This window comes from Microbacterium sp. DWRC1-3 (genome assembly GCF_049896645.1).
Taxonomy (GTDB): Bacteria; Actinomycetota; Actinomycetes; order Actinomycetales; family Microbacteriaceae; genus Microbacterium; species Microbacterium maritypicum.
Map to the genome: position 1 here is coordinate 1754554 of NZ_JAFCUS010000001.1, position 221790 is coordinate 1976343.

The following is a 221790-nucleotide window of genomic DNA, read 5'->3' on the forward strand; positions in this document are numbered from 1 at the left end:
GCGTGCTCTACGGGACCGACCTGGGCAACGGACCGATGCCGGTCGATCTGAACCCGCACGAGGTCGCCGCTCTCCGCGAGGCAGGACTCGACGATGCCGCCCTGCTGCAGGCTCTCGCCCCCGTGGACCCGCGCGAACCCCACTCCGCTCTCCTCCTCATCCCCGGCGGAACCCCGTCGAGCGCCGATCCGCTCGACGCCCGCCCCCTCACCCCCGCAGACCTGAAGGTGTGACATGACCATGACGCCCGACTCCTCACTCCTCGAACTCGCCCGCGCTCTCGATGCGGCCGATCCGCTGCACGCCCACCTCGATGCGTTCGCCGAGGCTCCTGGCGTCACCGCGTACCTCGACGGCAACTCGCTCGGGCGTCCCCTGCGCGATGTCCCCGAGAAGATCGCCGCCTTCGTGCGGGACGACTGGGGCACGCGGCTGATCCGCTCGTGGGACGAGCAGTGGATGGCGCTGCCGATGGAGCTGGGCGACCGCATCGGACGGGTCGCTCTCGGCGCCGCCCCCGGCCAGACCGTCGTGGCCGATTCGACCAGCGTGCTGATCTACAAGCTCATGCGCGCCGCCGCGTCGGCCGACCCGGACCGCACCGAGCTCGTGATCGAGGCGGGCAACTTCCCCACCGACCGGTTCCTCGCCGAGGGCGTGGCCGCCGAGACGGGGATGACGCTGCGGTGGATCGAACCCGACCCGGTGCACGGGGTGACCATCGCCGATGTCGAGGCCGTCGTCTCCGCACGCACCGCCCTGGTGTCGCTGAGCCATGTCGACTATCGCTCGGGAGCCCTGGCCGACATGCCGGGCATCACCGCGACGGTGCGCGAGGCCGGCGCCCTGATGATGTGGGATCTGTGCCACTCGGCCGGCGTCGTGCCGATGCAGCTCGACGAGTGGGGTGTCGACATGGCTGTCGGCTGCACCTACAAGTACTTGAACGGCGGGCCGGGCTCCCCCGCCTTCGCCTACCTCCGACACGGACTGCAGGGTGTGCTGCGCCAGCCGATCCAGGGCTGGTGGAGCGCGGCCGACATCTTCGCGATGGGGCCGGAGTACGTACCGTCCGGCGACATCCGCCAGCTGCTCAGCGGCACTCCCCCGGTGACGTCGATGCTCGCGATGCAGGGGATGCTCGACCTCATCGAGCACTCGACGATCGAGGGCGTGCGGGCCAAGTCGCAGTCGTTGACCGATCTCGCCGTGCGTGCCTACGACGAGGTGCTCGCCCCTCTCGGTGTGCGACTGCTCAGCCCTCGCGATGCCGAGCTGCGAGGCGGACACGTGACGATCGGGCATCCGGACTTCCGCGACGTCACACGTCGCCTGTGGGCCGACGGCATCATCCCGGACTTCCGATTCCCCGACGGCATCCGCCTCGGACTCTCTCCGCTGAGCACCTCGCACGTCGAGACCATCACCGGCGTGCTCGCGGTGCGCGACGCCTTGGAGTCCGGTGACTTCTGACCGTGCCGTCGCGCCCGTCCTCGACGACATCGATGCGCGCCCCGGCAGCACCGCATCGTTGCTGCGGACGTTCATCGGCGTCTTCCTGCGCCCGCTCGGCGGGTGGATCTCCGCCGCCGACCTGGTCGCCCTCGCCGGCGACCTCGGCATCGAACCGGCCCCGGCGCGCACCGGTGTCGCACGCCTCAAGCAGAAGGGCCTGCTGCTCGCCGCCCGTGAGAAGCAGATCGGCTACCGGCTGAACCCGGCAGCGATCCCGATGCTCGAACGCGGCGATCGGCGCATCTTCGAGATGCGCGAGATGACCGACGCCGACACGTGGTGCCTGGTCTCGTTCTCGATCCCCGAGAGCGCGAGGAGCGTGCGCCATCAGCTGCGTCGACGACTGCAGTGGATCGGTGCGGGAGTCGTGTCGCCCGCCCTGTGGATCTGCCCCGGCCACCTTCAGGACGAGGTGGTGCAGATCCTCGACGAACTCGATGCGCGCCCGTGGGCGACGCTGTTCCCGGCATCCGCCCCCGTTCCCGCCGGCAGCCTCGTCGACGCTGCGGCGCAGTGGTGGGATCTGGATGCGCTGCGCGACGAGCACCTCGCCTTCCAGGCGTCGCTCGCAGACCTGCCAGCGGAGCCGTTCGCCGCGTACGTGCAGCTGATCGACCGCTGGCGGGTGCTGCCGTACACTGATCCGGGGCTTCCCCCGTCGATGCTGCCGGCCGATTGGCCCGGTCGTGACAGCTTCGACGAGTTCGCCCGCCGGTCGGCGGCGCTGACAGCACCCGCCTGGGCGCACGTGCGCGCCCGGATCGTCTAACCCGCCCGCCCCGCGACCTCGGCGAGGAAGCCCGCCACGTGCTCCTGCAGTCGCAGGATTCGCAGGTCGCGCGCGAACTCGCGGTCGAACCCCTGGTAGGCCAGCGGCGGCAGGACCCGCACGTTGTGGTTGCAGCCGAACTCGGCGCAGGTGAGCACACCCACGCTGTCGCCCTTGCGCCCGGCCGGTCCGGCCTTGCGCGCTACGTACAGCTGCACGTCGTTGCGGAGCGTCACGTCTTCGCACCACGAGCACTGCGCTCTGGCGATCACGCGCTGCTCGGCGCGCTGCAGGAAGACACCGACCGGGGCGTCATCGATCCAGGTGACGACGTAGGCCCGGCGGGGCATCTTCGGGTCGGCCCACCCGAGGAAGTCGAGCCGGTCGAAGTCGATCTCGGCGAATCCGGGCGGAAGGGTCAGGTCGGAGACCTCTTTGCGGGAGGCGTTGAGGAAGGAGGCGCGGATGGCGCGCTCGTCGATGGGACGCATGGGAGTGGTGCTTTCGGAGTGGTCGCCGCGAAGGCGGGTCGATGAGAGGAAGGAACCCGGACACGGTGGCCGGGTACGTCGCGACACCGGGGACGGGGGTTCCGCCTCCGGTGGGTCCTCAGCCTCTGCCTGCGGCGCGGGAAGCGCCTGCAGCTCCGCTCTGCGCCCCGAGGGCGCTCATCGACGACAGCACCCGGCGAGCCTACACCCGTTTGTTTCACTCCATGTCGGCCCGCCTGGGCACCACGCGAAGGGCGTCTTAGTCTTTCCGGAACGTCCGACCAGAAGGAGACCACCGTGTCCACGCCGCTGAACCGCCTTTCGCCCCTCCCGGTGCGTGAGCGTGCGGCGTGCATGTGCAGCCACGGCGGCCGGTGCTCCTCCTTCGCCCCCGGCCATGCTCTGCACCTCATCCAGGCACGCATCGCCTCGGCGACGCCCGCCGGGTGGATCGACGCCCTCGTCGAGTCCGCCGACGCCAGCTCCGGTGACCTCGTGGTGCGCACGCTCGAGGGCGAAGCGCATGCGCTGTGGAACGGTTCCGGTGCCGCCCTCGAGGCCGCCCCCGGCACCCCCGTCGCGCTGCACGCGCGCTACGGAGTGCTCGCCGTCGGCGGCACGCAGTTCAACGTCGCCGCCGTCTGATCGTTCTTCCTGAGCCCGCCTCCGGTTCAGGCGCTCGCCATCAGCATGTCCTTCATGGCCGAGCAGGCGTCCATGCAGGCCTGGCACGCCTGAGCGCACATCCGACACACGTCGCTCTCGTCGGCATGCCGCGCACACGCGTCCATGCACGTCTTGCACATCGCGATGCAGGCGTTGAGCATCGCCATCATCGACGCCGGGGTCATCCCCTGCATCCGCATCATGGACCGCATCATGGTGCCTGCCATGTCGGCGCAGTTCATGCAGGCGGGAGAGCAGTCCATCATCTGCGTCGAGCACACCGTGCAGGCCTGTTCGCACGCGGCGCACGCATCCATGCACGCCTGCATGACGGACATGTCCATCATCTGCATGTCGGGCATCGACTCCATGCTCTTCGACATGGCGCCCATCATCATCGAGTCCATCGCACACCGCTTCCTTGGTCGAGGTCCGCGGGCAGGACCACCCGCCTGGCGCCAGGCTAGTCCTTCGCGAGGCGTGAGTCGATGGCGACCGAACGTTGTCACGGCCCGGGCGGATTGTCAATCCCGTGGCCGCTTCTCCGAAGGAGTGAGAGTGTCGGAGGCAATCGATCCGCCTACGAGAGGAGCCGCACATGAGTGCCGCAGACGACATCAAGAACGCCGCCGAGAAGGCCGCCGGAAAGGTCAAGGAAGGCGTCGGAAAGCTCACCGACAACGAGAAGCTCGAAGCCGAGGGCAAGGCGGATCAGGTCAAGGCCTCCGCCAAGCAGGCCGGCGAGAACGTGAAGGACGCCGCGGGCAAGGCCGGCGACAGCGTCCGGGACGCGTTCGAGAAGTAAGACGCCCCACACACCGAAGAGGTGAGGTCCGCCGAAGGGCGGGCCTCACCTCGATGGGTCAGACGTGTGGTGTCGTCAGACCTTGCGGCTGCCGCTGATCGCTCGGATCAACCAGGCGATCACGGCGATCGCGAGGAGGACGAGCCCGACCCACAGGAGGAACTGGAGCGACTGCACCAGTCCTCCGGTGATCGCAAGAATCACTGCGATGACGATGACGATGATCAGGAGGATGTTCATCGGTCTTTCCCTTCTTTCGGCAGGCGCGAACGCCCGACTGTGGTGCCCCCACGCTAGCCGCGGTGGGAGTTCTGTCCGAGGGGGTTGACTTCCGCCCTCCGAGTGCGCGAAGGAGATGGGAACATGCCAGGAAGACGCGACAACGCGCTGAAGGATCCGGAGCTGTACGAAGAGCTCAGGAAAGACGGGGCCTCCAAGGAGAAGGCCGCGCGCATCTCGAATGCCGCGGCGAAGGAGGGACGCAGCGCCGTGGGGCGTCGTGGCGGCGAGCACGGCGACTACGAGGACTGGACCGTTCCCCAGCTGCGTGCGCGCGCGAAGGAGCTGGGGCTGACCGGCTACAGCGGCAAACGGAAGTCCGAGTTGATCTCCGCGCTCAGGAATCACTGAGGCCGCCGATGTCGCGCTTCGGCATCGAGGAGGAGTTCCTCTTCCTCGATGAGCATTCGCTGGTGCCCGTGGCCCTCGCCTCCGGCACTCGCGAGCGCATCACGCGCCTCCGCACGGGCGGAGAGGTCACCACGGAGTATCTGACCTCGCAGATCGAGTGCCTGACCGAGCCGGTCGCGACCGCGGTGGATGCCGAGGCGCAGCTGATGCACCTGCGCGGGCTCATCGGCTGGCATGCCCGGGAGCAGCACGCGATCGCCGCCGGTACCGGCACGCCGTTCGCGACGACCCGCTCCTCCACCGTGTCGCCCTCACCCCACTACGACGAGGTGGCCGAGCAGCTCGGACACCTCACACGCGACCACGAGGTCAACGGGCTGCACGTGCACGTCGAGGTCACCGATGACGAGGACAGGGTCCGCGCGCTCGATCGCGTGCGCGGCTGGCTCCCCGTGCTGCTGGCGCTCACCGGCAACAGCCCCTTCGTGAACGGACGGGATTCCGCCTTCGCCAGCTGGCGCAGCATCCTGATCCGTCGCCTGCCCTCGTCTTGGGCGCCGCCGCGGTTCCGCGACTACGACGAGTACCGGGCAGGTGTACAGCGCCTCGTCGACGTCGGAGCCCTCGCCGATGCGGCATCGCTGTCGTGGTCGGCGCGAATCTCGAAGCGCTACCCCACCGTCGAGGTGCGGGTCTTCGATGCGCAGCTGACGGCCGAGGACGCGGTGTTCGCCGCCCTCCTCTCCCGAGCGATCGTGCTCACCGACGATCAACCCCTCGCCGACATCGGAGTGGACGGCATCGACGCCTCGCTGTGGACGGCGGCCCGCAGAGGCATGGGGGCGCGCCTGATCGATCCGACGACGGGCGAGATCGAGGATGCCTGGACCGTGGCCGACCGGATGCGGGCATCGATCGCCCCCGCCCTCCGCGAACTCGGTGACGAGGAACGGGTGTGGGAGGGCTTCGAGCGCCTGCGCACACTCGGCACCGGCGCCGACCGGCAACGCCGCGCCGTCCACGACGGTGGAGCGCCCGCACTCGCCGAGCTCCTGCGCGCGGGGACACCGGCCCCGTTCCCCGCCTCCCCGACGGCAGCTCCGCGCGTGACCGCGCCGAAGCCCTGACCGACCTGGCCAAACCGCCCCGACGTCGGCTGCCGGGGGTAGTGTCGGCCTGTGGCATCCTTCGCTCCGCTCCAGCGGCTCGTCATCTCCATCGCGGTGCTCGCGTCATTCGTGACCTTCCTCGACGGCACGGTCGTGAACGTCGCGCTACCCGCGATCAGTCGTGAGCTCGGCGGCGGCATCACCACCCAGCAGTGGGTCGTCGACGCGTATCTCATCACTCTGAGCGCTCTGATCCTGCTCGCCGGTTCGGTGTCGGACGCCTACGGCCGTGTGCTCGTAATGCGGATCGGACTGATCGCCTTCGGCGTCGCCTCCATCGCGGTCGCCGCAGCGTTCGATCCGCTCACACTGATCATCGCCCGCGCCGCCCAGGGAGCCGCGGGGGCGCTGCTGGTGCCCAGCTCGCTCGCCCTGATCACCGCCACGATGCGCGCCGACGTGCAGTCGCGGGCCATCGGAGTCTGGACCGCCTTCACCACCGGTGCGCAACTGGTCGGTCCGCTGCTGGGCGGGCTCTTCGTCGACTACCTCTCCTGGCGCTTCGTGTTCCTCATCAACGTCATCCCGATCGGGATCACGCTCCTGCTGCTCTCCCGCCTGCGTCTGCCCGAGCATCCCCGCGGCATCACCGTCGACTGGTGGAGCGGGGCGCTGTGCGCGATCGGTCTCGGCGCCGTGGTCTTCGCGCTCATCGAGCAGCCGAACCTGGGATGGCAGTCGCCCGCGATCTGGATCCCCGCGGTGGCCGGCGCCGCCCTGTTCGCGCTGTTCCTGTGGCGCCAGCAGCACTCCGCGTCGCCCCTCATGCCGCTGTGGCTGTTCCGCGTGCGCGACTTCGGCTGGGGCAACCTCGCCACATTCTTCGTGTACGCCGCGCTGTCGCTCAACGGCTTCGTGGTCGGCGTCTACCTGCAGCAGGGCGCGGGGCTCAGCGCGACCGCCGCAGGCCTGGCGAGCCTCCCCATGACGATCCTGATGATCCTCGTCAGCTCGCGCGCAGGTCAGTGGGCGGGCCGATGGGGACCGCGTATCTTCATGACGGTCGGGCCGCTGCTCATGGCCGTCGGCGCCCTGATGCTGCTTCTCGTCTCCACCGACTTCGACTACTGGTGGCAGGTGCTGCCGGCCATGATCGTGATGGGTCTCGGACTCTCCCTCACGGTCGCCCCGCTGACGGCCGCGATCCTCGGGGCGATCGATGAGAACCACTCGGGCATCGCCTCGGCCGTGAACAACGCTGTCTCCCGCGTCGCCGGTCTGCTCGTCGTGGCCATGCTGTCGACCATCGTCGGCGGCACGCTCGACCTCGACGGCTTCCACAACGCCGCGTGGTTCACGGCGATGCTGCTCGTGATCGGCGGCGTGGTCTCGTGGATCGGCATCCGTCGCAATCCGGCCGCGCCGGCGCCGGTCGACGCGGCGGCGACCGGACCCGCCCCGCATTGACCGTGTCGAATCGAAGACTCGCTCGTGGGGGGAGCGCGGTCCTGATCGGCGTCGTGGCGCTCGTCCTCACGGCGTGTTCCGCAGCATCGACGACCCTTCCGTCGCCCGCCATCGCCCTCCCGCCCTCGGGCGCAGTGCCCGACTACCAGCTCGGTGGCGCCTACGACCCTTCGCCAGAGGTCGGCATCGTGGGGCGCGACCGGGGCGCGGAGCCCGCACCCGGCGTGTACTCGATCTGCTACGTCAACGGCTTCCAGACGCAGCCCGGTGAACTCGATGCCTGGCCCCGTGAGCTGCTGCTGCAGCGCGACGGCGAGGTCGTCTTCGATCCGGATTGGCCCGATGAGGCACTCATCGACACCTCGAGTGCGGCGCACCGGGAGAAGATCGCCGACACGGTGATCCCCTGGATCGAGGGCTGCGCGGATGCCGGCTTCGACGCGGTCGAGTTCGACAATCTCGACTCGTACTCGCGGTCGGGTGGTTCCCTCTCGCTCGATGACAACCTGGCCCTGGCCGCGCTGCTCGTCGATGCCGCGCACGCCGTGGGGCTCGCCGCCGGCCAGAAGAACGCCGCAGAGGATGCGGCGCTGCTCCACGAGCGGGCCGGTTTCGACTTCGCGGTCACCGAGGAGTGCGCGGCCTATGAAGAGTGCGGCGCCTACACCGCGGTCTACGCCGACCATGTGATCGACATCGAGTACACCGACGAGCTTCCGCGCCCCTTCGCCGAGATGTGCGCCGACGACAGCTCTCCGGACTCCCTGGTGCTCCGCGACCGTAACCTCGTCACTCCCGACGACGACGCCTACGCGTTCGAGACCTGCGGCTGAGCGGCACTTCTCCTCACAGACCGTCATCCTCGTGCCAGTGCTCCTGCCAGCGCCAGTCGATCGGCTCGGATGCCCGCTGATAGCGGATGTCGGTGGAGAGGCGGATGCGCCCCTGCGGATCGACGTTGTCGGTGCTGGCGTGCACGATGTAGGAGGAGTGCACCATCACGTCGCCCGCGCGATAGTCCGCCATCAGCCAGCGGGCGTCGCGCGCGTCGGCGAGCGCGGGGAGGTCGGCCGTGATCGATGCGGCCGGGCGCCTGTCGCCGCGCGCGCGTTCTTCGGCGAGCGCCCAGTGATGGCTGCCTTCGAGGTAGGTGAGACCGCCCTGCTCGGCGGGGCAGTCTCCCAGGGGGATCCACATCGAGAGCACGCGCTCGCTGCCCTCGCGCAGATAGACGAGGTCGTAGTGGGCCTGCGTGGCCGTGCCGATCCCCGACTCGCCGGGACGGATGTGGCGGATGATCTTGCGCCGGTGCAGATGCACGTCGTCGCCCAGGAACCACTCGAACCATCCGCGGATATCGGGGTGTGCGGTCAGCGCCGCGTACCGCTCACCGGGAACGATGTCGTCGAACAGGACCGCGCGGATCTTCGCCCTGTCGATCGCTCCCTGCGCTCCGACGCCGACGGCGGGATCGGAGCCCGGCTCCACGATCCCGGTGTCCGCCATCGCGGTGAAGTAGTGCTCGCGGAACGCGGTGACGAGCTGCGGATCGAGCTGCTGCGGCAGGAACAGGTAGCCGTCCCTGCGCAGGCGGCTCCACAGCGCCTGCTTGTCGGTGCGGATGGCGTCCGGCACGGGCTCGATCCACCCGAGCCGAGACGGCGAGTCGTCGAGCGTGTATCCGTTGGAGGTGAACATGATTCCAGGATCGGCTAGACCTGGACTTCCGTCCATGGACTTTCTCGTCAGATCATTGGATTTTCCGGGACGCTCTCGGCACGACTTGGACGATTCTCGTCAATATGTTCTCGGGATTGCTGTCGCCGGAACGCCGAGGGCGCAGCTCCTGTGCGGCGGTGGAAGATGCGGGAGAAGTAGGCAGCGTCGTCGTAGCCGACCTGCGCGGCGATCTGACCGACATCGAGAGCCGTCTCCGCCAGGAGCGACTGCGCCCGCGCGATGCGCACCTCGATGACGAAGTCGTTCACGGTGAGCCCGGTCGCGGCCCGCACGAGCACCCCCAGCTCGCGGGTGGAGAGCCCGACCGCGGCCGCGCGCGCGGCGACCGAGAGGGCGCGGGTGGCGTCTCGGCTGACGAGGTCGATGACGCTCGCGCCGTCCGTCGTCCCCTCCACCGGATCGGCAGCATCGAGGATGGCGAGCAGAAGCCGCTGGGTCGCGACGGTGGCGGCGATCTCCGCTCGCGGGCCCACCGCACCCACGGCCTCTCGCAGCTGATCGAAGATCTCGTCCGCGTCGTCCACCGGACGCGCGAGCGCCTGCACCGGGCGATGGTGTCCTCCCAGCCCGCTCGCCTCGAACGCCGCGAACGACTCGCCCTCGAACAACACCCAGTGCTCGGACCATCCCCGGGCGTCGGAGCCGTACCCGTGGAGCGTTCCGGGGGTCAGCCAGATCACCGCCGGCCCCAGGACCGGCACCTTCCGGCCGTGCGGTTCGTACTCCTCGTATTCCCCGTGCCCCTCGGAGATGTAGACCAGGCCGCGGGTCGGAAGCGACCGTCGACGAAACGGCGGCTGCGGGCCCGACTGCTCCCCCGCACCGCGGCACGAGATCAGCAGTCGCCGCATCGCATGTCGCGGTGCGGCGTAGTGGGACCAGGAGGACGGCTGCGTCATCGACGTCAGCCTATCTCCGCGCCCGCCGCCGACTCCGACGCCGAGACGGGTACCCGCGCGCATGCCCCGCGCGGCGCGGCCCGTCAAGTCCCTGGCCGGATCTGCTCCTCTCCCGCAGGATACGGATGTGCGCATCGATTGGGAACCCCGACACATGACCTCATCCGCCCCGGCATCCACCCCGCCTCTCGCGTTCTCCGACAGAGGGACGCTGAGCCGCGCCGTGATCGCGCACCTCACCGGTTCCGGCGAGGGATCCGGCCACGCGGCACTCGCCGAGGAGGCCGTCGCGGCGAGCGCCGACATCGCCCGCGACGACGACATCCAGCTGACACTGTTCGTGCTCTACGCCTCCGCGTACGGGTCACTCCCGCAGCTCGACCCCGATCTGGAATGGGACCCCGCGCTTGTGACCACCCGGCGCATCCTCGAGGCGGCGTTCGAGCGCGAACTGCGTGCCGGCGTGCCGATGCCGAGCCTGCCGGAGCCGACCGTCGATGCCGTCGGTCGGTCGCTCTTCGCTCTCACGGAAGCCGAGACGGGGCCGAGCCTTTCCCGGTACTTCGTCAAGAAGGCCACCGCGACGCAGGCGCAGGAGATGCTCATCCAGCGCTCGGCATACACGCTGCGCGAGGCGGACCCGCACTCCTGGGCTATCCCCCGACTGGACGGACGCGCCAAGGCCGCGCTCGTCGAGATCCAGTCCGACGAATACGGCGGTGGCCGTCCGCACCGTGTGCACGCTGCGCTCTTCGCGCGCGCCATGCGGGCGGCAGGTCTCGATGACACCTACGGTGCGTATGTCGACGACCTGCCCGCCGTCACTCTCGCCTCCCTCAACATGATGTCGATGTTCGGCCTCAACCGCCGCCTGGTGGGTTCGATCGTCGGCCACCTCGCCGCTTACGAGATGACCTCGTCGATCCCGTGCCGTCTGTATGCCGACGGCCTGCGTCGTCTGGGCTTCGGCTCCGATGTCTCGGACTACTTCGACGAGCACGTCGAGGCCGACGCGGTGCACGAGCAGATCGCCGCGCGAGACCTCGCCGGCAGCCTCGCCGAGGATCACCCCGAGCTGCTGCCCGACATCATGTTCGGTGCCGCCGCGTGCCTGACCGTCGACGGCTGGGGAGGCGCGCACATCCTGGACGCCTGGTCCACGGGCACTTCCTCGCTTCGCACGCGGATGCCGTCATGAGCGCCGGCCACGACCGCCCGACGATCACGCCGTACCCGGACGGCCCGTTGCTCGTGCGCGGCGACGTGGAGCTGCAGACGACCGAGGGCGAGCCGATCGCACCCCACCGCCGCACGGTGGCCCTGTGCCGATGCGGACTCTCCGCCCTCAAGCCGTTCTGCGACGGCACCCACAAGGCGACGGGTTTCCGCACCGACGACTGAGCGGTGTCCCTGCGTCAGTCGCGCTCGTCGACCTCCTTCCCCAGCCGTTGCGAGATCCACACCGGGAGGAAGGAGGCGACGATGACGACCGTCGCGACCACGTTGACCACGTTCGCCTCGTTGGGCCTGGCCATCTGGTTCATGATCCACAGAGGCAGGGTGTCGACGCCCGGCGGGGCGGTGAAGATCGTGACGTAGACCTCGTCGAAGCTGAGCGCGAAGGCGAGGATGGCCCCCGCGATCAGCGCACTGCGGAACTGCGGGAGCGTGACGAGCCGGAACGTCTGCCACGGACTCGCGCCGAGGTCCTGCGAGGCCTCCTCGATGCTCGGGTTCATCCGCCGAAGCCGCGCGAGCACGTTGTTGAAGACCATGACGATGCAGAAGGTGCCGTGCGCGATGATCATGCCGTAGAAGCCGACCTGTATGCCGATCGGCTCCAGCAGCTGGTTGTAGGTGTTGTTCAGGGCGACGCCGGTGACGATGCCGGGGAGAGCGATCGGCAGCACCACCAGGAGGTTCACGGCGCGCTGCCCGAAGAACGAGTACCGCTGCAGCGCGAAGGCCACGAGGGTGCCGAGGATGACGGCGATCACGGTCGCCCCGGATGCGACGAGGACCGAGTTCAGGAGTGCGGCGCGCACAGGCTCGCTGGTGAACGCCTTGCCCCACCATTCGAGGGAGAACCCGCTCACCGGCCAGCTGACGATACGCGCCGAGTTGAAGGAGTTGAGCACGACCAGCGCGAGCGGGATGTACATGAACGCGAGGACGATCGCGACGATGACCCCGAGGACGATCTTGGAGGTGCGGGACAGTCTCAGCATGCGCGACTCACATCCTTTCCAGTGCGCCGGTGCGCTGCACGCTCACCAGGTAGATGACGACGAACGCGATGGGTACCAGCGAGTACGCGGCCGCCAGCGGGGGGTTCAGGTTGATGTTCGATGCGATCACGCTGCCGATCATCTGGGTGTCTCCGCCGACGAACCGGGCGACCAGATAGTCCCCGAGGCTCAGGGAGAACGTGAAGACGGAGCCGGCGATGAGGGCCGGCTTGATGATCGGCAGCACCACCGATGCGATCGTCCGCCATGATCCGGCACCGAGGTCGGCGGAGGCGTCGAAGAGGTTAGGTGGCACCTGGCGGATCGCGGTGTACACCGGCACGGCCATGTACGGCAGCCACAGGTAGGTCAGGGTGAGCACGACGGTGAGCACGCTGAAACCCGGTCCGGAGAGACCGAACGGCGCCAGCAACCAGTTCGCGAACCCCTGCTCGGTGAACGTGATCCGCATCGCGAGGACCTTCACCAGGTACCCGGCCCACAGCGGCAGGGTGATCGACACAGCCAACAGCGCCCGCAGCCACGGCGATGCGACCTTGGCCATGAAGATGCCGAGGGGCACCGAGATGAGGATGGCGAGCACCGTCACGGCGAGGGCGATGCCCAGCGTGCGCATCGACGTCGACAGATAGGCGGGGTTGACGAAGAGCTGCTCGAAGTTGCGCAGCGTGAACCCCGGCTTCACCTTGGAGGTGAAGGGGTCGGTGATCCAGAAGGCGGTCACGAGGAGCATGACCAGCGAGAAGATGTAGATCCCGATGAGCCAGGTCATCGGAAGGGCCAGGAGCCCGGCGATCCGGAGGCGGCGCTTCATGTCGATCCCGTTCGTGGTTGCGGAAGATGCGGGAGGGTGAGGGGGCGGGTCGGCAGGACCCACCCCCTCGATGCGGCTCAGCCCTTGACCGAGAGCCAGGCGTCCGTCCACTGCTGGAAGTTGGTGCAGGTGACGTCGGTGCGGCCGTCGATGCACTGCTCGATCGGCGTCGTCCAGAACCAGACCTTCTTGAAGTACTCCTCATCCGTGGCGTTGAAGTAGTCGCAGTGCGCCTTCGCCTCCTCGCTGGTGTCGCAGAACGCGGCGTTGGCCGGGGCCATGCCGAAGTTCATCGCGATCGCGCCGTTCACCTCCGGCGAGGACGAGTAGTCCATCCACGCGTACGCGCAGTTCGGGCTCTTCGACTCGGCGGCCAGCATCCAGGCGTCCGACCAGCCGGTCGAGCCCTCCTCGGGCAGCACGCTCTTGAACCTGTCGTCCTCCGTGAGCTTGCGCAGCACCTCCCATGAGGTGCCGAGCACCGTGGTGCCGCCCGCGAACGACGTGATCTGCGCGGCGGGGTCGGACCAGTACTCCGACACGATCTCGTTCTGCTGCTTGAGCAGCTCGACGGCGGCCTTCAGCTGCTTCTCGTCGAGCGCGTACGGGTTCGTGATGCCGAGGTCGGGCTCGTGCGCCATGAGGTACACCGCGGCGTCGGCGATGTAGATCGGGGCATCGTAGGCGATGACCTTACCCGCGTAGGGGCTGTCCTTCTCCCATGCGACATCCCAACTGGTGGGCTCCTCGGTGACGACGTCGCTGTTGTACTGCAGGATGTTCGCGCCGCGGCCGATCGGGATGCCGTAGGACTTGCCGTTGATGGTGTCGTAGATCTGGCCCTTCATGCCCTCGACGATGTCGTCGCCGAAGTTCGGGATGAGCTCGAGGTTGAGCGGCTGCACGTCGCCGCCCGCGATCAGGCGCAGACTCGCGTCGCCCGAGGCGGAGACCAGGTCGTAGTCGCCGGTGCGCATGAGCTGCACCATCTCATCGCTGGTTCCGGCGACGCGGCGATTCACCACGCATCCGGTCTCGGCGGTGAACGCGTCGCTCCACGCCGGCTCGACGAATCCGCTCCAGGCGACGATGTTCACCTCGCCCTCGTAGTCGCCGAGTTCCTCCTGCATGGCGATGTCGGGAACGTCGATCTGGAGTTCGCCGGAGCCCTCGGATGCCGTCTCGCCTCCGGTGGCGCAGCCGGAGAGGGCGAGGACGGCGACGGCCGCCATCGCCGTGGTGGCCAGGATCTTCTTACGCATGGATCGCTCCTTTGTGATCAGTGCTGGGGGTGGGGATGTTGCGGTGTTTCAGGGAAGCCGTGCCGCGTGGCCGGGAGACCAGGCGGCACGGACGTGGTGTCCTCGAGCGAGATCGTCATCGGCACCGTGTCGGGTGTTGGGGCGTTCGGCGATCAGGTCGATCCCGGCATCGGTCGCGACCAGGTAGCGGGTGGCCGGGCCGGTGTAGACGATTTCGCTGATCGTCCCGTCGAGAGCGACCTCGCCCGCGGCGAGCGTGCCCTCACGATCGATCAGCCGCATCCGCTCCGGACGCACGCTCATGGTTCGGCGGTCGCCGGTGAGGCGCTCGGCGAGGTCTCCGCCGATGAGGTTCGAGAGCCCGAGGAAGCGCGCGACGAACTCGGTCTGCGGGCGCTCGTAGACGTCGCGCGCGGTGCCGATCTGCTCGATCCGACCGCCGTTGAACACCGCGACCCGGTCGCTCAGTGTGAGCGCCTCCTCCTGGTCGTGGGTGACGAAGATGAAGGTGATGCCGACCTCGCGCTGGATCTGCTTGAGCTCGATCTGCATCTGCTCGCGGAGCTGCTTGTCGAGCGCGCCGAGCGGCTCGTCGAGCAGCAGCACCTGCGGACGCAGGATGAGCGCGCGGGCCAGGGCTATGCGTTGACGCTGGCCGCCGGAGAGCTGGTGAGGCAGGCGATCGGCCACGTGGTCGAGTCGCACCTGCTCCAGCGAGGTCTGCACCCGGGCGGCGCGGGCGGCTTTCCCCTCACCGCGGACGCGGAGACCGTAGCCGACGTTGTCGGCGATGGTCAGGTGCGGGAAGAGTGCGTAGTCCTGGAACACCGTGTTCACCGGACGTGCGTGCGGCGGCGTGCGTGTCACGTCCACGCCGGAGAGGCGGATGCTGCCACCGGTGACGTCTTCGAAACCGGCGATCATGCGCAGCACCGTCGTCTTGCCCGAGCCCGAGGGCCCGAGCATCGACAGGAACTCCCCCGAGGCGACCTCGAGGTCGAGGTCGCGGACGGCGGTGAACTCGCCGAAGGATTTCGTGACGCTGCTCAGTGTCACCGTCCCGTCCGGGCGGGTGGCCTCGGGGGCTGCGGGTGCTGCGGGGGCCGTGGCGATCATCTCGCGCTCCTCGGATCGTCGTCGAACGGGGAAGATTCACCAAAACATATAAACCCAGAGGTAATATGTCAACAGGAACTTCTTGGGTATCGTGATCACGGAAGGGAGAATCGCAGGATGGCATCGAGCTCGACGACGCACCCGACGCACGCCTCCGCTGAGCGCTCCCCGGAACTCGAGCACGAACCCGAGCACGAGCAGCCGCACCGTCTTCAGGGCGCGCTGTTCCAGCCCATCGGCGATGAGGGACGGGCGGAGCTCGTCGAGCGCCGCCTCGTCGACGCCATCACCCGCGGACACCTCCGCGCCGGCGAGCGCCTCCCGTCGGAAGCCGATCTCAGCAAGAGTCTCGGCGTCGCTCCGGTGACCGTGCGCGAAGCACTCCTGGCTCTCCGCGGACGCGGCCTGGTCGTCACCCGCCGTGGGCGCAACGGGGGCAGCTTCGTCGCCGCGCACGCCGATCCCCTCACCTTCGCCAGAGAGGCCGTGCGCCGCACATCGCGCCTGGCCCTGCGCGACCTCGGCGCCCACTACGCCGCCATCACCGGAGCCTGCGTGCGCCTCGCGGCGCGACGCGCCGACCCCAGCGAGACGCAGCGGGTGCGTCGCCGGCTGGAGCGGATCGAGGAGCTCGACCCGGAAGCGCAGCGCCGTCTGCTCGACGACGTGCAGATCGAGATCGTCGCGTTGAGCCAGTCGGCGCGCCTCACCCGCGAGCAGATGAAGCTGCAGGCAGAGCTCTCGCCCTTCCTGCGTCTCGTCGCGCACGAGACAGAGAACCTTCGGCGCCAGGGAGCCCACCTGGCCGCCGTCATCGACGCCGTGGAGGCCGGGGATCCCGATGCCGCCGGGGCGAGGACCGAGCTCATGGCCGCCGAGACCATCGACGCGCTGATCCGGCTCCAGGCAGCGACCGGGTAGATCAGAGGACCAGCATCGACGTGCACAGGAGGACGCGATGAACACAGCAACCGACACCGCCATCCAGGCAGCAGCCGCGATCGTGGAGGACTACTTCACGGCGCCCGTACGCACCCTGCTCGACTGGGTAGACCCGTTCGCCGCCGAGGTCTTCGACGCCAGGGCAGCCGGGCCGCTCACGCGCTCGAGGATCGACGCGCTCGTGGAACCGCATGCGTTGAGGACACTCGACCTCCGCGGCGTCCCGGTCTACGGCGCGGGCTTCATCGCCGCGATCGACCTCCTCTCCGATGCCCACAGCCATCTCGCGTGGTGGCAGGGTGAGGACCGCCGGCAGCTCGTGCTCGCCTCGCAGTCGCTGAACAAGGAGAACATCGACTACAGCGCCCTGGAGTGGTTCCGCGTGCCGATGGCCACCGGCGAACCGCACGTCGCCGGACCCTACGTCGACTACCTCTGCAGCGACGAGTACACGATCACGATCGCGGTCCCGGCCGAGGTCGACGGCCGTCGCATCGGCGTCGCCGGCCTCGACCTGCTCGTGTCGTCCGTCGAACAGGATCTGACGCACCGCTTCGCCGCCCTGGGGTGCGAGGTCACCCTGACCAACGGCGTCGGCCGCGTCGTGGTCTCGACCGATCCCCGCTGGGCGACCGGCGACTCGGTCCGCGGCAGCGGACTCGCCGACCTGCCGCGCGTGGCGTGCGCTGGCGTGGCCCTCGACGTCATCGTCGATCCGCGCTGACAGGTGCAGGCGTCGGAGGCACCGTGCACGATGGGATCATGACCGACGGCTACGACGTGGACTTCCTCGGCACGCGACTCCCCCTCCCTCTCCCCGCCCAGACCGTGCGCACACTCCCGTATCCCCGGTTCACGGTGCTGCTCGACCCCGAGCGGCGGCTCGCCGCGGTGACGGCCGTGAACATCGACGGCGCCACGCTGCAGAACCTGCCGCGCACCGGCGACTGGCGACTCGACGAGCGCCTTCCGCCCGATGAGCAGGCGGGGCCCGAGGTGTACGCCTGCAACGACCTCGATCGCGGGCACCTCGTGCGTCGACGCGACCCGGGGTGGGGAGCGGTCGCGACCGCGCGCGCGGCGAGCGAGGCGACGTTCTTCTATCCCAACGCCGCACCGCAGGCCGCCGGCTTCAACCAGTCGAAGCAGCTCTGGCTCGGCCTCGAAGACCACGTGCTCGCCTACGCCGAGACCACCGAGCAGAGCGTGTCGGTGTTCACCGCCCCGGTCCTCGCCGAGAACGACCCGAGCTACCGCGGCATCCGCGTGCCGCTCCGGTTCTGGAAGATCGCGGCCTGGCACGGCCACGACGGCCTTGCCGCAGCCGGCTTCGTGCTCGATCAGTCCGCCCTGGTCGACACACGGGAGGGGACGCTCGACGTCGCACCGCTCGGCGGCTTCCGCACGTTCCAGGTGCCGATCGCCGACATCGCGGCGCTGACCGGCATCGACCTCGCCGCGATGATCGCGGCCGACGTGCTCGTGCGGCCGGGCGCCCGCGAGACCGCATGGCGGGCCCTCGACTCGGCGGGCGACATCGTGCTCTGATGCCGGTCGCCCACCCCTGAGACCACGCCTGAGACAATGACGTGATGTACTCCGAGACACGCCTTCCCCACGGATCAGCGCTGTGGCGCTCCCGTGGCAGCGCGGGTGGGGGTCCCATCCCTGCAGACGGCTGCGTGGACCTGATCCTGCGTGACGGTCGCGTCTCGGTGGCCGGTCCCTCCACGCGGTGGATCACGGCGGGTGGCGATGGGGCTGGCGACTCGTTCGGGTTCCGGTTGCCCCCTGGGCGCGCCGGCCACCTGCTCGGCCTCGACCTCGAGGAGATCGCCGACCAGCTCGTCCCTCTCGAAGACCTCACCTCCCACGGGCGTGCCGAGCGCCTGCGTGCGGCGATGGCGCCGTTCGCCGACGGCGCGCACTCCACGGGCGCGCTGTCCTCACTCGCGGTGCAGGCCTCGGAATCGAGCCGCTGGTCCGCCGCCGTGCACCGCTCGGCAGCGGCTGCCGAGCCGGCCGGCCGTGCCGCCGCGGGATACGGGACCTCGGAGCGCTCCTTCCGGAGGCGGATGCTCTCGACCTTCGGCTACGGATACGCCACGCTCGTGCGCCTCGAGCGCTCCCGCCGCGCACAGGCGCTGCTGCGACGAGGAGCACCCCTCGTCGCAGCCGCCGCCGAAGCCGGTTTCGCCGACCAGCCGCATCTCTCGCGCGAGTTCCGACGGCTGGTCGGCGTCAGTCCCGGTCAGTTCGCGGCGAGCTCCGCATAGAGGTCGACCGAGTTCCCGTCGGGATCGAGAAGCGTCGCGTAGCGCTGACCCCAGTGCGCGTCCCAGGGCTCGACGTGCGCCGTGTATCCGGCGCTCACGAGAGCGGCGAACGCGGCATCGACCTCCGCCGCCGTCCCCTTGTCGAAGGCGAGGGCGATGCGATGCCCACCGGTCGCCGGCACGAAGCCGGGGTCGAAACCACGGATCGTCTCGATCGTGTCCCAGGCGAGGGTCACGCCGTCATCGAGCTTGGCGTCTACGTGCGCAGCGTCGTCCTGGCCCTGCGCGATGTCGACGCCCAGGGCGCGGTAGAAGGCGAGGGAGGCCGCCATGTCGTGGGTCACGATGCCGATGAAGCCGAGTTTCAATGTCATGCCCCCACGCTACGACCGGTTCACGGACGCGGTCGTGAACAGAACGGCCACGCTGTTCGGCGCGACCTCAGACTCCGGCGCGCACCGACTCCAGCGACGGGTAGTCGCTGTATCCCTCCGCCGTCCGGCCGTAGAACAGCTCTGGCCGCGGCTCGTTGAGCTCCGCCCCCTGGATCCAGCGCTCGACCAGGTCGGGGTTGGCGATCACGGGTCGGCCGACGGCGACAGCATCCGCCCATCCGTCGGCGACGAGGGCCTCGGCCTCATCCTTGGTGGTGTCGGTCGCGAAACCGGTGTTGACGATCAGAGGCGCGCCGCCTGTACGGCGGATGTGCTGCACGAGCTCACCGGCAGGGTGCGCGTTGAGCACGTCGATGAAGGCGAGACCGAGCGGCGCGAGCCCTTCAGCGACGGCGGTGTAGGTGGCGAGGACATCCGCGTCGTCCTCCTCCAGCACGCCCTGGATGTTGTGCTGCGGCGAGAGACGGATGCCGGTGCGGTCGGCGCCGACCGCCGCGGCGACGGCCGCGGCGACCTCGATCGCGAAGCGGGCGCGGTTCTCGGGCGACCCGCCGTAGCGGTCGTCACGGATGTTCGACACCGGAGACAGGAACTCGTGCACGAGATAGCCGTTCGCACCGTGCACCTCGACGCCGTCGAACCCGGCCGCGATCGCGTTGCGCGCCGCCTGGGCGAACTGCTCGATCACCTCGGGGATCTCGTCGAGGGTGAGCGCGTGTGCGACGGGGAGGTCTGCCTTGCCCTCGGGCGTGCGCGTCTGTCCGGGCGCGGCGAGCGCGCTGGGTGCGACGACCCGCGGCTCACCCGAGATCGCGGGGTGACCCACACGGCCGCCGTGCATGAGCTGCATGACGATCGTTCCGCCCGCATCGTGGACCGCCGCGGTGATCGGCTTCCACCCCTCGATCTGCGCGGGTGTCACGATGCCCGGCTGTCCGGGATACGACTTGCCCTCGACCGCCGGCCACGTGCCCTCGGAGATGATGAGTCCCTGCCCGGCACGCTGGCGGTAGTACTCCGCCATGGTGGTGGTCGGAACACCGTCGTCGTCGGCACGGGTGCGGGTGAGAGGCGCCATCACGACGCGGTTGGACAACTGCAGGGCGCCGAAGACGGCCGGTTCGTAGAGACTCACAGAGGGAGGTAAGGCGCGAGCGGTGCGCCGTATTCCCGCGGCTGCTTCCGCCCGGTCGGTTCCCGTCAGCCGCCGAGGCCGGCGAGCAGGTCGGCGAAGTGGTCGAGGTCGGCGGCGGTCCAGTTTCGCAGCCGCTCACCGATACGACCCTCGTAGCGCGAGCGGGCGAGAGCCACCCGCTCCTGGGCGAGTTCTGTGGCCACGAGCACGCGGGCCCTGCGGTCCTCGGGGTCGGGCACGCTCTCGACGAGTCCCAGCTGCTCGAGCTGTCGCACCTGGCGGCTCACCGCCGACTTGTCGGTCTGCAGCCGTTCGATGATCGCGCCGGCCGAGGTCGCCTTGCCCGTCGCGATGGAGGTCAGCACCTGGTAGCCGAGCGGCTGCAGGTCGGGATGCACGGTGGCGGCGGCTTCCCGCCAGCCGATGCGGATCCGCGCGAAGAGCCGTCCGAGTTCCTGCTCCACTCTGGTGACGGCCTGATCGAGGTCGTCGTCTCCCAGGCGGCCCGGCGCTGACGCGAATACGGGGGTCTCGGAGGGGGCGTCGGAGGAGGCGCTCATGATCGCCAGTGTACGGCGAAGCCCCGCTGTCGATCGGGACGGCGGGGCTTCGAGTCACACCTCGGCGAGCAGCCGGAAGGCCTTGGAGGCCGCCCTGATCTCCTCGGGCGTCAGCTCGTCGATCACGGCCTGGAGACGGGAGCCGTAGTCGCGGCGCACCTCGGCGAGCGCGCTGCAGGCCGAGGCCGTCGCGCTCAGCACCCGCAGCCGCCCGTCGCGCTCATCGGGGCGGGACTCGAGAAGCCCCAGCTCCTCGAGCATCCGCACCTGACGACTGATCACCGACTTGTCCATCTCGAACCGCTCGGCGAGCTCATGCGCGTTCGCGGTGCCCGCCCGATCGATGAACGTGAGCAGCTTGTAGCCGCCCACCTGAAGCTCCGGATGGACCCGGGCGGCGGATTCCCTCCACAGCGACCGGGTCCTCGCGAAGATGAGGTTCAGGTGCGCCTGGAGGTCGCCGAGAGCACTGTCGACATCCGACGGCGCGACCGCTGCCGAGGCCACGACCTCAGCGCTCCCCGTCCCGGTCTTCGCGTTCACGGTCTTCGCGCTCGAGAACGCGGATCGAACCGGTCGTGGGCCCGCTGCTCGCGCCCTGAATCCGGATGGATCCGGTGGAGAGCGAGGCTCCGACCTCGGCCTCGGAGACCTCGATCACCGACTCCTCGGCCTGCTCGAGCATCTGCTCGGCGGCGTTCTTCGTCGACAGCGGCTTGTTCTTGATGAACGCGATCGCGATGATGGCGATCACGGCGAGCGGAATCGCGATGATGAAGGAGTCCGCGATGCCGTGACCGTAGGCACTCTCGACGATCGCGCGGATCGTATCGGGCAGCTGTCCGACCTTCGGGACGTCGCCGGAGGCGAGGTGCTCGAGCGCGTCGATCTCGGCCGGCGTGGAGGGCACGAAGCCGTCGAGGGCGTCGGTGATGTAGTTCGCGACGCTGGTCGACAGCAGCGACCCCATCACGGTGACGCCGATGGTGCCGGCGATCGTGCGGAAGAAGTTGACGTTCGACGAGGCGGCACCCAGCTGCTGCGGCGCGGTGTCGTTCTGCACGATGAGCGTGAGGTTCTGCATGACCATGCCGAGGCCGGCGCCGAGCACGAACATGTACACGGCCACGAGCGGGAACGGGGTGTCGTAGCGCAGGGTTGCCATCAGGCTGACGCCGATCGTCGTGAGGATCGAGCCCGTGACCATCCAGCCCTTCCACTTGCCGAAGCGACTCACGAGCTGGCCGATGATGATCGACGCCCCCATCTGGCCGATGATCATCGGGATGGTCATGAGGCCCGACTCGGTGGGCGTGGCGCCACGGGCGAGCTGGAAGTACTGCGCGAGGAACACCGACGTGGCGAACATCGAGACGCCGATGGCGATCGAAGCGATGACCGACAGGGTGAAGGTGCGGTTTCGGAACAGCGACATCGGCACGATCGGTTCCTTGACGAAGAACTCGACCGTGATGAACGCGGCGATCGCGACGCCGGCGGTGACCACGAGCATGATGCTCGTCGAGGAGTCCCAGTCGAACTGGTTGCCGCCCATGGAGACCCAGATGAGCAGGGTCGAGACGCCGACGGCGAGGAGCACGATGCCGAAGTAGTCGATCGAGACCTTGGTGTCGCGCTGGGGCTTGGGCAGGTGCAGCGTGAACTGCAGCAGCACGAGGGCGAGGATCGCGAAGGGCACGCCGACGAAGAAGTTGGAGCGCCAGCCCCATACGTCGGTGAGGAGTCCTCCGAGCAGAGGGCCGCCGATGGTACCCAAGGCCATGATGCCGCCGACGACGCCCATGTACTTGCCGCGCTCACGCGGGGAGATGATGAGGGCCACGGCGATCATGACGAGCGACATCAGGCCGCCGACGCCGATGCCCTGGACGACGCGCACAGCGATGAGCATGTTCGTATCGGTCGAGAAGCCGGCGATCACGGTGCCGACCGTGAAGAGGATGAGGGAGATCTGGACCAGGACCTTGCGGTCGACCAGGTCGGCGAGCTTGCCCCAGATCGGGGTGGAGACGGCGGTGGCCAGAAGGCTCGCGGTGATGACCCAGGTGTACTGGGACTGCGTGCCGCCGAGGTCGGCGATGATGACCGGCATCGAGGTCGACACGACCGTGCCCGAGAGCACGGCGACGAACATGCCGACGACGAGACCGGAGATCGCGGTGAAGACCTCGCGGGCCGAACGGGTCGTCTCAGGGGGTGCGGATGGGGTGTCTGTCACGGGGTGGCGCTCCTGCGTAGAAAGTTGATCGAGGTCAACCATACGCCTTTAGTTGCCAAAGTGCAACTAAAGGCGAGACGCTCCCGATGTGCTTCTGCACGAGGGAGCCGAGGGGTAGCTTGTGAGCGTGTCGACAGATTCGAGGAGCGAGCGGGCATCCCGCACCCCGGCCTCCCTCGACGCGGCCATCGGCGACATCGACTGGACGACGCCTCCCCCCGGGTCGGTGCGGTCGCGGTTCTCCGCCCCGAGCGGTGAGCTGTCCGTGATCTCGATCGGCGACCCGGGACATCCGCGGGTGGTGCTGGTGCCGGGGGCGACGGGGTCCAAGGAGGACTTCGCTCTGATCCTGCCGCTGCTGGCGGAGGCCGGCTACTTCGTGCAGTCGTTCGACCTCGCTGGGCAGTACGAGTCGCACGCCGCCGGTGCGAACTCCGCCTACACCTACGAGCTGTTCATCGGCGACCTGGTCGCATTCCTCGAAGCGGGCACACCCGCACATCTGCTGGGGTATTCGTTCGCCGGCACGGTTGCTCAGCTGGTCGCCGTCCACCGCCGGGACCTCGTGCTCTCCCTCGCGCTGCTCACCACACCTCCGGGGTCCGGCAACGTGTTCGCGAGCATGAAGTGGCTGGGTCCCCTCGCCCCGATCGCGAGCCCACGGCGCGGAGCCGGCCTCATGATCTGGGGGATCGTGACGAACAAGAACCGGGTCCCACCCCGACGGTTGGAGTTCGTGCGCTCACGGTTCGCGCTCACGAGCAGGCGCAGCGTCGACGAGATCGTCGGCCTCATGATGATCGCGCCCGATGTGCGCAGCCGCGTGCGGGAGCTGCCCGTGCCCAAGCTCGTCGTCGCCGGGTCGCATGATCTGTGGCCCCTCGCCGCCCACGAACGGTACGCCCGCGACATCGACGCCGAGTTCCGCTCGTATGCGACCGGCCACAGCCCGAGCGAGACCACCCCGCATCAGCTCGCCGCCGACCTGCTCGATCTCTACGCGCGGGCTCGCGACTGAGCCACCGACGGCGTCACCGGCCGACCGAAGAGCGCTCGGCCTCGCGGCGAGCCTGGCGCCGCCGGTGCAGAGGCTCTTCCGACAGGTGCAGCCGCACGGTGGGCACCACATAGCTCAACCGCCGTCGGAGCGACGCCCAGTCCTGGAACGGCCGCGCCGAGACCTCGACCACGAGGCCCCGATCGCGCAGCACCGTCATCCCCGGCCGCACGTGGAACGACAGGTCGAAGTCGTCGTGGATGTTCTGCTCCTCGCGGTGCACCTCCCCGCTCAGCATCCGCCAGGCGGCGGCGCGCATCGCCATGTTCGATCCGTAGAGGGGCGCATGCCCGAGAAGCGGACCCATCGCGGCGTACATGCCGCCGATGTAGAGGTGCGCCCCCATCCAGTGCACCAGGGGCGTCGCACCGTAGAAGCGCGGCTCCCCCGTGACGAAGTCGACGCCGCCGCGGGTGCGGAACGTCCGCTCGATCCGCGCGATCCAATCCGGCCCCGGGCGGGAATCGGCGTCGAGCCGGGCGATGATGTCGCCCGTCGCCGCGTCGTAGCCGGCCGCCGATGCGCGAGGAATCCCCCAGATCGGCTCGCTCACGACCCGTGCGCCGAACCGCTCGGCGACGGCGGCCGTGTCATCGCTGCTGCCGTTGTCGACGATCACGATCTCGTCGGCCTTCCGGGTCTGCCGGGCGAGGGCGCTCAGACACACCTCCAGCAGGCGGGCATCGTCGCGCACCGGGATGACGACGGAGACGGAACGCGGGAACTCGGTCGTCATCGTTCTCCTCCCCTGCACGGCTCGGCACTCAGACACAGTCTCCACCGTGGACGACCTCGCCGGGCGATTGAGCGAGGATGGTCGCCGATGTCGAGCGCGCGGGCAGCCGGCGCGCAGGCCGCCTAGTACACGGTCCCCATCGCCTCGCGCACCTCGTCGAGGGTTGCGTCTGCGATCGCACGGGCGTGCTCGTTGCCTCGACGAAGCACGCTGCGCACGATCTCGCCGTCTGCAGCGAAGCCTCGACGCCGCTCCCGCAGGGGTGCCAGGAAGTCGTTCACAGCCGTCGCAGTGACCTTCTTCAGTTCGCCGCTGCCGCCGTCACCGATGTCGTCCGCCAGCTCCTCGGGCGCGACGTCGAGGCACAGGGCGGCCGTCGACAGCAGCGCCGAGACGCCCGGCCGATGCTCCGGATCGAACGTGATCCGCCGATCCTGATCCGTTCGGGCACGGCGGATCGCGGCGACGGTCTCGTCCGCCGTCATCGACAGGGCGATCGCGTTGCCGTAGCTCTTCGACATCTTCCGGCCGTCGAGCCCCGGCACCTCCGGGGTCGCGGTGATCAGCGCATCCGGAACGGGGAAGATCGGGCCGTAGCGCTCGTTGAACCGTCGGGCGATCACCCGCGTCATCTCCACGTGCGGCAGATTGTCCTTTCCCACCGGCACCAGGTTGCCCTTGCAGAACAGGATGTCGGCGGCCTGATGCACCGGATAGGTCAGCAGCAACCCGCTCAGCGCACGCCCCGAGGCCTCGAGCTCCGACTTGACCGTCGGGTTGCGGTGCAGCTCGGCCTCGGTGACGAGACTGAGGAACGGCAGCAGCAACTGGTTCAGCGCAGGGACCGACGAGTGCGTGAAGACCGTCGTCCGCTCCGGGTCGATCCCGGCTGCAAGGTAGTCGAGAACGGCCCCGTGCACGTTGTCGCGCACGTGCGCCGTCGTATCCCGGTCGGTGATGACCTGGTAGTCGGCGAGCACGAGGAACGTCTCGACCCCCGCCTCCTGCAGCCGCACCCGCTCCCGGATGGTCCCGAAATAGTGCCCGAGGTGAAGCGCCCCGGTCGGGCGCTCGCCCGTGAGCACACGGAACCTCTCCGGGTGCCGGGCCACGGCGTCGGCGACCTCCGTCGATCGCTGCGCGGTCGCGGTGAACGAATCCATCTGTCTCTCCCTGAATCGGGAGCCGCACGGAGTTCTCGGGTGCTGTCACGAACTGCCGTGCAGCCCGTGAACATGCTTCAACCGGCTGCTATCGCAGCCACCACCATGCGGAGCGGTTGAAGTTCATGCCACAGATGCTATCGCGCACCGCGACCGCGGGCTCACGGGGTGAGCCGGTGCAGGTCGCGCGGGAAGAGCGTCACCTCCCGGATGTTCGACGCCTCGATGAGTCGCGACACCCAGCGCTCCAGACCGATCGCGAACCCTCCGTGCGGCGGCATGCCGTGCGCGAAGGCCGAGAGGTAGGAAGCGTACGCGTCGGGCGACTCGCCCCGCGCCTCGATGGCGGCGACGTAGTCGGAGTACCGATGCCGTCGCTGCCCACCGGTCACGAGCTCGAGGCCGCGGAAGATCAGGTCGAAGCTGTTGCTCCACCGCGGGTCGTCCGGCTGCGGGTGCGTGTAGAAGGGCCGCTTGCGCATCGGGTACCCCTCGACCGCGATCACGTCGCTTCCGTACCGCTGCTGGGCCCACTCGCCGAGGGCGCGCTCGTGCGCCGGTGCCAGGTCGGGCTCGTCATCCGGGGCTCCGACCCGCCGCAGCGCGTCCTGGAAGTGGATCACCGGGATCTCGTCGGGGATCGCGGGAAGCGCGAGGCCGAGGCGCGCGACCGCGTCCCCGCTCTCGGTGCGGATGCTCTCGATCATGCCGAGCAGCACCCGGTGCAGCAGCGCGAGCACATCGCGGTGGTCGCGGATGAAGCCGAGCTCGGCGTCGAGGGAGACGTACTCGGCGAGATGACGCACCGTGTCGTGCGGTTCCGCGCGGAACACGGGGCCCGTCTCGTAGACGCGCTCGAAGACGCCGACGAGCTGCTGCTTGAAGAACTGCGGACTCTGCGCGAGGTAAGCGGTCGTGCCGAAGTAGTCGACCGGGAACACGTTCGCTCCCGACTCCGTCACAGAGTCGACGAGCTTCGGCGTCTGGATCTCGGTGAATCCCTCGGCGTCGAGCGTGCGACGGAATCCGCGCAGGCTCGCCGCAGCCAGCTCCCACTTCGCACGCTGAGCGGGGTGCCGCCAGGTCACCGCCGCATGGTCGAGCACCGTGGGAAGCGCGGCGTCGAGAGTGGGCCGCCACAGCTCGACCACCGGGGTGCGGGCGGGCTCCGAGAGCAGGGTGATCTCGGGTGCTGTCACCTCGATGCCACCGGGGGCGTGCGCGTTCGCGGTCGCGGTGCCTTCGATGCGCACGACCGTCTCCTCACCGGGCAGACCGGCGGTCGGGAGCTGCTCGGGTCGGAACACGATCTGCGCGAGTCCGGTGCGGTCGCGCAGGATCAGGAACGAGACGGTGGCGAGTTCCCTGCGCCGGTGCACGTGTCCCATGAGGGTGATCCGTACGCCAGGGGGCGTGTCGGGAAGCTGAGTGGCGAGCGTGCGAGCGGGGTCGGTCGGCGACATGATTCCTCCAGGTGGCGAAAGCCCTGGAGGTGCGGGCGGGGGCTAGATCGCGGTGCCACCACACCTTCGCCGATCGCTCATCGGCCTCTCGTCGATACGCCGGACGCGCGAGCCGCCACCTGCCCCTGAGGGCCGGGGGTCGTCACTCCCCCGCAGCTGCTGCGGCCATCGTAACATCGCGCTGGACCGCTCCCGCGGTGGGGGCTTCGCTCGCCGAGCGGTCCCGTCGGAGAGCTCGTCCGTTCGCCTACTCGCTGTCGAGGAAGACCCCGACCCGTTCACCGTCGTACACGAACTGCAGTGCGGTCGCTGCGGGGAAGCGCTCGCTCAGCTCCTTGGGGACATTGCTGTCGAAAGGCACCTCGACGGTCGCGGGGAACGTGCCGACGGCGCAACCCGTGTATACGGGTCCGTCGTAGCTCCATCCGTTGGAGGAGTCGAACTCCTCCGCCTTCGGGATCTGGTCGGCCCTGGCGACGGTGAAGCACTCGCTTCCGATACCCCCGCCGCCGTATCCACCCGTGGTCTCCACCAGAGCCAAGCCGTAGAAGTCGAACACAGCGGAGCTCGGGCCTGCTCCCATCCACCCCGCCGGGACCTTGAGTGTCGATGTCGCGTCGAGTGTGGTGATCTGCGGAGCCCCCGAAGACGAGGCGACGGGGGTGACCTTCACGAGTGCGAAGGTGACGGCCGCCGACATCACGGCCGCCGCCACGATCGCGACCACCCACAGGATCCTGGTCGTGCGCACCGTGAACCAGGCCGCCAGCTTCTCGGCTGGTTCCTGTTTCGGCGCGAGCGGATCCGTCGCATCGACGGCGGCATCGGCGAACACGTCGAGTTCGTCCTTCTCCGCTTCCTGCGCGCTCTGCTCCGGCCGCGCATGCCTTCGAAGGGGCTCGGGTGGTCGAATCGGCTCGGGCTGCCGCACGGGCTCGATCTCCGACGCGAAGGCGTCGGCGTCACCGGCGGATGCCCTCGGCTTCGTCATCGCCTCCAGCTGCTGGAGGCGATGCAGGGCGGCAGGATCGCTCTCGATGTCCGCCGTCGGACCATAGGCGCGGGCCCGGAGGGCGCGAAGCTCTTCATCAGCCGCAGTGCTCATCTCCGGCATCGTCTCACAGGCCGCCGGGTCAGCCGCAGAAGGCCGAGGCCGAGTCCTTGAGCTGCTCGATCGCCTCGACCGTCTCCGGGGCCTGCAGGTCTGTCATGCCGCCGATCTGGGTGGCGCCGGAGCGGATGAGGTCGCCCAGCTGTCCGTCGACGTTCGCCGCGAGCCCCTCGAGCGATGCGACGAGCTCGTCGCGCGCCGCGTCGGCCTGCTCGGCCGAGATCTCGCCCTGGTCGAGCAGCGCCTGGTACTGCCCGTAGGCGTCGTCGATCGTCGTGCACGTCGCCTGGACGTCGACCCCGATCGCGTCGCCCGCCATCTGCGTGACCTGCGAGCAGCCGGAGAGGAGTCCGGCAGTGAGGCCGGCGGCGAGGACGAGAGGAAGGACCACGATTCGGCGCATGGCCTGAGGGTAGCGGCTCCACCTGACGGCCTCCTGCGGCCGATATCACCGGGGATGAACGGCGCGCCGAAACGCGCGACCTCGGGCGGGAACATGACGATCGGCGCGGCTCGTGGGTCAGGAGCTGCCGGCCGTCGCATCCAGCTTCGCCATCACCTGGTTGATCGTGAACGACGCCGACTCCTGCCGCGCGGGGAACTCCACGAGACTCTGCAGCATCCGCGCGACATACGCCTGCGCCGGCACGAACAGGAAGATGTGGTCGAGCACCCAGTCCCAGTAGGTGTTCGACGTGATGTCGGCCCGCTCGTAGGGGTCTGTGCGGAGGTTGAACAGCTTCGGGAAGCGCAGCTCGATATAGGGCTCCTGCCAGACGAGCAGGGTGCCGGCGGCGCGCTGCTCGAGGAACACCACCTTCCAGTTCTCGAACCGCAGCGCCGTGAGGTCGCCGTCGTCCGACACGTAGAAGAAGTGGCGATGCGGACTGTGTTCGACGGCACCCGTGATGTAGTCCAGCTGGTTGTTCCCGTCGAGGTGCACTCTGAAATCCGTGCCGTGCAGCTCGGTGCCTTCCTTCAGGCGCTCGGCGATGTCCGCGTCTCCGGCTGCGGCCAGCAGCGTGATGAACCAGTCGTTGTGGCTGACGATCCCGTTGAGCGTCGTCCCCGCCGGAATGCGCCCCGGCCAGCGGACCATCGCGGGCACGCGGTAGGCGCCCTCCCAATTGGAGTTCTTCTCGTTGCGGAACGGCGTCATCCCGGCGTCCGGCCAGCTGTTCATGTGCGGGCCGTTGTCGGTGGAGTACATGACGATCGTGTTCTCGGCCAGTCCGAGCTCGTCGATCAGGTCGAGCAGGCTTCCCACGATGTCATCGTGGTCGAGCATCGTGTCGTGGTAGTCCGACTGCCAGCGTCCGGCGCGCCCCTTGCTTTCTTCCTTGGTGTGGGTGCGGAAGTGCATGTGCGTCGAGTTGAACCAGACGAAGAAGGGGGTGTCGTCCTGCGCCTGGGTGCGGATGAAGCCCGCGGCCGCATCGCGGAACTCCTCGTCGACCGTCTCCATCCGCTTCTTCGTCAACGGTCCGGTGTCTTCGATGCGCTGGGTGCCGTCGGCGTTCGCCCAGGAGTGGAGCACGCCGCGGGGACGGAACTTCTCACTGAAGCCGGGGAATTCCTCATCGGTCGGGTAGTCGGGGTGCTCGGGCTCCTCCTCGGCGTTGAGGTGATAGAGGTTGCCGAAGAACTCGTCGAAGCCATGTGCGGTCGGCAGGTGCTCGTCGCGGTCGCCGAGGTGGTTCTTCCCGAACTGTCCGGTGGCGTAGCCGTGGTGCTTGAGGGCGTCGGCGATCGTGGGGTCCTCCGACTGAAGACCCAGTCTCGCGCCGGGCATCCCCACCTTCGTGAGTCCGGTGCGATACGGGTTCTGCCCGGTGATGAAGGCCGCGCGCCCCGCGGTGCAGCTCTGCTCGCCGTAGTAGTCGGTGAACTTCACGCCCTCGTCGGCGATCCGATCGATGTTCGGCGTGCGGTAGCCCATGAGGCCGTCGGAGTACGTGCTCAGGTTGCTGATGCCGATGTCATCGCCCCAGATGATGAGGATGTTGGGCTTGTCCGCCATGACGACTCCTTGCTCGACCCGCGAAACGGGGGCGATCGCCCTCCGTCGAAGCCAAGCACTCCCTCACGGGTGCGCCCAGAGGCGCCTCACTCGGAACGGGTGAGGCGGAATCCGATGTGCGACATGCCGGTGTCCTCCGCCTGCGGCGAGCGCGCGGCCGGGCGGAAGCGCAGGCAGTAGTCGGGCGAGCAGAGGTGCGATCCGCCCTTGAGCACCCGACGCGGGATGTCGGGGAACCCCTCCTGCGCGCTCGCGGCGGCGAGCAGGTTCGCGCGCTTGCCCGGGTCGACCGGAGCGTCGGAGAGGCGGAGATGCCGCGGCGTGTAGAAATCGGTCGTCCACTCCCAGACGTTCGCGATCATGTCGTAGAGGCCATAGCCGTTCGGAGGGTACGAGCCGACCGGGGCCGTGCCGCCCACGCCCTGGTTGTCGTAGGGGAAGCGTCCGAGCCAGGAGTTCGCCTGGGCGATGCCGCCCGGGTACGCCTCGTCACCCCAGGCGAAGGGAGCGCCGTCCACTCCCCCGCGTGCCGCGTACTCGTGCTCGACCTCGGTCGGCAGCCGCATCCCCACCCAGTCGGCGTAGGCGACCGCATCCTCGAACGCGATGTGCACGACGGGATGCTGCAGCAGATCGTCGATCGAGGAGTCGGGTCCGAACGGCCGGCGCCAGGACGCCCCCGGCTGCCAGCGCCACCAGTTGCGCCATTCGCGCAGATCCGTCGGACCGGACGTCGGCGTGAACACCATCGCACCGGGCACCAGGTCCGCGGGGTCGGCTCCGGGGAAGGCCGCGGGATCGAGCTCGCGCTCGGCGACCGTCACGTATGCGGTCGCCTCGACGAATTGGGCGTACTGCGCGTTCGTCACCTCGTAGCGATCGATGAAGAACGGGGCGACCTCGCGCTGATGGGCCGGTCGCTCGTCCGGGTAGAAGTCATCGGAGCCCATCAGAAACGTGCCACCCGGGATGTGAACCATGTCGCGCGAGTTCGTCACGTGCTCAGCGTAGTGTCGGGGTTCCCCGGCACCCTGGCCGATCTGGAAGGATCGTCCGCATGATCACCGTTCATCTGCGCTACGAGATCGATCCGGACAAGCTCGACGACTTCACCGCGTACGGCCGCACGTGGATACGCCTCGTGAAGAAGCATGGCGGCACCCACCACGGCTACTTCCTGCCGAGCGAAGGCGACAGCGATGAGGCCTTCGCGCTGTTCACCTTCCCCTCGCTGGCGGAGTACGAGGTCTATCGGACCGCGTCGAAGACCGACCCGGAGTGCGTCGAGGCATTCGACTTCGCCCGCAGGACCGGGTGCATCCGCCGCTACGAGCGCCGCTTCCTCAGCCCGGTCTTCGACGGGGCATAGGTACGAGAAGGCGGGTTTCCGGTACGAGGGCCGCCAACGGGACACGATGTTCTGGGACGGCGGATGGGTCGACTCCATCCTCATGGCGGTGCTGAGCACGGACGAGCGTCCCCTCGATCCTTAAGCTGGAGGCGATGTCTGACCTCCGAGCACCCGCGAACGCCCCCATCGTCGTGATCGGCGCCGGTGTGATCGGCGCCTCCATCGCTCACCATCTGGCTCGCGCCGGACGCGAGGTGGTCGTGCTCGACAGCGGAACTCCGGGCACGGGAGTGACAGCCGCGTCATTCGCCTGGGTCGGCATCGCCAAGAGCCCCGCCGACGCGTATGCGGGTTCGCTCCGCGAGCGTGCGCGGCCGGAGTTCGATCGCGTCCTCACCGAGATCACCGCGCCCATCGGGCTTCGTCCGTTCGGTGCTCTCACGTGGGAGGAGTCCGAGGAGCGGACTCGCTCCTTCGTCTCCGACCACGAGGCTGCAGGGCACCGGATGAAGCTGATCACGGCGTACGAGGCGCGGATGCGGGAGCCGAGCCTGCGCGACGTGCCAGACGTGGTGGCATACGCCCCCGACGATGTGGGGGTCGATCCGGTCGCCTTCACGCGCGCCCTTCTGCGGAGCGCACAGGAGCACGGGGCGGAAGTGCGCACCGGCACCACCGTCCTGCGGATCGTTCACGATGACGGCCGCGTTCGTGGGGTTGCGACCGACCGAGGTGTGCTCGCCGCGAAGAGCGTCGTCCTCGCGGCCGGCACCGCGTCGACCGGCCTCGCCGCGTCGGTCGGAGTCGATATCGACGTCGCGGGGTCTCCCTGTTGCCTGCTGCGCTTCTCCACACCCCGCCCGCTCGTGCGGGGCATCGTCTCCGCCCCGGAGTTCGAGGTCCGCCAGCTGGACGACGCCACGCTCCTCGCCGCGGAAGACGTTCCCGCAGGTTTCTCCGGTGACCCGAGAGAGCTCGCCGTGGCCACTCTCGCCGCGATCCGCCGGTCCTTCGTCGACGCCGACGACGTCCGCCTCGAACATGCCGTGATCGCCGACCGACCGATGCCGGCGAACGGACAGCCGCTCGTGGGCCCGGTGCCGACCATGCCCGGCCTCCACCTGGCGATCGCCCACCCCGGCGTGATCCTGTCCGCCGAGATCGGACGCCAGGTCGCCGCGGCCCACACCACGCCCTGAGGTCTCCTCCACACGCGATCAGACGTGGAGGTGCCGACACGGGGGTGATGACGTCGTGGATCACCACGAGCTGTTCCGGTGAGAACACGTCGACGTAATCGTGTGCTGCTCTCTCGCTTGAGGAGAGGGCCTCAGTGGGGCGCTCCGCACGGGGATCGTCTGCATAGCTCGAAGCCCGGGAGACGGGTGTGACTGCATTGTAATTCCCGCTTCTCGGGCGCATAATCTGAACAACAGGACATGGCGTCAGCGAAGGAGCTCCCATGAGTGACCAATCGAAAGACTCGGGGCTGTTCTCTTCAGCCTCAGGTCCCAGCGGTGCGTCGATCACCGACTGGACGGATCTCGGACGGGAGATGTGGTCCTATCTCACCGGTCGTGGGGCAGCTGTCAACTACACGTTCGAGGACATGACGGTGGAAGTGCCCAGAGACATCGGACCTGACGCGCCCCGGGCGACCTGGAAGTTCAACGGCACCCTTCGGGTCACCACCAGCGACAGCGCCTCGGGCGAATCTCGGTCCGACTGAGAAGACCGACGCCGATGATCCATCTCGATATCGACCTGCAGGTGGAGCAAGCCGCCGCGGACGGCGGCCCTCCGACGAGGTTCGAGGTGCACGCTGCGGGCCGCGAGATCGTCATCACCTTCGAGTCCTCCTCCGGCTTCGGAGGGATGGGACGCCACGAACTCACTCAGCTCGGTCCACTCGCCGACGGGCTCGCCCGACGAGGTATCCGCGTGCGTGTGGAGGGTCCGAAGGGGACTTTGGTTCAGTTCGGCGACGTGAAGTCCGGTCCGGTCGGTCGGGCGATCTCGGGCTCCACGCACATCCGGCTCGGGCATCTCACCACGTTGCTGTCCGAGGCGAAGCAGCGGGAACGCGGTGATGGCTTCCAGCTCCCGCTGCCCCCACCCACACTGTTCCCTCTCGTGCCCACTCTGAACCGGCGAGTACCGCGGCGAGTGACCACGACCCACTATCTCCCGGGTTCAGGTAGGCCGCGATTGATCTTCGCCGTCGGTGACGGCGACTGGGACCGCAGCCGACCACGAGAGTTCGATCTGCTTCCCGACCGGACGACGATCGGCTCCGATTCCAGTGCCGACCTCCGCCTCGAAGGCTTGAAGGCCATCCACGCTGAGGTGCGTCGCAACGAGGATGACGAGTACGTCCTCTACTCGTATGGCGCGACCGGTGGGGGTCGGCCGAACCTGCCGCACAGTTCCGACGACGCGAGGATCCTGCGCACAGGGTCACGGATCGAGATCGGATCGTGGCGTCTGGCTTACTACCGTGAGGAGTTCGCCGACCACGGACGCCCGTTCGGTGGGCGGCAGGGCGGCGAGTACGAATTCCAGAAGCAGCAACCCGTGCGCCCATACGGTTCGGGGGAGCTCGGCTGACGCCGAGCCGAACTCCCCAGGTCCGCTGATCGGGACCACGCCCTTGGAGTCGGGCACTTCAGTCGATGCCGATCAGCCGGCGGCGATCCAGGATCGCGTGAAACCGAGCACCCCGCTGCCGTCGGTGTCCGCGAGGGAGACCCCGACGAATCTGGTGGCACCCTCGGAGCTCTGCCAGCGGAACCGGTACTCGTCGGACAGGACGGCGTCTGCGATCGCCGCCCCCGCGGATTCGGCGGACTGCGCATTCGCGAACGCGCCTGCGGTGCGGGAGATGTAGGCGTCCAGGAGGGAGCCGTAGGGGCCACCGCTCTCCGGCCGGACGGCGTTGTCGACGAAGGCGCTGGCGACCGCGGCGGGCTCGATCACACTGACCCCGACGCCGAATCGTTCCGCGACCACCGCCAGCGACTGCATGAAACCCTCCACCGCGAACTTCGCTCCGCAGTAGGCGTCGGCGAACGGCTGGCCGACGGCTCCGCCGACGCTCGTCACGGTGAGGATGCGCCCGCTCCCGCGCTCGCGCATGCCCGGCAGCACGAGTTTGGTGAGGTTGACCGGCGCCAGGTAGTTGATGTCGAGTTGCGCCTGGACCTCCTCCATCGTCAACTGCTCGGCCGTCGCCACGCTGCCTTGCCCGGCGTTGTTCACGAGCACGTGGATGCCCCCGAGCTCCGCCTCGATCTGCGCCACCAGCCGTGCCGCGGCGGCATGATCCACCACGTCGAGAGCGCGCACATCGACCTCGACCCCCGCTTCTCCGGCCGCAGCCCGCAAGGCGCCTGCCTTCGCCGTGTCGCGCATGGTCGCGACCACGTGCAGCCCGCGTCGTGCCAGCTCGACGGCGGCGTGGAGTCCCATTCCCGATGACGTTCCGGTGATCAGTGCGATGTCGTTCATGAGGTGACTCTACGACGAGCCGCCCGGAGGCGGCGGGGTGCTCCAGGCTAGGATCCCAGGATGTCGGCGACGATCATGGAGGCACCGATGCCCAGCACCGTACGTCTGCGCGCAAGCGCGCTCCTGGTCGCAGGAGTGCTGGCCTGCGCCGGTTGCTCCGCGGCGATGCCCAGCCCGCCGGCGGCTGTCGGCGATGGCTTCCCCGGCACCTGCCTGCCGTCCGAGGTCTCCTGGCCCTCCGACTTCCTCGAGTCCCTGCCCGGAGAATCGGAGGCGATCGGCGGCACCATCGTGGGCCTTCGCCTCGAGTGGGTCGACTCCGACTTCGTGTGGCGGCTGCGCAGCGCCGACACCCGGGTCGACATGTTCGGCGAACGGGTCGACGATCCGGCCTTCGGCAGGGAGTCACTGGTCGACGTCCGCACGCTCGAAGTCATCACGACGGACGAGACCGAGCTCACCGAGGCGGAGCAGCAGATGAACGGCAGCAGCGCCTACAGCGCGGCCCAGCTCTCGGGCGAGGAATACCCGAGTCCGCTCATCGTCGAGATGGCACGGGTCATGGAAGACGGCTCGCCCGCGTGGCGGCTGACCATGTGCGACACCGCCACGAACGAGATGACCGTCACGACTCTGGGCTGACCCGTGTCTGCGCACATCCCCTCAGCTAACTTGCACGTTCGTGTGCACGTAACGTGTAAACTCGTCCCGTGAAACAGAGCTGGCGGATCTACAAGCGCGACGTCAAGAGACTCTCCCGCGTACCCAAAGCCTGGATCATCATCATCGGGGTGCTCATCACCCCGGCCCTGTACGCGTGGTTCAACATCAACGCGTTCTGGGACCCTTACGCCAACACCGCGAACATCCGCGTGGCGGTGGTCGATCTCGACGAGGGCGCCACCTCCGACCTCACCGGACACATCGACATCGGCGAGCAGGTGACCGAGCAGCTCGAGGACAACGACCAGCTCGGCTGGCAGTTCATGGGCGAGGACGAGGCCCAGGAGGCGGTGAAGAAGGGCGACGTCTACGCCGCCATCGTCATTCCCGCACAGTTCAGTGAAGATCTGCTCAGCATCACCAGCGGCGACTTCACCCAGCCGGCACTGCAGTACTACGTCAACGAGAAGGCCGGCGCGATCGCGCCGAAGATCACCGACGTCGGCGCCTCTGAACTCGACAAGCAGGTCACGACCGCCTTCAAGGAGCAGGTGGCGCTCGCAGCGACGAACGCCCTCAAAGACGTCGGCGACTCCACGGAGCTGCGGCTGCTGAACGCCAGGGACAACACCCTCAACGCCTTCGACCAGGCGACCCAGACCCTCTCGTCAGCGCGCGAGAACCTCGCAGAGACGCAGGAGGGGCTCACATCCTCCCGGGGCACCCTCTCGTCAGCGCGGGGCACGCTCGGCGACGTCGACAAGACGCTCGGCGATGTGCAGAAGTCGCTCGCCCAGACGCAGTCGATCATCGCCGAGACGCAGAAGGAGGTGATCGCCTTCACCGACAGCGCCACCACGGCGTTCCTGAAGGGCACCACCCTGCTCGCCGACGCCTCCTCGAAGGCGAACGTCTCGATCACCCGTCTCACCCAGAGCCTCGAACAGGCGGGGGTACGCATCGACGCCGGGATCGACGACGTCTCGAACGTGCTGAAGGCGAACGAGGCGGCGGCCGCCCGACTGCAGACGCTTCTCGACAACACCGACCTCAGCGACGACACGAAGCAGCGCCTGACCGAGGTCATCGCCTCGCTCCAACAGCGCAATGCCACCGACCAGCAGCTGCTCGCGGATCTGAAGACCCTGAAGGCCGGTGCCTCCGACACCGTGGCTTCCGTTCAGGCGGCAGCCGACGCCGTGGACCAGGCGATGCAGGACACCCGGGATGCCTCGGCGGCGATGCGCGACATCCTCACCCGCACCGTGCCCTCGCTCAACAGCGCCATGTCGCAGCTGTCGGCGAGCGTCGGTTCGTTCTCGGCGGCGCTGGATGCGCAGAAGGGCGTGCTCGCACAGGCCGATCAGCTGCTCGCCGGGCTGGACTCGCAGCTCGTGGCCACATCGTCGGCGCTGCAGAGCTTCGACAACGACCTCGCGGGCATCGAGCAGGGTCTGCAGACGTCGCGCACCGACGTCGTCGCCCTCAACGCCGCATCCGAGTGGGGTCTGCTCGGTACCCTGACCGATCTGGAGCCCGAGCAGATCGCCCAATTCATCTCCTCCCCCGTCGAGGTCGACGAGCACCTGGTGTTCCCCGTCGACACCTACGGGTCGGCGATGGCCGCGCTCTTCACGAACCTGTCGCTGTGGATCGGCGCCTTCGTGCTCATGGTGATCTTCCGCGTCGAGGTCGACACCGAGGGCGTCGAAGACGTCACCGTGCGCCAGGCCTACTTCGGCCGCTTCTTCCTCTTCGCGACGCTCGCCATCGGCCAGGCGCTGATCGTGTGCATCGGCAACCTCATCATCGGTGTGCAGACCGTCAGCGCCGCGGCCTTCGTCGGCACCGGTGTGCTCATCGCCCTCGCCTACGTGAGCATCATCTACGCCCTCTGCGTCGCATTCGGCCACGTCGGCCGCGGCCTGTGCATCCTGCTGGTGATCATGCAGATCCCCGGCGCGTCCGGCCTGTACCCGATCGAGCTGATGCCCGGGTTCTTCCGTGCGATCTACCCGCTCCTGCCGTTCTCCTACGGCATCGACGCGATGCGGGAGACGATCGGGGGCTTCTACGGCGGCCACTACTGGCGCTTCCTCGGCGCTCTCGCCGTGTTCGTCGCTCTCGCGTTCCTCGTCGGGCTCGTCCTGCGGCGCCGTCTCGCCAACTTCACCCTGCTCTTCAACCGCCAGGTGCTCTCGACCGACCTCCTGATCGGCGAGAAGGTGCAGGTCGTCGGCAGCGGATACCGGCTCACCGACGTGATCCGGGCGCTGTCGAACCGCGCCGAGTACCGCGACGACCTCGCTCGACGGGCAGAGCCGTTCACCCGCCGCTACCCGACGCTGCTGAAGGCGACGGTGCTCACGGGAGCCGCGGGCCTCGTCGTGCTCGGTGTCCTCACCTGGGCGCTTCCCGAGTCGAAGGCACTGCTGCTGGGACTGTGGACCCTCTGGATCCTGCTGGTCATCGGATTCCTCGTGACCATCGAGTACATCAAGCACAGTTTCGAGAACGGCGAGGAGGTCGCCGCTCTCGACGAGGCGGAACTGCGTCAGCTCGCCCTCGCGGGCCCCGCCGGCCATGCGGCGGTCCTGCCCGTCACGACAGCCGAACCGCTGCCCTCGACCTCATCCGCCCCGATCGCCGCGACCGAGGCCGAGGCCCCGGTGACGGATGCGACGGCCGAGCGGGACGAACCGGCCGCCGGTGTCGAGGCCGACGCCCTGCTCACGGAGTGGTTCGGTTCCGAACCACAGCCCGACGCCGCCCCGGAACCGGACCCCGGCGCCGAACCAGATGCCGAGCCCGTGCAGCCCGAGACGACCGCGGCGGTGGACGCCCCGGAGGACGAGGGACCGACACGAACGGCGGAACCGGAAGAGGACGAATGGGCCGAGCACCAGCGAGCAGAAGGAGAGGACCGCGCGTGAAGGACATCCTGCACCTGACACTGCGCGACGTTCGTCACGCCACCCAGAACGTGATGGCATGCATCGTCCTGTTCGGTCTCGTCGTCATCCCCTCCCTGTTCACCTGGTTCAACGTGATCGCCAGTTGGGATCCGTTCGCGAACACGAAGGACCTGAAGATCGCGGTCGCGAGCACCGATGCCGGCTACGAGAGCGACCTCGTCCCGATCCGCGTGAACGTCGGGGAGCAGGTTCTCTCTCAGCTCCGCGGGAACGACCAGCTCGACTGGGTCATCACCGATGAGCACGACGCGATCGACGGGACGAAGTCGGGCGAGTACTACGCCGCGATCGTGCTGCCCGAGACCTTCAGCGCGGACATGCTGACCTTCTACGCCGATGGGGGCGACCGCACGCACATCGCGCTCTACACGAACGAGAAGAAGAACGCGCTGGCGCCGAAGATCACCGGACAGGGCGCGGAAGGGGTGTCGTCCGAGATCAGCGACACGTTCGCCCAGACGCTCGGCGACGTCGCGCTCGGCCTCGTCTCGTCGTTGTCGGACTACCTCACGGATGAGGACACGCAGGCAGCACTCACCCGGGTCGAGGCGCGCCTGGGGAGTGTGGGCGATCAGCTGCGCTCCGGTGCGCACACGGCCGACACCTTCACGGCTCTGCTCGAGGGGAGCCGGCCGCTGCTCGACAGCGCCTCGGCCCTGGTCGACACGGCCGGTGACGCGTTCACGGACACCTCGGGCGCGCTCGGCAGCGGGGTGGACGCCGCGAACGAACTGAAGTCCACTCTGCAGACGGCGGCACAGTCGCTGGCGGACGCCCTCGCGGCGACCTCGAACAGCTACGACGCCGTGGGGCAGCGCATCGATGAGCTGTACGCCGCGGGCGACACGCTCAGCGGCGCCCAGGTGCAGGCGATCACCACACTCGCAGAGCGTGTGCAGCAGCAGGCCGATCAGTACGCGGCGCTCAAGAACACGCTGGAGACCGAGGTCGGACCGAACCTGCCGGAATCCGCGCAATCCGACTTCGACGCCCTGATCAGCCGGCTCGACGAGGCGATCGCGCGGCAGCAGGCTCTGCAGGATCGCCTCCAGACGGCGGCGACCGACATCGCCGCCGGCAATGACGCGGCGCAGAGCTCCCACCAGGAGATCTCCGCCGCCATCGCCGAGGCCAAGAAGGCGCTCGCCGATGCACGGAGCACCTACGACAACGGCCTGAAGGCGCAGCTGAGTTCGCTGTCGACGACTCTCTCCCAGATCGGGTCCGATGTCTCGGCGATCCGCTCCGACCTGTCCGGCATCACCTCGGGCCTGTCCGGTGCCTCCGATTCCGTGCTGTCCACGCTGTCGCGCGCTCAGGAGGCCACGACGCAGCTTTCGGCATCGCTGAACACGATGGCCGACAGGTTCGACGCCGTCCAGCAGTCGATCGCGAAGGCCGCCGACACCGGCGACCTCAGCGAACTGACCGGCGCCGACCCCGGTGTGCTCGCCACTTCTCTCGCCGAGCCGGTGCGCCTCGACCGCACCGCGGTCTTCCCCGTGGCGGGATTCGGTGCGGCCATGGCGCCGCTGTACATGATCCTCGCGCTCTGGGTGGGCGCGCTTCTGATGACCGTGACGATCCGCGTGGATGTGAACGCCGAGACGCTCCCCGACCGCCCTGAACTCACGCCGACGCAGAAGTACCTCGGCCGCTACGGCATCTTCGGGCTGGTCGGTCTCGCACAGAGCACGCTGCTGACCCTCGGGCTGATCCTCTTCGTCCAGGTCGAACCCGCGCATCCGCTTCTGCTGATCCTGGCAGGGTGGGCGATCTCGACAGTGTTCACGCTCATCGTGTACACCGCGGTGGTCGCTTTCGGCAATGCGGGCAAAGCGCTCTCGGTGCTGCTCCTGGTGATCCAGATCTCGGGCTCGGGCGGCGCGTACCCGCTGCAGCTGCTGCCCGACTGGTTCCAGAGCATCAGTCCGTTCCTTCCCGCGACCTACGCGGTGAACATGGTGAGGTCGGCGATCGCCGGCGTCTATCAGGCCGACTTCTGGTGGGCGCTGGGTGCTCTCGCGCTGTTCATCATCCCGGCACTGCTCCTCGGGCTCGTGCTGCGGCGCCCCCTGATGACGTACAACCGCAAGCTGGTCGAAGCCCTCGCGTCGACCAAGCTGATGTCCTGATCCCCGCGACTCCGCGAAAGGACCCGAAGTGACCGCACCGAATCCACCGCGTCGACGCGACGCCCTGGCCAACCGCGAGGCCCTGCTGCGCGCGGCGCAGTCGGTGCTCGCGAGCAACCCCACGGCGTCGCTCGACGCGATCGCGCAGGCCGCAGGCCTCACCCGCCGAGCCGTCTACGGCCACTTCGCCGACCGCGACACCCTGCTGCGGGAGGTGATCGCCGTGGGTGCTCAGCGCTTCAACGCGATCGCCGAGACCACCGATGAGTCCGACCCCCGCGTGACCCTGGCACGGATGGCGACGCGTCTGTGGCGGGAGGCCTCCGCTGTGCGCGCCTCGGCCAACATCGCCCTCGACGACGCGCATCTGACCGACACCGTGCTCGCCCTCGCGCCGCTGCGGCACCGCATCCGCGATCTGACCCGGACCGGTGTCGACTCCGGGGCGTTCCGCGGCGATATGCCCGCCGAGCTGCTCGCCTTCCTCATCGAGGAGACGGCGCGAGCCACGCTGCGCGAGCTGCGGCTCACCACTGCCGACGCCGACTCGACCGTCGTGCGCGTCGTGCTCAGCATCGTGGGGCTCTCGTGGAGGGAGCAGGCCGAGCTCATCGGCGCGCACCCCGAAATCTTCGCCCAGGACTGAGCCCGCGGGCGAGCGACCCGTCGGCGGCACCCGCTCGAAGGCGGGTCAGACGCTCACGTCGTCGCGGCGCACGACCCCCGTCGCACCCCGTGGAAGCTCTGCCCGATCCCGCGCGCGCACGCGGAACCAGAGCGTGAGCTCGGTCAACGCCCTGACGGTGGTGTCGATGTCCGATCCGGCATCCAGGTCGGCGAAGGAGTCGCGATACCCGGGCGGACGGCTCTCTCCGTGGTTGAGAACCCGGTACCCCATGGTCCAATCCGGGAACCGGCGCTCGGCGATCGGCTCTTCCAGGAGCACGCGCAGGTCGTGATGGCGGGAGTCGCTCCGGATGATGTCGACGAGCTCGGCAACCGTGTCCGGATGCCCCTCCAGCACCTGGATGAAGCGCCCGTCTCGATGAAGGAGCAGTCCGGTGATCCCCTGCCCGTCATTGCGTCGTCGGCAGACAGCCAGGAGATGCTCGAGCGCGGTCTCCCGAAACGGCTGAGAAGCAGTGCTGGTGTAGACGAGAGAGATCAGGTCGGTCGCCACTGTGGTGCTCACAGCGCCACCCCCTGCTCGCTCCCGTCGACCTGCAGCGACGCCGGGTTCGAAAGCTGCTCTACGGCGGTCGTCGCCGCCTGCAGCGTCGCGAAATCTCCGACGGGCGAAGACCGGGCGTCGAACGCGCGATATCCGCCATCGCCCTGCCTGTCGACGTATCCCAGAAAGTCGCCACGCCGGCTTCCGACGTGGAATCCTTCTTCGACGCATGCCCAGAGGACATCGTTATCAGGTCGGACATCGTGCGGCACCTCAGCAGGATATGCGTGCGGTGTCCGCAGCGCCCTCCCCTTTACATCCGCCGTACCTGTGCGCTAAGCGCGAGCGCCATGATCGATGTCGATGTCGAGCGAGGGGATTCCGATCTCCTCGCCGTCCTCGTCTTCCCCCGCACCGCGCTGGGGGAAGAGAGGGTGCTCGCGGATGGCCGCGGCGTCCTCCGAGAAGTCCGGGTCGTCGTCGCCGGAGATGTGCGGGCCGACCAGGAGGTCGTTGCCGACCCCGACGATCAGATCCGCGGTGTCCCTCTTCCCGTCGATGACGATTGGCAACCGCAGGGCCGCCGATTCGCCCTCGCTCGCGATGGCGGCGGCGAGCGAGACGAGCGCTTCGGCGACGTCGTCGGTCGTGACCACCTGTTGGCCTGCATACGACACGAGTTTCATGACTCAGACGGTGTCATGGCCACAGCGGCACACCCAAGGGGGTTGTGCGCACCGCATCGAAAACGCTAGTCCGCCCGCGTCCGCTCGATAGCAGCGTCGCCGCCCGTGCGTCAAGGGACGGCGGACGATAGGGGCGCTCGCCTCGTGCGTGCGTATCGTGGAGGACACGAAGAGTCGCTTGAGCGCTCTGAGTCGGTCGAACCGGCGCGCATTCGGATTCTCTCTCGGGTCTGGGATGCGGCCCGGGGGTCGGTGCGCATGCGCAGCTTCTCACTCGATTTCGCCGGTCCTCCGCGTTCGGGTCGCGGAGGACCGGACAGTCTTCCCCCCGATCGACGGCATGGACGGGAGAATGGACGATATGTCCGCGAGATCCCGCCGGCCGCTGCTCTCCTCCGTGCGCCGCCTGCTGCACACCGATCCCTCGGCGGTCGCGCACACCGAGGCCATGCCGGTCATCGACGAGCGCACGGTTCCCCGGGTGCTCGATCTCGCCACGCGCATCGGAGAATCGATGTTCGCGGTCGGGGCCTCGGCGCACGAGGTCACGCTCGCCATCACCCGGGTGTGCGACGCCTACGGGATGCGGGGCGTGCAGGTCGACGTCACGTACAACTCGATCACCGTGTCGTTCCATCTGAGCGGCGAGGTCTGGCCCGAGACGCTGGTGCGCGTCGTGCGCGTCACCGCCCCCGACCACGCGAAGCTGCAGCGCGTGCAGGCCCTGGTCGCCGACATCGACGGTGGACTCGACCTCGAATCCGCACGCACAACGTTCCGTGCCATCCGACGGGTGCCGTTCCGCTACCAGCAGCCCGTCGTCATCGTCGCCAGGGCCCTCCTCGCCGTGGGCGTGAGCATCATGCTGGGTGCCTCGCCGATCATCGTCGGCCTCACCTTCGTCGCGGCCCTGTGCGCCGCACTCACCCAGGCCGGTCTCGCCCGACTGCGTGTGCCCCTGTTCTTCAGCCAGATCGCCGGAGGGTTCGTGACGACCGTCGTTGCCGTCGTGGTCTCCGCCCTCGGCACTGCGGGGATAGAGCCGTTCGTCGGCATCCGCCCTTCGATCATCGTCGCCTCCGGAATCGTGCTGATGCTCGCCGGCCTCACCGTGGTCGGTGCGGCACAGGATGCGATCGACGGCTTCGCGTTGACCGCGGGCGGACGCATCCTCGATCTGACCATGCAGACCCTCGGCGTCGTGATCGGCATCCTCGTCGGCCTGGAGCTCGGCGGCGTCCTGGGGTTCACCATGGGCCTGCCCGACGATCCTGCGCCGTTCGGCCCGCTCGTGAACCAGTTCGCCGGGGCGATCATCATCGCCGTGGCCGTGGCCGTGTTCAACGGCGCCGGCCTCCGGATCATCCTGGTCAGCGCGCTGCTCAGCGCGGTCACTCTCGCGGGCTACTCCGCCTCGGTTGCGCTGAACCTGCACCCGGCTGCGGCGAGCGCGATCGGCGCCCTGCTCGCGAGTTTCCTCGGGATGCTGATCGCCCGCAACCTCCACGTGCCCTCGGTCGCGGTGACCACCGCGGCGATCGTGCCCCTCGTTCCCGGTGTCGCCGTGTTCCAGGGACTGCTCGAGATGGTCCACGCCGCCGGCACCTCCACCGGCATGCTGCTCGCCGGCGGGTCGCTCATCGATGCCGCGGTCATCGGCATCGGCCTGGCATCCGGCGCGTCACTCGGCCTGTACCTGGGCACCCCGGTGCGCGCCACTCTCGCGAGCGTCGCGAAGACCCGCGCCCGCGTGCGCCGCTGACCCCACCCGGAGCGGTTCCGCGGCGCCCCGCCGAGAGTCGGAGAGCCGAGAGTCGGCTGGGGATTCCGGTGCTCGACGCCCGTTGCCGCATAGGCTTCCCACGTGACTCCACCCCCGCCTCCCCCTCGGCGGACCATCACGTGGATCGCCGGCGGTGTCTTCGCCTGCGCCACGGCCGTCGTCTTCTGGGTCGTGGCGGTGTCTTCTGCCTCCTCGGGGGCGGCATCCGTCCTGATCGGACCGCTCGACGAGCTCAGTCTTCTCACTCTGTCTGTACTCCTGGCTTTCGGCTCCCTCGGCGTCGGCCTGTGGAGCATCGAAGCGCCGCGGAGGATGCTGCCGCTGAAGGTCATCGGCGTCGTGCTGGCCACGTGCGCCGGGGCCCTCGCTGCCCTCGCTGCGGTCTTCACCGTCGACGCGAACGTGACGCCCGTACTGCACAGGGGCTGCGACACCGGGTACGTGGTCGTCGAGCGCTCGTTCCTCATGGGATCGAGCGGCACGGTGTACCGGCAGGACGGGGCGTTCATCGTCACTCAGGTCGGGTGGTCATCCGGTGACAACGGGCACCAGCCGTTCTCGATGGGCGGCTACGCCGTGACCGAAGAGCGCGGCATGCTGACCGTCTCCTACGCCGTCAACCGCCCTGTCGCGAGCACGGGGGTTACGGCCGGTTCCGGCACGTCGCTCTCGCTGCCGGTTCTCGACGACCGCACGCCGCAGTGCGGGCTGCACACAGCGAGGAGCGCTGATCAGGCTCCGTACCCGCCGATCCCCTCCCCTGAAACGGAGAAGTTGACGGTGGAGAACGTCGACGGCGCGATGAGGGAGATGATCGGCGCGTCGTTCGACGCCGCTGCGGGAGTGGTCGTCGATGCCTCGGGTGCGCCGTTGGACTCTTCCTCGCTGCCCTTGTCGTCGACACCCTGCACGGAAGGCCCCGGCACGCAGCGCGAAGTGCAGATCGCGTTCCGCACCGACGACAACAGCCGATCTCTGGAACGGATTCTGGCGGTGTGGGACCAGGCTGGCTATGCGAAGGACCGGGCGATGCAGGAGGACATCCGCTACAGCGAGAGCCTTCCGGTGGCACGCGTGGGCATCAAGGACACCTCGAGCCTCGATGGGCTGATCCACCTGACGTCGACGTCGGTCTGCATCCCTCCCGCATAGCGTTCCCGATCGCTGCGCGACCGCGGGACGAGTTGAGCAATATATCGGCTCCGACGTACAATTCTGCTGAATTCTGGCGGGCTGAAGAGCGCCCGTTGACCGCGCGGATGCCCGACCGGCACCGCCCGGGGGTGGTGCGCTCCTCGGCAGCCGATACCGGCCAACCGATTGGAGTGTTGAGATGTTCACGATGCCCGATCCCCGATTCGAGCTGAGGAAGATCACCGATACCGAGTGGCTGATCCTCGATCACCGCTATGCCCAGGATGACTCACGGCGCACGGTCGCCTGCGTCTATCAAGTCGATGCCGTCGAGGTCGAGGTCGTCTGGTTGCGCGACCTCCCGCTCGCGAACTCCTACATGTCCGCAGCCGATGTGCTGGAAGACGTGCAGCGCTTCCACGCGCCGCGCCGCGCGGGTCGTCCGATCCCGATCCCGCACCTGCCACCCCTCGCCACCGCCTGACGGAGGTTCACGCGCAGACGGAATTCTCCGGGTGGACGCGCCCGCCTGTCAACGGGCAGGCGGGTGCGTCTCGCAGAGGCGAGACTGATCGATCACCACATCCATCGATCGGAGAATCTGATGTCAGACCCGCACAACCACGACGGCGACACCCCCGAGGTCGAGGCCGAGGGGATCGATCCCGACATGCCCTCGACCGATGACTCCGACGACGATGAGGAAGACGACGACGAAGGTCTCGACGTCGCCGATCTGCCGTAGCGGTCCCGCGGACGGGAGACGCAGTGGCGGGTCAGCCCTGTCCGGGCTTTCCCCACATCTCCCCGGGGGCGAGGGACGGACATGTCGCGGACGCGCTGAGGGCGGCGACCTCTGCGCGGATCGCGACGCCCGACTCCGCCTTCGAGACGGTGTAGACGATGCCCTGCTGCGACTCATCGGCCGGGATGTAGCCCACGAGCACGCCGTCGAGGTTCGGGTCCTCCTCCCACGGTGAGCCCCCCGCCGTGCTGACGAGGTCTGCCGTGGGGTTCTCCCGCAGCCAGTTGGCAGCCCCCGCCACTGTGGAGTCGGCGAGGGTCCAGTAGCCCTCGAGCTCGGCGACCGGCCGGCACGGCCACCCCTGATACGAGTGGAACGAGGCGGGGCTGTCCGCCACGCGCACGGCTCCCGGTGGCACCACGGCCGCGTCCAGCCACGCCTGCGCCTGCTGCTCCGCGGCGGCATCGTCTCCTGAGGTCTCGACACTCGGAGATGCGGTGGGTTCGCTGGTCGGGGCTGCGGCATCGTCGCCGGCACCGGTGGCGCACCCCGTCAAGACGAGGAGGGCGGAAAGGCTGAGGATCAGAGCGGAGCGGCGGTGCATGCCCCCACTATAGGAAGCGCGGTCCCCCGCCGATCTCAGGCGAGCGGGTGGCGCGCACGCCTCCGGACGAGGAGCATCGCACCGGCCGACGCGAGCGCGATTCCGAACGCGACGAGCCCGGGGCCGCCCCCGCCGGAGCGGGCGAGCTCTGCGGGAAGTGTCTGGTTGCCCTGTGCGACGGCCGGAGGCGGGAGAGCGACGACCTCGCGCGTGAGCGTCTGACGCTCCACCGGCACGGCGCCGCCACGAGCATCAGGACTCGCGGCCTCCACGTCGACGACGATCGCTGCGCCGCCCGTGATCACCAGGGCGGAGAACGACACGGTCACGCTGTCTCCGGGCGCGATCGCTCCCGTCCAGCGCAGCACGTCGCCCTCGACAACGGCGACGCCCGTGGTCGCGCCGATCGGACGATCGATGCGAGCCGCCCGCAGCAGCGATGCCAGATCGGCGGTGAGGGTCGCATCCGTCAGCGGTACGTTCCCGCTGTTCGTGAGCGTGAACTCGTAGCCGACCCGGTCACCCGGCCGCAGCGACGTGCCCTCAGCCGGCGATGCGGTCGTGTCGAGGTCGAGTCGCGGCGACGCCGCCTCGGTAACGCCGATGCCTGCGCTTGGCCCCGTGTACATCAGCAGGGTCGACGTCTGGGTCGATCCCGAAGGATCGTGGAGTGCATCCGAGACGCTGCCGATGGCGTTGAACAGCCCCACGAACCGACCGGCCTCCGGCACCGCGGGGTTGTCGGCGGGGAGGTAGGTGACGGCACCCGTGACCTCGCGCGGGGACGAGAGCAGATAGAAGGCACCATCGATCGGGTTCGGGATCGTGGCGCTCACGACCGGGACACCATCGAGGGAATCGTCGCAGTCGAGGATGTAGTCGGAGCCGGCGACGAGAACGGTGCCGCCGCTGATGGGGATGTTCGCGGGTCCGGGGTCTGCGGCGAACTCACGCAGTTGCACGGCGTCGCAGTCCGGTGTCGATCCGCTGAACGGAGGGCTCGGGTCGGCGCTCGCGGTCACCCACTGTCCGCCCCGCGCGGCGAGCGCGGAATCGCCTTCCGCCTTCGTCTGGACGACGAACCTCCCGACCGAGGAGGGCGTCGCACCGTGGACCCAGTGCCCACCGACGTGCTGGAACAGGTCGATGGACACCCCATAGGCGACGTCGACGGTGTGACGCGCACCGTCCGCGGCGAACTCGGCGTGGTAGATCCCTCCCCCGGCGGCGAGGATCCCGCTGCCGACGACCTGGAGGAAGAACGTGAACGTGCCGCTCACCTTCCTGCTGTTCGCGGCGGCCTCGGTGAACGTTCCGGTCATCGTGTCGCCGTCGGCGCCGTGGGCGGCCACGACGACGTCGACGAGGGCCGCTCCCGACGCATCCACGATCGATGCGTCTTCGCTCAAGACGACCCTGGCGCCGGCGGGCGCGCGCACTTCGAAGGTGTCGCCGGCGTTCGGGAGTTCCCGCTCGACAGTGAGGGTGACGGCGAGGAAGGGCAGGGCAGCCGAGGGGACCAGAGGATTCGACGCCTCATACGGAGCCACCGAGATGTCGGTGACCGTGGGGGCGGGTTCCGCGGCGAGCGCGGGGGCGTCGGCGATGCCGGCGATGCTCGCGGCACCGACGAAGAGACCGACGACGAGCGCGAGCGCGGATCGGCTGAGGGAACGACGGATCCCCGACGCGCGGAAGACCCCTGACACCTCGCTGATGTCGCCTATCCGAGCTGGTCGAGGACGAGTTCTCCGCGGGCGTTGAGGTTCTCCATCATGCGCTCGATCCGCTTCGTGTCGATCTCCGGCATCCTCGAGCCGTCGAACGCGAGGATCAGCGGAATCGCCGGATGCATCCAGATGGTGAGTCGGCCGGCGGGGTTCTTCTCCTCGGGCAGCCAGGTCATCATGAAGCTCTCGTGACGGCGGAGCTTCGTGCCGATCACGATCTTCAGGTGCGCCAACGTCGCATCATCGACCTCGATCGGAGGACGAGAGCTGTTGTACTCGAGAGTTCCCATGGTCTGAGAATACGCGCTCCTGCCTGCCGCATCTCGTGTCGGCGCCGGGGTCTCGATCGGGACACTAAGTGCACCCGTCGAGATCCGCCGCGGTAGATCAGACCTCGACGCCGGTAAGCTCCTCGCGAAGCAGAGCAGTGCCCGCGCTGAGCGCTCGCAGCTTGCCGCGTGCGAGGTCACGTGACAACGGCGCCAAGCCGCAGTTCGTGCTCGGGATGAGCTTGTCGGCGTCGACGAAACGGAGCGCGTTCCTGAGGGTGTCGGCGACCTCCTCCGGGGTCTCGATCGTGTGGCTTGCCACATCAATGGCTCCGAGCATGACCTTCTTGCCCCGGATGAGCTCGATCAGGTCCAGTGGAACGTGCGAGTGGTGGCTCTCCAGCGAGACGATGTCGATGCTGGACTGCTGCAGCAGCGGGAAGGACTTCTCGTACTGCCGCCATTCCGAGCCGAGAGTCGCCTTCCAGTCCGTGTTCGCCTTGATCCCGTAGCCGTAGCAGATGTGCACCACGGTCTCCGCGCGCAATCCCTCGGCCGCCCGCTCGAGCATTGCCACGCCCCAGTCCTGCACGTCGTCGAAGAAGACGTTGAACGCCGGCTCGTCGAACTGGATGATGTCCACCCCGGCCGCCTCGAGCTCCTTCGCCTCCTGATTGAGGATCGTCGCGAACTCCCAGGCCAGCTTCTCGCGGCTCTTGTAGTGGCGATCGTAAAGGGTGTCGATCATCGTCATCGGGCCGGGCAGTGCCCACTTGATGGGCTGATCAGTCTGCTGGCGGAGGAACTTCGCGTCTTCGACGAACACGGGCTTCTCGCGGCTCACGGCGCCGACGACCGTCGGCACGCTGGCGTCGTACCGGTCGCGGATCCGCACGGTCTCCCGCTGGTCGAAGTCGACGCCGGAGAGATGCTCGATGAACGTCGTGACGAAGTGCTGGCGCGTCTGCTCCCCGTCGCTGATGATGTCGATGCCGGCCTGGCGCTGCTCCTGAACGGCGATGCGGAGCGCATCCTGCGTGCCCTCAACCAGGGCGTCGCCCTGCAGTTTCCACGGAGACCAGAGCGTTTCCGGCTCGGCCAGCCACGACGGCTTCGGAAGACTGCCGACGATCGAGGTGGGAAGGAGTGTGTGCATGATCGGTGATTCTCCGTTGGTCATCCGACGGGGACCAGGCACGCGTCGGAGTAGTCGGCGGCCCACTGCTCGAGCAAGGCACCGTGCGGCTTCATGAGATGCGCGTCGGCATACTGCCCCTGCTCGGTCGCGAGCCGACTGCGCTCGTCGCGGTCGTAGGCGATCTTGGTCACCGAGTAATCCTGCTGCTCCAGGGTCGGCCGGTAGATGCTCGCGGCTTCCGAGTTCGCGTTGTAGATCTCGGGCCGGTAGATCTTCTGGAACGTCTCCATCGTGCTGATCGTGCCGATGAGCTGGAGGTTCGTGTAGTCGCCGAGCAGATCGCCGCGGAAGTAGAACGCCAACGGCGCGACGCTGCCGCGCGGCATGAAGTACCGGACGGAGAGGCCCATCTTGCCGAAGTACTCGTCGGTCAGCGAGGGATCCTTCTGCTCGTACTCGACGCCGAGGATCGGGTGGTGGTTCTCGGTGCGACGGTAGGTCTTGCTCGTCGAGACGCTGATGCAGATCACGGGCGACACGGTGAAGCGCTCCTGATAGGCCTCCGAGTCGAGGAAGTGCTGGAACAGCTTGCCGTGCAGCTCGCCGAAGTCGGCGGGAACGCTGAACCCTCCTGCGGCCTCGCTGGCCGCCGGCAGTCGCACGCTGAAGTCGAAGTCGCGGATGTAGGACGAGAAGTTGTTCCCCACGATGCCGTGGCTGCGCGACCCGGTGAGACGGTCGAGGACATGGATGTCCAGGACCTCGAGCAGCGGGAACTCCTGGTCCTCACCCTCCGCGGCGAACTGCACCGCCACCGAGACGATCTCGAGTTCGACGGTGTAGCGGTCCCGGTCCGGGTTGTCCCAGTGCGCCAGATCGTTGAATCGGCGGTCGATCATCGTCAGGGCGTTGCGGAGATTCTGCTGACGATGCTCCCCCCGCGCCAGGTTGGCGAAGTTCGTGGTGATCCGGGAGTTGTCCGACGGCGAGTAATCCTCGTCGAAGCGGGTGGTCGTGATGCGGAAGGTGAATTCGGATGCCATGAGGGCCAATCGGAGGGTGATCGGCCGGGCTCGGCCTCACGAAACGGGATCCCTCCATCGTGCTGCCGGAGGGACCCCATCGGGTAATGCGCCGCGACTATGCCGTGACATAGTCTGGGGCTATGGCCAAGCGCTCGAGCGGCATCACCCTGCAGCACCTCACGTACTACATCGAGGTCGCTGCGGAGGGCTCGATCAGCGCCGCCGCCGACCTGCTCTACGTCGCCCAGCCCACCATGTCTGCCGCGATGAAGGACCTCGAGAGCAGAGTGGGGCGCACGCTCCTGCTCCGCTCCGCCCGCGGCGTGACGCTCACCACCGACGGCGTGGAGTTCCTCGGATACGCCAGGCAGGTCGTTGAGCAGGTGGCACTCCTCGAACAGCGCTACCTCGGCCGACCGCCTTCGCGACGACTGCTCGGAGTGTCGACCCAGCACTACTCGTTCGCGGTCGACGCGCTGGTGCGGATGGTGAAGGCGACCTCGGCGGCGGAGTACGAGTTCTCGCTGCGGGAGACGCGCACGTGGGACATCATCGAAGACGTCCGGACCCTCCGCAGCGAGCTGGGGATCCTCTACCGGAACGACTTCAACCGCAACGTCATCGACAAGCTGCTCCGCGACTCCGGTCTCGCGTTCCATCCGCTCTTCGTCGCGGAACCGCACATCTTCATCTCCCGCAAGAACCCCCTCGCCGCTCGAGAGCGCGTGACCCTCGCCGATCTCGCCGACGTGCCCAGGCTCACCTTCGACCAGGGCGCCAACAACTCCTTCTACTTCGCCGAGGAGATCCTCTCCACCCTGTCGAGCCCGCGGGACATCCGCGTCTCCGACCGCGCCACCATCTTCAACCTGATGATCGGGCTCGACGGATACACCATCTCGACAGGCATCATCAGCGATGACCTCGATCCCGAGATCGTCGCCATCCCCCTCGACATCGACGAACAGATCGAGATCGGCTGGATCGGCCACTCGGCGATCCCCCTCACCGAACAGGCGCAGCGCTACCTCGCCGAACTGCGCACCGTCGTCTCCGGCTTCGGGGTGGAACTGCTCGGCTGAGGTCGTCGAGGCCGAGCGTCCCGCCGAGCCGCACGCGGGCAAGGATGCCGGAGATCGGGAATCCCTGCGGTGAAGGCTTCTCCCTCTATGTGAGCCAAGGGGCGCGGACCGGCGTCCGCGTCGTCTCGATCCGCAGGTTCGCGTCGGAGCGGTCGACCGTCTTGTGCCACTCATTGCGGCCATCTCGCGTGAACCCCGCTCCACCGGCAGCGCGGTCGCTGGAGCCCAGGAGGACTCGGCCTCCGCCGGCCGAAGCGATCTGGATCGGAACACCGGAGTATGTACCCCCGTGTGCAATGCGGAAGAGGGGCAGCTCCTCCTGCCGATCAATAGCTCTGTAGGAGAACAGGCCCGACTTCAGATCATTCACCGTCCGGGTCCTCCGTCTCGGGCGCCCCGGCGATCTCCTCGAACGTGACGGACCGGGAGGAGGAACTCATCCGGTAGAACGTGAACTTCCGCTGCCCCCGGTTCCACACCGGAGTGCGGTTCGGGCTCGGGTCGTCACACTCACCGAGCACCTCGGTCAAGTACGTCAAGGTCGCCACGTACGCGTCATCGTCACTCTTCGCGATCAGCCCCGGCGGCCGGCGACTGGCGGGGAAGGTCAAACTGGCGCGCACACGACCGTCCGGGAACATCCGACCGGTCGGATTCTGCGAGACTCCTGCCGGTTTCGGCCAGAACCCCTTGTCGTTCTGCACGGCTCCCTCGTCTATGAGCCCGTGCGTCAGCAGCCAGGTCTTCCCGTCTGCGCCGTCCAGAAAGTCCTTCGCTGCAGCACGCACCGCCCGCAGCGAGTACGTCGACGTGAACTGCAGCTCCAGCTCCCCGCCGATGACCCGCGCGGTCATCGTGAACGGGCCGAGGTCCCAGTGCTTGTCGGATCCGACGGTCTTGCCGGCTTGGCGGGAGATCGCTGTCCGCAGCCGCCGTTCCGCCGCCGCGTCATCATCGACTCCGGTCAGGTCGGCGCGAATCCGCAGGTACGGGCTGACCTCCTCGTCTTCGTCTTCACCGTCGTCGTAGCGCACCTCGTGCAGCCCGATGGCGGCGAGCTCGGCTACGAGCTGCTCACGCGTCGTCGCCTGCTCACCGCTCACGGCACCGCATATTGCCGGAAGGTGCGTCAATATCCCGTCGAACTCCACAGAACCGTTCATCGAAGTCAGCGTAGCCACGACCGGCGGGTTCGTGATGAAGCACGCTCACCGAGCCGAGATCACTCGCCGGGACGTACTTGTCGAATCATCACCGGAACCTAGCAATTCTGAGCGCACCACTCAGTCGTCTCGACTCTCTCGACGGCCAATTGCTGCCACGCGAGATCCTCAGCCTCGGGACCACTGGCCCAGAGACCAACCAGTCGGTCACCTTCAATCGCAGCGACGTGGACGCCGGCGACTCCCCAGTTGACAATTCGGAACTCACGCCCGTTGCCGTCGCCTTGACTGAATGCGGCACCGACTGCCGGGATCATGATCGTGGGTGTGCCATCAGAAAGAACCAGTGATGACCCGGCCAGGTCACACTCGGGGGTGCCCATCTCGTCGAGTTCGTCAATGGGGATCTCTGAGATCTCGCAGGGTGAAAGCTGCTCCGCGCCAGGTGGAACCTCGACCCCGCCCGCCTGGCAACCAGCGAGGCACAACGCCAACACGACGGCTGCAGAAACGCTCACGCTCCACCGAGTAATCCTCACAGGGCCAACATACACACGTGGTGGAGAAACACACGCCAGGAGCGCATTCGGACACGCATCATCACCGCTGAGGTGTCCCCCGTTTGGCGGACAGACACGAGCTTCAGCTCTCTGCTAGCTTCAGCGAAGTGGCGGTCGCGGCATTGCAGCCAAACGAGCTGCGAGATCCCAGCACTCTGACTAGGGCTTATGCCTTCTCGTCCGAAAGGTCCATTATGCGCAAAGCTTCGGCGTCCATTCTCACCGTGCTTCTTCTGGCGGGATTGATCACAGGGGTAGACACCATATCAGCCGAGCCAGCACAGGCCGCTCCCATCACGCGACTCGTCACAGGATCCACGGTCGCGATCACTTCGGACAACGTGCGAGCAATCACGCATCCTGGCAACGCGACGACGGGAATAGTGAGCCCAGCCAGCGATCCAATAGCAATTGCGCAAGCGGCCGCACTCGCCAACGTCTCGGGTGCGGCAGTGATCGTCTCGTCATCGGCCACCGACGCGGCGGCCGTAAACACAGTTGTCGCGCAGAAGAACATCACTGGCCTGACGTTCATCGGGTCCGCGACCGATTTTCCTCAGAGCTACCGGGACGCAATCGATTCACGCGTGACCGCAAAATTGGCGGTCCTGAACAACAGCCCGTTCGAGCGGTCAAAGCTACTCGCTCCCGCCGACACGACCGCTTTCGTCATCGCGAAGAGCTCGAACATTCCCGCAATGGAAGCAGCTCTCTCCTATAGTTCGGCGACGAGCAGCGCCCTGTTGGTCATGACTGGCGCGGAACCGGCGAACTCCATCAGAGACTTCCTGTCACCGATCGCTGATCCGAAGGTGACGCTGGCCGGAGATCCCGGAGTCTCCGATCAACTCGACACCGACGACACGGACCACTACGGCGAGCTCCTCGTGGACAGCGCCACCTCCACGAATTCGTCCTACGACAACATCGTGCAGTTGCACGTCGACGGAAAGGGCCGGGCCGCCAACAGCGTGTCGATCGCGCCCGGCGGCGATCTTGCGTCGTTTGCACTCGCCACGCTCGTTGGGCGGGCGGATGGGTCAGTGACACTTCCGGCCGGTGCAGCTTCGAGCATCACGACGAACAGCCCCGCCGACTATCATCTGCAGCTGCTCAAGTCGGAGTTGAAGAGTCTGACTTTGGTCGGCACCGCTACGACCAACGCGCAGCTCACCGCCGCCGCAGGGCCATCTGCGACCGCGAGAGTGTCCGCCCCGGCATGGACCGTCACCAACACGACTCTCGGCACCGGCACGTACACGATCACGTTCACCGCCCGGGCCGGTGCGACGAAGTACAGCGTCCTCGATTGGGACAACTCCGTCATCGCCACCACCACCAGCACCACCATCACTCTGCCCGGAACACCTGACTACATGACGCTGGCGGCATTCGGCCCGTCGAACACCGAAATCGATCGGATGTACTACCGAAGCAACACGTACAACGCGCCCGCAGATCGCGGAACTGTGATTACCGGAACGATTCAGAACGGCACAGCCAACCTCCGCATTCTCGGTGAGGCCGGCGTGCCGAGGAAGATCGTCCGGACCATGTTCGACCCTTACGCCATGCTGGGTGACGAGCCGATCCCACCTCAGACGGTCGCGATCACCTGCACCACGAGCTACACGGAGACCGGATTGGACCCAGAGGTCCAGTGGACGTACGAAGTCGTCAACTTGACCCTACTCACGGGATCCGGGTGTGGAGCCACGTCGGGCACGCCCATAGCTGGAACCAGCCTCCCGGTCGCCGCCGTCAGCCTGCCCCTGACGCAGGATCCGTGGGCGCAGGCTCGAATCGGAGTACGAGGGACGGAGGATCTGCAGCAACCGCGCCAAGGCGACGCGAGCACGCAGCCGTTCCTGCCCCGACCGGGGCAGACTCTTTCGGACGCAGCTCGCCAACGGCTCGCCTACGAGGAGCTCCACCCCGAAGTGGCCGCCGCTGAAAGCTCTGCGCTACGCACGTCAGGGGCCGCAGAGACGATGGGGGCCGCTGTCCCGGACGCGGTGGCAGCCGCAGCGACCGGCTCTCAGTTCGTCTTTTCCTACCAGGCGTACATTCCTGAGGCCGTTGTCGTCGGGCCCGGCCACAGCTTGGACCCGTTCAAGCCCGTTATCGTCTACAACGGCTCCAACCGGGCGTGGTGGGACGTCAACAATGTTCATACGAAGTTCGACATCCGCGCGTATGTCGGCGACACCCAGATCTTCCCCACCAAGTTCATGGGAGAAACGAAGCGCTGGCACTGTGGGCCGAACTTTTTCCGCCAGACGACGGAGTGCTCGCTCGTTGGCACGACAACCGCCTCATTGAACGAACTCGCAGTAACGGGGACGATCTCGGGGTCAACGACGACCATCAACTTCACCGCGCATGCGACCAACCCGCTGGAACCGTTTGCCGCGGCGATCGATGGCCAGATGAAGTTGACGTTGACCCCGCGGTCATGGGATCTATACGGCACCCACGACCGGATGCCGGTACACCAGTTCTGGTGGTCGCCGCTCTACTCGGAGGGCACCCTTGCGTATACAAGCGAGGACTTCTATAAGCTCTACTGCCTCGTTCCGGGCGTGCGGGCTTGCACAGCAGTCGTAAACGTTCGGCTGTAGGCGCACCCTACGTGAAGAATGACCACTGCGATGATGCCGTTGTCGTTTCGGAGCGACGACAACGGCATCATCGCGTTGATCGGCAAGTGCTCGCCACCTCGCTCGACAACGAGGGGCCAGAAACCTGCACCCCCTCTGGCGCTCAGATACGGAAAAACCCCCTCACGAGGAGGGGGTTTCCATGGCGGTGACGGTGGGATTTGAACCCACGGTAGGGGGTTACCCTACACAACTTTTCGAGAGTTGCACCTTCGGCCGCTCGGACACGTCACCGCGGAATAGCTTACGCGACGCGGGGCCTGCACGCGAATCGAGACCCGCAGGTCACCAGGCGGCGGCGACCTCGGCGTGCGTGCGCAGGATGCCCTCGGTCGATCCTGCGGGCGCGCGGCCGATGCCGCACTCGGTCGCGACCCCGAACTCGGGGGCGAAGGGGGCGGCGGCGGCGATGCGACGAGCGGCGCCTTCCGCACCGTCCTCCCGGTGCACGAGGCCCAGGTAGAGCTCGCCGACCGGGGCGAGGTCTGCGAGCGGGGCGAAGTACGCCTCGTCGTCATGGTCGATCGGCACCGGCAGGTGCAGCCAGGTGAGCGGACGATCGGATGCGGCCACCACGGCGTTCGCGTAGCGGACGAGATTCCCGGCGTCCCGCGGCTCGAAGAAGTGCTTCTCCCCCGCGTCGCCGTAGCAGAGGTGCACACCCACCTCGACGTCGGCAGGCACCGCGTCGACCAGTGCGACCAGGCGCGAGACGAGACCGTCGAACGGGTCACCGGGCCACCACGCCTCCATGACGGAGCCGTAGCCGGCCGCGCGTTCGATGATGCCCATCTCGCTCGCGACATCCCACTGCACCGCGAGGTCTTCGTGCGGGATGGCGGCCAGGATCCGGTCGAGCTCGCGCACGATCGCGGAGGTGTAGACGGGCTCGATCGCCGCGCGGTCATCGCCGTGGAAGAACGAGGAGATCACGGCGAGCGGCGTCGGCAACGACACCTGGAACCGCACACCGGCGGGCACCGTGCCCTCGGCCTGGAGCCGCGTGAACACCGCGTAGGACTCGATCGCGGCAGCGGCATAGCCGAGCGGAGGCAGCTCGATGCTCGCGGCATCCACTCCCTCGCCGATGCGCAGACCGCGGGCGTCGATACCGGCGGGGAACGGGATGGGTTCGTCGCCGATGCGCTCGATGCCCTCGGCCCGGCCGATCACGTCGGGCTGGAACATGATCCAGTGGAACCGCTTGCCGACCTCGCCGTCGGGGATGCGGCGCAGTCGCGTGCCGAGCAGGTCCGCGGCGGTACGGATCGTGGTCTCGGCGTCGTCGTAGTTCACGCTGCCCACGAGAAGGGCGCCCTGGGGCTGAGTCATGTCCTCAGAATATCGACGCACCCCGAGGGACTTTTCCCCGGCGGCGGCTCCGCTCACACCGGGGGCATTCGAGTTAGGATGGCCTAATAACCCGCCGCCTGTGGGGGCAGCGATGACGGGAAGGGCAATCTTCATGGGCTTCATCACGTCCGACGCGCTGGCCGAGACCGGCTACGTCGTGCTCGACGACCACACCGGTCCCACCGATCCCGCCGAGTGGCTCGCCCTCGAATACGTCGGCTGGCGCTCTTCCGGCGTCACGCGCTTCGCACCGCTCACCAGCTATGCGGGCGACGTGGACTGCAACGGCTTCTGGAATCACACGCCGCCGCGCGCAGACAAGGATGGCGTGTGGGTCGACTCGCAGGTCGCGATCGCCCCCACTCTTCAGCACCGCGCCCAGGAGCCCGGTGCCGGCATCGGTCGCTGCCGCGTGATCGAGCTGCAGCCGAACGAGTACGCCGACGCGATCTACAACCTGCACCAGGACGACAACAACCGCCTCAATGAAGAGGGCACCGGCTGGGTGGTCCGCGGGTTCTTCAACCTCTCCGACGACACCGAGTCGATGCTGATCCTGCGCGCCGACCGCTTCGACCCGGCGACCGAGATCCGCCTGCCCCTGCGCGCCGGATCCCGCATCATCGTCGACACCCAGCGCTTCTGGCACGCGGTCTGGCACCGCGGCACGGCGCCGCGCTACGCACTCATCACGTCCTGGACCAGCGGCCCGGAGCTCGACGCATACATCGCTGCGAACCACGGCGACCCGCACCCGCCCACGGTCGACCTCGACGCGCAGTTCGTCGACGCCGCCCAGGTCGAGCTGCACCGGCGCATCGAGGAGCGCCGTCGCGCGTTCGAAGCGCAGGGCATCGTGATGGAACCGCCCGTCGACATGAACGCCTGAGGCGTCGCAGAAGCGAACACCCCTCAGACCGTGCGGCCGCCCTCGATCCGCACCGTGCGTCCGACGGTTCCCGCCGGAGGCTCGACGTGCGAGATCAGCAGCACCGTCTGATCGCCGGCGGCCTGCAGCAGGTCGCGCAGCAGCGCATCCGAGGCCTCCGGATCCACCCCGGCCGTCGGCTCATCGAGCACCAGCACGGGGAACCCACGAAGCAGCGCCCTGGCGAGGGAGATCCGCTGCGCCTGCCCGCCCGACACCAGCGCGCCGCGATCGCCGACCCGTTCGTCCAGACCTCCGCGCTCACGCACCCAGGTGCCGAGACCGACCCGGTCGAGCACATCCAGCAGCTCCTCGTCCGTGGCGCTGTCCCGGGCGAAGAGCAGGTTCTGGCGGATGTCCTCGTCGAACAGCTGCGGACTCTGCTCGCACAGCCCGATCACCCGACGCAGCGCCGGCCCCGAGAGCTCCGCGGCATCGCGCCCATCGATCAGATACTCGCCCTCCACGCGCAGGAAGCCGACGAGGGCCGCGGCCAGTGAGCTCTTGCCCGCTCCGCTGGGGCCGGTGACCAGCACCCGTTCCCCGGGACGGAGGTCGAGATCGATCTCCTCCAGGGCCGGGGCACCGCCGGGCCAGTTCGCCCGGACGCCGCGCAGACGCACGGCCGGGGTGCCGTCGATCTCGATGTCGTCGCCGGCGTCGGAACGCAGCTCGTCCGGCATCCGCTCCGGCAGCACGTCGACGATGCGCTCGGCGCTGGAGCGCACACTCCGCCACGATGCGGCAGCGATCGGCACCGCACCGAAGATCTCGAAGACCACCATCGGCACGAGCACTGCCACCGCCAGCCACGGGCCGTCGATCGACCCGTCGACGAGTCCGGGAGCCGCGGCTGCGAGCGCCCAGACCGAGGCGGCCCCGGCGACCGCGGAGACCACACCGGCGGCGATCGCCTGCGCGAGCGAGGCGCGGTCGACGACCTTTCTCAGTGCGGCATCCGCTGTGCTGATCCGCGCGCGAGCCTGCTCCTCTGCTCCGTACGCGATGAGCACGTCGAGGCTGCCGAAGTAGTCGACGAGAGCGGCGGAGAGGTCGGCGCGACGCGCCGAGACCAGCACCTCGGCGCGGGAGCCGAAGACCCAGCCGAGACCGATCGCGGCGGCTGCAGCTATGAGCAGGCACACCGCAAGGGTGAGCGCGGCCGGGGGCGACACGAACGCCACGAAACCGACGGCCCCGACGGCGACGAGGGCCGCGACCCCGAGCGGCTGCACCACGCGCAGCGGAAGGTTCTGCAGATTCTCGACGTCGTCGACGAGCGCCGTGAGCACCCGACCACGATCCGTCGAGCCGAGGCCGGCCGGAGACAGCGGGATCAACCGGCGCACCATGTCGGCGCGGGTCGAGGCGAGCTGACGCAGCGCGGCATCGTGTCCGCTCAGTCGCTCGAGGTAGCGGGTGACCGCGCGCGAGACCGCGAAGAAGCGCACCCCCACGACGGCGACCGACAGCGGCACGAGCGAGTCGACGATCGAGGCGCTCACGATCAGCCAGCCGCTGACAGCGAGCAGACTCACGGCGGCAGCGGCCGAGAGCAGACCCCAGATGAGACCGGGCACGAAGCGCCCGACAGGGGGCTGCGCGAGGCGGAGGATGTCGCGGACCCGGTGGGTGCGCGGGTGTACGGCGTCGGCTGCGGCGCGGCGTGCGGTCATGCGCTCACCCCCAGCTCCACGATCTGATCCGCGATCTCCCGTGCGGTGTGACGGTGCGAGACGAGGAGGATCATGGCTCCGGCATCGGCCCTCCGTCGCAGCGAGCGCCACAGCCGGTCTTCGGTCTCGGGGTCGAGCGCGCTCGAGGGCTCATCGAGCGCGAGCACACGGTCGGTGGCGGATGCCTGGCGGTACAGCGCCCTGGCCACGGCCACGCGCTGGGCCTGCCCGCCCGAGAGCCCCGCTCCCTGCACACCGAGCTCGAGATCGGCGTCGACGGTCTCGGCGCAGGCGTCGTCGAGGGCGGCGCGGGTCCGGTCGGCGTCGGGGACCGGGTCGCCGAGCGCGACGTTCGCCGCCACGGTCCCCCGCGTCAGGCCGGGAGCCTGCCCCGCCCACGCGAGCCATGCCGACGGCGCGAGCCCCCGCACATCCTTCCCCGCGAAGGCGGCCGTCCCCTCGAACTCGACGGCGCCGCGGAGAGCCGCGAGCAGCGACGACTTTCCCGACCCGCTCGGCCCTTCGATGACGGTGATGGTCCCCGGCGCGGCCGTGAACGACACGGGCGGCAGGTCGCGCACGCGCAGCCCCGCGACCACGAGGCTTCCCTCGTCCGTGTGGTCTACATGCAGGACCGATTCCCGGATGTCGGAGGTTCCGACGGCGATTCCTCCTGCATCCGTCGAACGCTCCTGCATCCGTGCGCTCTCCTCCGAGCGCTCCCCCGAGCGCTCCCCCGCGGCGTCGAGCACGTCGAAGACGTCCTCGGTCGCGGCGACCCCTTCGGACGCCGCGTGGAACTGCACGCCCACCTGTCGGATCGGCAAAAACGCCTCGGGCGCGAGCAGCAGCACGAACAGCCCCACCTCGAGCGTCAGGTCACCGGAGAGAAGTCGGAACCCCACCGACACCGCGATCAGAGCCACGGCGATCGAGGCCAGCAGCTCCATCGCGAAGCCCGACAGGAACGAGAACCGCAGCACCTTCATGGTCTCGCGGCGGTACTCGTCGGCCGTGACCTCGATGCGATCGGCCGCGCGGCGATCGCGTCCGAACAGTCGCAGCGTCGACAGTCCCTGCACCGTGTCGGCGAAGCGCGCGGCCAGGCGCTGGAGCGTCTGCCACTGGCGCGTCTGCACCGTGCGCGTCGCCATCCCGATCAGGATCAGGAAGATGGGGATCAGCGGCAGGGTGATCACCGCGGTGAGACCGCTCGGCCAGTCCTGCCACCACATCACCGCGACCAGAACCGGCGTCGCGATCACGGTCAGCACCAGTTGCGGGATGTACCGGGCGAAGTAGGCGTCGAGCGCCTCGAGCCCGTGACCTGCGGTGACCGCGAGCTCGGTCTGATTCCGCTGTGCCAGCCACCCCGGCCCCAGCTTCCCGACCGCCGCGACGAGCGCCGAACGCAGCTGCATCCCGGTCTTCGCGGCGGCGCGTGTGCCTGCCGCGTCGGACGCGGCGATCAGCAGTCCGCGCAGGAGCGCCGCCAGCAGCAGCCAGAGCAGCGACGAGGTGACGTCGCGCCCCGCGATCGCACCGGTGATCGCGTCGGTCAGCAGCCAGGCGAACGCGATCGTGACCGCCGTCTGGATGACGCCGATCAACGCGGATGCCGCGAGGAATCCCCTCGCGGCACCCGCGTAGCGCAGCAGTCTCGGATCGACGGGTTTCACGCGTGCGCCGGAGCCCCCTCGATCGACTTCCGGGTGACCCGCTTGCGGAAGACCCAGTACGTCCAGGCCTGGTACGCGAGCACGAGCGGCATCGCGATCAAGGCCGTCCAACTCATGATCTGCAGCGTATACGGCGTGCTCGACGCATTCGCGATCGTGAGGCTGTACGCCGGGTCGATCGTCGAGGGCATCACGTACGGGAACAGGGCGGAGAAGAGCATGACCACGGCGAACAGCACCGTGAGGATGCCGGAGAAGAACGCCCACCCGTCGCGTCGGACGAGCGAGAATCCGACCGCCGCGATCAGGCTGACCGCCGCGAGCGCCCCGGTGCCGATGACCAGCCAGAGCAGCGGAGCCTCACGGCCCATCGCGATGAACACCGTCCAGATCACGGTTGCGGCCGCGACGAGGATCGTGGGAATCGCGGCCTTCTTCGCCAGGTTCCGTGCGTCCTCGTGCACCTGTCCGTCGGTCTTGAGCGCCACGAACAGCACGCCGTGCAGGAAGAACAGCAGCAGCGTGGTGACGCCGACCAGCAGCGAGTACGGGTTCAGCAGTGCGAAGAAGCCACCCACGTAGATGTGGTTCTCATCGATCGCCACTCCCTGCACGATGTTGCCGAACGCGACACCCCACAGCAGCGCGGGGACGACCGAGCCGATCACGATCATCCGGTCGAAGCCGGCCTTCCACTTCACGCTGTCGCGCTGGTGCCGGTATTCGAACGACACCCCGCGCAGGATCAGTGCGAGCAGGATCAGCAGCAGCGGCAGGTAGAACCCGCTGAACAGCGTGGCGTACCACTCGGGGAACGACGCGAACAGCACGGCGCCGGCGACGATGACCCAGGTCTCGTTGAGATCCCAGACCGGACCGATCGTGTTGATGACCTGACGGCGCGAGACGTCGTCCTTGCCGAGGAACGGCAGTGACATGCCGACGCCGAAGTCGAACCCGTCGAGGACGAAGTAGCCCACGAAGAAGAAGGCGACGATGAAGAACCAGAGCGTTGCGAGATCCATGATGCTCCTCCCTCTCAGTAGACGACCGACGGCAGCTGGGCCGTCTCGTCATGCGGCTTCTCTTCGGTGTCGGGCCCCTTCTGCGCGGCCCGGATGATGAGACGGATCTCGACGACGGCGAGCGCCGCGTAGATCGCGGTGAACGAGATGAGCGATATCAGCACCTCGAGCCCGCTGACGCCCGGCGAGACACCGTCCTGCGTGGTCATCAGCCCGAACACGATCCAGGGTTGCCTTCCCATCTCGGTGAAGACCCAGCCCATGATGTTGGCGGCCAGCGCGAGCGGGAACGACCAGATCGCGACCTTCCACATCCACGGGGCGACAGGCTTCTTGGCGCCCTTGCGGGTGACCCAGAGACCGGCGACGGCCACGAGCGCTGCGGCGATGCCGAGGCCGATCATCCAGCGGAACGCCCAGTACGTGATCCACAGGATCGGGGCGAAGTCGGTCAGACCGGTGGAGGCGTACGTCTGGGCGTACTCGGCGTTCAGGTCGTTGATGCCGTGCACGCACGCGTCGAGCGTGTGGGTCGACAGCAGCGAGAGCAGATACGGCACGCGGATGGAGAACAGCTCCGAGCTGCCGTCCGGTGTGCCGAGCGTGAAGATGCTGAACGAGGCATCCGGCCCGCACACCGTGTTGAACGTCGCCTCGGCGGCGGCCATCTTCATCGGCTGCGCGGCGTACATCGCGAGTCCGAGCTGGTCGCCCGTGAGCACCACGCCGGCGGTCGAGACGATCATGGCCCACAGCCCGAACTTGAGCGAGATGCGCATGGTGTCGAAGTGCTGGCCGCGCGAGAGGTGCCAGGCCGAGACCGAGATCACGACACCGGCCGCGAACATGAACGCGCCGAAGATCGTGTGCGGGAACGCGGCGAGCGCGACCGGGTTGGTCAGCAGTGCCCAGAAGTCGGTCAGCTCCGCACGGTTCGTCGCCTCGTTGAACGTGTAGCCCACGGGGTTCTGCATGAACGCGTTGGCCGCGATGATGAAGTACGCCGACAGGATGCTGCCGATCGAGACGCACCAGATCGTGGCGAGGTGCAGCTTCTGCGGGAGCTTGTCCCAGCCGAAGATCCACAGCCCGATGAAGGTCGCCTCGAAGAAGAAGGCCAGCAGACCCTCGAAGGCGAGCGGTGCGCCGAACACGTCGCCGACGAAGCGGGAGTAGTCCGACCAGTTCATGCCGAACTGGAACTCCTGCACGATGCCGGTGACGACGCCCATGGCGAAGTTGATGAGGAAGATCTTGCCGAAGAAGCGGGTCAGATGCAGGTACTGCACCTTGGCGGTGCGCACCCACGCGGTCTGGAAGATCGCGGCGACCAGCGCCATGCCGATCGTCAACGGCACGAAGAGGTAGTGGTAGACGGTCGTCAGCCCGAATTGCCATCGGGCGAGAGCGAGCGGATCAAGCCATTCCATGCGCGACTCCTGTTCTGTGGTGCTGCGGCGTCGTGCGGTGACGCGGCGGCTCCGTTCCCTCGATCAGCGACGCGGTGGTGTCGCGCAGCTGCACGGTGCAGTCCGAGGCGAGGACGGCATCGCGAACGCACTCGGCTTCGAGTGGTCCGCCTGCCTCGTTGAGGACGCCTTGCATGAGTTCGAGGTGCACACGGCACAGCATCGGACGATCTTCCGAGCGTCCGGCGGCGTGCGGGCAGGGGCTGAGGTCGACCGTGAGCCGCTGGTCGTCGAGCACGGGCTCGAAGCCGCTCTCCTCCAGGTGCTCCACGAGCGCGTCGAGCTGGTACGTGGCGTCTCGACCGAGACCGGATACCACATCGGGAAGCATGCTCCGCATCAGGTCTCCGCGGCGCGCAGCGGCCTTGGCCTTGTCGCGGGCGACGGGGCTGGAGGCGCCCGGCGCTCCGGTCGCGGCGCTGTACAGCGTGCGCGGCCGTCCCCGCGTGGTGCGGTGCTCGATCGTCGGGATCACGTAGCCGCCCTCGATCAAGCGCCCCAGGTGCTCGCGGACCGTGTTGGGGTGCAGCCCCGTGGCCTCGCACAGCTCGGTGATCGAGAGCTCGCCTCGGGTCTGCGAACTTCCCGCTTCGAAGAGCAAGTGCAGGATCTGCACCCGGGAGTAGCTCGAGATCGGCCCGCAAACGGGCCCGCCGTTGGCCATGAACCCAGTATCCCGCGAGACTGCGAGTTTGCAGAGAGGATGGGCCGTGAATAAACACCTGGCCGATAGGGATGTCTGATCCCGGCGATAGCCTGGGGGCATGGCCACCCGGAAACCCGCTCCACCCGCGTACGTGTGCACGGAATGCGGGTGGACGACCGCGAAGTGGGTCGGGCGCTGCGGCGAGTGCCAGCAGTGGGGAACCGTCCAGGAACAGGCGGCGCAGACCGGCATCCTCCGACGGGTCGGCCCGGTCGCACCGACGGCCGATCGCGCCGCACGGCCCATCACCCAGATTACGACGCAGGATGCTCCTCGGCGCTCGAGCGGCGTCGGCGAGTTCGACCGTGTGCTCGGCGGGGGCATCGTGCCGGGCGCGGCGATCCTGCTCAGCGGCGAACCCGGCGTCGGCAAGTCGACTCTCCTCCTCGAGGTCGCAGCGCAGGCCGCTCGCGGCGGACGCCGTGTGCTCTACGCGAGCGCCGAGGAGTCTCCCGGCCAGGTGCGACTGCGTGCCGAGCGCACCGGCGCCCTGCACGACGAGCTCTATCTGGCGAGTGAGACCGACCTGGCGACGATCCTCGGTCACATCGACGAGGTGAAGCCGCAGCTCGTGATCGTCGACTCGGTGCAGACGGTCTCATCGTCGTTGATCGACGGTGCTGCCGGGCAGCCGAGCCAGGTGCGCGAGGTCGCGGCGACGCTGATCCGCATCGCGAAAGACCGCGACCTGCCGATCATCATCGTCGGCCACGTCACGAAAGACGGACAGGTCGCAGGCCCCAGGGTGCTCGAGCACCTCGTCGACGTCGTGTGCCACTTCGAAGGCGACAGGCAGACGTCGCTGCGCTTCATCCGCGCCCTCAAGAACCGCTTCGGGCCGACCGACGAGGTCGGCTGCTTCGAGATGACCGGAGACGGCATCGCCGAGGTGCCCGACCCTTCGGGGCTCTTCCTCTCGCAGGGAGCCACCGAGCCGGGCACCTGCGTCGCGATCTCGCTCGAAGGCCGGCGTGCTCTTCCGGTCGAGGTGCAGGCGCTCACGGTGCCCAGCAACGCCCCCAACCCCCGCCGCATCGTGCACGGCCTCGACTCCTCGCGGGTGGCGATGGTGCTGGCTATCCTCGAACGTCGCGCAGGTGTGCCCACCGGCAGTCTCGACGTCTACGTGTCGACGGTCGGTGGCGTGCGCTTCACCGAGCCGGCGGCCGACCTCGCGATCGCGATCGCCGTGGCAGGGTCCATCCAGCAGATCTCGGTGCCGCGCACGGTCGCCGCCGTGGGCGAGCTGAGCCTCGCCGGCGAGATCCGTCCGGTCACCCAGGCGGCGCAGCGACGGTCCGAGGCCGCACGCCTGGGATACGAGCAGGTGGTCGACGACCGTTCGAAGACACTCCGCGCCGCGCTCGGCGATGTGCGAGCACGCAACACGTCACGCCGCTCCGATCGCGACATCCCGCCGTTCTGACGCGAACGGTCGGGGCTCTCAGGCGTCGAGCGCCTTGAGCAGCTCGGCAGGGTCCGCCTGCATGGGGTGAGGGCCGGCGATGTCGAGGAACACCGTCGTGATCGGGTGTGCGGCGAGGAACTTGCGCAGCCAGTCGGCACCGTAGATGCCGACGCCAGGGGGCAGGTTGGCCGGCTTGTTCTTCGCGTCGCTGAACAGCAGCAGCGCGAGGTCGCCGGTCTTCGGGTCGCGGTAGGTCCACACCTCGCCGCTGTCGAGCGGGTTGTCGCGTGCGCCGGGCTTGATCAGCGGCACGACCGTGGTGCCATGGCGGAGGGCGAGAGCGACCGCAGCGACGTCCTGCTTCTCCAGGGCCTGCGCCAGAGCATCCGAACGGAAGTCCTCGGGTGCGGGCTTGTTCTTCGCGGCCTTCGCTTTCTTCGCTGCCATGTGTCCAGCTTATTCACGGCACGAAGCGCGAAGCGCCGATTCGGCCGTGGAGACGATTGGGGCCCTCTCGAGTCCCACATTGGGGACTGGGGTACTCGAGAGGGCCCTCGGACTCTCGAGCGGCGGTGTCGAAGCGCTGGGGACGCTGTAGTTCGACGCCACTGGGGATGGCTTGGTGCCGCAGATGCGGAGAGTCGCTTCTATGGTATCCCAAAGAGTCACGGTTGTCAGCATCGCGTGCCTACGGCGGCAAACATCGCCCGATTTCGTCGCAACAACGCCGACTTGCGACGATTTTCGAAGAGCGTCTTCGGAGTTCGCTTCGAAACTCAGCGGGCCTCAGTAGAGCAGGATCTGCACGCTGGAAGGGCTCGTGAACCCGCCGATCGAGACCTCCACGTGGTACGAAGCCCCTCCGCCCGGTGCCCGCTGTCGATTCTCCTGCGCGCACGTCTCGACGCTCGACCGAGTGCGATCCCAGGTGACGGGGTCTTTGCTCGTGACCGTGGTGCCCGCCGTGAGCGTGGCGATCATGCTGCTCGGGTTCTCCTGGCAGTCGGTCGAACGCCACCAGACATCGGCGCCGCTGGAGATCGTGAAGACCTGGGTCGTCGACCCCACATCGATCGTGCAGTCTTTGGCGCCCTTGTTCGTCAGCGAGATCGAGAGCTTCGGCAGCACCCCGGCCGCGTACGTGTCGGAGTCGGTGACTGCCGTGACCTCGATGTCGGCCGCCTCGCAGGCGACGATCGCCGGGGTCTGCGCGGCGGAGGGTTCGGGAGCGGGCGACTCTCCCCCGGCGGACGGATCGGCAGACGGCGAGGGCGACATCGACGGCGTCGCCGGCGCGGGCGAGGCCGTGTCGGCGGCGGTCCACGGGCGCGCGATCAGGAGCCAGGATCCGATGCCGATGGCCGCGACGGCCAGGACGAGCCCTCCGATCACGGCCAGTCGCCGACGACGGTAGACGGCGGCGGAGCGACGGGGCATGACTCCAGGCTAAGCGATCCTCCGCCCTCAGCCTGGGAGGCCCCACGGCACGGGCGGAGGCGGAGTCAGAGCACCTTGAGCATGCGGGTGTTGCCGAGCGTGTTCGGCTTGACGTGGGCGAGGTCGAGGAACTCCTCGACACCCGCGTCACCGCTGCGTAGCAGCTGCGAGTACACGTCGGAGTCGACCACCTGCTCGCCGATCGGCGTGTAGCCCCGGCGGCCGAAGAAGTCGACCTCGAAGGTGAGGCAGAACAGGCGGGTCAGCCCGAGCGTGGCGGCGTTCTCCTCCAGGCGGTCCACGATCGCACGTCCGACGCCGTGGTGCAGCCAGTCGTCGCGCACCAGGAGGGTGCGCACCTCGCCGAGGTCTTCCCAGAACACGTGCAGGGCGCCGCATCCGATCAGCACCCCGTCGGCCTCCGCGACGACGAACTCCTGCACGGCGCCGTACAGCACCGCCAGGTCTTTGCCGAGCAGGATGCGCTGCTCCACGAGCGGCTGCAGCAGGTCACGGATGCCGACGATGTCGGCGCTGCGCGCCGGCCGGACGATGTACTCGCTCACATCACAAGCCTAGAACCCGTGACCCGGTGGCGCCTGTGCCGGACACAGGAAAGGGGCGGATGCCGCAGCATCCGCCCCTTCTCGTGATTCAACCGAGGTCACTCCCCGCTGGCGACCGCCAGGTCGGGGGTGCCGGAGATCGCGCCGCCGCCGGTGTTGACGCCGACCGCGACGGGGCCGCCGTCGCGCGGGCCGTGCTCGAACAGGAACTGCCCGTCCTTCGCATCGACCTTCACGTGGTCGCCGGAGTTGAGCTCGCCGTGCAGGATCTTCTCCGACAGACGGTCCTCGACCTCGTGCTGCATCGCGCGACGCAGCGGTCGGGCGCCGAGCGCCGGGTCGAAGCCGATCTCGATGAGGCGCTCCTTGGCGGCCTGCGACAGCTCGATCGTCATGTCGCGGTCCAGCAGACGCTCGCCGAGGCGCTTGGTGAACAGATCGACGATCTGCACCAGCTCGCTCTTGGAGAGCTGCGGGAACACGATGATGTCGTCGACACGGTTCAGGAACTCGGGCTTGAAGTGCCGCTTGAGCTCTTCGTTCACCTTGCCCTTCATCCGGTCGTAGCTGGTCGAGTCGTTGCCCTCGATCTGGAAGCCCACGGGACCGCCGGCGATGTCGCGCGCACCGAGGTTGGTGGTCATGATGATGACCGTGTTCTTGAAGTCCACGATCCGACCCTGACCGTCGGTGAGACGACCCTCTTCGAGGATCTGCAGCAGCGAGTTGAAGATGTCAGGGTGGGCCTTCTCGATCTCGTCGAAGAGCACCACGCTGAACGGCTTGCGCCGCACCTTCTCGGTGAGCTGGCCACCCTCTTCGAATCCGACGAATCCGGGAGGGGCACCGAACAGACGCGAGACGGTGTGCTTCTCACCGAACTCGCTCATGTCGAGCGAGATCAGCGCAGCCTCGTCGTCGAACAGGAACTCGGCGAGAGCCTTGGCGAGCTCGGTCTTTCCGACACCCGTGGGGCCGGCGAAGATGAACGAGCCGGAGGGGCGCTTCGGGTCCTTGAGACCGGCACGCTGACGACGGATCGTCTTGGAGAGGGCGGCGATCGCCTCTTCCTGACCGATGACGCGCTGGTGCAGAGCCTTCTCCATGAAGACGAGTCGGCTGGACTCCTCCTCCGTGAGCTTGAAGACGGGGATGCCGGTGGCCTGTGCGAGCACCTCGGCGATCAGACCCTCGTCGACGACCGCGGAGGTCGCGACGTCGCCGGCACGCCACTGCTTCTCGAGACGCAGACGCTCGGCGAGGAGGCTCTTCTCCTCATCGCGGAGGGATGCGGCCTTCTCGAAGTCCTGCTCCTCGGAGGCGACCTCCTTCTGCTCACGCACGGCGGCGATCTTCTCGTCGAACTCGCGCAGCTCGGGCGGGCTCGACAGGATCGACAGACGCAGGCGTGCGCCGGCCTCGTCGATCAGGTCGATGGCCTTGTCCGGGAGGAACCGGTCGGAGACGTAGCGGTCGGCGAGGTTCGCCGCGGCCACGATAGCGCCGTCGGTGATCTGCACCTTGTGGTGCGCCTCGTAGCGGTCGCGGAGTCCCTTGAGGATGTTGATCGCGTGCGGCAGCGTCGGCTCGTTGACCTGAACCGGCTGGAAGCGGCGCTCGAGCGCTGCATCCTTCTCGAAGTGCTTGCGGTATTCGTCGAGCGTGGTCGCACCGATCGTCTGCAGCTCGCCACGGGCGAGGAGCGGCTTCAGGATGCTGGCCGCGTCGATCGCGCCCTCAGCGGCACCCGCACCCACCAGGGTGTGGATCTCGTCGATGAAGACGATGATGTCGCCGCGCGTGCGGATCTCCTTGGTGACCTTCTTCAGGCGCTCCTCGAAGTCACCGCGGTAGCGGGACCCGGCGATGAGCGAGCCGAGGTCGAGCGAGTAGAGCTGCTTGTCCTTCAGCGTCTCGGGCACATCGCCCTTGACGATCGCCTGGGCAAGGCCCTCGACGACGGCGGTCTTGCCGACGCCGGGCTCGCCGATCAGGACGGGGTTGTTCTTGGAGCGGCGGGAGAGGATCTGCATGACCCGCTCCGCCTCCTTCTCGCGCCCGATGACCGGGTCGAGCTTGTTGTCGCGCGCGGCCTGCGTGAGGTTGCGACCGAACTGGTCGAGCACGGCGGAGCCGCCCTGGGCGCTGGCCTGCGAGTCGTTCGTCTGCGCGCCGACGGAGGCCGGCTCGCGTCCGGGAGCGCCGGAGAGCAGCTGGATGACCTGCTGGCGGACCTTGTTGAGGTCGGCACCGAGCTTGACGAGCACCTGGGCCGCGACGCCCTCGCCCTCACGGATGAGGCCGAGCAGGATGTGCTCGGTTCCGATGTAGTTGTGGCCGAGCTGCAGGGCCTCGCGGAGGCTGAGCTCGAGCACCTTCTTGGCGCGCGGGGTGAACGGGATGTGCCCGGTCGGCTGCTGCTGACCCTGGCCGATGATGTCCTGCACCTGCTCGCGCACGGCGTCGAGGGAGATGCCGAGGCTTTCGAGCGCCTTGGCGGCGACACCTTCGCCCTCGTGGATGAGACCGAGCAGGATGTGCTCGGTTCCGATGTAGTTGTGGTTGAGCATCTTCGCCTCTTCTTGGGCGAGGACGACCACTCGACGGGCTCGGTCCGTGAATCTCTCGAACATGCTGTGACTCCTTATTCGCACGGGGCGAAGACGCGTGAAGCGCTTGTACATCGAGAGTAACCACCACATCGGGCACGTATGCCCGTGTTCGCCGTGGGCATACCGGGGCTATGGCGGGCGGTGTGACGAAGCGTCGAAAGCGACGGGGATTGACGAGCTTATCGATTGTCGTTATCTTATCGTTTATCGCTAACAACGATCATCGATAAGGAGCGATCATGACCTCGACGAAACAGGGCACGCTGTCCCGCGGCGACGCCGCTGCACTCATCGCCTTCTGCATCGCCGGCGTGGCGATCGCGGCGTACATCACGGTCTTCTCGATCATCCGCATCGTCACGCTGCTCAGCGGCACGATGATCCCGGTGATGGTCGAGTTCGTGGATCAGCCGATCGAGGCTCCGCTCGGCGCAGGTGGTGCGAACATCACCCTCGAACTGGACAGGGCGATCCTCACCGCCCCGACCCTGCCGGGGATCGCGATCGGCGCGGGCGTCATCGGACAGCTCGCCCAGATCGTCGCGATCATCGTCGTGATCGGATGCCTGATGCTGCTGGCGCGCAGCATCCTGAGCGGCACGGTGTTCAGCCGACGCAACACGCGACTCGTGATGGTCGCCGGCATCGTCGGCCTGCTCGGCTTCGCGGCCGTGCGGTTCTTCGACAACATGCTGGCCAACGCCGCCGTCTCCGCGGTCACCGAGAACGCTGTCGACAATGCGGTGATCAGCATCGAGCCGTTCACCTTCATCCTGGCCGCGTTCATCATCTCGGTCATCGGCACCACGTTCGTGATCGGCGATCGACTGCAGCGCGAGACGGAAGGATTGGTCTGATGACCATGACGAAGACGACTTCCCCGGCCACCCGCTCCGAAACAGCGGACGCCATCACCGTGATCCTCTACGCGGCTGCGGCGCTCGTCACCGTCGCATTCGCCACGATCCTGCGCGTCGCCAGCACCTTCCGCGAAACGGGGATCGCCTGGACGGTCCCCATCGACCAGCAGCCGATCTCCGCCACGACCGACTCCGGTGCCATCTCGATCGAGGGGTTCGCGGACGAGGCGATGGTCATCGCCGGCGGGGTGAACGCGGCCTCCGTCACGGCTATCGTCGCCGCCATCGCGCTGTGGGCTCTCGCGGCCGTCGCGGTCATCGCGTCCGTGACACTGGTCGCCTGGAACTTCCTGCGCGGACGCTTCTTCGTCCGTCCGAACGCGCGAGCCTTCGATGTGATCGGCTGGACGCTCGTCGGCGCTCCGATCCTGATCGTGATGCTCGAGACGATGGGCCGCAACGGCGTCACCTCCGCTCTCGGCATCGGCGACGGGGAACCGGTGCATCCGATCGAGTTCTGGAGCGTCGCGCCGATCTTCGCCACCGGGGTGACGGTGGGCCTGATCGCGGTGGCGTTCCGCCGCGGCATCCGCCTGCAGAACGAGAAGCTCGCTCTCGAGAAGGACACGGAGGGACTGGTATGACCCCGGCCGAGAGCGACGACGAGTTCACCGGCATCCACTGCCGGCTCGACGAGCTGCTCGCCGAACGCGGGATGACGCTCACCGAGCTGAGCGCCACAGTCGGGGTGAGCATCGTGAATCTGTCGGTGCTGAAGAACGACCGGGCCCGCGCCATCCGCTACTCGACCTTGCGGGCGATCTGCGAGGCGCTCGAGTGCGAGGTCGGCGACCTGCTGGTGCTCGCGCCGCGCTAACGGGGATCCCCCGTCCGCCGGCCACACCGAACGGATCCCGGCTCGCACGTCATCCTTCGTCATATCCACCCAGGGAATTCTCAGGCAGCCATAGCGTTGGGCCTCATGGCGCGTACTCGGCGCGCCGCGATTCTGGAGTCCCCACCTCATGAGCACCACCGCACGCGCCCAGAAGGCGCCTGACACCCGCGGGCCGGTCCGGAAGCTGCTGACCTCGTTCGGCTTCCAGATCCTCGCAGCCCTCGTCCTCGGCATCGCCGCCGGTCTGATCGGCCGCCAGCTCGGCGCCACCGCTGAGAACCCGACAGGGCTGTCGGCCACGCTCGACACCATCGGCAACTCTTACGTGACGCTGCTGCGCGCCGCCGTCGTGCCGCTGATCTTCACGGCCATCGTCGCCAGCATCTCGAACCTGCGCCGCGTGCAGAACGCCGCGCGCCTCGCCGGCCAGACGATCCTGTGGTTCGCGATCACCGCGTTCATCGCCGTGATCATCGGCATCGTGCTCGGCCTCGTGATCCAGCCCGGCAACCGCGCCGGCGAAGGCCTCGAGCCCGGTGACCCGTACACCGTGGGCACCTGGTGGAACTTCCTGCTGGGCCTCATCCCGCAGAACTTCCTCGGCCTCACCGTCAACACCTCGCCCGGTGCCGTCGAGGGGACCTTCTCGTCGAGCGTCGGCTTCAACATCCTGCAGGTGATCGTGGTCGCCGCCGTCGTCGGCATCGCCGCTCTCAAGGCCGGCAAGAAGGCCGAGCCGTTCCTCGTCTTCACCGAGTCGCTGCTCAAGGTCATCCAGCGCGTGCTGTGGTGGATCATCCGCATCGCCCCGCTCGGCACGTTCGGCCTCATCGGCTCGGCCGTGATCAAGTACGGCTGGGAGAAGCTGGCCTCCCTCGGCTGGTTCGCCGCCGCGGTCTACATCGGGCTCGCGCTCGTGCTGTTCGTGGTCTACCCGATCCTGGTGCGCACCCACGGCCTGTCGATCAAGCAGTACTTCTCGGGCGTGTGGCCGGCGGTGCAGCTGGCCTTCGTCAGCCGCTCATCGATCGGAACGCTGCCCCTCACCGAGCGCGTCACCGAGCGCAACCTCGGCGTGCCCCGCTCCTACGCGTCGTTCGCCGTGCCTCTGGGCGCCACCACCAAGATGGACGGCTGCGCCGCGATCTACCCGGCCATCGCCGCGATCTTCGTCGCGCAGTTCTTCGGCATCGATCTGAACTTCGTGCAGTACCTGCTGATCGTGATCGTCTCGGTCGTCGGCTCCGCTGCGACTGCCGGCACCACCGGTGCTGTGGTGATGCTCACGCTGACGCTGTCGACCCTGGGCCTGCCGCTCGAGGGCGTGGGACTGCTGCTCGCGATCGACCCGATCCTCGACATGGGCCGCACCGCGGTCAACGTGGCGGGCCAGGCGCTGATCCCGACGATCGTCGCCAAGCGCGAGGGCATCCTGAACGAAGACCTCTACAACGCGCCGCGCGAGGGGCTGCCCTTCGCCGACGACTCCGGTGACGACGACGCCCCCGAGGCGGATGCGTCCACCGACAATGAGCCGGTCAGCGCCCGCTGACCTCACCCCGCGACGCCAGAGCGCCTCGTCCCTTCATGGGGCGAGGCGCTCTGCCGTTCAAGGATTCAGGCGTGCGGGGAGGCGGGGATTCAGGCCCGACTCTGCTGGCGGGTGGCTCCACGGGTGTCGAGCGCGAGCTCCTCGGCATCCATCGCGGCGATCAGCTCGCGCATGACCTCTTCGTCGAGGTTGCCCGCATCCCGCTCTGCGAGGAGGATCTCGCGACGCACCTGCAGCCAGCCCTTCGACAGCGCGACGAGGTCTTCATACGAAGGCCGGCTCGCGGCGTCCTCCACCTTCTGCGCCTCGTCAGTGTCCCTCTCGACCCGGGTCATGCGCTTGGTGAAGGCGTCGAAGACGCTGAGGTCGACCTCGCCGTACTTGGCCTCCCACTCGATGCGCTTCTCGGCGAGGTACTTCTTCCCGGCCTCGCGGCTCTTCGCGCGGACCTCGGCGAGGGCCGCCTCGTCCTCCTCCTCATCCACGTCGCTGGCGATGCCGAGACCGCGGATCAGCATCGGCAGCGTCAGCCCCTGGATCAGCAGCGTGCCCACCGTGACGATGAACGCCACCACGACGATCGCGTGCGAGGCCTCGGTGTCGAGGGTCGCGAGGTCGGCGGCCGCCACCGCGATCGCCAGCGTCACCACTCCGCGCATTCCCGCCCAGGAGATGACGGCGCTGTCCTTCCAGGTGAGCTGGAGCCCTGCCATCTGCTCGCGCACGATGTGACTGCGCAGTTCGTCGGCGGTGTACTTCGCCCAGCGCCTGGACCTGCGGTGCCGCTTGTCGAACTCCCCGGATTCGACACCGCGATCCCAGCGTTCGAGACGTTTGCGATCCTGGAAGTTCGACCACGCACTCGTCGGGTAGATGAAGAGGGGCCGCACGATGACCACGACGAGCAGAACCGCCCCGGAGAGCAGCAGGATCTGCCCGACCGATTCACTCCCGAGGTCGCTGAGCACGCGCGGGAACTGGAGGCCGATGTACGCGAACACGAAGCTCTCCAGCAGCAGATCGGCCGAGAGCCACAGCGGCTTCTCCTGCTGACGCGTCGTGTAGTCGGTGCGCGGCGAGTTGTAGCCGACGTAGAGCCCCATCGCCACGACGGCGAGCACTCCCGATCCGAGCAGATGCTCGGCGATCGCGTAGGCCCCGAACGGCGCGAGGAGCCCGAACGTGCCGATCACGACCGGATCACTGATGCGCATGCGCAGCTGGTGCAGGACGATGCCGAACACGAGGCCGACGGCCACACCGACACCGACCGCGAGGAGGAACTGCCCGATGCCGCCCAGCACGGAGACGGTGGCGCCGGCGAGGATCGCGGCGAAGACCCGGTACAGGGTGAGCGAGGTCGCATCGTTGATCAGGCTCTCTCCTGAGAGCACCGTCATGATGCGGCGGGGCAATCCGAGTCGGCGGCCGATCGCCGCGGCGGACACCGCATCCGGCGGGGCCACGATCGCACCGAGGAGCAGCGCGCCGGGAAGGGTGAGGGAGGGCAGAATCCACCACGCGACGAAGCCGACGGCGAGTGCTGTGAGCAGCACCAGCCAGATGCCGAGGCGGCGGATCTGCGGCAGGCTCCGTTTGAATCCGACGAACGACACGTCCAGCGCCGCCGAGTACAGCAGCGGCGGCAGCACCAGGCTGAGGAGGAGGTGCCCGTCGATGTCGAGTTCCGGCACGAACGGCAGGAAGGATGCGGCGAGCGCCACGACCGTCACGAGCAGCGGTGCCGGCCATCCGCGCCAGCGCGCGAACGCGGCGACGGCGACCGACCCGACGAGAACGTAGAAGATGCCTGCTTCCATGCCCCCCACGGTAGCGGGGGAATGGAGCCGCACAGGCCCGCGTTGTGGTCCATGATGTCCGATACAGCTCTCTCCGTCCTCGACCTCGTTCCGGTCCGCACCGGCCAGACCAGCGCCGAGGCCATCGCCGCCTCGCTCGCCCTCACGGAGACCGCCGAGCGCCTCGGCTATCGCCGCTACTGGTTCGCCGAGCACCACAACATGCCGTCGGTGGCATCCACCACTCCGCCCGTGCTGATCGCTGCTGCGGCCACCCGCACCTCGCGTCTGCGCCTGGGCTCTGGCGGCGTGATGCTGCCCAACCACGCACCGCTCATCGTGGCCGAGCAGTTCGCCGCCCTCGAGGCGATCGCGCCAGGACGCATCGATCTGGGCCTCGGCCGTGCACCGGGCAGCGATCCGGTGATCACGCAGCTGCTGCGCGGCTCCGGAACCACCAGCGACGTGGAGCAGTTCCCGCGTCATGTGCAGGACATCGCCGCACTGCTCTCGGGCGACGGCGCCACCGTGCGCTTCACCTCCGGCGGCGAGTACACGGTGCGTGCGACACCGGCCGCGACCGGCACCCCCGAGGTGTGGCTGCTCGGGTCGAGCGACTACTCCGCGCAGCTCGCCGCCTCGCACGGACTGCCCTACGTCTTCGCGAACCACTTCTCGGGGCAGGGTCTCGAGCGCGCGCTGGATCTCTACCGCACAGGCTACCGCCCGAGCGAGGAGCACCCGGAGCCGCGCACGTTCCTGACCGTGAACGCCGTCGCCGCCCCCACCCAGGAGGAGGCGGAGGCCCGTGCACTCCCCCAGCTGCGGATGATGGCGCGCCTGCGCCTGAACCAGCCCCTCGCCGCCCTCGAGACCGTCGAGCAGGCGGCGGCCGCCGTGACCGACGCCGCGACCGACGAGGTCGTGCAGGCCGCCCGCTCGCGGTGGTTCGTCGGCACGGGCGAGAGCGTCGCGGGCGAGGTGCGCGCCTTCGCCGACCGCTACGGCGTCGACGAGGTCATGCTGTCTCCTGTCGCGGGTGCCTACGACGCCGAGCCGAACGATGTCCCGACCGGCCGCGCGCAGACGCTGGAGCTCATCGCCGCCGCCCTGCACCGTTGATGTCGAGCGCCTGTCAACCCCTGGCATTCCCGGCGGCACAGGCGTAGCGTCACGAACAGTGCCGTCGACAGGGGCGCGGCCCCTTCGGCGAACGCACTCTCGGCAGCAGCAGAAGGAGTTCGACGATGAGCACGACCAAGACTCTCGCCCTCTGGGTCGCCTACGGCCGCAACGGCGTCGTCGGCAGCATCCGCCACGACGAAGACGGCTACACGGTCACGATGGTCGGATCCGACGCGGCCACGGGCACGTACCCGAGCCTCGCCTCGGCGAAGGGTGCCCTGCACTCCCATATGGCCCCTGGCAGCGACTGGCCGCGTTTCCAGGAGCACTGAGACACGCGACGCCCCAGCCGCACCGGGCGGCGGGGGCGGGCGGCGTCAGGCCTCCGGCTCGCCGGAGAGGATGCCGCGCAGCCAATCGCGCGCCTCGACGAACACGTCGTCGGAGTAGCGGTCCGGGTACTGCACGATCTGCCGGTCCGCGCGCGGATACGAGCCGAGGAAGACGACACGCGGGCTGAAGCGGCGGATGCCGAGCAGCGCGTCGGCCATGCGCTCGTGCTCGATGTGGCCGTCGGCGTCGATCACGAACCGATAGCGGCCGAGTTCGTCACCGATGGGCCGCGACTCGATGAGCGACAGGTTGATGCCGCGGGTGGAGAACTGCTCGAGCATCTCGAGGAGCGAACCCGGGTGGTCGTGCGGGAGCTCGACGATCAGGGAGGTCTTGTCGGCGCCGGTCGGCTCGGGCGAGCGGGTCGTGCGGGTGACCAGGACGAAGCGGGTCACGGCCTGCGCGTTGTCGCCGATGCCCTCTGCCAGGACGTCGACGTCGTAGTGATTCACGATGCCGGGGGCGGCGATCGCGGCTTGCGCTGCCAGCGTGCCGTCGAGGACGCCGATCGCGGAGGCGACGTTGCTCGATGCGGGCACGTGCGAGTGCGACGGCAGGTTCGCGCCGAGCCAGCCATGGCACTGGGCGTAGGCCACCGGATGCGCCGCGATCACCTCGACCTGATCGAGGGTCGTCCCCCGAGGGGCCACCAGCACGAAGTTCACCCGCACCAGGTACTCGCCGATGATGCGGAGCCCTGGGAGCGTCGCGAGAGCATCCTGCGTGGTGGAGACGCCGCCCTCGATCGAGTTCTCGATCGCGATCATCGCGGCGTCGCTGCGGCCCTCGAGCACGTCGGCGAGAGCCTCACCCACGTTGTGCACGGGGCGCCAGTCCTGGCCGCGGGCCTCGGCCACCTGATCGAGCGCCGCCTCCGTGAAGGTTCCGGCAGGGCCGAGATAGCTGTAGGTGCGGCGTTCAGTCACGGGTTTCACCTTAGCCCTCGGCGGGCCGACCGCTCTTCCTGGTGACTTCTCGGATGCGATCGGGCCGATCAGGGGGCAGACTGAGGGGATGACCAGCCGTGCCGGCCTCCCTGCGGAGGAAAGTGACCTGATCGACGTCGATGAACTGATCGCCGCCTACTACGACCGCACACCGAACCCCGAGGTCGCGGCCGAACGGGTCGTCTTCGGCACCAGCGGCCATCGCGGATCCTCGCTGTCGAACAGCTTCAACGAGAACCACATCCTCGCCACGACGCAGGCGATCGTGGACTACCGCGATGCGCAGGGCATCACCGGTCCGCTCTTCCTCGGCCGCGACACCCACGCGCTGTCGCTTCCCGCCGAGCGCAGTGCGATCGAGGTGCTGCTCGCGAACGGCATCGACGTGCGCGTCGACTCCCGCGACTCGTGGGTGCCCACGCCGGCGCTCAGCCACGCGATCCTCACGTACAACCGCGGCAAGGCGGCCGACGACCCGAGTCGCGCAGACGGGATCGTCGTCACCCCCTCGCACAACCCCCCGCGCGACGGCGGCTTCAAGTACAACCCGCCGCACGGCGGACCCGCCGACACCGACGCCACGGGCTGGATCGCCGACCGCGCGAATGCCCTCATCGCCGCCGGCCTCGAGGGTGTGAAGCTGGAGCGCTTCGCCGACATCGACTGGGATTCCCTCACCGGCTACGACTTCCGCGACGCGTACGTGCGCGACCTGCCGTCGATCATCGACATCGACGCCATCCGCTCGGCCGGTGTCAGCATCGGCGCCGACCCGCTCGGTGGAGCCTCCGTCGAGTACTGGGCGCTGATCGCGGAGATGCACGACCTCGACCTCACGGTCGTGAACCCCGAGGTCGACCCGACCTGGCGCTTCATGACCCTGGACTGGGACGAGAAGATCCGGATGGATCCGTCGTCGCCTTCCGCGATGGCCTCGCTGGTGGCGAAGAAGGGCTCCTACGACGTCCTCACCGGCAACGACGCCGACGCCGACCGGCACGGCATCGTGACCCCTGACGCGGGGCTGATGAACCCGAACCACTATCTCGCCGTCGCCATCGACTACCTCTTCTCGCACCGCGAGGGCTGGCCGCGCGACGCCGCGATCGGCAAGACGCTGGTGTCGTCGATGATCATCGACCGCGTGGCCGAATCGCTCGGCCGGCGCCTGCTGGAGGTGCCGGTCGGATTCAAGTGGTTCGTCCCCGGACTCCTCGACGGGTCGGTCGCGTTCGGCGGCGAGGAGTCGGCCGGCGCCTCGTTCCTCCGCAAGGACGGCTCGGTCTGGTCGACCGACAAGGACGGCATCCTGCTGTGTCTGCTGGCCGCCGAGATCATCGCCGTCACCGGCAAGACCCCGTCGGAGCGGTATCGCGAGCTGGAGACCGCTTTCGGTGCCTCGGCCTATCAGCGCGTCGACGCACCGGCCACGCCGGAGCAGAAGGCCACCCTCGGCAAGCTCGCCCCCGAAGCCGTGACGGAGACCACGCTCGCCGGTGAGGACATCACCGCGAAGCTCTCGCATGCGCCCGGCAACGGCGCGGCGATCGGCGGGCTCAAGGTGCAGACCGAGCACGCCTGGTTCGCCGCCCGCCCGTCGGGTACCGAAGACGTCTACAAGCTCTACGCCGAGAGCCTGCGCGGCCCCGACCACCTCGCCGAGGTGCAGGCGGAGGCCCGTGCCGTGGTGTCGGCCGCGCTGGGCGACTGACCCCTCCCGCGCAGCGAGCGACGACCCCGGCCGCGCGTGGCCGGGGTCTCCGGCAGGAGCGGGATCAGACCACGGTGCGCGCCAAGGCGGCTCCCGCTTCGCGCAGCCAGCGCCCCGGTTCGGCGAGCGCCGCCTCCGATGAGCCGGCGAGCGCGGTGAGGGAAGCGCACGCGGCGAACGGTGCAGTGTCGGCGTCGTCGCTGATGCGCCCGGCGGCGAGCATCGCACGGGCACCCGCCGCTGCGGCGAGCCCGGCGAGGAACGAGGGCACCTTGCCGTCGCCCGACTGTCCGTCGTACGACCCCTCCCCCGTGACGACGACATCGGCGTCGGCGATCGCGCCGGCGAGGTCGATGAGCGCGGCCACCTCTGCGGCGCCGGGAGCGAGCACGCCGCCCCACGCCGCGAACGCAGCTCCCGTGCCTCCTGCCGCTCCGTGGCCCTGACCGGCAGGGTCGATGCGCAACAGGTCGGCGAGGCGACGCAGGCCGTCGTCGACGAGAGCGATGTCCTCGGCCGCGCGCAGCCCCTTCTGGGGGCCGAACACCGCGGCAGCACCGCGCGGACCGGTGAGCGGATTGGTGACGTCGGTGAGGACGCGCACCTCGGGGGCCGCGCGCAAGGCGCTCAGATCGACGGAGGCGATGTCGTCGAGACCGCGCGCGCCCGGTGCGACAGGTGCACCCGCGGCGTCGAGGAAGCGGGCGCCGAGCGCGGTGAGCATCCCTGTGCCCCCATCGGTGGACGCACTGGAGCCGATGCCGACGACGAGTCGCGAGACACCGTGGTCGAGGGCGGCGGCCAGGGCTTGCCCGAGACCGGTGGTGTCGGCGTCCCACGGGCGCAGCTCGTGCAGCAGCTCGATGCCGGAGGTCGAGCCCAGATCGACCACGGCCGTGCCCGCCGGGGCGCTCTCCGTCGGGGGCAGCAGCAGCCAGCAGGTGTCGACCCTCTGCCCCGCCGGACCGTCGACCGCGAGCGGCATCCGCACGGCGCCGGGCACGGCCGCTTCGAACGCGGCCATGGTGCCCTCCCCGCCGTCCGCCATCGGCCGATGCACGAACTCGGCGATCGGATCGACCGATGCCCAGCCGTCGGCGAGGGCGGCCGCGGCATCGACTGCCGTGATGGTGCCCTTGAAGCTGTCGGGGGCCAGCACGACCCTGGTCACCGCACGCTCTCCGCGGTGCTGGCACGCTCGAGGAGATCGGTCGGGATGACGGCGGCGCCCTCTGCCTCCGGCATACCCTCGATCGCATCGACCAGCGCAGAGACCGCGCGCTGCGCGAGCGCGGTGAAGTCCTGACGGATCGTGGTCAGCGGTGGCCGGTAGTTCGCGGCCTCCGGCACATCGTCGAAGCCGATCACGCTGACATCCTCCGGGACCCGGCGACCCGACTCGGAGACAGCCCGCAGAAGGCCGAGCGCCATCTGGTCGTTGGCGCAGAAGACGGCAGTGGCCGAGGCCAGTTCTCGACCAGCCGCGTACCCGGAGTCGGCGCTCCAGTCGCCGCGGACGACGGCGGGCGGACGGATGCCGGCAGCGGCGAGGGTCTCGCGCCACCCTCGTTCGCGCTCGACGGCGGCGAAGGAGTCGGCAGGACCGGCGAGGTGGTGCACGGTGGTGTGCCCGAGGCCGAGGAGTCGACGCGTGGCGGCGGCGGCCCCGCCCGCGTGGTCGCTGTGCACCGAGGTGAACCCGGCGCCGGTCGGTGCGTCGACGACCACGAGCCGCAGTCCAGTGGGGCGCTGAGCGGCGGAGACCAGGGCCGATGCCTCGTTCAGCACGATCGCGCCGTCGACCTCCTGCTCCGCGAGTCGATCGAAGGCCTCGGCGACCCCGTGAGCGGCGGTCACGAGGGTGAGCGCGTAGCCGCGTTCGGCCGCCGCTTCGGCCGTCGCCTGCAGCATCCGCGAGTTACCGACGGTCGCCAGGGTGGTGACCACGAGTCCGATCGTCTGCGAGCGGCCGGTGCGCAGGGCTCGGGCTGCGCGGTGCGGACGATAGCCGAGTGCGGTCATCGCCTGCTCAACGCGAGCGCGGGTGTCGGGGTCGACGCGCGAGCTGCCGTTGACGACGCGCGAGACGGTCTGCCCCGAGACGCCCGCGCGGGCGGCGACCATGGCCATCGACACGCGACCGGACGCCGGACGCCTCCGGCGGGAGACAGATTCCTCGACACGGTCGCGTCCGCTCTCGCCCACCCGCATCCTCCGTCTCGACACTCCGGCAGACCGCTGGTGCGCGACTCCGGCATGTTGACGTTATCACGGCTCTGTGCGTACCATGTTTACGTGAACACGCCCGAACTTCCTGAGTTGCGCACCGACACCCTCGGCGCCGGCGTCGTCCGACGCGCCACCACCCTCGCCGACGGCCGCGACCTCATCTACTACGACGACCCCGGCACCGCGCTCGGACCCGATCGAGCCATCGACGCCCGCGTTCTCGACCCCCGCCCTGACACCGCGACGATGCGCCTCGACGTGCTCACCGGCGACTGGATCACCGTCGCCGCGAACCGGCAGAACCGCGTGATGATGCCCGGCGCCGACGCCGACCCGCTCGCGCCGCAGACTCCGGGCAATCCGTCGGAAGTGCCCTCGCGCTACGACGTCGCGGTGTTCGAGAACCGCTCGCCCGCGTTCGGGCCCGCCCTCGCGGAAGCAGTGGGCACCGCACCCGTGGCATCCAACGCGCCCCGCGGACTCGACGATCTCGCAGCTCTCGGCCTCGGCCGCACACGCACCTCGGTCGGACGCTGCGAGGTCGTCTGCTTCAGCCCCGAGCACGCGGGATCCTTCGGCACGCAGTCCGTCACCCGCGCCCGCACCGTCATCGAGGCCTGGGCCGACCGTACGGCGGCGCTGTCGACGCTGCCCGGCATCGAGCAGATCTTCCCGTTCGAGAACCGTGGTGAGGCGATCGGCGTCACCCTGCCCCACCCGCACGGTCAGATCTACGCGTACCCGTACGTCACTCCGCGCACGACCCGTGTGCTGGAGTCGATCGATCGCACGGCCCCCGACCTGTTCCAGCACATCCTCGAGTCCGAGCAGGCGTCCGAGCGCGTGGTGTTCCGCGGCGAGCACTGGACCGCCTTCGTGCCGTTCGCCGCGCGCTGGCCGCTGGAGGTGCACCTGATGCCGCACCGCCACGTGCCCGACCTCGCCGAGACCACGCAGGCGGAGCGCGACGAGCTCGCCCCGCTGTACCTGCGGCTGCTGCGCGGTGTCGACGCGCTCTACGACTCCCCGACGCCCTACATCGCGGCCTGGTACCAGGCACCCGTGCACGTCGGTCGCGACACCGTGCGCCTGCACCTGCAGCTGACGAGCCCCCGCCGCGCCGCCGACAAGCTGAAGTTCCTCGCCGGCTCCGAGGCCGCGATGTGGGCGTGGGCCGCCGAGGTGCCGCCCGAGGTCGGAGCCGCGCGCCTGCGCGAGGCGATCGAACGCGCCTCCCACGACCAGACCGACCCCGGAGCATCCGCATGACCGCCGCCCACGACGCCCGCACCCTCTTCACCCGGCTCACCGGCCGCGAACCGGATGGACTCTGGTCGGCGCCGGGACGCGTGAACCTCATCGGCGAGCACACCGACTACAACGACGGGTTCGTCCTGCCGTTCGCCATCCCGCAGCGCACGGTCGCCGCGGTCGGCCGGCGCGACGACGACCGCGGTCGCGTCCTGGTCGGCTCCACCTTCGCGGACGAGCCGGTCGAGGTCGCCCTCGACGAACTCGACCGCCTGTTCCCCACCGCGCCCGGCTCGCATCCGGCCGTCCCGGAATGGGCCGCCTATCCGCTCGGGGTCGCTTGGGCGTTGCGTCAGGCCGCGGTGGAGGCCGGCCCGTTCAGCGGACTCGACATCGCGATCGCCTCCGACGTGCCGGTGGGAGCGGGGCTCTCGTCGTCCGCCGCGATCGAAGGGGCCACGGCTTCCGCTCTGAACGAGCTGTGGGGCACCGGGCTCGACGGCACGACCCTCGCCCGCATCGGACGACGTGCCGAGAACGAGGCCGTCGGCGCTCCCACCGGGATCATGGACCAGATGGCGTCGATGCTCGGCCGCCCCGACACTGCGATCTTCCTCGACTGCCGGTCGCTGGAGACCCAGCTCGTACCTCTCGCCGTCGCCGAAGCCGGACTCGCCATCCTCGTGATCGACACACGGGTCAAGCACGCGCACTCCACGGGCGGCTACCGCGAACGCCGGGCCTCGTGCGAGCTCGGTGCGTCGATCATGGGGGTGTCCGCGCTGCGCGACGTGTCGATCGACGACCTGCCGCGCGCCCAGGAGCTGATGGACGACGTCACCTTCCGGCGCGTGCGCCACATCGTCACCGAGAACCAGCGCGTGCTCGACACGGTGCGAGTGCTGCGCGAACAGGGTGTGCGCGCGATCGGCGATCTCCTGCTCGCCTCGCACGCATCGATGCGCGACGACTTCGAGATCTCGACCCCCGAACTCGACACCGCGGTCGACACCGCGCTGGCGGCCGGCGCCCTGGGCGCACGGATGACGGGCGGCGGATTCGGCGGAGCCGCGATCGCACTGATCGAGCAGGATGCCGTCGAGGCGGTCGCGGATGCCGTGAACGCGGCCTTCGCGGCCTCCCGGTTCGCGGCCCCCCTGCTGTTCACGGTGACCCCGTCTGCCGGGCCCCGCCGCGACGCCTGACAGAATGACCCATCGAGCCGCGACGACGTCGTGGCGGGAGAGGAGACGCAATGTCCTGGATCGTCACCGGCGGCGCCGGATACATCGGCGCCCACGTGGTGCGCGCCCTCGCCGACGCGGGGCTCACCCCGGTCGTGCTGGATGACCTGTCCAGCGGCGTCGCATCGTTCGTGCCCGAGGGGGTGGCGTTCGTACAGGGCAGCATCCTGGACCGCGAACTCGTCGAGAAGACGCTGCGCGATCACGACGCCGCAGGAGTGATCCACGTCGCCGGATTCAAGTACGCCGGCGTCTCGGTGCAGCGCCCCCTGCACACCTATGCGCAGAACGTCGAGGGCACGCGCGTGGTCCTGGAGGCCATGGAGGCCGCTGGCGTCTCGAACATCGTCTTCTCGTCGTCCGCCGCGGTGTTCGGGACCCCCGACGTCGCGCTCGTCGTCGAGGACACCCCCAAGAAGCCGGCGAGCCCCTACGGCGAATCGAAGCTGATCGGCGAGTGGCTGCTACGCGACCAGGGCATCGCCACGGCCGACTCCGAGCGGCCGCTGCGTCACACGTCGCTGCGGTACTTCAATGTGGTGGGCTCCGCCGACCCGACGGTCTACGACGTCAGCCCGCACAACCTCTTCCCGATCGTGTTCGAGGCGCTGCTCGCGGGCACGACCCCCAAGATCTTCGGCGACGACTATGCCACCGAAGACGGGACGAACGTGCGCGACTACGTGCACGTCGGCGACATCGCGGCGGCCCACGTCGCCGCAGCCCAGCGCCTGTCCGACGGACGTCCGATCGAAGCCGCCTACAACCTCGGCTCCGGCGACGGACTCAGCGTGAAGCAGATCATGGACGCCGTCGCCCGCGTCACCGGCATCGACTTCACCCCCGAGATCGGACCGCGGCGGCCGGGCGACCCCGACCGCATCGTGGCGACGGGCGAGCTCGCAGCGCGCGACCTCGACTGGACCATGCGGTACTCGGTCGACGAGATGGTGCGCACGGGGTGGGAGGCGCGCCAGGCTGCTCGTCCGTAGCGGTCAGAGGTCGCGGGACCTGATCGGATAGAGCCAGAAGCAGAACCAGGCGAGCGCGGTGAACCCGAGCGGGATCACCGCGAGCATCAGCCGGATACCGCCGTCGACGCTCTCGGGCTGCGCGTCGCCGAGAGCGGCGTCGAAGCCGGATGCCGTCAGCACCACCGCGGCGACGATCGCCTGCAGCACGACCGAGCCGCGCACCACGAAGCCGTTCACTCCGAAGTAGGCGCCTTCCCGACGATGACCTGTGCGCGCGGCATCCTCGTCGATGATCTGCGCGAGCACGACCTCGAGCAGCTGCAGCAGGCCGCCGATGCCCACGCCGACCGCCACACCGACCAGAACCGCACCGGGCACGTCTGCCGCCACGAGGTAGCCGAGCATGGCCGCGCCGAAGACCGCGACGCTCCACAGCAGCGCGGTGCGGGGGGAGGTGCGGCGGACGACCGCGCTCCACAACACGATCGAGGGGATCGCGGTGACGAAGATCACCCCGAGCAGCAGGCTGCCCTCTCCCTCCGGTGCGCGCAGGGAGTACCTGACGTAGAAAGGGACCGCCGCCAGCATCACGGCGATCGATGTCTGTACGAACAGCGACCCGAGCACGTAGGGGACGAACGCGCGGTTGCGGAAGGTGTACGTCAGCTGGTCGCCCCAGCGCATGGCCTCCGAAGCTGCCTCCGGAACCCGCCGCTCGATCATCCCCCCGAAGAACGACCACACGAGCAGCACCAGGCAGACGGCGCCGAGCACCAGGGCCATGCCCGGCCAGCCGAGCGCGCTGTACAGCGCCGGCGCACCGGCTGTTCCGAGGACCATGCCGAGGATCGCGAAGATCTGTCGTGGCACGTTGCCGCGAGCGCGCTCCTCGGTGGTGCGGAAGATCTCGGGGAACAGGGCGGAGATGTTCAGCACCACGACCACGAAGGCCACGTCGTATACGGCGACGACGACGAGGAACCAGATGATGAGGCCGCTCACGGGGAGCTCTGGCGGCATCCACACCAGCGCGAACGCGACGACGAGCGGCACGATGCCCACGCCGATCCAGGGGATGCGCCGGCCCCACGGTGTGCGCAGCCGGTCGGAGACCGTGCCCACGACGGGGTTCAGCACGGCGTTCAGGATGCCGTGGGCGATCATCGCGACCGCCACCCACCCGGCGGGGACGGCGAGGTGAGAGACGTAGAAGTAGACGACGAAGGCCGAGAACGTCTGCGCCATGAGCTGCGTCGGGAAGCCGGAGGCTCCGAACGCGATCGTCTGCGCTCTGGTCGGCGCCGCGTCCAGACGTCGGTCGCGCACCCGCTCGCTCAGCGACGTCACCGGGCGTCTCCCCTTTGCAGGTCGCGCAGGTCGCGCCAGCCGATGCGCACGAGCGCCTCGTCCTCGATCGCCTGCAGCACGGCCGGATCGCCCAGCAGTCGCAGCTCGTAGCCGCGCTTCGCCGCACTGAAGTCGACAGCCGCGCGGAGCTCGTCGTCGTCGACCATCGGATGCAGGTAGATCTCGGTGACTCCGGCCGGCACCGCTCGCAGCAGCGCGATGAAGCCGTCGCGCATCTGCTCGTACGTCTCCTCATCCGGTGTGCCCTCGCGCAGGAGCTCGAACGGGTGCGACCACAGCCGATCGATGATCTCGACGCCGGCTGCATCGGCGGCTGCCGCCGCAGCGTCGAGCTGGGCCTGCAGCGCGGAATCCTCGCCGACCCCGTCCATGCTGCGCGGCAGCCGGAACGGGAGACCGTGTCGTGCGGCGAGCTCGAACACCGGGCGGAGGAAGCCTCGGCCGGTCACGAGCCCGTAGACCGAACCCATGTGATTGTCGAGGTGCGTCACGTCGACGCCGGCGTCGAGCGCGGTCTGCAACTGGGCGGCGAGTTCGGCGGCGACATCGTCATCGGTGGCGTTCTGCTCGACGGACAGGACGTCGGTCGGGAAGAAGCCCGCGGCGTCGACGAGGCTCGTAGCGGTACCTGTCAGCGGGCGCCACCGGTAGCGGGCCCATTCGCTGGTGAGAACGAGGTGCACGCCGACGTCGAGGTCGGTGCGGGAGGCCGCGAAAGCGAGTGCTGCCGGTGACCACGAGCACGGGACCATCACGGTCGTCGAGTCGATGCGTCCGGCTGTGAGCAGGTCGATGATGGCGGTGTTGGCCGCATGGCACATGCCGAAATCATCCGCATTGAGGATGATCGCCCGCGCACCGGGCGCGAGACCGAGTCGATCGGCGAGGTCGGAAGGTGCGGTCATCGAGGATCCTGTCGGGTGATTCGAGCGGCGGTGCTCGGAATGGTGGTGTGCAACGGGTGGTGTTCATCGGCCACCCGGGGAGGCGGGCGTGAGGATGCGGGCGAAGAGTTCGCCTCGGAGCGCAACGGCCGCTTCGTTGACGGCGCCGACCAGCGGAGCCTCCGGACCGAAGGAGGAGACGAGGAACCGCAGGGGGAGCTGCGCCTCGTACTCGCCGGCGATCCGCACGATCGCGGCGACGAGTGCCGGATGAGCTGCTTCGCCGCTGAGGATGAAGGCTTCCGGATCGAGCACCAGCCCCACGCTGCCGGCCACGAGAACGATGCGTCGAGCGATCTCGGACACGATCCGTACCGCCGCAGCGTCTCCGCGGACGGCCGCCTCCAGATGATCGGCGAAAGATGCCCCGGGATCGCGGCCGGCGCCGAGGGCCAGGTCGCCCACGACCGCGTCGCCCACGAGGGGCGCACCGATCGGGATGGGCGTCTGCGGCAGGTACATGACTTCGCCGGCGACGCCGGAGAAGCCGCGGTGCAGCGCGCCGTCGATCACGATGCCGGCCCCGAGCCCATCGTCGAGGAGCAGCAGCGCGAAGCTGGCGAGGACCGCTCCTTCTCCAGCGGTGAGCTCGGCGAGGGCTGCGAGATTCACATCGTTCTCGATGCGCACAGGACAGTCGAGGGCGGTCGACAGCGCCGCACGGAATGCGCCGCCGTCGGGGCCGAGGTCGTCGCGGATGCCGCCGTCGGCCGTGACGATGCCGGGCACTCCGACAACCGCCAGGTGAACGGCGCCCTTCGCCGCTTTCACCGTGCGGCGACACCGCTCGACGAGGGAGACGATGTGGGTCACGCGATCTTCGGCCTCGGTGAACGGGGCGTGTTCCTCCGCCCGCACGGTTCCGCCGGCGTCGACGAGCACGACGTGGGCGGCATGGTGATCGACGTGCACGGCGACGGCGAATCCGAGGCGCGGATGCAGGGCGACCCGTCCGGCGGCCGGGCCTCTCGTGTCCCGGTCGAGGCCTGCCGACGCGACGGCCCCGGCGTTCTCGAGCATCCGCAGCACCTGCGTGACCGCGGTGCGTGACAGACCAGTGGCGGACATCAGCTCCGAACGGGTCTGCGGCCCGCTGCGAGCGAGCGCCTCCAGGATCGCGCGGCCGTTGAGCGTGCGCAGCAGGCCCTGCGGTCCCGCGAGTGGTCTGGACATCTGTTCCCTGGGTTGCCTGTCTGGTTTTCGTGTACCGCGCCAGGTGTCGTTCCGACGCGATGCCGACACGGAGCCGGGCGCAACGCCCGCCAGCATGCCACATCGTGTCGCACTAGTCGACACGTCGCGCCGAGCCTGCATGTCTCGGTTCACGTCCTGAGCAGTGCCGAGCGGCGGGCAGCCGGCCTGTTGCGAGCCCTGCTCACCGGCTGGGGCACGCGCCATCGTCGGGTGGGATCCCACCACGCGGGGCCGCGGACGTGAGGGGTGCCGTGTCGCATGCGGATCTCCCATCCGGAGGCGTCGAGGGTACGGTGATGGTGCCAGCAGAGGGCGACGCCGTTATCGGTGTGGGTGGGCCCGCCGCGCGAGTGCTCCTGGACATGGTGGATCTCGCACCACGTCGCGGGGACGTGGCAGCCGGGAATCAGGCATTCGCGGTCACGGAGAGTGATCGCCCGGCGTTGATGGGCGCTGAAGATCCGGTCGGAGGTGTCGATTCCGATGATGCGCCCTGCCGGGTCGAACAGCACCCGCTGCACTCCACCCGCGCAGGCGGTGTGTGCGGCGGTACGCACGGATACGGGGACGTCGATACCGTCGACGTGCGCCCACCCGCGCCCGGCGATGTAGTCGTCGGCGGTGACGGTCACGACCAGAGTCGGTGCGGCGCCACCGAGACGGGGCATCTCATCGTGCCGCGCAGCGATCCCCAGCACCGCGGCGAGGGTGTCGTGCTGCTTCTGTGCGCGGGACCGGGTGTCGACCATCCGCGCGGGATCGTCGGAAGGAAGAACATCGTCGCCTGTTCCCCCCACCGCCCCGGTGGAGGCGGCCTCATCGTGGTCGACCAGGACGGACGGCTGGAAGACGACGACCCCGGGCGCGGATGGCCCGTCGACTCTCGGGTTCAGATAGGCGTCGAAGATTCGCTGCAGCTGTCCCGCGACCTCGGGCAGCAGCCCGCCCCGGATCGGGATCACCCCGTCTTTCGCCCGGCCCAGGATGATCCCCCGGGCGCGCATCGCGATGTCGTCTGCCGGCTCCGCGCCGTCGGGGTCGAGGTACTGCACGATCACCTGCGCCAGGATCCGGAGGTCTTCCGGCGTCGCCGGTGGTGCCTCTTCGCCGTCGACAGCCGCATCCGCGTCGGCGCGGCGGCCGTCGTCCGCCCCCTGGGCAGCGACCGCGCACCCGCGGGCATACGCCGCAAGCTCCGCATCTGCGAGCAGCCGGTCAGCTGTACCGACCCGGACCGCAGCGTGTTCCACCGGTCCTGTCGCTGCCAGCAGCCCGGCCACCCCCACCGCCCCGTCGAGCATCGCCGCCCGCATCGCCGGCCACCGCGCCGGCAAGCGAACTCCCGACGACAGCTCCACCTCGCGACGCACGGCCTTCGCCGCCTTCACCACTCGACCAGCGCCAGCGGCATCCGTCCGCAGCACCCGCTGCAGCAGCTCGCCCATCGTCCGACACCCGAATCGACCGCAGAATGCCACCTCACCCGACCCGGCCGGGCGCGCATCGACAGATGCGACCGTCTCCACGACCAGCGCCTCCACGCGCCGCTGCACCTCCCCCGCCACACGCAAGAGCTGCATCTTCGCGTCATCCGGCAACCCCACCACCACGTCGGAGCGCAGCAGCGCGTCCAGATCAGCGGCCGTCTGACCGAGCATCTCCACCTGGGTTGTCATACGCGCAAGTCAACCCGGGGCCACCGACATTCACTGCCGGATAAGGCCAGTTCAGAGCAATATTCCGGAACTCATACGAGGTCCGCGACTCCTCCACAGGCGAGGCGGATTCCCGCCTTTCCCCACGTACGGCAGATCGTGCCCCACGGCTCGCCCGGGCGTCGGGCTCCCGGCGCAGAATCGGTGCAGCGTCCTCCGCAATACACAGACACCGAGGTCGATCGAAGCCCGAGCACCCCTCCGCGACGTGTGATCTCGATCCATGCGCTCTCGATTTGACGCTCTCGACTTCGCGAATTAGATTACAGATCGGTAACGGTGGCATCCGGGGGGATCGCCCGCCGCGCACACCTGCCTCCCGGAAGGACCCCGTCACGAACTCCCTGCCACCCGAGCGCGATCACGACGCCTCGGAAGCCCCCGCACAAGTCCCTGACTCGACGCGACCGCTCTTGCGGCGCGACCTGAGGCGCTCCGCCACCGCAGATTCACGGAGTTCCCGCCGGGCGAATGCAGCTCCTGCTGCTTCTGCGCCCGAAGCAGCCACTCCGGGTGATGCCTCCTCCGCCCGCGACACCCCTTCCGCGGCTGACCCCACCCCGGGAGCGGAGGCAGCCCCGGCAACCACACCCGAGGCAACCCCCACACCCGAGGCAACCCCCACACCCGAGGCAACCCCCACACCCGAGGCAGCACCCACACCCGAGGCAGCACCCACACCCGAGGCAGCACTGCCCACCCCCGCACCCGAGGCAGCCCCCGCACCCGAGGCGGCCCTCACACCCGAGGCAACCCCCACCTCCTCCGCAGCGCCCACCCCTTCCTCCGACGCCACTCCGGCCACCCCACAGGCACCCCGCGCCCCCCGCTCCTGGGATCCTCGTCTGCGCCCGCGACACCTGGCTGCGCCGACGGCGCCGACTTCTCGAGCTCTGGTGCGCCGGGAGAAGCGCCGGTGGGCGAGGACTAAGGCACTTGGCGCCACACTGGCGATCGGCGTGCTGATCTCCGGCGCGGCTCTTCCCGCACTCAACCCCGTCGGCGGCCAGGCCGCCAACGCCAGCGCCAGCGTCTCCACCGCGGCCGAAGGAACCGCGCAGTCGTACACAGCGAAGGCGGGAATCCGGGCCCAGATCGATCCCCGGGGGAACTTCTCCGCGACGACGCCCGAGGAGATCAAGGAGACCCGCTCCCGCGCCGCTGCCGCTGCCGTCGCCGCCGGCATGCCTCTCTCCAGCGCGATGGACATCCCTCTCGCCGGACGCATCGTGATGCCGATGGCCGACGGGACCTACTCGTTCACCGATGGCTTCGGCGCCTCGCGGCCGGGCCGATCCCACCTCGGCCAGGACTTCGCCGCCCCCATCGGCACCCCCATCAACGCAGCGATGAAGGGCTGCGTCTCGCGGTCCACCGAGAGCTACCAGGGTTACGGCGTCACGATCCAGATCGAGAGCATCGTCGACGGGCAGGCCGTGAGCACCGTCTACTCGCACATGACCTACGGCAGTCGCGCGGTCGAGGTCGGAGACTGCATTGAGGAGGGCCAGTACATCGGCGACGTCGGCTCGACAGGGTACGTGTTCGGTTCGTGCCTGCACTTCGAGGTCCACATCAACACGGTGGCGGTCGACCCGCTTCCGTGGCTCAAGAAGAACGTGAGCTGACCGGCACCGCACGACCCCACCCCGCCTCTGCGATCACCGTAGGGTGGCGGGATGAGTGCACTGGCTATCCGCGACGCACGCGCCGAAGACGCCGAAGACATCGCCGGCGTGCACGTGCGTTCGTGGCAGGCCGCCTATCGAGGACTCATCGACCAGTCCGTGCTCGACGGCCTCTCCGTCGATGAGAGAGCCGCGGGCTGGCGGCGCATACTCGCCGAGCCGCTGCCGACGAGCCTGGGAACCCTCGTCGCCGTGCGCGACAACCGCCTCATCGGCTGGGCGTCGCTCGGCTCGGGCCGCGACCCCGACGGCCTCGCCGACGGAGAGGTGTACGGCATCTACGCCGACCCTTCCGCCTGGTCCACCGGCGCGGGTCATGCCCTGCTCGTAGCTGCCGAGCAGCGGATCACCGAGGCCGGTCACGACCGCGCCTACCTGTGGGTGCTCGACGGCAACGAGCGCGCCGACGCCTTCTACGCCCGCCACGGCTGGCTCGAAGACGGCGCGATCAAGATCGAGGAGCGTCCTCAGTTCACCCTGCGCGAGCACCGCCGCGTGAAGACACTCCCCGCGTGAAGACGCTCCCCGCGTGAAGATCCTGACCGCCTGAGGGCACGCCGCCGGCCGACGCCGCCACCACATCAGTCGAGTGCGCTCATCACGTGCTTGATGCGGGTGTAGTCGTCGAAACCGTACTGCGACAGATCCTTGCCGTAGCCGGAGTGCTTGAATCCGCCGTGCGGCATGTCCGACACGAACGGGATGTGGGTGTTGATCCACACGCAGCCGAAATCGAGATCACGCGAGAAGCGCATCGCCCTGGCATGATCGGTCGTCCACACCGACGCGGCGAGCGCGTAGGGCACGTCGTTGGCCATCTCCAGGGCCTCGGCGTCCTCGGAGAACGCCTGCACCGTGAGCACCGGTCCGAAGATCTCTCCCTGCACGACCTCGTCGTCCTGTCGCACGCCCGACACGATCGTGGGCTCCCAGAAGTAGCCGCGGTCGCCCTGGCGGCGTCCGCCGGTCTCGATCGTCGCGTGCGCGGGCAGGCGATCGATGAAGCCCTGCACCTGCGCGAGCTGTGCCGCACTGCTCAGCGGGCCGTACAGCACCCCCTCCTCGCGCGGGCCGCCGGTGCGGGCGTGGGTCTTCGCCCTGGCGACCAGCGCGGCGATCAGCTCATCGTGCCGCGAGGCGTGCACCAGCACCCGGGTGGCAGCGGTGCAGTCCTGTCCGCCGTTGAAGAACGCGCCGGTGATGATGCCCTCGACGGCCTTGTCGATCGACGCATCGGCGAACACGATCGCCGGAGCCTTGCCGCCGAGCTCGAGGTGCACGCGCTTGACGTCGTCGGCCGCCGAACGCGCGACCGCCATGCCCGCACGCACCGAACCGGTGATCGCGACCATCTGCGGCGTGGGGTGCTCCACGAGCGCGACACCCGTGTCCCTGTCTCCGAGCACGACGTTGAGCGTGCCGGCCGGCGTGTGCAGCGCGACGATCTCGGCGAGCAGCAGGGTGGTGAGCGGCGTCGACTCCGCGGGCTTCAGCACGACCGTGTTGCCGGCGGCGAGCGCGGGAGCGATCTTCCACACCGCCATGTTCAGCGGGTAGTTCCACGGCGTGACCTGGCCGATCACGCCGACGGGTTCGCGCCGCACGAAGGAGGTGTGACCGGCGAGGTACTCCCCCGCAGCCCTGCCCTCGAGGCTTCGCGCCGCACCCGCGAAGAAGCGCAGCTGATCGACGGACTGCATGATCTCGTCCGCGACGAGGCTGGCACGCGGCTTGCCGGTGTCCTGCGACTCGAGGTCGGCGAACTCCTCCGCTCGCGCCTCCATCTCGTCGGCGATGCGGAACAGCGCCAGCTGCCGTTCGCCGGGCGTGGTGTCGCGCCAGATCGGGAAGGCGGCGGATGCGGCGGCGTAGGCGGCATCCACGTCGCTGCCGTCCGATACCGGGAGCTCCCCGTAGGTCTCTTCGGTGACAGGATCGACGAGCGGCATGCGGTCGGCGCCGCTCGCGGGCACGTAGCGGCCGCCGATGAAGTTCTGCAGCGGCGCGGAGTTCTTCAGGAGGTGACTGGACATGGGGTCATCGTATCGACATCCATACGGAATCTGAAGATCTGATCAAACGAAACAACTGAATCGGTTGCAGAATGCAGAACCGGCTGACAATATCGACACATGAGCACGAAGCCGTCCCAGCCTGCCCTTGATGACATCTCGAAGCGCATCGTCGAACTGCTGCAGGAAGACGGCCGCCGCCCCTACGCCGAGATCGCGCGCGAGGTCGGTCTGAGCGAAGCGGCGGCTCGCCAGCGCGTGCAGCGGATGACCGAGGCCGGCATCATCCAGATCGTCGCCGTCACCGACCCCATGCAGCTCGGCTTCCACCGCATGTCGATGATCGGCATCCGCGTCTCGGGCGACCCGCGCGAGATCGCCGAGGAGCTCACCACGATCCCCGAGCTGGCGTATGTGGTCGTCACGCTCGGCACCTTCGACATCCTCGTCGAGGCCGTGTGCGAGAACGACGAGCACCTGATCGATCTCATCGCGACCCGCATCCGCACCATCCCGGGCATCACCCACACCGAGAGCATGCTCTACGCAGGCCTCTACAAAGACCTCTACAACTGGGGCACGCGCTGAGGCGCGCCCCGCACACAACGGAGAGAACAATGGGCACCACCGTCTTCGAACGCCAGCCGCCGTCGCCGTCCGTCATCGACGCCTCGCTCCGCGACACCGACCTGCGGGTGTTCTGGCTCGACGACGTGGATCGGCCGACGCACCCCCGCCTCAACGGCACGGTCCGCGCCGACCTCGCGATCGTCGGCGGCGGGTACGCCGGCCTGTGGACGGCGGTGCGCGCGAAGGAGCGCGACCCCGAGCGCCGTGTCGTGCTGCTCGAGGCCTCGCGCATCGCCTGGGCCGCGTCCGGACGCAACGGCGGCTTCTGCGAGTCGAGCCTCACCCACGGCCACGAGAACGGGGTGAACCGCTGGCCGGAGGAGATCGACCGACTCGAAGAGCTGGGCCACGCGAACCTCGATGGCATCGGCGAGACGATCCAGCGGTACGGCATGGATGCGGAGTTCGAGCGCACGGGCCAGCTGGCCGTCGCCGTCGAGCCGCACCAGGTCGAGTGGTTCCGCGATGAGCCGGGCTTCCTCGACCGAGAAGCCGTGCAGGCCGAGGTGCACTCCGACACCTTCCTGGCCGGAGACTGGGACCGCGACGGCTGCGCGATGGTGCACCCCGCCAAGCTCGGCGTGGAGCTGGCCCGCGTCGCCGCCGACCTGGGGGTGGAGATCTACGAGCACAGCCTGGTGCGCGGGATCGAGGGCGACGGATCGGGACCGATCACCCTGGTGACCCCGAACGGCCGGGTGGTCGCCGATGCTGTGGCCCTCGGTACGAACGTGTTCCCCTCGCTCCTCAAGCGCAACCGCCTGATGACCGTGCCCGTGTACGACTACGTGCTGATGACTGAGCCGCTCACCACCGCGCAGCTGGCATCGATCGGCTGGTCGAACCGCCAGGGCCTCGCCGACAGCGCGAACCAGTTCCACTACTACCGGCTCACGGGCGACAACCGCATCCTGTTCGGCGGCTACGACGCGGTCTACCACTTCGGCGGCAAGGTGCGGCCAGAGTACGAGGACCGCATCGAGAGTCACCGCCGGCTCGCCTCGCACTTCTTCACCACCTTCCCGCAGCTGGAGGGTTTGCGCTTCACCCACCGCTGGGCCGGGGCGATCGACTCGTCGAGCCGCTTCTGCGCCTTCTTCGGCACCGCCCGCAAGGGCCGCGTCGCCTACGCGACCGGATTCACCGGGCTCGGCGTCGGCGCCGCGCGCTTCGCGGCCGACGTCATGCTCGACAAGCTCGCCGGCGAGGAGACCGAGCGCACCCAGTTGCGGATGGTGCGCGAGAAGCCCATCCCCTTCCCGCCGGAGCCCGCCGCGTCGATCGGCGTCAACCTGGTGCGGGCCGCGATGAACCAGGCCGACCACAACGAGGGCAGGCGCAACCTGTTCCTCAAGACGCTCGACGCCGTCGGAATGGGCTTCGACTCGTGAACGGTCTCGCCGCAGGGGCGGGAGTGGATGCCGGCGCCCTGGCACTCGATCACGAGCCGCTCCCTGCCGAAGAGGTGCTCGCCGGTTCGCCGACGACCGCCGTACACGAGCTGGCGGCGCTCGGCGGGACCGAGATCGGCATCTGGGAGATGACCCCGGGTACCGCGACCGACATCGAGGCCGACGAGGTGTTCGTCGTGCTGTCCGGCCGCGCCACGATCGCGTTCGCCTCATCCGGCCTCCCCGACCTCGAGGTCGGCCCCGGCTCGGTGGTGCGCCTCGCCGAGGGCATGCGCACGACTTGGACCGTCACCGAGACGCTCCGCAAGATCTACGTGGCCTGACGCCGCCGCCCCGCGCTCGAATCGCGCGAATGGCCCCATCCCGAGAGGAGACGGGGCCGTTCGCGCGATTCGAACAGCCCTCAGGTGATCGGAACCGGCACCGAGTCGATCAGCAGTCGCGTGTACTCGTGCTGCGGGTCGCCCAGCAGCTGCTCGGTCGGACCGGCCTCGACGATCTCGCCTCGACGCATCACGATCGTCTCGGCGCACACCTTGCGCACGACCGCGAGGTCGTGGCTGATGAACAGCAGGGTGAGACCCTGCTCCCGACGGATCCCGGCGACGAGGTCGAGCACCTGCGCCTGCACCGAGACGTCGAGCGCACTGGTCGCCTCGTCCATCACGAGCAGCTCCGGCTCCACGGCGAGTGCGCGGGCGATCGCGACGCGCTGACGCTGACCGCCCGACAGCGTGCGGGGTCGGGCGGCGAGATGCTCCTCTCCCAACCCGACTGCTGTGATCAGCTCGAGCGCCCTGGCAGCGGCATCGGCCCCGGTCCGCCCGGTGTGCAGCTTCAGCACGTCTTCGATCGCTCTCCCCGCAGGGATCCGCGGGTCCAGCGACAGATACGGATCCTGGAACACCATCTGCACGCTCTTCGCGCGCTCGAGACGCTCCGCACGCGACCGCGGGATGCCCGACATCGAGCGTCCGCCGATGCGGATCTCCCCGGCGTCAGGCTCCTCGAGCCCGACGATCATCCGCGCGAGCGTCGACTTGCCCGACCCCGACTCGCCCACCACGGCCAGCGATCCGCCACGGGCGATCACGAGATCGGCATCGGCGACGGCCGCGACCGGATCCTTCCCTCGGCGCCGATACGTCTTGCCGACTCCGGCCACCACGAGCTGCGGTTCGGAACCGGATGCCGCGGTCGGTGGCGTGATCGACCCCGAGATGCGCGGAGTCGCGGCGACTAGACGACGCGTGTATTCGGCGGCAGGCGCCGTGAGCACCTCCCGCGCCGTGCCCTCCTCGACGATCGCGCCGCCTTTCATCACCACGAGGCGATCACACAGGGAGCCAGCGAGGTTCAGGTCGTGCGTGATGAACAGCATCCCCATCCCGCTCTGCGCGCACAGGTCCCGCAGCACCTGCACGATCTCGGCCTGGGTCGTGACGTCGAGCGCGGTGGTCGGCTCGTCGCACACCAGCAGGCTCGGCGACGCGCTCAACGCTCCGGCGATCATGACGCGCTGCAGCATGCCGCCTGACAGCTCGTACGGATGCTGCGACAGATGGTCGGCGGGCGCCGGCAGACGCACGGCCGTGAGCAGCTCGACGGCCCGTGCGTGCGCGGCATCCTTCGCCCACCCCTCGCACAGTCGCAGCGCCTCCGAGACGTGGTCGCCGATCGTGCGCATGGGGTTGATGCCGGCCCGCGGATCCTGGAACACCATCGCCGCCTCGTGTCGACGGATCTCCTGCCGACCGGCCGCACCCGCGAGCGGGGACCGCCCGTTCACCTCAACGGTGCCGCCCGTGATCGCCCGGTCGGGCAGCAGCCCGAGCACCGAACGCGCCGTGAGCGATTTGCCGGAGCCGGACTCGCCGACCAGCCCGACGGTCTCGCCCGGCGCGACCTGCAGCGAGATGCCGTGCAGGAGACGGGTGCCGTTCGGGAGGTCGAGCGTGAGGTCCTGGATATCGAGAAGAGTGCTCATGCGGGGATCCCTCCGCCGATCCGATCGGAGAGTTCCTCACCGATGATGTTCACGCACACGACGACGATCACGACGGCGACGGCGGGCGCGATCGCCGGCAGGAACTGCCCTGCCGCCACCCCCGACTGCGCCTCGTTGATCATCGCGCCCCAGTCGGCGGTCGGCGCCTGCACGCCGAGGCCGAGGAACGACAGCCCCGCGAGCTCGGCGAGCACGTAGCCGAAGTTCAGGGTGGACTGGGCGCCGACGATCGGCGTGACATTCGGCAGCACGCGGCGCAGGGCGATCCACGATCCTCCGAAGCCCTGCACCCGATAGGCCGAGACATACGGACGGGTGCGCTCCGCGGCGACCAGCGAGCGGGTGAGCCGAGCGACGAAGGGGGCGTAGGCGATGCTCATCGCGATGATCGGTGCGACCAGCCCCTTGCCGAACAGGGCGACCGCCATGATCGCGATCAGCAGCGAGGGGAATGCGAACAGCACGTCGAAGACCCGGCTGAGTGCGGCGTCGATCCACCCACCCCGCCATCCGGCCCAGAGCCCCAAGAGGATGCCGATGACCGTGGAGAAGACGACCACGAGGAGCGGGCCGATGAGCGCCGTGCGCCCGCCGTAGATCAACCGGCTGAGCAGGTCGCGCCCGAGCGAGTCGGTGCCGAGCCAGTGCGCGGCCGAGGGCGGAGCAAGGAAGGCGGTGAAGTCCACCGCATCAGGGTCGTAGGGTGCGATTAAGGGCGCGAAGACCGCGGCCAGCACGACAGCCCCGAGCACGACGACGCTGGCGAGGTACAGGAATCGCGGACGCTTCCGGCGGGGCGCACGCAGCACCCGCATCGCGAGAGTGGGGGTCGAGGAGGTCATCGGGCACCAGCTCCGGCAGCGGATCGCGGGTCGATCCAGGGTTCGAGGATGTCGACGATGGCGTTCATCACGACGAACGCGATCACGACGAGGAGGACGATGGCCTGCACGACCGGGAAGTCGAGCCGGTCGACGGACTGCACGAGAAGCGAGCCGATACCTGACAGCCCGAACGCGGCCTCGACGATCGAGCTCGCCACGATGAGCCCTGCCACGAGCACGCCGCTCACGGTCAGGATCGGACCCAGGGCGTTGCGCAGCACATGCCGGCGCACGACCACCGGGCGTCGTACGCCGCGGCTCGTCGACACCTCGACATGCTCGCGGCCCAGTTGATCGACCATGGCCGAGCGGGTCACCTTGCCGACCAGGACGATGAACACCAGCGCGAGCGCAATCGAGGGCAACGTCAGGTGATAGACCATGTCGAAGAAGCCCTCGCCGGCCCCGAATGAGGGGAACCAGCCCAGCTGCACCGAGAACAGCGCGATGAGGACGATCGCTCCGACGAACGACGGGATCGCGCCGAGCACCGTGAGTCCGATCAGCACGAACCGGTCGAGGGCCTTCCCTCGGTTCAGCGCGGCGACGGCACCGAGCACGACGCCGGCCACGAGCACGATCGCCCCCGACATCGTCACGAGCATCAGCGTCACGGGAAGCCGGTCGCCGATCACCTCCGTGACGTCCTGCCGATACTGCAGCGAACGGCCGAGGTCGCCGTGCAGCAGGCCGAGGACCCACCGGTAGTACTGCTCCCACGGTGGGAGGTCGAGCCCGTACTGGGCGGTGACCTGCGCCACCGCCTCCGGGCTGGGCTTGCGCCCGCGGAGCAGGAAGCTCACGGGATCTCCCGGCACCAGGAAGCGCGAGAAGAAGACGAGCAGCGACGCCAGGAACAGCGTCAGCAGCAGGCCGCCGAGCTTTCCGGCGACGCGACGTGCGGCTGTCATCGGGTGGTCTCCTCCGGGGTCGAGGTTCCGGCGATGCCGGGGGTGACGGGTGCGGCGGCCGCTTCGGGGCGGCCGCCGCAGCCGATCAGCGGGCGCCGATCGTGGCGGCCCAGGGGTAGTACATGAAAGCGATCGATGGCTGCACGCCCGTGATGCGCTCGCCCATGAAGAGCGAGATCGGCGCCTGGTACAGCGGCAGCCACGGCAGCTCCTCGTTGGCGATCTGCTGCGCCTTCGCGGTCAGCTCGCCGCGCGCCGCCGGGTCGTCGATCGTGACGGCCTCCTGCAGGATCGCGTCGAACTCGGGGTTCGACCAGCCGCCGTAGTTGCTGAAGTCGCCGGTGCGCAGCACCGAGTACATCTCGAGCGCATCCGGGCTGGAGAGGTACCAGCTCGTGTAGAACAGGTCGACGCCTTCGCGGGCGCTCGGGTCGGAGAAGAGCGCGGTGTAGGCGTTCGGGGTGACGGTCTCGACCTTCACCTTCAGACCGATCGACTGCGCCGCGGCGACGGTCGCCTGCGAGATGACGGCGAAGTCGTTGCTGATGGGCGCGGTGACGTAGGTGAGCTCCGCGCCCTCGGCACCGGCCTCGGCGATGAGCTTCTTCGCCTCCTCCACGTTCTGGTCGTAGGAGGCGATGTCGTCGAACGCCGCCGTGCGAGCCGCATCCGAGGCGTCCTGCCAGACCGACTCGGTGGTCATCACATCGGTCGTCGCGCCCACCCCGCGATACGCGGCCTGGAGGATCCCGTCGCGGTCCATCGCGAGCAGCAGCGCCTCGCGCACGCGGACGTCGCCGAGCGGGCCCTCGAGGTTGCTCACGACGACGTTGCCGACCGCCGTGTTCATGCCGAACAGCACGTCACCCTTGCCCGAGGACTGCAGGGTGGGCACGGCCTCCATCGGCACCATCCACGACCCGTCGACGCTGCCCGACTTCAGGGCGTTGATCCGCGCGGTCGGGTCGGTCATGAAGACGAGCTTCACCTCGCCCGAGCGGGCCTTGAGATCGGCATCCCAGTAGTCGTCGTAGCGGGTCATCGTGATCGACTCCCCCGAGTCCCACGAGGTCAGCTGGAACGGGCCGGTGCAGTTCACGCCACCGGTCGAGTTGCCGTAGTCGGCGCCCTTCTCGGCGAGCGTCGCCGCCGACTCGATGACGCCGGCCGACCCGCCCATGCCGAGGTTGAACTGCGAGTCGGGCCCGGTCATCGTGACCGTCACCTGACGGTCGCCGGTCTGCTCGATGGACTTCACGTTCTGATAGACCGAGAACCAGAACGAACCCACGGCGGGATCCAGGTGTCGGCTCATCGACGCGACCACATCGGCGGCAGTGAGCGGCGTTCCGTCGTGGAAAGTGACGCCCTCGCGGATCGTGTAGACCCAGGTGTCGGGCGTCGGGTGCTCGAACGACTCGGCAAGTCCCGGGCTGAGCGAGTAGTCGGGGTTCAACCGCAGCAGCGATTCGCAGACGTTCGCGAGCACGGAGTTGTCGGCGTAATCGAAGGCGTACGCGTAGTCGAGAGAGTACGGCTCGGCGTAGCTCGCGAAGGTGAACGAGTCGATGTCGCCGCTGGGTGCGGCCGTGGTCTCGGTCAGCTTCCAGTCGATCGGTTCGTCGGACCCGGCGTCGGTCGAGCCGGCGGGGCCGCAGCCGGCGAGCGCGGTGATGGCGAGCAGGCCGGCGAGAGCTGCCGCGCTGCCACGGACGAGGGGGCGGGAGAGGAGCGTGCGGTTCATCAGGACTCCTTGCGGTGGGTGTCGGGTACAGCAGGGTCGGATGCGGAGGCGTCGTACACGAGGCGCCCTTCGATCCATGTCGACGCGACCCGTGCCGTGTGGAGCTCGGCGGACGGGATGCCGAACGGGTTCGGCTCGATCACGACGAGGTTGGCGAGGTAGCCCTCCTGGATGCTGCCGGTGTCGTCGTCGCGCCGGTTCACGTATGCGGTGCCTGAGGTGTACGCGGCGAATGCGGTTTCGAGGTCGAGTCGCTGCTGCTCACCACCGAGGGGCGGTTGCGCGGAACCCGGGTAGGTGCGGTTCACCGCGACGTGGATGGCGGCGAGGGGATCGGCCGTGGAGACCGGCCAGTCGCTGCCCGCTGCCAGGCGCACGTTCTCGCGCACGAAGTCGCCGAACGGATACTGCCGGTCGACCTGTCCATCCTGCAGGAACGGCAGCGTGAGCTCGTCGAGCTGATCCTCGTGCGTGGCCCACAGCGCCTGGATGTTGGCGACGGCGTCGAGCGGCGCGAAGCGCGCGACGTCATCCGCTGCGACGATCTGCAGGTGCGCGAGGTGGTGCCGGCCATCGGTGTCGCCGTTGGCGTCGCGAGCGATCTGCAGGGCGTCGAGCGCCTCACGCACGGCGCGGTCTCCGAGCGCATGCATGTGCACCTGCTGACCGGCTTCGTCGAGCGCCGTCACGTATTCGCGCAGCTTCTCCGGCTCGATGAAGCTGAGGCCGTGGTTGCAGGTGTCGTGCCCCGTCTCGTCACGGTACGGCGTGAGCATCGCGGCGGTCTGATTCTCGGCCACGCCGTCGACCATGATCTTGGTGGTCCCGAGATCGATTCGACGATCGGGGTACTCGGCGGCGGCGCGGGCACGGCGGTCCGCCATCCGCGCGACCTGGTCGATCCCCCCGTCGCGCGCCCACCACTGCGCACCGACGACGTGCACCAGCAGGCGCCCTTCGGCTGCGGCGCGCTCGTAGGCGGGGAGCGGGTCGGCGATGCCGCCGGAGTTCGCTGCGACCATCGCGTCCTGCCATCCCGTGACGCCGAGGGCGATGAGCTCATCCTGTGCACGCAGGAGTCCCTGATACGCGAGGTCGTCGGAGGTGGCGGGGCGCACGGTGGCGAACAGCTCGCCCGCTCCCTCGTGGAAGGTCCCTGCCGGGAAGCCGTCGGCCTCCCGCACGATCCGGCCGTCTTCCGGGTCGGGCGTCTCGGCCGTGAGCCCGGCCCGCTCGATCGCCGCGGTGCTCGCCCAGGTGCTGTGGTGGTCGCGGCTCTGCAGCAGCACAGGCCGACCGCCCGCCGCCTCGTCGAGCAGGCCGCGGGGCGGGTTGCCGCCGGGGAAGTGATCCATCCCCCACCCACCGCCGAGGATCCACTCCTCGTCGGGGTTCGCCTCGGCGTAGGCGCGGATGAGGGATGCCGTCTGCTCGGCGTTCTCGGCCTCGGTGAGGTTGCACTGCAGCAGTTCGATGCCGCCGCCTACGGGGTGGATGTGCGCATCCTGGAAACCAGGGCTGAGCAGCGCGCCCGCGAGGTCGACCCAGGTCGCATCCGTCGCCGCACGCGCCGAAGCATCTGCGTCGGGGAGGACGGCGGCGATCCGCCTGTCGCGGACGATCACGGCGTGACCGGTCAGCGGGGTGCCGGTACCGGTGAAGACCGCACCGCCATGGAAGACGAACTCGGATGACATCGTTCTGCCTCTCTGCAGCATCGAAGGGGGAACTGCGATCACGCTAGCTCCCGACAACACCGGTGTCAACAGTGTTGACCACACTCGGGACTCGACCTAGATTGAAGGCGTCGCGTCACGCTCGGAATCCGATCGGACTGCGATGATGGACGAGACGGAAGGAGGCGGCGATGAGCGCGGTCACGAAGAAGGACCAGCCGCCCAAGCGCGCCCGACTGGATCGAGACCTCATCGTCGGGGCCGGCCTCGAACTCTCCGGCGCACCTGGCGTCACGACGATCTCGGTACGCGACCTCGGCTCCAGGCTCGGTGCCGACCCCACCGCGATCTACCGCCACTTCCAGAGCAAAGACGCCCTGATGGGTGCGCTCCTGGATGAGCTCAACGGCCGCGCAGCGGCATCAGTGCAGACGCCGCTGGAGCGGTGGGACGAGCGCCTGCGCGAACTGTCGCTTGCGACACTCGACCTGTTCACCCGGCACCCGGCGATCGGCGCAGAGGCGATGACGCTCACGACACACGGGCCCGGCGAACTCGCCGCCATCGAGCTGATGCTCGACGCGTTCCAGCGCTGCGGACTCGACGGCGAGGAACTGGTGCGGCACTACGCCCTGCTGGCCGCGCACGTGCTCTCGCTCGCCGCCGGCATCGCTCGGGCACGGGCCGAGAACACGAGCGATGACGATGGCGATTCCTGGCTCGACACTCCGCTGCTCGCCGACCCGCGCAGGTTCCCGCTCATCGCGCAGCACTCCCTGCTGCTCTCGGAGCTGCAGGACCGGGACCTCTTCCTGAGCGGGGTCGACCTCATCATCGACTCCGCCAGACGCACCGCCGCCGCCTGAACACGCTGACCTCTTGCGCTCCACATAGTTTTGTGACAAAACTATGTTCACCGCTCACGGCGAGCGGAGAGCAGGAGAGATCGATGAGGATCATCATCGTCGGCGCAGGCATCGGCGGACTCGCCACCGCGATCAGCCTGCACGAGGCGGGGTTGCGCGACGTGACCGTGTTCGAACGCAGCAGCACCATCCGCGGGCTCGGCGTCGGCATCAACCTCCTCCCCCACGCGATGCGCGAGCTCACCGAACTCGGTGTCGCCGACTCGATCGCCGCCGAGGGCGTCACTCCCACGACACTCAACTACTTCACCCGCCGCGGCCAGGAGATCTGGAGCGAGCCGCGCGGACTCGCCGCCGGCTACCACTGGCCGCAGCTCTCCGTGCACCGGGGCCGTCTCCAGCTCGCCCTGCGCGGCCTCGCCGAGGCCCGTCTGGCCGAGCCGATCCGCCTCGGCCACCGCCTGATCGCCACGGCATCGAACGCCGACGGCACCGAGACCGCGCGCTTCGCGACCGACGACGGCGAGGTCGAAGAGACCGCAGACGTGATCATCGGCGCCGATGGCATCCGCTCCGCACTGCGAGCCCTGAGCTACCCCGACGAGGGCGCACCGCCCTGGAGCGGTCTCACGCTGTGGCGCGGCATCACCCGCATTCCCGCGTTCCTCGACGGCCGCACCATGATCATGGCCGGCGACGGCGAGCAGAAGTTCGTCGCCTACCCCCTGAGCGAGAAGGATGCCGCGGGCGACATGCTCGTGAACTTCATCGCCGAGCGCCGCGTCGGCGGCACCGGCGATGCGGACTGGAACCGCGCCGTCGACCCGGCGCCGATCGCCGAGCTGTTCCGCGAGTGGAGCTTCGACTGGCTCGACATCCCCGCTGCGATCGCGCGTGCCGAAGAGATCCTCGAGTATCCGATGGTCGACCGCGATCCCCTCCCGCAGTGGACCCACGGGCGCACCACCCTGCTCGGCGACGCCGCGCACGCGATGTACCCGAACGGGTCGAACGGCGGCTCACAGGCGATCCTCGACGCTCGCACGCTGGCGTTCCACCTTGCCGCCTCCGACGACTCCGCCGCCGGCATCGAGGAGGCGCTCGCCCGCTATGAAGACGCTCGTCGCCCCGCGATGACCGCGCTGCTAGCCGGCACCAGGGCCACCGGGCCCGAGCGCGTGATGCAGCTCGCCCGCGAGCGCGCACCCCAGGGCTTCGACGACATCGAGCAGGTGATCTCCCTCGCCGAGCGTCGACGGATCGCGACCGACTACAAGGTCGCGGCCGGATTCCTGCCCGAGCTGCTCAACGAGCGGCCGTCGCTCACCCCGCCCTCTGCTGGCTCGTCGACTCCGACGCAGGCGCGCCGATGACCGGGCTGGACGCCGCCAGACTCGCCGCCGTCATCTCTCCGCTGCGTCGCGCACTGCTGGCCGCGACGCGCGCGGAAGCCGGTCTCCCCGAGCTCTCGGAAGCGCAGATCGATGTCCTCCGCACCCTTCCGACGGGTGCGAGCCGAGGTCCGGCGGAGATCGCCGCGCAGCTGCGCCTGAGCCGACCGACGGTGAGCAACCTGCTCAGCTCGATGGAAGCGGATGGCCTGATCGAGCGTGGCCCCGATCCTTCCGACGGACGTCGAGTCGTGGTGCGCGCCTCCGACCGGGCGCTGGACCTGTTCGACCGCTTCGATGCCGTGAACTCCGCCCTCGTCGCACGGGTGGGCCGCGAACTCGACGACGCGGATCGCGCTGCGCTCGACGCCGCACTCCCCGCACTCGAACGCCTCTGCGCCGCGCTCACCGGGCCGGATGCCACCACTTCGTCGAACCGTCAGGACACCCCGTGAACACCCTGCATGACCTGCTGCCCGCCCCGACGCTCGAGGCCGCCTTCGACGTCTCCGTCGACCTCGGGGTGCTGGAGGACCACGGCGCCACCAGTGCCGGGCACCGCCGCGTGGTCCCGATCCTCGGCGGCCGCATCACTGGCACCGTCGAGGCCGAGATCCTTCCCGGCGGCGCCGACTGGCAGCTCGTCCGCCCCGACGGCACGATCGAGATCGACGGCCGCTACTCGGCGCGCACCGCATCGGGCGCGCTCCTGCTGCTGCATGCGAAAGGCCTGCGCACGGGATCGCCCGAGGTGCTCGAAAGGCTGGGCCGTGGCGAGGACGTCGATCCCCGCTCCTACTGCTTCCGCACGACAGTGCAGGTGGAGACCGCTGCACCTGCACTCGCGGATCTCCAGCGCAGCCTCTTCATCGCGGTCGCGCAGCGCCAGGCCCACGCGGTGCACTACCGCGCCCATCGCGTGGGCTGACGCCGGATGCGAAGAACGCCGGGAGCCCCTGAGAGCTCCCGGCGTTCTCGATATCGTGCCGGGACCTCAGCCCGCGGCATCCACCTTCCGCAGGAACCGGATCCGACGCTCCTGATCGCGCCGCAGCCACGGCAGGAACGCCCACCACAGCAGTACCGCCACCGGCCGGGTGTTGTCCCCGACCGCCACGGCCGTGGTCACGGCGACGTTCTCAGCAGCGGCCGCACCGAGGCGTAGGCGTCGGCGACATCACGCGTCGGCACGTCGTAGACCCTGGCGATGCCGTTCGCGCCCTGGTGGCGCGGCCAGCCGGGATCGCCTCCGGCGACGAAGGCGACAGCGGCGCCGTGCACCTCGTCGGCCAGCTCCTGGGGCGGATGCGGTCCGGCGAGCGGCTCCATGGCCGGACCGTCGAGGCAGTCGAAGAAGAACGGCACATCGAGGCAGTGCTCGGCGAAGCCGAAGTGGCCCGACGGCCAGGAGAACCGGTACAGCCAGGTGGGGGCATCGCCACGGTCGGCGACGATCTTCAGCAGCGCCGAGCGGAACATCCGATCCGTCAGCAGCCGACCGCCCACCCTGGCGTTGCCGAGCCCGGTGATGTCCGAGTTGGCGGCGAGGTACTCCCGTCGCACGCTCTTCGGCAGCCCGAGCCTGTTCAGCAGGAGCGACCTCGGCACCCAGCGCAGCTTCTTCTCGGAACCTGCGAACACCATCGTGAACTCGTCGTCGGTCGCACCGAGCACGAGCGGCTTGTCCGCCCCGACCCCCGCGGCGAGGGACTCCCGTGTGGGTCGTACCAGCAGGTCGCCGTCGACGGCGGGCCCGAGTGGCAGGCCGTCTTCGACCACGCTGCCGAGCGAATCCGGTCCGAGCGCGGTCGCCTTCTTCTGCAGCTCGAGGATGCGCTCCTCGCTCAGAGACGAGAAGCCCGCGACGGTCGGCTCGACGCCTGCCGCTGCGGCAAGTGCACGCCCGAATGCCTCGGCGCGGGCGGGAGCCACGTCGGCAAGCGCACCGGAGATCGCGTACACGCCCTGGAACAGGTGCTGAGCCTTCTCCATCCCGAGCAGGGTCAGCACAGCGCCTCCGCCGGCGGACTGTCCGGCGATCGTCACCCGCGACGGATCCCCGCCGAAGTCCGCGATGTTCTGCTGCACCCATTCGAGGGCGAGCAGCCAGTCGCGCACACCGCGATTGGACGGTGCGTCCTCGATCCAGCCGAAGCCGTCGAAGCCCAGGCGGTACGACAGCGACACCGTCACGACGCCGTCGCGGTTGAAGTTACGTCCGTCGTACCAGGAACTCGCCGGTGAGCCCGCGAAGTACCCGCCGCCGTGGATCCACACCAGCACCGGGAGACCGGTCCCCTGCTCGGCACGGGTCGGGTCCGGGGTGAAGACGTTCACGTTGAGAGTGGAGTCGCCCTCGATGCTCGGCTCGGGGATGAGCGTCACACCGGGGTCCCCGCGCTGTGCGGTGGCGGCGAACTCGAGCGCGTCGCGCACGCCCTCCCACGGCGCCTTCGGCACAGGCGCCTGGAAGCGCAGCTCTCCGATCGGCGCCTCGGCGAACGGGATGCCGAGGAAGCCGGCCGAGCGCGGATTGCCGCGCCCTCCCGTGGTCGCACGCCAGCGGCCGCGCACCCGTCCTGCGCTCGTGCTCACCTCGACATAGTCGGCGGTCGTCTCGAAGTCGGTATCGGTCATCACAGCATTCTCCCGGTCGTTCCTGGTCATCAGCGCACTCCCCTGATCGGCGCGGTCGCGACCGCGGCGAGGATCACGAACACGATCGCGAAGACGAAGAGCATCGCGTAGCCGCCGAGGGACGTGATGATGACACCACCGATCGCGGGGCTCAGCGCCTGCGGCACGTTGGTCGCGACGTTGAGGATCCCGAGGTCCTTGCCCGCCGAGGCCCCTTCGTCCGGCAGCACCTCGGTCATGAGCGCAGCATCCACCGACATGTACAGGCCGAAACCGATGCCGTTGATGACGCTCATCAGGATCATGCCGGTCATGTTCGGCTGCAGCAGCGGCATGGCGAATCCCGCGACCATGACGACGGATGCGGCGTAGATGAACACCTTGCGGCGACCGACCCTGTCGCTCCACCAGCCGGAGAGGGCGATCGCGATCAGAGTCGGGACGAAGGCGACGAGGGTGAGGGTGACGACCGCGCTCTGGGCGTCCGCGAGCGGGAGGCCGATGTAGTCCGTGAGCATGTACAGCTGGTAGGCGCTGACGACGAAGTAGCCGAGGATGAGCAGGAACCGCGCGGCGAACGCCCAGGCGAAGTCGGGGTGACGGCGCGGATCGATCCAGAAGCCCTTGAAGAAGGCGCTCCAGCGGAAGGCGTCGACCGCCGAGTGCTTCGACGACCAGTCCCGGTTCACGAGCGCGAACACCAGCGCCGCCACGATCACGGCCCCGCCGAACACCGCATAGCCGATGCCGATCTGCGCGGCGAACGCGCCGGCCAGCATGATGCCGACCGTCATGCCGACCTGTGTGCCGAGTCCGATCATCGCGCTCGCCCCACCGCGTTTCGCGCGGGGGAACCTATCGGCGGTGATGGCGGTGAGAGGTGCCTGGAAGAAGTTCAGCGCGACCTGGATGATCACCCAGAACACCGTGATCCAGAGGATGTCGGTGAGCGACCCCATGCCGAACAGGAAGATGCCGCCGATGATCGCACCGAGCACCATCCACGGCACGCGGCGGCCGAAACGCGACCGTGTACGGTCGCTCAGCGCCCCGACGATCGGCTGGGCGAACAGCGTGAACACGAAGGAGATCGTGGTGACGACGGCGAGGTTCGCGACCTTGTTCGCCTCGTCGATCATCAGCACCTGGCTCGGCAGGAGGATCGCGATGAGCCCGCCGTACGTCGCGAAGAGGGTGAGCGAGGCGATCAACAGGCTGGGCAGCAGGCGCCGATTCGCGGGCGGACTCGCCGCCGGTTCCCCCGCTTGAGGCGGAGCCGAGCGGATCGTGCCGGTGGGGGCGAGTTCGGCGGCGGGGTCGAGCGGGGACACGGACATGTCGGCTCCTCATCGAGCGGAATCAGGTTAATACCAAACGTCGTTCGGTATTAATCTGACATGCTGGCAGATCGCAGGTCATCCTCGCAAGCCATTCACAAACGTTGTTTGGTTTTTGTGATCTCGTCGCGCCGGTTACCCTGGAGCCATGGCGACACGAGGGGCGTATGCGAAGGGCGTCGCCAAGCGCGAGGAGATCCTCGAAGCCGCTCTCGCCGTCGTCGCCGAGCACGGATACCGCAAGGCCTCTGTGCGGGAGATCGCGGATGCCGCCGGCCTCAGCCCCGCGGGGCTGTTGCACTACTTCGGCAGCAAGGAAGAGCTCTTCGTCGCGATCCTCCGCGCCAGAGACGACCGCGACGAGCAGGGGTACGCGGGCGAAGACGCCTCCAGCGCCTTCCTCGCGGTCATGCGCCACAACACCTCCGTCCCCGGACTCGTGCAGCTCTACGCGCAGCTGGCCGCCGAGGCGGGAGACCCCTCGCACCCCGCTCACGCCTACTTCCGCGAGCGCACCGAGCGGGTCGAGGCCCTCACCCGCGCCCAGGTCGCCGAGGATCAGAAGGCCGGCCGGATGCGCGACGACCTCGACCCCGCCTGGGTGGTGCGCACTCTGCACGCCCTGGCCGATGGGCTCCAGGCCGCGTGGATGCTCGATCCGTCCCTCGACATGGCCGCCGAGATCGAGCAGTTCCTCGTGTTGCTGCGTCCGTCCTGACGACCCGCGTCAGTCGAGCGTCGTCGCCTCGGCGTGCGGCATCCGCGCCCTCATGATCCGCACCGCCTCGGGGTTGTCGTCCACGAGCACGGCGTCCCGACCCAGCGCCGAGGCCACCGCTCCCGTCGTGCCGCTCCCGGCGAACAGGTCGAGCACACGGTCTCCGGGACGACTCGATGCCGTCACGATGCGGCGAAGGATCCCCTCCGGCTTCTGCGTGGGATAGCCGGTCTTCTCCCGCCCCGTCGTCGGCACGATCGTGTGCCACCAGACGTCGGTGGGCAGCTTGCCGCGCGCGGCCTTCTCAGGGGTGACCAGTCCCGGCGCCATGTAGGGCTCGCGGTCGACCTCGTCGGAGTTGAAGACGTACTCGCGCGGATTCTTGACGTAGACCAGGATCGTGTCGTGCTTGGTGGGCCAGCGACTGCGCGACTTGGCGCCGTAGTCGTACGCCCAGATCAGCTCGTTGAGGAAGCAGTCCCGCCCGAACACCGCGTCGAGCATGACCTTCGCGTAGTGCGCCTCCCGATAGTCGAGGTGCAGATAGAGGGTGCCGTCGTCGGCGAGCAGCCGCCACGCCTCCTCGAGCCGAGGCATGAGGAAGGCGCCGTAGTCGTCGAAGCGGTCGTCATAGGCGCGCAGCATCCCGCGCACCCGCTCGTACGCGTGGCCGTGGAATCCGTGCCGCACCTCGGTCTCGAGCTCGGGCATCCCCTGTGCAGAAGTCCTCGGATCCGATCCGGCCGCCCCCGCGCGGTCGCCGGATTCCGGGGCCGGGTCGACGTCCGGTACGGACTCTCGAGGAGCTGTGGACGTCCGCCGCGCGGTGACCACCTGCCGCTCCTGCGTGCGACCGGTGTTGAAGGGCGGGTCGAGGTACACGAGCGTGAACGATCCGGAGGGCAGGGTCGCGGCCACGGCGAGGTTGTCGCCCTCGACGATCGTGACCGCACCGCGCACGACGGGATCGGGCACGACGGGATCAGGCACGACCGGCTCGATCGCCGGCGCGGCGTCCGGCGGGTCCGCTGCGGCGGAGAGGTCGGGATCCGGCGCCGTCACGGCACCCGATGCAGCCACGCCTCGGTGGCGAACTTCGACTCGACGAGGGCTTCGGCATCGGCGTACTCGTCGGCCGAGATCGATCCGGTCTCGGCGTCGGTCAGCGAGCGGAAGGTGTCCTTGAAACGCTCGATGATCTCGGCGCGCTCGAGCCCGGTCTGACTCCGCAGCGGATCGACGCGCTTCGCTGCGGAGGTCGTGCCCTTGTCGCTGAGCTTCTCGCGACCGATGCGGAGGACCTCGGTCATCACCTGTCCGTCGATGTCGTACGACAGGGTCGCGTGGTGCAGCACTCCCCCGTTGGCGAGGCGCTTCTGGGCAGCACCGCCGATCTTGCCGGTCGGACTCGCGATGTCGTTGAGCGGCTGGTACACCGCGTCGATGCCGAGCGAGCGCAGCGCCTGCAGCACCCAGTCGTCGAGGAACGCGTAGGAGTCGGCGAAGGTCATGCCGGCGACGAGCGATGCGGGCACGTACAGCGAGTACGTGATGATCTGTCCGGCCGCCATCAGCATCGCCCCTCCGCCGGAGATGCGGCGGACGACGTCGAACCCGTGGGTCGCCGCGCCCTCGGGGTCGACCTCGTTGCGGTACGACTGGAAGGATCCGATCACGACGGCCGACTCGTTCCACTCCCAGATGCGCAGGGTGGGTCGACGGCGGCCCTCGCCCACCCGCGAGGTGAGAACCTCGTCGAGGGCGAGGTTCATGCGCGGCGAGACGGCCTCATCGTGCACGATCTCCCAGTCGAAGTCACGCCAGCCCGGAGCTGTCACGAGCGCACGGCGTACCGCGGTGCCCACGGCCTCCGGGCTGAAGCCGAGCAGCTGGGCGCCGTCGGGAAGAGCGCCGCGGACAGCGTTCGCGATCACCGTCGCGTCCGACTCGACCGGCAGTCCGTTCACGGCGGCGTTGATGTCGTCCAGCGCCGAGTCGGGCTCGAGGAAGAAGTCGCCGGCGAGGCGGAAGCGGGCGATCCGATCGTCCTCGATCTCGAGGTCGACGACGACGAGCTTTCCACCTGGGACCTTGTATTCACCGTGCACGGTTCCAGCTTAAGGCGCGCAGCCCCGGTTCCGGCGGGTCAGCCTCCGAGCACCACCACACGCTCCCCGGCGCGGATGGGCGTCGAGTACCGGTTGCCGACGGGCGGGAGCGGGCACACGAACTGGTCCGAGAACGCGCACGGTGGCAGGTAGGCGCGGTTGAAGTCGATCACGGCCGTGCCGTCGGCGGCGGGTTCGTCGACCGGGAGGAACCGGAAGCGGTACGTCTCGAGCCCGTTCGTGCCGTCGGCGAAGACCGCGCCCAGCGCTCCCTGAGCGCTCCGGGTCACGGTCAGCGTCTGCGGAGCCCCTGCCAGCTCGAACCGCAGTCGACCGGCGACGGGCGTCTCCCGCGCATCCCCGTCGACCGACGTGATCACGATCTGCTCGCCGGGCGTCTCCTCGAACACGGCCGGCAGCCGCCAGCGCTCGTCGGGGGCGTAGGCGTCGATCGCCGTGAACCACTCGCGCTGCGGACGGGCCGGATTCAGCACCCGCAGGGCGAGCGTGCCGTGGCGCTCGAACACGCGCAGCTCGCGGCGTCCGAGGCGGATGCTCTCGCCTCCGCGCAGCACGACGGTGGATCCCGCCCGACCGAGCTCGCTGCCGCGGATGCCCCCGTCACCGGTGAGCGCCCAGAGACCGGGGATGCCGTCGACGGCCGCCGCCTCGGTGATGAGCCAGTTCGTCGACTCCAATGCCGACGGACCGTACTCCGAGCCCGCGTAGCGCTCGCGTGACGCGTGCCAGTCCTGCCAGTCCTTCACGAAGCTCATCGGAGCGGTCCCTCCCGTGCGAGGGCACCGCAGAACGGGGCACTCCTCGCTCATGCGCGGAATATTGCCCCGAATCTACGGGGGCTCCGCGCCGGTCGAGGCAGCAGCGTCACACGTCTTCACCGCGCGTAACGCCGCGTCACACCGGCCTCATCCGGGAACACCTCACGCCCGCACCCACGGTCCTCGCCGAGACCCACCGTCACAAGCGTTCGCCACCGTGGGTATGGGCGAGGAGCATGGGTCTCGGCGATGAAGCCGCGAATCTCAGCGCGCGGGGATGTGCGTGTCGAGCCAGGCGAGCACGTCGGCACGCACCTCTTCCTGCTGCAGCTCCGCGAAGATCTCGTGACGCGCATCCGGGTACACGAGCGTCGTGACGTCGGTGAGGCCGGAACGGTTGCGGTACTCGTCGGCGAGCTTGTGCACGCTGCGGGGTCCGCCCACCGGGTCGTCCCGACCCACGAGCAGCAGCATCGGGATGTCGTATCCGAGGTCCTTGGCCGGGCGGCCGTAGAGCTTCGCGGCCTCGATCGGGCCGAAGAGCTTGAGCAGCGGCACGTCGGTGGTCAGCGGATCCTCGTCGAACGCCGCCCACACGGCAGGATCGCGGCTGAGCCACTCGAGACCCGTGGCCCCCTCGCCTGCCCAGCGCGCGTTGAGCGGCGCGGCGTTCAGCGAACCGGGCATCCGCAGTGCAGATCCGGAGAGGATCACGGCGTCCCAGGCTTCCGGGTGATCGTTGACGAGCATCTGCGCGAGGAACGAGCCCCAGGAATGCCCGAGCAGCACGAGCGGGAGATCGGGGTTCTCCTCGCGGATGATGCCGGTCAGCTGCCAGACCGCCTCTTCGGCCGCGCGCAGTCCGCCCTTGCCCAGGCGTCCGAGCTTCTCGGGTCCGCCGTGCTGACGGATGCCGGTGCGTCCGTGCCCGCGGTGGTCGTCGGCGTAGACGTGGAAGCCGGCGCCGGTGAGCGCGGCGATCAGCGCTCCATATCTCCCGGCATGCTCGCCGACGCCGTGCAGCAGCTGCACCACGCCCCGAGGCGTCCCCTGCGCAGGATGGACGTCATAGACGATGTCGACGCCATAAGCGTCGGTGAACTCGCGGGTATCCATCACGGTGCGAGCCTACTCACCCTGCGAGAGGGCGGCTACCGCGCGAGGGCGTCCCGGATCGCGAAGGCGATGTCGCGGTCGGTGACCTCGTAGCCGCCGACCCCGTCGGAGGCCGACCCCATGCGCACGCCCCCGTCCTCGGTCACAGCGCGCTTCGCGGAGAAGTGGATGGCGTCGACGCCCGCCGCCGCCAGCACCGGAGCACTGGTCACGTCGACGCCGCTGCCGGCCATGATCTCGATCTCGCCCTCGGCGGCGGCGACCAGAGCGCGCAGCGTCTCGATGCCGTCGATCGCGGCGGATGCCCCGCCCGAGGTGAGCACGCGGCGAAGGCCGAGCTCGCGGGCGCTCTGCAGCGTCGCGACAGGATCGGCTGTCACGTCGATGGCACGGTGCAGGGTGACAGGCGCGCCCCCGGCGGCGTCGCGCAGACGGGCCATCGCGAAGAGGTCGAGGCGCCCTTCCGCGTCGAGAGCTCCGATGACGACACCTGCGGCACCGGCGGCGACCGCGCGGCGGACGTCGCGTTCGGAGACGACGAGCTCGTCCTCGGTGTAGTGGAAACCGCCCGCGCGGGGCCGGATCAGCACGTGCACCTCGGGGCCGTCGGCACCTGCCGCCTCGACGGCGAGCTCGAGGGTCGCGGGAGACGGGGTCAGCCCGCCGAGGGCGAGGGCCGTGGCGAGCTCGACGCGGTCGGCGCCGACTTCTGCGGCGATCCGCACTCCAGCGGGGTCCTGCACGGCGATTTCGAGAGCGAGCGTTCGGGTCACCCCTCCATTGTGCCCGCTGCCGAGATGGCATCCGAAAAATTAGATAGGCTATCTAAGTAATGTCTGCGTCTGATGAATCACTCCACCTCACCGCCACAGACCTTCGCATGGCCACGTTCCGGCTGGCCCGCCGCCTCCGCTGCGCCCGCGCCGCCGACTCGATGAGCGACGCGCAGCTGGCGGTGCTCGCCGACCTGCGCATGAACGGCCGCCGCACGGTCTCCACCCTCGCCGAGCGCGAGCGCGTCACGGCCCCCTCGATGACCAGCACGATCAACGGCCTCGAGGAGCAGGGCTACGTGGTGCGCACGCCCGATGAAGACGACCGCCGCCGTGTGCAGGTCGCCATCACCGCGGCAGGCACCGAGATCGTCGCCGAGACCATCCGACGACGCGACGAGCTGCTCGCCGACATGCTGCGCGAGGTCGAATACACCGAGGCCGAGCTCACCACGCTGCGCGAAGCCAGCGCGCTGATGAGGCGGGTGGTCGAACAATGAGCGCCATGTTCCGCTCCTTCGCGAACATCAACTACCGGATCTGGTTCGCGGGCGCCCTGATCTCCAACGTCGGGGGATGGATGCAGGCCACCGCTCAGGATTGGGTGGTGCTCACCGAGCTGACCGACAACGACGCCACCGCGATGGGCGTGACGATGGCCCTGCAGTTCGGGCCTCCGCTCGTGCTCGTGAGTCTGACCGGGTGGGTGGCCGACCGCTTCGACCGACGGCACATCCTGTTCGCCACCCAGTCGGCACTGCTCGCCTTGGCCATCGCCGTCGGCGTACTGCTGCTGAACGACCTCATGACGCTGCCGATGATGTTCGGCTTCGCCCTCGGGTTCGGCATCGTGAACGCGTTCGACGCCCCGGCCCGGCAGGCGTTCGTCTCCGACATGGTCTCCACCGGCGACACCTCCAACGCGGTGGCCCTCAACTCGGCATCGTTCAACCTCGCCCGCATGGTGGGGCCTGCCGTCGGCGGCCTGCTGATCGTGGCGATCGGCTCGGGCTGGGTCTTCATCGTGAACGCGGCGACCTTCCTGGCGATGCTGCTCGCACTGATGCTGATGCGCCGGAGCCTGCTCGCTCCGCGTCTGAAGAACCGCAACCGCGGCGGACTCGCGGCCGGATTCCGCTACGTGTGGGGGCGCAGCGACCTGCGCGTGGTGTTCGTCACGGTGTTCCTGATCGGCGCGTTCGGCATGAACTTCCCGATCTTCGCCTCCACCATGGCTCTCGAGTTCGGCGCCGGGGCCGACGGGTACGGCGTGCTCAGCTCGGTCCTCGCGATCGGCTCGCTGATCGGAGCCCTGCTCGCCGCCCGACGCGATCGAGCCCGCGTGCGCGTGGTGATCCTCGCCGCCGGCGGGTTCGGCATCGCCGCTTTCGTCTCGTCGGCCATGCCCACATACGCGTCCTACGCCGTCACCCTGACCTTCACCGGGTTCATGATCGTGACCCTCCTCACCACCGCCAACGGCTACGTGCAGATCACCACCGATCCCGCTCTGCGCGGACGTGTGCTCGCCCTGTACATGGCGGTCATCATGGGTTCGACACCCGTCGGGGCGCCGATCGCCGGATGGGTCGCCGACACCTTCGGACCGCGCGCCGCGATCATGCTCGGCGGCACCGCGGGATTCGTCGCGTGTGCGATCGGCGTGATCTGGGTGGCGACATCTGGCCGCCTCCGGCGCGATGAGAATCGCCGCTTCCTGCTCACGCTCGACGAGACCCGCCCCCTCCGTGTGATCGAGGTCGACCCGATCGAGTTCAGCGACGAGGCGGCTGTGACCACACCGATCCGCAGCGCCAAGAAGAGCGAGCGCGAGAACTGACCCGCGTCAGGGCGTTTGTCAACGCCCTCTCCGAGACGAACGCCTCGACGTACCGTCGATGCATGGACGAGAACACGGAACGCACCCCCCACCCGCAGGATCCGGCCGAGGGCGCGCGCCGCGTCGGAGGAGCCGACGAGGACTCCGGTCAGGGCGACGGCACCGGCGGCGCGATCCAGGGAGACAGCTCGCGCGGAGAGTCGACCGGCGGCGCCATCCAGGGCGACGCAGGCCAGGGACACCGCGCGGCGCTCGGCGGCGACGAGACCACCGAGGATCAGCTCGACGCCGACAACGAAGCAGAAGAAGACACCCTCAAGACGCTCGACCCGGACTCGCCGCCGGCCTGAGCACGCACGAGGGCAGCGCCACCGCCAGCCGTCGCCATCCCCAGGCCACGGCCCTCCCCTGCGGTGGCGTTGCCCGTGCCCGCGTACGCGGAGGCGGGATGCGCCTGATCAGGCGCCCAGCACGAGCTTGAGCTGCTCCACCGCCCAGTCGAGTTCGGTCGCGCGGATCACGAGCGGCGGTGCGATGCGGATGGTCTGTCCGTGCGTGTCCTTCACGAGCACACCGCGTTCGAGGAGCTTCTCGGCGATCTCGCGACCCGTGCCCTTGGCGGGATCGATGTCGACGCCGGCCCAGAGCCCGGCGATGCGCACGGCGGTGACGCCGTGGCCGATCAGCGGCTGCAGCGCCTGCTCGAGATGGGCGCCGAGTGCACGCGCCCGCTCCTGGAACTCGCCCGTCTGCAGCATCTCGACCACGCGCAGGCCCACGGCCGCAGCCAGCGGGTTGCCGCCGAAGGTAGAGCCGTGCTCGCCCGGACGGATGACGCCGAGCACATCGGCGTCGCCGACCACGGCCGAGACCGGGAGGATGCCGCCGCCGAGCGCCTTGCCGAGCAGGTAGAGATCGGGCACGACGCCCTCGCGGTCACAGGCGAACGTCTCGCCCACGCGCCCGAGTCCGGCCTGGATCTCGTCGGCGATGAACAGCACGTTCTTCTCGTCGCAGATCTCGCGGATGCGGCGCAGGTACCCCTCCGGCGGGATCACGACGCCGGCTTCGCCCTGGATCGGCTCGACCAGCACGGCCGCCGTCTCGTCGGTGATGGCCGCGGCGATGGCCTCCGCGTCTGCGTACGGCACGACGTCGAAGCCCGGCGTGTAGGGGCCGAAGTCGTCGCGGGCCGTCTCGTCGTCGCTGAAGCTGACGATCGTGGTCGTGCGGCCGTGGAAGTTACCGGCAGCCACGATGATGCGCGCCTTGCCCTCGGGGATGCCCTTGACCCGGTAGCCCCATGCACGGGCGACCTTGATGCCCGTCTCGACGGCCTCGGCCCCCGTGTTCATCGGCAGCACGAGGTCTTTGCCGGCAAGCTCGGCGAGCGCCGCGGCGAACGGTTCGAGCCGGTCGCTCTGGAACGCACGGCTGACGAGCGTCACCCGTCCGAGCTGCTCGGTGAGCGCCGCGACGAGGGCCGGGTGCCGGTGGCCGAAGTTCACGGCCGAATACGCCGCGAGCAGGTCGAGGTAGCGCTTGCCCTCGACGTCGGTCACCCATGCCCCCTCCGCGCGGGCGATGTTCACCGGCAGCGGGTGGTAGTTGTGTGCGACGTGCGGCTCGGCGCCTGCCGCGGTGGTCTCGTCGAGCGCGGTCACTTCGCACCCCGCAGTTCGAGCGTGCAGCACTTGATGCCGCCGCCGCCGAGCAGCAGCTCGGACAGGTCGACCGTGATGGGGTTGTATCCGCGCTCGCGCAGCTGCTTCTCGAAGCCCTTCGCACGCGGCGAGATGACCACGTTGTAGCCGTCGCTCGCCGAGTTCAGGCCGAACACCGAACCGTCTTCGTCCGACACCAGGATCGCGTCGGGGAAGCGCTCCTCGAGGATGGCGCGGCTCGCGTCGTCGAAGGCACCGGGAAGGTAGGCGATGTTCGCGCGCTCCGGGCCGCCGTTTTCCGTGCCCTGCACCGGGTCGAGCACGGCGATCGCGGTGTCGAGGTGGTAGAAGCGCGGGTCGACCAGGTTGAGCGAGACGACCTCGCGACCGAAGACCTCGCCGACCTCGCGGTGGCTGTCGCCCGTGGAGCGGAAACCGGTGCCGGCCAGGATCACGTCGCCGACGAGCAGGAAGTCTCCCTCGCCCTCGTTGACCTCCTTCGGCATCACGGTGTCGTACCCCGCGGCGCGGAACCACTCGGCGAAGGCCGGCGACTCGCCCTGGCGCTCGACGAAGCGGAACTCGGGCACGTAGGCGCGGCCGTCGATGAGGAAACCGCCGTTGGCCGTGTAGACCATGTCGGGGTACCCGGCGAGCGGCTCGATGAGCTCGACCTCGTGGCCCAGCTCGATGTAGAGGTCGTAGAGCTTCTGCCACTGGGCCACCGCGTTGGCGGTGTCGGTGGGCTTCGTCGGCTCCATCCACGGGTTGATGGAGTAGTTGACGGTGAAGTGCTCCGGCTTGCACATGAGATAGCGGCGGTGGTGCGCGGTGCGGGCGGGGGCGGTGGAGACGGCGGCTTCAGGCGTCGACATGGGTGCTCTCCTCGGAGGACGGGCGCGGCGGACGCTGTCCAGGGGCCCGGCGGTCCTTCGACCCTTCACTCGTTCAGAGCGGGCTTCGGGGAAGATGCGACTCGGGCACGCCGAGGTCCATTGTGTCACCCGCCCCCTGTACGCCGCCAGAGCGCCGTGCGGTGCCGCCCCCTCCGGGCGGGATCAGGAGCCGGTGACCACGAGCTTGCCGACGGTGTGACCGGCCTCCAGCCGCGCGAGGGCGGTGGATGCTTCGCCGAAGGGGTACTCGCGCTCGATCACCGGCACCACGCGACCTTCGGCGACGAGCTCGAGGAGCTTCGCCAGCACCTCGGCGCGGGGCGACGCGGCGAGCGGTCGGATGCTCCGCGAGCCGATAGACAGGAACACGGCGCGCAGCATCCGCGGCAGAGGGCCGAGCACGTGTCCGCCGTCGCCCGTGACCAGCACGACGTTGCCGCCGGGAACCACGAGGCGCTTCAGCTCTCGAAGCGGGATGCCTCCGGCGATGTCGATGATCACGTCGAATCGCCCGTCCGGTAGCGCGCTCAGCGGCGACACTCGGTGATCGAACGTGCGCACGGCGCCCAGCTGCTCGACCAGGGGAGCGTTTCGGTCACGGCAGCTCGCCCAGACCTCGGCGCCACGAAGGGCCGCGAGCTGCACCGCGAACGTGCCGACGCCTCCGGAGGCGCCGATGATCAGGACCCGCGGCGTGGCACCGCCGGAACGACCGCCCTCCGAGATGCCCAACCCGGCGAGATCCAGCGCCTGCCACGCGGTTCCTCCCGCGACGGGGAGGCATGCGGCGGCCTCCGGCTCGACGCCGGTGGGGATCGGCACGAGTCGCGACGCGGGTACGGTCACGTACTCTCCGAGCCCGCCACCGCCGACCAGCTCGCCGACGACCTCCTCGCCGATCTCGGCGCCGACGACGTCGGGACCGACGGCGACCACGGTGCCGGCGACCTCGATACCGCGCACGGGGTACTTGGGACGGGTCATGCCGAACACCGGCCGCACCAGCAGAGGATCCCCGAGCAGGAGGCGCACATCGCCCGCGTTCAGGGCCGTGGCGCGCACCCGCAGCAGCACCTCCCCACGGCCGGGCACGGGCACCGGGATGCGCTCGAGGGCGACGCCGTCGGCCGAACCGTAGGTCTCTCGGCTCCACGCCTTCATCGATCGGTTCATGATGCTGCTCCTGATGTGTCGGGGTATTCGAAGATGTCGTCGAGGCCGACGCCGAAGGCGCGGGCGATCTGGAATGCGAGTTCGAGCGTCGGCGAGTACTTCTGCTGTTCGATCGCGATGAGCGTCTGGCGCGTCACGCCGACCGTGCGCGCGAGCTCGGCCTGGGTGAGTCCGGCCTGTTCGCGATGCATGCGGATGGTGTTCGAGACGCGGGTGGGCTTGACCATCAGACGAGGCCCCGCCGGTAGGCGATCACCCGGGCGATGCAGCCGATGAAGGCCGACACCGCGAAGCCCGCGAACATCGTGTTCGCGATCCAGAAGACATCGGCGCCGACCGCGCACAGCGCGATGACGCCGAGTCCGGCGATCACCACGAAGCCCTGTTCCACACGGCCGCCCATCCGGCTGATGTCGCGGTCGCGGATGTCGGAGCGACCGACGCCGTCGGGGTCTTTGATCCCGGCGATGAGCCCCCAGCCGATGCTGACCACGATCGTGGCGACGATGCCCCCACCGATCACCCACAGCATGAGCGGGAACCAATCGACGTCGGTGAGCGGGCCTCCCCCGGCGTTCTGGAGCACCAGCACGACGTACGCGACCATCACGATGGGGCTGACGATCAGCCCGGCCCAGGCGTTGCGTTCTTCAAAGACCATGACGACTCCGATGTAAAAGATTGTTGACACGCTCAGCGTACGTCGACGCCGGAGGTGTGTCAAGAATTCTTTACACGAAGATCAGATCACGTCGCTGCTCCACGGGTCGAGGTTGCCGTAACGGTGCGCGGTGATCGAGATCGACTGCTCGTGCACGAACGGCAGCAGCTCGATGCGCGCGGCGGCCGTCACCTCGCCGTCGTACACCGCGAGATCGGGATCACCGGCCGAGGCGGTGGCGAGCTTCGCGCGAAGAGCGGCGACCCCGTCACGGCCGCCGACCAGCCGCACCCGATCGCTCGCCGGCAGCGCGACGCCGTCGGAGGCATCATCCTGCCGCAGCATCCGCTGCAGCCACTCGTCGTCGCTCTCCAGGAACACCGGGGCATCGAGGTCGCTGAGGGCTCGACGCACGTCGGCGGGCACCCCCACCGGTGTCGAGATGACGAACTTCGCACCCGAGCGCACTCCGGCGATCACGACGCGCAGCAGGTCCTGCAGAGCCGCATCGTCGGTCGCGCGAACCTCGACGGGCACCGGCCGGTAGCGGAAGAGGTTTCGCTCCACGCCCAGACGCGAGACGTCGCGCACCTGCCCGAACTCCCGGTCCCAGGCGAGCGCATCCGACAGTGCGGAGCGCCGGAGCCACTCGAACGACTCGTAGGCGAGCGACGACTGGGCCGATTCGATCAGGGCCGTGATGCGGGAGTCGAGCCCCCGCAGATGCAGGGTGCTGGAGGCCGGTCCGCCCGGCTGCGAACGCCACGACCCCAGGCCGATGAGGTAGTTCGGGCCACCGGCCTTGGCACCGGGACCGACCGAGGAACGTTTCCACCCGCCGAACGGCTGGCGCTGCACGATCGCCCCGGTGATGCCCCGGTTCACATAGAGGTTGCCGGCCTGCACCCGTCCGAGCCAGTACGACAGCTCCTCCGGGTCCTGGGTGTGCAGACCTGCGGTGAGCCCGTAGGCGACGGCGTTCTGCATCTCCACGGCGCGCGCGAACGTCGGCGCGTGCATCACCCCCAGCACCGGTCCGAAGAACTCCTCGGTGTGAAAGCGCGACCCCGGCTGCACACCGACACGGATGCCGGGCCGCCACAGCCGTCCGCTGCCGTCGTCTCCCGGTGCGAGCGCGGGCTCGATCAGCCACTGCTCATCGCCTTCGAGCTCGCTCAGCGCCCAGGCGAGCTTGCCGTGAGGCCGCTCGATCACAGGGCCCACCTCGGCCAACGGATCGGTCGGCTGCCCGACGTGCAGCGAGCGCACGGCGTCGGCCAGCTGGCGGGCGAACCGAGCCGAGCGTCCGACCGGACCCACGAGGATCGCCAGCGACGCCGCCGAGCACTTCTGCCCGGCATGCCCGAAGGCGCTCTTGACGAGGTCGGCGACGGCGAGGTCGAGATCCGCCGACGGGGTGATGATCATGGCGTTCTTGCCGCTGGTCTCGGCGAGCAGCGGCAGGTCGGGCCGCCAGGAACGGAACAGCGCGGCCGTGTCCCACGCTCCGGTGAGGATCACGCGATCGACGGCGTCGTTCGTGATGAGCGCGCGCCCGAGCTCGCCCTCCTCGATGTCGACGAGTGCGAGGAGGTCGCGCGGCACCCCCGCCTGCCACAGGGTCTCGGCGATCACGGCAGCGCAGCGGCGGGCCTGCGGCGCGGGCTTGAAGACGACGCCGGAACCTGCGGCGAGCGCGGCGAGCACGCCACCGGCGGGGATCGCGAGGGGGAAGTTCCAGGGCGGTGCGACGACGGTGACCGCCGCCGGGACGAACACGGCTCCGGCGATCGCGTCGAGCTCGCGCGCCTTGGCCGCGTAGTAGCGGGCGAAGTCGACCGCCTCGCTCACCTCGACGTCAGCTTCGGCGAAGATCTTGCCCGTCTCGGAGGCCGCGACCTCGATGAGATCCCCCCGACGCGATTCGAGCGCGGCCGCAGCGCGCAGCAGCACCTCGGCGCGTTCGGCGGCGGGCCGCGCGCCCCAAGACGGGGCCGCGCGATGCACGCCCCGCACGATCCGTTCGAGATCCTCCGCATCCGAGACCCGCGCGACCGCGATCGTGGCGGCGCCGAGGTCGGACGCGGGGATGCGCTCGCGCACCTCACGCGCCCACTCGCGGTTCGCAGGGAGGGCGGGGTCGCTGTCGGCGGTGTTCGAGAAGCCCGGCGCTCCGCCGGCATCCTGATCCAGCTCACGGGCGGAGTACACGGCCGTCTCGAGGAACGCCTCCCGTCCTCCGTCGTCGGAGCCGCGCGAGATGCCGAGCACCGCCTTGGTGAGGTCGGTCTCGGGCACCGGGGCTGCGGGGGCCGTCCGCACGGACTCGTGCACGGGCGCGCTGCGGTCTTGCGTGCGACGCGGCCCGATACGCAGCGTGGGGTCGCCCGCTCTGTCGAGCGCATCGAGGAAGCGGTCCTGCTCCCGCACGAACAGCGATTCGTCCTCGCCGAGGCGGAACGCGGCGGAGAGGAAGTTCTCCGACGAGGCGTTCTCCTCGAGCCGGCGCACCAGGTAGCTGATGGCCACGTCGAACTCGGCGGGCTCCACGACCGGCACGTACAGCAGCACCGGGCCGACCTCGCGCGAGACGGCCTGCACCTGCCCCTGTGCCATGCCGAGGAGCATCTCGAACTCGACGGCCTCGCGCACACCCCGTTCCCCCGCCAGCAGCCACGCGTAGGCGATGCCGAAGAGGTTGTGCCCCGCGACGCCGAGCTTCACGGCCGCGGCGCGCTCGGGCTGCAGCGCCCAGTCCAGGCAGCGCAGGTAGTTGGCGTCGGTGTCGAGCTTGGTGTCGTAGGTCGCGGGCGTCCAGCCGTGCATGCGCGCCTCGACGTGCTCCATCGCGAGGTTGGCGCCCTTGACGAGTCGCACCTTGATGCGGGCGCCGCCGTGCGCGACACGGTCCTGCGCCCAGGCGGTGAGCTCCTGCAGGGCGGGTAGGGCGTCGGGCAGGTAGGCCTGCAGCACGATCCCGGCCTCGAGCCCGGTCAGGCGCGGGTCTTCGAGGATGCGCGTGAAGACCGCGATCGTGAGGTCGAGGTCGCGGTACTCCTCCATGTCGAGGTTGATGAAGGTACCGTCGGCCGCCGCGGTGACGTACAGCGGCAGGAGGCGAGCGACCACCTCGTCGACGACCTCGTCGAACGCCCACATCGAGAGGTGGCTGATGATCGCCGAGACCTTGACCGAGACGTAGTCCACATCCGGGCGCTGGATGAGCGCGTGGATGCCGTCGAGCCGCCGCCGCGCCTCCGTCTCGCCGAGCACGGCCTCACCGAGGAGGTTGAGGTTGAGACGGGAGCCGTTCGCCCTGATCCGCTCGATCGCCGCTCCGAGTTTCGCTGGGCGCGCGTCGACGACGAGGTGGCCGACCATGTCGCGCAGCACCCGGCGGGCGATCGGCACCACGGGCGAGGGCAGGATCTGCGCGACACCGCCGCCGAGACGCACCACCGAGCGCAGGTACCAGGGCAGGAATTCAGGCACGATCGGGGCGATCCGGTGCAGCTGCGAGGCCGCTGCGGTGAGGCTCTCCGGGCGCATGACGCCATCGACGAAGCCGAGCGTGAACGGCAGACCGTTGACGTCCTGCAGCACCCCGGCCAGACGCTCGGCGGCAGGGTCGACCTCGGCGGCTCCTGCCTCGATCACCCACCGACGAGCGAGCTCGACGGCACGGTCTGCGAGGGGTGCGGATGCCACGGCATCCGACAGGGAGTCAGCCATGGATTTCAGCCTAGGTCCGTGCTCTGGTTTGCACGGTATACAGGCCCGTCCCGGGCTGGCTACCCCGTCGCTTCTTTCAGCCCCAGACGCTCGGAGCCTTCACCCGCACGGGAGGGAGGGCGGATGCCGCCGCCCAGTCGTGAACCCACGCATCGATCTCCGGCACGCCTTCGGGCTTGCCCACGGCGGCGAACAGCTCTTCGTTGCTGACGGTGCCGCCGGTACGGCGCAGCATGCGCGAGCGCACGATCACCCGCGCGTAGATCTCTCCGTCGACGACGGCCCTGTGCTCGAGGAACACCGCCTTGTCGTCGTGGCCGATGAAGCGCGACTGCACGTCGAAGCGCTGCCACAGCTGCAGCGACTTGCGGAACGTCACGGTCTCGCTGGACACGACCGCGTACCAGCCGTGCTCCTTCATCGCGTCGAACAGCCCGGTTCGTATCAGCAGATCCCAGCGTCCGAGGTCGAAGAGCGACAGGTAGCGCCCGTTGTTCATGTGGCGCAGGATATCGATGTCGGTCGGCAGCGTGGTCAGGCGGATGCTGCTGACCGCCGACGCATCGAGGGTCTTCCCCCGTCGCACGCGGCGGCGAGCGCCGAGGATTACCAGGAGGGTCCGCCAGATCACGTTCACGAGGATCGATCGTAGCCAGGAGCGCACGATCGGCGAACATCGTTGTGCGAACCCTCCATGCCCGCGCATCGGGTGTCATCGAACATCCACTCGATTTCCTCTTCGTGGACGCCGCGCGTAGAGTCACGAACATGAGCGCCGAAGCCCAGCCTGAAGTCATCGTCCGTCCGGTCCGTGATGTGGATGCGGAAGCCCTCGGTCGCGTGCACGCGCAGTGCTGGCACGAGACCTACGACCACCTGATCAGCAAGGCGGCGCTGGAGAAGGTCTCGCCCCGCCGCATGGCCGAGCTGTGGACGCACTGGGCCTCGCAGGGCCCCGAGTTCACGATGAACGCCGCGCTCGTCGACGGCGAGATCGTCGGCTTCGTCGGCTCCGGTCCCGCCCGCGACAAGGACGCTCCCGCGTTCCGCGAGCTCTACTTCATCTACCTGCTCGATGCGTGGCACTCCACCGGCATCGGCCAGAAGCTGTTCGACGCGGCCGTCGAGAAGGACGAGCCGCTGTATCTGTGGGTCGCCGAGGACAACCCCCGCGCGCACCGGTTCTACGCGCGCAACGGCTTCCGCCTCGACGGCGCATCGCACACCGAGCCGTTCCTGGGCGAGACGCTGACCGAGGTCCGCTTCGTCCGCCCCTGATCGATCGCACACGCGAGAGCGGGCCGTCTCCCCGAGGAGGCGGCCCGCTCTCGCTGTCTGCGCTGATGCTCGCGCGACGGCAGGTCAGAGGCGCTCGATGATCGTCACGTTCGCGACACCGCCGCCCTCGCACATCGCCTGCAGGCCATAGCGTCCGCCGGTGCGCTCGAGTTCGTTCAGCATGGTCGCGAGCAGCCTCGTGCCGGTCGCACCGATCGGGTGGCCGAGCGCGATGCCGCCGCCGTTGACGTTGACCTTCTCGTAGGGGGCGTCGAGCTCGCGCATCCAGGCGAGGACCACGGGAGCGAAAGCCTCGTTCACCTCGAACAGGTCGATGTCGCCGATGCCGAGCCCCGCACGCTCCAGGGCGTGCCTGGTCGCCGGGATGGGCGCCGTGAGCATGAGCACGGGGCTGGCGCCGCGGACCGTCATCTGATGGATGCGTGCGCGCGGCGTGAGTCCGTGTTCGCGCACGGCCCGTGTGCTCGCGATGAGCACGGCGCTGGAGGCATCGCTGATCTGCGACGACACGGCGGCCGTGATCCGTCCGCCTTCCCTGAGCGGCGCGAGCTGTGCCATCCGCTCCAGGGTCGTGTCCCGGCGCACGCCTTCGTCGTGGTCGAGACCGTTCAGCGGGGCGATCTCGTTCGAGAAGCGACCTTCGTCCTGCGCGACGGCCGCGCGGCGGTGGCTCTCCAGGGCGAACTGCTCCATATCCTCGCGGGAGGTGTCCCACTTCTCGGCGATCAGCTCCGCACCGGCGAACTGCGAGATCTCCTGGTCGCCGTACCTCTCGCGCCACCCCGGCGACTCCGCATACGGGGTGGTGAATCCGTAGGCCTGGCCCACGATGGCCGCCGCGGTCAGGGGCACCTGCGACATGTTCTGCAGACCGCCCGCGATCACGAGGTCGTTCACGCCGCTCATCACGGCCTGCGCCGCGAAGTGCACGGCCTGCTGGCTCGATCCGCACTGGCGATCGATCGTGACACCGGGCACATGCTCGGGGAATCCGGCGACCAGGGCGGCGGTGCGTGCCACGTTCCCCGCCTGTCCGCCGATCGCGTCGATCGCCCCCAGCACCACGTCGTCGATCGACCCGGGGTCGATCCCGACCCGATCGACCAGCGCGCGCAGGCTGTGCGCACCGAGATCAGCCGGATGGATGCCGGAGAGCGATCCGCCGCGCCGTCCGACCGGGGAGCGGACCGCATCGATGATGTACGCCTCGGCCATGATCTTCCTTCCGTCGTCGAGAATGATCCTTCACCGTGTGGGTGCAGTCGCGGCATCCGACGGGAGGAGCAGGTGGAATCGCTCGCACACCACTGGCATGTCCGGCTCGTATCCGCGGGGGTTCTCGGAGTGCAGCCGCCAGAAGCGCTCGTGCACCTCACGCCAGTGCGCGAGCGTGCGGTCGCCCTCTCCCTCGGCGAAAGCGTGCTCTTCGTCGACCTCGTCGAACGGCACGACCTCGACCGCGACGGTCTCGATCACGGCTCGCGGCACGTCGGCACCGTCGAGGAGTATGCTCAGCTCGCCCACGCGCGGCAGCGGTTCCCCGGCCTGTTCGTAGTCCCACAGCGCGGAGGCGGTACCCACCTTCACTCCGCTGATCACCAGCGCCAGAAGCTCGTCGGCCTGCTGCGGTGTGGCACCGAAACCCCACGCCTCCGGCTGCGCTTCGGGCAGGCGGGGATCAGCCGCCCTCGCCCGTCGCCAGAAGGTCTCGATGTCGATGCTGTCACTCACTCCCTCAGGCTAGCTCCGGCTCAGCGTCCGGAGACCTTCCCGAACGCCTTCGCGATGGGGGCGAGCACGAGCGGGCGGGCGGCCACCCACGCGATCGCGATCACCACGAGCGAGAGGACGAACACCCAGAATCCGGTCCAGGTGACCGCATCCTGCGCAGCGAACATGTGGTTCAGGTTGCGCAGGAATCCGGTCAACATCACGAGCGCGACGTGGGCGATGATGAACGCCACGAAGTAGAGCATGATCGGGAAGTGCAGCGCCCGCGCCCACTCGACCGGGTACGCCTTCGACACCTTCTCGGCCCTCTTGGGCCACAGCCCCGACATGCGGAACCCGGTGATCGCCGCGAGCGGTGCGGCGATGAACACGGTCGCGAAGTAGGCGAGCTGCTGCAGGCTGTTGTAGTTGTTCCAGCCGTTCTCGTGCGGCCAGTCGAACGAGACGTACTGCAGTGCCGCCGACAGCGCGTTCGGGAACACCTCCCAGCTCGTCGGCACGATGCGCACCCAGTGCCCGGTGACGAACAGAAGGACCACGAAGATCACGCCGTTCACGAGCCACAGGATGTCGAGCGACTGGTGGAACCAGAGGTTGAGGCTGATCTTCCCCTTGGGGTTGCCCCGGGGCGTCCAGAACACGGTCGGCCGCTTCTCGGTGCGCACCTGCAGGCCCGAGCGGATGATCAGCACCATCAGGAACATGTTGAAGAAGTGCTGCCAGCCGATCCAGGGCGAGAACCCGGGCTCGACCGCGATCGCGGGTTCGTACTCGCCGGGGAAGGCTGCGAGGAAGTCCTGCATGAACGGGAAGCTCAGGAGCGTCCGCACGAAGGCGATCGCCGCTCCTGCGAGCACTCCGAGCGCAGCGGCGCCGAACAGCACGCCGATCGCCTGCGTCCAGGTCGGACGACGGCGGTCGGTTGCCGGCGCCGATGCGGCAAGGATGTGACGCGGTGCGCGCCCGTTCCACACCGTGCGGGTCCAGGGCAGAGGCGTCGAGACGTCGGCGATGGCCGGAGCAGAGCCGGCGACGGCCACGGCGGTCGCGGCCGCTGCGGGCGTTTCCACGGCTGGCGCTTCCACAGTGGCAGCGGGCGTGCTCTCGGAGGCGACGGGCTCGAGAAGAGCGGATCCTGCGGCTGTCCGCACGAGCGGAACAGTGTCCGCGGGCGGCCAGGGGTCGCCACCGACCACTCGGGGCAGGCCACGACGGACACCGCCGGCCGCGGCGGGCTGCGCCTCGGGTTCGGCGACTGCGGACGAGGGGGCGGTCGATGCGGCGGCCGCCTCCGGCGCGGTCGCCATCGCCGTCGACACGGGAGATGCTGCCTCTGCGGCCGGTTCCGCCGTCGTCGTGTGCGGAGCGGGGGCCGCGGCAGCGAGGGCGGCGGGGGTCTGCGACGGCGGCCAGGGCTCGCCGCCCGAGACCCGCGGCAGACCGCGACGGATGCGCAGTGCTCCGGAGGTCGCCGGAGAAGCGGCTTCCGTGGGCGGCGCGGGAGCGTCCGCCCGTGCCGGATCCACCGCACCGGTCGTCACCCCGGTGTCGACCGCGGCGACCGCAGCCGGCGTCACCGCGTGCGCCACCGGCTCCGGGGCCGCACCGGCCTCCGGTTCCGCTGCGGCCGCGTCGACGGCCACCGCATCAGCGGGAGGCCAGGGCTCTCCACCCGGCACACGCGGCAGACCGCGTCGCAGCATCCGCGTCGCCATGACTACTTCTTCCGCGCCTCGAGGGCGGCGATCACCTGCGGGACCACGGCGAACACGTCGCCGACGATGCCGAAGTCCGCGACGTCGAAGATCGGCGCCTCGGGGTCCTTGTTGATCGCGACGATGTTCTTCGAGGTCTGCATGCCCGCGCGGTGCTGGATCGCTCCGGAGATGCCGAGCGCGACATACAGCTGCGGCGACACCGACACCCCGGTCTGACCGACCTGGTGCGATTGCGGGATGTACCCGGCGTCGACGGCTGCCCTGGAGGCGCCGACGGCCGCGCCGAGTGCGTCGGCGAGCTCCTCGACGAGCACGAACTTCTCCTTGGACGCGAGGCCCCGACCGCCGGAGACGACGCGCGTCGCTCCGCGCAGCTCGGGACGGGAGGAGGCGACCTCGACCGCCTCGACCGGACCTGCCGTCGCCGCGACGGCCCCGGACGGCGTGACATCGAGCACCTCGACCGAGTGCGACGGCACGGCCTCGGCACGCGCATCCACCGCGCCCTGACGCACCGTGATCACGGGGGTGCCGAAGGTGGGAGCCGAGTCGACGAGGTACGCCCCGCCATAGACCGAGTGATGCGCGAGCACTCCCTCGTCGTCGCGTGAGACCCCGACGGCGTCGACCGACAGCGCGCTCTTCGTGCGCACCGCGAAGCGTCCGGCCACATCGCGACCGGAGATCGAGTTCGAGATCAGCACCGCGTCGGGGCGCACCTGCGCGGCGGCGGCCTGCAGGGCGTCCACGATCGGCACGGTGAGCGCTGCGGGGTCGCCGTCGGCGGTCAGCACGACGGATGCTCCTGCCGCGGCAGCCTGGTCCACCGCGGCGGGGCTCCCGCCGACGATCAGAGCCACGGGCGAGCCGATCGTGGAAGCAGCGCCGAGGAGCGCCGCCGTGCTGCTCGCGACGTAGCCGGAAGGATCGACGTCGATGAGGACGAGGATCGGGTTCTCGGAGGAAGTCATCTCACACCAGCCTGTTCTGCACGAGGTAGTCGACGAGCTTGTCGGCCGCGTCGCCCTCATCGGTGATCTTCACGCCGGCAGCCCGCGGGGGCTTCTCCGACACGGTCGTCATGATGGTCCGCGGGGCGGCGGACGGATCTGCCGACACATCGAGGTCGGCGAGCGAGAGCACTTCAAGCGGCTTCTTCTTCGCCGCCATGATCCCCTTGAAGTTGGGGAATCGGGCGTCGGGGAGCGCCTCGGTGATCGAGATCACGGCGGGCAGCGGCGCCGAGACCGGCTGGCTGCCGGCGTCCGCGCCTCGGACTCCCGAGACGCCGTCTGCGGTGATCTCCACCGCGGAAAGGGCGGTGACCTGCGCGAACCCGAGATGCTCGGCGATCATCGCGGGGATCACACCACCGGAGCCGTCGGTAGACAGGTTGCCGGTGATCACGAGGTCGGGGGCGCCGCGGCGGATCGCCGCGGCCAGCACCTCGGCGGTGAGGCCGAGGTCGGCACCGGCGAGCTGATCGTCGGCGATGTGCACGGCGGAGCCGGCACCGATCGCGAGCGCCCGGCGAAGGGAGGCCGTCGAGCCCTCCGGAGCCATCGAGACGGCCACCACCTCGGTGCCGTCGTTCTTGTCGGCGTAGCTGAGGGCGACTTCGAGAGCGCGCTCGGTGATCTCGTCGAGGACCACATCCCCGGCCGCGCGATCAGCGAGTCCGGTCTCGAGATTCAGCTTGCGATCGCCATAGGTGTCCGGCACCTCTTTGACCAGGACGAAGATCTTCATCGATTGCTCCTCACGACTGCTGCAATTCTAGACCGCGATACTGAGTTCCAGCTCACATGCGACTGAGACTCAGCGGCTACAGCGAAGGATGCGTCGCGCGCCGTCGCCGCACCCCACCCTCCCGCCACTACCGTAGAGAAATGGCCCGACCCCGTCCGCTCCCCATCGATCCGCTCGCCGAGGCGAAGCGGCAGTGGCTCGCGCACGGATGGACGGATGCCGCCGACGGCATGGCCCTGGTCACCTCCGTCATGCGCGCCCAGCAGCTGCTGCTCGCCCGCGTCGATGCGACCCTCAAGCCCTTCGCTCTGAGCTTCGCCCGCTACGAGGTGCTGCGCCTGCTGGCCTTCAGCCGCGCGGGGAGCCTTCCGCTTTCGAGCGTGGTCGCCCGACTGCAGGTACACCCGACCACGGTCACGAGCACGGCGGAGCGGCTGGTGCGCGACGGCCTGATCGCGCGTGAACCGCACCCGCACGACGGACGCGCCGCGCTCCTGGTCCTGACGGAGTCCGGCCGGGAACTGGTCGAGCGCGCCACCCAGGCCCTCAACGCCGATGTCTTCGCCCAGCCCGGTCTGAGCCGCGACGACGCGGCCGAGCTCGTCGCGATCGTGGCCAGGCTGCGCAAGGACGCGGGCGACTTCGCCGATCCGCGTCCGCAGCCCGAAGCCCTCTGACATGGCCCGGTTCGCACTCGAGACGGTCATCGGTGCGGCCCCCGCCGAGGTGTTCGCCGCGTCGCTCGACCCTGCGCTGCACGTGAAGAGCATGGCCCGATTCGGCGAGACGATGATCGAGGCACCGGCCGGCGGCGTCTTCACCGAGGGCACGACCGCGACCTGGCGGGCACGCCACTTCGGCATCCCGTTCCGGCTGCGCTCGATCGTGTTCGACATCGATCCCCCGAACGGATTCTCGGACCGGCAGATCTCGGGCCCGTTCGCCGCGTTCCTGCACGAGCACCGGTTCGAGGAGCACCCGTCCGGCACGCTCATGCACGACACGGTGACCTTCCGCTCGCCGTTCGGCCCGCTCGGCCGGCTCGTCGACGCGCTGTTCATGCGGGAGTACATGCGCCGCCTCATCACGGAGCGCAACGCGATTCTCGCCGCCGAACTCGAGGGTCCCGGGCGTACTCTTTCGGCATGAGCGAACTGCGCCTGCACACCGTCCTCACCGGCCGTGGCCCCGCTGCGGCGATCCTCCTCACGGATGAGCAGGTCGCCTCGCTCGGCGCCGGCAAGGCCTTCCCCGTGGCCGTCACCGTCGGCGGACGCACCGCCCGCCTGCGCCTGGCGCGGATGGGCAGCGAGAACATGATCGGCTTCAGCAAAGCCGTGCGTGCCGACCTGGGGCTCGAGATCGGCCAGGAGGTCGACGCCGTGATCCGGGTGGATTCGGCCGAGCGCACGGTCGAGGTACCGCCGGGACTCGCCGCGGCCCTCGATGCCGACCCTGCTGTGCGCGCGGCCTTCGACGCCCTGTCGTACACCGTGCGCAAGGAGCACGCGCGCAGCGTGGCCGAGGCCAAGCAGGAAACGACGCGCGAGCGCCGGATCGCGAAGATCGTCGACGCGCTCCGCGGCTGAGGTGGTGCACATCTCCGCAGGAATTCTCGTCGGGCACGGCGCTGAGAGCCGCTTCCGGCGAGGCGCACTCTGTTCCGAGGAGTTGTTCACGACGCGCTAGCGGTTCTGGAAGTCGGGCGACCGCTTCTGGCGGAAGGCCGACATGCCCTCCTTCTGATCCGCGGTGTCGAACAGGGCGGCGAACGCCCGCTTCTCGTGCGCGAGTCCCTCGGCCAGGGGCGTCTCCATGGCCGCATCCAGCGCGGCCTTCGCGGCATAGACCGACGGCAGCGACTTCGACGCGATCGTGTCAGCCAGCTTCGTCGCCTCGGCGAGGAGGTCGGATGCCGCGACGACGCGGGAGACGAGGCCGGAGCGCTCGGCCTCCTCCGCTCCCATGAATCGGCCGGAGAGCACCAGCTCCGCCGCCTTGTAGTAGCCGACCGCGCGGATCAGTCGCTGGGTTCCGCCCATGCCGGGGATGACGCCGAGGTTGATCTCGGGCTGTCCGAACTTCGCGTTGTCGGCGGCCAGGATGATGTCGCACATCATCGCCAGCTCGCATCCGCCGCCCAGGGCGAAGCCGGAGACCGCGGCGATCACGGGCGTGCGCACCGCGGCGAACTCGTGCCAGACCCCGAAATGATCGGTCTCGAGCATCTGCGCCGCGGACATGCCCTCCATCTCCTTGATGTCGGCGCCGGCGGCGAAGGCCTTCTCGGATCCGGTCACCACGATCGCGCCGACGCCCTCGTCGGCGTCGAAGGCCACGGCCGCGGCGGTGACCTCTTCCGCGAGCCGGCTGTTCAACGCGTTCAGCGCCTCCGGGCGGTTCAGGGTGATCCACCCGACTCGTCCGCGCTGCTCGACCAGGATCGTCTCGTACTCGGTCATGTCACCCTCTCCGTCGAAGTACCGATCATCACACGAGGTCGTCGCGGATGTCGGTGATGATGCCGGAGAAATCGCGCCCCGCGCCGTCGCCGGCCGCGAACGCTGCATAGATCTCCTGCGCGAGACGGCCCATCCTGGCATCCGTCGACGTCTGCTCGATCGCCTGCAGCGCGAGGCCGAGATCCTTCGCCATCAACGCCCCGGCGAAACCCGGCTGGTAGTCGCGGTTGGCAGGACTCGTGGGCACAGGGCCGGGCACGGGGCAGTTGGTCGTGATCGACCAGCACTGGCCCGAGGCCTGCGAGACGACGTCGAACAGCGCCTGATGCTCGAGCCCGAGCCGCTCCCCCAGCACGAACGCCTCGGCCACCGCGATCTGCGAGACCGCGAGCACCATGTTGTTGCACACCTTCGCCGCCTGGCCGAGGCCGGGACCGCCGCAGTGCACGATGCGCTTTCCCATGACCTCGAGCAGCGGGAGGGCGGCTGCGAAGTCGTCGTCCGACCCGCCGACCATGAAGGCGAGGGTGCCGTTCTCCGCGCCGACCACGCCTCCCGACACCGGAGCGTCGACGTTGCGGTGCCCGGCGGCGAGCGCGAGAGCGTGGGCGGCCCGAGCCTCATCGACGGCGATGGTCGACGACTCGATGAAGAGCGTGCCGGGGCGGGCGGCCGCGAGCAGTTCGGTGCGATAGGCCTCGATCACGTGCTTTCCGGCGGGGAACATGGTGATGACGACATCCGCGTCGGCCACGGCATCCGCGCCGCTCGCCGCCACCGGGATGCCGGCCGTCTGCGCCGCTTCGATGGCCGCGGGGACCAGATCGAAGCCGTGCACCTCATGCCCCGCGGCGAGGAGGTTCTTCGCCATCGGCAGTCCCATGTGCCCGAGGCCGAGGAACGCGACGACCATCGGGGAAGACGGCGCCGTCATGATCCGCTCCGCATCTGATCTGCGCCGTTGCGCTGGAGGGAGGCGGAACCCGCCGGCCGCAGCATCTCGCGTCCGACGATCAGTCGCATGATCTCGTTCGTCCCCTCCAGGATCTGATGCACGCGCAGGTCGCGGACGACCTTCTCGATCCCGTAGTCCTGCAGATAGCCGTAGCCGCCGTGCAGCTGCAGCGCCCTGTTGGCGACGTCGAAGCCGGCGTCGGTCGCGAAGCGCTTGGCCATGGCGCAGCGCATCGTCGCGTCGGGTGCGTGCTCGTCGACCGCCTGCGCGCCGTCGCGCACCATGAGTCGTGCCGCGTGCAGGTCGGTGCGCATGTCGGCGATCGCGAACAGGATGGACTGCTTCTCGGCGAGCGGCTCGCCGAACGCCATCCGCTCGTGCACGTACTTCACGGCCTGATCGAGTGCCCACTGGGCGCCGCCGAGCGAGCAGGCGGCGATGTTGAGGCGTCCGCCGTTGAGCGCGGACATCGCGATCGCGAACCCGCGACCCTCGTCGCCGAGCATGGAGGAGGCGGGAACCCGCACACCGTCGAGGATCACCTGGCGGGTGGGCTGCGCGTGCCAGCCCATCTTCTTCTCCGGGGCGCCGAAGCTCAACGCCTCGGAGTCGCCGGGGACGAGGAAGGCGCTGATGCCGCGCGCGCCCGGCTCTCCCGTGCGCGCCATGACGACGTAGACGGCAGCCTCGCCCGCTCCGGAGATGAACTGCTTCACTCCGGTGAGAACGTAGTCGTCGCCGTCGCGGACGGCGCTGGTCGCGATGTTCGCGGCATCCGATCCTGCACCCGGCTCGGTGAGGCAGTAGCCGCCGAACTCCGACATGGCCGTCAGCATCGGCAGCCAGTGCGCGCGCTGGGCGTCGTCGCCGTAGGTGTCGATCATCCAGACGACCATGTTGTGGATGGAGATGTAGGCCGCGACCGCGGGGTCGCCCTTCGCGAGCTCCTCGAAGATCGCGACGGTGTCGAGACGGCTGAGGCCGCTGCCGCCGAACTCCTCGTCGACGTAGATGCCGCCGAGCCCGAGCTCGCCGGCACGGTTGAGCGACTCCCGCGGGAACAGGTGCTTCTCGTCGCGCTCGGCGGCGTAGGGTGCGAGTTCGGTCTCGGCGAACTCGCGGACGGCGCCGATGATCGCCTCGCGCTCCTCGGCGGTGGTGGTGACGGTGGTCATGGTCATCGTGGTTTCCTTGTGGGAGGTTTCCGGGGCTAGTGCATGGTCGGGATGACGAAGCTGGCACCATCGCGGATGCCTGCTGCGGGCCAGCGGCTCGTCACCGTCTTGGTCTTCGTGTAGAACCGGAAGGCGTCGGTTCCGTGCTGATTGAGGTCGCCGAATCCGCTGCGCTTCCAGCCGCCGAACGTGTAGTAGGCGATCGGGACCGGGATCGGCACGTTCACACCGACCATCCCCACCTCGACGCGGGCGGCGAAGTCGCGGGCCGCGTCGCCGTCGCGCGTGAAGATGGCGACGCCGTTGCCGTACTCGTGCTCCGAGGCCATCCGCAGCGCCTCCTCGTAGTCGGCGGCGCGGGCGATGACCAGCACGGGGCCGAAGATCTCCTCACGGTAGATCGCCATGTCGGTGGTGACGTGGTCGAACAGGGTCGGTCCGAGGTAGAAGCCCTCCTCGTGCCCTTCCACGGTGAAGCCGCGACCGTCGGCGAGGAGTGTCGCCCCCTCGTCGATGCCCTGCTGGATGTAGCCCTCGACCCGCTCGACGGCCGCCCGTGTGACCAGCGGGCCGTAGTCGACGTCGGCCGCGAGAGAGGGGCCGACCCGCAGCTGGGCGACGCGTTCGGTGAGCTTGGCGGCCAGCGCGTCGGCTGTCTCCTGTCCCACCGGGACAGCGACCGAGATGGCCATGCAGCGCTCGCCCGCCGAGCCGTACCCCGCGCCGATCAGCGCGTCGACGGCCTGATCGAGGTCGGCGTCGGGCATCACGATCATGTGGTTCTTCGCGCCGCCGAAGCACTGCGCGCGCTTGCCGTTCGCCGCGGCCGTCGCATAGATGTACTCGGCGATCGGGGTCGATCCGACGAAGCCCACGGCGCGGATGCGCTCGTCGGTGAGCAGCGTGTCGACCGCCTCCTTGTCGCCGTGCACGACGTTGAGGACACCTGCGGGGAGACCCGCTTCGAGGAAGAGCTCGGCGATGCGCACCGGCACCGAGGGGTCGCGCTCACTGGGCTTGAGCACCACCGCGTTGCCGGCGGCGAGCGCGGGGCCGGCCTTCCACAGCGGGATCATGGCGGGGAAGTTGAACGGGGTGATCGCGGCGACGACCCCGAGCGGCTGCCGCATCGAGTAGACGTCGATGCCCGTTCCCGCGCCGGTGGAGTACTCGCCCTTGAGCAGGTGCGGAGCGCCGGCTGCGAACTCGATGACCTCGAGGCCGCGCTGGATGTCGCCCTTCGCATCGTCGACCGTCTTGCCGTGCTCGCTCGCGAGCAGCTCGGCCAGTGACGTCATCTCCCGCTGCACCAGGTCGAGGAACCGCAACAGCACGCGAGCGCGCTTCTGCGGGTTGGTCGCGGCCCACGCGACCTGCGCCTCTTCTGCGTTCGCGATCACGCGGCGCACCTCGTCGGCCGAGGCGAGCGGCACGCGCGCCTGCACGGCACCGGTGCTCGGATCGAACACGTCGGCGAACCGACCGGAGTCGGGAGTGAGAAGCGATCCGCCCACGAAGTGCGGGATAGTACGAGTCATTGTGTGACATCCCTCCGTGCCGTCGTTGGCACATTGGGGAGTTTACTCGGAGGGCCGGACATTTACTAGGACATCCTTGTATTCCGCGCGCACGGCCGCGTCTGCGTCGATCGCGGTTGTTCCCGCCGTGTTCACCGCCGCGTCATCTCGCCCGGGTACAACTGCAGGTGCGCGGACAGAGACTCAGACCGGATCGGGTGTCACGTCTACCGCGCACACGGTGAGCGCTCTCGCTCCCGTCGCGGCTCCACGCCGCGAGACCCCCGCCGAATCGGGTCGGCGGGGGTCCTCCTCGTGGAGGCGGGAGCGGCCGGGAGCACGCCGCATCCGAATTAGAATCGACGGTGCGCCGCCACCCTTGGCGCATCCGCTTCGACGCCCCGACCCCGGGCGCCCGTTCCCCGAGGACCCCACCATGTCCGAACCCCTCACCGTGTCCATTCGCCGCGAAGTCGACCCCGAGCGCATCGTCGAGGCGACCGCCTGGGTGCAGACGGGGGTGAACCTCGCGACGAAGTACCCGGGCTTCCTCGGCTCCGGCTGGGTGCGCGCCGGCGAGGACTCGCAGGTGTGGCACATGCTCTACCGGTTCGCGAGCGAGGACTCGCTCACCGCCTGGGAGCAGTCGGCAGAGCGGGCCTGGTGGCTGTCGATGGGCCAGGGCTTCGTGCGCAGCGAGCGCTCCAAGCGCCGCACCGGGATCGAGGGCTGGTTCGACGAGCCGACCACCGGCACGATCACGCTGCCGTCCGCCGACGGCACGACCGAGACGGTCACCGTCGCCCCCGCTCCCCCGCGGTGGAAGCAGGCGACCTCGATCTGGCTGGGCTTCTTCCCCGTGAACCTCGCGTTCACCTACGCGATGAGCCCCGTGCCGGGGTGGAACGAGCTGCCGATCTGGGCGCGGGTGCTGGCCACCACCCTCGTGCTCACGCCGATCATGGCGTACTGGGTGCTGCCGTTCGTGACCCGGTCCCTGCGGAGCTGGCTCACCCGCTGACCGCGACGCTCAGACCGCGACGTGCCGCTCGTCCGGGCCGTCGTAGTGCGACAGCGGACGGATCAGCGCGTTGGATCCGGCCTGCTCGATCACGTGCGCGGTCCAGCCCGTCACCCGCGCCGCCACGAACAGCGGCGTGAAGGTCAGCGTGTCGAAGCCGATCAGGTTGTAGGCCGGGCCCGAGGGGTAGTCGAGGTTCGGGTAGATGCCCTTGCGCGCCACGAACTCCGACTCGAGAGCGTCGTACAGAGCGGCGACGTCGGCGCGGTCGTAATGCTCCACGAGAGTGTCGAGCGCGGCCTTCATGGTCGGCACACGCGAGTCTCCCTTCTTGTAGACGCGGTGCCCGAAGCCCATGATCTTGCGCTTCTCGGCGAGTGCTTTGTCGAGCCACGGCACGACGTTCTCGGCCGTGCCGATGTCGTCGAAGATGTGCAGCACGGCCTCGTTGGCGCCACCGTGCAGCGGACCCTTGAGCGCGCCGATCGCGCCGACGACCGCCGAGTAGATGTCGCTCAGGGTCGAGGTGATCACGCGCGCGGTGAACGTGGAGGCGTTGAAGGAGTGCTCGGCGTAGAGGATCATCGAGCGGTTGAAGGCATCCACCACGACGTCGTCCGCCTCTTCGCCGAACGTCATCCAGAGGAAGTTCGCGGAGTAGTCGAGGTCGGAGCGCGCAGCGATGATCTCCTGGCCGCGACGACGACGCTGACCGTAGGCGACGATCGCAGGAAGCGCGGCGAACAGGCGGATGCTGCGCTCGAGGTTCTGCTCGGGGCTGCCGCCCGCGTCGAGCACCGAGCCGCCGGCGCCGGGGTCGGAGGCGCCGATCAGGCTGACCGCGGTACGCACCTCGTCCATCGGGTGCGCATCCAGCGGGACCAGGTCGATCGCGGTCTTGACGTTGTCGGCGAGCGTCCGGTGCTTGCGCTCCTCGAGCCGGAAGGCTGCGAGCTCCTCCGGAGTGGGCAGCTCGCCGTTCCACAGCAGGTAGGCGACGGCCTCGAACGGCTGCGTGTCCGCCAGCTCCTGCACGGGGTAGCCGCGGTACAGCAGGCTGTTCGTCTCGGGGTTGACCTTCGAGATCGCGGTCGTGTCGACGACGACGCCCGCGAGGCCCTTCTTGATGTCCGGCTCGGTCATGGTCACTCCTTCGTGATGGTGAAGTTGAAGACGCCAGAGTCGAAGTGGTTGTACGACTCGTAGTCGATCAGATCGTAGAGATCGGCGCGGTGCTGCATCTCGCTGAGCGCGGAGGTCAGGTGCCCCTCTTCGTTCAGAGTATCCAGTGCGCGGCCTGCGGCCCCCATCGAGATGCGCAGCAGCGACACGGGCCAGATCACCAGGTTCACGCCCGCGTCACGCAGCTGGTCGACCGAGAACAGCTCGCTCTTGCCGAACTCCGTCATGTTCGCCAGGATCGGCACGTCGAGCGCCGCGGCCATGGCCTCGAACTCGGCGAGAGTGCGCATGGCCTCGGGGAACACCGCGTCGGCACCGGCGTCGACCAGCGCCTTGGCACGGTCGATCGCGGCGTCGAGACCCTCGACCGCGCGGATGTCGGTGCGCGCCATGATGAGGAAGTTCTCGTCGCGACGAGCGTCGGCTGCGGCACGGATGCGCTTGATCGCGGTGTTCTCGTCGACCACGGCCTTGCCGTCGAGGTGGCCGCAGCGCTTCGGATTGACCTGATCCTCGATGTGCGTGCCGGCGAGGCCCGCGTCTTCGAGCTCCTGGATCGTGCGGGCGACGTTCATCGGCTCGCCGAAGCCGGTGTCGGCGTCGACGATCGCGGGGAGGTCGGTCATACGGGCGATCTGCTTCGCCCGTCCGGCCACCTCGGTGAGCGTCGTGAGGCCGATGTCGGGCAGGCCCAGGTCAGCCGAGAGCACGGCGCCGGAGATGTAGACGCCGTCGAAGCCCTTCTGCTCGATCAGGCGCGCGCTCAGCGGGTTGAACGCACCGGGGAAGCGCAGCAGCTCCCCGCTCGCGAGACGCTCGCGGAACAGTCGGCGCTTCTCGGCGGGCGTGACGGTGGAGTACAGCATCAGAACAGTCCCGCAGGAGCAGGAGCAGCCTCGAGCAGGCCGGGCTTCGCGACGATCGAGAGCTCGCCGACCTCGGCAGCCGTCAGCTCGGGCAGGCGCTGCACGAGGGCGAGGAACCGCTCGATCTCGGCGGGCTCGAGCACGGGCTCCGCCAGCAGACGGAACTTCGCGATGTAGTTCTCTCGGGCGAACGGACGAGCCCCCAGCGGGTGCGCATCGGCCACGGCGATCTCGTCGACCACGGTCGAGCCGTCGGCGAGGCGGATCTCCACACGACCGCCGAACGCCTTCTCGGCCGGGTCCTCGGAGTGGTAGCGGCGGGTCCACTCGGCGTCCTCCGCGGTGGTGATCTTGTGCCACAGCGCGACCGTGTCGGCACGGCCCGCGCGCTCGGGGGCGTAGGAGTCGACGTGGTGCCACCCGCCGTCCTGCAGGGCCACCGCGAAGATGTACGGCACCGAGTGGTCGAGCGTCTCTCGCGACGCGGTCGGGTCGTACTTCTGCGGGTCGTTCGCGCCCGAGCCGATCACGTTGTGGGTGTGGTGGCTGGTGTGGATCACGATCTGATCGATGTTCGCCGGGTCGCGCAGTGCCGGGTTCTCGATCCCGAGCTTGCGGGCGAGGTCGATCAGCGCCTGCGCCTGGTACTCGGCCGAGTGCTCCTTCGTGTACGAGTCGAGGATCGCGCGCTTGGGCTCACCGGCGGCGGGCAGCGGCACGTCGTACGACGCGTCCTTGCCGTCGAGCATCCAGGCGATCACGCCGTCTTCGCCTTCATAGATGGGGGCGGGGCTGGTCTGTCCGCGCATCGCCCGGTCGACGGCTTCGACGGCCATCTTGCCGGCGAAGGCCGGAGCGTGCGCCTTCCAGGTCGAGATCTCGCCCTTGCGGCTCTGGCGCGTGGCGGTCGTGGTGTGAAGGCCCTGCCCGACGGCCTGGTAGATGGTCTCGACGTCGAGGCCGAGCAGGGTGCCGATGCCGGCGGCGGCGGACGGGCCGAGGTGGGCGACGTGGTCGATCTTGTGCTTGTGCAGGCAGATCGCGCGCACCAGGTCCATCTGGATCTCGTAGCCGGTGGCGATGCCGCGCACGAGCGCCCGCCCGTCCTTGCCGGTGTGCTGCGCGACCGCGAGGATCGGCGGGATGTTGTCGCCGGGGTGCGAGTACTCCGCGGCGAGGAACGTGTCGTGGTAGTCGAGCTCGCGCACGGCCACGCCGTTCGCCCAGGCGGCCCACTCGGGGCTGGTGCGGTGCTCGAGCGCCGCACCGAACAGGTTCGCACCGACGCCGCCGGTCGAGACGGGGTGGCTGAACGCCTGGGCCCTGGCCGCGTTGATGGGCGCACGGGTGAGGGAAGCCGCAGCCACCGAAGCGTTGTCGATGATGCGGTTGATGATCATGTCGACGACGTCCTGCTCGACCTCGACCTGGTCGGCGGCCACCTCGGCGATCTTCCAGGCGAGCTGGTCTTCCCTGGCGAGGTTCTCGTCGCTGCGGTGCACACGGACGTGGTGGGTGACGGTCATTTCTTATCCTTCACTGTTGCGGGATTCGAGGGAATCGAGGATGCCGGTGAGCGCGTTGTGCAGGTGCACGTGCGTGGCGTGGGCGGCGAGGTCGCCGTCGCGGGCGGCGAGCGCCTCGGCGATGGTGCGGTGCTCGGCGGCGGAGGCGGCGAGCCGGGCGGGCTTGTCGCGAGCCATCCGGCGCACGCGCACGAGGTGGGTGCGCACGGTGCGCAGCGCCGAGGCGATGTAGTCGTTCGCCACGGCCGCGTCGAGGGCGACGTCGAAGCGGGCGATCAGCGCGTAGTAGGCGTCACGGCCTTCGATGGCGTCGAGGTCGACGTGCGCGAACTCGTCGGCGAGTGCGGCGAACAGGGCGGCGTCTCCCCTGGTGGCGGCGAGGCGGGCTGAGCTCTCCTCGAGCGCGCGGCGGATCTCGAAGAGGGAGCGGATGTCGTCGGCATCCAGATCGGCGACCACGGTGACCCGCGGCGACTGCTGCACGACGAGCCCATCCGCGATGAGTCGACGCAGCGCTTCACGCATCGGGGTGCGGCTCACACCCAGGCGCTCGGCCTGTTCGACCTCGCCGAGCACGAAACCGGCCGGGAGCGTGCCCGACTGGATGTCATCGAGCAGAGCCGCGTACGCGCGATCACTCGCGGAGGTGCGTTCCACGGCGAGGGTCATGCCCTCAGTGTATACATAAACCGAGGCTGAAGGGTCAGAGTTCTTTCTGAACGGGCTTCTCGTATACATTCTCCGCGCGAAGCGCCGGCGCCCCCGCGGGCATCGGCTCGACGAATTCCGCTGCGACGGGCTCACCCAGCTTCACGACCACGACGCCCACGAGCACGAGCACGCCGCCGAGCGCCTGCAGCAGGTCGGGCAGCTGCCCGAGAAGCAGCCAGCCGAACAGCAGGGCCGCCACCACCTCGGCGAGTGCGACGAAGGAGGCGAGCCGCGAACCCAGCATCCGCGTGGAGGCGATGCCGAGCAGGTAGGCGAGCGCGGTCGCCACGACCCCCATCGCCAGCACCGGCACGAACCAGGGCACGCTGCCGAACCGGTACGCGATGTCGTCGGTGGTCCACGCGATCGGCAGCACGCCGATCGCACCGGCCACGGTGAGCCCGACCGCGCCGAGAAGCAGACCGCTCCCGGCGAGGGCGATGGGCGGCAGCCCGGTGTCGACCTTGGCCGAGAGCACGAAGTAGGTCGCCGCGCCCACCATCGCCCCGAGTGCCCACAGGATGCCGGCCACGTTCACGTCGGCCCCCGTGAGGATGTCGAGCATGAGCACGAGCCCGACGAAGGCGATGGCCGCGCCGAGGATGCTGCGGCGGGTCGGCCGCTCACCCCTTCGCAGCCACAGCCACAGCAGCACCGCGACCGGGGCGGTGTACTCGATGAGCAGAGCCAGACCCACGTCCATGACGGCCACGGCCTGGAAGTAGAAGAGCTGGGTCGCGGCGACAGCCAGCAGTCCGTAGGCGAGGATCATGCCAGCGTTGCGCCGCAGCAGCACCCACCGCCCTCGGAGGGACACGATCGTCGGGATCAGCAGCACGAGAGCGGCCACCCAGATGCGGGCGGTCACGGCAGCCCCGGGCGTCCATCCGGCATCTATGAGCCCTCGCGCCCACCCGCCCGACATGCCGAAGGCGAAGGCCGCGGCGAGCGCGAGCGGCAGTCCGAGGCGCACGTCTCGTGCGGAGGAGACCACCGTGTCACTTCTCACCTTGCTCATGATCGATGACGCTACTCGCGCGCGCTGTAAGATGTCAACATGATCTTCACCGATGACACGGAGGAGGCGCTGCGTTCCGCCGTCTGGCTCGCGAACTCCGCCGAACAGCCGGACACGCTGAACGACCTCGACGATGAAGACGCCTTCCTCCGCGAGTTCCCCTACACCGGGCGCCTCGACCGCGATGAGGTCGAGGTCGCCTCGCTGCGCGATCTGCGTCCGCGCCTGCGCGCCATGCTGCTGGCACCGCGTGACGAGATGGCCGCGCACGTCAACGACGCGCTCGCGGAATCCCGGCTCACCCCGGCGCTGCGTCGCCATGACGGCTTGGACTGGCACCTGCACGCCGTCGCCGATGAGCAGCCCTTCGCCGAGCGCATCCTGATCGAGACCGCGATGGCCCTGATCGACGTCATCCGCGCCGACGAGGGCTCGCGCCTCTCCGTGTGCGACGACGACACCTGCCAGTCGATCGCGCTCGACCTCTCGCGCAACCGCTCGAAGCGCTACTGCTCCACGACGTGCGCGAACCGCAACGCCGTCGCCGCGTACCGCGCGAGGCGCACCGCCGAGTGACTCGGCACTGACGCCGACGGCCCCTCCGCGCTCCGGTCGCACCTCCTGCCGGATTCTTCGCGATCAGGCGGCACCGACGGCGACCGGAGCGGCAGCAGGCATGCACCCCTGGACGCCACCTGTCATAACAGGTACAGTGAACCTGTCATTACAGGTTGCGCAGCGCCGCAGCATCCGTTACGAGGAGCACCGATGCCCGAGTTCCACACCCCGCCGATCTCTCCGATGGCGATCGCCTTCGACGCCGAGAAGCTGACGCTCTCGCCCGAGGGGCCGACCCTCACCCGGCGGATGTCCGACCTCGAGGGGCTCTTCCTCGACGCCGAGGCCTGGGCCGAAGCATCCGCCGGCGAGAACCCCGTCGTCTACACGGTCGTGAGCTCCCCCGTGCCCGAGGCCGACCGCGAGCTGCCGCAGTCGATCACCACGATCATGCCCGGCGACACCGGCGGCGAGCTCTGGATGACCAAGGGGCACCAGCACCCGAACCACCAGGGCGAGATCTACCTGGCGTTGAAGGGCCGCGGCGGCCTGCTCATGTTCGACGGCGAGCGCACCGAATGGCTCGACATGCTCCCCGGCACCATCGGCTACATCCCGCCGGGCTGGGCGCACCGCTCGGTCAACACCGGCGACGAGCCCTACGCCTTCCTCGCGGTGTATCCGGGAGGAGCAGGGCACGACTACGGCTGGGTGCTGGAGCACGGAATGGGCTCGCGTGCCTATCGCGCAGCCTCCGGCGTCGACCTGCGTCCCTACGCGGAATAGGCTCCGGCCATGATCATCGCGCACGACCTGGGTACGACCGGGAACAAGGCCTCGCTGCATCATGACGACGGCCGTCTCGTCGCCTCGGTCACCGTCCCCTACCCCGCGCACTTCGCCGCGGGCGGGGTCGCCGAGCAGAACCCTGCGGACTGGTGGAACGCGGTCGTCGCCGCCACGCGCGACCTGATCGCGCGCACCGGCACGGCCGCGACCGACATCGCCGGACTCGTGGTCAGCGGCCAGATGATGGGGGCCGTGCTGCTCGATGCCGACGGCGAGCCCGCCCGTCCGGCGATCATCTGGGCCGACACCAGGGCCGGCGCCCAGCAACGCGAGCTCGAGGCCGCGATCGGCGCCGAGCGTGCCTACGGCATCCTGGGCCACCGCCTAAACCCCACCTACTCGGTCGAGAAGATCATGTGGGTGCGCGACAACGAGCCCGACACCTGGACGCGCGTGCGTCGGGTGTGCGTCGCGAAGGACTTCATCGTGCTGCGTCTGACCGGGCGCCTCGCGACCGACCGCTCCGATGCATCCGGCACCAACGCCTACGACCAGGCGCGCGGCACCTGGTCCGACGAGGTGCTGCAGGCCGCGCGCCTCGACCCCGCACTGTTCCCCGAGATCCTGGAATCCACGCAGATCGCCGGCACACTGACCGATGCCGCCGCCGCCGCTCTCGGACTCCACACGGGAGTGCGCGTGGTGATGGGTGGCGGCGACGGACCGCTCGCCGCCGTCGGCTCGGGTGTCGTCGCCCCGGAAGACGGCGCGTACGTGTGTCTGGGCACCTCGTCGTGGATCTCGTTCGCGGCCGACGCCCCGCTGCACGACCCCGCGATGCGCACGTTCACGTTCGACAACGTCGTTCCCGGCTCGTTCGTGCCCACCGCCACCATGCAGGCCGGCGGCGCCTCCGTGCAGTGGATCGCCGAGGCGCTCTCCCCCGACCCCGCGCACCCCGAGACCGCGCGGCTCACGGCCGAGGCATCCGTCGACGTCGACACCGACGACCTCTACTTCCTCCCCTACCTGCTCGGGGAACGCTCCCCGATGTGGGACCCGGATGCCCGGGGCGCGTTCATCGGGCTGGCCCGCCACCACGGCAGGGCGCACCTCGTGCGGGCCGTGCTGGAGGGCACGGCGTTCAACCTGCTCAGCTGCATCCAGGCGTTCCGTGAATCAGGCGCCGTGATCGACCGCATCGATGCCGTCGGCGGCGGAGCCCAGAGCGACGTGTACCTCTCGGTGCTCGCCGATGTGTGGGGAGTGCCGGTGCGCCGACGCACGATCGTGGAAGAGGCGAACAGCCTCGGTGCCGCGGTCACCGCCGCGGTCGGGCTCGGACTCACCGACTTCTCTGCCGCCCGCGCCCTGAGCGAGGTCACCGCCGAGTTCACCCCGGATGCCGGGCGCCACGCCGTCTACGCCGAGCGGCACGCCCGCTTCGTCGACGCCTACACGGCCCTCGCGCCGTGGTTCGCCGGACGGCCGCGCTGATGGGCGTCATCCTCGTCACCAGCCGCTCGTTCTCGGACGGCGACCTGGATCTGGTGGAACGCGCCGCGCAGTCGGGACACCGCATCCTCCGCGGTCCGGCGCACCACGACCTCGACGAGTTGCGGTCGCTGCTGCACGGCGCCGACGCGTGGATCGCCGGCACCGGCCCGGTCACCGAGGAGCATCTCGCCGCGGCTCCGAAGCTCAAGGTCGTCGCCCGGTACGGCGTCGGCACCGAGTCGGTCGACCTGGCAGCGGCGCGAGACCGCGGCATCCCGGTGACCAACACTCCGGGTGCCAACGCCGATGCGGTGGCCGACCACGCGGTCGGGCTCATGCTCGCCGCCCTCCGCTTCGTCCCCGACGGCGACCGCCGCGTGCGCGCCGGCGACTGGGGCGTGCGTCGCGGGCGGGAGCTCGGGGCCGCCACGGTCGGAATCGTGGGCTTCGGACGGATCGGCCAGGGGGTCGCCGCGCGACTGCGCGGCTTCGGGCCGCGCGTGCTCGCCGCCGACCCGTTCCTGCCCGACGATGTGGTGCGCTCTCGCGGTGCGGAACCCGTCGCGCTCGACGACCTGTTCCGCCGAGCCGACGTCATCACCCTGCACGCCCCCGGGGGTCAGCGACTGGTCGACGCCGAGCGTCTGGCCGACATGCGACCGGGAACCGTGCTGGTCAACACCGCCCGCGGCGATCTGATCGACGAAGCCTCCGTGGCACGGGCGCTGCACGACGGCATCCTCGCCGGCTACGCGGCCGACACCCTCGACGGCGACACGGCCGCACATGACAGTCCGCTGCTCGCGCCCGAACTCGCCGATCGCGTGATCGTCACCCCGCACCTGGGCGCGCAGACCACGCAGGCCATCGACAACATGGGCTCCCTCTCGCTCGCCGACGTGATCGCCGTGCTGTCGGGTGCCGAGCCCGCCCATCCCGTACCCAACGCCTCCATCCCCGTCCCCGTCCCCGTCCCCGTCCCCGTCCCCGTCCCCGAGGAGACCCGATGACCATCGACGCCGTCCGCACAGAGGCCGCGACACCGGCCACGGCATCCGCCGACTACATGGGGTTCGTCGGGGTGACCACCGCGTCATCGTCGATCATGAAGGTCTTCCCGCTCTGGGCCGACATCCTGGGCCTGCCGACCCGCACCCTGCTCGGCCACGACCTGCCGATGGATGCCGAGCCCGCGCAGTACCGCGCCATGGTCGAGCAGATCCGCGACGACCCGCATCACCGCGGGGCGCTCGTGACCACGCACAAGATGAACGTGTACGCCGCCGCCTCCGACCTGTTCGACGAGCTCGACCCGTTCGCGGTGTCGTGCTCCGAGATCTCCAGCATCTCCAAACGGGGCCCGGTCCTGTCGGGGCGGGCGAAGGACCCGATCACGGTCGACCTCGCCCTGAACGACTTCCTTCCCGCCGACCACTTCGCCCGCACCGGGGCCGCGGTCGTGATCCTCGGCGCCGGAGGCTCTGGCACCGCCCTGAGCTGGGCACTGGCCGAACGCGAAGACGCCCCGGCGAAGATCACGGTGACGGCCCGCACGCAGGACAAGCTCGACCACCTGCGCGAGGTGCACCGCCAGCACGGCACCAGGGAGGGGCTGATCGAGTACGTGGTGACCGCTTTGGCCGAAGATGCCGACGCGCTGGTGGCCGCCGCCCCCGCAGGATCGGTGATCGCCAACGCGACGGGGCTCGGCAAGGACCGGCCCGGCTCTCCTCTGACCGACGCCGTGGTGTTCCCCGAGGGCGCGTACGCGTGGGAGTTCAACTACCGCGGCACGCTCGAGTTCCTCCACCAGGCCGAGGCGCAGGCGTCCGCACGCGGGCTGCGCGTGGTCGACGGCTGGCGCTACTTCATCCACGGCTGGTCGCAGGTCGTGGCCGATGTGTTCGATCTCGACCTGACGCCCGAGATCGTCGAACGGCTCGCCGAGGCCGCGGAGTCGGTGCGCTGATGTCCGCCCTCGTCCGCACGGTGCTCGGCGATATCGACCCGGCGCTGCTCGGGCGGGTGGACTATCACGAGCACCTGTTCCAGGTGTCGCCGCTGCTTCCGGGCGACGAGCTCGACGACGAGAAGGCCTCGGGCGAAGAAGCAGCCCTGCTGCAGGCGAGCGGGTTCGAGGCGATGGTGGATGCCACACCGTTCGGCCTCGCCCGCGACCCCGCAGCACTGGCCCGGATCAGTGCGACGACCGGACTGCACATCGTCGCGACCACCGGCCGGCACCGCGAGGCCCACTACGGCGCGGATCATCCGATGCAGGTGTGGACCGCCGAGCGTCTGGCGGCCCTCTTCATCGCCGACATCACGCGCGGGATGCCCGCCGACGACGGGGAGATCTTCGAGACGCCCGAGGTGTCCCTCGCTGCCGCGCCCGATGGCGGACCCGTGCGCGCAGGTCTGCTCAAGGGCGGCGCCGACTACTGGCGCATCAGTGCGTTCGAGCGCACCACCCTGATCGCCGTGGCCGAGGCGCACCGCGCGACGGGCGCTGCGGTCATGGTGCATCTGGAGTTCGGCACAGCGGCCCATGAGGTGCTCGACCTGCTCGACGCCGAAGGGGTGCCCGCCGATCGGGTCGTGCTCGCGCACGCCGACCGCGACCCCGACCCCGGGCTGCACGTGTCGCTCGCCGAACGCGGAGCCCACCTCGGCTACGACGGCTTCGCGCGTCCGCGCACCCGCTCCGACGCCGAGCTGCTCGCTCTGACGGTCGCGGTGGTGGAGCGCGGGGCCGGCGACCGGATCGTGCTCGGCGGCGACGTCGCCCGGCGCACGCGGTACATCGCCTACGGCGGCATGCCCGGACTCGCCTACCTCGGCGACCGCTACCTCCCGCGCCTCCGCGCGGCCGTCGGCGACGACGCCGTGCACCGGATGCTCGTGACCACCCCGGCCCGCCTGCTGACCCTCGCGCCGTGATCTTCTCCCCCTGCACACGAGCATGACCATGAGCATCCGACTCCACGCCCGACATCCCCGAGGAGACACCGTGTCCGAGCCGACCATCCTGCACGCCACCTTCACCGCCCAGCCCGGAACGGGCGACCGCGTGGCGGCCCTGTTGCGCGACTTCGCCGAGGTCGTGCGCGCCGAGGAGGGCAACGTCGTCTTCGATGCGACCCGGCTCGTCGACGACCCCGACCGCTTCTTCGTCTACGAGGTCTATCGCGACGAAGCGGCCTTCCAGGCGCACATCGCCGCCCCCGCCGGAGTGCCCTTCAACGCGGCGCTGCAGGAGCTGATCGTCGAACCGTCGTCGCAGCTCACCTTCCTCCGCCGCCTCTGAGGCCGTCACGCCGTGACGCGGCGGCGCGCGGGATCCCGGCCTCTCTGCCCTGCTCACCTGTCGGGAGAATGCACGCATGTCGGAGGAATCGCCGGCATCCGCTCCTGCATCCGTGAGTCCTCCCGACATCCGGCACATGCACCCGCACCGAGCACACGCACCCGCACCGGGCATACGCACACGGCACGCCCACACCACGGCACGCGCACACCCCGGACATGAAGAAGCCCCCCACCCGAAGGTGAGGGGCTTCTTCGACGATGCGGTGTCACTCGTAGAGCACGCCCGCGATCTTCGGGTCTTCGATGTTGGTCTTGTCGTACCAGTACGAGCCGGTGTCGTAGAACTTCTCGACCGACTTGCCGTTGGCGGCGTCGTACGCGGCCTGCACGACCTGTGCGCCGATGCCGATCGGGTCCTGCGTGATCGCGCCGGCCATGGTGCCGTCCTTGATGGCGTTGATCTGCGCGGCGCCGGAGTCGAAGCCGACGATCGTGATCTTGCCCTTCTCGAGGCCCAGCTCGTTCACGGCGTTCACGACACCGATGGCGGAGCCTTCGTTGGTGCCGTAGATGCCCTTGAGGTCGGGGTGGGCCGCGATCAGGGTCTTGGCGATGTCAGCCGACTTGAGGTGGTCGCCGTCACCGTACTGGATGTCGACGATCTCGATGTCGGGGTAGTCCGCCTCGATCTTGTCGACGAAGCCGTCGCGACGCTCGACGCCGGTGGAGTTGATCTGCGAGTGGCCGACGATCGCGACCTGGCCCTCGCCGCCGATCAGTTCGGCCATGTGCTCGGCGGCGAGCGCACCGGCGACCTTGCTGTCGGTGGCCGACAGGCTGAGCCCGACGTCGCCGTTGCAGGGGGCGTCGAAGTAGACGACGGGAATGTCCTTCGCCTTGGCCTGCTCGAGCGGGGCGACGCACGCCTCGGGGTCGAGGGCGGCGTAGGCGATGGCACTCGGGTTCTTGTCGATCGCTGCGGTCAGCATCTCCAGCTGCGCGGCGATCTCGGTCTCGGCGGCAGGACCCTCGAACGTGATCTTCACGCCGAGCTCCTTCGCCTTGTCCTCGGCGCCCTTCTTCACGGCCTGCCAGAACTGGTGCTGGAAGCCCTTCGAGACCATGGCGATGTACATCTCGCCGTCGCTGCTGCCCCCGCTGCTCGAGCCTTCCTCGATCACATCGCCGCCACCGGCACAGCCGGCGAACACCAGTGCGGATGCGGCCATGAGGGCCACGAGTGCGGTCTTCTTCCCGAATTTCATGAAAACTCCATTGTTTGGGTACGACTCGGTTTGTTCTGTGTGGATGCCGGATGAGCCGGCGCTGTGGACATTCCAGGTGCCTGTGCGGATGTCTCCGCGGAAGCCGGCCGTGGCCGGAGGACGACGACGGGCACGGGTTTCGTCGCCGTCCAGGTCTCAGGTGCGCTGTCGGTTGCGGAGCGAGTCGAGGAAGACCGCGAGCAGCACGACCACGCCGACGACGATGTTCTGCCATTCGGGCTGGATCGACATGATGCGCAGACCGTTCACGAGCACGCTCATGATGAGGGCGCCGATCACGGTGCCGAGGATCGATCCGCGTCCGCCCAGCAGCGAGGTTCCGCCGATGATGACCGCGGCGATCGCCTGCAGCTCGTACCCGGTGCCGATCTGCGGCTGCGCCGAGTCGAGGCGGGAGGCGATGACGATGCCCGCGACGCCGGTGAACGCCCCGGCGAACATGTAGATCAGGATCGTCCAGCGACGGGTGTTGACGCCCGAGAGGCGCGTGGCCTCTTCGTTCGAGCCGATCGCGAAGGTGTACCGGCCGAGCAGCGTCTTCGACAGCACGAGGTACGCGATGATCGCGAGCACGGCGGTGACGAGAACGGCGTTCGGGATGCCGGGGATGATCACGCCGAGGGCGATCTTCTTGAAGTCGGGGGCCGACGTCGAGAAGTAGATCGGCGCGACACCCGAGATCACGAGGGCGAGGCCACCGGCGATCATCATCATCGCCAGGGTCGCGATGAACGGCGGGAGCCGGAGGAACGTGATGTTCACACCGTTGATCAGGCCCATCAGCACACCGGTGAGGATGCCGCCGATGACACCGACCCAGACCGGGAGCCCCATGTTCGTCACGAACACACCCGTCATCACGGCGCACAGCGCCATGCCGGTGCCGATCGACAGGTCGATGCCGCCGGTGATGATGACGAAGGTGGTGCCGAGGGCGAGGATACCGATGACGGCGGTCGACAGCAGCACCGTGGCGATGTTGCTGAAGGTGAAGAAGTTGGGGCTGGCGATCGAGAAGAAGATGATCAGCACGATGAGCGTGCCGAACGCCAGCGACTGCTGGAACTGCCGCTTCAGGAACGCGCCGACGTCTCTCTTGTCGGTGTTCTCGTTCACGGCGGTCTGGATGATCGTCGTCGTCGACGATCCGGGCTGCTGCGGAGCGCTCATCAGTCTTCCTCCCCGTGGGCTGCGAGTTGCATGATCTTCTCCTGGCTTGCTTCCTCGTTGCGGAGCGTCCCGGTGATGCGGCCGTTGGCGAAGACCGCGATGCGGTTCGCCACACGGAGGATCTCCGGGAGCTCGGATGAGATGACGATGATGGACTTGCCTGCATCAGCGAGCTGCTGCATGAGGCGGTAGATCTCCTCCTTCGCGCCGACGTCGATCCCTCGGGTCGGCTCGTCGAAGATGAGGATGTCGCAGTCGCGCATCAGCCAGCGGGCGATGACGACCTTCTGCTGGTTCCCTCCGGAGAGGAGCTTGACGACCTGGTTGACCGAGGGGGTCTTCACGCGCAGCTGCTGCACGTACTCCTTGGTGCGGTTCTTCGCCTTGCTGTCGCCCATCCAGCCGATCGCGTTGGCGTAGGAGCCGAGCGAGGCGAGCACGGTGTTGAACGTCACGTCCTGCTCGAGCATGAGGCCGAGGAGCTTGCGGTCCTCCGAGAGGTATCCGACGCCGTGCTGCACGGCGTCGGCGGGCTGGGCGATCCGCACCGTGCGACCGTCGATCGCGATCGTGCCGCTGTCGCGGTGATCGGCGCCGATCACGGCACGCGCGGTCTCGGTGCGCCCGGCGCCCATGAGCCCGGCGAAGCCGAGGATCTCGCCCTTGTGCAGCTGGAACGAGATGTCTTTCAGGAGGTTCTTGGTCGACAGACCCTGCACCTCGAGGACAACGGGATCGTTCGCGTGCTCTCGGGCCTGCGGACGGGTACCCTCGTCGATCACACGTCCGACCATCATCTCGATGATGGTCGGGATGGTGATCTCGGACCTGTCGAGTGATCCGATGTATGTGCCGTCACGGAGGACGGTCACCCGGTCGGCCAGACGGCGCAGCTCGTCCATGCGGTGCGAGATGTAGACGATCCCGGTGCCGCGCGCCTTGAGCTGCTCGATCAGCACGAAGAGCGTCTCGACCTCGGTGTCGGTGAGGGCGGAGGTCGGCTCGTCCATGATGAGCACCTTGGCGTTGAACGACAGCGCCTTGGCGATCTCGACCATCTGCTGCTCGGCCACCGTGAGCTCGCCGACGAGCTGCCGGGGGTTCAGGTGGATGTCCAGGCGCTGCAGCAGTTCCGCGGTCTGCGCGTTCAGCTTGCGCTCCGACAGGAACGGCCCGGTGGTGGGCTCTCGCCCCACGTAGATGTTCTGCGCCACGGTCAGATCGGGCATCAGGTTGAGCTCCTGATGGATGATCGTGATGCCGAGCTCCTGCGCCTGGAGGGGGCTGGTGAGCTCCACCTCCTGACCCTCGAACGTGATCGTGCCCTCGTCCTTGGTGTAGATCCCGGAGAGGATCTTCATCAGCGTCGACTTTCCCGCGCCGTTCTCGCCCACGAGCACGAGCACCTCGCCGGCGTGCACCTCGAGGTGCACGTCCTTCAGCGCCTGCACGCCGGGGAATCCCTTGCTGATCCCCTCGACCCGGAGGATGGGTCCACTCATGCGCTCACCTGCTTCCTTGAAGGTTCTGCTTCGATGTCGGCGGATCATTCCGCCGCAAACATCGGATCAATTCTGCGTCCTGCGCCACGGCCAGCGCAAGTTGTATCTAAATGTATCTAAGGTCGGAGGGATTGGGAAGACCTGTAATGACATCTTGATCTTCCGCTCTCCTTCCCCCGCGATTCCGCTCAGTGGAGGCGGATCGAATCGACCGCGACGAGCTTGTCGCGGATGTACGCGTTGGCGTGCGCGCCGAGCTCGTCGTTGTCGTTCCAGAGGTTCCGCCAGATGCCGAGCATGCGACTGAGGTCAGGCGCGACGACCGCCGACGAGAACGACTCGAACACGATGGGGCCGCCGTAACCGATGCGACCGAGCGCCTTGAAGAAGGTGTCGAAGTCGACCGTTCCGGTGCCGAGGTAGCCGCGGTGGCTCTCCCCGATGTGCACATAGCGCAGCGCCGGTGCCGCATCGAGGACGGGCGTGAACATATCCGACTCCTCGATGTTCATGTGATACGTGTCGATGTGGATCCCGAGATTCGGGCGATCCACCTCGGCGATGTAGGCGAGGGCCTGTCGTGCGGTGTTGAGCACGTTCGTCTCGTAGCGGTTCACGACCTCGAGCGAGACCGACACCCCGCGCGCGGCCGCATGGTCGGCGACCCGGGCGATCGCGGCCTTGCTGCTCGCGAGGCCCTCAGGGGTCACGGGCTCCATGTACTTCTTCATGGCGCTGTAGATCACCCCGCAGAAATGCTCTCCACCGAGGTCGGCGAGCACGTCGACGGCCTTGACAAGGAGCGCTTCGCCCGCCGCCGCGATCGCCGGATCGGCGCTGGTGACATCGGTCGCCTCGGAGAGTCCGAGCGAAGCACTGACGGCGAGGTCGTACTCCTCCAGCGCGTCCTTCGCGACGGAGACGTCGAACGTGAACGGATCCATGAGCGGGAACTCGATGAGGTCGAAACCCGCCTCCCTGGTCTTGTGCACCGCCAGACGGATGCCCTCGGCATCGAAGTTCCCCGTCCAGACGAGCCCGTGGCAGCCGATGTTCATGAGACCTCTCGCAGCGGGTGTGCGGCACCGTCGCCGTCCCGGAGTTGGCACGTTGCAACTCCGGCGTGCGAGTCACGCTACGTCGGTCGACCGACCCCTGTCAAGAACTTTCTTGGCACGTTGCAAGTCCTCCGATATCCTGATGCCGCCGACGCCGTCAGGAACCCCGATCGACGCGGCCCGACCAAGGAGTCCCATGCCCGCGAGCGTCAAGGACGTCGCCGCCCTCGCCGGAGTCTCCTCCTCCACCGTCTCGAACTACCTCAACCACCCGCACGTGCTCGGAGCAGCGAGCCGCGAACGGGTGCGGTCGGCGATCGAGCAGCTGGGCTTCGTGCCCAACGAGTCGGCTCGGCAGCTGCGTGCGGGATCGAGCAAGGCGCTCGCCCTCATCCTGCTCGACGCCTGGCTGCCCTACTTCCACGAGCTCTCGCGCGGGGTCGAAGACGTCGCCCGCGAGGGCGGCTGGTCGCTGTTCTTCAGCAACAGCAACCGCGACGACGCACAGGAGCGGCGCAATCTCGACATGTTCGAGGCGCACCGGGTGCAGGGCATCGTCATCTACCCGCTCGGTGACGTGGTGCCGCGCCTGGAAGCCCTGGCCGATCGCGGCATCCGCTCGGTCGTGGTGGGCCCGATCCCCGACTCCTCGAAGGTCGCATCCGTGCTGTTCGACGACCGAGACGGCGGGCGACTCGCAGGAGAGCATCTCGTGACACTCGGCCGACGGCGCATCCTGTTCCTCGGCAATCCGGCGGTGAGCCAATCGAACCACCGTCTGGAAGGGCTCCGGGAAGCGGTCTCAGGGACCGCGGCGACCGTGACGACGATCGAGGTGCCGCACCTGGTCACGGAAGACGGGCTCCACGCCGGCGAGCAGATCATCGCGATGCCCCCGGCCGAGCGCCCCGACGCCGTGTTCGCGGCGAACGACATGGTGGCGGTCGGCGTGCTCACGCAGCTGCTGCGCCACGGCATCCGGGTGCCGGAGGAGATCGCGCTCGTCGGCTTCGACGACGTCGCCCAGGCGCACCAGAGCGTCGTTCCGCTCACGAGCGTGCGGCAGCCCGGCTACGAGATCGGCCGCGCTGCAGGAGCAGCGCTCCTGCAGCAGCTCGCCGACCCCAGCGCACCGCCGCCCGCGACGACCCCGTTCCCCGCCGAGCTCATCGTGCGCGAGTCGACCGTCGGCCGCTGAGGCGCTGAGTCTCGGCCCGCCGCCGTCGACAACTTCCTGCCGCAGGCGGCGGGGGGGGTTCAGGCCGCCGGGATGAGCCCTTCCGCGGCCAGGTTCTCCCACAGCCCAGCCGGGATCTCGAGCGCGGCATACTCCGCGTTCTGCTGCAGCTGCGCCGGCCGGCTGCCGCCCACCACCACGGAGCGCACGACGTCGGACTGCAGGGGGAACTGGATGGCCGCAGCGGGCAGCGGCACACCGTGATCGGCGCACACGGCGGCGATGCGCACGAGCCTGTCCCACAGCTCGTCGGGAAGCTGTCCGTACTCGTAGCGCCCGTCGCGGCGCGGCTCACTCGATGCGAGCAGCCCCGAGTTGAAGACGGACGCCGCCACGATCCCGGTCGCGGTCACACGGCAGGCGGGCAGCACGTCGACGGCGGCGGGCTGCTCGAGCAGCGTGTACCGGCCGGCCACCATGATCAGGTCGAGGTCGGCGGCGCGCACGGCTGCGGCGAGAGCATCCGACACCATCGAGCCGATGCCGATCGCGGTGACCTCGCCGTCGGCACGCAGCTGCTCCATCGCGGGCAGGGCTTCGGCGAGCGCGAGGTCGAGGTCGTGCCGCTCGGGGTCGTGCAGGTAGAGCAGATCGATGCGTTCGATGCCGAGCCGTTCGCGAGACTCGTCGACGCTCGCGCGAATGCCCGCCTCCGAGAAGTCCCACACGCGCTGCAGGTCGTCCGGCACGTGGAAGTCGTTCGCGGTGTCGAGGCCGCCGGAGTGGTCGGGGTTCGGCCGCAGCAGGCGCCCGGCCTTGGTCGAGAGCACGTACTGGTCGCGCGGCTTGGTCTGCAGGAACGCCCCGAGCCTGCGCTCCGACAGGCCCAGACCGTAGTGCGGCGCGGTGTCGTAGAAGCGGATGCCGCTCTCCCACGCGGCATCCAGCACGGCCCACGCCTCGTCGTCGCTGAGCGGACGGAACAGGTTGCCCACGTTCGCGGCGCCGTACCCGAGGGCGGGAACCTCCAGGCGGTCGCGCACTCCCCCGCGATCAGGCACCGACATGTGCACCCGTCCAGGTGTAGGTCGCGATGCTGTCGGCCTTCATCTCCATGCCCGTTCCCGGCGCGGTCGGCGCCATGTACGAGCCGCCCTGGATGTCGGTGGGCACGACGAAGTGCTCGTGCAGGTGGTCGACGAACTCGATCATGCGGCCCTCGCGGGTGCCGGTGACCGCGACGAAGTCGAACATAGACAGGTGCTGCACGGCCTCGCACAGGCCGACACCACCGGCGTGCGGGCACACGGGCACGCCGAACTTGGCGGCGAGCAGCAGGTTCGCGATGTTCTCGTTCACCCCGGCCACGCGCACGGCGTCGATCTGCATGACCGAGATGGCGTCGGCCTGCAGCAGTTGCTTGAAGATGACACGGTTCTGCGCGTGCTCACCCGTCGCGACGCGGATGGGCGCGACGCCCCTGGCGATCTCGGCGTGGCCGAGCACGTCGTCGGGGCTCGTGGGCTCCTCGATCCAGGCGGGATGGAACTCGGCGAGCGCGTTCACCCACTCGATCGCCTCCGACACCTCCCAGCGCTGGTTGGCGTCGATCGCGATGGGGAAGTCGGGTCCGCACACCTCCCGCGCCTTGCGGAAGCGGCGGATGTCGTCGTCGAGGTCGGCGCCGACCTTGAGCTTGATCTGGGTGAAGCCGTCGGCCATGGCCTCGCGGGCGAGGCGTTCGAGCTTCTCGTCGGAGTAGCCGAGCCAGCCGGGGCTCGTGGTGTAGCCGGGGTATCCGGTGGCCAGCAGCTGCTGCTCGCGCTCAGCTCGTCCGGGCTCGGCCGCACGCAGGATCTCGAGGGCGTCTTCGGGGGTGAGGGCGTTGGTGAGGTAGCGGAAGTCGACCAGGTCGACGAGCTCCTCCGGCGTCATGCGGGCGAGAAGCTGCCAGAGCGGAAGCCCCGCGCGCTTGGCCTTGATGTCCCACAGCGCGTTGATGACCGCGCCGATGGCCATGTGCATGACCCCCTTCTCGGGGCCGAGCCAGCGCAGCTGCGAGTCGCCGATGATGTCACGGAACGTGCCGCCCATGTCGTCGAGCAGCGGCTCGATCTCGCGCCCGACGAGGTGCCCGGCGAGCGCGTCGATCGCCGCGACCTGCACGTCGTTGCCTCGACCGATCGTGAAGACGAACGCGTGCCCCTCGATGTCGTCGTCGGCGTCGGTGCGCACGATGACGTACGCGGCCGAGTAATCGGGGTCGGGGTTCATCGCGTCCGACCCGTCCAGGCTCAGGGACGTGGGGAAGCGGATGTCGGTGGTGTCGAGGGCGACGATACGGCTCACGGGATTCCTCTCCATGCACGGGTGATTTCTTCCGTGCGGATCTCTTGGAGTGTAAACATCCGATGTCTATACTGTCAACGAGACCGGCCGCCTCATCGCGGCCTCCCGACCGATCAGGAGAAACATGAAGTTCGCGCGGCTCGGCACCCCCGGGAATGAGATCCCCGTCCTCGTGGAGGGCGACCGATACCTCGACCTCCGCTCCGTAACATCCGACGTGAACGGCGATTTCCTCGAGAGTGACTTCGTCGCCCGGGTCACGGCCGCGCGTGAAGGCGGAGAGCTCCCCGAGCTCGCGGACGCCGCGTCGATGCGCATCGGCGCCCCGATCGCCCGCCCGAGCGCCGTGATCTGCATCGGCATGAACTACGCGGCCCACGCGGCCGAGTCCGGTTCGGAGCCGCCCACCATCCCGATCCTCTTCCTCAAGACCCCGAACACGGTCGTCGGCCCGAACGACACGGTCACGATCCCGCGGGGCAGCGAGAAGACCGACTGGGAGGTCGAGCTCGGCATCGTCATCGGCACCCGCACCGCCTATCTCGACAGTCCCGAGGAGTCGCTCGCGCACGTCGCCGGCTTCGTCGCCGCGAACGACGTCTCCGAGCGCGACTTCCAGATGACGGTCTCCGGCGGCCAGTGGTCCAAGGGGAAGATCGCGCCCGGCTTCAACCCGACCGGCCCCTGGCTCGTCACCCCCGACGAGGTCGACCACCACGCACTCGGACTTCGCAGCTTCGTGAACGGCGAGCCGCGGCAGGACTCGAACACGAGCGACATGATCTTCACGGTCGAGCACATCGTGCACCACCTGTCGCAGTACGTGACGCTCGAGCCGGGCGACCTGATCCTCACCGGCACCCCGCAGGGCGTCGCCCTCTCGGGCAAGTACCCGTACCTCGCCGCGGGCGACGTGGTCGAGATCGAGATCGACGGCCTCGGCCGTCAGCGACAGGAGTTCGTGGCATGGGAGGCCCAGAAGTGAGCGCACTGAACGGACTGGTGGCGATCGTCACCGGCGGAGCATCCGGAATCGGCGCGGCGATCGCGCAGCGCCTGCACGCCGACGGCGCGACCATCGCGGTGCTCGACCGCGACACCGAAGCGGCCGACCCCGCCTTCGCCGCCTTCACTGCAGACGTCTCCGACCGCGCGAGCGTCGACGAGGCGGTGGCCGCCGTGGCCGAGAGGTTCGGGCGCATCGACATCGTCGTCAACAACGCCGGCATCGGCGCGCAGGGCGACATCGCCGCGAACGACGACGACGAGTGGGCGCGAGTGCTCTCCGTCAACGTCACCGGCATCGCCCGTGTCACCTCGGCAGCTCTCCCGTGGCTGCGGAAGTCCCCGTCGGCGGCGGTGTGCAACACGGCATCCATCGCATCGACCACCGGGCTGCCGCAGCGCGCGCTCTACAGCGCGTCGAAGGGTGCCGTCTCCGCTCTCACCCGCGCGATGGCCGCCGACCACCTGCGCGAGGGGATCCGTGTGAACGCGGTCAACCCGGGCACGGCCGACACTCCGTGGGTGGGACGCCTGCTCGACTCTGCCACCGACCCCGCCGCCGAGCGTGCGGCCCTCGAGGCACGCCAGCCCCACGGGCGACTGGTCAGCCCCGACGAGGTCGCCGCGGCTGTCGCCTACCTCGTGAGCCCCGCTGCAGGCTCGACCACCGGAACCTTCATCGAGGTCGACGGCGGCATGGCCCAGCTGCGCCTGCGCGCGGAGTAGCCCCCGCTACCTCCTCCCGGTCGCAGTTGACGCCGCATCCGACGTGCGGGGATGGCAGCAACTGCGACCGGAACGCCGGTCAGACGGCGCTCAGCCGCGGTGGCCGCGGAGCCAGCTCCGGAGGCCGGAGCGGGGAGTCTTGTCCGTCGGCAGCTGCCGCGGCCGATCGGTGCGGTAGAACTGCTCGGCGTTGCGCCACAGGAGCGCATCGAGGTCATGCCCACGCGATTGCGCCCAGGCGATCACGGTGTCGGCCCAGCGCGATCGCGCCGTCGCCTGGTAGGTGGCGGACCCATCCTCCGGCGCATGCGGGTCGCCGTCCTCGGCCGGACCGATCACGGAGACGGGCCAGTCGCTCCCCCACATCAGCCGCTCGACGCCGAAGGCGTCCGCCGCCACGTCGAGGAACGGCTCGAGCTGCTCGGCGCTCCAGTCGCCGCCCGCCTCTCCCGGCAGCCCCGAGAGCTTGCAGAAGGCGTTCGCATGCCGCGCCAGCTCGGTGAGGTCGCGCGCCCACTCCGCGGACGGCGCGAGCGGGGACGCCGCCGTACCGACGGCGGGCTTTCCGAGGTGATCGAGCACGAGCCGCAGCTCGGGGATCGCTCCGGCGAGGCGGGCGATGTCGGGCAGCTGGTTCTCGCGCACGCAGACGTCGAAGCTCAGGTCACGAGCGGCGACCTCCCTGGCACCGGTCACGAACGCCGCCGAGACCGCGAGTCCGTCCGGCTCACCCTGCAGGTTGTGCCGCACGCCCACGACGAGGGGTTCCGCCAGGAGTCCCTCCAGGTGCGCGACCGTGTCGGTCCCCCTGTCGAGTCGTACACCCGCGACGATCCCGACGATGCCGAGCGCAGGGGCGAGGCCCGCGACCCAGTCGACCTCGGCGAGGAAGTCGTCTTCGATCGTCTCCGCCTGCACGAAGACCGACCTCTCCGGTTCGGCCAGGCCCAGGCGGGCATGCTCGAGCTCGAGGTCGGCGAAACGATAGGCCATCGGCCCTTCGAGCCAGGTGTACGTCAGAACCTCCGGATCCCAGAGGTGCAGATGTGAATCGAGAACGCGCATGGCTCCATCCTGCCGGAGACATCCGATCAATCGCTAGGATGACGCCATGGCAGTCACCGACGAGGCGATCGAGAAGATCAAGGCGATGATCGTGGCGGGCGAGCTCTCCCCCGGTGATCGGCTTCCCCCCGAGAAGGAGCTGTCCGAACGACTCGGCCTGTCCCGCAGCTCGATGCGCGAAGCGGTCAAGGCGCTGGAGGTCATCCGGGTCCTCGACGTGCGTCGCGGCGACGGCACCTACGTGACGAGCCTCGAGCCGCATCTGCTGCTGGAGGCGATCTCGTTCGTGGTCGACATGCACGACGACGATTCGATGCTCGAGATCTTCGCAGTGCGGCGCATGCTGGAGTCGCAGGCGACCGGGCTCGCGGCGACGCTCGGGACAGATGAGCAGATCGCCGAGCTGCAGGATGAGGTCGACTCCATCGATGCGGCGGTCACGATCGAGTCCCTGGTCGACCACGACATCCGGTTCCACCGCGAGATCGTCGCGATGTCCGGCAACGCCTACCTCGCGAGCCTGATCGAGCACCTGAGCAGCCAGACCGTCCGCGCCCGCGTCTGGCGCGGCCTCACCGAGGGCGGCGCTGTCGAGCGCACCCTGTCGGAGCACCGGGCCATCGCCGACGCGATCGCCCAGCATGACTCCGCCCTCGCGACCTCTCTGGCCACGGCGCACATCGCGGGCGTCGAGCGCTGGCTGCGTCAGGCCGCAGCGAGCTGACGCCGGCGGGAGCAGCCGCTCACGCCCCCAGACGCACCATGGCGGCGTCGAACTCGGCCGCCGAGCTGTCGCTCACCTCATGGAAGAGCAGCCGGTCCAGCACATCGGGAGCCGCGGTGAAGTAGGGGATCCCCGCCAGTCGCAGGCCCGTGATGTCATCCGGCGAGCGCAGGGATGCGGCGAGCACGTTCGACGCACTCCCCGCGCACACCTCCTGCATGCGGGCGATCGTCGCGTCGCCGTCGAGCCCGGCATCGCGCATGCGTCCGAGGTACGGGGCGATGTACTGCGCGCCGATCGACGCGCACGCCAGGGCCTGCGCGACCGAGTACACGGCGGTGACCAGCACGGTCGCCCCCTCGCGCACGAGCGCGGCTGCGGCGGCGAAACCCTCAGCCGTCGCCGGCACCTTCACGGCCACCCGGTCACCCAGCGCGCGGATGCCCTCGGCGTTGCGGAGGAACGAGGCGGTGTCGCCACCCCAGGTCTGGAAGAAGATCTCGCGCGCCCCCTCCGACTCCCAGCGGGCGTAGAGATCAGGGATCTCGGCGGCGGTGCGGCCACCGCGTTCGAGGATGGTCGGGTTCGTGGTGACGCCGTGCACCACCCCCGCGGCGAGCAGCGGGGAGACACGGTCGACATCGGCGCTGTCGACGTACAGGCGTGGCGCGATCGGGGTCATCGGGGTCTCCTCGCGGACAACCTGTCGTTACAGGTGCGGATTCGGCTAATGTAATGACAGCCATCGCGGTCTGTCAAAGCGACGGCCATGCCTGCCGTCGAGGAAGATCAGGAGCGAGATGACCCCCGCACACCCCGAGGACCGCACCGGCGTCGTCATCGTCGGCAGCGTCACGGCCGATGTGACCACCTTCTCCGGGCGCCTGCCGGCCAGAGGCGAGACGATCCTCGGCGACGAGTTCACCCTCATGCTGGGGGGCAAGGGCGCGAATCAGGCCGTCGCCGCCGGTCGCTCCGGTGCACGCACGAGCTTCGTCGGCTGCGTGGGAGACGACCTCTTCCACGACCTGGTCGTCGACGGGCTCACGGCAGCGGGCGTCGACCTCACGCACCTGCGCACGGTTCCCGGCCCGACCGGCATCGCGCACATCCGGGTCGACTCCTCGGCGCAGAACGACATCGTGATGGTGCCGCTCGCCAACGCCGCCCTCAGCGCCGCGCAGATCGACGAGGCGCTCGCAGCTCTCGCCCCCACGACCTCGGTGCTGCTCACCCAGCTCGAGACGCCGTCGGCACTCACGGCGCACATCACCGCGCGCGGACGCGAGCACGGGATGACGGTCATCCTCGACCCGGCACCGGCCGCCGAGCTCGATGCGGAGATCTGGCGGAGCATCGACATCGTCACCCCCAACGAGACCGAGGCGACGCTGATCAGCGGCATCGAGGTGACGGATGCCGCATCGGCCGAACGCGCCGGACGCTGGTTCCTCGCCCAGGGCGTCGGCGCCGCCGTGATCACCCTCGCGGGCCAGGGGTCGTGCGTCGTCACGGCCGAGGGCGCATCCGTGATCCCTCCGTTCCCGGTCGAGGCCGTCGACACGACCGCGGCGGGCGACGCCTACGCCGGATACCTCGGTGCAGCGCTCGCGAACGGCAGCACCCTGGCGGATGCCGTGCGCCTGGCCACCGCGGCCGGCGCCCTCACCGTCACCAAGCAGGGGGCGTCGCCGAGCCTTCCCCACCGCGCCGAGGTCGATGCGTTCCTGACGGAGCGCTCGGCCGCACCCGTCGCGAACTGAACTCGCGAACCGAACTCGCGAACCGAACCTGCGGAGCACCGAGGAGCCACATGCGCAAGACAGCCACCACGATCAATCCCGCGCTCTCCCGCGTGATCAGCGAGACCGGCCACACCGACCTGCTCGTCGTCACCGACGCGGGCCTGCCGATCCCCTCGGGCTCCGAGCGCATCGACCTGGCGTATCGGCCGGGGGCTCCGGCCTTCCTCGACGTGCTCGACACCGTGCTCGCCGAGCTGGTCGTGGAGGGAGCGACGGTCTCGGCAGAGGTCGCCGAGAAGAGCCCGGAGGTGCTGGCCGCGCTGCGGGAGCGGTTCGCCGGGATGGGATTCGAGATCGAACTCCTCCCGCACGTCGAGTTCAAGAAGCTCAGCCACGGCGCCCGCGCATTCGTGCGGTCGGGGGAGTTCACCCCCTACGCGAACGTGATCCTGCACGCGGGGGTGGCGTACTGATGGCCCTCGTCGACGACGCGATCGACCGGCACTCCGCCGCGCCGATGTACGACCAGCTGCGCCAGCTGATCATCGACGGCATCGCGCGCGATGGGTTGCAGCCCGGCGACCCGCTGCCCGGTGAGCATCGGCTGTGCGAGCGCTACGGCATCTCGCGCACCGTCGTGCGCCAGGCGCTCGCCCAGCTCGAACACGAGGGACTCGTCGAGCGGGTGAAGGGCAAGGGCACCTTCGTCTCCCGTCCCCGCACGAGCGAGAGCCTGGTGCACACGCTGGTCGGTCTGTACGACGATGTCGAGCGCCGCGGCGGCCATGTGCACAGCGACGTGCTGCGGCACGAGCAGACGACGGCGGATGAAGAGGTCGCCCTGGCGCTGGAGGTGCCCGTGGGGTCGCCCGTCGTGGTGCTGGAGCGTCTGCGCCATGTCGACGGCGAGCCGTGGTCGCTGTCGACGACGTGGATGCCGGAGGCCGTCGGCCGTGTGACGCTCGGCGCCGACCTGACCGAGGGCTCTCTGTACCGACTGCTCGCCGACAACGGCATCGTCGCGACGCACGGCGTGCGCTCAGCAGAGGCGACCGTGGCCACGCACGAGCAGGCACAGCATCTGGGAGTCAGCGCCGGCTCGGCCCTGCTGCGTCTGCGCAGCATCAGCCGCAGCTCCGACGGCACGCCGATCGAGTACTTCATCGCGTATCACCGCGGCGACCGCTCGCGCTTCGAGTTCCAACTGCAGCAGGAGCAGTCGCAGGCCTCGCTGCTGCACGTCGATGGCGAAGGCGGGGCGTCCCGTGCCGGGACGGTCGGCTGAGCGGCCGGTAATGTCGAGGGCATGAGCGACTGGACCAGCACCGCGATCGCCCTGCTGGAAGCCGATGCCAACCGCAGCGCCGACACCCACCTGCACCTGTTCCCGCTGCCCTCCGAGTGGGGCATCGACCTCTACCTGAAGGACGAGTCCGTGCACCCCACGGGCTCCCTCAAGCATCGCCTCGCGCGCTCGCTGATCCTCTACGGCCTGGTCAACGGACGCATCCGCGAAGACACCACACTGGTGGAGTCGTCGAGCGGATCGACCGCCGTCTCCGAGGCGTACTTCGCCCGCATGCTGGGGCTGCCGTTCATCACGGTCGTTCCCCGTTCGACCGTGCAGGAGAAGATCGACCTCATCGAGTTCTACGGCGGCACCTGCCACTTCGTCGACCGGGCAGAGGACATGTCGCCCGAGGCGCAGCGCCTCGCCTCCGACTGCACCGGCCACTACCTCGACCAGTTCACGTTCGCCGAGCGCGCGACCGACTGGCGCGGCAACAACAACATCGCCGAGAGCGTGTTCAGCCAGCTCTCCCAGGAGCGGCATCCGATCCCCTCCTGGATCGTCACGGGCGCCGGCACCGGTGGGACGAGCGCGACGTTCGGCCGCTACGTGAAGTACCGCCGACATGACACCAAGGTCGCGGTCGTCGATCCCGAGGGCTCGGCCTTCTACGACGGATGGGCCGGCACCGTGGACCCGCCGGCCGGGCGTCCGAGCCGCATCGAGGGAATCGGCCGCCCCCGGGTCGAGGCCTCGTTCGTGCCCACCGTGATCGACGAGATGATCCAGGTTCCGGATGCCGGCTCGATCGCCGCGATCCGCCTGCTGCGCGAACGCACCCTGCACTGGGCCGGGGGCTCGACGGGCACGAACCTCTACGGCGCGTTCCAGCTCATCGCCCGCATGCGGGCCGCGGGAGAGACCGGCAGCGTCGTGACCCTGATCTGCGACAGCGGCGTCCGCTACGCCGGCACCTACTACTCCGACGAGTGGGTCGCGGCCCAAGGCTGGGACCTCGCCCCGCACCGGGCACGACTCGACGGGTTCCTGGAGTCCGGCGTCTGGGTGGAGTGAGGGCTGCGGGCTACGCTGGCCGCATGACTACTCTGATCCTCACCGTCGCGGGTGCAGACCGTCCTGGCCTCGTGGCCGCCGTCGCCGATGTCGTGGATGCGCACGGCGGCAACTGGGAGAACAGCTCGCTGGCCGAGCTCGCCGGCACGTTCGCGGGCGTCATCGAGGTCTCCGTGCCGACCGAGCAGGCGGCGGAGCTCGAGAGCGCTCTGCGCGGCCTCCAGGGCCAGGGGCTCCTCACGCTCGCCGTGCTCACCGGCACCCCGGATGCCGCCGCAGACGACGATCAGCTGCTCGAGATCCAGGTGCTCGGCAACGACCGCCCCGGCATCGTGCGCGAAGTCTCCGGCGTGCTGAGCGCGCATGCCCTGAGCATCGAGGAGCTCGCCACCGAGACCAGGGATGCCGCGATGGCCGGCGGGCGCCTGTTCGAGGCATCGGTCACCGCGAAGGTCCCGGCCTCCGTCGACCTCGACGCCCTACGTACCGACCTCGAACGCATCGCCGCCGAGATCCAGGTCGACATCACCCTCGGCTGAGCATTCCGCCAGAACGCGCGTCAGTCCTCGAGGCCGGAGTACCTCCGCACCCAGTACTCCGTGTACGCCACGTGCGCCGAGGCCGCAGCACTCGCGGCGACGGGGTCGGCGGCGGCGAGTCCGCGCAGGATCGCACGGTGGCCGGCATCCGAGTGCACCTTCAGCTCGGCGGCGTCCTCGGGGTCGGAGATCCGATAGGCCCTCGAACGCGAACGCAGCACGTCGATCAGACTGGTCAGCGCCTCGTTCCCCGCAACGCCGGAGATCGCCATGTGGAACTCGTGGTCGAGCCGCGACTGCGCCTCGAAGTCGGTGGTCGCCTCGATCTCGTCGAGCACACGGTCCAGCGACGCCACCGTGTCCTCGTCGATGCGGGCTGCGGCGAGCGCGGCGGCATGCGGTTCGAGCACGCGGCGCAGCTCGGTCAGCTCCAGCACTCCGGCCATCGGCAGCAGTCCGACGGTGAGTGACAGGCTGCCGATCAGATCGGCGGCACGCAGCTCGCTGACGTAGCTGCCGGAGCCGTGACGGGTGTCGAGCACACCGAGAGCGGCCAGCATCCGGATCGCTTCGCGCAGGGATCCCCGGGAGACGCCGAGCCGTTCGCAGAGCTCGCCCTCGCTCGGCAGCCGGTCGCCGGGCCGCAGCGCGCCGTCGGCGATCAGTGCCCGCAGCCCGTGCAGCGCCGTGTCGAGTGCGCTCATCGTCATCCTCTCTGACACTCCCCCGCCCCTCGTGAAGTCTGTCGGAACTCCCCTTCGCAGGGAACTCGTATGACAACTATGTTTCATCTTCTCCTTTTCGTGGCAGTTTTCCACGGCATGTGGCAAAGTTGTGCAACAACTCGCCCGACTCATCGATGAGGACTGATGCCCGCACCGCTGTTCCCCGCACCGCTCACGCTGAACTCCGGCATGCGAGCGCGCGACGCCTGGCCCCTCGACCGGGAAGTGATCCACCTCAACCACGGATCCTTCGGCGCGGTCCCGTCCGTCGTCGTCGAGCATCAGGACGCCCTGCGCCGCCGCGCCGATCTCAGCCCCGTCGAGTGGTTCCCGCGCATCGCCGAACGCGTGCAGGAGGCTCGCGAGCGCACCGCCCCGTTCGTGGGCGCGCGTGCGGAGGACAGCGCCTTCGTGCCGAACGCCTCCGCGGCGGCGACCGTGGTCTACAACGCGCTGCAGCTCGAGACCGGTGACGAGATCCTCGTGACCGACCAGGGGTACGGGGCCATCACGATGGGAGCCGAGCGCCTCGCCCGCCGGTTCGGTGCGACGGTCCGCACCGTCGCCCTGCCCCTGCTCGCCTCCGACGACGAGATCGTGCAGCTCTTCACCGATGCGCTCACGCCCCGCACCCGCCTGATCGTCGTCGACCAGATCACCTCCCCCACCGCGCGGCTGCTGCCCACGCGGCGCATCGCCGACGCCGCGGCCCAGCGCGGCGTGCGAACACTCGTCGACGGCGCCCATGCCCCCGGCCTCGTCCCCGACGCGGCAGCGGTCGCGGGGGGCGACTGGTGGTTCGGCAACCTGCACAAGTGGCCCTGCGCCCCGCGTGGCTCTGCCCTGCTCGTCACGACCGCTCCCGACCGCGACGAGCTCTGGCCGCTCATCGACTCCTGGTCCGCGCGCGAGCCGTATCCCACCCGCTTCGACACCCAGGGCACGATCGACGCCACGACCTACCTGGCGACCCCGACCGCGATCGACTTCATCGAGAGCGAGTTCGGCTGGGCGGCCGCGCGCACGGCGATGGCGGAGATCGCGGATGCCGGTGCCGCGGTGATCGCCGAAGCCCTGCGCCCCTACGGCGACGAAGACCCGCTCACCCCGCTCCCCTCGCCCGTGCCGTCGATGCGACTCGTGCGCCTTCCGCTCGGGCTCGGCGCGACCCGCGAAGAGGCCGATGCCCTGCGCATGGACCTGCTCGACGAGGTGGGCGTCGAGACGGCCTTCACCAGCTTCCGCGGCGTCGGCTACTTCCGACTCTCCGCCCACCTCTACAACGAGGCCGCCGACTACGAGGCCTTCGTCGAGCGCTGCGTCCCGCAGATCCTCAGTCGTGCCGGCATCCGCCGCGCCGACTCCCTCGTCCTTCCCTGACCGCGTCCATCCCCCGCCCGACCGCAACATCCACCCCCACCCCACCGAGAGGCACATCGTGAAGAACAAGATCTTGACGACCGCAGCGGGATTCGGCACCGTCGCCGTCCTCGCTCTCACCGGCTGTTCCGCAAGTTCCGGCCCGTCCGCCGACGGCGCCGTCACCCTGCAGATGGTCGAGAGCCTGACCAACCCCGCCCGCACCGAGCTCCTGCGCGGGCTGCTCGACGACTTCGAGAAGGCGAACCCGAAGATCACGGTCAACCTGGTCTCCCCTCCCACCGAGCAGGCCGACGCGAAGATCCAGCAGATGCTGCAGTCCGGCAAGGGCGTCGACGTGCTGGAGGTGCGCGACATCACCGTCGGACCGTTCGCGAACAACAGCTGGCTGTACGACCTGGGCCCCGACCTCGAGAAGTGGGACGGCTGGGACGCCCTGACCGACAACGCCCAGTCCGCCTCGGTCGCCGCCGACGGCAAGAGCTACTTCGTTCCCTACGGCTTCTACGGGCTGTCGCTGTTCTACCGCACCGACCTCGTGAAGGACGCCGGCTTCGACGGCCCGCCGCACAGCTGGAAGGACCTGCTCGAGCAGGCCAGTGCGATCCAGGACCCGTCGAACAACATCTACGGCTACGCCTTCCGCGGCGGCCAGAACGCCAACAGCAACGTGGTCGCGGCCATCGAGGCGTACACGATCGACGGACTCGACGTCGACGATGCGTTCCTGATGGAGGACGGCTCGACGATCTTCGCCGCCCCCGAGGCGCAGGATGCCGTCGACGACTACTTCGACCTCTTCAAGAAGGCCTCCCCGCCCTCCGCCGTCTCGTGGGGCTACCCCGAGATGGTCGCCGGCTTCACGAACGGCACCACCGCCTTCCTGCTGCAGGACCCCGAGGTCATCGCGACCGTGCAGGACTCCTCGCTGACCGAGGACCAGTGGGACACCGCTCCGCTGCTCGTCGGCCCGTCGGGCAAGGCCGCCCAGCCGCTCGCCGTCGCCGGTTGGGGTGTGGCCGAGAACAGCGAGAACAAGGAGGCGGCCGTCAAGCTGGTCGAGTTCCTCTCTTCGGCCGAGCCCGCCACCGAGTTCGCCCAGGCCAACAGCCTGGTGCCGATCATCACGGCCGCAGCCGACGACGACTTCTACTCGTCGGGCCCGTGGACCAGCTACGTCACCATGACGGAAGACCCGGAGACCTACGTCAACGTGCGCCAGCCGCGCGGGGTCAGCTGGTGGACCGAGTGGATCCAGAAGTCCGACCAGGACGTGCAGAACGTGCTGCTGGGCAACATGTCGACCAGCGACCTGCTGGCGTCGTGGGATGCGTTCTGGACCGAGAAGTACGCCGCGGAAAAGGGCTGACCTGTGGCCCGCACCGCTCAGAAGGGAGGCTCCGTCGGCACTGCTTCGCAGCAGCCAGCCGTCGGGGCCTCCCCGGCATCGCGCCGACGCCCGTTCCGCGGCCGCCAGGCATGGACGCTGCTGGCCTTCCTCGCGCCGGCGATCGTCTTCGTCTGCTGGTTCACCTACTGGCCGATGCTGCAGGGCGCGCGCATGGCCTTCCACGACTGGAACCTGTGGGATCTCACGTCGACGCCGTTCGTGGGCTTCGACAACTTCCTCGCGGTGTTCCGCGATCCTGCGTTCCCGACCGTCGCGGGAAACTCCGTGCTGTGGGTCGTCGGCTCGCTCGTGCCGCAGCTCGTGATCGGGTTCCTGATCGCGCTCGCCCTGCGCAAGAGGTTCCGCTTCCGCGGGCTCTACCAGGCCCTCGTGTTCTTCCCGTGGGCGGTGTCGGGCTTCCTCATCGGCATGCTGTTCCGCTGGATGTTCAACGCCGAGTTCGGCGTGGTCAACGACCTGCTCATGAAGGCCGGGCTGATCGATGCACCGCTGCCCTGGCTGGCCGACCCGAAGCTCGCGATGTTCGCGGTGATCGTCGCGAACGTCTGGTACGGGGTGACGTTCTTCGCGATCATGATCCTCGCGGCCCTGCAGTCGGTCCCCGACGAGATGCTGGAGGCTGCGAGCCTGGACGGCGCCGGCAAGTTCCGTCAGCTGTTCTCGATCATCATCCCGTACATCTCGATGACGCTGCTGCTGACGATCCTGCTGCGCGTGATCTGGATCTTCAACTTCCCGGACATCATCTACGCGATGACCAACGGCGGACCCGCCAACCAGACGCACATCATCACGACCTGGATGATCAACTACACCCAACAGGGCAACTACGGCTTCGCGAGCGCGATCGGCCTCATCGTGATGGCGGTCCTGTTCGTGTTCTGCGCGTTCTACCTGATGGCGATGCGGAGAGTGCAGCGATGACCATGACAGACGCCTCGCGGACGGGCTCCTCGATCACCGAGACCCGCCGCATCACCGTGCCCGACCCGGCATCCGCACCGCGCCCGAAGCCGCGCGTCACGATCAGCGGCATCGTCCGTGTCGTGGGCCTGGGGCTCTGGCTCGTGATCACGCTGTTCCCGCTGTACTGGATCGCGCTGACGTCGATCAAGTCGCCGGGCACGATCAACCGCTTCCCGATCGAGTACTGGCCGAGCGAGCCGTCGCTCGAGAACTACATCAGCCTGTTCCAGAAGAGCTCGTTCGGGGTCTTCCTCGGCAACTCCGCCCTGGTCGCGGTCGTCGGCGGCGCCGTGGCCACCCTCATCGCCCTGTTGAGCGCCTACGTGCTGGCCCGGTTCGAGTTCCGCGGCAAGGGGGCGATCCTGATCGCGTTCCTGCTGACCCAGATGATCCCGGCGTTCATCGCGCTCGGGCCCCTCTACTCGATGATGACCGACCTCGGCCTGGTCGACACCAAGCCGGGGCTCATCCTCGTGTACATCGCGATCTGCATCCCGTTCTCGACCGTCATGCTGCGGGGCTTCTTCGAGAACGTGCCGGATGCGCTCGAAGAGGCGGCGATGATCGACGGATGCTCACGCCTGGGCGCTCTGTTCCGCGTGCTCGTCCCGGTGATGACCCCCGGCATCATCGCGGCGTTCATCTTCAACTTCGTCAACTGCTGGAACGAGCTGTTCCTGTCGGTCGTGCTGATGAACACCGACGCGAACCGCACCGTGCCCTCGGCGCTGAACGGCTTCATCTCCACCTTCAACATCGACTGGGGCTCGATGAGTGCCGCCGCGGTGTTGACGATCCTGCCGACCATGGCGATGTTCGCTCTCGCGAGCCGCTGGATCGTGCAGGGCCTGACCGCCGGCGCCGTCAAGGAGTAAGGCGAGCGCCGAGACCCACGCCCAACGTCGAGACCCACCCGCGCATACGTCAGCGGGGGTGGGTCTCGACGCTACCGATGGGTCTCGGCGTCAGATCAGGGCACTCAGACCAGGCGCGTCTTCGGGGAGGTCGAGTACGTCGCCTCCGCGTCGCGGTTGACCGTGTCGCCCAGTGCCTCGTCGATCGCGGTCATGGTGTCGGCGTCGAGCTTCACACCAGAGGCCTTGACGGTCTCGGCGAGCTGCTCCGGACGCGAGGCTCCGACGAGGGCCGCTGCCACGTTCGGGTTCTGCAGCACCCACGCGATCGCGAGCTGCGGCATCGACAGGCCCGCCTGCTCGGCGATCGGCTTGAGGCGCTGGACGGCGGTGAGGATGTCGTCCTGCAGGAAGCTCTTGATGAAGTCGGCGCCGCTGTGGGGGTCGGTCGCACGCGAGCCCTCCGGCACCGGCTGACCAGGGAGGTACTTGCCGCTGAGCACGCCCTGCGCCATCGGCGACCAGACGATCTGCGAGATACCGAGCTCTTCGGATGCCGGCACGACCTTGCCCTCGATGACACGCCACAGCATCGAGTACTGGGGCTGGTTCGAGATGAGCTGGATGCCGAGCTGCTTGGCGAGAGCATGCCCTTCGCGCAGCTGCTCCGCGGTCCACTCCGAGACGCCGATGTAGAGCGCCTTGCCCTGGCGGACGACGTCGGCGAAGGCCTGGAACGTCTCCTCGAGCGGGGTCTCGTAGTCGAAGCGGTGCGCCTGGTACAGGTCGACGTAGTCGGTGCCGAGGCGCGTGAGCGAGCCGTTGATCGACTCGAAGATGTGCTTGCGGCTCAGGCCGGTGTCGTTCGGTCCCTTGGGGCCGGTCGGGAAGTAGACCTTCGTGAAGATCTCCAGCCCCTCGCGGCGCTGACCCTCCAGCGCCTTGCCGAGCACGACCTCCGCGGCCGTGTTGGCATAGGTGTCGGCGGTGTCGAAGGTGGTGATACCGGCGTCGAGCGCGGCATGCACGGTCTTCACGGCGGCGTCGTCGCCGACCTGTGAGGCGTGGGTGACCCAGTTGCCGTAGGTGATCTCCGAGACCTTGAGACCGCTGTTGCCGAGATAGCGATAGTTGACCATGGATCAACGCTACTGGCTGCCCACTATGGCCGGGCCGGATGCGAGGGAAGAGGTCAGGCGGTCGCAGGAGCGGAGCGTGCCCGGAGCACGGCGACCACCCCGCCGAGCACCAGCAGGGCTGCCGCGGAGGCGCTGGTGATATAGAACGCTCGCACTCCGGGGAGGTAGATGCCCGCCGAGATCATGAAGGTATCGGCCAGCGCCATGCCAGGACCGAACGAGGCGATGAAGAAGCCCGGCGCTCCGAGCATGAGCAGACTCAGGAAACCGGCAGCCGCGATCATCGGAACGGCCCTCGACGTCATCACGATCACAGCGAGGGCGAGGGCGAGCACGACTCCCACCCCGAGAATCATGATGGTCGTCGGCGCGTTGAGCGACTCACCCGCTCCGCTCAGCTCAGCGCGGATCTGGTCGAGGGTGAGCCCGGGAGCGGACGCGAGAGGCGTCCACACCAGGATCTGCACCGCGGCGAGCGCGGCATAGATCGTGACGGCGAGCACGCCGACGATCGAGATCCACAGCGTCTGCATCCGCATGGTCCGACGCTGCATCCGAGTCATGCGGGTCAGCCTAAGAGGACATCCCGAGAGTCTCCCGATACTCGCGCCAGGCCGCTCCGAGTCGGCGGACCCCCTCTGCCAGCACGTCGTCGGGTGCGGTGAACGGGATGCGGATGTGGTCGTCCGGCGACGCGGATACCGCGAACGCCGCGCTCCCCGCGACCGAGACGCCGTGCGTTGCGGCTGTCCTGGCGAGCGCCGCCGCCGACCCCGCGGGCAACCGCACCCACAGCGAGAGCCCGCCACGGGGCGGTTCGACCGTCCAGTCGGGCAAGTGCTCGGCCATGAGCGCCTGGAGCAGTCTCAGCCGTTCCTGGTGGATGCGGCTGTTCGCCCGGCGCAGGTCGTCGGCGCGGGCGATCAGGTCGAGCGCGAGCAGCTGGCCCGGCACGCTGGTGGACTGGTCGGCGAGCTGGCGCGCACCGCGCAGCCGTCGCACGAGCACGGGGTCGGCGCGCAACCAGCCGATCCGCAGCCCCGCCCACACCCACTTCGACACCGACTCGACCACGATGACGGGGGCATCCGCGCGCTCGGCCGCGAGCGTGGGCGGCACGACCCCGTCGAAGGAGATGCCCGCGAGCACGCGGTCTTCGATGACGGGAACGCCGTACTGCGCGGCGAGCTCGGCCACCCGGTGCCTCGCGGGGGCAGGCAGGCGCGACCCGGTGGGATTCTGGTGATGCGGGTTCAGCGCGACGAGCACGGGGCGCAGTCGGGCGAGCGCCTGCTCCAGCGCGTCGACGTCGAGACCGTCGTCCCCCATCGGGACGCCGTGCACCGTGCCACCGCGCAGTCCGACCGAGTCGGTGACTCCCGGCCAGGTGATCTCCTCGGCGAGCACGATGTCGCCGGGCCCCACGAGCGCATTCACCACGAGGCTGATGGCCTGCTGCGCGCCGTGGGTGACGAGGATCTGCTCCGGTGTGGTCGGGGTCCCCTCCGCGCTGTACATGTCGGCGATGAGGGCGCGCAGGGCAGGCAGGCCCGCAGGGTCGGTCTCGGGCAGCAGAGCGAGGTCGAGCCGCGGCTTGTGATCGCGGATGAGCTGCACCCCGAGGTCGGAGATCTGCGGCACGGTGCGCAGGAGATCGATCGCGTTCGGCAGTGCGGAGAACAGGGCTTCTCCTCGCCCCGGTCGCTGGGCGGGCACGGCGGTTGCGGCTGTCCCGGCGATGCGGGTGCCGCTCCCCTGCCGCCGGTCGACGAGACCGCGCTCGGCGAGGTCGGCGTACGCGGCGACGACCGTGCCGCGCGACACGGACCCTGCCGCTGCCAGTGCACGCTCCGCGGGCAGCCGGTCCCCCGGGCGCAGCTCACCACTCGCGATCAGCCCCTCGACGCCCCGCGAGAGCCGGGCGGCGAGAGTGCCGTCTCCCTGTGTCCAGCGGCCGAGCCGTGCCGAGAGCGCCTCCGACGACACGTCACCTGCGTGCACGAGAGATGCCGCTCGTCCCGCAGCAATGGCCGATACCTGATCCATTGGCCCGCCATTGGCCCTGTCTTTCACGCTCATGAGAACCGATTCTGGACCAATGAACGCGCATTTCGCCAGCAGTCCTTCAGAGCCTGGACCAATCAACCCCGATTGGACCATCGCACAGCTCCTGGAGTGGCTCAGCGATGATGTCCGCCAGCACGATGTGACGCTTCAGCATCCGCTCGCCCGCATCGAGGCACTGCTGACCGGAGCGCGCTGGGCACGCACCCCGTCCACCGTTGCATTGATCCGCTCGATCGCCGCCGCTGTCCGCGACGACCCGGCGCGGGGAAGCATCCGGATCAGCGAGCTCTCCCCGCAGCAGGCGCCACGGATGCCGGAGCGCATTGCTCAACTCGCCTGACCGGAGCCTCGCGGAGCCTCGCCGCACCGCGGTGCCCGGCTCAGCCGATCGTCGGACGAACCAGCTGCTCCTGCTCCTCGAGCGTCTGCGCCTGCGCGCGCTTCTCCGCCCGTTCCCGCTCCTGCGCCTCGGCCGCCTCTCGGCGTTCCGCACGCGTCTGCGGCTCACCGGAGCCGGCCTCGGCCTGTACCTCCTGGGACTGGTCCGTCACGATCTTGGCGCGGTCACGGAACCCCTCGGCCGTCACCCGATCGAGTGCGACCTGCTTGCGGATCGCCGCGGCCTTCTCGTAGAGGCTCGGGTCACCGTAGCTCGTGAGCACCTTCACGAGCACCGGCAGCAGCTCGATCATGAAGAACAGCGCGGCGATCAGGATGTGCGCCCACAGGATAGAGGGCTCCTTCTCGCTCAGCCGGTTGAGTCCGCTGATCTGGCTGAGCAGCCCGACGGCCCCGGCGTTGCCCTGCGCCACGGCGTCGGCCCGCGCGTTGTACGCGGCGAGTGCCTGGTCGTAGGAGTCGCGGGCGGTCGGCAGCTGCGACTTCGCCTGCTCGCGGTTCTGCGCCTCCGACGACGAGGTGTTCTCCTTCGCGGCGGTTCCCGCAGCGGCGAGCTCCTCGTTCGCGGTGCGCAGCTGCGCGGCGAGCGCGTCGTAGGTCTGCTGGGCCTCGGCGAGCTGCGCCTTGGCGGCATCCGAGCTGGCGCCCTGGCCGTTGACGCCGGTGCAGCCGGGAACGGTGCCGGCACCCTCACCCGTCAGTTCGCACTGGTACAGCACACGAGCCTGGTCGATCACGGCCTGCTGAGCAGTCATCTTCGCGGTCACGTCATCGACCGTCGCCTGGGCAGCAGACTCCGTGGCCGACGACGCGTCCGTCCCCGCGACGATGCCGGTCGCCGCCTGGTTCTCGAGCTCGGCGACCTTGGCGGATGCCGCGTCGAGCGCGATCTTCTCCGGGCCCGATTCGAGAGCCTCCTGGTCGGATTGCGACTGCGTGATGTTGGTGGAGGCGACCTCGCGGGCGATGTCGTTGTGGAAGATCTGCAGCACGAGCGGCTCGGCGACGACGAAGCCGATGATCGCGGCCATGATCACACGCGGGATCGCGAGGCCGATGAGGCGCCAGACGTTCCTCGTCGAGCTCATGGTCGAGGTGAGGAAGCGGTCGAGGTTGAAGATGATGAGCGCCCACACGAGCGCCAGCGGCACGGCCAGCCAGATGGCCGCCTGCACACCGGTGGTGAGGGCGAAGAGCATCGAGATCGCCGAGACGAGCGCGGTGCCGGCGAGCACGAAGAACATCTGCACGAAGCGCGGCGTCTCGCCGGGGACGCGGTCGAGGATCTCGCCTTCCGCTCCTCCGAGGATCGCGAGGGTCCGCGCGCGCGAACCGGGAGTGCGCGGTGCGCGCGTCTTGCGGGGCCGGCGCGCGCGCGGCTCGCGCGGGGGCTTCACCAGGGCGGGCTCTTCTGAGACGAGGGCGTCGGCGATCGGGGTCGCCTCCGACGGCGCGGATGCGGACGCCTCACGGGTGGCGTCGTCCGTGCCGGTGGGCTCGAACTCGCGCAGGAAGTCGAGGTCATCCGTGACGGCGTCGGGTTCGCTGTCGAGGATGATCCGACCCTGCGAGTCGTAGCGACCCGGTCGATGGGCGGAATAGGGCATCCGAACAATCTACGAAAGGTCGCCTGTGCATCGCGTGGAAGAGTGCTTTGAGCGACTCACAGCTTGGGCGGCGGAACCGGGCGGATCAGGTTGCCGGCAGAAGCCGATCGAGGGCGGCGGCATAGGCGGAGAGCCCGTCGTCGAGCGTGAAGTGCCCGGCGGCGGCCAGCGTGCCGAGCCCGTGGATCAGACCCCACAGCGCGACGACATCGGTCGGTCGGTCCAGGCCCGCGGCGGCTGCACTCTCGGCGAGCACGGCCTCGAGCCCGTCGATCAGAGGCGCCATCGTCGGGGTGGGAGCCCCGGGCACGCAGACGGTCGGGTCGTAGACCGCATCGAACGCGTGCGGATGCTCGACCGCGAAACGGATGTACGCGGATCCCCCCTCGGTGAGCGCGGCCCGCGGGGTGCGGGCGTTCTCGGCGGCGGCGCGGACCCGGTCGAGGAGGTCGGCCATGCTGCGCTCGGCGATCGCCTTCAGCAGTCCGAGCCGGTCCGAGAAGTGGTGATAGGGGGCGTTGTGGCTGACGTTCGCGGCCCGAGCGACCTCGCGCAGGCTGATCTCCGCCGCGGGCATGCGCTCCAGCAGCTGCATCGCGGCGTCTTCCAGCGCACGGGCGAGATCGCCGTGGTGGTAGCCGTCCTTCGAACTTGACATGAGCAACATCCTCTCCTATCTTGACAGTGTCCACCAGCTTGACACTGTCCAGATAGGAATCCGACATGCCCGCTCTCGTGATCGACGGCCATCCCGATGCCCGCTCCCTGACCGCTGCGCTCGCGCAGCGCTACGCCGCAGCCCACGGCGACGCGCGCGTGCTCGCCCTCCGCGACCTCGACTTCGACCCGAACCTGCGCTTCGGCTACCGCGAGCGCATGACGCTCGAGCCCGACCTCGTCGAGGCGAAGCGCGCACTGCAGAGCGCCGACACGGTCGTCATCGCGACGCCGCTGTGGTGGGGGTCGGTCCCCGCCCTGCTGAAGGGCTTCTTCGACCGCGCCCTGCTGCCGCAGCAGGAGTACCGGTACACGAAGCTCGGTCTCGTCGAGGGCCTGCTGCCGGCACGCCACGGCCGCCTGCTCCTGCTCGCGGACACACCCTGGTACTTCGTGCCGTTCACCGGATTGCCCGCGCAGACCCACGTCGCCCGGGGGACGATGCGCTTCTGCGGGATCCGCTCGGTGCGCACGCACCACATGCTCGGTGTGAAGGACGCGAGCGATGCCACCATCACGCGGTGGCTCGACCGCGCCGAACGGCTGGGCGCCGCGGACGGACGCCGAGCGGGTGCGCCTCAGCCGATCGCGGCGGAAGCGGCCTCGTCCTCGGTCGTGGCGACGAGCTGACCGCAGGCGCCGTCGATCTCCTTGCCGCGGGTGTCGCGGAGGGTCGTGGGGATACCGGCGTCGTTGAGCCTGCGCACGAACTCGTTCTGCACCGGGATCTCCGACGAGGTCCAGATCGAGCCGGGCGTCGGGTTCAGCGGGATCGGGTTCACGTGCACCCAGCCGCGGCCACGCTGATTGAGCTTCTCGGCCAGCAGGTCGGCGCGCCAGGCATGGTCGTTCATGTCCTTGATGAGTGCGTACTCGATCGAGACGCGGCGACCGGTCTTGGCGTAGTACTCGTAGGCGGCATCGAGGGCCTCGTCGACCTTCCACCGCGAGTTCACGGGGATGAGCTCATCGCGCAGGTGGTCATCGGGCGCGTGCAGAGACAGCGCGAACGTGACCGGGATATTCTCGTCGGCGAGCTTCTTGATCGCGGGCACGAGGCCCACGGTCGACACCGTGATGCCGCGCGCGCTCATACCGAGGCCGTCGGGCTGCGGGGCGACCATCGAGCGCACCGCATCCATCACGCGCTTGTAGTTGGCGAGCGGCTCCCCCATGCCCATGAAGACGATGTTCGAGACACGCTCCATGCTGTGGTCATCGGCCTTCTTGCCACCGAGCCCGCCTTCGGCGATCAGACGGTTGGCGCGGACGATCTGCTCGATGATCTCGGCCGTCGACATATTGCGGGTGAGCCCCGCCTGTCCGGTCGCGCAGAACGGGCAGTTCATGCCGCAGCCGGCCTGGCTCGACACGCACAGCGTGATGCGGCCGGGGTAGCGCATGAGCACCGACTCGACCAGCGCGCCGTCGTGCAGGCGCCACAGGAACTTGATCGTGTCACCGCGGTCGGTCTCCAGGCGTCGCACCTCGGTGAGCAGAGGCGGGAGCATGCCGGCGACGAGCTGCTCCCGGGTGTCGGCCGGGAGGTCGGTCATCTGCTCGGGGTCGGACGTGTAGTGACGGAAGTAGTGCGTCGACAGCTGCTTCGCGCGGAAGCCCGGAAGCCCGAGCTCCTTGACCTTCTCGGTGCGCTCGGCCGGGGTGAGGTCGGCCAGGTGCACCGGCGGCTTGCCGCGCTTGGGGCTCGCGAACTGCAGCAGCGGACGCCCCTCGGCATCCTTCTGCTGGGTCCACCCCTCGGTCGCGGGGCGCACCTGCGCCGTGCGCGTCTCGCGGACCTTGCCCTGGGCGGGCCGACCCTGCGGGGCGGACGCGGATGCTGCGGAGCGCGTCTCGCGCGTGCGGGGAGTCTCGGTCATACCCTCCAGGGTACGCGGTGGCGGATGGGAACGCCCTGGGGCGCGGGAGGCGACCTCTCTAGACTGAGCCCATGGATGCCGTGCTGTGGATCATCGCGATCGTCGTCGGCCTGATCGTGGTCGTCGCGATCCTCGCGGTCGCACTGCGCGGCATGCGCCCGAAGCTGCCGGAGCCACAGGTGTTCACCCCGTCGCCCACGACCGCGCGCACGGCTCCGGCCTCGTCCGCGTCGGCGTCGGTCTCGGGTCTGACGCCGACCGTGATCGCCGAGATCGACCGGCTCGTCTCGGCCGGGCAGAAGATCCACGCGATCAAGCTCTACCGCGACCACTCGGGCGTCGGCCTCAAGGAGGCGAAGGACCGCATCGAGCACTGGTCGGTCAGCACCACGGCGCCGCACCTCGCAGCCGTGTCGAACGCCACGGCCACACGCTCATCGATCACCCCGACCGCCATGACCCCGTCGTCTGTGCGCGCCTCGCTGCCGCCGTCGGTCGCCACCGAGATCGACAGGATGGTCGCCGGCGACTCCGCCATCGCCGCGATCAAGGCGCTGCGCCAGCACACCGGGCTCGGCCTCAAGGAGTCGAAGGAACTGATCGAGGCCTGGCCGCGCACCCACGCCTCCTGACCAACTTGTCGTTACAGGCTGCGCCCGGGAGAATGGACGAGCCCGCCCGATGAAGGAGCCCCATGCCCGACCGTCTCGACCGCGCCCGCACCACCGGCATCCTCGCCGTTCTCCGCGCCCCCTCCCCTGAACTGGCGCTCGAGGCCTCCGAGGCGATCATCCGCGGCGGTGTCACAGGCATCGAGGTGACCTTCTCCACGCCCGATGCACCCGCCGTCATCCGCGAGCTCATCGCACGCCACGGCGACGCCGCCCACATCGGCGCCGGCACCGTGACCACCGCAGCGCAGGCGGAGCAGGCCGCAGAGGCGGGCGCCGAGTTCCTGGTGAGCCCCGGCACGCTGCCCCACCTCACCCGCAGCATGCTCGACACGGGTCGCGTCGTGATGACCGGAGCCATGACACCGACCGAGGTCATGGCCGCGCTCGAGCTCGGCGTCGACGTGGTGAAGATCTTCCCGGCATCCCTCGGCGGCCCCTCGTACCTCGGCGCCCTGCGCGGACCGTTCCCCGACGCTCCACTGATGCCCACCGGCGGCGTGAGCCCCGACAACCTCGCCGCGTGGTTCGCCGCCGGCGCGGTAGCGGTCGGCGCCGGGGGCGACCTCGCGAACGGCGCGTCGATCAAGGCCGCCGACTGGGCCGACATCGAGCAGCGCGCTGCACGGTTCGCGGCGGCTCTCGCCGCCACGCGAGACTGATCGCCCCGCACCCGCCGACCCAGGAGGCCGCTGTGATCGACGCCACCCGCGATCTGCTCGCCGCAGCGCGCGGTGACGACGCGATCGTCGCCGAGTTCGAGAGGTGATCGCGCTCGATCCGTGGGCCTGGTCGGCGCTCGCCCTGGCCGCGGTGACGATCGGCATCTCGAAGACGGCGCTGCCCGGCGGCAGCATCCTCGCGATCGCGCTGTTCGCGGCGGTCCTGCCCGCACGCACCTCCACGGCGGCGATGCTGCTACTGCTCATGGTCGGCGACGTGTTCGCGCTCATCGCCTACCGTCGGCATGCGCATTGGCCGACGCTGCTGCGTCTGGCCCCCGCGGTCATCGCCGGCCTCCTGGTCGGATTCACCTTCCTCGCGCTCGCCGGCGACGGCATCGTCCGCCGCGCGATCGGGGTGATCCTGCTGCTGATGATCGCGGTGACGCTGTGGCGCCGGTGGCGGCAGAGCAGGGCGGACGCCGCGGCTCCGCCGTCCGGTGGCATCGTGCTCGCCGGTACCTACGGCACGCTCGGCGGCTTCACCACCATGGTCGCGAACGCCGGGGGGCCGGTCATGTCGATGTACTTCCTGGCCACACGCACCCCGGTGCAGGTGTTCCTCGGCACGTCGGCATGGTTCTTCGCCATCATCAACGCGATCAAGGTGCCGTTCCTCGCGGGTCTGGGACTGTTCGAGACACCCGTGCTGCTGATGGATGCCGTCCTCGCCCCGCTCGTCGTGGCCGGTGCGCTCCTGGGCCTGTGGGTCGCGCGGAAGATGAATCAGCGGGTGTTCGACCGCATCGTGATCGTCCTCACGATCGTCGGCGCCGTGTACCTGCTGTTCTAAGGAGACCTCCCGCGTCTCAGTCGAGGAAGATGTCGGGGAAGAGCGCGTCGTCGGGGGTGCCGGGGATCGCGGCGTAGCCGGAGAAATCGGTGACGCCGTCGGCTTCGAGCACGTCCTCGACGATGAGCGTCTGCCCCGTGAACGACGCCGCGGGCTTGAGCAGCACGGCGTAAGCGGCATCGGCGTAGATGTCCGGCGTGCGGCTGGCGGCCATGACCTTGTCCCCACCGAGGAGGTTCTGCACCGCCGCGGTCGCGATGGTGGTGCGCGGCCAGAGCGTGTTGGCGGCGATCCCGTCGCGCGCGAACTCGGCGGCGAGGCCGAGCGTGACCATGGTCATGCCGAACTTGGCGAGCGTGTACCCGGTGTGCGCGCCGAGCCACTTCGGGGTGGGGTTCAAGGGCGGCGACAGCGACAGGATGTGCGGGTTCTCGGCATCCTTCAGGATCGGCACCGCCGCTCGCGAGAGCATGAACGTTCCGCGCACGTTGACATCCTGCATCAGGTCGTACTTCTTGGCGTTCAGGTCGAGCGAACGCGACAGGTCGATCACGCTGGCGTTGTTGATCACGATGTCGATGCCGCCGAACTCACCCTGCGTCTTCATGACCGCCTCGGTGATGTCGTCGTCGTCGCGCACGTCGCCGACGATCGGCAGGGCCTGGCCACCCGCCGCACGGATCTGCTCGGCGGCGGTGTGGATCGTGCCCTCGAGCTTCGGATGCGGGGTGTCGGTCTTCGCGAGCATCGCGATGTTCGCACCGTCTGCGGCAGCCCGCAGCGCGATCGCGAGGCCGATGCCGCGGCTGCCGCCCGACATCAGGATGGTCTTGCCTGCAAGGGACATGGGTTCTCCTGGGTTCTCGATCGCGAAGGGAAAGGCAGCCGCGGGGTCAGCGCGGCGCCATGCGGATGGCGCCGTCGAGGCGGATGGTCTCGCCATTGAGATAGCCGTTCTCGACGATCTGCTGCACGAGCACGGCGTATTCGTCGGGGCGGCCGAGCCGCGACGGGAAGGGGACCTGCTGGCCCAGGGAGTCCTGAGCGGCCAGCGGGAGACCCATCAGCATCGGCGTCTCCATGATGCCGGGAGCGATCGTGCAGACCCGGATGCCGTAGCGGGCGAGCTCGCGCGCCACGGGGAGGGTCATGGCGTGCACGCCGCCCTTGGATGCGGAGTAGGCGGGCTGGCCGATCTGGCCGTCGAACGCGGCGACGCTCGCGGTGTTCACGATGACGCCGCGTTCCTCGTCGTGCAGCTCGTTCTTGGCGATCACGGCAGAGGCCTGCGAGATGACGTTGAACGTGCCGACGAGGTTGATGCGGATCACGCGCTCGAAGTCGGCGAGCACGGCGGGATTGCCCTCGCGGTCGAGCACCTTCGCGGGCGGAGCGATCCCTGCACAGTTCACGACGACGCGCAGCGGAGCCGCCGCCTGCGCGGCCGCGACGGCCGCCTGAACCTCATCGGCGTTCGTCACATCCGCCGCGACGAAGAGCCCGCCGAGCTCGTCCGCGATCTCGGCACCCTTCGACGAGGCGAGGTCGATGATCGTGACGTGCGCTCCCGCGGCGACCAGCCGACGCGCCGTGGCGAGTCCGAGCCCCGAGGCCCCACCGGTGATGAGTGCACCCTGTCCGCTGATCTGCATCTGATGTTCTCCTTCGAACGTCGTCGTGCGACATGCATTGATGGAACGCAGTATCAGCCTACGTGGTTCTTGGTTTCACCACGACCGGGGGAACTGCATCGAGAGCGAGCCTACGACACCGCCTGGATCGATGCAGGATCCCGCTCATCGTGGTCGGGCAGGATGGACGGATGAGCATCCCCTCCACCTCCGTCGACGTCCCGGTGCGGGTTCGCGAGCTCGCCCGCGGCGCCGCGCTCACACCGGTCTGGCTCAATGGGATCGGGGGGCTGACCTTCCGCACCGACGACGGCCGGTACATCAAGTGGGGGCCGCTCGACGACGAGGCGAACATGCGCGACGAAGCCGAGCGCATGAGGTGGGCGCGTACCTGGATCTCGGTGCCCGAGGTGCTCGAGCAGGGCCAGGATGACGCGCACGAGTGGCTCGTCACGGTCGCGATCGATGCGAGCAGTGCCGTCGACCCTCGCTGGGCCGCCGAACCGGAGACCGCGGTGCGAGCGGTCGGCGTCGGCCTTCGCGCGCTCCACGATGCACTGCCGGTGGCCGAGTGCCCCTGGGAATGGAGCACGCACCAGCGGATCGCCGACGCCGCGGAGCGCGGCACGATCGTGGCCGAAGACCTGCTCCAGGCACCGCCGATCGACCGGCCGGTGGTGTGCCACGGCGACGCCTGCATGCCCAACACGCTTCTCGACGCCGACGGACGCCCCACCGCCTTCGTCGATCTCGCCGCCCTCGGAGTCGCCGACCGCTGGGCCGACATCGCCGTGGCATCGATGAGCACGATGTGGAACTTCGGCACCGGATGGGAGGACACCCTCATCGAGGCCTACGGCGTCGACCCCGACCGCGACCGACTCGCGTACTACCGGCGGCTCTGGAACGAGACCTGACCCGGACCTCTCCGAGGCGGCCGTCGAGGCCGTCGTGCACCGTCTCGATCCGCCGGGCGGCACCCGGATGATCGTCTCGAGGAGTAACGTCACTTCTCGTGTTGACCCTCCCCGCTCCGGCGCGTCGCCTCCCGCGTCGGCGGGGCTTCGCCCCCGCCCAGGCGATCGCCCTCGGCTTCGGGGCGGCGATCCTCGTCGGCACCGCGCTTCTGATGCTCCCGTTCTCGTCGCGCAGCGGCGTCTGGACGAACTTCGTCGATGCGCTCTTCACCTCGACCTCTGCGGTGTGCGTGACGGGACTCATCGTGGTCGACACCGCGACCTACTGGAGCCCGTTCGGCAAAGTCGTGATCCTGCTCCTGATCCAGCTCGGCGGGCTCGGCATCATGCTCTTCGCGGCCCTGATCGGCTTCGCGCTCGCTCGCAAGCTCAGCGTGCGTTCACGGATCTTCGCCGGCACCGAGACGAAGTCCACGGGTGTGGGCGACATGAAGCGCACCGCGATCGGCATCCTGATCACGACCTTGATCATCGAGGCGGCGGTCGCGACGGTCCTGTTCGTCCGCTTCTGGACCGGCTACGACTACGACGTGGGCCGAGCCGCCTGGCACGCCGTCTTCCACGCCGTGTCGTCCTTCAACAACGCGGGGTTCGCGCTGTACACCGACAGCCTGATCGGGTTCGTGTCCGACCCGTGGATCTGCATCCCGATCTGCATCGCGATCATCCTCGGCGGGCTCGGCTTCCCCGTGCTTCGACAGCTCCGGAAGGAGTTCAGGAACCCGCTGCACTGGTCGATGAACACGCGGATCGTGCTCGTCGCCACCCTCGTCCTGCTCACCCTCGGCACGGGGTTCACGGTGGTCGTGGAGTGGAACAATCCCGGCACGCTGGGACCGCTCGATCCCGCCTCCCGCATGCTGGCGGGGTTCTTCCATTCGGTGCAGGCCCGCACGGCCGGTTTCAACTCCGTGGACACCTCGCTCATGCACGATGAGACCTGGCTCGTCACAGATGTGCTGATGTTCATCGGAGGCGGACCGGCAGGCACCGCCGGCGGCATCAAGGTGACGACCTTCGCCGTCCTGTTGTTCATCATGTGGACCGAGTTCCGCGGCGGGACCGCGGTGAACGTGTTCGGCAAGCGGCTCTCGCGGTCTGTGCACAGGGAGGCCATCACCGTGGTGATCGTCGCCCTCGCCGCGGTGATGAGCGCAGTGATCGCGATACTCGCGATGACGGATCTCGACCTCGATCGCGTGCTCTTCGAAGTCGTCTCGGCGTTCGGTACCGTCGGCATGTCCACCGGCATCACGGCCGATCTGCCGGCGGCCGCGCAGCTCATCCTCGTTCTCCTGATGTTCCTCGGCCGGCTCGGACCGCTGACGCTGGGTTCCGCACTGGCCCTGCGCCAACGGCAGACGGCGTACGAGCTGCCCAAGGAGCGCCCGGCGATCGGCTGACCGGTCTCCCCCCACGATCGCTCGACGACAAGGACACCACATGACCAAGTTCCTCTCCTTCACCCCCGACGCCCGGCGCATCGCCGAAGCCGATTCCGTCGCGGTGATCGGCCTCGGACGCTTCGGGACCTCCCTCGCGCTCGAACTGATGTCGTCGGGCACCGAGGTCCTCGGCATCGACGCCGACGAGGACATCGTGCAGTCCCTCAACGGCGAGCTCACACAGGTGGTCAGAGCGGACTCGACGCGGCTCGACGTGCTCCGACAGCTCGCGGTCGGCGAGTTCGATCGTGTCGTCCTCGCGATCGGCAACGACATCACCGCGTCGATCCTCACCGCGTCCCTGCTGCTCCAGCTGCAGGTACCCGTGATCTGGGCCAAAGCGGTCGACGAGCAGCACGGGGCGGTCCTCGAACAGCTCGGCGTGCATCGCGTCATCTATCCGGAGAAGGACATGGGCCGACGCGTCGCCCACCTCGTGCGCGGCGCCGCCGCCGACTACCTGGAGATCGACCGCGGCTACGCGATCGTCAAGACCGTCGCACCCCGGCACCTGCAGGGCATCACCTTGAGAGAGGCCGCCGTGCGCAGCACCCACGGGATCACGGTGGCCGCGTATCGACCCGAACGAGGGGAATGGCGAAACGCCGAGGCCGACACCGTGCTGGGCGAAGGAGACACCGTGCTCGTCGTCGGTCCGACCACGAAGGTCGAGAGGTTCGCGCAGTTGCGTTGACTCAGCCCGAGGGGCCGAGGATGAAGTTCCACGCTCCGGTGACGACGGCGGCAGCGACCGCGATGCCGGAGATGGCCGCGCCCACGGCGAGCAGCAACCATTCGGCCGCCCCGAAGCGCGACTCTCGCGCCCAGGTGCGCCGGCCCGGCGCCCCGAAGCCCCGCGCCTCCATGGCCGTCGCCAGTTTGGCGCCGCGGCGGATGGAGAGCACGAGCAGGGCGAAGGCCATCCCCAGGAAGCGACGGATGCGGCCGCGATCGGCCACGCCCCTGGCCCGACGCGCCAGCTCGAGCGCACGCCAATCGTCGAGGAAGAGGCCCACCATCCGGAGGCCCGCGAGGGCACCGAGCACGAATCGGGCGGGCAGACGGACGATCTGGCCGAGACCGTCGGCGAGGTCGGTCGGATCGACGGTGATGAAGAGCACCACCGACGGCAGCGCGATCGCCAGCACACGCAGCATCGTCGCGAGCGCCAGCGCGAGCGACCCCTCGCTGATGCGCAGCACGAACCAGTCGACGTAGACGACGCCGCTGGTCTGACCGTAGAGCGCGATCGTGAGACCGGTGAGGGGCGCTGCGAGCCACACCGGCCAGGTCCGCACCCAGAACTCGCGCCAGCCGATCCCGGCGAACAGGAACAGCACGAACTCCAGGGCGAGGGCGACGGAGGCCGAGACCGGATCGAGAGTCAGGATCAGGGGTACCGCGATGAGCGCGCTCACCCCGAGCTTGGCCACCGGGTTGACCGTGGCGAGCGCTCCGGTGCGTGCCCGTGTCTCGAGAAGGCTCATGACGCACCCCCCAGCTCGAACCGCGCGGCGTGCAGGGCGCGCACGACTTCGAGGTCGTGCGTGATCGTGACGATGGCCGCACCCTCGTCTCGGAGCGCGGCGAGCATGGCGACGAGTTCGGCCCAGGTGCGGGCGTCCTGCCCGAAGGTGGGCTCGTCGAGCACGAGCACGCGCGGTCTGGTCGCGATGGCTGCGGCCACCGTGAGCCGGCGCTTCTCACCGCCGGAGAGCGTGTACGGGTTGGCGGCGGCGAGGTGGGCGAGGCGCAGACGGGCGAGCAGCTCGTCGCTGCGAGCGGTGATCTCGTCGTCGGTCATGCCGAGCGCCCGCGGCCCGACGGCCAGTTCCTCGCGCACGGTCTTCGCGAGCAGCTGATGCTCCGGCTCCTGGAACACCATGCCGATGCGGGTCAGCAGATCCCGTGAACTCCAGCGGATCGGCGCGGACACCGCACCGTTCGCGAGGAGCGTGGATGCCTCGACCGCGCCACTCGCTGGAGGCAGGAGCCCGGCGAGGGTCAGACCGAGCGTGGACTTGCCCGCCCCGTTGGGCCCGGTGATCGCGAGCGCTTCCCCCGCGTGCACATCGAGGTCGATACCGGTGGCGACAGGACGCCCCTTGACGCGGGCGACGGCCAGGTCGCGCGCCGAGAGCAGGGTCTCCCCTGCCCCTGGCGGCCAGAGCGGGGGCGGCGGCGCGGCGGGAGGATGCCCCGGCACCCAGACGCCGTCCGCGGCCAGCTGCGCACCACGGACTCCGAGGACTTCCGCCGGTGCACCGTCGGCGACCACACCGCCGCTCCCGATCACGATCACGCGCGTGATGAGCGGCAACCAGACCTCGAGGCGGTGCTCGACGACGATGAGCGTCGACGGCTGAGCCTGCAACATCCGCTCCACGGCATCGCGCACCTCGATGACCCCGGCGGGATCGAGATTCGCCGTCGGTTCATCGAGCAGCACCAGACCCGGCCCCATCGCCAGCACCCCGGCGAGCGCCAGCCGCTGCTTCTGCCCACCGGACAGGGCCTTGGTCGGATGCCCGAGCGGCACATCGAGGCCGACGGCATCCAGGGCCGCCTCCACCCGCGGCCAGATCTGCGCTCGCGGCACTCCGAGGTTCTCGCAGCCGAACGCCACGTCGTCGCCCACTCGCGCGAGGATCACCTGGGAGTCGGGGTCCTGCAGCACGAGCCCCGCACGTCCGCGGGTGGCCACGGCAGGAGCGCCGTCGACGATCAGCGTGCCCTCGCTCTCGCCCTCTTCCTCACCCCCGAGCACGCCGGCGAGGCCGTGCAGCAGGGTCGACTTGCCCGCACCCGACGCGCCGAGCACGAGCACACGCTCACCGGGCTCGATGCGGAAGGAGATGTCGCGCAGCGCCCAGGCGAGGCGACTCGCGTGACGCCACCCCCAGCCGCGGGCCTCGACGGCGGCGGGGGCCGTCTGATCGGCCGACATCAGACGCGGACGCGCGCCTCGCGCCCGGAGCCGAACCGGTCCAGGGCCCCGGTCGCGGCGATTCCGCGCGCCAGCACCCAGGACAGAGCACCTGCGATGACGGCACCCGAGATGACCGTGCTGATCAGGTAGATGATGGTGAAGGCGGGGCCGGAGCCGGCGTACCAGAGCACGAGATTGTTGATGCCACCGGCAAGGGCGGCACCGGCTCCCGCGAGGATCGCGACGGGCAGCGACCAGCGGCGGTAGAAGAAGAGCAGGAAGACCAGCTCGGCGCCGAGCCCCTGCACGAGTCCGGCCTCGAGGGTGAGGAACCCGCCCCACTGGTTGCCGATGAGCGCCGAGACGACCGCCGCGAGTAGCTCGACGTAGATCGCCGCCCCGGCCTTGCGGATGATGAGTCCGCCGAGCACGCCGGCGAAGAGCCACGGGCCGTCGAGGAGCCCCTGGATGCCCGGCAGCAGCGGCTCGAGCAGGGCCTTCGGCCCGAGGTACCCGACGTTCCAGGCCAGGAAGATCAAGCCGGCTGCGACTCCGAGGACGCTGGCGACGACGATGTCGACGATCCGCCAGCGCAGGTAGCTCCGGCCCGGGGTGTTCCCCTGCGTCTTCGCGGTCGCGGATGTGGACGTGGACGTACTCATCTGAACTCCTCCCTGCGCTGGCATGACCCAGATCAGGTTCGACGGTCGAAGCGCGATTCGCTCCCTCTCAGCCCGGCTCGCCGGACTCCCGTGGTTGTGCTGACGATCCTACCGCCGGCGACACCCGCACGGCGACAAGGCCGCGCACCGCGGAACTCGCCCGGGATTGGGTACCGTAAACGAGTGACCGCTTCAGATCCCGCCGACGAGGCGACGGGCGTCGTCGGCGACGACGGCCCGGCGAACGCCTCCCCCTCCGGACCTGTCGATGCTGCGGCAGCCGGTTCGGTGCTGACGGCCGAGCAGACGTCGACACCCGCGCTCGCCGCGGAGCCGGTGGTCGCGCCGGATCCCGTCGTGCCGCCGGAACCGGTGGTCGCGCCGGATCCCGTCGTGCCGCCGGAGCCGGTGGTGTCGCCGGAACCGGCGACCCCCGCCCTGACCAAGCCGCCTTTCGTTCCTCGCGAGCCCATCGCCGCAGAGACCTCTGACGACGCCCTCGCCCTGCTGGACGGCGCGTCACCCCGGTGGGCGGATGACACCACCACCGCCACAGCTCTGACCTGGGTGGACACCGCGACGGTCGCCGCCGGCACCGATGCCGCGACTCTCGACGAGACGTCGGAAGCCGAACCGACGGACGGCCTGCTGCGGGGGGCGCGTCTTCGTCCGGCCATCGCCCGCCCCGGAATCCTGGTGCCTCTGGCCACGCTCGTCGGCATCGTCGCCGTGTACGCCGGCACCACGCTGCTGTGGCCGTTGCACGAGGTGCCGCCCACGGTGCAGTCGGTCGAGTTCGCGACGACGCCCGCCGCCGCTGCCACGGTCACCTGGCCGACCGAGGGCGCCGGCGCCGTGGGGATCGCCGGCATGGGCACCGCGGCATCGGTCCCCGATGCGGTGAGCATCGCGAGCATCACCAAGGTGGTGAGCAGCCTGATGGTGCTCGACCGGATGCCGCTCGCGCTCGGCGAGCAGGGCCCCGAGTTCTCGTTCACCCGCGCCGACAGCGTGAAGTACTGGGACTACCGCCGCAGCGACCAGTCCGCCCTCGATGTGCCGATCGGCGGCGTTCTGACGGAGTATCAGCTGCTGCAGGGCACGCTCATGGGCTCGGCGAACAACTACATCGACCGCCTGGCAACCGAGATCTGGGGTTCCGATCGCGAGTTCGCCCGTGCCGCAGAGGTCTGGCTGCGAGAACGCGGGCTCACCGGCATCACCGTGGTGACGCCGTCGGGCTTCGACGAACGCAACGTCGCCACTCCCGAGGCCCTGATCGCCCTCGGTGAGCGCGCCATGCAGAACCCGGTGTTCGCAGAGATCGTGGGGACCAGGTCGGTCGATCTTCCGGGTGCCGGCACCGTCGTGAACACGAACGGAATGCTCGACGACCCCGGTGTCGTGGGCATCAAGACCGGCACGCTCGTGGGCTGGAACCTGCTCACCGCGAAGGATGTGATCATCGGCGACACGACCGTGCACCTCTACGCCGCGGCCCTGAACCAGGCCGGCAACGACCAGCGACTCGCCCTCACCCGCTCCCTGTTCACCGAGGCGGAAGCCGCGCTGGAAGCTCAGGCCCCGGCCGTCGCGAAGAACACGGTCGTCGGTCAGGTCACGACCCCCTGGGGTGAGAAGGTCGACGTCATCACCGAATCCGACGCCGACGTGGTGCTCTGGAACGCAGCGACCGCCACGGCCACGGCGGACTTCGCCCTCGGCGACGAGCGTGAGCAGGACGACGCGGTGGGGACGCTCACCACAGCCGGCCCCCTCAACACCACCACGACGCCTCTGGTGCTGGCCGAAGACGTCGAGGGCCCGAGCCCGTGGTGGCGTCTGACCCACCCGCTGGAACTGCTCGGCATCACGACCGACCGCTCCTGACCACCCTCTCCGCTCACGCATCTCCCGAGCGCGTCGTGCGCCTCCCGGTCGCGTGACCAGCACAGGACGACGCCCCACCCCGCGTGAGCGGAATGGGGCGTCGTCCTGTGCTGTGCCCGCAGATCAGGAGCGGCGGGCGGAGCCGTCCGCTCCGTCTTCCAGCAGAGCCTGCGCAGCCGCTGTCTCCGCGGCCGGCACCTGGGCACCCACCGAGGCTCCGGCCACGGCGGCAGCGGCCTCCGCAGCGGCGCCCTCGGCGTCGGTCGCCTCACCCGTGACGACGACCGGGGTCGCCCCGGTGAGTGCGTCGTCGGCGTCGATGTCGGTCGCCGCCTGCTCGAACTGCGACTGGTACAGACGCCAGTAGGCGCCCTGCGCGGCGATCAGCTCGTCGTGCGTGCCCTTCTCCACGATGTCGCCATGCTCCATCACCAGGATGAGGTCGGCGTCGCGGATCGTCGACAGACGGTGCGCGATCACGAACGACGTACGTCCTTCACGGAGCGCGGCCATCGCGTGCTGCAGCAGCAGCTCGGTGCGGGTGTCGACCGCCGAGGTGGCCTCATCGAGGATGAGGATCGACGGCTGCGCGACGAAGGCTCGCGCGATGGTGATGAGCTGGCGCTCACCCGCCGACACGTTCGCTGCATCCTCGTCGAGCACCGTGTCGTAGCCCTCGGGGAGGGCGTGCACGAAGCGGTCGACGTAGGTCGCTCTGGCGGCGGCGAGAACCTCGTCATCGGTCGCGGTGGAGCGTCCGTAGCGGATGTTCTCGCGGATGCTGCCGGCGAACAGCCACGGATCCTGGAGCACCATTCCGGTGCGTGAGCGCAGCTCGTCGCGGGTGACCTCGGCGATGTCCTGGCCGTCGAGCATGATCCGCCCGCCGCTGAGCTCGTAGAAGCGCATGATCAAGTTGACCAGCGTCGTCTTCCCCGCCCCGGTCGGGCCCACGATGGCGACCGTCTGCCCGGGCTCGACCCGGAACGACAGGTCGCGGATGAGCGGACGCTCCGGCGTGTAGGAGAACGCGACATTCTCGAACTCGATCACGCCCTTGCCCTCCACCAGATCGGGAGCGTCGGCGTCATCGGCCTCCTGCTCGTCGGCGTCCAGCAGCTCGAAGACACGCTCGGCCGATGCCGTTCCGGACTGCACGACCGCGGCCATGCCACCCAGCTCGGACAGCGGCTGCGTGAACTGCTGCGAGTACTGGATGAACGCCTGCACGTCACCGAGACGGAGCTGACCGTTCGCGACCATCAGACCGCCGAGCACCGCGATGCCCACGTAGCTGAGATTCCCGACGAACATCATGGCCGGCATGATGATGCCGGAGAGGAACTGCGCCTTGAAGCTCGCCTGGAACAGCTCTTCGTTCTCGACCTGGAACCGGTCAAGCGCATCCTTCTCGCGTCCGAAGACCTTCACCAGCGCGTGGCCCGAGAATGCCTCCTCGACACGGGCGTTCAGTCGACCGACCTTGCGCCACTGCATGCCGAAGGCCTTCTGCGACCGCGGTCCGATGATGCCGAAGATCACTCCCATGAGCGGCAGCGTGACCAGGGCCACGAGCGCGAGCTGCCACGAGATCGAGAACATCATGACGAGCACGCCGATCACGGTGAGCACCGAGGTGAGGGCACCGGAGAGCGACTGCTGCATCGTCTGCGTGATGTTGTCGATGTCGTTGGTGACGCGCGAGATCAGCTCGCCGCGCTGCACCTTGTCGAAGTAGGCCAGCGGCAGGCGGTTGATCTTCGCCTCGACGGACTCGCGCAGTCGCCACATGGTGCGGACCATGATCACGTTGATGACGTAGCCCTGGATCCAGGTGAGGAAGGCCGCGGCCACATAGATCCCGAGGACCGCCGCGATGACGAGCCGCAGCGCGTCGAAGTCGACGCCCTGGCCGACGGTGAAGTCACCCAGCGCCCCGACCTGGTTCGCGAAGTCGTCTTGGCCGCCGGCTCGCAGGGCCTCGACGACGACGTCCTGCGACGTGCCGGCGGGGAAGCCGGGGAACCCGTCGGTCGGCTGTCCGAGCTGGATGGAGATGAAGCCCTTGTAGACGAGGTTCGTCGCCTCGGCGAGCACCTTGGGCGCCGCGACCGTCAGGACCACGCCGATCGCGCCCAGGATCGACACGAAGACGAACCAGATGGCCGACGGCTTCAGCAGCCCGATCATGCGCGCGAAGCTGGGGCCGAAGTTGTCGGCCTTGCCGGGTGCGACACTGTCCCAATCGCCGGAGTTCTGACGCGCCTGCTCGGCGAGCTCGGCCTCGTACTTCTCCTCGGCGCTCAGCTCGACCTCGGCCACGGCGGGCGCCGCCTTGCCGCGGCCGCGCTTGGCCTTGGCCTGGTCGTTGTCCTGCGCGCTCATGCGTCCACCCCCAGCTGCGACTCGACGATCTCTCGGTAGGTGTCGCTCGTCTCGAGCAGCTCCTCATGTGTGCCGACGCCGACCATGGTGCCGCCGTCGAGGACGACGATGCGATCGGCATCCGTGATCGTGGAGATGCGCTGCGCGACCACGATCTTCGTCACGTGCGGGAGCTCGCGCCACAGTGCCTGGCGGAGCCGGGCATCGGTCGTGAGGTCGAGGGCCGAGAACGAGTCGTCGAAGACGAGGATCTGCGGCTGGTGCACGATCGCACGGGCGATCGCGAGTCGCTGACGCTGACCGCCGGAGACGTTCGTGCCGCCCTGGGCGATGCGGGACTCGAGGCCGTCGGGCATCTCTTCGACGAAGTCGCGGCCCTGAGCGATGTCGAGTGCGTGCCAGAGCTCTTCGTCCGTCGCCTCTTCGCGGCCGTAGCGCAGGTTCGACGCGACGGTGCCGGTGAAAAGGAACGGACGCTGCGGCACCAGGCCGATGCTGTCCCAGAGGGACTCGACGTCGGCTTCGCGCACATCGGTGCCGCCGACATGCACGGCACCCCCCGAGACGTCGAACAGACGCGGGATGAGCGACACGAGGGTCGTCTTGCCCGATCCGGTGGATCCGACGATCGCGACCGTCTCGCCCGGCTGCGCGGCGAAGCTGATGCCGGTGAGCACCGGGGAGTCGGCTCCGGGGTAGGTGAACTCGACGTCGTCGAGTGCGACGGCACCGGGGACCGGGAACTCCGTGACGCCGTTCTCGGGGCGGACCAGAGTGGACTCGGAGTCGAGCACCTCGCCGATGCGCTCGGCCGAGACCGCGGCGCGCGGGATCATCATCGCCATGAAGCTGGCCATGATGACGCCGCCCATGATCTGGCCGATGTACTGCATGAAGGCGAACAGCGTGCCCACCTGCACCGTGCCGTTGTTGACCTCGATGCCGCCGAACCAGATGACCGAGACGACGGTGACGTTGAGGATGAGCATGAACAGCGGGAACAGCAGCACGAAGAGCGAGCCGACCTTGCGCCCGACCACCATGATGTCGGTGTTGGCGCCGCGGAAGCGCTCCTCCTCGATGCGCTCGCGCACGAAGGCGCGCACGACGCGGACACCCGTGAGCTGCTCGCGCATGATGCGGTTGACGTTGTCGAGCTTGCCCTGGTAGCTGCGGAACAGCGGCACCATGCGCCCGATGACGACGGCGGCCAGGATCAGCAGCAGCGGCACCGAGACGGCGATGAGCCAGCTCAGGCCGACGTTGGTCTGGACGGCGAAGATGATGCCGCCGATCGCGAGCAGCGGTGCCGTGACGAGCATGGTGGCACCCATCATCGCGAGCATCTGCACCTGCTGCACGTCGTTCGTGTTGCGGGTGATGAGCGAGCCGGCACCGAACTGCGAGACCTCGCGCTCGGAGAAGCCGCTGACCTTGCCGAACACGTCGGCGCGGATGTCGCGGCCGGCGCCCATCGCGGCGCGCGCGGCGAAGTACGTCGCGGTGACGGAGGCGATGATCTGCCCCAGCGAGACCGCGAGCATGAACAGACCGGTGCTCCAGATGTACGCGGTGTCACCGCGGGCGACGCCCTTGTCGATGATGTCGGCGTTCAGGCGCGGGAGGTAGAGGGTCGCCGCCACGCTGGCGAGCTGGAAGACCAGCACCGCGAGCAGCAGCCATCGGTATCGGGAGAGATAGCGGAGGAGGATTTTTCCCAGCACAGGCGGACTTTCTAGGAAGGATGAAGCGGCGGATTTCTCGGCAGACGGATGCCGACCGACAATCGGCCACAAGACAGAGTGCCACGATCCACGGACATTCGTATCCCCCTCACGGTGGACCTTCGCTCACAGCGAACCGCCTCCCGCTCCGATCAGCGGTTTCTCCGCGCGGACGAACGACGAGCGTGACGAGCATCCTCCCCTCATTTGTATTTACTCACTGATACAACTTGTGATAGACATATGACACAAAGAGGACGGACTCCCATGCTCACGACCACCGCATCCCCGATCGACGCCGGCCAGCGGATCGAACCCGGCCCGTGGCTGTTCGACCCCTGGCAGCTGTTCGGCGCTCTCCTCTCGATGCCGTGGGTGTCGCTGATCGTCGCGGCGATCATCGCGATCGCGGTCACCGTCTCGCCGCGCTGGCGCGCACGGAGCGAGAGCCGCGCGCGCCTCACCCCGGCCTCATCCGGCGGGGTCTTCGCGCGCTACGCGCCAGAGCACCGCGTCCTCGGTCTCGTCGCGATCTCGGTGATCGTGATCTTCGTCGCCGAGAACCTGATCACCCGCTACGCCCTGAACCTCTACAACGTGGTCTCCTGGTGGCGATACGCGACTCCGGTGTTCACGGCAGGGGTGGGCATCGCCGTCCTGCTGACCCTGATCGTCACGAGGGGCAGCAGGCCGGCCGAGCGGCCCGTCGTGTCCCCGCGTCGCACCTGGCTGAGCTTCAGTTCGCGCATCGGCTCGGCCGGCGCCGCCGTCGCGCTGCTCGCACTCACCGCCACCACCGTGCTCGCCGGGCTCGCCTCCTCGAACATCGACGGCGGTCCGTACGTGTTCCTCGAGATCGACGTGCCCAACGAGACGATCGATCCGATCCGCCCCTGGTTCTACGGCTGGGCCTACGGCGTCCCCGTCCTGATCTGCACGGCCGCCCTCGTCGCCGTGAGCGTCGCCGCGCTGCATGCCAACGCGGCTCGACCCTTCCTACGCCCGGAGACCGTCCTCACCGAGCAGCGCGAGCGCCGCGACATCGCGACGGGGATCACACGGCTCGCGATTTCGAGCGCGTTCCTCGCCCTCGCGGGGGCATGGCGGTTCATCGCCGAGGCCGGCTCGATCGGCGGACTCACCGTCGAGGGCGACGGTCGCAGCGACTCCTACGACGCCGCCTGGCGATACGGCGAGATCGCGGCCGTCGGCGGATGGCTGGCGCCTGCGCTCGAGATCGCGGCCTTCGTGCTGCTGCTCCTCGTGACCGCGCAGCTGTGCCCGCCGGGCTACGACTTCGAGCGGACCGACGACGCCGAGACCTCCGCCGATCGGGAGGCCGTGCGATGAGCGCGACCCCCCGACTCTCCCCGGCAGACGATGCGAATCCGGCACTCGACATCTACCGGCAGCTGCGCGGCCTCATCGTGTCGGGTCAGCTGGGCACCGGGGAGCGGTTGCCGACTGTCCGACAGACGGCGAGCGACCTGGGCGTCGCCCCCGGAACCGCGGCGCGCGCGTACAAGATGCTCGAGGGCGAGGGGCTGGTCGTCTCGCGCACGGCTGCGGGTACGAGGGTCGCCGAGACGGCGGGGGTTCTTCCTGCCTCGGTGATCCGTCGCATCCGCGATCTGGTCGACGAGGCCGATGCCAGCGGGTCCGACCCGGATGACGTCGTCGACGTGCTCCGTGCGATCTGGCAGTCGCGGTCGATCCCCGGCCCTGCCCCCGCGGCCTCCGAGTAGGCCTCGAGCTCACCGGAGTTCATCCGTCGGGAGTTCCGGTGTCCAGCGTGCCGAAACCGCCCGTTCTGCCCGACAACCGTGCATCCTCCCGACAGGTGAACACGCCCTCGCTCAGAACACCCGGGCTCAGAACAACCCGGGCTCAGAACAGGGCGGGCTGCGGAACGTACGCGCGCGCGGGGGCACCGGCGTCCGGAGCGAGCTCGGCCAGGGTCGCCGGGTCCCACTTCGGGTTGCGATCCTTGTCGACGATCTGCGCGCGGATGCCCTCGACGAGGTCGGGGTGCTCGTTCACGAACCACATCACGCGGCGGTACTCGCCCTCCAGTGCCGCGCGAAGCCCCGGCAGGTCGCGCGCCTCGCGCACGGCATCGAGCGTGACCGTGAGGCCGGTCGGCGCGAGACCCTCGAGGAGATCCGCGGTTGCGGCGGCATCCGTCGTGCCCTGCGCCTGCAGGCGTTCGATGATCTCGCCCACGGTGGGAGCGGAGAAGGCCTCGTCGATCCACTCCCTCGACGCGGGCAGCTGCGAGGGCTCGGGCGTCTCGTCGAACAGCAGCACGATCTCGCTGGGGCTCGTCGGGTCGGCGCGGAACGCGAGAGCCTCGCTCAGCGCCTCGAGGCGCTCCGACGGCACGTAGTGATCGGCGAACCCGAGATAGACGGCATCCGCTCCATTCATCACGGCCCCGGTGAGGCCGAAGTACTCGCCGAGCCGTCCGGGCGCACGGCCGAGCAGCCAGGTGCCGCCGACATCCGGCGTGAATCCGATCCGCGTCTCGGGCATCGCGAGCTGGGAGCGCTCCGTGACGATGCGGATCGCGGCGTGACCGGCGAGCCCGATCCCGCCGCCCATCGTGATGCCGTCGGCGAGGGCCACCACCGGCTTGGGGTACTCGGCGATCATGGCGTTCAACGCGTACTCGGCGCGGAAGAACTCGGCGGTCTGCTCGGCCTGCCCTGCCACGATCTGCGCGTGCAGTGCGCGCACGTCGCCGCCGGCGCACATGCCACGCCCGCCTGCCCCGTCCAGCAGCACGATCTGCACGTCGGTGTCGTCGCGCCAGGCGTTCAACGCCGCGGTGAGGGCCTGGATCATCTCGACGTCGAGGGCGTTGATCGCCTCGGGGCGATTGAGCGTGAGCCGCCCGAGCGCCCCTTCGGTGCGGACGAGGACACGGGATGCAGCGTGAGAATCGGTCACGCTCGCCAGGCTACCCCTTTCGGCAAACGGCGGTATTCCGCGCGAAATGCGGGATCCGACAGGCTTTTCCGGCAGGATAGGGAGGAACTGTTCAAAATGCGACGAGAGGTCACGGATGCCTGAAGGACAGGTGCTCGAGTTCACGCACGTGACGAAGCGCTTCAATGAGGTGACCGCCGTCTCGGACTTCTCCGCGCGCGTCGAGCCCGGTGCCGTCACCGCCTTCCTCGGCCCGAACGGAGCCGGCAAGACCACAACGCTGCGCATCCTGCTCGGTCAGGTGCGCGCCACATCCGGCACGGCGACCATCGGCGGCGCCACCTACGCCGAACTCCGCCAGCCGTTGCGTACGATCGGCGCGGTGCTCGAGGAGACGGTCTACCGTCCTCGCCGCACCGCCGAACGCCAGCTGACCATCGCCGCCAAGGCGAACGGCATCCCCCTGTCGCGCGTCGGCGAGGTGCTCTCGCTGGTCGGCCTCGAGGGCGAGGGCGACTCCCGCATCGGCGGCTTCTCCCTCGGCATGCGTCAGCGGCTCAGCGTCGCCCACGCGCTCCTCGGCGACCCCGGCGCCCTCGTCTTCGACGAGCCGGCCAACGGACTCGACCCCGAGGGCATCCGCTGGATGCGCCTGCTGATGCGACGTCTCGCCGACGAGGGACGCACCGTGCTCGTGTCGTCGCACGTCCTCAGCGAGGTCGAGCAGGTCGCCGACAACGTGCTCGTGCTCTCGAAGGGCACGCTCGTACTTGCCAGCGGCATCGAGACTCTCGCCGACCCCAAGGGCGGCTCCGTCATCGTCGACGCCGCTGATCGCGCCGCGCTGACGGCTTCGCTCATGGCGGCCGGATTCGACATCGAGGTGCTGCGTTCGGGCTTGACGGTGCGCGGCGGAGATGCCGGCACGGTCGGCGCCGTCGCCGCCGAAGCGGGAATCGCCCTGAGCACCCTGGTGCAGCGCGGACCGACGCTCGAAGACGTCTTCATCGATCTGATGCGCGGGGGCCGTTTCGCACCGAACGCTGCGACGACCCCGCCGCAGCTCGCCGCGCCGGCACCCTCGGAGGCGATCTCCGAAGAGGCCGCTGCCGACGAGCGTGCTTCCGAAGACGCGGCAGACGTTTCCGAACCGGCTCCCGCCGATTCGGTTGTCGCCATCCCGGTCGCCGCAGCTGCCGCATGGGCGGCCGAGGCCGCCGCTGCCCCTGCGGGCGCAGCCGTGGCCGACGACCTCGCCGCATCCGTCGACACGGACCACGACCGCACGGAACAGGAAAACACCGAGCAGGTCGACACCGAGCAGGTCGCGGATGAGCCTGACGCTCCTGCCGCCGACGTGGACGTGGATGCCGACGTGGACGCGGCGACCGAAGAGGCGGGCGAGGCCGCTGAAGGCGACGCATCCGCGGACGCCGCGGTGGTCGACGGACTGGAGACTGACGACCAGCAGACCGACGGCGAGCAGACCGACGGCGAGCAGACCGACGGCGAGCCGGGTCACGACGTTCAGGACGACGCGGTCTCCTTCGAGGAGGCCCCGGAACGGTCGTTCGATGAGATCCTGTTCGGTGCTGCAGCACCGACCGCGGTGAACGACGCCTCTGCCGAGGACGCCGACGGTGTTGCCGCCGTATCGGTCGACGCCCCCGGCTCCGAGGAGGTGCACGGCGACGAGGACCACAGCGGTGTCGAGATCTTCGCCGATCTCCACGACGCATCCGAGGATGACGAGGCCCCCGCGTCCGACGCCGGCTCCGACTCCGACTCCTCCCCTGTCGACGACGAAGACCCCCGCTCTGCGGCGGTGAGCTCGATGCTCGCCGCGGCGGCGCGTGCGTATTACGAGGACGAGCCCAAGGACTACCCGCTGAGCGCGGAGAGCGAGACGGCGGCCAGCGACGACACCCCCGCAGAGGGCGCGCACTGGACCGTCGCATCCACCGGCGTCATCGACACCGTGCCGCTCGCGGAGTCCTCGGGTCACTCCGAGACGGACGAAGCCGGTCACGACGCGTCAGAGCACCCGGAGTCCGGCACCGAGGAATCCGGCCCTGCCGATGTCGATCAGAACCATGCCGACAACGAGAATCACGACGGCGACGAGCACCACCACAACTGAGCTTCAGCTGACATGGAACGCCCTCCGGACCCGCAGGTCTGGAGGGCGTTCTTCGTTCAGAGGAGGTCGCCGCACCCAGCGTGAGCTCCGGAGCTGCAGGTCAGGCGGGCCGGGGCCGGATGACGGGCCGACGGCGGCCCTTCGAGACGGGCACCGGTGCGGTCGCCACGATCTCTTCGACGTTCGCCGGTTCGTCGGTCACGTCGAGGCGCAGTGCCTGCGTGAGCGCGAGCCCGTGACTCGTGGTGAGGATCAGCCGTCGGTACTGCTCATCGCCCTCGAGGTCGATCACGACACTCGGGCGACGCCGGCGGATCAGCACGAAGTCGAGGCTGCCCGCGGCCTTCCAGCTGCCCGCAGCGAGCACACCGGGGATGTGCGTCCCGGGGTTGGGGACTCCACGCAGCCAGGTCCAGGCATCTTCTGTCAGCTGCACCTTGGTGATGGTGTCGCGCGCGATCCGGAGGTTGTCGCGGTGGAAGGTGGCGGCACGTTCGATCGGCGAGAGCACGACCTCGAGTTGCGTCTGGTCCAGCAACAACGTCACCATGTCACCCAGTCTGCCAGCGCCGTCCTGCCAGTTGTCTGGAAGTTGTTCACAGGAACGCAACGATCCCTTGTCGATCAGCACCAGTCATCATGATCCCTTCCCCGTGATTCGAACATATGTACCATACTCGATTCACTGCCGGGTACGCGAATGCCACCGATCAGCGCGCCGCGCCGACCGATGTCCTTCCGACCGGAGTCGCGTTACGGGCGCGCGGCTGCCGCGGCAGCCGCAGCAGCGGGGAGGGCAGCCTCGATCTGCTGCAGCTCTTCCTCGCCGTGCGCTGCGGTGAGGAACCAGGCCTCGAACACGCTCGGCGGAAGAGCCACGCCCTGCTCACGCAGCGAGTGGAAGAACGGCGCATAGCGGTAGGACTCCTGCGCCTGAGCCTCGGCATAGTCCCTCGGCGCCGATGCCCGGAAGGACGCGTTGAACAGGTTGCCGGCGGTGGCGACCGCGTGCGTCACACCCGCTGATGTGAGAGCGGCATCGAGAGCAGCGGACACCCGTGCGGCCGCCGCGTCGACGGTCGCGTAGACCTCGGGCGTCGCGAGCCGCAGCGTCGCGAGCCCCGCAGCGACCGAGAGCGGGTTCCCGGACAGCGTCCCTGCCTGGTACACCGGTCCGAGCGGAGCCAGCAGGTCCATGATCTCGGCTCGTCCACCCAGCGCCGCCAACGGCATCCCCCCGCCGACGACCTTGCCGAAGGTGAAGATGTCGGGCAGATAGTCCTCGCCCGCTGCGGCCTGCAGACCCCAGAACCCTGCCGGGTGCACGCGGAATCCGGTGAGCACCTCGTCGATGATCATCAGGGCACCGTGCGCGTGGGCGGTCTCGGCGATCAGCCGGTTGAACCCGGGCATCGGCGCGACGACGCCCATGTTCGCCGCCGATGCCTCGACGATGACGGCGGCGATGCGCGGACCATGCTCGGCGAACACCGCAGCCAGCGCATCCGGGTCGTTGTAGCCGATCACGAGAGTCTGGGCCGCGATCGGCGCCGGAACCCCGGCAGAACCGGGAAGGGCGAGCGTGGCGACACCCGAACCCGCTTCGGCGAGAAGACCGTCGGAGTGACCGTGGTAGTGCCCGGCGAACTTCACGAGCAGGTCGCGACCGGTGGCGCCCCGCGCGAGGCGGATCGCCGTCATGGTCGCCTCGGTTCCGGTGGAGACCAGACGCACGCGCTCGACAGGACGGACCTCGCCGAACCGCACGCGGTCGGCGATCAGCGTGGCGAGCTCGACCTCGCCCTCGGTCGGCGCGCCGAAGGACAGGCCGCGGGACGCCGCCTCCTGCACCGCCGCGACGATCTCAGGGTGCGCGTGACCGAGCAGGGCAGGACCCCACGAAGCGACGAGGTCGACGTACTCACGACCAGCCGCGTCAGTGACCCGCGCCCCCTTCGCGGAGGCGAGGAACCGCGGCGTCCCGCCGACCGAACCGTAGGCGCGCACCGGCGAGTTGACCCCACCGGGGATCACCGCGCGGGCAGCGGAGAACAGGTCGTCATTGCGGTCGGTCATGAAGGAGAGCTCCTCGGAGAAGTCAGTCGCGCAGCCAGCCGGCCGCTTCGGTGGCCCAGTAGGTGAGCACCGCATCCGCACCGGCGCGGCGGATGGAGAGAAGGGATTCGAGGATGGCCGCACGACGGTCGATCCAGCCGTTCGCGCCGGCGGCTTCGATCATCGCGTACTCGCCGGACACCTGATATGCCCACACGGGAATACTCACCGTGTCGCGAACCTCGCGCAGCACGTCGAGGAAGGCCATGGCCGGTTTCACCATGACGATGTCGGCACCCTCGGCCTCATCGACGACAGCCTCGCGCACGCCCTCGCGCCGGTTGCCCGGTTCGAGTTGGTACGTGCGACGGTCGCCCTTCAGCTGAGAGTCGACCGCCTCGCGGAAGGGTCCGTAGAAGGCGCTCGCGTACTTCGCGGCGTAGGCGAGCAGAAGCGTGTCGGTGAAACCCTCGGCGTCGAGCGCCCTGCGGATCACCGTGACCTGGCCGTCCATCATCCCGGACAGCCCCAGCAGCTGAGAGCCGGCACGGGCCTGCGCCAGCGCCATCGAGGTGTACCGCTCGAGCGTCGCGTCGTTGTCGACGGACCCGTCGGCGGCGAGCACGCCGCAGTGACCGTGATCGGTGAACTCGTCCAGGCACAGATCGGTCTGCACGACGAGCGCGTCGCCGACCTCGGAGGCCAGCGCTTCCGTCGCGACGTTCAGGATGCCTCGCGGATCATCGGCGCCGGAGCCGACGGCATCGCGCACCGCGGGCACGCCGAACAGCATCACGCCGCCGACCCCCGCCTCCGCGGCCTCGACCGCGGCTGCGCGCAGCGAGTCCAGCGAGTGCTGAGCGACACCGGGCATCGACCCGATCTGCACGGGTTCGGCGATGCCTTCGCGCACGAAGAGGGGCAGCACGAGCTGCCGCGGCTGCAGCGAGGTCTCGCGCACGAGGTCGCGCACCGCACGAGACTGACGCACTCGCCTCAGCCGGACATCGGGAAAGCTCACGGCGCGAACTCGTCGGCCGCGTGCGGAAGCGTGAAGTGCGAGACCGCATCGATCAGGGCGTCGATGGTCTGACGGTCGGCGACGACCGACACCGGCAGACCGGCACGCTGGGCGTCATTCGCCGTGCGTGGTCCGATCGCCGCGAGCAGCGTGTCATCGGGGATCTCCGGGAACTGCTCGCGCACCTGCTCGGCGACAGAGCCGCTGGTGATGAGGATCGCGTTGATCCGGCCGTTCTCGACGTCGCGGCGGATCCGTTCCGTGACCGGCACACCGACCGTGCGATAGGCGACGACGCCATGTACGTCATGACCCGCCTCGGAGAGCAGTCTGCTGAGCACGGGCTTCGCGATCTCGCTGCGAAGGGCGAGGATGCGACGCGGCTCCTTCTCGAGGGCTATGAGCTGCTGCGCCATGCCCTCTGCCGAGTTGTCCTGCTCGGGGACCAGTGTGACCTCGTAGCCGACCGCCTGCAGCGCCGCCGCGGTCGTCTCGCCCACGGCGGCGATCTTGGTCTCCCGCGGCACCGCCGCCCGGTGGGCGAAGAGCACGTCGACGGTGGTGGCGCTCGTGACCGTCAGCCAGTCGAACTCGCCCGCGGCCAACTGCGCCAGCGCGGTGTCGAGCGTCGCCTGATCCGTCGTCGGGGCGAAGTTGATCAGTGGTGCGACGACCGGCACGGCGCCCAGCGCCCGCAGACTCGCGGCGACGCTGTCGCCCCACGGCCCGCCACGGGGCACGAGGATGCGCCAGCCGTCCAACGGTCGGTCCTGCTTGATTTCGGAAGTGGTCATGAGGATTGCTCTCGGGATACGAGGCCGGCCGCCCCTTGATCGAGCAGCCGACGGGCAACAGTGAACCCGAGCTCGCGCGCTGCGTGCATCGGGTCTGCACCATCGGCAGCATCCGCTCCATTGCCACTGCCGTTCCGACGAATATACTCCCCGTTCAGGTCTTCCGTGACGTCGAGGCCGATCCGGCGCCCGCCGTCGGCGGCATAGACGACCGTCCTGACCCGGATCGAGGAGCCTTCGACCACCGCATGCGCGGCCATCGGCGCCTGGCATCCTGCGTCCAATCCCTGCAGGATCGCGCGTTCCACCGTGATGGCCAGACGAGTATCGGTGTCGTCGAGACCGGCAAGGGCCGCGAGCAGCTCCTCCGGCGCATCCGCGCGGGTCTCGACGGCGAGCGAGCCCTGCCCTGGCGCGGTCGGCCATTCGGCGAGACCGAGCTCCTCGCGCCGCAGCGGCGTCTCCGCGCCGAGCCTGGAGAGACCTGCCGCCGCGAGGATGACCGCATCCAGCTCACCCGATGTGACCCGGGCGAGACGGGAGTCGACATTCCCGCGGATGTCGACGACCTCGGCCTTCGGCGCGCGTCGATGCACCTGCGCGATGCGACGCGGCGACCCTGTGCCCACCGTGCTTCCCGAGCGCAGCTCGTGCAGCGGGGTGCCGTCGCGGGTGAGGACCACATCGCGCGGATCCTCGCGCTTCGGCGTCGCCGCGATCACGAGGCCCTCGGGGACGGCGGTCGGCAGATCCTTCAGGGAGTGCACGAGGAAGTCGCACTCGCCCGCGAACAGAGCCTCGCGAAGACGCGTGGCGAAGATGCCCTGACCGCCGATCTCGGAGAGCGAGGCACGATTCGTGTCGCCCTCGCTGGTGATCGGGACGAGCTCGACCCGGCGCCCCGAGAGCTTCTCGAGGGCTGCGGCGACGTGACCCGACTGCGCCTGCGCGAGCGCGCTGCGGCGGGTGCCCAGACGAATGGGGGTACTCATGGGCTTACTGGAGCACGTCCGCGATCTCGTCGAACCGGAGCCTGCGCCCGGTGTAGAAGGGCACCTCCTCCTTCACGTACATGCGAGCGTCGGTGTAGCGGAGATCGCGCATCATGTCGACGAGGTCGGTGAGCTCATCGGCTTCGAGCGGCAGCAGCCATTCGTAGTCGCCGAGAGCGAAGGAGGCGACGGTGTTGGCGAGAACGCCCGTGAACGCGGCGCCCTTGCGTCCGTGGTCGGCGAGCATCTTGCGACGCTCCTCCTCCGGGGCGAGGTACCACTCCGGCGTGCGCACGAACGGGTACAGGCACAGCCAGTCCTTGGGGTCCATACCCCGCAGGAAGCCCGGGACGTGGGAGCGGTTGAACTCCGCATCGCGGTGCACGCCCATGACGTTCCACACCGGGAGGAGCGAACGCAGCAGCTCGGTGCGACGCAGGCGACGCAGCGCCTTCTGCAGCTCCTCGGCGGTGTCGCCGTGCAGCCACACCATGAGGTCGGCGTCGGCCTTGAGTCCGGAGACGTCGTAGAAGCCGCGGACGGTGACACCCGAGTCCTCGATGTAGGAGACGATCGTCTCGAGCTCGGTCGAGTCGTTCTCCGTCACGGGGAGGTCGGGGTTTCGTCGCCAGACAGCCCAGAGGGTGAAGCCGGACGGGTTCTCATCGCGCTCTTCGGACATCATGCTCCCCAGTCTGCCTCGTTTGCGCAGGAGCCGCTAATCACCCCGGAGGGCTGCTCGCGGCTTCCCGGAATGCTGCGCCTCAGCGCGAGATGAAGCGCGCGATCGCCCAGATCGCGCCCCCGACTGCGGCAGCGATTCCGACGGCGGCGGCGATCGCGCCGATCGGGTTCCGATCGGCGAACACGCGGGCCTTCGCCACCGCACGTGTCGACGCCTTCTCGACCCGGCGCGGGATGTTCCCCTTGACCTCGATCGCCGCGAGGGCGGCCTTCAGCTCGGCACGGGCCGAAGCGACGGGGTCGACGATCCCGCCGGGAACGGCGGTGCGCGGCAGCGACTCAGAACTCGTCATCGCCGGCCTCCTTCACGAGTCGGATGTCTTCGGCGACGGCCTGCGCCGGGTTCTGGCGCGCGAGCACCTTGCGGAACTTGAGGATCCCGAGCAACGCGAACAGCAGCACCGCGAGGATCAGGATGCCGAACACCGCGATCGCCGAGAGCCACACCGGCCACCAGGACGACAGCCCGGCGATCGCGAAGACGAGGATGACGGGCACGGCCCAGAACAGGAAGAACAGCGCGACGAGGAACCACACGGAACCGATGCCGGCATCCTTCGAGGTGCGCGAGACCCACGCCTTGGCGGCGTCGATCTCGGCCTTGACCAGATTCGTGACGAGTTCCGGCAGATCTCCGAGGAGAGTCAGCAGGCTGTCGTCGGCGCGATCGCGGTATCCGCGGGGCATCTCAGGCGCCGGACTTCTTGGGGGCGGGCTTCGCAGCCGGCTTCTTGGCCGCCGGCTTCTTGGCGGCGGGCTTCTTCGCAGCGGGCTTCGTCGACGTCGCGGTGGACTTCGCAGCCTCGACCGCTTCCTCGGTCGCCTCGGCGAGATCTTCTGCCGCCTCACGGCCGGTGGCGATGGCGGAGTCGAGTCGCTGACCGGGCGTGCCCGAGCCGGTGACGGACTTCGCGACCTTCACCACACCGGTCCAGAGCGCACCGGGAACGGCCGCAGCCTTGTCGCCGACGAAACCCTTGACCTTGGTGACCTGCTCCTGCACGGGGTCGAGGTGCCACACCTTGAGCCACTGCGTCTTGATCTGCTCGTAGCGCTCACGTCCGGCACGGGTGCCGAGCACGTAGCCCACGCCGAGCCCGACGACGAGTCCGATCTTCCCCTTCATGGGGTCTCCTCACCTTGTTCCGGTAGTCCGGCCAGATTCGCCCGGTTGGGACCGACCGCAGGCATTCGCCCCCCGCGACCAGGTACCCAGCGTAACCCCGTATGCCGAATTCGGCATCTATGGGTCAGAGGGTTGACACAGACCGCTCCCGCACTTCAGGACTCCCCGTCCCACAACAGGGCGCGGCGCAGACGGTCGGCCTCGTCCCGTGCGTCGGGGATCACCTGGGCGAGTCCGGTCCCCGCGAGCCAGGCGCCGACCGCGGCCACGCCGGGCACCGCCTCGACCGCTGCACGTGCTGCGGTGCGCCGCCCCCCTGAGCCGATGATCGAGGCGGGCTGCGACTGGATGAAACGGCCGCGATGCGAGGCGATGACAGCCTCGGGGGCGATGGCGACTCCCAGCAGGGCGGCGGCTTCGCGCCGTGCGAGGTCTGCCGCCGCGGCGTCGTCCAGGCCCGCGGTCGCTGCGGGTTCCCCCTGGGCGCCGAACGACACCCGCACGATCTGCCGGGCACCCGCGGCGTCGCGCACCCAGCCCCACTTGGCGGTCGAGTGGGTGAGCGCCTTGGCGGTGTGGCTGCCCGGAACGGTCAGCACGCCGGTTCCCCTCGGGGCGGCGGCGAGTTCCGGCGCGTCGAGGACGAGGGTGACGATCTCGATCTCGGGCGATGACGCGGCCTCCGTCGTGGCGAGGGCCGGCACCGCGGAGGCGAGGAGCTTCCGTGCGGCCGACTCGGGCGTCGCGATGATGACGGCGTCAGCGTCGAGCTCCTCGACCACCGGCTCCAGAGGATCCGTTGCGGCGCTCTCGCCGCTTTCCTCCGCCCTCACCTCGACCTCGACCGCGACCTCAGCCTCGGTCTCGACCGACCAGCGCGCCCCGGTCTTGCGCACGGTGCGCACCCGCACTCCCGTGCGCACCTCGGCACCGAGGCGAACGAGGTCGGCGGCGAGGGCATCGACCAGCGTGCTCAGGCCTCCCGAGAGCCCCTCGACGGCCGCTCCCGGCGTCTTCGCGGCCGCCTGCGCTTCCGCGGCCTTCTCCGCGGCGTCATCGCGCAGCGTCTGCACCGCGCCGGAGAGGGAACCCACCCGGGTCAGTGCGGCGTTGAGCCCCGGCGCTGCGACATCGATGTCGACATCGTCGGGAGACGCCGAGTAGACGCCGGTCGTCACGGGGGCGACGAGTCGATCCCGCACCTTCGCCCCCATGCGCGACGCGACGAGCTTTCCGAGACTGAGCTGGTGCCCGATCGTGAGGGGCGGGCGCACGCGGTCGAGGTAGGCGCGCCAGACGCCCGACCATCCGATGATGCGGCGGACGTCGGGCTGGAACGGATTGGCGGGGATGCCGAGGATGCCGCCCACAGGGAGCGGCGCCGCGCCCACACCGGGGATTCCGGCCAGCCATGCCCCGCCCGGCTTCGGGAGCACGATGCGGTCCGCCAGGTCGAGCTCCTCCACGAGGGCGCGCACGAGTCCACCCCTGGTGGCGTAGCTCTCGGCCCCGGCGTCGATGGTGACACCGTCGAGGTCGACCCGGCGGATCGAGCCGCCCAGTGTCTCCTCCGCCTCGAGCACGGTGACGCGCATTCCGACCTTCGCGCACTCCCGCGCAGCGACGAGACCCCCGATGCCACCGCCCACCACGACGACATGCGTGTGCGCCGCGCGGGCGGCGAGGTCGGACGGCTCGGCGGAGGAGGGCTCGGGGCTCATGCCCTCAATTCTCGCACCGGGGCGGTTCAGGCCTCGACGGGCTCGGAGGCTCCGCGTCCGCGCTTGCGGACCTCGCGCAGCACGATCTGCTCGGGGCACACCGTCGAGAGGAAGTCGCCGACCGAGAGCGCGAGCCGCTCACCCACGAGGGAGTAGAGGATGCGGTTGGCATCGCGGCGCTCGCTGATGAGGCCCGCCTGGCGCAGCACGCTCAGGTGACGGGAGATGGTCGGGCCGCTCGCGGAGAAGCGCGACGCGATCTCGCCGGCCGCGAGCTCACCGTCTTTCAGGTCCTGCAGGATCTGACGTCGTGTGGGGTGGGCCAGCGCCGCGAAGATGTCCGTCGCGCTGTCAGTCATGGTTGCAATATAGCACCTTGGCTAGATAGCTCTCGGCGCGTGGCCTGACCGTCAGATCGTGTGCGCCAGCTCGACGATGCGGGTGAGCTGGTCGGGGTCGGTCTCCGGGGGCACGCCGTGGCCGAGGTTGAGGATGTGGGCGCGCGCCGCACGGCCGCGCTCGACGACGTCGCGCACGTGCGCCTCCAGCACCGACCAGGGGGCTGAGAGCAGCGCGGGGTCGATGTTGCCCTGCACCGTGACATCCGGTCCGAGGATCGCGGCGGCTTCGTCGAGCGGCTGGCGCCAGTCGACGCCGACGCCATCGGCCACACCGTCGAGGCGCATATCAGCGAGGAACGGTCCGGTCCCGACGCCGAAGTGGATGGTCGGCAGGCCGATGCCCGAGAGCGCCGCGTGGGAATGCGGGGCGACGAAGGCGCGGTAGTCAGCGGTGCTGAGGGATCCGGCCCAGCTGTCGAAGAGCTGGACGACGGATGCTCCGGCGTCGCGCTGCGTCTCGAGGAAGCGGCGAGAGACCTGGGCGAGCCAGCCCGCGAGACGGTTCCACGAATCCGGGTCGGAGTGCATCATGGCCCGCGCGCGCAGATGCTCCTTGGAAGGGCCGCCCTCGACGAGGTAGGCCGCGAGCGTGAAGGGCGCTCCTGCGAATCCGATCAGCGGGGTGTCGCCGAGCTCGGCCGTGACGAGCCGCACAGCCTCGGCGATCGCCGTGCCGTCCAGGTCGTCCGGGTCGATGGCGGTGATGCGGTCGACGTCGGCCGCCGTGCGCACCGGGTTCGCGAACACCGGGCCGCGACCGGGCTCGATCTCGACCTCGACACCGGCGAGGCGCAGCGGGATGACGATGTCGCTGAAGAACACGGCCGCGTCGACCCCGTGACGGCGCACCGGCTGCAGGGTGATCTCGGCGGCGAGATCGGGGGTGAGGCAGGCGTCGAGCATCCGGGTCCCGACGCGCAGGTCGCGGTACTCGGGAAGCGACCGGCCGGCCTGCCGCATGAACCACACCGGGGCGTGAGGGGGACGGTCGCCGGCGAGGGCGCGCAGGAGCGGGGCGTCGGAGAGGGCCATGCGTCCATCCTCCCACCCGACCCTTATGGAGCCGCCGAGTCGACCTGTCGAACCCTCCCCCGCAGACCCTCCGGTACAATCGATGTGTGCTGCTGTGTGTGACGGCGAGTCACAAGACCGCCTCCTTCGAATTGCTCGAACGCCTGAGCCGCACCCCCGACGACGTCGCTCCCACCATCGTGGGCATGACGCCGTGCGTGCAGGGTGCGGTCGTGCTGGCGACGTGCAACCGTTTCGAGGCGTACGTGGAAATGGACGAACCGGTCACCGCCGCCGGCGCCATCGGCGTCGAAGCCGTGATCGAAGCGGTCGAATCCGCGACCGGAATCTCGGCCGCCGACCTCGACGGCGCCTACACCGTGCACTCGGGGCGCCGCGTCGCCGAGCACCTCTTCTCCGTCGCCTCCGGTCTCGAATCCGTCGTCTCCGGCGAGGGCGAGATCGCAGGGCAAGTGCGCCGCGCTCTCAAGTCCGCCCGCAAGGACGGCACCACCTCGCCCGAGCTCGAACGCCTCTTCCAGCGCGCCAGCCAGGCCCAGCGCAAGGTCAAGAACGTCACGGCCCTCGGTCGCGCCGGCCGCTCGCTCGTGCGTCTCGCGCTCGAGCTGGCAGACAGCCGCATCGCCGACTGGTCCGCCGAACGCGTGCTGCTGGTCGGCACCGGTGCCTACGCCGCGGTCACCCTCGCCACGCTCCGCGAACGCGGTGCCGTGAACATCTCGGTGTACTCGCCTTCCGGCCGCGCCGAGGTGTTCGCCGCGAAGCACGGCATCCGTCCGATCGCCGCCGACGAGTACGCCCGCACCGCGGCACGGTCGAGCCTGCTCATCACCTGCACCACGGCGACGGAGCCCGTGCTCGGCCCCGAGCACCTGCAGCTGCCGACCGGCCCCGCCGCGGCGGGCTGCCCCGTCGGCGCACACCGTCAGCTCGTCGTCGACCTGGGCATGCCGCGAAACGTCGACCCCGCCATCGCCGGCCTCGAGGGTGTGGCCCTGCTCGACCTCGAGACCATCCGCCTGCACGCGCCGCTCGAAGAGCTGCAGGCGACGGATGCCGCGCGCAGCGTGGTCCGGGAAGCCGCTGAGACCTTCCACGTCGTGGGCGCCCGCCAGAGCGTCACGCCGTCGGTGGTGGCGCTGCGGTCGCACATCTTCGAGCTCCTGGAACGCGAGATCGACCGTGCCCGCGCGCGCGGCGACGAGGACGGCAAGGTCGAGCAGGCTCTGCGTCACCTCTCCGGCGTGCTCCTGCACACCCCGACCGTGCGCGCCCACGAGCTCGCCGCGGCCGGCCGTGCCGACGAGTTCACCGCGGCGCTCGCCGCCCTGTACGGCATCGCCCCCGAAGCCGACGCTGCAGACGACGCCGCGACCGCCTGACACGCTCCGTTCACCGGTGGCACACTGGAGGCATGGCCCTTCACATCACCGGAGACACCGCCGCCGACGAGCTGCTGACCGACAATCCGCTGGCCCTGCTGGTGGGGATGCTCCTCGACCAGCAGGTTCCGATGGAGACCGCGTTCGCCGGTCCGCTCAAGATCGAGCAGCGCACCGGCGCGACCGACGCCGCGACGATCGCCCACATGGCACCGGACGAGTTCCTCGAGGCCTTCAAGCAGACCCCCGCGGTGCACCGGTTCCCCGGGTCCATGGCGACGCGCGTGCAGACGCTGTGCCAGACCCTCGTCGACGACTGGGACGGCGATGCCGCAGCCCTGTGGACCGAGGGGGACCCGTCGGGGCCCGAGGTGCTGAAGCGACTGAAGGCCCTCCCCGGCTTCGGCGAGCAGAAGGCGAAGATCTTCCTCGCCCTCCTCGGCAAGCAATACGGTTTCACGGGCGAAGGCTGGCGCGAGGCATCCGCTCCCTACGGCGAGGACGGCTCGTACCGCAGCGTCGCCGACATCGTCTCGCCCGACTCGCTCGCGAAGGTGCGCGAGCACAAGAAGGCGATGAAGGCCGCGGCGAAGGCCCCGAAGTGAAGCCCACGGGGGACGACGTCGCCGGGCTCATCGCCCGCTCCTCCCCCGCCGTGCGCCGCAGGGACGCCGAGACGCTGACCGCGCTCATGCAGGAGGTCACCGGACGCGAACCGCAGACGTGGGGCACGATCATCGGGTTCGGCTCCTGCCACTACCGCTACCCGACAGGGACCGAAGGCGACAGCGGACTGCTCGGCTTCGCTCCACGCAAGGCCGCGACCACGATCTATCTGCTCGACGGGGTCGGCGCGCACACCGAAGCCCTGGCGAAGCTCGGACCGCACACCACGGGCGTCGGGTGCCTCTACATCAAGGACCTGGAGCAGATCGACCTCGACGTGCTGCGCGGCATCCTGGAACGCTCACTCGCCTGGGTCGAGGCGGGCGGCACCGCCGAGGTGCAGCTCACCGTCACGGGCTGACGCGCGAGACCCCTCTCCGCGTACCCGCTCAGCGCAGGACCTCGACGAGCGCCACCCACGACACCACCACGGCCGAGACGATCGCGAGCAGACAGCCCGCCGCCGCGAGGTACAGCCCGGCCGGATGCCCGATCCACACCAGCACGCCCGCGGCGAGATAGGCGAAGATCGGCAGGAAGCCGACCAGGTACTTGAGCGGACGGGCGCGATCCTCGGGGCTCGGATCGGTCGCGATGAGGCGCGTCGCGTGCACCTGGAACACGGCAGCCAGCAGCGACGCGACGACGGCGGCCGCGCCGAACCAGGGGCCGTCGATGTCGGGGATCAACCCCAGCGCCGACACCGCGAGCGCCAGGAGCAGGGCGGCGATCCCGGCGAGGAGCCGTGCTGTCAGAGTGCGGGACTTGACGATCTCGGCGATGTTCACACTCGCGGCGACGATCACGAGTCCGGCGAGCGCGGCCGTCGCCCCCGCCATCGCGACGTTGAACTCGCTCCACGGCTCGAACATGCCGACATGCTAGACCCACCCGTGCGACGGACGCACGGGTGGGTCTGGGCAGCAGAGTGGGGTTCGACAGTCAGCGGACGTCGGCGAAGAACGCCCGGATGTCGTCGGCGAGCAGGTCGGGACGCTCCAGAGCGGCGAAGTGCCCGCCCTCATCGAAGCGGCTCCAGTGCACGATGTTCGCGTTGTCGCGCTCGGCGAAGACCCGGATCGTCTGGAAGTCGTCCGCGAACACGGCGACCCCCGTGCGTGCGGCGTTGATCCGCGGCCCGGCATCCTCGGCGGCGTCGGCCGCGGCGTCGGCCCTGGCGTTCTCCAGATAGCTGCGGTTCATGCCGGATGCCGCGTTCGCGAACCAGTTCACACTCACCTCGAGCAGGATCTTCTCCAGCGGAACCAGAGAGGTGCCGTTGCCGAACGAGTTGAACAGCTCGCTGTAGGCGAGCAGCCCGACCGGGGAATCGCTGATCCCGACCGACACGGTCTGCGGGCGCGAAGAGTTCATCGTGTTGTACCCGCCGACCGACTGGAACCACTGCATGTGCTCGAGGCCGGCGTAGTCCGCGGGCTCGAGCTTCTCGAACTCGGCCGGGTCGCCCGAGGGGAACGAGAACAGCTGCAGCACGTGCAGTCCGAGGAAGCCCGCAGGCTCGAGCAGGCCCAGCTCACGCGCGACCATGGCGCCGTTGTCCGAGCCGTGGATGCCGTAGCTGTCGTAGCCGAGCCCGCGCATCAGACGGTCATAGGCCGCCGCGACCCGCGCCGTTGTCCACCCGGCAGAGGCGAGCGGCTGCGAGAAGCCGTAGCCCGGAGCATCCGGGATCACGACGTCGAACGCGTCTTCGGCACGGCCGCCGTGCGCGACGGGGTCGACGAGGCGATCGATCACGTCGAGGTAGTCGACCGACGAACCGGGGTAGGTGTGCGCGAGCAGCAGCGGCGTCGCACCCTCGTGAGCCGAGCGCACGTGGAGGAAGTGGATCGTCTGGCCGTCGATCTCGGTGGTGAAGTGCGGGACGGCGTTGATCCGCTCCTGGGCTGCGGCCCAGTCGAACTCGCGCCAGGCGGCGACGGCCTCGCGGAGGTAGGAGTTGGGAGTGCCGGCATCCCAGTCATCCGTCGGCGACGGCTGCGGAAGGCGGGTGCGGGCGAGGCGATCCTGGAGATCGGCCACCTCGGCGGCGGAGACCGAGACGGTGAAGGGGCGGAAGGCGAGCGTCGTGTTATCCATATGTCGAAGGTACGAGGGCATTAGGTTAGATTCGTTCCTAATGGATGCCTGACTTTTCGAGGAGTTCCGATGGCCGATCCGACCGCACGACTGCTCGCACTGCTGGCTCTGCTGCAGACCGGCCCCGAGCGCTCGGGAAGCGACCTCGCCGCCCGGCTCGGCGTCTCCTCCCGCACGGTGCGGCACGACGTCGAGCGGCTGCGCGACCTCGGCTACCCCGTCGACGCCACGCGAGGATCCGTCGGCGGCTACCGCCTCGGCGCCGGTGGCAAGCTCCCTCCGCTGCTGCTCGACGATGAGGAAGCCGTGGCCGTCACCGTGGGCCTGCGGGCCGCAGCCGGGATCGCCGGCGTCGAGGAGGCCGGAGCACGGGCGCTCGCCAAGCTCGAACAGGTATTGCCATCGCACCTGCGCCCCACGGTCGATGCGCTCCGCTCGAGCGTCGACCGCGCCCCGGAGAACAACGACACCGACGCCCCGGACCCCGAGGTCGACGCCGCGTCACTGCAGGCCATCGCACGTGCGATCCGCGACGAGGAGTGGCTGCGCTTCGACTACGAGGGCGCACCCGTGCTGGTCGAGCCGTACCGACTGCTCACCTGGGTGCGGCGCTGGTACCTGGTCGCACGCGATCCGCAGACCGACGAATGGGGCACGTACCGGGTCGACTGGATGCAGCTGCGGATGCCGACGCGACGCTCCTTCACGCCGCAGCCGCTGCCCGGGGGTGACTACACGGCCTTCGCCATGCGGACCATCGCCGTGAGCGGGTGGATCGTGCATGCCCGGCTGCGCATCGACGCGCCGGCTGAGGCTGTACTCGACCGGATCCACGCTGCGGTCGGGATCGTCGAGCCGGTCGACGACGAGCACTGCATCCTCGTCACGGGTGCGGACAGCCTCGACACCGTCGCCGCCTACATCGGCATGCTGATGATGGACTTCACGGTCGAGAGCCCACCCGAGCTGCTCCCCCGCCTGCAGCTGCTCTCCGAGCGCTACGCGCGCGCCGTGGCGAGATCATGAGACGCGTCGAAACCCACACTCCCCGTCGAGACCCACTCCCACACCCGCTGACCACGATGGGTCTCGGCGATGAGGATGGGTCTCGACGATGACTGAGGGTGCTCAGGCGCCGCGCAGGCGCTCCGCGAGGTACGCGTGCAACTCGTCGATCGAGACGCGCTCCTGCGCCATGGTGTCGCGGTCGCGCACCGTGACGGCACGGTCGTCGAGCGAGTCGAAGTCGACCGTGACGCAGAACGGGGTGCCGATCTCGTCCTGGCGACGGTAGCGGCGGCCGATCGCCCCCGCGTCGTCGAAGTCGACGGCCCAGGAGCTGCGGAGCGTGTCGGCGACCTCGCGAGCGAGAGGCGAGAGGTTCTCGTTGCGCGACAGCGGCAGCACGGCGGCCTTGACCGGAGCGAGGCGCGGGTCGAGCTTGAGCACGGTGCGCACGTCGGTGCCGCCCTTGGCGTTGGGCACCTGCTCCTCGCGGTACGCGTCGACGAGGAACGCCATCATCGCGCGCGTGAGACCGAACGACGGCTCGATCACGTACGGGGTGTAGCGCTCGCCGGTGGCCTGGTCGAAGTACGTCAGGCTCTGGCCGGACGCTTCGCTGTGGCTGGAGAGGTCGTAGTCGGTGCGGTTGGCGACGCCCATGAGCTCGCCCCACTCCTTGCCCGCGAAGCCGAACTTGTACTCGACGTCGATCGTGCCGGCCGAGTAGTGCGCGCGGTCGTCTTCCGGAACGTCGAACTGGCGCATGTTCTCGGGGTCGATGCCCAGGTCGATGAACCAGTTCCAGCACGCCTCGACCCAGTGCTCGAACCACTCCTGCGCCTCGGCGGGCGGCGTGAAGAACTCGATCTCCATCTGCTCGAACTCGCGGGTGCGGAAGATGAAGTTACCCGGCGTGATCTCATTGCGGAACGCCTTGCCGACCTGGCCGATGCCGAACGGCGGCTTCTTGCGGCTGGCGGTGAGCACGTTCGAGAAGTTCACGAAGATGCCCTGCGCGGTCTCGGGGCGCAGGAAGTAGAGGCCCGACTCGTCATCGACGACGCCGAGGTAGGTCTTCACCAGACCGGAGAAGGCCTTGGGCTCGGTGTACTGCCCCTTGGTGCCGCAGTTCGGGCAGGGGATGTCGGCGAGCCCGTTCTCGGCCTTGCGGCCCTTGCGCGCCTCGAAGTCCTCGATCAGGTTGTCGGCGCGGAAGCGCTTGTGGCACTGCAGGCACTCGACCAGCGGGTCGGTGAAGGTCGCGACGTGACCCGAGGCCTCCCAGACGCGCTTGGGCAGGATGATGCTGGAGTCGAGCCCCACCATGTCGCCGCGGCCGCGCACGAACGTCTGCCACCACTGGCGGCGGATGTTCTCCTTGAGTTCGGTGCCGAGGGGGCCGTAGTCCCAGGCCGACCGGGAACCGCCGTAGATCTCACCCGCTTGGAACACGAACCCGCGGTGGCGGGCGAGGGCGATGACCTTGTCGAGGCGGGACTGTTCGGCCATGGTGGCTCCAATGGTCGGATGCGGGAGGAAAAACCCGTGAACACGGGCACCTCATTCTATCCGTGGTTCCCGCGCGCTCCCTGGCCTCGACGGCTGCGTCAGAGTACCGTCCTTGGGATGAGCACTGCAGCGCGAACACCGCGGACCCGCGACGACGACACCCGTTTCTTCGGGCAACCGTGGGCCCTGGTGCACATCTTCGGCGTGGAGATGTGGGAGCGCTTCAGCTTCTACGGCATGCAGGGCATCCTGCTCATCTACCTGTACTACTCGGTCACACAGGGCGGCCTCGGCATCCCCGAGGCGGTCGCGGGCGGCATCGTCGGTGCCTACGGGGGCTCGGTCTACCTGTCGACGATCCTCGGCGCCTGGCTTGCCGACCGACTGTTCGGCTCCGAGCGGGTGCTGTTCGTCAGCGCGATGGTGATCGTGGCCGGTCACCTGGCTCTCGCGTTCCTGCCCGGCGCCGTCGGGGTGGGCGTCGGTCTGGTGCTGGTCGCATTGGGCTCCGGCGGACTCAAGGCGAACGCGACCTCGGTCGTCGGCAGCCTCTACAGCGCGGAAGATCCCCGGCGGGATGCCGGCTTCTCGCTCTTCTACCTGGGCATCAACCTCGGTGCGTTCCTCGGACCGATCCTCACCGGCATCCTGCAGTCGTCTCTCGGATTCCACTACGGCTTCGGGCTCGCCGCCATCGGCATGACCCTGGGACTCATCCAGTACTCGTTCGGCCGCAAGGCCCTTCCCGCCTCGGCACGGGAGGTGCCCAACCCGCTTCCGAAGTCCCGCTACGGCCTGGTCGGGCTCATCGCCGGCGCCGCGATCGTGGCCATCGCCGTCCTGGTGCTCATCGGTGTGATCCGCGCAGACAATCTGGCCACCCTGGTGATCGTCGTCACGATCGTCGCCGCGGTCGCGTACTTCTCGGTGATCCTCGGCAGCCGTCGCATCGATGCCACCGAACGATCGCGGGTGTGGGCCTTCCTGCCGCTGTTCATCACCAGCGTCGCGTTCTGGTCGCTGTACCAGCAGCAGTTCACGGTGCTGACGATCTACTCGGACCAGCGCCTGGATCGGAATCTGTTCGGATGGGAGATGCCGGTGTCCTGGGTGCAGTCGATCAACCCGGTGTTCATCATCATCCTGTCCGGCGTCTTCGCGGCGATCTGGACCCGCTTGGGAAAGCGTCAGCCCTCGACGCCCGTGAAGTTCGCTCTGGCGGCGATCATCATGGGATCGGCGTTCCTGCTCTTCCTGCCGTTCGCCGGCGGAGGGGCGAACTCCACGCCACTGCTGGCCATCGTCGGGATCCTCTTCGTGTTCACGGTCGCCGAGCTGCTCATCTCGCCGGTCGGCCTGTCGGCTGCCACCAAGCTCGCACCGACGGTGTTCCGCACGCAGATGGTCGCGCTCTTCTTCCTGTCGATCGCGCTCGGCACCGCCATCTCGGGCGAGCTCGTCCGGTTCTACGATCCGACCGACGAGGTGCCGTTCTTCTCGATCCTCGGGGGCATCGCCATCGTGGTCGGCATCGGACTGCTGCTGAGCGTCAAGCCCGTGTTGAAGCTCATGCGCGGAGTTCGCTGAGCACACGGGCCACGAGAGTCACGCCGTGAAGAGCGTGCTCACGCGGTGAAGAGGTAGCCCCGCGCGGTGTCGTAACCGGCGATGCGCAACCCGCTGCCGAGCAGGCCCTCCATCTGCGCCCGCAGACGCAGACGCCACTCGTGGGCGGCTGCCGGGTCGGACTCGCGCAGCGCCTCGATGTCGGCGGGGATGGCCAGGGTCTCCACGACCGCGTCGTCGGCCGGGGGCTTGGCGATGTCGGCGAGCGCCCACTCGACATCGAGTCGGTCGCTCTCATCGCCCGCGTCGCCGCCGCCGAAGATGCCGTAGCGGTTCACCGAGTAGCCGGTCGCGCGGGCGCCCAGCACGGTGAAGAAGAAGTGGGCGTTGCGTGCCACGAGCGGATCGAAGACCCACGTGATGCGACCGACGTCTCGGGAGAAGGCCCACTGCCGCTGGTGCTCCTTGAGCTCGCGACCCCAGCCGCGACCGCGGTACTCGGGCAGCAGCGCGGTGATGTGGGAGTGCATCGCACGGCGGGCGGGCTCGCCGAAGAACGCGATCGACGCGCCGACCATGCGCTCCTCGTCGCCCTCGCCGTCGAAGAAGCCGACGACGTAGTTGCCCGACTGCTGCAGGGCGCGCAGGGTTCCGGCATCCACCACGCGCTGCGGACCCCGGATGGAGTCGAGCAGGCCCTGGGCGTCGAGGATGAGTTCAACGGTGTCGAGGTCACGGATGGTTCGCACGCACCCAGTCTGCCCCTCCTCGGCCCGTTCGAGGAATCGGAACCTCGATGTCACCGCATCGGGAACGCCTCTCCCCCACCCGCGGCGAGCGCCTCGGCGACGATGCGAATGTGCTCCTCGGCCATCTCCTGCGGGATCGGCGGCAGGATCCCGTCCCAGAACGACAGCACTGCACCTCGCCCTTGCATCATGCCGGCGGGGCGTCCCATCGCCCACAGGTGCAGATGCGCCGAGCCGTCGTTCCACCGCCCGAAGTGACACCGCGCGACACCGGGGACGCTCTTGACCGCCTGCGAGACCCGCTGCATCAGGGGCCCGAGCGCCGCGAGCACCTCGACCGGCGCGTTCTCGAGCAGCCAATG

The 221790-nt window shown here is 69.1% G+C and carries 222 protein-coding genes, 1 tRNA gene and 1 riboswitch (2 of these 224 cut by a window edge); of the genes, 97 read left to right on the forward strand and 126 right to left on the reverse strand.

Annotated features, from left to right (window positions below; genetic code table 11):
- The 3 genes in view from ACP699_RS08495 to ACP699_RS08505 are tightly spaced (at most 1 nt apart) and all read left to right on the forward strand, a layout consistent with a single transcriptional unit that may run on beyond the window.
- Nucleotides 1-233: the 3' portion of a hydrolase gene (locus ACP699_RS08495; protein ID WP_426170571.1), read on the forward strand. The gene continues 724 nt to the left of window position 1, outside the view; the window shows 233 of its 957 coding nt (coding positions 725-957); its start codon lies off the left edge, out of view; its stop codon occupies nucleotides 231-233.
- Between the two features lies 1 nt (nucleotide 234).
- Nucleotides 235-1473 (forward strand): kynureninase, encoded by a 1239-nt coding sequence (locus tag ACP699_RS08500; RefSeq protein WP_200935159.1) that lies wholly within the window; start codon nucleotides 235-237, stop codon nucleotides 1471-1473.
- Nucleotides 1463-2284: a PaaX family transcriptional regulator gene (locus ACP699_RS08505; RefSeq protein ID WP_055874334.1), complete on the forward strand. Its 822-nt coding sequence runs from the start codon at nucleotides 1463-1465 to the stop codon at nucleotides 2282-2284. The genes ACP699_RS08500 and ACP699_RS08505 overlap by 11 nt, the downstream gene beginning before the upstream one ends.
- Here ACP699_RS08505 and ACP699_RS08510 read toward each other — a convergent pair.
- Entirely contained in the window at nucleotides 2281-2775 is a 495-nt protein-coding gene (locus ACP699_RS08510; protein ID WP_055865818.1) for an FBP domain-containing protein, read from the reverse strand. The two genes, ACP699_RS08505 and ACP699_RS08510, sit on opposite strands and share 4 nt — an antisense overlap.
- A gap of 297 nt (nucleotides 2776-3072) precedes the next feature.
- On the opposite strand from ACP699_RS08510, the gene ACP699_RS08515 reads away from it, so the two are divergent.
- Entirely contained in the window at nucleotides 3073-3420 is a 348-nt protein-coding gene (locus ACP699_RS08515) for a hypothetical protein (RefSeq protein WP_055865820.1), read from the forward strand.
- Nucleotides 3421-3446: 26 nt separating this feature from the next.
- On the opposite strand, the gene ACP699_RS08520 is transcribed toward ACP699_RS08515, so the two are convergent.
- Nucleotides 3447-3803 carry a hypothetical protein gene (locus ACP699_RS08520; RefSeq protein WP_167497454.1) on the reverse strand — a complete coding sequence of 119 codons (357 nt, stop codon included), beginning with the start codon at nucleotides 3801-3803 and terminating at the stop codon, nucleotides 3447-3449.
- 236 nt (nucleotides 3804-4039) lie between these two features.
- Here ACP699_RS08520 and ACP699_RS08525 point away from each other — a divergent pair, with 236 nt between their 5' ends.
- The gene (locus ACP699_RS08525; RefSeq protein WP_017829324.1) at nucleotides 4040-4246 is read left to right on the forward strand and encodes a CsbD family protein; all 207 of its coding nucleotides are present in this window, start codon (nucleotides 4040-4042) and stop codon (nucleotides 4244-4246) included.
- Between the two features lie 75 nt (nucleotides 4247-4321).
- On the opposite strand, the gene ACP699_RS08530 is transcribed toward ACP699_RS08525, so the two are convergent.
- Nucleotides 4322-4486, reverse strand: a complete 165-nt coding sequence (locus ACP699_RS08530) for a hypothetical protein (RefSeq protein ID WP_017829325.1) — start codon at nucleotides 4484-4486, stop codon at nucleotides 4322-4324.
- 123 nt (nucleotides 4487-4609) lie between these two features.
- Between ACP699_RS08530 and ACP699_RS08535 the strand changes: the two genes are divergently transcribed.
- The 4 genes from ACP699_RS08535 to ACP699_RS08550 are packed head-to-tail and all read left to right on the forward strand — an operon-like array spanning nucleotide 4610 to nucleotide 8285.
- Complete coding sequence (locus ACP699_RS08535; RefSeq protein ID WP_017829326.1) at nucleotides 4610-4876, forward strand: DUF7218 family protein; 267 nt, start codon at nucleotides 4610-4612, stop codon at nucleotides 4874-4876.
- Nucleotides 4877-4884: 8 nt separating this feature from the next.
- Nucleotides 4885-6003 carry a carboxylate-amine ligase gene (locus ACP699_RS08540; RefSeq protein ID WP_426170577.1) on the forward strand — a complete coding sequence of 373 codons (1119 nt, stop codon included), beginning with the start codon at nucleotides 4885-4887 and terminating at the stop codon, nucleotides 6001-6003.
- Nucleotides 6004-6054: 51 nt separating this feature from the next.
- Nucleotides 6055-7452: an MFS transporter gene (locus ACP699_RS08545; RefSeq protein ID WP_055874340.1), complete on the forward strand. Its 1398-nt coding sequence runs from the start codon at nucleotides 6055-6057 to the stop codon at nucleotides 7450-7452.
- 2 nt (nucleotides 7453-7454) lie between these two features.
- Nucleotides 7455-8285, forward strand: coding sequence for an endo alpha-1,4 polygalactosaminidase (locus ACP699_RS08550; RefSeq protein WP_426170580.1), 831 nt, complete (start codon nucleotides 7455-7457; stop codon nucleotides 8283-8285).
- 13 nt (nucleotides 8286-8298) lie between these two features.
- On the opposite strand, the gene ACP699_RS08555 is transcribed toward ACP699_RS08550, so the two are convergent.
- Together ACP699_RS08555 and ACP699_RS08560 are read right to left on the reverse strand one after the other, a co-directional pair.
- Entirely contained in the window at nucleotides 8299-9150 is an 852-nt protein-coding gene (locus tag ACP699_RS08555; RefSeq protein WP_055865836.1) for a phytanoyl-CoA dioxygenase family protein, read from the reverse strand.
- 47 nt (nucleotides 9151-9197) lie between these two features.
- Nucleotides 9198-10091, reverse strand: coding sequence for an AraC family transcriptional regulator (locus tag ACP699_RS08560; protein ID WP_426170582.1), 894 nt, complete (start codon nucleotides 10089-10091; stop codon nucleotides 9198-9200).
- A 154-nt stretch (nucleotides 10092-10245) separates the two neighbouring features.
- Between ACP699_RS08560 and ACP699_RS08565 the strand changes: the two genes are divergently transcribed.
- Together ACP699_RS08565 and ACP699_RS08570 are read left to right on the forward strand one after the other, a co-directional pair.
- A complete protein-coding gene (locus ACP699_RS08565) occupies nucleotides 10246-11289 on the forward strand; it encodes an iron-containing redox enzyme family protein (protein WP_426170584.1) in 1044 nt (347 codons plus the stop codon).
- A complete protein-coding gene (locus tag ACP699_RS08570) occupies nucleotides 11286-11492 on the forward strand; it encodes a CDGSH iron-sulfur domain-containing protein (RefSeq protein ID WP_055865842.1) in 207 nt (68 codons plus the stop codon). The genes ACP699_RS08565 and ACP699_RS08570 overlap by 4 nt, the downstream gene beginning before the upstream one ends.
- Nucleotides 11493-11506: 14 nt before the next feature.
- Here the strand turns inward: ACP699_RS08570 and ACP699_RS08575 are convergent, their stop codons facing one another.
- The 4 genes from ACP699_RS08575 to ACP699_RS08590 form a co-directional block, all read right to left on the reverse strand.
- A complete protein-coding gene (locus ACP699_RS08575; protein WP_055874351.1) occupies nucleotides 11507-12319 on the reverse strand; it encodes an ABC transporter permease in 813 nt (270 codons plus the stop codon).
- Nucleotides 12320-12326: 7 nt separating this feature from the next.
- On the reverse strand, nucleotides 12327-13154 hold the full coding sequence (locus tag ACP699_RS08580; protein ID WP_017829335.1) for an ABC transporter permease: 828 nt from the start codon (nucleotides 13152-13154) through the stop codon (nucleotides 12327-12329).
- Between the two features lie 77 nt (nucleotides 13155-13231).
- Nucleotides 13232-14416 (reverse strand): extracellular solute-binding protein, encoded by a 1185-nt coding sequence (locus tag ACP699_RS08585; RefSeq protein WP_055865850.1) that lies wholly within the window; start codon nucleotides 14414-14416, stop codon nucleotides 13232-13234.
- A 48-nt stretch (nucleotides 14417-14464) separates the two neighbouring features.
- Nucleotides 14465-15532, reverse strand: a complete 1068-nt coding sequence (locus ACP699_RS08590; protein WP_055865853.1) for an ABC transporter ATP-binding protein — start codon at nucleotides 15530-15532, stop codon at nucleotides 14465-14467.
- Nucleotides 15533-15649: 117 nt separating this feature from the next.
- Here ACP699_RS08590 and ACP699_RS08595 point away from each other — a divergent pair, with 117 nt between their 5' ends.
- Genes ACP699_RS08595 through ACP699_RS08610 form a run of 4 tightly spaced genes read left to right on the forward strand, consistent with a single transcriptional unit; the run spans nucleotide 15650 to nucleotide 18750 of the window.
- Nucleotides 15650-16453 carry a FadR/GntR family transcriptional regulator gene (locus ACP699_RS08595; protein WP_127482997.1) on the forward strand — a complete coding sequence of 268 codons (804 nt, stop codon included), beginning with the start codon at nucleotides 15650-15652 and terminating at the stop codon, nucleotides 16451-16453.
- A gap of 37 nt (nucleotides 16454-16490) precedes the next feature.
- On the forward strand, nucleotides 16491-17198 hold the full coding sequence (locus tag ACP699_RS08600; RefSeq protein ID WP_426170590.1) for a cache domain-containing protein: 708 nt from the start codon (nucleotides 16491-16493) through the stop codon (nucleotides 17196-17198).
- Nucleotides 17199-17236: 38 nt separating this feature from the next.
- A complete protein-coding gene (locus ACP699_RS08605; protein ID WP_426170592.1) occupies nucleotides 17237-18022 on the forward strand; it encodes a DNA/RNA non-specific endonuclease in 786 nt (261 codons plus the stop codon).
- Nucleotides 18023-18066: 44 nt separating this feature from the next.
- Nucleotides 18067-18750 carry a helix-turn-helix domain-containing protein gene (locus ACP699_RS08610; protein WP_127482999.1) on the forward strand — a complete coding sequence of 228 codons (684 nt, stop codon included), beginning with the start codon at nucleotides 18067-18069 and terminating at the stop codon, nucleotides 18748-18750.
- Here ACP699_RS08610 and ACP699_RS08615 read toward each other — a convergent pair.
- The 5 genes from ACP699_RS08615 to ACP699_RS08635 form a co-directional block, all read right to left on the reverse strand.
- Nucleotides 18726-19124, reverse strand: coding sequence for a VOC family protein (locus ACP699_RS08615; RefSeq protein ID WP_055874366.1), 399 nt, complete (start codon nucleotides 19122-19124; stop codon nucleotides 18726-18728). The genes ACP699_RS08610 and ACP699_RS08615 overlap by 25 nt on opposite strands.
- 67 nt (nucleotides 19125-19191) lie before the next feature.
- Entirely contained in the window at nucleotides 19192-20280 is a 1089-nt protein-coding gene (locus ACP699_RS08620) for an alkene reductase (protein WP_426170595.1), read from the reverse strand.
- A gap of 65 nt (nucleotides 20281-20345) precedes the next feature.
- A complete protein-coding gene (locus ACP699_RS08625; RefSeq protein ID WP_426170597.1) occupies nucleotides 20346-20840 on the reverse strand; it encodes a MarR family winged helix-turn-helix transcriptional regulator in 495 nt (164 codons plus the stop codon).
- Between the two features lie 54 nt (nucleotides 20841-20894).
- A complete protein-coding gene (locus ACP699_RS08630) occupies nucleotides 20895-21383 on the reverse strand; it encodes a MarR family winged helix-turn-helix transcriptional regulator (RefSeq protein ID WP_055874372.1) in 489 nt (162 codons plus the stop codon).
- The gene (locus ACP699_RS08635; RefSeq protein WP_426170599.1) at nucleotides 21352-23079 is read right to left on the reverse strand and encodes a DHA2 family efflux MFS transporter permease subunit; all 1728 of its coding nucleotides are present in this window, start codon (nucleotides 23077-23079) and stop codon (nucleotides 21352-21354) included. Before ACP699_RS08635 ends, ACP699_RS08630 begins: the two co-directional genes overlap by 32 nt.
- 121 nt (nucleotides 23080-23200) lie before the next feature.
- On the opposite strand from ACP699_RS08635, the gene ACP699_RS08640 reads away from it, so the two are divergent.
- Nucleotides 23201-24097, forward strand: a complete 897-nt coding sequence (locus ACP699_RS08640; RefSeq protein WP_218682406.1) for an alpha/beta fold hydrolase — start codon at nucleotides 23201-23203, stop codon at nucleotides 24095-24097.
- Between the two features lie 13 nt (nucleotides 24098-24110).
- On the opposite strand, the gene ACP699_RS08645 is transcribed toward ACP699_RS08640, so the two are convergent.
- From ACP699_RS08645 to ACP699_RS08675, 7 genes are all read right to left on the reverse strand, one after another.
- Entirely contained in the window at nucleotides 24111-24872 is a 762-nt protein-coding gene (locus tag ACP699_RS08645; protein WP_055874377.1) for a glycosyltransferase family 2 protein, read from the reverse strand.
- A 122-nt stretch (nucleotides 24873-24994) separates the two neighbouring features.
- Nucleotides 24995-26035, reverse strand: coding sequence for a tryptophan--tRNA ligase (trpS, locus tag ACP699_RS08650; RefSeq protein ID WP_426170602.1), 1041 nt, complete (start codon nucleotides 26033-26035; stop codon nucleotides 24995-24997).
- A gap of 161 nt (nucleotides 26036-26196) precedes the next feature.
- Complete coding sequence (aspS, locus tag ACP699_RS08655) at nucleotides 26197-27498, reverse strand: aspartate--tRNA(Asn) ligase (protein ID WP_055865880.1); 1302 nt, start codon at nucleotides 27496-27498, stop codon at nucleotides 26197-26199.
- 247 nt (nucleotides 27499-27745) lie between these two features.
- Entirely contained in the window at nucleotides 27746-28603 is an 858-nt protein-coding gene (locus tag ACP699_RS08660; RefSeq protein ID WP_426170605.1) for a hypothetical protein, read from the reverse strand.
- A 28-nt stretch (nucleotides 28604-28631) separates the two neighbouring features.
- Entirely contained in the window at nucleotides 28632-29012 is a 381-nt protein-coding gene (locus ACP699_RS08665; protein WP_055874389.1) for a hypothetical protein, read from the reverse strand.
- A 117-nt stretch (nucleotides 29013-29129) separates the two neighbouring features.
- On the reverse strand, nucleotides 29130-30629 hold the full coding sequence (locus ACP699_RS08670; protein ID WP_426170607.1) for an arylsulfatase: 1500 nt from the start codon (nucleotides 30627-30629) through the stop codon (nucleotides 29130-29132).
- An 86-nt stretch (nucleotides 30630-30715) separates the two neighbouring features.
- Complete coding sequence (locus ACP699_RS08675) at nucleotides 30716-31609, reverse strand: formylglycine-generating enzyme family protein (RefSeq protein WP_426171555.1); 894 nt, start codon at nucleotides 31607-31609, stop codon at nucleotides 30716-30718.
- Nucleotides 31610-31686: 77 nt separating this feature from the next.
- On the opposite strand from ACP699_RS08675, the gene ACP699_RS08680 reads away from it, so the two are divergent.
- The 4 genes from ACP699_RS08680 to ACP699_RS08695 all read left to right on the forward strand — a co-directional run bounded on the left by ACP699_RS08680 (nucleotide 31687) and on the right by ACP699_RS08695 (nucleotide 34587).
- Nucleotides 31687-31998: an NIPSNAP family protein gene (locus ACP699_RS08680; RefSeq protein WP_426170609.1), complete on the forward strand. Its 312-nt coding sequence runs from the start codon at nucleotides 31687-31689 to the stop codon at nucleotides 31996-31998.
- A 134-nt stretch (nucleotides 31999-32132) separates the two neighbouring features.
- Entirely contained in the window at nucleotides 32133-33179 is a 1047-nt protein-coding gene (locus ACP699_RS08685; RefSeq protein ID WP_426170611.1) for an NAD(P)/FAD-dependent oxidoreductase, read from the forward strand.
- A 263-nt stretch (nucleotides 33180-33442) separates the two neighbouring features.
- Entirely contained in the window at nucleotides 33443-33709 is a 267-nt protein-coding gene (locus ACP699_RS08690; protein ID WP_426170613.1) for a hypothetical protein, read from the forward strand.
- A 14-nt stretch (nucleotides 33710-33723) separates the two neighbouring features.
- On the forward strand, nucleotides 33724-34587 hold the full coding sequence (locus ACP699_RS08695; protein WP_055865917.1) for an FHA domain-containing protein: 864 nt from the start codon (nucleotides 33724-33726) through the stop codon (nucleotides 34585-34587).
- 72 nt (nucleotides 34588-34659) lie between these two features.
- Here ACP699_RS08695 and ACP699_RS08700 read toward each other — a convergent pair whose 3' ends face one another.
- A complete protein-coding gene (locus ACP699_RS08700; protein ID WP_055865919.1) occupies nucleotides 34660-35487 on the reverse strand; it encodes an SDR family NAD(P)-dependent oxidoreductase in 828 nt (275 codons plus the stop codon).
- A gap of 87 nt (nucleotides 35488-35574) precedes the next feature.
- Here ACP699_RS08700 and ACP699_RS08705 point away from each other — a divergent pair, with 87 nt between their 5' ends.
- The 4 genes from ACP699_RS08705 to ACP699_RS08720 all read left to right on the forward strand — a co-directional run bounded on the left by ACP699_RS08705 (nucleotide 35575) and on the right by ACP699_RS08720 (nucleotide 41906).
- A complete protein-coding gene (locus ACP699_RS08705; RefSeq protein ID WP_426170615.1) occupies nucleotides 35575-36129 on the forward strand; it encodes a hypothetical protein in 555 nt (184 codons plus the stop codon).
- Nucleotides 36130-36197: 68 nt separating this feature from the next.
- The gene (locus tag ACP699_RS08710) at nucleotides 36198-39083 is read left to right on the forward strand and encodes a YhgE/Pip family protein (RefSeq protein WP_426170617.1); all 2886 of its coding nucleotides are present in this window, start codon (nucleotides 36198-36200) and stop codon (nucleotides 39081-39083) included.
- Nucleotides 39080-41260 (forward strand): YhgE/Pip family protein, encoded by a 2181-nt coding sequence (locus tag ACP699_RS08715; protein WP_426170619.1) that lies wholly within the window; start codon nucleotides 39080-39082, stop codon nucleotides 41258-41260. Before ACP699_RS08710 ends, ACP699_RS08715 begins: the two co-directional genes overlap by 4 nt.
- Nucleotides 41261-41288: 28 nt before the next feature.
- Complete coding sequence (locus ACP699_RS08720) at nucleotides 41289-41906, forward strand: TetR/AcrR family transcriptional regulator (protein ID WP_426170621.1); 618 nt, start codon at nucleotides 41289-41291, stop codon at nucleotides 41904-41906.
- Nucleotides 41907-41951: 45 nt separating this feature from the next.
- Here the strand turns inward: ACP699_RS08720 and ACP699_RS08725 are convergent, their stop codons facing one another.
- The 3 genes from ACP699_RS08725 to ACP699_RS08735 form a co-directional block, all read right to left on the reverse strand.
- Nucleotides 41952-42452 carry a BLUF domain-containing protein gene (locus ACP699_RS08725; RefSeq protein WP_235563159.1) on the reverse strand — a complete coding sequence of 167 codons (501 nt, stop codon included), beginning with the start codon at nucleotides 42450-42452 and terminating at the stop codon, nucleotides 41952-41954.
- A complete protein-coding gene (locus ACP699_RS08730; RefSeq protein WP_055874412.1) occupies nucleotides 42449-42703 on the reverse strand; it encodes a hypothetical protein in 255 nt (84 codons plus the stop codon). Before ACP699_RS08730 ends, ACP699_RS08725 begins: the two co-directional genes overlap by 4 nt.
- Before the next feature lie 63 nt (nucleotides 42704-42766).
- Nucleotides 42767-43117, reverse strand: a complete 351-nt coding sequence (locus ACP699_RS08735; RefSeq protein ID WP_157559421.1) for a hypothetical protein — start codon at nucleotides 43115-43117, stop codon at nucleotides 42767-42769.
- Nucleotides 43118-43478: 361 nt separating this feature from the next.
- On the opposite strand from ACP699_RS08735, the gene ACP699_RS08740 reads away from it, so the two are divergent.
- The 4 genes from ACP699_RS08740 (at nucleotide 43479) to ACP699_RS08755 (ending at nucleotide 46779) form a co-directional block, all read left to right on the forward strand.
- Complete coding sequence (locus ACP699_RS08740) at nucleotides 43479-44879, forward strand: threonine/serine ThrE exporter family protein (protein WP_055865931.1); 1401 nt, start codon at nucleotides 43479-43481, stop codon at nucleotides 44877-44879.
- Between the two features lie 102 nt (nucleotides 44880-44981).
- Entirely contained in the window at nucleotides 44982-46052 is a 1071-nt protein-coding gene (locus tag ACP699_RS08745) for a hypothetical protein (RefSeq protein ID WP_055874416.1), read from the forward strand.
- Between the two features lie 190 nt (nucleotides 46053-46242).
- The gene (locus ACP699_RS08750; protein WP_426170625.1) at nucleotides 46243-46518 is read left to right on the forward strand and encodes a hypothetical protein; all 276 of its coding nucleotides are present in this window, start codon (nucleotides 46243-46245) and stop codon (nucleotides 46516-46518) included.
- A gap of 120 nt (nucleotides 46519-46638) precedes the next feature.
- A complete protein-coding gene (locus tag ACP699_RS08755; protein WP_426170627.1) occupies nucleotides 46639-46779 on the forward strand; it encodes a hypothetical protein in 141 nt (46 codons plus the stop codon).
- 31 nt (nucleotides 46780-46810) lie between these two features.
- Here ACP699_RS08755 and ACP699_RS08760 read toward each other — a convergent pair whose 3' ends face one another.
- The 5 genes from ACP699_RS08760 to ACP699_RS08780 form a co-directional block, all read right to left on the reverse strand.
- Entirely contained in the window at nucleotides 46811-47383 is a 573-nt protein-coding gene (locus ACP699_RS08760) for a hypothetical protein (protein WP_426170629.1), read from the reverse strand.
- 35 nt (nucleotides 47384-47418) lie between these two features.
- A complete protein-coding gene (locus ACP699_RS08765) occupies nucleotides 47419-49092 on the reverse strand; it encodes a DUF7507 domain-containing protein (protein ID WP_426170631.1) in 1674 nt (557 codons plus the stop codon).
- A gap of 14 nt (nucleotides 49093-49106) precedes the next feature.
- Complete coding sequence (locus ACP699_RS08770; protein WP_017829372.1) at nucleotides 49107-49403, reverse strand: hypothetical protein; 297 nt, start codon at nucleotides 49401-49403, stop codon at nucleotides 49107-49109.
- A gap of 97 nt (nucleotides 49404-49500) precedes the next feature.
- Nucleotides 49501-50538 carry a methionine synthase gene (locus tag ACP699_RS08775; RefSeq protein WP_426170634.1) on the reverse strand — a complete coding sequence of 346 codons (1038 nt, stop codon included), beginning with the start codon at nucleotides 50536-50538 and terminating at the stop codon, nucleotides 49501-49503.
- A 20-nt stretch (nucleotides 50539-50558) separates the two neighbouring features.
- Complete coding sequence (locus tag ACP699_RS08780) at nucleotides 50559-51563, reverse strand: DUF1852 domain-containing protein (RefSeq protein WP_055865944.1); 1005 nt, start codon at nucleotides 51561-51563, stop codon at nucleotides 50559-50561.
- A gap of 122 nt (nucleotides 51564-51685) precedes the next feature.
- Between ACP699_RS08780 and ACP699_RS08785 the strand changes: the two genes are divergently transcribed.
- The gene (locus ACP699_RS08785) at nucleotides 51686-52627 is read left to right on the forward strand and encodes a LysR family transcriptional regulator (protein WP_055865946.1); all 942 of its coding nucleotides are present in this window, start codon (nucleotides 51686-51688) and stop codon (nucleotides 52625-52627) included.
- A 362-nt stretch (nucleotides 52628-52989) separates the two neighbouring features.
- Here ACP699_RS08785 and ACP699_RS08790 read toward each other — a convergent pair whose 3' ends face one another.
- Nucleotides 52990-53790 (reverse strand): hypothetical protein, encoded by an 801-nt coding sequence (locus ACP699_RS08790; RefSeq protein ID WP_426170637.1) that lies wholly within the window; start codon nucleotides 53788-53790, stop codon nucleotides 52990-52992.
- A gap of 98 nt (nucleotides 53791-53888) precedes the next feature.
- A complete protein-coding gene (locus tag ACP699_RS08795; RefSeq protein ID WP_157535567.1) occupies nucleotides 53889-54308 on the reverse strand; it encodes a hypothetical protein in 420 nt (139 codons plus the stop codon).
- Nucleotides 54309-54574: 266 nt separating this feature from the next.
- Between ACP699_RS08795 and ACP699_RS08800 the strand changes: the two genes are divergently transcribed.
- Entirely contained in the window at nucleotides 54575-56971 is a 2397-nt protein-coding gene (locus tag ACP699_RS08800) for a hypothetical protein (protein ID WP_151485793.1), read from the forward strand.
- Nucleotides 56972-57153: 182 nt separating this feature from the next.
- Here ACP699_RS08800 and ACP699_RS08805 read toward each other — a convergent pair.
- Nucleotides 57154-57244 (reverse strand) — tRNA-Ser (locus tag ACP699_RS08805).
- A gap of 51 nt (nucleotides 57245-57295) precedes the next feature.
- Nucleotides 57296-58342: a hypothetical protein gene (locus ACP699_RS08810; RefSeq protein ID WP_426170639.1), complete on the reverse strand. Its 1047-nt coding sequence runs from the start codon at nucleotides 58340-58342 to the stop codon at nucleotides 57296-57298.
- A 133-nt stretch (nucleotides 58343-58475) separates the two neighbouring features.
- Here ACP699_RS08810 and ACP699_RS08815 point away from each other — a divergent pair, with 133 nt between their 5' ends.
- Nucleotides 58476-59252, forward strand: coding sequence for a hypothetical protein (locus ACP699_RS08815; protein WP_426171557.1), 777 nt, complete (start codon nucleotides 58476-58478; stop codon nucleotides 59250-59252).
- Between the two features lie 23 nt (nucleotides 59253-59275).
- Here the strand turns inward: ACP699_RS08815 and cydC are convergent, their stop codons facing one another.
- Genes cydC through ACP699_RS08840 form a run of 5 tightly spaced genes read right to left on the reverse strand, consistent with a single transcriptional unit; the run spans nucleotide 59276 to nucleotide 65804 of the window.
- Complete coding sequence (gene cydC, locus ACP699_RS08820; RefSeq protein WP_426170641.1) at nucleotides 59276-60967, reverse strand: thiol reductant ABC exporter subunit CydC; 1692 nt, start codon at nucleotides 60965-60967, stop codon at nucleotides 59276-59278.
- Complete coding sequence (cydD, locus tag ACP699_RS08825; protein ID WP_426170644.1) at nucleotides 60964-62646, reverse strand: thiol reductant ABC exporter subunit CydD; 1683 nt, start codon at nucleotides 62644-62646, stop codon at nucleotides 60964-60966. The genes cydC and cydD overlap by 4 nt, the downstream gene beginning before the upstream one ends.
- Complete coding sequence (gene cydB, locus ACP699_RS08830) at nucleotides 62643-63671, reverse strand: cytochrome d ubiquinol oxidase subunit II (RefSeq protein WP_055865966.1); 1029 nt, start codon at nucleotides 63669-63671, stop codon at nucleotides 62643-62645. The genes cydD and cydB overlap by 4 nt, the downstream gene beginning before the upstream one ends.
- A 14-nt stretch (nucleotides 63672-63685) precedes the next feature.
- Nucleotides 63686-65101, reverse strand: a complete 1416-nt coding sequence (locus ACP699_RS08835; protein ID WP_055865967.1) for a cytochrome ubiquinol oxidase subunit I — start codon at nucleotides 65099-65101, stop codon at nucleotides 63686-63688.
- Nucleotides 65088-65804, reverse strand: a complete 717-nt coding sequence (locus ACP699_RS08840) for a helix-turn-helix transcriptional regulator (protein WP_426170647.1) — start codon at nucleotides 65802-65804, stop codon at nucleotides 65088-65090. Before ACP699_RS08840 ends, ACP699_RS08835 begins: the two co-directional genes overlap by 14 nt.
- A gap of 100 nt (nucleotides 65805-65904) precedes the next feature.
- On the opposite strand from ACP699_RS08840, the gene radA reads away from it, so the two are divergent.
- Nucleotides 65905-67272 (forward strand): DNA repair protein RadA, encoded by a 1368-nt coding sequence (gene radA / locus ACP699_RS08845; RefSeq protein WP_017829416.1) that lies wholly within the window; start codon nucleotides 65905-65907, stop codon nucleotides 67270-67272.
- An 18-nt stretch (nucleotides 67273-67290) separates the two neighbouring features.
- Here radA and ACP699_RS08850 read toward each other — a convergent pair whose 3' ends face one another.
- The 4 genes from ACP699_RS08850 to ACP699_RS08865 form a co-directional block, all read right to left on the reverse strand.
- Nucleotides 67291-67701, reverse strand: a complete 411-nt coding sequence (locus tag ACP699_RS08850) for a hypothetical protein (RefSeq protein ID WP_017829417.1) — start codon at nucleotides 67699-67701, stop codon at nucleotides 67291-67293.
- Nucleotides 67702-68040: 339 nt separating this feature from the next.
- On the reverse strand, nucleotides 68041-68691 hold the full coding sequence (locus ACP699_RS08855) for a hypothetical protein (protein WP_426170650.1): 651 nt from the start codon (nucleotides 68689-68691) through the stop codon (nucleotides 68041-68043).
- Nucleotides 68692-68756: 65 nt separating this feature from the next.
- A complete protein-coding gene (locus ACP699_RS08860) occupies nucleotides 68757-69257 on the reverse strand; it encodes an amino-acid N-acetyltransferase (RefSeq protein WP_017829419.1) in 501 nt (166 codons plus the stop codon).
- A gap of 98 nt (nucleotides 69258-69355) precedes the next feature.
- The gene (locus ACP699_RS08865) at nucleotides 69356-71890 is read right to left on the reverse strand and encodes an ATP-dependent Clp protease ATP-binding subunit (protein WP_055865971.1); all 2535 of its coding nucleotides are present in this window, start codon (nucleotides 71888-71890) and stop codon (nucleotides 69356-69358) included.
- Between the two features lie 218 nt (nucleotides 71891-72108).
- Between ACP699_RS08865 and ACP699_RS08870 the strand changes: the two genes are divergently transcribed.
- The 4 genes from ACP699_RS08870 (at nucleotide 72109) to ACP699_RS08885 (ending at nucleotide 75179) form a co-directional block, all read left to right on the forward strand.
- On the forward strand, nucleotides 72109-72726 hold the full coding sequence (locus ACP699_RS08870; RefSeq protein WP_055865974.1) for a DUF2975 domain-containing protein: 618 nt from the start codon (nucleotides 72109-72111) through the stop codon (nucleotides 72724-72726).
- Nucleotides 72726-73373 (forward strand): hypothetical protein, encoded by a 648-nt coding sequence (locus tag ACP699_RS08875; protein ID WP_426170653.1) that lies wholly within the window; start codon nucleotides 72726-72728, stop codon nucleotides 73371-73373. Before ACP699_RS08870 ends, ACP699_RS08875 begins: the two co-directional genes overlap by 1 nt.
- Nucleotides 73370-73606, forward strand: coding sequence for a helix-turn-helix domain-containing protein (locus tag ACP699_RS08880; RefSeq protein ID WP_426170655.1), 237 nt, complete (start codon nucleotides 73370-73372; stop codon nucleotides 73604-73606). Before ACP699_RS08875 ends, ACP699_RS08880 begins: the two co-directional genes overlap by 4 nt.
- Before the next feature lie 148 nt (nucleotides 73607-73754).
- Nucleotides 73755-75179, forward strand: a complete 1425-nt coding sequence (locus ACP699_RS08885; protein ID WP_426170657.1) for a dicarboxylate/amino acid:cation symporter — start codon at nucleotides 73755-73757, stop codon at nucleotides 75177-75179.
- Between the two features lie 89 nt (nucleotides 75180-75268).
- Here ACP699_RS08885 and ACP699_RS08890 read toward each other — a convergent pair whose 3' ends face one another.
- Nucleotides 75269-76999, reverse strand: a complete 1731-nt coding sequence (locus tag ACP699_RS08890; protein WP_127483034.1) for a cation:proton antiporter — start codon at nucleotides 76997-76999, stop codon at nucleotides 75269-75271.
- Between the two features lie 54 nt (nucleotides 77000-77053).
- Between ACP699_RS08890 and ACP699_RS08895 the strand changes: the two genes are divergently transcribed.
- Both ACP699_RS08895 and ACP699_RS08900 read left to right on the forward strand, forming a co-directional pair.
- Nucleotides 77054-78100, forward strand: a complete 1047-nt coding sequence (locus tag ACP699_RS08895) for an LLM class flavin-dependent oxidoreductase (RefSeq protein WP_400646597.1) — start codon at nucleotides 77054-77056, stop codon at nucleotides 78098-78100.
- 125 nt (nucleotides 78101-78225) lie between these two features.
- The gene (locus tag ACP699_RS08900; RefSeq protein ID WP_017829430.1) at nucleotides 78226-78435 is read left to right on the forward strand and encodes a hypothetical protein; all 210 of its coding nucleotides are present in this window, start codon (nucleotides 78226-78228) and stop codon (nucleotides 78433-78435) included.
- Nucleotides 78436-78480: 45 nt separating this feature from the next.
- On the opposite strand, the gene pheA is transcribed toward ACP699_RS08900, so the two are convergent.
- Nucleotides 78481-79431 (reverse strand): prephenate dehydratase, encoded by a 951-nt coding sequence (pheA, locus tag ACP699_RS08905; RefSeq protein ID WP_017829431.1) that lies wholly within the window; start codon nucleotides 79429-79431, stop codon nucleotides 78481-78483.
- A gap of 79 nt (nucleotides 79432-79510) precedes the next feature.
- Here pheA and pgm point away from each other — a divergent pair, with 79 nt between their 5' ends.
- Entirely contained in the window at nucleotides 79511-81154 is a 1644-nt protein-coding gene (gene pgm, locus ACP699_RS08910; RefSeq protein ID WP_302793482.1) for a phosphoglucomutase (alpha-D-glucose-1,6-bisphosphate-dependent), read from the forward strand.
- 64 nt (nucleotides 81155-81218) lie between these two features.
- Here the strand turns inward: pgm and ACP699_RS08915 are convergent, their stop codons facing one another.
- Nucleotides 81219-82325 carry a glycerate kinase gene (locus tag ACP699_RS08915; RefSeq protein ID WP_426170661.1) on the reverse strand — a complete coding sequence of 369 codons (1107 nt, stop codon included), beginning with the start codon at nucleotides 82323-82325 and terminating at the stop codon, nucleotides 81219-81221.
- Complete coding sequence (locus ACP699_RS08920) at nucleotides 82322-83284, reverse strand: LacI family DNA-binding transcriptional regulator (protein WP_426171560.1); 963 nt, start codon at nucleotides 83282-83284, stop codon at nucleotides 82322-82324. The genes ACP699_RS08915 and ACP699_RS08920 overlap by 4 nt, the downstream gene beginning before the upstream one ends.
- A gap of 165 nt (nucleotides 83285-83449) precedes the next feature.
- Here ACP699_RS08920 and galT point away from each other — a divergent pair, with 165 nt between their 5' ends.
- Genes galT through galE form a run of 3 tightly spaced genes read left to right on the forward strand, consistent with a single transcriptional unit; the run spans nucleotide 83450 to nucleotide 86870 of the window.
- Entirely contained in the window at nucleotides 83450-84652 is a 1203-nt protein-coding gene (gene galT, locus ACP699_RS08925; protein WP_426170663.1) for a galactose-1-phosphate uridylyltransferase, read from the forward strand.
- Nucleotides 84649-85839 (forward strand): galactokinase, encoded by a 1191-nt coding sequence (gene galK / locus ACP699_RS08930; RefSeq protein ID WP_055874480.1) that lies wholly within the window; start codon nucleotides 84649-84651, stop codon nucleotides 85837-85839. Before galT ends, galK begins: the two co-directional genes overlap by 4 nt.
- 50 nt (nucleotides 85840-85889) lie before the next feature.
- On the forward strand, nucleotides 85890-86870 hold the full coding sequence (gene galE / locus ACP699_RS08935) for a UDP-glucose 4-epimerase GalE (protein WP_127483039.1): 981 nt from the start codon (nucleotides 85890-85892) through the stop codon (nucleotides 86868-86870).
- A 3-nt stretch (nucleotides 86871-86873) separates the two neighbouring features.
- On the opposite strand, the gene ACP699_RS08940 is transcribed toward galE, so the two are convergent.
- The 4 genes from ACP699_RS08940 to ACP699_RS08955 all read right to left on the reverse strand — a co-directional run bounded on the left by ACP699_RS08940 (nucleotide 86874) and on the right by ACP699_RS08955 (nucleotide 92034).
- Nucleotides 86874-88199, reverse strand: a complete 1326-nt coding sequence (locus tag ACP699_RS08940; RefSeq protein WP_426170667.1) for an MFS transporter — start codon at nucleotides 88197-88199, stop codon at nucleotides 86874-86876.
- Nucleotides 88196-89125 (reverse strand): polysaccharide deacetylase family protein, encoded by a 930-nt coding sequence (locus tag ACP699_RS08945; RefSeq protein ID WP_055874489.1) that lies wholly within the window; start codon nucleotides 89123-89125, stop codon nucleotides 88196-88198. The genes ACP699_RS08940 and ACP699_RS08945 overlap by 4 nt, the downstream gene beginning before the upstream one ends.
- 63 nt (nucleotides 89126-89188) lie before the next feature.
- Entirely contained in the window at nucleotides 89189-90337 is a 1149-nt protein-coding gene (locus ACP699_RS08950; RefSeq protein ID WP_055874490.1) for an ROK family transcriptional regulator, read from the reverse strand.
- A 149-nt stretch (nucleotides 90338-90486) separates the two neighbouring features.
- Nucleotides 90487-92034, reverse strand: coding sequence for a DUF222 domain-containing protein (locus ACP699_RS08955; RefSeq protein WP_426170670.1), 1548 nt, complete (start codon nucleotides 92032-92034; stop codon nucleotides 90487-90489).
- Between the two features lie 935 nt (nucleotides 92035-92969).
- Here ACP699_RS08955 and ACP699_RS08960 point away from each other — a divergent pair.
- Entirely contained in the window at nucleotides 92970-93701 is a 732-nt protein-coding gene (locus ACP699_RS08960; protein ID WP_426170672.1) for a M23 family metallopeptidase, read from the forward strand.
- 51 nt (nucleotides 93702-93752) lie between these two features.
- On the forward strand, nucleotides 93753-94277 hold the full coding sequence (locus tag ACP699_RS08965) for a GNAT family N-acetyltransferase (RefSeq protein WP_426170674.1): 525 nt from the start codon (nucleotides 93753-93755) through the stop codon (nucleotides 94275-94277).
- A 65-nt stretch (nucleotides 94278-94342) separates the two neighbouring features.
- Here ACP699_RS08965 and ACP699_RS08970 read toward each other — a convergent pair whose 3' ends face one another.
- A complete protein-coding gene (locus ACP699_RS08970; protein WP_055866007.1) occupies nucleotides 94343-95794 on the reverse strand; it encodes a gamma-aminobutyraldehyde dehydrogenase in 1452 nt (483 codons plus the stop codon).
- Between the two features lie 99 nt (nucleotides 95795-95893).
- On the opposite strand from ACP699_RS08970, the gene ACP699_RS08975 reads away from it, so the two are divergent.
- From ACP699_RS08975 to ACP699_RS08985, 3 genes are read left to right on the forward strand one after another with little or no spacing between them, the layout of a single operon-like run.
- Nucleotides 95894-96361 carry an Lrp/AsnC family transcriptional regulator gene (locus ACP699_RS08975; protein WP_017829446.1) on the forward strand — a complete coding sequence of 156 codons (468 nt, stop codon included), beginning with the start codon at nucleotides 95894-95896 and terminating at the stop codon, nucleotides 96359-96361.
- A gap of 29 nt (nucleotides 96362-96390) precedes the next feature.
- Entirely contained in the window at nucleotides 96391-97794 is a 1404-nt protein-coding gene (locus ACP699_RS08980) for an NAD(P)/FAD-dependent oxidoreductase (protein ID WP_055874497.1), read from the forward strand.
- On the forward strand, nucleotides 97791-98138 hold the full coding sequence (locus tag ACP699_RS08985; RefSeq protein ID WP_127483046.1) for a cupin domain-containing protein: 348 nt from the start codon (nucleotides 97791-97793) through the stop codon (nucleotides 98136-98138). Before ACP699_RS08980 ends, ACP699_RS08985 begins: the two co-directional genes overlap by 4 nt.
- A gap of 80 nt (nucleotides 98139-98218) precedes the next feature.
- On the opposite strand, the gene ACP699_RS08990 is transcribed toward ACP699_RS08985, so the two are convergent.
- From ACP699_RS08990 to ACP699_RS09010, 5 genes are all read right to left on the reverse strand, one after another.
- Nucleotides 98219-99802, reverse strand: coding sequence for an ABC transporter ATP-binding protein (locus ACP699_RS08990; protein ID WP_151485771.1), 1584 nt, complete (start codon nucleotides 99800-99802; stop codon nucleotides 98219-98221).
- Nucleotides 99799-100665 carry an ABC transporter permease gene (locus ACP699_RS08995; RefSeq protein WP_055866016.1) on the reverse strand — a complete coding sequence of 289 codons (867 nt, stop codon included), beginning with the start codon at nucleotides 100663-100665 and terminating at the stop codon, nucleotides 99799-99801. Before ACP699_RS08995 ends, ACP699_RS08990 begins: the two co-directional genes overlap by 4 nt.
- The gene (locus ACP699_RS09000; RefSeq protein ID WP_426170678.1) at nucleotides 100662-101618 is read right to left on the reverse strand and encodes an ABC transporter permease; all 957 of its coding nucleotides are present in this window, start codon (nucleotides 101616-101618) and stop codon (nucleotides 100662-100664) included. Before ACP699_RS09000 ends, ACP699_RS08995 begins: the two co-directional genes overlap by 4 nt.
- Nucleotides 101619-101703: 85 nt before the next feature.
- Nucleotides 101704-103362, reverse strand: coding sequence for an ABC transporter substrate-binding protein (locus tag ACP699_RS09005; RefSeq protein ID WP_426170681.1), 1659 nt, complete (start codon nucleotides 103360-103362; stop codon nucleotides 101704-101706).
- Nucleotides 103362-105059 carry an amidohydrolase gene (locus ACP699_RS09010; RefSeq protein ID WP_426170683.1) on the reverse strand — a complete coding sequence of 566 codons (1698 nt, stop codon included), beginning with the start codon at nucleotides 105057-105059 and terminating at the stop codon, nucleotides 103362-103364. Before ACP699_RS09010 ends, ACP699_RS09005 begins: the two co-directional genes overlap by 1 nt.
- 170 nt (nucleotides 105060-105229) lie before the next feature.
- Between ACP699_RS09010 and ACP699_RS09015 the strand changes: the two genes are divergently transcribed.
- From ACP699_RS09015 to ACP699_RS09030, 4 genes are all read left to right on the forward strand, one after another.
- Entirely contained in the window at nucleotides 105230-105904 is a 675-nt protein-coding gene (locus tag ACP699_RS09015) for a TetR/AcrR family transcriptional regulator (protein WP_426170685.1), read from the forward strand.
- Between the two features lie 83 nt (nucleotides 105905-105987).
- On the forward strand, nucleotides 105988-107277 hold the full coding sequence (locus ACP699_RS09020; protein ID WP_426170687.1) for a flavin-dependent oxidoreductase: 1290 nt from the start codon (nucleotides 105988-105990) through the stop codon (nucleotides 107275-107277).
- On the forward strand, nucleotides 107274-107750 hold the full coding sequence (locus ACP699_RS09025) for a MarR family winged helix-turn-helix transcriptional regulator (RefSeq protein ID WP_055866028.1): 477 nt from the start codon (nucleotides 107274-107276) through the stop codon (nucleotides 107748-107750). The genes ACP699_RS09020 and ACP699_RS09025 overlap by 4 nt, the downstream gene beginning before the upstream one ends.
- Nucleotides 107747-108223: a DUF3237 domain-containing protein gene (locus ACP699_RS09030; RefSeq protein WP_235562462.1), complete on the forward strand. Its 477-nt coding sequence runs from the start codon at nucleotides 107747-107749 to the stop codon at nucleotides 108221-108223. The genes ACP699_RS09025 and ACP699_RS09030 overlap by 4 nt, the downstream gene beginning before the upstream one ends.
- Before the next feature lie 66 nt (nucleotides 108224-108289).
- Here ACP699_RS09030 and ACP699_RS09035 read toward each other — a convergent pair whose 3' ends face one another.
- Genes ACP699_RS09035 through ACP699_RS09045 form a run of 3 tightly spaced genes read right to left on the reverse strand, consistent with a single transcriptional unit; the run spans nucleotide 108290 to nucleotide 111269 of the window.
- Entirely contained in the window at nucleotides 108290-108424 is a 135-nt protein-coding gene (locus tag ACP699_RS09035) for a hypothetical protein (RefSeq protein ID WP_426170690.1), read from the reverse strand.
- Nucleotides 108421-109932, reverse strand: a complete 1512-nt coding sequence (locus ACP699_RS09040) for a carboxylesterase/lipase family protein (RefSeq protein WP_426170692.1) — start codon at nucleotides 109930-109932, stop codon at nucleotides 108421-108423. The genes ACP699_RS09035 and ACP699_RS09040 overlap by 4 nt, the downstream gene beginning before the upstream one ends.
- 29 nt (nucleotides 109933-109961) lie before the next feature.
- A complete protein-coding gene (locus ACP699_RS09045; protein WP_426170694.1) occupies nucleotides 109962-111269 on the reverse strand; it encodes an MFS transporter in 1308 nt (435 codons plus the stop codon).
- Nucleotides 111270-111417: 148 nt separating this feature from the next.
- On the opposite strand from ACP699_RS09045, the gene ACP699_RS09050 reads away from it, so the two are divergent.
- Nucleotides 111418-111987 carry a TetR/AcrR family transcriptional regulator gene (locus tag ACP699_RS09050; RefSeq protein ID WP_426170696.1) on the forward strand — a complete coding sequence of 190 codons (570 nt, stop codon included), beginning with the start codon at nucleotides 111418-111420 and terminating at the stop codon, nucleotides 111985-111987.
- Between the two features lie 9 nt (nucleotides 111988-111996).
- On the opposite strand, the gene ACP699_RS09055 is transcribed toward ACP699_RS09050, so the two are convergent.
- The 5 genes from ACP699_RS09055 to ACP699_RS09075 all read right to left on the reverse strand — a co-directional run bounded on the left by ACP699_RS09055 (nucleotide 111997) and on the right by ACP699_RS09075 (nucleotide 116763).
- Entirely contained in the window at nucleotides 111997-112977 is a 981-nt protein-coding gene (locus ACP699_RS09055) for a DNA-methyltransferase (protein WP_426171562.1), read from the reverse strand.
- Between the two features lie 68 nt (nucleotides 112978-113045).
- Entirely contained in the window at nucleotides 113046-114095 is a 1050-nt protein-coding gene (locus ACP699_RS09060) for a lipoate--protein ligase family protein (RefSeq protein WP_055866034.1), read from the reverse strand.
- Nucleotides 114096-114133: 38 nt separating this feature from the next.
- Nucleotides 114134-114871 (reverse strand): DUF1684 domain-containing protein, encoded by a 738-nt coding sequence (locus ACP699_RS09065; RefSeq protein WP_017829453.1) that lies wholly within the window; start codon nucleotides 114869-114871, stop codon nucleotides 114134-114136.
- Nucleotides 114872-115138: 267 nt separating this feature from the next.
- Nucleotides 115139-115990, reverse strand: a complete 852-nt coding sequence (locus ACP699_RS09070; RefSeq protein WP_426171564.1) for an alpha/beta fold hydrolase — start codon at nucleotides 115988-115990, stop codon at nucleotides 115139-115141.
- 35 nt (nucleotides 115991-116025) lie between these two features.
- Nucleotides 116026-116763 (reverse strand): copper homeostasis protein CutC, encoded by a 738-nt coding sequence (locus tag ACP699_RS09075; protein WP_055866040.1) that lies wholly within the window; start codon nucleotides 116761-116763, stop codon nucleotides 116026-116028.
- Between the two features lie 59 nt (nucleotides 116764-116822).
- Between ACP699_RS09075 and ACP699_RS09080 the strand changes: the two genes are divergently transcribed.
- From ACP699_RS09080 to ACP699_RS09090, 3 genes are all read left to right on the forward strand, one after another.
- The gene (locus ACP699_RS09080) at nucleotides 116823-117263 is read left to right on the forward strand and encodes a MarR family winged helix-turn-helix transcriptional regulator (RefSeq protein WP_426170700.1); all 441 of its coding nucleotides are present in this window, start codon (nucleotides 116823-116825) and stop codon (nucleotides 117261-117263) included.
- A gap of 5 nt (nucleotides 117264-117268) precedes the next feature.
- Nucleotides 117269-118603, forward strand: a complete 1335-nt coding sequence (locus tag ACP699_RS09085; RefSeq protein WP_082524278.1) for an MFS transporter — start codon at nucleotides 117269-117271, stop codon at nucleotides 118601-118603.
- Nucleotides 118604-118665: 62 nt separating this feature from the next.
- Nucleotides 118666-118953, forward strand: coding sequence for a hypothetical protein (locus ACP699_RS09090; RefSeq protein ID WP_055866047.1), 288 nt, complete (start codon nucleotides 118666-118668; stop codon nucleotides 118951-118953).
- Between the two features lie 108 nt (nucleotides 118954-119061).
- Here the strand turns inward: ACP699_RS09090 and rocD are convergent, their stop codons facing one another.
- From rocD to ACP699_RS09125, 7 genes are all read right to left on the reverse strand, one after another.
- A complete protein-coding gene (gene rocD, locus ACP699_RS09095) occupies nucleotides 119062-120267 on the reverse strand; it encodes an ornithine--oxo-acid transaminase (RefSeq protein ID WP_055866050.1) in 1206 nt (401 codons plus the stop codon).
- Nucleotides 120264-121142, reverse strand: a complete 879-nt coding sequence (gene ddaH, locus ACP699_RS09100; protein WP_055874540.1) for a dimethylargininase — start codon at nucleotides 121140-121142, stop codon at nucleotides 120264-120266. Before ddaH ends, rocD begins: the two co-directional genes overlap by 4 nt.
- A 183-nt stretch (nucleotides 121143-121325) precedes the next feature.
- Entirely contained in the window at nucleotides 121326-122336 is a 1011-nt protein-coding gene (locus ACP699_RS09105; RefSeq protein WP_426170704.1) for an NAD(P)-dependent alcohol dehydrogenase, read from the reverse strand.
- Nucleotides 122333-122563, reverse strand: a complete 231-nt coding sequence (locus ACP699_RS09110) for a helix-turn-helix transcriptional regulator (RefSeq protein WP_055866058.1) — start codon at nucleotides 122561-122563, stop codon at nucleotides 122333-122335. The genes ACP699_RS09105 and ACP699_RS09110 overlap by 4 nt, the downstream gene beginning before the upstream one ends.
- Complete coding sequence (locus ACP699_RS09115) at nucleotides 122563-122997, reverse strand: hypothetical protein (RefSeq protein ID WP_055874546.1); 435 nt, start codon at nucleotides 122995-122997, stop codon at nucleotides 122563-122565. The genes ACP699_RS09110 and ACP699_RS09115 overlap by 1 nt, the downstream gene beginning before the upstream one ends.
- 81 nt (nucleotides 122998-123078) lie before the next feature.
- Nucleotides 123079-126729 (reverse strand): proline dehydrogenase family protein, encoded by a 3651-nt coding sequence (locus ACP699_RS09120; RefSeq protein ID WP_426170707.1) that lies wholly within the window; start codon nucleotides 126727-126729, stop codon nucleotides 123079-123081.
- Between the two features lie 76 nt (nucleotides 126730-126805).
- Nucleotides 126806-127366 carry an acyl-CoA thioesterase gene (locus ACP699_RS09125; RefSeq protein ID WP_031205706.1) on the reverse strand — a complete coding sequence of 187 codons (561 nt, stop codon included), beginning with the start codon at nucleotides 127364-127366 and terminating at the stop codon, nucleotides 126806-126808.
- A gap of 131 nt (nucleotides 127367-127497) precedes the next feature.
- Between ACP699_RS09125 and ACP699_RS09130 the strand changes: the two genes are divergently transcribed.
- Nucleotides 127498-128007, forward strand: a complete 510-nt coding sequence (locus ACP699_RS09130) for a GNAT family N-acetyltransferase (RefSeq protein WP_031205707.1) — start codon at nucleotides 127498-127500, stop codon at nucleotides 128005-128007.
- An 84-nt stretch (nucleotides 128008-128091) separates the two neighbouring features.
- Here the strand turns inward: ACP699_RS09130 and ACP699_RS09135 are convergent, their stop codons facing one another.
- Genes ACP699_RS09135 through ACP699_RS09155 form a run of 5 tightly spaced genes read right to left on the reverse strand, consistent with a single transcriptional unit; the run spans nucleotide 128092 to nucleotide 133226 of the window.
- Nucleotides 128092-129243 carry an acetyl-CoA C-acetyltransferase gene (locus ACP699_RS09135; RefSeq protein WP_426170710.1) on the reverse strand — a complete coding sequence of 384 codons (1152 nt, stop codon included), beginning with the start codon at nucleotides 129241-129243 and terminating at the stop codon, nucleotides 128092-128094.
- A 30-nt stretch (nucleotides 129244-129273) separates the two neighbouring features.
- Nucleotides 129274-129759, reverse strand: coding sequence for an ASCH domain-containing protein (locus ACP699_RS09140; RefSeq protein WP_426170711.1), 486 nt, complete (start codon nucleotides 129757-129759; stop codon nucleotides 129274-129276).
- Nucleotides 129760-129779: 20 nt separating this feature from the next.
- Nucleotides 129780-131474, reverse strand: a complete 1695-nt coding sequence (locus ACP699_RS09145; RefSeq protein WP_426170713.1) for a cytochrome b/b6 domain-containing protein — start codon at nucleotides 131472-131474, stop codon at nucleotides 129780-129782.
- A gap of 2 nt (nucleotides 131475-131476) precedes the next feature.
- On the reverse strand, nucleotides 131477-132448 hold the full coding sequence (locus ACP699_RS09150) for an electron transfer flavoprotein subunit alpha/FixB family protein (protein ID WP_055866071.1): 972 nt from the start codon (nucleotides 132446-132448) through the stop codon (nucleotides 131477-131479).
- 1 nt (nucleotide 132449) lies between these two features.
- The gene (locus tag ACP699_RS09155; protein ID WP_426170715.1) at nucleotides 132450-133226 is read right to left on the reverse strand and encodes an electron transfer flavoprotein subunit beta/FixA family protein; all 777 of its coding nucleotides are present in this window, start codon (nucleotides 133224-133226) and stop codon (nucleotides 132450-132452) included.
- A 140-nt stretch (nucleotides 133227-133366) separates the two neighbouring features.
- Here ACP699_RS09155 and ACP699_RS09160 point away from each other — a divergent pair, with 140 nt between their 5' ends.
- The 3 genes from ACP699_RS09160 to ACP699_RS09170 are packed head-to-tail and all read left to right on the forward strand — an operon-like array spanning nucleotide 133367 to nucleotide 134815.
- Nucleotides 133367-133903: a MarR family winged helix-turn-helix transcriptional regulator gene (locus ACP699_RS09160; protein WP_017829471.1), complete on the forward strand. Its 537-nt coding sequence runs from the start codon at nucleotides 133367-133369 to the stop codon at nucleotides 133901-133903.
- Nucleotide 133904: 1 nt separating this feature from the next.
- On the forward strand, nucleotides 133905-134375 hold the full coding sequence (locus tag ACP699_RS09165) for an SRPBCC family protein (protein WP_426170717.1): 471 nt from the start codon (nucleotides 133905-133907) through the stop codon (nucleotides 134373-134375).
- The gene (locus ACP699_RS09170) at nucleotides 134372-134815 is read left to right on the forward strand and encodes a YdeI/OmpD-associated family protein (RefSeq protein ID WP_426170719.1); all 444 of its coding nucleotides are present in this window, start codon (nucleotides 134372-134374) and stop codon (nucleotides 134813-134815) included. The genes ACP699_RS09165 and ACP699_RS09170 overlap by 4 nt, the downstream gene beginning before the upstream one ends.
- Nucleotides 134816-134911: 96 nt before the next feature.
- Here ACP699_RS09170 and ACP699_RS09175 read toward each other — a convergent pair whose 3' ends face one another.
- Genes ACP699_RS09175 through ACP699_RS09190 form a run of 4 tightly spaced genes read right to left on the reverse strand, consistent with a single transcriptional unit; the run spans nucleotide 134912 to nucleotide 139356 of the window.
- On the reverse strand, nucleotides 134912-135688 hold the full coding sequence (locus ACP699_RS09175) for an enoyl-CoA hydratase-related protein (RefSeq protein WP_127483066.1): 777 nt from the start codon (nucleotides 135686-135688) through the stop codon (nucleotides 134912-134914).
- Nucleotides 135689-135716: 28 nt separating this feature from the next.
- Entirely contained in the window at nucleotides 135717-136622 is a 906-nt protein-coding gene (mmsB, locus tag ACP699_RS09180; protein WP_426170722.1) for a 3-hydroxyisobutyrate dehydrogenase, read from the reverse strand.
- The gene (locus ACP699_RS09185; RefSeq protein ID WP_288969646.1) at nucleotides 136619-137824 is read right to left on the reverse strand and encodes an acyl-CoA dehydrogenase family protein; all 1206 of its coding nucleotides are present in this window, start codon (nucleotides 137822-137824) and stop codon (nucleotides 136619-136621) included. Before ACP699_RS09185 ends, mmsB begins: the two co-directional genes overlap by 4 nt.
- 29 nt (nucleotides 137825-137853) lie before the next feature.
- A complete protein-coding gene (locus ACP699_RS09190) occupies nucleotides 137854-139356 on the reverse strand; it encodes a CoA-acylating methylmalonate-semialdehyde dehydrogenase (protein ID WP_426170724.1) in 1503 nt (500 codons plus the stop codon).
- A gap of 415 nt (nucleotides 139357-139771) precedes the next feature.
- On the opposite strand from ACP699_RS09190, the gene ACP699_RS09195 reads away from it, so the two are divergent.
- Nucleotides 139772-140356: an antibiotic biosynthesis monooxygenase gene (locus tag ACP699_RS09195; protein ID WP_055866086.1), complete on the forward strand. Its 585-nt coding sequence runs from the start codon at nucleotides 139772-139774 to the stop codon at nucleotides 140354-140356.
- Between the two features lie 9 nt (nucleotides 140357-140365).
- On the opposite strand, the gene ACP699_RS09200 is transcribed toward ACP699_RS09195, so the two are convergent.
- Genes ACP699_RS09200 through ACP699_RS09220 form a run of 5 tightly spaced genes read right to left on the reverse strand, consistent with a single transcriptional unit; the run spans nucleotide 140366 to nucleotide 145659 of the window.
- Nucleotides 140366-141499 (reverse strand): bifunctional 2-methylcitrate synthase/citrate synthase, encoded by a 1134-nt coding sequence (locus tag ACP699_RS09200; RefSeq protein WP_151485753.1) that lies wholly within the window; start codon nucleotides 141497-141499, stop codon nucleotides 140366-140368.
- A 2-nt stretch (nucleotides 141500-141501) separates the two neighbouring features.
- Entirely contained in the window at nucleotides 141502-142404 is a 903-nt protein-coding gene (gene prpB, locus ACP699_RS09205) for a methylisocitrate lyase (protein ID WP_055866091.1), read from the reverse strand.
- The gene (locus tag ACP699_RS09210) at nucleotides 142404-143930 is read right to left on the reverse strand and encodes an MmgE/PrpD family protein (RefSeq protein WP_055874580.1); all 1527 of its coding nucleotides are present in this window, start codon (nucleotides 143928-143930) and stop codon (nucleotides 142404-142406) included. Before ACP699_RS09210 ends, prpB begins: the two co-directional genes overlap by 1 nt.
- Before the next feature lie 3 nt (nucleotides 143931-143933).
- Nucleotides 143934-144599 (reverse strand): GntR family transcriptional regulator, encoded by a 666-nt coding sequence (locus tag ACP699_RS09215; RefSeq protein ID WP_426170728.1) that lies wholly within the window; start codon nucleotides 144597-144599, stop codon nucleotides 143934-143936.
- Nucleotides 144600-144633: 34 nt separating this feature from the next.
- Nucleotides 144634-145659: an EamA family transporter gene (locus tag ACP699_RS09220; protein WP_426170730.1), complete on the reverse strand. Its 1026-nt coding sequence runs from the start codon at nucleotides 145657-145659 to the stop codon at nucleotides 144634-144636.
- Nucleotides 145660-145698: 39 nt separating this feature from the next.
- Here ACP699_RS09220 and ACP699_RS09225 point away from each other — a divergent pair, with 39 nt between their 5' ends.
- From ACP699_RS09225 to ACP699_RS09255, 7 genes are all read left to right on the forward strand, one after another.
- A complete protein-coding gene (locus tag ACP699_RS09225) occupies nucleotides 145699-146235 on the forward strand; it encodes a CGNR zinc finger domain-containing protein (protein ID WP_127483074.1) in 537 nt (178 codons plus the stop codon).
- Between the two features lie 192 nt (nucleotides 146236-146427).
- The gene (locus ACP699_RS09230; RefSeq protein WP_127483075.1) at nucleotides 146428-147003 is read left to right on the forward strand and encodes a glucose-6-phosphate isomerase family protein; all 576 of its coding nucleotides are present in this window, start codon (nucleotides 146428-146430) and stop codon (nucleotides 147001-147003) included.
- A 9-nt stretch (nucleotides 147004-147012) separates the two neighbouring features.
- Nucleotides 147013-148503: a xylulokinase gene (gene xylB / locus ACP699_RS09235; RefSeq protein WP_426170733.1), complete on the forward strand. Its 1491-nt coding sequence runs from the start codon at nucleotides 147013-147015 to the stop codon at nucleotides 148501-148503.
- Nucleotides 148479-149513 carry a phosphoglycerate dehydrogenase gene (locus ACP699_RS09240; RefSeq protein ID WP_426170735.1) on the forward strand — a complete coding sequence of 345 codons (1035 nt, stop codon included), beginning with the start codon at nucleotides 148479-148481 and terminating at the stop codon, nucleotides 149511-149513. Before xylB ends, ACP699_RS09240 begins: the two co-directional genes overlap by 25 nt.
- Nucleotides 149510-150472, forward strand: a complete 963-nt coding sequence (locus tag ACP699_RS09245) for a shikimate dehydrogenase family protein (protein WP_426170737.1) — start codon at nucleotides 149510-149512, stop codon at nucleotides 150470-150472. Before ACP699_RS09240 ends, ACP699_RS09245 begins: the two co-directional genes overlap by 4 nt.
- A complete protein-coding gene (locus ACP699_RS09250) occupies nucleotides 150472-151443 on the forward strand; it encodes a phosphotriesterase family protein (protein WP_426170739.1) in 972 nt (323 codons plus the stop codon). Before ACP699_RS09245 ends, ACP699_RS09250 begins: the two co-directional genes overlap by 1 nt.
- A 70-nt stretch (nucleotides 151444-151513) precedes the next feature.
- Complete coding sequence (locus tag ACP699_RS09255) at nucleotides 151514-151810, forward strand: putative quinol monooxygenase (RefSeq protein WP_302793554.1); 297 nt, start codon at nucleotides 151514-151516, stop codon at nucleotides 151808-151810.
- A 268-nt stretch (nucleotides 151811-152078) separates the two neighbouring features.
- Here the strand turns inward: ACP699_RS09255 and ACP699_RS09260 are convergent, their stop codons facing one another.
- From ACP699_RS09260 to ACP699_RS09275, 4 genes are all read right to left on the reverse strand, one after another.
- Nucleotides 152079-153077 carry an ABC transporter substrate-binding protein gene (locus ACP699_RS09260; RefSeq protein WP_055866105.1) on the reverse strand — a complete coding sequence of 333 codons (999 nt, stop codon included), beginning with the start codon at nucleotides 153075-153077 and terminating at the stop codon, nucleotides 152079-152081.
- A gap of 156 nt (nucleotides 153078-153233) precedes the next feature.
- Entirely contained in the window at nucleotides 153234-154268 is a 1035-nt protein-coding gene (locus tag ACP699_RS09265) for an ABC transporter permease (protein WP_017829492.1), read from the reverse strand.
- Nucleotides 154268-155770, reverse strand: a complete 1503-nt coding sequence (locus ACP699_RS09270) for a sugar ABC transporter ATP-binding protein (RefSeq protein WP_127483080.1) — start codon at nucleotides 155768-155770, stop codon at nucleotides 154268-154270. Before ACP699_RS09270 ends, ACP699_RS09265 begins: the two co-directional genes overlap by 1 nt.
- 188 nt (nucleotides 155771-155958) lie before the next feature.
- Complete coding sequence (locus ACP699_RS09275; RefSeq protein WP_151485742.1) at nucleotides 155959-156828, reverse strand: sugar phosphate isomerase/epimerase family protein; 870 nt, start codon at nucleotides 156826-156828, stop codon at nucleotides 155959-155961.
- A 196-nt stretch (nucleotides 156829-157024) separates the two neighbouring features.
- Between ACP699_RS09275 and ACP699_RS09280 the strand changes: the two genes are divergently transcribed.
- Complete coding sequence (locus ACP699_RS09280; protein ID WP_426170744.1) at nucleotides 157025-158026, forward strand: LacI family DNA-binding transcriptional regulator; 1002 nt, start codon at nucleotides 157025-157027, stop codon at nucleotides 158024-158026.
- 59 nt (nucleotides 158027-158085) lie between these two features.
- Here ACP699_RS09280 and ACP699_RS09285 read toward each other — a convergent pair whose 3' ends face one another.
- The gene (locus ACP699_RS09285; protein WP_426170746.1) at nucleotides 158086-159072 is read right to left on the reverse strand and encodes an aldo/keto reductase; all 987 of its coding nucleotides are present in this window, start codon (nucleotides 159070-159072) and stop codon (nucleotides 158086-158088) included.
- On the reverse strand, nucleotides 159059-160354 hold the full coding sequence (locus ACP699_RS09290; RefSeq protein ID WP_017829497.1) for an L-fuconate dehydratase: 1296 nt from the start codon (nucleotides 160352-160354) through the stop codon (nucleotides 159059-159061). The genes ACP699_RS09285 and ACP699_RS09290 overlap by 14 nt, the downstream gene beginning before the upstream one ends.
- A 124-nt stretch (nucleotides 160355-160478) precedes the next feature.
- Between ACP699_RS09290 and ACP699_RS09295 the strand changes: the two genes are divergently transcribed.
- Together ACP699_RS09295 and ACP699_RS09300 are read left to right on the forward strand one after the other, a co-directional pair.
- Nucleotides 160479-161339, forward strand: coding sequence for a fumarylacetoacetate hydrolase family protein (locus ACP699_RS09295; RefSeq protein WP_017829498.1), 861 nt, complete (start codon nucleotides 160479-160481; stop codon nucleotides 161337-161339).
- Complete coding sequence (locus ACP699_RS09300) at nucleotides 161321-162085, forward strand: SDR family NAD(P)-dependent oxidoreductase (RefSeq protein ID WP_426170749.1); 765 nt, start codon at nucleotides 161321-161323, stop codon at nucleotides 162083-162085. Before ACP699_RS09295 ends, ACP699_RS09300 begins: the two co-directional genes overlap by 19 nt.
- Before the next feature lie 90 nt (nucleotides 162086-162175).
- On the opposite strand, the gene ACP699_RS09305 is transcribed toward ACP699_RS09300, so the two are convergent.
- Nucleotides 162176-163150 (reverse strand): amidohydrolase family protein, encoded by a 975-nt coding sequence (locus ACP699_RS09305; protein ID WP_426170751.1) that lies wholly within the window; start codon nucleotides 163148-163150, stop codon nucleotides 162176-162178.
- A 46-nt stretch (nucleotides 163151-163196) separates the two neighbouring features.
- On the opposite strand from ACP699_RS09305, the gene ACP699_RS09310 reads away from it, so the two are divergent.
- Nucleotides 163197-163874 (forward strand): FadR/GntR family transcriptional regulator, encoded by a 678-nt coding sequence (locus ACP699_RS09310; protein WP_017829501.1) that lies wholly within the window; start codon nucleotides 163197-163199, stop codon nucleotides 163872-163874.
- Between the two features lie 19 nt (nucleotides 163875-163893).
- Here ACP699_RS09310 and ACP699_RS09315 read toward each other — a convergent pair whose 3' ends face one another.
- Nucleotides 163894-164556 (reverse strand): transaldolase family protein, encoded by a 663-nt coding sequence (locus ACP699_RS09315; protein ID WP_151485736.1) that lies wholly within the window; start codon nucleotides 164554-164556, stop codon nucleotides 163894-163896.
- Nucleotides 164557-164674: 118 nt separating this feature from the next.
- On the opposite strand from ACP699_RS09315, the gene ACP699_RS09320 reads away from it, so the two are divergent.
- Genes ACP699_RS09320 through ACP699_RS09340 form a run of 5 tightly spaced genes read left to right on the forward strand, consistent with a single transcriptional unit; the run spans nucleotide 164675 to nucleotide 168523 of the window.
- Nucleotides 164675-165637 (forward strand): ribokinase, encoded by a 963-nt coding sequence (locus tag ACP699_RS09320; protein ID WP_400646475.1) that lies wholly within the window; start codon nucleotides 164675-164677, stop codon nucleotides 165635-165637.
- A 50-nt stretch (nucleotides 165638-165687) separates the two neighbouring features.
- Nucleotides 165688-166092 carry a D-ribose pyranase gene (rbsD, locus tag ACP699_RS09325; RefSeq protein ID WP_151485734.1) on the forward strand — a complete coding sequence of 135 codons (405 nt, stop codon included), beginning with the start codon at nucleotides 165688-165690 and terminating at the stop codon, nucleotides 166090-166092.
- Nucleotides 166092-166904: a GntR family transcriptional regulator gene (locus ACP699_RS09330; protein ID WP_055874620.1), complete on the forward strand. Its 813-nt coding sequence runs from the start codon at nucleotides 166092-166094 to the stop codon at nucleotides 166902-166904. The genes rbsD and ACP699_RS09330 overlap by 1 nt, the downstream gene beginning before the upstream one ends.
- 21 nt (nucleotides 166905-166925) lie before the next feature.
- On the forward strand, nucleotides 166926-167984 hold the full coding sequence (locus ACP699_RS09335; RefSeq protein ID WP_055866126.1) for a PLP-dependent cysteine synthase family protein: 1059 nt from the start codon (nucleotides 166926-166928) through the stop codon (nucleotides 167982-167984).
- 23 nt (nucleotides 167985-168007) lie between these two features.
- Nucleotides 168008-168523 (forward strand): glycine cleavage system protein R, encoded by a 516-nt coding sequence (locus tag ACP699_RS09340; protein WP_426170756.1) that lies wholly within the window; start codon nucleotides 168008-168010, stop codon nucleotides 168521-168523.
- 20 nt (nucleotides 168524-168543) lie between these two features.
- Here ACP699_RS09340 and ACP699_RS09345 read toward each other — a convergent pair whose 3' ends face one another.
- On the reverse strand, nucleotides 168544-169227 hold the full coding sequence (locus ACP699_RS09345; RefSeq protein WP_055866131.1) for a FadR/GntR family transcriptional regulator: 684 nt from the start codon (nucleotides 169225-169227) through the stop codon (nucleotides 168544-168546).
- Nucleotides 169228-169392: 165 nt separating this feature from the next.
- Here ACP699_RS09345 and ACP699_RS09350 point away from each other — a divergent pair, with 165 nt between their 5' ends.
- The 4 genes from ACP699_RS09350 to ACP699_RS09365 are packed head-to-tail and all read left to right on the forward strand — an operon-like array spanning nucleotide 169393 to nucleotide 173880.
- Nucleotides 169393-170628 (forward strand): aminotransferase class V-fold PLP-dependent enzyme, encoded by a 1236-nt coding sequence (locus tag ACP699_RS09350; RefSeq protein ID WP_426170758.1) that lies wholly within the window; start codon nucleotides 169393-169395, stop codon nucleotides 170626-170628.
- Nucleotides 170629-170686: 58 nt separating this feature from the next.
- Nucleotides 170687-171997, forward strand: a complete 1311-nt coding sequence (locus tag ACP699_RS09355) for an ABC transporter substrate-binding protein (RefSeq protein WP_127483086.1) — start codon at nucleotides 170687-170689, stop codon at nucleotides 171995-171997.
- A gap of 3 nt (nucleotides 171998-172000) precedes the next feature.
- Entirely contained in the window at nucleotides 172001-172963 is a 963-nt protein-coding gene (locus ACP699_RS09360; protein WP_055874626.1) for a carbohydrate ABC transporter permease, read from the forward strand.
- Entirely contained in the window at nucleotides 172960-173880 is a 921-nt protein-coding gene (locus ACP699_RS09365) for a carbohydrate ABC transporter permease (protein ID WP_302793598.1), read from the forward strand. The genes ACP699_RS09360 and ACP699_RS09365 overlap by 4 nt, the downstream gene beginning before the upstream one ends.
- A 104-nt stretch (nucleotides 173881-173984) precedes the next feature.
- Here the strand turns inward: ACP699_RS09365 and ACP699_RS09370 are convergent, their stop codons facing one another.
- From ACP699_RS09370 to ACP699_RS09380, 3 genes are read right to left on the reverse strand one after another with little or no spacing between them, the layout of a single operon-like run.
- Nucleotides 173985-174998: an aldo/keto reductase family protein gene (locus ACP699_RS09370; protein WP_017829513.1), complete on the reverse strand. Its 1014-nt coding sequence runs from the start codon at nucleotides 174996-174998 to the stop codon at nucleotides 173985-173987.
- A 53-nt stretch (nucleotides 174999-175051) separates the two neighbouring features.
- Complete coding sequence (locus tag ACP699_RS09375; protein WP_055874629.1) at nucleotides 175052-175561, reverse strand: hypothetical protein; 510 nt, start codon at nucleotides 175559-175561, stop codon at nucleotides 175052-175054.
- 10 nt (nucleotides 175562-175571) lie between these two features.
- Nucleotides 175572-177044, reverse strand: a complete 1473-nt coding sequence (locus ACP699_RS09380) for a PLP-dependent aminotransferase family protein (protein WP_302793600.1) — start codon at nucleotides 177042-177044, stop codon at nucleotides 175572-175574.
- Between the two features lie 52 nt (nucleotides 177045-177096).
- Between ACP699_RS09380 and ACP699_RS09385 the strand changes: the two genes are divergently transcribed.
- Complete coding sequence (locus tag ACP699_RS09385; RefSeq protein WP_302793601.1) at nucleotides 177097-177405, forward strand: hypothetical protein; 309 nt, start codon at nucleotides 177097-177099, stop codon at nucleotides 177403-177405.
- A 40-nt stretch (nucleotides 177406-177445) separates the two neighbouring features.
- On the opposite strand, the gene ACP699_RS09390 is transcribed toward ACP699_RS09385, so the two are convergent.
- Together ACP699_RS09390 and ACP699_RS09395 are read right to left on the reverse strand one after the other, a co-directional pair.
- Nucleotides 177446-179071, reverse strand: coding sequence for a DUF4407 domain-containing protein (locus ACP699_RS09390; protein WP_055874638.1), 1626 nt, complete (start codon nucleotides 179069-179071; stop codon nucleotides 177446-177448).
- 85 nt (nucleotides 179072-179156) lie between these two features.
- On the reverse strand, nucleotides 179157-179729 hold the full coding sequence (locus ACP699_RS09395; protein WP_055876064.1) for a TetR/AcrR family transcriptional regulator: 573 nt from the start codon (nucleotides 179727-179729) through the stop codon (nucleotides 179157-179159).
- Between the two features lie 65 nt (nucleotides 179730-179794).
- Here ACP699_RS09395 and ACP699_RS09400 point away from each other — a divergent pair, with 65 nt between their 5' ends.
- Entirely contained in the window at nucleotides 179795-180418 is a 624-nt protein-coding gene (locus tag ACP699_RS09400) for an NAD(P)H-dependent oxidoreductase (protein ID WP_302793605.1), read from the forward strand.
- Here ACP699_RS09400 and rlmN read toward each other — a convergent pair.
- Entirely contained in the window at nucleotides 180367-181668 is a 1302-nt protein-coding gene (gene rlmN, locus ACP699_RS09405; RefSeq protein WP_302793607.1) for a 23S rRNA (adenine(2503)-C(2))-methyltransferase RlmN, read from the reverse strand. The two genes, ACP699_RS09400 and rlmN, sit on opposite strands and share 52 nt — an antisense overlap.
- A 71-nt stretch (nucleotides 181669-181739) precedes the next feature.
- Between rlmN and ACP699_RS09410 the strand changes: the two genes are divergently transcribed.
- The 3 genes from ACP699_RS09410 to ACP699_RS09420 all read left to right on the forward strand — a co-directional run bounded on the left by ACP699_RS09410 (nucleotide 181740) and on the right by ACP699_RS09420 (nucleotide 183854).
- Nucleotides 181740-182300: a ribosomal protein L7/L12 gene (locus ACP699_RS09410; protein WP_127483091.1), complete on the forward strand. Its 561-nt coding sequence runs from the start codon at nucleotides 181740-181742 to the stop codon at nucleotides 182298-182300.
- A gap of 62 nt (nucleotides 182301-182362) precedes the next feature.
- Complete coding sequence (locus ACP699_RS09415; RefSeq protein WP_055866152.1) at nucleotides 182363-183001, forward strand: bifunctional 4-hydroxy-2-oxoglutarate aldolase/2-dehydro-3-deoxy-phosphogluconate aldolase; 639 nt, start codon at nucleotides 182363-182365, stop codon at nucleotides 182999-183001.
- 103 nt (nucleotides 183002-183104) lie between these two features.
- Nucleotides 183105-183854 carry a sulfite exporter TauE/SafE family protein gene (locus tag ACP699_RS09420; RefSeq protein WP_302793609.1) on the forward strand — a complete coding sequence of 250 codons (750 nt, stop codon included), beginning with the start codon at nucleotides 183105-183107 and terminating at the stop codon, nucleotides 183852-183854.
- Nucleotides 183855-183870: 16 nt separating this feature from the next.
- Here the strand turns inward: ACP699_RS09420 and ACP699_RS09425 are convergent, their stop codons facing one another.
- Nucleotides 183871-184701, reverse strand: a complete 831-nt coding sequence (locus tag ACP699_RS09425; RefSeq protein WP_017829524.1) for an SDR family oxidoreductase — start codon at nucleotides 184699-184701, stop codon at nucleotides 183871-183873.
- A gap of 46 nt (nucleotides 184702-184747) precedes the next feature.
- Complete coding sequence (locus tag ACP699_RS09430; RefSeq protein WP_426170767.1) at nucleotides 184748-185506, reverse strand: SDR family NAD(P)-dependent oxidoreductase; 759 nt, start codon at nucleotides 185504-185506, stop codon at nucleotides 184748-184750.
- Between the two features lie 170 nt (nucleotides 185507-185676).
- On the opposite strand from ACP699_RS09430, the gene ACP699_RS09435 reads away from it, so the two are divergent.
- The 3 genes from ACP699_RS09435 to ACP699_RS09445 all read left to right on the forward strand — a co-directional run bounded on the left by ACP699_RS09435 (nucleotide 185677) and on the right by ACP699_RS09445 (nucleotide 188601).
- A complete protein-coding gene (locus ACP699_RS09435) occupies nucleotides 185677-186402 on the forward strand; it encodes an aminoglycoside 3'-phosphotransferase (protein ID WP_055866159.1) in 726 nt (241 codons plus the stop codon).
- A 98-nt stretch (nucleotides 186403-186500) separates the two neighbouring features.
- Nucleotides 186501-187865 carry a TrkH family potassium uptake protein gene (locus ACP699_RS09440; RefSeq protein ID WP_055866162.1) on the forward strand — a complete coding sequence of 455 codons (1365 nt, stop codon included), beginning with the start codon at nucleotides 186501-186503 and terminating at the stop codon, nucleotides 187863-187865.
- A 40-nt stretch (nucleotides 187866-187905) separates the two neighbouring features.
- Complete coding sequence (locus ACP699_RS09445) at nucleotides 187906-188601, forward strand: potassium channel family protein (RefSeq protein WP_082531386.1); 696 nt, start codon at nucleotides 187906-187908, stop codon at nucleotides 188599-188601.
- A 1-nt stretch (nucleotide 188602) separates the two neighbouring features.
- Here the strand turns inward: ACP699_RS09445 and ACP699_RS09450 are convergent, their stop codons facing one another.
- The 3 genes from ACP699_RS09450 to ACP699_RS09460 form a co-directional block, all read right to left on the reverse strand.
- On the reverse strand, nucleotides 188603-189394 hold the full coding sequence (locus tag ACP699_RS09450; RefSeq protein WP_141387109.1) for an energy-coupling factor transporter transmembrane component T family protein: 792 nt from the start codon (nucleotides 189392-189394) through the stop codon (nucleotides 188603-188605).
- Nucleotides 189391-190854, reverse strand: coding sequence for an ABC transporter ATP-binding protein (locus ACP699_RS09455; protein WP_288969655.1), 1464 nt, complete (start codon nucleotides 190852-190854; stop codon nucleotides 189391-189393). Before ACP699_RS09455 ends, ACP699_RS09450 begins: the two co-directional genes overlap by 4 nt.
- Nucleotides 190854-191498, reverse strand: coding sequence for an ECF transporter S component (locus tag ACP699_RS09460; RefSeq protein WP_017829531.1), 645 nt, complete (start codon nucleotides 191496-191498; stop codon nucleotides 190854-190856). The genes ACP699_RS09455 and ACP699_RS09460 overlap by 1 nt, the downstream gene beginning before the upstream one ends.
- A riboswitch (TPP riboswitch) is annotated at nucleotides 191489-191600 on the reverse strand. Its footprint overlaps the gene before it by 10 nt.
- Nucleotides 191601-191681: 81 nt before the next feature.
- Here ACP699_RS09460 and ACP699_RS09465 point away from each other — a divergent pair.
- Nucleotides 191682-193388, forward strand: a complete 1707-nt coding sequence (locus ACP699_RS09465; RefSeq protein WP_426170772.1) for a D-alanyl-D-alanine carboxypeptidase family protein — start codon at nucleotides 191682-191684, stop codon at nucleotides 193386-193388.
- A gap of 123 nt (nucleotides 193389-193511) precedes the next feature.
- Here the strand turns inward: ACP699_RS09465 and ACP699_RS09470 are convergent, their stop codons facing one another.
- The gene (locus tag ACP699_RS09470) at nucleotides 193512-195773 is read right to left on the reverse strand and encodes an ABC transporter ATP-binding protein (protein ID WP_055866170.1); all 2262 of its coding nucleotides are present in this window, start codon (nucleotides 195771-195773) and stop codon (nucleotides 193512-193514) included.
- Nucleotides 195770-197497: an ABC transporter ATP-binding protein gene (locus ACP699_RS09475; RefSeq protein WP_055866173.1), complete on the reverse strand. Its 1728-nt coding sequence runs from the start codon at nucleotides 197495-197497 to the stop codon at nucleotides 195770-195772. The genes ACP699_RS09470 and ACP699_RS09475 overlap by 4 nt, the downstream gene beginning before the upstream one ends.
- Nucleotides 197498-197764: 267 nt before the next feature.
- On the opposite strand from ACP699_RS09475, the gene ACP699_RS09480 reads away from it, so the two are divergent.
- Nucleotides 197765-198847: a hypothetical protein gene (locus ACP699_RS09480; protein ID WP_426170775.1), complete on the forward strand. Its 1083-nt coding sequence runs from the start codon at nucleotides 197765-197767 to the stop codon at nucleotides 198845-198847.
- On the forward strand, nucleotides 198844-199242 hold the full coding sequence (locus ACP699_RS09485) for a GntR family transcriptional regulator (RefSeq protein WP_127483100.1): 399 nt from the start codon (nucleotides 198844-198846) through the stop codon (nucleotides 199240-199242). The genes ACP699_RS09480 and ACP699_RS09485 overlap by 4 nt, the downstream gene beginning before the upstream one ends.
- Nucleotides 199243-199384: 142 nt before the next feature.
- Here the strand turns inward: ACP699_RS09485 and ACP699_RS09490 are convergent, their stop codons facing one another.
- Entirely contained in the window at nucleotides 199385-200446 is a 1062-nt protein-coding gene (locus ACP699_RS09490) for an enoyl-CoA hydratase/isomerase family protein (RefSeq protein ID WP_055866180.1), read from the reverse strand.
- A 115-nt stretch (nucleotides 200447-200561) separates the two neighbouring features.
- Here ACP699_RS09490 and ACP699_RS09495 point away from each other — a divergent pair, with 115 nt between their 5' ends.
- On the forward strand, nucleotides 200562-202565 hold the full coding sequence (locus ACP699_RS09495) for an ATP-binding cassette domain-containing protein (RefSeq protein ID WP_302793621.1): 2004 nt from the start codon (nucleotides 200562-200564) through the stop codon (nucleotides 202563-202565).
- 100 nt (nucleotides 202566-202665) lie between these two features.
- On the opposite strand, the gene ACP699_RS09500 is transcribed toward ACP699_RS09495, so the two are convergent.
- The 12 genes from ACP699_RS09500 to hemE all read right to left on the reverse strand — a co-directional run bounded on the left by ACP699_RS09500 (nucleotide 202666) and on the right by hemE (nucleotide 212451).
- The gene (locus tag ACP699_RS09500) at nucleotides 202666-203115 is read right to left on the reverse strand and encodes a hypothetical protein (protein ID WP_017829539.1); all 450 of its coding nucleotides are present in this window, start codon (nucleotides 203113-203115) and stop codon (nucleotides 202666-202668) included.
- A 203-nt stretch (nucleotides 203116-203318) separates the two neighbouring features.
- Complete coding sequence (gene hemL, locus ACP699_RS09505) at nucleotides 203319-204641, reverse strand: glutamate-1-semialdehyde 2,1-aminomutase (protein WP_314472910.1); 1323 nt, start codon at nucleotides 204639-204641, stop codon at nucleotides 203319-203321.
- Between the two features lie 22 nt (nucleotides 204642-204663).
- Nucleotides 204664-205641 (reverse strand): porphobilinogen synthase, encoded by a 978-nt coding sequence (gene hemB, locus ACP699_RS09510; protein ID WP_426170779.1) that lies wholly within the window; start codon nucleotides 205639-205641, stop codon nucleotides 204664-204666.
- On the reverse strand, nucleotides 205638-206435 hold the full coding sequence (locus tag ACP699_RS09515; RefSeq protein WP_017829542.1) for a uroporphyrinogen-III synthase: 798 nt from the start codon (nucleotides 206433-206435) through the stop codon (nucleotides 205638-205640). Before ACP699_RS09515 ends, hemB begins: the two co-directional genes overlap by 4 nt.
- The gene (hemC, locus tag ACP699_RS09520) at nucleotides 206432-207427 is read right to left on the reverse strand and encodes a hydroxymethylbilane synthase (protein WP_055866189.1); all 996 of its coding nucleotides are present in this window, start codon (nucleotides 207425-207427) and stop codon (nucleotides 206432-206434) included. Before hemC ends, ACP699_RS09515 begins: the two co-directional genes overlap by 4 nt.
- A gap of 4 nt (nucleotides 207428-207431) precedes the next feature.
- Complete coding sequence (gene hemQ, locus ACP699_RS09525; RefSeq protein WP_017829544.1) at nucleotides 207432-208112, reverse strand: hydrogen peroxide-dependent heme synthase; 681 nt, start codon at nucleotides 208110-208112, stop codon at nucleotides 207432-207434.
- 79 nt (nucleotides 208113-208191) lie between these two features.
- Nucleotides 208192-208464 carry a hypothetical protein gene (locus tag ACP699_RS09530; protein ID WP_426170783.1) on the reverse strand — a complete coding sequence of 91 codons (273 nt, stop codon included), beginning with the start codon at nucleotides 208462-208464 and terminating at the stop codon, nucleotides 208192-208194.
- Nucleotides 208451-208858 (reverse strand): phage holin family protein, encoded by a 408-nt coding sequence (locus tag ACP699_RS09535; protein WP_017829546.1) that lies wholly within the window; start codon nucleotides 208856-208858, stop codon nucleotides 208451-208453. Before ACP699_RS09535 ends, ACP699_RS09530 begins: the two co-directional genes overlap by 14 nt.
- Before the next feature lies 1 nt (nucleotide 208859).
- Nucleotides 208860-209297 carry a hypothetical protein gene (locus tag ACP699_RS09540; RefSeq protein WP_055874683.1) on the reverse strand — a complete coding sequence of 146 codons (438 nt, stop codon included), beginning with the start codon at nucleotides 209295-209297 and terminating at the stop codon, nucleotides 208860-208862.
- 155 nt (nucleotides 209298-209452) lie between these two features.
- A complete protein-coding gene (locus ACP699_RS09545; protein WP_426170786.1) occupies nucleotides 209453-211018 on the reverse strand; it encodes a protoporphyrinogen/coproporphyrinogen oxidase in 1566 nt (521 codons plus the stop codon).
- Between the two features lie 26 nt (nucleotides 211019-211044).
- Nucleotides 211045-211377: a metalloregulator ArsR/SmtB family transcription factor gene (locus ACP699_RS09550; RefSeq protein WP_017829549.1), complete on the reverse strand. Its 333-nt coding sequence runs from the start codon at nucleotides 211375-211377 to the stop codon at nucleotides 211045-211047.
- A gap of 51 nt (nucleotides 211378-211428) precedes the next feature.
- Nucleotides 211429-212451, reverse strand: a complete 1023-nt coding sequence (gene hemE / locus ACP699_RS09555) for a uroporphyrinogen decarboxylase (RefSeq protein ID WP_426170788.1) — start codon at nucleotides 212449-212451, stop codon at nucleotides 211429-211431.
- 86 nt (nucleotides 212452-212537) lie between these two features.
- On the opposite strand from hemE, the gene ACP699_RS09560 reads away from it, so the two are divergent.
- From ACP699_RS09560 to ACP699_RS09570, 3 genes are read left to right on the forward strand one after another with little or no spacing between them, the layout of a single operon-like run.
- Complete coding sequence (locus tag ACP699_RS09560; RefSeq protein ID WP_055874691.1) at nucleotides 212538-213833, forward strand: glutamyl-tRNA reductase; 1296 nt, start codon at nucleotides 212538-212540, stop codon at nucleotides 213831-213833.
- Between the two features lie 32 nt (nucleotides 213834-213865).
- A complete protein-coding gene (locus ACP699_RS09565) occupies nucleotides 213866-214438 on the forward strand; it encodes an HhH-GPD-type base excision DNA repair protein (RefSeq protein ID WP_218683034.1) in 573 nt (190 codons plus the stop codon).
- The gene (locus ACP699_RS09570; RefSeq protein ID WP_426170791.1) at nucleotides 214435-214860 is read left to right on the forward strand and encodes a DUF1801 domain-containing protein; all 426 of its coding nucleotides are present in this window, start codon (nucleotides 214435-214437) and stop codon (nucleotides 214858-214860) included. The genes ACP699_RS09565 and ACP699_RS09570 overlap by 4 nt, the downstream gene beginning before the upstream one ends.
- A gap of 28 nt (nucleotides 214861-214888) precedes the next feature.
- Here the strand turns inward: ACP699_RS09570 and ACP699_RS09575 are convergent, their stop codons facing one another.
- The gene (locus ACP699_RS09575) at nucleotides 214889-215371 is read right to left on the reverse strand and encodes a hypothetical protein (protein WP_017829554.1); all 483 of its coding nucleotides are present in this window, start codon (nucleotides 215369-215371) and stop codon (nucleotides 214889-214891) included.
- 70 nt (nucleotides 215372-215441) lie between these two features.
- Nucleotides 215442-216599, reverse strand: coding sequence for an epoxide hydrolase family protein (locus tag ACP699_RS09580; protein ID WP_055866205.1), 1158 nt, complete (start codon nucleotides 216597-216599; stop codon nucleotides 215442-215444).
- A gap of 69 nt (nucleotides 216600-216668) precedes the next feature.
- Between ACP699_RS09580 and ACP699_RS09585 the strand changes: the two genes are divergently transcribed.
- Complete coding sequence (locus tag ACP699_RS09585; protein WP_426170794.1) at nucleotides 216669-217625, forward strand: helix-turn-helix transcriptional regulator; 957 nt, start codon at nucleotides 216669-216671, stop codon at nucleotides 217623-217625.
- Between the two features lie 102 nt (nucleotides 217626-217727).
- Here ACP699_RS09585 and ACP699_RS09590 read toward each other — a convergent pair whose 3' ends face one another.
- Nucleotides 217728-219113 carry a glycine--tRNA ligase gene (locus ACP699_RS09590; RefSeq protein ID WP_017829557.1) on the reverse strand — a complete coding sequence of 462 codons (1386 nt, stop codon included), beginning with the start codon at nucleotides 219111-219113 and terminating at the stop codon, nucleotides 217728-217730.
- Nucleotides 219114-219230: 117 nt separating this feature from the next.
- Here ACP699_RS09590 and ACP699_RS09595 point away from each other — a divergent pair, with 117 nt between their 5' ends.
- Nucleotides 219231-220700 (forward strand): peptide MFS transporter, encoded by a 1470-nt coding sequence (locus tag ACP699_RS09595; RefSeq protein ID WP_426170797.1) that lies wholly within the window; start codon nucleotides 219231-219233, stop codon nucleotides 220698-220700.
- Between the two features lie 38 nt (nucleotides 220701-220738).
- Here ACP699_RS09595 and ACP699_RS09600 read toward each other — a convergent pair whose 3' ends face one another.
- On the reverse strand, nucleotides 220739-221428 hold the full coding sequence (locus ACP699_RS09600; protein WP_055866209.1) for a GNAT family N-acetyltransferase: 690 nt from the start codon (nucleotides 221426-221428) through the stop codon (nucleotides 220739-220741).
- A 50-nt stretch (nucleotides 221429-221478) separates the two neighbouring features.
- Nucleotides 221479-221790: the 3' portion of a hypothetical protein gene (locus ACP699_RS09605; RefSeq protein WP_151485712.1), read on the reverse strand. The gene runs 309 nt beyond the window's last position; 312 of the gene's 621 nt are visible here — the last part of the coding sequence; the start codon falls outside the window, past its right edge — the gene reads right to left on this strand; it ends in the stop codon at nucleotides 221479-221481.

What these genes read in the sequence shown, in the direction of transcription:
- ACP699_RS08870 (WP_055865974.1), top strand. Translation starts at nt 72,109, where the DNA reads ATGACCTCGACGAAACAGGGCACGCTGTCCCGCGGCGACGCCGCTGCA.
- ACP699_RS08645 (WP_055874377.1), bottom strand. Translation starts at nt 24,872, where the DNA reads ATGACGACCGAGTTCCCGCGTTCCGTCTCCGTCGTCATCCCGGTGCGC.
- ACP699_RS08575 (WP_055874351.1), bottom strand. Translation starts at nt 12,319, where the DNA reads ATGCTGAGACTGTCCCGCACCTCCAAGATCGTCCTCGGGGTCATCGTC.
- ACP699_RS09165 (WP_426170717.1), top strand. Translation starts at nt 133,905, where the DNA reads ATGGCCCGGTTCGCACTCGAGACGGTCATCGGTGCGGCCCCCGCCGAG.
- ACP699_RS08815 (WP_426171557.1), top strand. Translation starts at nt 58,476, where the DNA reads ATGGGCTTCATCACGTCCGACGCGCTGGCCGAGACCGGCTACGTCGTG.
- ACP699_RS09225 (WP_127483074.1), top strand. Translation starts at nt 145,699, where the DNA reads ATGATCTTCACCGATGACACGGAGGAGGCGCTGCGTTCCGCCGTCTGG.
- rlmN (WP_302793607.1), bottom strand. Translation starts at nt 181,668, where the DNA reads ATGACCGAGACTCCCCGCACGCGCGAGACGCGCTCCGCAGCATCCGCG.
- ACP699_RS09135 (WP_426170710.1), bottom strand. Translation starts at nt 129,243, where the DNA reads ATGGCCGAGGCGTACATCATCGATGCGGTCCGCTCCCCGGTCGGACGG.
- ACP699_RS08775 (WP_426170634.1), bottom strand. Translation starts at nt 50,538, where the DNA reads ATGCACACACTCCTTCCCACCTCGATCGTCGGCAGTCTTCCGAAGCCG.
- prpB (WP_055866091.1), bottom strand. Translation starts at nt 142,404, where the DNA reads ATGCTGTACTCCACCGTCACGCCCGCCGAGAAGCGCCGACTGTTCCGC.
- ACP699_RS09155 (WP_426170715.1), bottom strand. Translation starts at nt 133,226, where the DNA reads ATGAAGATCTTCGTCCTGGTCAAAGAGGTGCCGGACACCTATGGCGAT.
- ACP699_RS09340 (WP_426170756.1), top strand. Translation starts at nt 168,008, where the DNA reads ATGACTACTCTGATCCTCACCGTCGCGGGTGCAGACCGTCCTGGCCTC.
- ACP699_RS08540 (WP_426170577.1), top strand. Translation starts at nt 4,885, where the DNA reads ATGTCGCGCTTCGGCATCGAGGAGGAGTTCCTCTTCCTCGATGAGCAT.
- ACP699_RS08835 (WP_055865967.1), bottom strand. Translation starts at nt 65,101, where the DNA reads ATGGAATGGCTTGATCCGCTCGCTCTCGCCCGATGGCAATTCGGGCTG.
- ACP699_RS08520 (WP_167497454.1), bottom strand. Translation starts at nt 3,803, where the DNA reads ATGCCCGACATGCAGATGATGGACATGTCCGTCATGCAGGCGTGCATG.
- ACP699_RS09195 (WP_055866086.1), top strand. Translation starts at nt 139,772, where the DNA reads ATGTCCGAACCCCTCACCGTGTCCATTCGCCGCGAAGTCGACCCCGAG.
- ACP699_RS08850 (WP_017829417.1), bottom strand. Translation starts at nt 67,701, where the DNA reads ATGGCAGCGAAGAAAGCGAAGGCCGCGAAGAACAAGCCCGCACCCGAG.
- ACP699_RS08750 (WP_426170625.1), top strand. Translation starts at nt 46,243, where the DNA reads ATGCCCGATCCCCGATTCGAGCTGAGGAAGATCACCGATACCGAGTGG.
- ACP699_RS08685 (WP_426170611.1), top strand. Translation starts at nt 32,133, where the DNA reads ATGTCTGACCTCCGAGCACCCGCGAACGCCCCCATCGTCGTGATCGGC.
- ACP699_RS09230 (WP_127483075.1), top strand. Translation starts at nt 146,428, where the DNA reads ATGCCCGAGTTCCACACCCCGCCGATCTCTCCGATGGCGATCGCCTTC.
- ACP699_RS09535 (WP_017829546.1), bottom strand. Translation starts at nt 208,858, where the DNA reads ATGCCCCGCGGATACCGCGATCGCGCCGACGACAGCCTGCTGACTCTC.
- ACP699_RS09460 (WP_017829531.1), bottom strand. Translation starts at nt 191,498, where the DNA reads ATGAGTACGTCCACGTCCACATCCGCGACCGCGAAGACGCAGGGGAAC.
- ACP699_RS08510 (WP_055865818.1), bottom strand. Translation starts at nt 2,775, where the DNA reads ATGCGTCCCATCGACGAGCGCGCCATCCGCGCCTCCTTCCTCAACGCC.
- ACP699_RS09065 (WP_017829453.1), bottom strand. Translation starts at nt 114,871, where the DNA reads ATGAGCTTCGTGAAGGACTGGCAGGACTGGCACGCGTCACGCGAGCGC.
- hemL (WP_314472910.1), bottom strand. Translation starts at nt 204,641, where the DNA reads ATGACCGACCGCAATGACGACCTGTTCTCCGCTGCCCGCGCGGTGATC.
- ACP699_RS09190 (WP_426170724.1), bottom strand. Translation starts at nt 139,356, where the DNA reads ATGACTCGTACTATCCCGCACTTCGTGGGCGGATCGCTTCTCACTCCC.
- ACP699_RS09120 (WP_426170707.1), bottom strand. Translation starts at nt 126,729, where the DNA reads ATGGCTGACTCCCTGTCGGATGCCGTGGCATCCGCACCCCTCGCAGAC.
- ACP699_RS09105 (WP_426170704.1), bottom strand. Translation starts at nt 122,336, where the DNA reads ATGAACCGATCGATGAAGGCGTGGAGCCGAGAGACCTACGGTTCGGCC.
- ACP699_RS09270 (WP_127483080.1), bottom strand. Translation starts at nt 155,770, where the DNA reads ATGAGTGGACCCATCCTCCGGGTCGAGGGGATCAGCAAGGGATTCCCC.
- ACP699_RS09415 (WP_055866152.1), top strand. Translation starts at nt 182,363, where the DNA reads ATGCCCGACCGTCTCGACCGCGCCCGCACCACCGGCATCCTCGCCGTT.
- radA (WP_017829416.1), top strand. Translation starts at nt 65,905, where the DNA reads ATGGCCACCCGGAAACCCGCTCCACCCGCGTACGTGTGCACGGAATGC.
- ACP699_RS09385 (WP_302793601.1), top strand. Translation starts at nt 177,097, where the DNA reads ATGAACGCGCATTTCGCCAGCAGTCCTTCAGAGCCTGGACCAATCAAC.
- aspS (WP_055865880.1), bottom strand. Translation starts at nt 27,498, where the DNA reads ATGTCGCCGACCGACCCCGCTCGCACGCTCGCCACTCAGCTTCCCGAC.
- ACP699_RS09345 (WP_055866131.1), bottom strand. Translation starts at nt 169,227, where the DNA reads ATGAGCGCACTCGACACGGCGCTGCACGGGCTGCGGGCACTGATCGCC.
- ACP699_RS09365 (WP_302793598.1), top strand. Translation starts at nt 172,960, where the DNA reads ATGACCATGACAGACGCCTCGCGGACGGGCTCCTCGATCACCGAGACC.
- ACP699_RS09150 (WP_055866071.1), bottom strand. Translation starts at nt 132,448, where the DNA reads ATGACTTCCTCCGAGAACCCGATCCTCGTCCTCATCGACGTCGATCCT.
- hemC (WP_055866189.1), bottom strand. Translation starts at nt 207,427, where the DNA reads ATGAGTACCCCCATTCGTCTGGGCACCCGCCGCAGCGCGCTCGCGCAG.
- ACP699_RS09295 (WP_017829498.1), top strand. Translation starts at nt 160,479, where the DNA reads ATGAAGTTCGCGCGGCTCGGCACCCCCGGGAATGAGATCCCCGTCCTC.
- ACP699_RS09395 (WP_055876064.1), bottom strand. Translation starts at nt 179,729, where the DNA reads ATGTCAAGTTCGAAGGACGGCTACCACCACGGCGATCTCGCCCGTGCG.
- ACP699_RS09495 (WP_302793621.1), top strand. Translation starts at nt 200,562, where the DNA reads ATGCCTGAAGGACAGGTGCTCGAGTTCACGCACGTGACGAAGCGCTTC.
- ACP699_RS08555 (WP_055865836.1), bottom strand. Translation starts at nt 9,150, where the DNA reads ATGTTCACCTCCAACGGATACACGCTCGACGACTCGCCGTCTCGGCTC.
- ACP699_RS09445 (WP_082531386.1), top strand. Translation starts at nt 187,906, where the DNA reads ATGACCAAGTTCCTCTCCTTCACCCCCGACGCCCGGCGCATCGCCGAA.
- ACP699_RS09400 (WP_302793605.1), top strand. Translation starts at nt 179,795, where the DNA reads ATGCCCGCTCTCGTGATCGACGGCCATCCCGATGCCCGCTCCCTGACC.
- ACP699_RS08780 (WP_055865944.1), bottom strand. Translation starts at nt 51,563, where the DNA reads ATGGCATCCGAATTCACCTTCCGCATCACGACCACCCGCTTCGACGAG.
- ACP699_RS09565 (WP_218683034.1), top strand. Translation starts at nt 213,866, where the DNA reads ATGGCCCTTCACATCACCGGAGACACCGCCGCCGACGAGCTGCTGACC.
- cydB (WP_055865966.1), bottom strand. Translation starts at nt 63,671, where the DNA reads ATGGATCTCGCAACGCTCTGGTTCTTCATCGTCGCCTTCTTCTTCGTG.
- ACP699_RS09080 (WP_426170700.1), top strand. Translation starts at nt 116,823, where the DNA reads ATGTCTGCGTCTGATGAATCACTCCACCTCACCGCCACAGACCTTCGC.
- ACP699_RS09450 (WP_141387109.1), bottom strand. Translation starts at nt 189,394, where the DNA reads ATGAGCCTTCTCGAGACACGGGCACGCACCGGAGCGCTCGCCACGGTC.
- ACP699_RS09455 (WP_288969655.1), bottom strand. Translation starts at nt 190,854, where the DNA reads ATGTCGGCCGATCAGACGGCCCCCGCCGCCGTCGAGGCCCGCGGCTGG.
- ACP699_RS08560 (WP_426170582.1), bottom strand. Translation starts at nt 10,091, where the DNA reads ATGACGCAGCCGTCCTCCTGGTCCCACTACGCCGCACCGCGACATGCG.
- ACP699_RS09265 (WP_017829492.1), bottom strand. Translation starts at nt 154,268, where the DNA reads ATGAGCGCTCCGCAGCAGCCCGGATCGTCGACGACGACGATCATCCAG.
- ACP699_RS08955 (WP_426170670.1), bottom strand. Translation starts at nt 92,034, where the DNA reads ATGACAACCCAGGTGGAGATGCTCGGTCAGACGGCCGCTGATCTGGAC.
- ACP699_RS08885 (WP_426170657.1), top strand. Translation starts at nt 73,755, where the DNA reads ATGAGCACCACCGCACGCGCCCAGAAGGCGCCTGACACCCGCGGGCCG.
- ACP699_RS08615 (WP_055874366.1), bottom strand. Translation starts at nt 19,124, where the DNA reads ATGACATTGAAACTCGGCTTCATCGGCATCGTGACCCACGACATGGCG.
- ACP699_RS08890 (WP_127483034.1), bottom strand. Translation starts at nt 76,999, where the DNA reads ATGGAAGCAGGCATCTTCTACGTTCTCGTCGGGTCGGTCGCCGTCGCC.
- ACP699_RS08590 (WP_055865853.1), bottom strand. Translation starts at nt 15,532, where the DNA reads ATGATCGCCACGGCCCCCGCAGCACCCGCAGCCCCCGAGGCCACCCGC.
- ACP699_RS09550 (WP_017829549.1), bottom strand. Translation starts at nt 211,377, where the DNA reads ATGACTGACAGCGCGACGGACATCTTCGCGGCGCTGGCCCACCCCACA.
- ACP699_RS08735 (WP_157559421.1), bottom strand. Translation starts at nt 43,117, where the DNA reads ATGAAACTCGTGTCGTATGCAGGCCAACAGGTGGTCACGACCGACGAC.
- ACP699_RS08535 (WP_017829326.1), top strand. Translation starts at nt 4,610, where the DNA reads ATGCCAGGAAGACGCGACAACGCGCTGAAGGATCCGGAGCTGTACGAA.
- ACP699_RS08675 (WP_426171555.1), bottom strand. Translation starts at nt 31,609, where the DNA reads ATGGTTCACATCCCGGGTGGCACGTTTCTGATGGGCTCCGATGACTTC.
- ACP699_RS08625 (WP_426170597.1), bottom strand. Translation starts at nt 20,840, where the DNA reads ATGAGCGCCTCCTCCGACGCCCCCTCCGAGACCCCCGTATTCGCGTCA.
- ACP699_RS08610 (WP_127482999.1), top strand. Translation starts at nt 18,067, where the DNA reads ATGTACTCCGAGACACGCCTTCCCCACGGATCAGCGCTGTGGCGCTCC.
- ACP699_RS08690 (WP_426170613.1), top strand. Translation starts at nt 33,443, where the DNA reads ATGAGTGACCAATCGAAAGACTCGGGGCTGTTCTCTTCAGCCTCAGGT.
- ACP699_RS08740 (WP_055865931.1), top strand. Translation starts at nt 43,479, where the DNA reads ATGTCCGCGAGATCCCGCCGGCCGCTGCTCTCCTCCGTGCGCCGCCTG.
- ACP699_RS09215 (WP_426170728.1), bottom strand. Translation starts at nt 144,599, where the DNA reads ATGACCCTCGCCGTGGAACGCACCTCCGCGAGTGATCGCGCGTACGCG.
- ACP699_RS09310 (WP_017829501.1), top strand. Translation starts at nt 163,197, where the DNA reads ATGGCAGTCACCGACGAGGCGATCGAGAAGATCAAGGCGATGATCGTG.
- ACP699_RS08570 (WP_055865842.1), top strand. Translation starts at nt 11,286, where the DNA reads ATGAGCGCCGGCCACGACCGCCCGACGATCACGCCGTACCCGGACGGC.
- ACP699_RS09305 (WP_426170751.1), bottom strand. Translation starts at nt 163,150, where the DNA reads ATGCGCGTTCTCGATTCACATCTGCACCTCTGGGATCCGGAGGTTCTG.
- ACP699_RS09145 (WP_426170713.1), bottom strand. Translation starts at nt 131,474, where the DNA reads ATGGCGACGCGGATGCTGCGACGCGGTCTGCCGCGTGTGCCGGGTGGA.
- ACP699_RS09370 (WP_017829513.1), bottom strand. Translation starts at nt 174,998, where the DNA reads ATGGTCAACTATCGCTATCTCGGCAACAGCGGTCTCAAGGTCTCGGAG.
- ACP699_RS09380 (WP_302793600.1), bottom strand. Translation starts at nt 177,044, where the DNA reads ATGGATCAGGTATCGGCCATTGCTGCGGGACGAGCGGCATCTCTCGTG.
- ACP699_RS08700 (WP_055865919.1), bottom strand. Translation starts at nt 35,487, where the DNA reads ATGAACGACATCGCACTGATCACCGGAACGTCATCGGGAATGGGACTC.
- ACP699_RS08585 (WP_055865850.1), bottom strand. Translation starts at nt 14,416, where the DNA reads ATGCGTAAGAAGATCCTGGCCACCACGGCGATGGCGGCCGTCGCCGTC.
- ACP699_RS09160 (WP_017829471.1), top strand. Translation starts at nt 133,367, where the DNA reads ATGGCCCGACCCCGTCCGCTCCCCATCGATCCGCTCGCCGAGGCGAAG.
- ACP699_RS09250 (WP_426170739.1), top strand. Translation starts at nt 150,472, where the DNA reads ATGTCCGCCCTCGTCCGCACGGTGCTCGGCGATATCGACCCGGCGCTG.
- ACP699_RS08840 (WP_426170647.1), bottom strand. Translation starts at nt 65,804, where the DNA reads ATGGCCAACGGCGGGCCCGTTTGCGGGCCGATCTCGAGCTACTCCCGG.
- ACP699_RS08580 (WP_017829335.1), bottom strand. Translation starts at nt 13,154, where the DNA reads ATGAAGCGCCGCCTCCGGATCGCCGGGCTCCTGGCCCTTCCGATGACC.
- ACP699_RS09315 (WP_151485736.1), bottom strand. Translation starts at nt 164,556, where the DNA reads ATGACCCCGATCGCGCCACGCCTGTACGTCGACAGCGCCGATGTCGAC.
- ACP699_RS08900 (WP_017829430.1), top strand. Translation starts at nt 78,226, where the DNA reads ATGAGCACGACCAAGACTCTCGCCCTCTGGGTCGCCTACGGCCGCAAC.
- ACP699_RS08785 (WP_055865946.1), top strand. Translation starts at nt 51,686, where the DNA reads ATGGCCAAGCGCTCGAGCGGCATCACCCTGCAGCACCTCACGTACTAC.
- ACP699_RS09320 (WP_400646475.1), top strand. Translation starts at nt 164,675, where the DNA reads ATGACCCCCGCACACCCCGAGGACCGCACCGGCGTCGTCATCGTCGGC.
- ACP699_RS09050 (WP_426170696.1), top strand. Translation starts at nt 111,418, where the DNA reads ATGGCGACACGAGGGGCGTATGCGAAGGGCGTCGCCAAGCGCGAGGAG.
- ACP699_RS08995 (WP_055866016.1), bottom strand. Translation starts at nt 100,665, where the DNA reads ATGACCTCCTCGACCCCCACTCTCGCGATGCGGGTGCTGCGTGCGCCC.
- ACP699_RS08760 (WP_426170629.1), bottom strand. Translation starts at nt 47,383, where the DNA reads ATGCACCGCCGCTCCGCTCTGATCCTCAGCCTTTCCGCCCTCCTCGTC.
- ACP699_RS09485 (WP_127483100.1), top strand. Translation starts at nt 198,844, where the DNA reads ATGAGCGCGACCCCCCGACTCTCCCCGGCAGACGATGCGAATCCGGCA.
- ACP699_RS08945 (WP_055874489.1), bottom strand. Translation starts at nt 89,125, where the DNA reads ATGACCGCACCTTCCGACCTCGCCGATCGACTCGGTCTCGCGCCCGGT.
- ACP699_RS08600 (WP_426170590.1), top strand. Translation starts at nt 16,491, where the DNA reads ATGAACACAGCAACCGACACCGCCATCCAGGCAGCAGCCGCGATCGTG.
- ACP699_RS09045 (WP_426170694.1), bottom strand. Translation starts at nt 111,269, where the DNA reads ATGTCCGTGTCCCCGCTCGACCCCGCCGCCGAACTCGCCCCCACCGGC.
- ACP699_RS09090 (WP_055866047.1), top strand. Translation starts at nt 118,666, where the DNA reads ATGGACGAGAACACGGAACGCACCCCCCACCCGCAGGATCCGGCCGAG.
- ACP699_RS09480 (WP_426170775.1), top strand. Translation starts at nt 197,765, where the DNA reads ATGCTCACGACCACCGCATCCCCGATCGACGCCGGCCAGCGGATCGAA.
- ACP699_RS09115 (WP_055874546.1), bottom strand. Translation starts at nt 122,997, where the DNA reads ATGGTCTTTGAAGAACGCAACGCCTGGGCCGGGCTGATCGTCAGCCCC.
- xylB (WP_426170733.1), top strand. Translation starts at nt 147,013, where the DNA reads ATGATCATCGCGCACGACCTGGGTACGACCGGGAACAAGGCCTCGCTG.
- ACP699_RS08810 (WP_426170639.1), bottom strand. Translation starts at nt 58,342, where the DNA reads ATGACTCAGCCCCAGGGCGCCCTTCTCGTGGGCAGCGTGAACTACGAC.
- ACP699_RS09005 (WP_426170681.1), bottom strand. Translation starts at nt 103,362, where the DNA reads ATGAACCGCACGCTCCTCTCCCGCCCCCTCGTCCGTGGCAGCGCGGCA.
- ACP699_RS09015 (WP_426170685.1), top strand. Translation starts at nt 105,230, where the DNA reads ATGAGCGCGGTCACGAAGAAGGACCAGCCGCCCAAGCGCGCCCGACTG.
- ACP699_RS08525 (WP_017829324.1), top strand. Translation starts at nt 4,040, where the DNA reads ATGAGTGCCGCAGACGACATCAAGAACGCCGCCGAGAAGGCCGCCGGA.
- ACP699_RS09580 (WP_055866205.1), bottom strand. Translation starts at nt 216,599, where the DNA reads ATGGATAACACGACGCTCGCCTTCCGCCCCTTCACCGTCTCGGTCTCC.
- ACP699_RS08660 (WP_426170605.1), bottom strand. Translation starts at nt 28,603, where the DNA reads ATGAGCACTGCGGCTGATGAAGAGCTTCGCGCCCTCCGGGCCCGCGCC.
- cydC (WP_426170641.1), bottom strand. Translation starts at nt 60,967, where the DNA reads ATGACCGCACGCCGCGCCGCAGCCGACGCCGTACACCCGCGCACCCAC.
- ACP699_RS09595 (WP_426170797.1), top strand. Translation starts at nt 219,231, where the DNA reads ATGAGCACTGCAGCGCGAACACCGCGGACCCGCGACGACGACACCCGT.
- ACP699_RS08695 (WP_055865917.1), top strand. Translation starts at nt 33,724, where the DNA reads ATGATCCATCTCGATATCGACCTGCAGGTGGAGCAAGCCGCCGCGGAC.
- ACP699_RS09500 (WP_017829539.1), bottom strand. Translation starts at nt 203,115, where the DNA reads ATGGTGACGTTGTTGCTGGACCAGACGCAACTCGAGGTCGTGCTCTCG.
- ACP699_RS09285 (WP_426170746.1), bottom strand. Translation starts at nt 159,072, where the DNA reads ATGTCGGTGCCTGATCGCGGGGGAGTGCGCGACCGCCTGGAGGTTCCC.
- ACP699_RS09210 (WP_055874580.1), bottom strand. Translation starts at nt 143,930, where the DNA reads ATGACCGTCACCCACCACGTCCGTGTGCACCGCAGCGACGAGAACCTC.
- ACP699_RS09025 (WP_055866028.1), top strand. Translation starts at nt 107,274, where the DNA reads ATGACCGGGCTGGACGCCGCCAGACTCGCCGCCGTCATCTCTCCGCTG.
- ACP699_RS08790 (WP_426170637.1), bottom strand. Translation starts at nt 53,790, where the DNA reads ATGAACGGTTCTGTGGAGTTCGACGGGATATTGACGCACCTTCCGGCA.
- ACP699_RS08595 (WP_127482997.1), top strand. Translation starts at nt 15,650, where the DNA reads ATGGCATCGAGCTCGACGACGCACCCGACGCACGCCTCCGCTGAGCGC.
- ACP699_RS09040 (WP_426170692.1), bottom strand. Translation starts at nt 109,932, where the DNA reads ATGACCGATACCGACTTCGAGACGACCGCCGACTATGTCGAGGTGAGC.
- ACP699_RS09530 (WP_426170783.1), bottom strand. Translation starts at nt 208,464, where the DNA reads ATGACGAGTTCTGAGTCGCTGCCGCGCACCGCCGTTCCCGGCGGGATC.
- ACP699_RS08895 (WP_400646597.1), top strand. Translation starts at nt 77,054, where the DNA reads ATGTCCGATACAGCTCTCTCCGTCCTCGACCTCGTTCCGGTCCGCACC.
- hemQ (WP_017829544.1), bottom strand. Translation starts at nt 208,112, where the DNA reads ATGATGTCCGAAGAGCGCGATGAGAACCCGTCCGGCTTCACCCTCTGG.
- ACP699_RS09110 (WP_055866058.1), bottom strand. Translation starts at nt 122,563, where the DNA reads ATGGTCAAGCCCACCCGCGTCTCGAACACCATCCGCATGCATCGCGAA.
- ACP699_RS08680 (WP_426170609.1), top strand. Translation starts at nt 31,687, where the DNA reads ATGATCACCGTTCATCTGCGCTACGAGATCGATCCGGACAAGCTCGAC.
- ACP699_RS09185 (WP_288969646.1), bottom strand. Translation starts at nt 137,824, where the DNA reads ATGACCATGACCACCGTCACCACCACCGCCGAGGAGCGCGAGGCGATC.
- ACP699_RS09375 (WP_055874629.1), bottom strand. Translation starts at nt 175,561, where the DNA reads ATGACTCGGATGCAGCGTCGGACCATGCGGATGCAGACGCTGTGGATC.
- ACP699_RS08500 (WP_200935159.1), top strand. Translation starts at nt 235, where the DNA reads ATGACCATGACGCCCGACTCCTCACTCCTCGAACTCGCCCGCGCTCTC.
- ACP699_RS09330 (WP_055874620.1), top strand. Translation starts at nt 166,092, where the DNA reads ATGGCCCTCGTCGACGACGCGATCGACCGGCACTCCGCCGCGCCGATG.
- ACP699_RS09275 (WP_151485742.1), bottom strand. Translation starts at nt 156,828, where the DNA reads ATGAACATCGGCTGCCACGGGCTCGTCTGGACGGGGAACTTCGATGCC.
- ACP699_RS09000 (WP_426170678.1), bottom strand. Translation starts at nt 101,618, where the DNA reads ATGACAGCCGCACGTCGCGTCGCCGGAAAGCTCGGCGGCCTGCTGCTG.
- rbsD (WP_151485734.1), top strand. Translation starts at nt 165,688, where the DNA reads ATGCGCAAGACAGCCACCACGATCAATCCCGCGCTCTCCCGCGTGATC.
- ACP699_RS09020 (WP_426170687.1), top strand. Translation starts at nt 105,988, where the DNA reads ATGAGGATCATCATCGTCGGCGCAGGCATCGGCGGACTCGCCACCGCG.
- ACP699_RS09590 (WP_017829557.1), bottom strand. Translation starts at nt 219,113, where the DNA reads ATGGCCGAACAGTCCCGCCTCGACAAGGTCATCGCCCTCGCCCGCCAC.
- ACP699_RS08990 (WP_151485771.1), bottom strand. Translation starts at nt 99,802, where the DNA reads ATGAGCACTCTTCTCGATATCCAGGACCTCACGCTCGACCTCCCGAAC.
- ACP699_RS08965 (WP_426170674.1), top strand. Translation starts at nt 93,753, where the DNA reads ATGAGTGCACTGGCTATCCGCGACGCACGCGCCGAAGACGCCGAAGAC.
- ACP699_RS09170 (WP_426170719.1), top strand. Translation starts at nt 134,372, where the DNA reads ATGAGCGAACTGCGCCTGCACACCGTCCTCACCGGCCGTGGCCCCGCT.
- ACP699_RS09435 (WP_055866159.1), top strand. Translation starts at nt 185,677, where the DNA reads ATGAGCATCCCCTCCACCTCCGTCGACGTCCCGGTGCGGGTTCGCGAG.
- ACP699_RS09545 (WP_426170786.1), bottom strand. Translation starts at nt 211,018, where the DNA reads ATGAGCCCCGAGCCCTCCTCCGCCGAGCCGTCCGACCTCGCCGCCCGC.
- ACP699_RS09200 (WP_151485753.1), bottom strand. Translation starts at nt 141,499, where the DNA reads ATGACCGAGCCGGACATCAAGAAGGGCCTCGCGGGCGTCGTCGTCGAC.
- ACP699_RS09220 (WP_426170730.1), bottom strand. Translation starts at nt 145,659, where the DNA reads ATGAGCAAGGTGAGAAGTGACACGGTGGTCTCCTCCGCACGAGACGTG.
- ACP699_RS09245 (WP_426170737.1), top strand. Translation starts at nt 149,510, where the DNA reads ATGACCATCGACGCCGTCCGCACAGAGGCCGCGACACCGGCCACGGCA.
- ACP699_RS09575 (WP_017829554.1), bottom strand. Translation starts at nt 215,371, where the DNA reads ATGTTCGAGCCGTGGAGCGAGTTCAACGTCGCGATGGCGGGGGCGACG.
- ACP699_RS08670 (WP_426170607.1), bottom strand. Translation starts at nt 30,629, where the DNA reads ATGGCGGACAAGCCCAACATCCTCATCATCTGGGGCGATGACATCGGC.
- ACP699_RS09390 (WP_055874638.1), bottom strand. Translation starts at nt 179,071, where the DNA reads ATGCCCTATTCCGCCCATCGACCGGGTCGCTACGACTCGCAGGGTCGG.
- ACP699_RS08770 (WP_017829372.1), bottom strand. Translation starts at nt 49,403, where the DNA reads ATGGGAACTCTCGAGTACAACAGCTCTCGTCCTCCGATCGAGGTCGAT.
- ACP699_RS09540 (WP_055874683.1), bottom strand. Translation starts at nt 209,297, where the DNA reads ATGAAGGGGAAGATCGGACTCGTCGTCGGGCTCGGCGTGGGCTACGTG.
- ACP699_RS08705 (WP_426170615.1), top strand. Translation starts at nt 35,575, where the DNA reads ATGCCCAGCACCGTACGTCTGCGCGCAAGCGCGCTCCTGGTCGCAGGA.
- ACP699_RS08755 (WP_426170627.1), top strand. Translation starts at nt 46,639, where the DNA reads ATGTCAGACCCGCACAACCACGACGGCGACACCCCCGAGGTCGAGGCC.
- ACP699_RS08565 (WP_426170584.1), top strand. Translation starts at nt 10,246, where the DNA reads ATGACCTCATCCGCCCCGGCATCCACCCCGCCTCTCGCGTTCTCCGAC.
- ACP699_RS09300 (WP_426170749.1), top strand. Translation starts at nt 161,321, where the DNA reads ATGGGAGGCCCAGAAGTGAGCGCACTGAACGGACTGGTGGCGATCGTC.
- ACP699_RS08880 (WP_426170655.1), top strand. Translation starts at nt 73,370, where the DNA reads ATGACCCCGGCCGAGAGCGACGACGAGTTCACCGGCATCCACTGCCGG.
- ACP699_RS09335 (WP_055866126.1), top strand. Translation starts at nt 166,926, where the DNA reads ATGAGCGACTGGACCAGCACCGCGATCGCCCTGCTGGAAGCCGATGCC.
- ACP699_RS09430 (WP_426170767.1), bottom strand. Translation starts at nt 185,506, where the DNA reads ATGCAGATCAGCGGACAGGGTGCACTCATCACCGGTGGGGCCTCGGGG.
- ACP699_RS08855 (WP_426170650.1), bottom strand. Translation starts at nt 68,691, where the DNA reads ATGCCCCGTCGCTCCGCCGCCGTCTACCGTCGTCGGCGACTGGCCGTG.
- ACP699_RS08605 (WP_426170592.1), top strand. Translation starts at nt 17,237, where the DNA reads ATGACCGACGGCTACGACGTGGACTTCCTCGGCACGCGACTCCCCCTC.
- galE (WP_127483039.1), top strand. Translation starts at nt 85,890, where the DNA reads ATGTCCTGGATCGTCACCGGCGGCGCCGGATACATCGGCGCCCACGTG.
- ACP699_RS08975 (WP_017829446.1), top strand. Translation starts at nt 95,894, where the DNA reads ATGAGCACGAAGCCGTCCCAGCCTGCCCTTGATGACATCTCGAAGCGC.
- ACP699_RS08875 (WP_426170653.1), top strand. Translation starts at nt 72,726, where the DNA reads ATGACCATGACGAAGACGACTTCCCCGGCCACCCGCTCCGAAACAGCG.
- ACP699_RS08665 (WP_055874389.1), bottom strand. Translation starts at nt 29,012, where the DNA reads ATGCGCCGAATCGTGGTCCTTCCTCTCGTCCTCGCCGCCGGCCTCACT.
- ACP699_RS08980 (WP_055874497.1), top strand. Translation starts at nt 96,391, where the DNA reads ATGGGCACCACCGTCTTCGAACGCCAGCCGCCGTCGCCGTCCGTCATC.
- ddaH (WP_055874540.1), bottom strand. Translation starts at nt 121,142, where the DNA reads ATGTCGACGCCTGAAGCCGCCGTCTCCACCGCCCCCGCCCGCACCGCG.
- galK (WP_055874480.1), top strand. Translation starts at nt 84,649, where the DNA reads ATGACCGCCGCCCACGACGCCCGCACCCTCTTCACCCGGCTCACCGGC.
- ACP699_RS09280 (WP_426170744.1), top strand. Translation starts at nt 157,025, where the DNA reads ATGCCCGCGAGCGTCAAGGACGTCGCCGCCCTCGCCGGAGTCTCCTCC.
- ACP699_RS09175 (WP_127483066.1), bottom strand. Translation starts at nt 135,688, where the DNA reads ATGACCGAGTACGAGACGATCCTGGTCGAGCAGCGCGGACGAGTCGGG.
- ACP699_RS09260 (WP_055866105.1), bottom strand. Translation starts at nt 153,077, where the DNA reads ATGAAATTCGGGAAGAAGACCGCACTCGTGGCCCTCATGGCCGCATCC.
- ACP699_RS09585 (WP_426170794.1), top strand. Translation starts at nt 216,669, where the DNA reads ATGGCCGATCCGACCGCACGACTGCTCGCACTGCTGGCTCTGCTGCAG.
- ACP699_RS09010 (WP_426170683.1), bottom strand. Translation starts at nt 105,059, where the DNA reads ATGTCATCCGAGTTCGTCTTCCATGGCGGTGCGGTCTTCACCGGTACC.
- ACP699_RS08865 (WP_055865971.1), bottom strand. Translation starts at nt 71,890, where the DNA reads ATGTTCGAGAGATTCACGGACCGAGCCCGTCGAGTGGTCGTCCTCGCC.
- ACP699_RS09070 (WP_426171564.1), bottom strand. Translation starts at nt 115,990, where the DNA reads ATGGATACCCGCGAGTTCACCGACGCTTATGGCGTCGACATCGTCTAT.
- ACP699_RS09470 (WP_055866170.1), bottom strand. Translation starts at nt 195,773, where the DNA reads ATGAGCGCGCAGGACAACGACCAGGCCAAGGCCAAGCGCGGCCGCGGC.
- ACP699_RS08920 (WP_426171560.1), bottom strand. Translation starts at nt 83,284, where the DNA reads ATGGCCATGGTCGCCGCCCGCGCGGGCGTCTCGGGGCAGACCGTCTCG.
- ACP699_RS09085 (WP_082524278.1), top strand. Translation starts at nt 117,269, where the DNA reads ATGTTCCGCTCCTTCGCGAACATCAACTACCGGATCTGGTTCGCGGGC.
- ACP699_RS09350 (WP_426170758.1), top strand. Translation starts at nt 169,393, where the DNA reads ATGCCCGCACCGCTGTTCCCCGCACCGCTCACGCTGAACTCCGGCATG.
- mmsB (WP_426170722.1), bottom strand. Translation starts at nt 136,622, where the DNA reads ATGACGGCGCCGTCTTCCCCGATGGTCGTCGCGTTCCTCGGCCTCGGG.
- ACP699_RS08950 (WP_055874490.1), bottom strand. Translation starts at nt 90,337, where the DNA reads ATGTCCAGACCACTCGCGGGACCGCAGGGCCTGCTGCGCACGCTCAAC.
- pgm (WP_302793482.1), top strand. Translation starts at nt 79,511, where the DNA reads ATGACCAGCCGTGCCGGCCTCCCTGCGGAGGAAAGTGACCTGATCGAC.
- trpS (WP_426170602.1), bottom strand. Translation starts at nt 26,035, where the DNA reads ATGGATTCGTTCACCGCGACCGCGCAGCGATCGACGGAGGTCGCCGAC.
- ACP699_RS09515 (WP_017829542.1), bottom strand. Translation starts at nt 206,435, where the DNA reads ATGACCACTTCCGAAATCAAGCAGGACCGACCGTTGGACGGCTGGCGC.
- ACP699_RS09425 (WP_017829524.1), bottom strand. Translation starts at nt 184,701, where the DNA reads ATGTCCCTTGCAGGCAAGACCATCCTGATGTCGGGCGGCAGCCGCGGC.
- ACP699_RS09410 (WP_127483091.1), top strand. Translation starts at nt 181,740, where the DNA reads ATGGATGCCGTGCTGTGGATCATCGCGATCGTCGTCGGCCTGATCGTG.
- ACP699_RS08530 (WP_017829325.1), bottom strand. Translation starts at nt 4,486, where the DNA reads ATGAACATCCTCCTGATCATCGTCATCGTCATCGCAGTGATTCTTGCG.
- hemE (WP_426170788.1), bottom strand. Translation starts at nt 212,451, where the DNA reads ATGGCCCTCTCCGACGCCCCGCTCCTGCGCGCCCTCGCCGGCGACCGT.
- ACP699_RS09130 (WP_031205707.1), top strand. Translation starts at nt 127,498, where the DNA reads ATGAGCGCCGAAGCCCAGCCTGAAGTCATCGTCCGTCCGGTCCGTGAT.
- ACP699_RS08970 (WP_055866007.1), bottom strand. Translation starts at nt 95,794, where the DNA reads ATGTCCAGTCACCTCCTGAAGAACTCCGCGCCGCTGCAGAACTTCATC.